At 71.9% G+C, this 230,686-nt stretch carries 200 protein-coding genes, 1 tRNA gene and 1 pseudogene (2 of these 202 only partly in view); 92 read left to right on the forward strand and 110 right to left on the reverse strand.

Going from position 1 to position 230,686, the window contains the following annotated elements; genetic code table 11:
* From BM028_RS03480 to BM028_RS03495, 4 genes are all read left to right on the forward strand, one after another.
* On the forward strand, positions 1–1,259 hold the 3' portion of the coding sequence (locus BM028_RS03480; RefSeq protein ID WP_092384566.1) for an APC family permease. Its footprint begins 955 nt before the window's first position; the window shows 1,259 of its 2,214 coding nt (coding positions 956–2,214); the start codon falls outside the window, past its left edge; its stop codon occupies positions 1,257–1,259.
* Between the two features lie 11 nt (positions 1,260–1,270).
* Positions 1,271–2,008: a hypothetical protein gene (locus tag BM028_RS03485; protein ID WP_092384568.1), complete on the forward strand. Its 738-nt coding sequence runs from the start codon at positions 1,271–1,273 to the stop codon at positions 2,006–2,008.
* Between the two features lie 124 nt (positions 2,009–2,132).
* A complete protein-coding gene (locus BM028_RS03490) occupies positions 2,133–2,396 on the forward strand; it encodes a DUF3072 domain-containing protein (protein WP_070416997.1) in 264 nt (87 codons plus the stop codon).
* A 109-nt stretch (positions 2,397–2,505) separates the two neighbouring features.
* Positions 2,506–2,946 carry a DoxX family protein gene (locus tag BM028_RS03495; protein ID WP_092384570.1) on the forward strand — a complete coding sequence of 147 codons (441 nt, stop codon included), beginning with the start codon at positions 2,506–2,508 and terminating at the stop codon, positions 2,944–2,946.
* Positions 2,947–3,050: 104 nt separating this feature from the next.
* Here BM028_RS03495 and BM028_RS03500 read toward each other — a convergent pair whose 3' ends face one another.
* The gene (locus BM028_RS03500) at positions 3,051–4,214 is read right to left on the reverse strand and encodes an NAD(P)-binding domain-containing protein (protein WP_092384572.1); all 1,164 of its coding nucleotides are present in this window, start codon (positions 4,212–4,214) and stop codon (positions 3,051–3,053) included.
* Positions 4,215–4,372: 158 nt separating this feature from the next.
* Here BM028_RS03500 and BM028_RS03505 point away from each other — a divergent pair, with 158 nt between their 5' ends.
* Positions 4,373–4,594: a DUF3073 domain-containing protein gene (locus BM028_RS03505; RefSeq protein ID WP_070417000.1), complete on the forward strand. Its 222-nt coding sequence runs from the start codon at positions 4,373–4,375 to the stop codon at positions 4,592–4,594.
* Positions 4,595–5,066: 472 nt separating this feature from the next.
* Here BM028_RS03505 and purM read toward each other — a convergent pair whose 3' ends face one another.
* The gene (gene purM / locus BM028_RS03510; protein WP_092384574.1) at positions 5,067–6,161 is read right to left on the reverse strand and encodes a phosphoribosylformylglycinamidine cyclo-ligase; all 1,095 of its coding nucleotides are present in this window, start codon (positions 6,159–6,161) and stop codon (positions 5,067–5,069) included.
* A gap of 73 nt (positions 6,162–6,234) precedes the next feature.
* On the opposite strand from purM, the gene purF reads away from it, so the two are divergent.
* Entirely contained in the window at positions 6,235–7,692 is a 1,458-nt protein-coding gene (gene purF, locus BM028_RS03515) for an amidophosphoribosyltransferase (RefSeq protein WP_071294476.1), read from the forward strand.
* An 86-nt stretch (positions 7,693–7,778) separates the two neighbouring features.
* On the opposite strand, the gene BM028_RS03520 is transcribed toward purF, so the two are convergent.
* Positions 7,779–8,174, reverse strand: a complete 396-nt coding sequence (locus BM028_RS03520) for a hypothetical protein (protein WP_083295078.1) — start codon at positions 8,172–8,174, stop codon at positions 7,779–7,781.
* A 107-nt stretch (positions 8,175–8,281) separates the two neighbouring features.
* Between BM028_RS03520 and BM028_RS03525 the strand changes: the two genes are divergently transcribed.
* Complete coding sequence (locus BM028_RS03525; protein ID WP_092384576.1) at positions 8,282–10,855, forward strand: helix-turn-helix transcriptional regulator; 2,574 nt, start codon at positions 8,282–8,284, stop codon at positions 10,853–10,855.
* Positions 10,856–11,232: 377 nt separating this feature from the next.
* Here the strand turns inward: BM028_RS03525 and BM028_RS03530 are convergent, their stop codons facing one another.
* Positions 11,233–11,595 (reverse strand): sterol carrier family protein, encoded by a 363-nt coding sequence (locus BM028_RS03530; protein WP_071294508.1) that lies wholly within the window; start codon positions 11,593–11,595, stop codon positions 11,233–11,235.
* A gap of 57 nt (positions 11,596–11,652) precedes the next feature.
* Between BM028_RS03530 and purD the strand changes: the two genes are divergently transcribed.
* Positions 11,653–12,921: a phosphoribosylamine--glycine ligase gene (purD, locus tag BM028_RS03535; RefSeq protein ID WP_071294474.1), complete on the forward strand. Its 1,269-nt coding sequence runs from the start codon at positions 11,653–11,655 to the stop codon at positions 12,919–12,921.
* Positions 12,918–13,787: a phosphoribosylaminoimidazolesuccinocarboxamide synthase gene (locus BM028_RS03540; RefSeq protein WP_092384578.1), complete on the forward strand. Its 870-nt coding sequence runs from the start codon at positions 12,918–12,920 to the stop codon at positions 13,785–13,787. Before purD ends, BM028_RS03540 begins: the two co-directional genes overlap by 4 nt.
* Positions 13,788–14,263: 476 nt before the next feature.
* Here the strand turns inward: BM028_RS03540 and BM028_RS03545 are convergent, their stop codons facing one another.
* A complete protein-coding gene (locus tag BM028_RS03545; protein WP_071294472.1) occupies positions 14,264–15,457 on the reverse strand; it encodes a SpoIIE family protein phosphatase in 1,194 nt (397 codons plus the stop codon).
* Positions 15,458–15,595: 138 nt separating this feature from the next.
* Between BM028_RS03545 and BM028_RS03550 the strand changes: the two genes are divergently transcribed.
* The 5 genes and pseudogenes from BM028_RS03550 to BM028_RS03570 all read left to right on the forward strand — a co-directional run bounded on the left by BM028_RS03550 (position 15,596) and on the right by BM028_RS03570 (position 19,503).
* Positions 15,596–16,531, forward strand: a complete 936-nt coding sequence (locus tag BM028_RS03550; protein WP_092384580.1) for an ABC transporter ATP-binding protein — start codon at positions 15,596–15,598, stop codon at positions 16,529–16,531.
* Complete coding sequence (locus BM028_RS03555) at positions 16,528–17,298, forward strand: ABC transporter permease (protein WP_175495976.1); 771 nt, start codon at positions 16,528–16,530, stop codon at positions 17,296–17,298. Before BM028_RS03550 ends, BM028_RS03555 begins: the two co-directional genes overlap by 4 nt.
* A 23-nt stretch (positions 17,299–17,321) precedes the next feature.
* A complete protein-coding gene (locus BM028_RS03560; protein WP_070417008.1) occupies positions 17,322–18,545 on the forward strand; it encodes a sensor histidine kinase in 1,224 nt (407 codons plus the stop codon).
* Positions 18,542–19,169 (forward strand): annotated as a pseudogene (locus BM028_RS03565) (response regulator transcription factor). The gene BM028_RS03560 and the pseudogene BM028_RS03565 overlap by 4 nt, the downstream one beginning before the upstream one ends.
* A 10-nt stretch (positions 19,170–19,179) precedes the next feature.
* Complete coding sequence (locus BM028_RS03570; RefSeq protein WP_070417010.1) at positions 19,180–19,503, forward strand: hypothetical protein; 324 nt, start codon at positions 19,180–19,182, stop codon at positions 19,501–19,503.
* A gap of 61 nt (positions 19,504–19,564) precedes the next feature.
* Here BM028_RS03570 and BM028_RS03575 read toward each other — a convergent pair whose 3' ends face one another.
* The 3 genes from BM028_RS03575 to BM028_RS18730 form a co-directional block, all read right to left on the reverse strand.
* Complete coding sequence (locus BM028_RS03575; RefSeq protein WP_070417011.1) at positions 19,565–20,380, reverse strand: helix-turn-helix transcriptional regulator; 816 nt, start codon at positions 20,378–20,380, stop codon at positions 19,565–19,567.
* 121 nt (positions 20,381–20,501) lie between these two features.
* Entirely contained in the window at positions 20,502–21,119 is a 618-nt protein-coding gene (gene lepB / locus BM028_RS18725) for a signal peptidase I (RefSeq protein ID WP_254789373.1), read from the reverse strand.
* Positions 21,116–21,679, reverse strand: a complete 564-nt coding sequence (locus BM028_RS18730) for a hypothetical protein (RefSeq protein ID WP_254789374.1) — start codon at positions 21,677–21,679, stop codon at positions 21,116–21,118. Before BM028_RS18730 ends, lepB begins: the two co-directional genes overlap by 4 nt.
* A 110-nt stretch (positions 21,680–21,789) precedes the next feature.
* Here BM028_RS18730 and BM028_RS03585 point away from each other — a divergent pair, with 110 nt between their 5' ends.
* Both BM028_RS03585 and BM028_RS03590 read left to right on the forward strand, forming a co-directional pair.
* Positions 21,790–22,659 (forward strand): VOC family protein, encoded by an 870-nt coding sequence (locus BM028_RS03585; RefSeq protein ID WP_092384582.1) that lies wholly within the window; start codon positions 21,790–21,792, stop codon positions 22,657–22,659.
* 42 nt (positions 22,660–22,701) lie between these two features.
* Positions 22,702–23,268: a GNAT family N-acetyltransferase gene (locus tag BM028_RS03590; protein WP_071303490.1), complete on the forward strand. Its 567-nt coding sequence runs from the start codon at positions 22,702–22,704 to the stop codon at positions 23,266–23,268.
* Between the two features lie 72 nt (positions 23,269–23,340).
* Here BM028_RS03590 and BM028_RS03595 read toward each other — a convergent pair whose 3' ends face one another.
* Positions 23,341–24,870, reverse strand: coding sequence for a catalase (locus BM028_RS03595; RefSeq protein WP_092384584.1), 1,530 nt, complete (start codon positions 24,868–24,870; stop codon positions 23,341–23,343).
* Between the two features lie 117 nt (positions 24,871–24,987).
* Positions 24,988–25,431 carry a Fur family transcriptional regulator gene (locus tag BM028_RS03600; RefSeq protein ID WP_070417017.1) on the reverse strand — a complete coding sequence of 148 codons (444 nt, stop codon included), beginning with the start codon at positions 25,429–25,431 and terminating at the stop codon, positions 24,988–24,990.
* An 83-nt stretch (positions 25,432–25,514) separates the two neighbouring features.
* On the opposite strand from BM028_RS03600, the gene BM028_RS03605 reads away from it, so the two are divergent.
* The 3 genes from BM028_RS03605 (at position 25,515) to BM028_RS03615 (ending at position 28,774) form a co-directional block, all read left to right on the forward strand.
* Positions 25,515–26,306, forward strand: coding sequence for an aquaporin (locus tag BM028_RS03605; RefSeq protein WP_092384969.1), 792 nt, complete (start codon positions 25,515–25,517; stop codon positions 26,304–26,306).
* Between the two features lie 198 nt (positions 26,307–26,504).
* Complete coding sequence (locus BM028_RS03610) at positions 26,505–27,812, forward strand: acyltransferase family protein (RefSeq protein WP_254789375.1); 1,308 nt, start codon at positions 26,505–26,507, stop codon at positions 27,810–27,812.
* Between the two features lie 35 nt (positions 27,813–27,847).
* A complete protein-coding gene (locus BM028_RS03615; RefSeq protein ID WP_254789376.1) occupies positions 27,848–28,774 on the forward strand; it encodes a cytochrome c oxidase assembly protein in 927 nt (308 codons plus the stop codon).
* Between the two features lie 217 nt (positions 28,775–28,991).
* Here the strand turns inward: BM028_RS03615 and BM028_RS03620 are convergent, their stop codons facing one another.
* On the reverse strand, positions 28,992–30,632 hold the full coding sequence (locus tag BM028_RS03620; protein WP_254789377.1) for a DHA2 family efflux MFS transporter permease subunit: 1,641 nt from the start codon (positions 30,630–30,632) through the stop codon (positions 28,992–28,994).
* Positions 30,629–31,243, reverse strand: coding sequence for a PadR family transcriptional regulator (locus BM028_RS03625; RefSeq protein ID WP_071303488.1), 615 nt, complete (start codon positions 31,241–31,243; stop codon positions 30,629–30,631). The genes BM028_RS03620 and BM028_RS03625 overlap by 4 nt, the downstream gene beginning before the upstream one ends.
* Positions 31,244–31,387: 144 nt before the next feature.
* Between BM028_RS03625 and purS the strand changes: the two genes are divergently transcribed.
* The 4 genes from purS to BM028_RS03645 are packed head-to-tail and all read left to right on the forward strand — an operon-like array spanning position 31,388 to position 35,730.
* Complete coding sequence (purS, locus tag BM028_RS03630) at positions 31,388–31,639, forward strand: phosphoribosylformylglycinamidine synthase subunit PurS (protein ID WP_070417019.1); 252 nt, start codon at positions 31,388–31,390, stop codon at positions 31,637–31,639.
* A 5-nt stretch (positions 31,640–31,644) separates the two neighbouring features.
* Positions 31,645–32,340, forward strand: a complete 696-nt coding sequence (gene purQ, locus BM028_RS03635) for a phosphoribosylformylglycinamidine synthase subunit PurQ (protein ID WP_031263015.1) — start codon at positions 31,645–31,647, stop codon at positions 32,338–32,340.
* Positions 32,341–32,387: 47 nt separating this feature from the next.
* A complete protein-coding gene (gene purL / locus BM028_RS03640; RefSeq protein ID WP_254789378.1) occupies positions 32,388–34,769 on the forward strand; it encodes a phosphoribosylformylglycinamidine synthase subunit PurL in 2,382 nt (793 codons plus the stop codon).
* A 40-nt stretch (positions 34,770–34,809) separates the two neighbouring features.
* Positions 34,810–35,730 (forward strand): 2-hydroxyacid dehydrogenase, encoded by a 921-nt coding sequence (locus tag BM028_RS03645; protein WP_071294462.1) that lies wholly within the window; start codon positions 34,810–34,812, stop codon positions 35,728–35,730.
* A 16-nt stretch (positions 35,731–35,746) separates the two neighbouring features.
* Here BM028_RS03645 and BM028_RS03650 read toward each other — a convergent pair whose 3' ends face one another.
* Genes BM028_RS03650 through BM028_RS03660 form a run of 3 tightly spaced genes read right to left on the reverse strand, consistent with a single transcriptional unit; the run spans position 35,747 to position 37,594 of the window.
* Positions 35,747–36,160: a GNAT family N-acetyltransferase gene (locus tag BM028_RS03650; RefSeq protein ID WP_092384588.1), complete on the reverse strand. Its 414-nt coding sequence runs from the start codon at positions 36,158–36,160 to the stop codon at positions 35,747–35,749.
* A 10-nt stretch (positions 36,161–36,170) separates the two neighbouring features.
* Positions 36,171–37,274 carry a lactonase family protein gene (locus BM028_RS03655; protein WP_071294460.1) on the reverse strand — a complete coding sequence of 368 codons (1,104 nt, stop codon included), beginning with the start codon at positions 37,272–37,274 and terminating at the stop codon, positions 36,171–36,173.
* The gene (locus tag BM028_RS03660) at positions 37,271–37,594 is read right to left on the reverse strand and encodes a chorismate mutase (RefSeq protein ID WP_070417024.1); all 324 of its coding nucleotides are present in this window, start codon (positions 37,592–37,594) and stop codon (positions 37,271–37,273) included. The genes BM028_RS03655 and BM028_RS03660 overlap by 4 nt, the downstream gene beginning before the upstream one ends.
* Positions 37,595–37,706: 112 nt before the next feature.
* On the opposite strand from BM028_RS03660, the gene BM028_RS03665 reads away from it, so the two are divergent.
* Positions 37,707–38,111 (forward strand): DUF1304 domain-containing protein, encoded by a 405-nt coding sequence (locus BM028_RS03665; RefSeq protein WP_083295407.1) that lies wholly within the window; start codon positions 37,707–37,709, stop codon positions 38,109–38,111.
* A gap of 103 nt (positions 38,112–38,214) precedes the next feature.
* Here BM028_RS03665 and BM028_RS03670 read toward each other — a convergent pair whose 3' ends face one another.
* Positions 38,215–39,222, reverse strand: coding sequence for an iron-siderophore ABC transporter substrate-binding protein (locus tag BM028_RS03670; protein WP_254789379.1), 1,008 nt, complete (start codon positions 39,220–39,222; stop codon positions 38,215–38,217).
* A 59-nt stretch (positions 39,223–39,281) separates the two neighbouring features.
* Between BM028_RS03670 and BM028_RS03675 the strand changes: the two genes are divergently transcribed.
* Positions 39,282–40,145, forward strand: a complete 864-nt coding sequence (locus BM028_RS03675; RefSeq protein WP_092384590.1) for a shikimate dehydrogenase family protein — start codon at positions 39,282–39,284, stop codon at positions 40,143–40,145.
* 7 nt (positions 40,146–40,152) lie between these two features.
* On the opposite strand, the gene BM028_RS03680 is transcribed toward BM028_RS03675, so the two are convergent.
* The 3 genes from BM028_RS03680 to BM028_RS03690 are packed head-to-tail and all read right to left on the reverse strand — an operon-like array spanning position 40,153 to position 41,958.
* Entirely contained in the window at positions 40,153–41,106 is a 954-nt protein-coding gene (locus BM028_RS03680) for an SDR family NAD(P)-dependent oxidoreductase (protein WP_092384592.1), read from the reverse strand.
* Positions 41,107–41,135: 29 nt separating this feature from the next.
* Positions 41,136–41,522 carry a YchJ family protein gene (locus BM028_RS03685; RefSeq protein WP_071294503.1) on the reverse strand — a complete coding sequence of 129 codons (387 nt, stop codon included), beginning with the start codon at positions 41,520–41,522 and terminating at the stop codon, positions 41,136–41,138.
* A 10-nt stretch (positions 41,523–41,532) separates the two neighbouring features.
* The gene (locus BM028_RS03690) at positions 41,533–41,958 is read right to left on the reverse strand and encodes an organic hydroperoxide resistance protein (protein WP_092384594.1); all 426 of its coding nucleotides are present in this window, start codon (positions 41,956–41,958) and stop codon (positions 41,533–41,535) included.
* Between the two features lie 135 nt (positions 41,959–42,093).
* Between BM028_RS03690 and BM028_RS03695 the strand changes: the two genes are divergently transcribed.
* The 3 genes from BM028_RS03695 to BM028_RS03705 are packed head-to-tail and all read left to right on the forward strand — an operon-like array spanning position 42,094 to position 44,264.
* The gene (locus tag BM028_RS03695) at positions 42,094–42,759 is read left to right on the forward strand and encodes a hypothetical protein (protein WP_092384596.1); all 666 of its coding nucleotides are present in this window, start codon (positions 42,094–42,096) and stop codon (positions 42,757–42,759) included.
* A complete protein-coding gene (locus BM028_RS03700; protein WP_092384598.1) occupies positions 42,752–43,474 on the forward strand; it encodes a hypothetical protein in 723 nt (240 codons plus the stop codon). The genes BM028_RS03695 and BM028_RS03700 overlap by 8 nt, the downstream gene beginning before the upstream one ends.
* A 49-nt stretch (positions 43,475–43,523) precedes the next feature.
* On the forward strand, positions 43,524–44,264 hold the full coding sequence (locus tag BM028_RS03705) for an SOS response-associated peptidase (protein ID WP_092384600.1): 741 nt from the start codon (positions 43,524–43,526) through the stop codon (positions 44,262–44,264).
* A gap of 9 nt (positions 44,265–44,273) precedes the next feature.
* Here the strand turns inward: BM028_RS03705 and BM028_RS03710 are convergent, their stop codons facing one another.
* The 4 genes from BM028_RS03710 to BM028_RS03725 form a co-directional block, all read right to left on the reverse strand.
* Positions 44,274–44,855, reverse strand: a complete 582-nt coding sequence (locus BM028_RS03710) for a hypothetical protein (RefSeq protein WP_092384602.1) — start codon at positions 44,853–44,855, stop codon at positions 44,274–44,276.
* A gap of 111 nt (positions 44,856–44,966) precedes the next feature.
* Positions 44,967–45,311, reverse strand: coding sequence for a hypothetical protein (locus tag BM028_RS03715; RefSeq protein ID WP_071294452.1), 345 nt, complete (start codon positions 45,309–45,311; stop codon positions 44,967–44,969).
* A 91-nt stretch (positions 45,312–45,402) separates the two neighbouring features.
* Positions 45,403–45,732 (reverse strand): hypothetical protein, encoded by a 330-nt coding sequence (locus BM028_RS03720; protein ID WP_070417032.1) that lies wholly within the window; start codon positions 45,730–45,732, stop codon positions 45,403–45,405.
* A 210-nt stretch (positions 45,733–45,942) separates the two neighbouring features.
* Positions 45,943–46,719, reverse strand: a complete 777-nt coding sequence (locus BM028_RS03725; protein WP_092384604.1) for an AraC family transcriptional regulator — start codon at positions 46,717–46,719, stop codon at positions 45,943–45,945.
* A gap of 54 nt (positions 46,720–46,773) precedes the next feature.
* Here BM028_RS03725 and BM028_RS03730 point away from each other — a divergent pair, with 54 nt between their 5' ends.
* A complete protein-coding gene (locus BM028_RS03730) occupies positions 46,774–48,021 on the forward strand; it encodes an MFS transporter (protein WP_092384977.1) in 1,248 nt (415 codons plus the stop codon).
* Between the two features lie 42 nt (positions 48,022–48,063).
* Here the strand turns inward: BM028_RS03730 and BM028_RS03735 are convergent, their stop codons facing one another.
* The 4 genes from BM028_RS03735 to BM028_RS03745 all read right to left on the reverse strand — a co-directional run bounded on the left by BM028_RS03735 (position 48,064) and on the right by BM028_RS03745 (position 54,091).
* Entirely contained in the window at positions 48,064–48,621 is a 558-nt protein-coding gene (locus tag BM028_RS03735) for an arsenate reductase/protein-tyrosine-phosphatase family protein (protein ID WP_071303476.1), read from the reverse strand.
* Positions 48,622–48,623: 2 nt separating this feature from the next.
* Complete coding sequence (locus BM028_RS03740) at positions 48,624–49,922, reverse strand: adenylosuccinate synthase (protein ID WP_070417034.1); 1,299 nt, start codon at positions 49,920–49,922, stop codon at positions 48,624–48,626.
* Between the two features lie 218 nt (positions 49,923–50,140).
* Positions 50,141–50,311: a hypothetical protein gene (locus tag BM028_RS18425; RefSeq protein ID WP_156794772.1), complete on the reverse strand. Its 171-nt coding sequence runs from the start codon at positions 50,309–50,311 to the stop codon at positions 50,141–50,143.
* Positions 50,312–50,419: 108 nt separating this feature from the next.
* Positions 50,420–54,091, reverse strand: a complete 3,672-nt coding sequence (locus tag BM028_RS03745; protein WP_139219739.1) for a S8 family peptidase — start codon at positions 54,089–54,091, stop codon at positions 50,420–50,422.
* A 161-nt stretch (positions 54,092–54,252) separates the two neighbouring features.
* On the opposite strand from BM028_RS03745, the gene BM028_RS03750 reads away from it, so the two are divergent.
* Genes BM028_RS03750 through BM028_RS03760 form a run of 3 tightly spaced genes read left to right on the forward strand, consistent with a single transcriptional unit; the run spans position 54,253 to position 57,673 of the window.
* Complete coding sequence (locus BM028_RS03750; protein ID WP_092384608.1) at positions 54,253–54,912, forward strand: TetR/AcrR family transcriptional regulator; 660 nt, start codon at positions 54,253–54,255, stop codon at positions 54,910–54,912.
* Entirely contained in the window at positions 54,909–55,607 is a 699-nt protein-coding gene (locus tag BM028_RS03755) for a hypothetical protein (RefSeq protein ID WP_092384610.1), read from the forward strand. Before BM028_RS03750 ends, BM028_RS03755 begins: the two co-directional genes overlap by 4 nt.
* Complete coding sequence (locus BM028_RS03760) at positions 55,604–57,673, forward strand: YhgE/Pip family protein (RefSeq protein ID WP_092384612.1); 2,070 nt, start codon at positions 55,604–55,606, stop codon at positions 57,671–57,673. Before BM028_RS03755 ends, BM028_RS03760 begins: the two co-directional genes overlap by 4 nt.
* A 79-nt stretch (positions 57,674–57,752) precedes the next feature.
* On the opposite strand, the gene BM028_RS03765 is transcribed toward BM028_RS03760, so the two are convergent.
* Complete coding sequence (locus tag BM028_RS03765; protein WP_175495977.1) at positions 57,753–58,556, reverse strand: NAD-dependent epimerase/dehydratase family protein; 804 nt, start codon at positions 58,554–58,556, stop codon at positions 57,753–57,755.
* Positions 58,557–58,566: 10 nt separating this feature from the next.
* A complete protein-coding gene (locus BM028_RS18430) occupies positions 58,567–59,463 on the reverse strand; it encodes a hypothetical protein (RefSeq protein WP_175495978.1) in 897 nt (298 codons plus the stop codon).
* 239 nt (positions 59,464–59,702) lie between these two features.
* On the opposite strand from BM028_RS18430, the gene BM028_RS03770 reads away from it, so the two are divergent.
* Positions 59,703–60,701 carry a LacI family DNA-binding transcriptional regulator gene (locus BM028_RS03770; RefSeq protein ID WP_254789380.1) on the forward strand — a complete coding sequence of 333 codons (999 nt, stop codon included), beginning with the start codon at positions 59,703–59,705 and terminating at the stop codon, positions 60,699–60,701.
* A gap of 90 nt (positions 60,702–60,791) precedes the next feature.
* Here the strand turns inward: BM028_RS03770 and BM028_RS03775 are convergent, their stop codons facing one another.
* From BM028_RS03775 to BM028_RS03795, 5 genes are all read right to left on the reverse strand, one after another.
* Positions 60,792–63,245 carry a LuxR C-terminal-related transcriptional regulator gene (locus BM028_RS03775; RefSeq protein WP_092384616.1) on the reverse strand — a complete coding sequence of 818 codons (2,454 nt, stop codon included), beginning with the start codon at positions 63,243–63,245 and terminating at the stop codon, positions 60,792–60,794.
* 14 nt (positions 63,246–63,259) lie between these two features.
* The gene (locus BM028_RS03780; RefSeq protein ID WP_092384618.1) at positions 63,260–63,727 is read right to left on the reverse strand and encodes a hypothetical protein; all 468 of its coding nucleotides are present in this window, start codon (positions 63,725–63,727) and stop codon (positions 63,260–63,262) included.
* Positions 63,724–78,942 carry a DUF7507 domain-containing protein gene (locus BM028_RS03785; RefSeq protein ID WP_092384620.1) on the reverse strand — a complete coding sequence of 5,073 codons (15,219 nt, stop codon included), beginning with the start codon at positions 78,940–78,942 and terminating at the stop codon, positions 63,724–63,726. Before BM028_RS03785 ends, BM028_RS03780 begins: the two co-directional genes overlap by 4 nt.
* A 184-nt stretch (positions 78,943–79,126) precedes the next feature.
* The gene (locus BM028_RS03790; RefSeq protein WP_092384622.1) at positions 79,127–79,762 is read right to left on the reverse strand and encodes a TrmH family RNA methyltransferase; all 636 of its coding nucleotides are present in this window, start codon (positions 79,760–79,762) and stop codon (positions 79,127–79,129) included.
* 28 nt (positions 79,763–79,790) lie between these two features.
* Positions 79,791–80,468, reverse strand: coding sequence for a TetR/AcrR family transcriptional regulator C-terminal domain-containing protein (locus tag BM028_RS03795; RefSeq protein WP_092384624.1), 678 nt, complete (start codon positions 80,466–80,468; stop codon positions 79,791–79,793).
* A gap of 178 nt (positions 80,469–80,646) precedes the next feature.
* Between BM028_RS03795 and BM028_RS03800 the strand changes: the two genes are divergently transcribed.
* The 3 genes from BM028_RS03800 to BM028_RS03810 all read left to right on the forward strand — a co-directional run bounded on the left by BM028_RS03800 (position 80,647) and on the right by BM028_RS03810 (position 82,773).
* Entirely contained in the window at positions 80,647–81,444 is a 798-nt protein-coding gene (locus BM028_RS03800) for an HAD-IIA family hydrolase (RefSeq protein ID WP_070417042.1), read from the forward strand.
* 2 nt (positions 81,445–81,446) lie between these two features.
* Complete coding sequence (locus tag BM028_RS03805; protein WP_092384626.1) at positions 81,447–82,241, forward strand: methyltransferase domain-containing protein; 795 nt, start codon at positions 81,447–81,449, stop codon at positions 82,239–82,241.
* Positions 82,242–82,359: 118 nt separating this feature from the next.
* Complete coding sequence (locus tag BM028_RS03810; RefSeq protein WP_092384628.1) at positions 82,360–82,773, forward strand: hypothetical protein; 414 nt, start codon at positions 82,360–82,362, stop codon at positions 82,771–82,773.
* An 18-nt stretch (positions 82,774–82,791) separates the two neighbouring features.
* Here BM028_RS03810 and BM028_RS03815 read toward each other — a convergent pair whose 3' ends face one another.
* From BM028_RS03815 to BM028_RS03825, 3 genes are all read right to left on the reverse strand, one after another.
* Positions 82,792–83,658, reverse strand: a complete 867-nt coding sequence (locus BM028_RS03815; RefSeq protein ID WP_071294440.1) for a L,D-transpeptidase — start codon at positions 83,656–83,658, stop codon at positions 82,792–82,794.
* A 76-nt stretch (positions 83,659–83,734) separates the two neighbouring features.
* Positions 83,735–85,540: a phosphatase PAP2 family protein gene (locus BM028_RS03820; protein ID WP_092384630.1), complete on the reverse strand. Its 1,806-nt coding sequence runs from the start codon at positions 85,538–85,540 to the stop codon at positions 83,735–83,737.
* Between the two features lie 113 nt (positions 85,541–85,653).
* Entirely contained in the window at positions 85,654–86,538 is an 885-nt protein-coding gene (locus BM028_RS03825) for a CPBP family intramembrane glutamic endopeptidase (protein ID WP_175495979.1), read from the reverse strand.
* 22 nt (positions 86,539–86,560) lie between these two features.
* Here BM028_RS03825 and BM028_RS03830 point away from each other — a divergent pair, with 22 nt between their 5' ends.
* Complete coding sequence (locus BM028_RS03830) at positions 86,561–87,250, forward strand: metal-dependent transcriptional regulator (RefSeq protein ID WP_092384634.1); 690 nt, start codon at positions 86,561–86,563, stop codon at positions 87,248–87,250.
* A 375-nt stretch (positions 87,251–87,625) separates the two neighbouring features.
* Here BM028_RS03830 and BM028_RS03835 read toward each other — a convergent pair whose 3' ends face one another.
* Entirely contained in the window at positions 87,626–88,918 is a 1,293-nt protein-coding gene (locus BM028_RS03835; protein WP_254789381.1) for a sodium/calcium exchanger protein, read from the reverse strand.
* 426 nt (positions 88,919–89,344) lie between these two features.
* Complete coding sequence (locus BM028_RS03840) at positions 89,345–89,989, reverse strand: HEAT repeat domain-containing protein (protein ID WP_092384638.1); 645 nt, start codon at positions 89,987–89,989, stop codon at positions 89,345–89,347.
* Between the two features lie 105 nt (positions 89,990–90,094).
* Between BM028_RS03840 and BM028_RS03845 the strand changes: the two genes are divergently transcribed.
* On the forward strand, positions 90,095–91,048 hold the full coding sequence (locus BM028_RS03845; RefSeq protein WP_092384640.1) for an aldo/keto reductase: 954 nt from the start codon (positions 90,095–90,097) through the stop codon (positions 91,046–91,048).
* A gap of 83 nt (positions 91,049–91,131) precedes the next feature.
* Here BM028_RS03845 and BM028_RS03850 read toward each other — a convergent pair whose 3' ends face one another.
* Together BM028_RS03850 and pyrE are read right to left on the reverse strand one after the other, a co-directional pair.
* Positions 91,132–93,312, reverse strand: a complete 2,181-nt coding sequence (locus BM028_RS03850) for a septum formation family protein (RefSeq protein WP_092384642.1) — start codon at positions 93,310–93,312, stop codon at positions 91,132–91,134.
* On the reverse strand, positions 93,309–93,860 hold the full coding sequence (gene pyrE / locus BM028_RS03855; protein WP_022905654.1) for an orotate phosphoribosyltransferase: 552 nt from the start codon (positions 93,858–93,860) through the stop codon (positions 93,309–93,311). The genes BM028_RS03850 and pyrE overlap by 4 nt, the downstream gene beginning before the upstream one ends.
* Before the next feature lie 87 nt (positions 93,861–93,947).
* Between pyrE and BM028_RS03860 the strand changes: the two genes are divergently transcribed.
* Positions 93,948–95,615: a hypothetical protein gene (locus BM028_RS03860; protein WP_092384644.1), complete on the forward strand. Its 1,668-nt coding sequence runs from the start codon at positions 93,948–93,950 to the stop codon at positions 95,613–95,615.
* Between the two features lie 77 nt (positions 95,616–95,692).
* Entirely contained in the window at positions 95,693–97,030 is a 1,338-nt protein-coding gene (locus BM028_RS03865) for a M23 family metallopeptidase (RefSeq protein ID WP_139201829.1), read from the forward strand.
* Here the strand turns inward: BM028_RS03865 and BM028_RS03870 are convergent.
* Genes BM028_RS03870 through BM028_RS03895 form a run of 6 tightly spaced genes read right to left on the reverse strand, consistent with a single transcriptional unit; the run spans position 97,027 to position 100,080 of the window.
* On the reverse strand, positions 97,027–97,878 hold the full coding sequence (locus BM028_RS03870; RefSeq protein ID WP_092384981.1) for an aminoglycoside 3'-phosphotransferase: 852 nt from the start codon (positions 97,876–97,878) through the stop codon (positions 97,027–97,029). The genes BM028_RS03865 and BM028_RS03870 overlap by 4 nt on opposite strands.
* Before the next feature lie 7 nt (positions 97,879–97,885).
* Entirely contained in the window at positions 97,886–98,479 is a 594-nt protein-coding gene (locus BM028_RS03875; protein WP_092384646.1) for a hypothetical protein, read from the reverse strand.
* Positions 98,476–99,084, reverse strand: coding sequence for a hypothetical protein (locus tag BM028_RS03880; protein ID WP_092384648.1), 609 nt, complete (start codon positions 99,082–99,084; stop codon positions 98,476–98,478). Before BM028_RS03880 ends, BM028_RS03875 begins: the two co-directional genes overlap by 4 nt.
* Positions 99,081–99,449 carry a hypothetical protein gene (locus tag BM028_RS03885; RefSeq protein ID WP_092384650.1) on the reverse strand — a complete coding sequence of 123 codons (369 nt, stop codon included), beginning with the start codon at positions 99,447–99,449 and terminating at the stop codon, positions 99,081–99,083. Before BM028_RS03885 ends, BM028_RS03880 begins: the two co-directional genes overlap by 4 nt.
* Positions 99,446–99,637: a hypothetical protein gene (locus BM028_RS03890; protein ID WP_070417057.1), complete on the reverse strand. Its 192-nt coding sequence runs from the start codon at positions 99,635–99,637 to the stop codon at positions 99,446–99,448. Before BM028_RS03890 ends, BM028_RS03885 begins: the two co-directional genes overlap by 4 nt.
* A complete protein-coding gene (locus BM028_RS03895; protein WP_092384983.1) occupies positions 99,634–100,080 on the reverse strand; it encodes an Asp23/Gls24 family envelope stress response protein in 447 nt (148 codons plus the stop codon). The genes BM028_RS03890 and BM028_RS03895 overlap by 4 nt, the downstream gene beginning before the upstream one ends.
* A 120-nt stretch (positions 100,081–100,200) precedes the next feature.
* Between BM028_RS03895 and BM028_RS03900 the strand changes: the two genes are divergently transcribed.
* Both BM028_RS03900 and BM028_RS03905 read left to right on the forward strand, forming a co-directional pair.
* Positions 100,201–101,037, forward strand: coding sequence for an exodeoxyribonuclease III (locus BM028_RS03900; protein WP_070417058.1), 837 nt, complete (start codon positions 100,201–100,203; stop codon positions 101,035–101,037).
* A gap of 96 nt (positions 101,038–101,133) precedes the next feature.
* Positions 101,134–101,391 (forward strand): hypothetical protein, encoded by a 258-nt coding sequence (locus BM028_RS03905; protein WP_070417059.1) that lies wholly within the window; start codon positions 101,134–101,136, stop codon positions 101,389–101,391.
* Positions 101,392–101,395: 4 nt separating this feature from the next.
* Here BM028_RS03905 and BM028_RS03910 read toward each other — a convergent pair whose 3' ends face one another.
* Both BM028_RS03910 and BM028_RS03915 read right to left on the reverse strand, forming a co-directional pair.
* Positions 101,396–101,803 carry a four-helix bundle copper-binding protein gene (locus BM028_RS03910; RefSeq protein WP_092384652.1) on the reverse strand — a complete coding sequence of 136 codons (408 nt, stop codon included), beginning with the start codon at positions 101,801–101,803 and terminating at the stop codon, positions 101,396–101,398.
* A gap of 62 nt (positions 101,804–101,865) precedes the next feature.
* Entirely contained in the window at positions 101,866–102,789 is a 924-nt protein-coding gene (locus tag BM028_RS03915) for an AEC family transporter (protein WP_092384654.1), read from the reverse strand.
* Positions 102,790–102,862: 73 nt separating this feature from the next.
* Here BM028_RS03915 and BM028_RS03920 point away from each other — a divergent pair, with 73 nt between their 5' ends.
* From BM028_RS03920 to BM028_RS03930, 3 genes are all read left to right on the forward strand, one after another.
* A complete protein-coding gene (locus BM028_RS03920) occupies positions 102,863–103,459 on the forward strand; it encodes a nitroreductase family protein (RefSeq protein WP_092384656.1) in 597 nt (198 codons plus the stop codon).
* Positions 103,460–103,538: 79 nt separating this feature from the next.
* A complete protein-coding gene (locus BM028_RS03925) occupies positions 103,539–103,973 on the forward strand; it encodes an acyl-CoA thioesterase (protein WP_083295084.1) in 435 nt (144 codons plus the stop codon).
* An 80-nt stretch (positions 103,974–104,053) separates the two neighbouring features.
* Positions 104,054–104,812 carry an HAD-IIB family hydrolase gene (locus BM028_RS03930; protein WP_071294424.1) on the forward strand — a complete coding sequence of 253 codons (759 nt, stop codon included), beginning with the start codon at positions 104,054–104,056 and terminating at the stop codon, positions 104,810–104,812.
* A gap of 32 nt (positions 104,813–104,844) precedes the next feature.
* Here the strand turns inward: BM028_RS03930 and BM028_RS03935 are convergent, their stop codons facing one another.
* Both BM028_RS03935 and BM028_RS03940 read right to left on the reverse strand, forming a co-directional pair.
* Positions 104,845–105,468 carry a phosphoribosylanthranilate isomerase gene (locus BM028_RS03935; protein ID WP_092384658.1) on the reverse strand — a complete coding sequence of 208 codons (624 nt, stop codon included), beginning with the start codon at positions 105,466–105,468 and terminating at the stop codon, positions 104,845–104,847.
* A gap of 76 nt (positions 105,469–105,544) precedes the next feature.
* The gene (locus BM028_RS03940) at positions 105,545–106,597 is read right to left on the reverse strand and encodes a serine/threonine-protein kinase (RefSeq protein ID WP_071294423.1); all 1,053 of its coding nucleotides are present in this window, start codon (positions 106,595–106,597) and stop codon (positions 105,545–105,547) included.
* Between the two features lie 198 nt (positions 106,598–106,795).
* On the opposite strand from BM028_RS03940, the gene BM028_RS03945 reads away from it, so the two are divergent.
* The gene (locus tag BM028_RS03945; protein WP_070417065.1) at positions 106,796–106,999 is read left to right on the forward strand and encodes a hypervirulence associated TUDOR domain-containing protein; all 204 of its coding nucleotides are present in this window, start codon (positions 106,796–106,798) and stop codon (positions 106,997–106,999) included.
* Between the two features lie 4 nt (positions 107,000–107,003).
* Here the strand turns inward: BM028_RS03945 and BM028_RS03950 are convergent, their stop codons facing one another.
* Together BM028_RS03950 and BM028_RS03955 are read right to left on the reverse strand one after the other, a co-directional pair.
* Positions 107,004–107,753 carry a DedA family protein gene (locus BM028_RS03950; RefSeq protein WP_254789382.1) on the reverse strand — a complete coding sequence of 250 codons (750 nt, stop codon included), beginning with the start codon at positions 107,751–107,753 and terminating at the stop codon, positions 107,004–107,006.
* 51 nt (positions 107,754–107,804) lie between these two features.
* Positions 107,805–108,935, reverse strand: coding sequence for an ROK family transcriptional regulator (locus tag BM028_RS03955; RefSeq protein WP_175475671.1), 1,131 nt, complete (start codon positions 108,933–108,935; stop codon positions 107,805–107,807).
* A 48-nt stretch (positions 108,936–108,983) separates the two neighbouring features.
* Between BM028_RS03955 and BM028_RS03960 the strand changes: the two genes are divergently transcribed.
* Complete coding sequence (locus tag BM028_RS03960) at positions 108,984–110,696, forward strand: beta-N-acetylhexosaminidase (protein ID WP_092384660.1); 1,713 nt, start codon at positions 108,984–108,986, stop codon at positions 110,694–110,696.
* Between the two features lie 241 nt (positions 110,697–110,937).
* Here BM028_RS03960 and BM028_RS03965 read toward each other — a convergent pair whose 3' ends face one another.
* From BM028_RS03965 to BM028_RS04020, 12 genes are all read right to left on the reverse strand, one after another.
* Positions 110,938–113,064 (reverse strand): PTS fructose transporter subunit IIABC, encoded by a 2,127-nt coding sequence (locus BM028_RS03965; protein WP_092384662.1) that lies wholly within the window; start codon positions 113,062–113,064, stop codon positions 110,938–110,940.
* Positions 113,065–113,132: 68 nt separating this feature from the next.
* Positions 113,133–114,161: a 1-phosphofructokinase family hexose kinase gene (locus BM028_RS03970; RefSeq protein WP_092384664.1), complete on the reverse strand. Its 1,029-nt coding sequence runs from the start codon at positions 114,159–114,161 to the stop codon at positions 113,133–113,135.
* Positions 114,158–114,946 (reverse strand): DeoR/GlpR family DNA-binding transcription regulator, encoded by a 789-nt coding sequence (locus tag BM028_RS03975; RefSeq protein ID WP_070417069.1) that lies wholly within the window; start codon positions 114,944–114,946, stop codon positions 114,158–114,160. The genes BM028_RS03970 and BM028_RS03975 overlap by 4 nt, the downstream gene beginning before the upstream one ends.
* A 338-nt stretch (positions 114,947–115,284) precedes the next feature.
* Positions 115,285–116,223 (reverse strand): carbohydrate ABC transporter permease, encoded by a 939-nt coding sequence (locus BM028_RS03980; protein WP_254789383.1) that lies wholly within the window; start codon positions 116,221–116,223, stop codon positions 115,285–115,287.
* The gene (locus BM028_RS03985; RefSeq protein WP_083295087.1) at positions 116,220–117,230 is read right to left on the reverse strand and encodes a carbohydrate ABC transporter permease; all 1,011 of its coding nucleotides are present in this window, start codon (positions 117,228–117,230) and stop codon (positions 116,220–116,222) included. The genes BM028_RS03980 and BM028_RS03985 overlap by 4 nt, the downstream gene beginning before the upstream one ends.
* Positions 117,231–117,233: 3 nt before the next feature.
* Entirely contained in the window at positions 117,234–118,559 is a 1,326-nt protein-coding gene (locus tag BM028_RS03990; RefSeq protein WP_092384666.1) for a sugar ABC transporter substrate-binding protein, read from the reverse strand.
* A 199-nt stretch (positions 118,560–118,758) separates the two neighbouring features.
* Positions 118,759–119,313 (reverse strand): DUF2231 domain-containing protein, encoded by a 555-nt coding sequence (locus BM028_RS03995; RefSeq protein ID WP_092384668.1) that lies wholly within the window; start codon positions 119,311–119,313, stop codon positions 118,759–118,761.
* Positions 119,314–119,519: 206 nt separating this feature from the next.
* Positions 119,520–121,688, reverse strand: coding sequence for an ATP-dependent Clp protease ATP-binding subunit (locus BM028_RS04000; RefSeq protein ID WP_083403134.1), 2,169 nt, complete (start codon positions 121,686–121,688; stop codon positions 119,520–119,522).
* 48 nt (positions 121,689–121,736) lie between these two features.
* The gene (locus BM028_RS04005) at positions 121,737–123,155 is read right to left on the reverse strand and encodes an MFS transporter (protein WP_092384670.1); all 1,419 of its coding nucleotides are present in this window, start codon (positions 123,153–123,155) and stop codon (positions 121,737–121,739) included.
* 130 nt (positions 123,156–123,285) lie between these two features.
* Complete coding sequence (tatA, locus tag BM028_RS04010; RefSeq protein WP_306577014.1) at positions 123,286–123,561, reverse strand: twin-arginine translocase TatA/TatE family subunit; 276 nt, start codon at positions 123,559–123,561, stop codon at positions 123,286–123,288.
* Between the two features lie 205 nt (positions 123,562–123,766).
* Positions 123,767–125,254 carry a sugar transferase gene (locus tag BM028_RS04015; RefSeq protein WP_175495980.1) on the reverse strand — a complete coding sequence of 496 codons (1,488 nt, stop codon included), beginning with the start codon at positions 125,252–125,254 and terminating at the stop codon, positions 123,767–123,769.
* A 110-nt stretch (positions 125,255–125,364) separates the two neighbouring features.
* The gene (locus tag BM028_RS04020) at positions 125,365–128,130 is read right to left on the reverse strand and encodes a glycoside hydrolase family 2 protein (protein ID WP_092384674.1); all 2,766 of its coding nucleotides are present in this window, start codon (positions 128,128–128,130) and stop codon (positions 125,365–125,367) included.
* A gap of 218 nt (positions 128,131–128,348) precedes the next feature.
* Between BM028_RS04020 and BM028_RS04025 the strand changes: the two genes are divergently transcribed.
* Positions 128,349–128,747 carry a pilus assembly protein CpaE gene (locus BM028_RS04025; protein ID WP_070417075.1) on the forward strand — a complete coding sequence of 133 codons (399 nt, stop codon included), beginning with the start codon at positions 128,349–128,351 and terminating at the stop codon, positions 128,745–128,747.
* 82 nt (positions 128,748–128,829) lie between these two features.
* Complete coding sequence (locus tag BM028_RS04030) at positions 128,830–129,660, forward strand: aldo/keto reductase (protein WP_092384676.1); 831 nt, start codon at positions 128,830–128,832, stop codon at positions 129,658–129,660.
* Between the two features lie 46 nt (positions 129,661–129,706).
* On the opposite strand, the gene BM028_RS04035 is transcribed toward BM028_RS04030, so the two are convergent.
* The 5 genes from BM028_RS04035 to dnaK all read right to left on the reverse strand — a co-directional run bounded on the left by BM028_RS04035 (position 129,707) and on the right by dnaK (position 134,974).
* Positions 129,707–130,849, reverse strand: a complete 1,143-nt coding sequence (locus tag BM028_RS04035) for a class I SAM-dependent methyltransferase (RefSeq protein WP_092384678.1) — start codon at positions 130,847–130,849, stop codon at positions 129,707–129,709.
* Between the two features lie 35 nt (positions 130,850–130,884).
* Positions 130,885–131,295 (reverse strand): heat shock protein transcriptional repressor HspR, encoded by a 411-nt coding sequence (locus tag BM028_RS04040; protein ID WP_070419260.1) that lies wholly within the window; start codon positions 131,293–131,295, stop codon positions 130,885–130,887.
* 126 nt (positions 131,296–131,421) lie between these two features.
* Positions 131,422–132,426, reverse strand: a complete 1,005-nt coding sequence (locus BM028_RS04045) for a DnaJ C-terminal domain-containing protein (RefSeq protein WP_071294410.1) — start codon at positions 132,424–132,426, stop codon at positions 131,422–131,424.
* 23 nt (positions 132,427–132,449) lie between these two features.
* Complete coding sequence (locus tag BM028_RS04050; protein ID WP_083295090.1) at positions 132,450–133,109, reverse strand: nucleotide exchange factor GrpE; 660 nt, start codon at positions 133,107–133,109, stop codon at positions 132,450–132,452.
* Positions 133,110–133,111: 2 nt separating this feature from the next.
* Positions 133,112–134,974 carry a molecular chaperone DnaK gene (gene dnaK, locus BM028_RS04055; protein ID WP_070417079.1) on the reverse strand — a complete coding sequence of 621 codons (1,863 nt, stop codon included), beginning with the start codon at positions 134,972–134,974 and terminating at the stop codon, positions 133,112–133,114.
* A 284-nt stretch (positions 134,975–135,258) separates the two neighbouring features.
* Between dnaK and BM028_RS04060 the strand changes: the two genes are divergently transcribed.
* From BM028_RS04060 to BM028_RS04080, 5 genes are all read left to right on the forward strand, one after another.
* Entirely contained in the window at positions 135,259–137,781 is a 2,523-nt protein-coding gene (locus tag BM028_RS04060) for an Ig-like domain-containing protein (RefSeq protein WP_139219740.1), read from the forward strand.
* A gap of 144 nt (positions 137,782–137,925) precedes the next feature.
* Positions 137,926–139,347 carry a tyrosine-protein kinase domain-containing protein gene (locus BM028_RS04065; protein WP_092384682.1) on the forward strand — a complete coding sequence of 474 codons (1,422 nt, stop codon included), beginning with the start codon at positions 137,926–137,928 and terminating at the stop codon, positions 139,345–139,347.
* Positions 139,348–139,403: 56 nt separating this feature from the next.
* Positions 139,404–139,841: a DUF3060 domain-containing protein gene (locus BM028_RS04070; RefSeq protein WP_092384684.1), complete on the forward strand. Its 438-nt coding sequence runs from the start codon at positions 139,404–139,406 to the stop codon at positions 139,839–139,841.
* A gap of 78 nt (positions 139,842–139,919) precedes the next feature.
* Positions 139,920–140,756, forward strand: a complete 837-nt coding sequence (locus BM028_RS04075; protein ID WP_139219741.1) for a hypothetical protein — start codon at positions 139,920–139,922, stop codon at positions 140,754–140,756.
* Between the two features lie 70 nt (positions 140,757–140,826).
* On the forward strand, positions 140,827–141,909 hold the full coding sequence (locus BM028_RS04080) for an acyltransferase family protein (RefSeq protein WP_092384688.1): 1,083 nt from the start codon (positions 140,827–140,829) through the stop codon (positions 141,907–141,909).
* A gap of 81 nt (positions 141,910–141,990) precedes the next feature.
* Here BM028_RS04080 and BM028_RS04085 read toward each other — a convergent pair whose 3' ends face one another.
* The 7 genes from BM028_RS04085 to BM028_RS04115 all read right to left on the reverse strand — a co-directional run bounded on the left by BM028_RS04085 (position 141,991) and on the right by BM028_RS04115 (position 150,870).
* A complete protein-coding gene (locus BM028_RS04085) occupies positions 141,991–143,178 on the reverse strand; it encodes a glycoside hydrolase family 1 protein (RefSeq protein WP_092384985.1) in 1,188 nt (395 codons plus the stop codon).
* 8 nt (positions 143,179–143,186) lie between these two features.
* A complete protein-coding gene (locus tag BM028_RS04090) occupies positions 143,187–144,059 on the reverse strand; it encodes an alpha/beta fold hydrolase (protein WP_092384690.1) in 873 nt (290 codons plus the stop codon).
* Positions 144,056–145,840: an ABC transporter ATP-binding protein gene (locus BM028_RS04095; protein WP_092384692.1), complete on the reverse strand. Its 1,785-nt coding sequence runs from the start codon at positions 145,838–145,840 to the stop codon at positions 144,056–144,058. Before BM028_RS04095 ends, BM028_RS04090 begins: the two co-directional genes overlap by 4 nt.
* On the reverse strand, positions 145,837–146,769 hold the full coding sequence (locus tag BM028_RS04100) for an ABC transporter permease (RefSeq protein WP_070417090.1): 933 nt from the start codon (positions 146,767–146,769) through the stop codon (positions 145,837–145,839). The genes BM028_RS04095 and BM028_RS04100 overlap by 4 nt, the downstream gene beginning before the upstream one ends.
* Positions 146,766–147,746: an ABC transporter permease gene (locus BM028_RS04105; RefSeq protein WP_070417091.1), complete on the reverse strand. Its 981-nt coding sequence runs from the start codon at positions 147,744–147,746 to the stop codon at positions 146,766–146,768. The genes BM028_RS04100 and BM028_RS04105 overlap by 4 nt, the downstream gene beginning before the upstream one ends.
* Positions 147,743–149,473, reverse strand: coding sequence for an ABC transporter substrate-binding protein (locus tag BM028_RS04110; RefSeq protein WP_254789384.1), 1,731 nt, complete (start codon positions 149,471–149,473; stop codon positions 147,743–147,745). Before BM028_RS04110 ends, BM028_RS04105 begins: the two co-directional genes overlap by 4 nt.
* 290 nt (positions 149,474–149,763) lie before the next feature.
* A complete protein-coding gene (locus BM028_RS04115; protein WP_070417092.1) occupies positions 149,764–150,870 on the reverse strand; it encodes a LacI family DNA-binding transcriptional regulator in 1,107 nt (368 codons plus the stop codon).
* A gap of 209 nt (positions 150,871–151,079) precedes the next feature.
* On the opposite strand from BM028_RS04115, the gene BM028_RS18435 reads away from it, so the two are divergent.
* Positions 151,080–151,235, forward strand: a complete 156-nt coding sequence (locus tag BM028_RS18435) for a hypothetical protein (RefSeq protein ID WP_156794780.1) — start codon at positions 151,080–151,082, stop codon at positions 151,233–151,235.
* An 81-nt stretch (positions 151,236–151,316) separates the two neighbouring features.
* Here BM028_RS18435 and BM028_RS04120 read toward each other — a convergent pair whose 3' ends face one another.
* Positions 151,317–152,018, reverse strand: a complete 702-nt coding sequence (locus tag BM028_RS04120) for a GntR family transcriptional regulator (RefSeq protein WP_254789385.1) — start codon at positions 152,016–152,018, stop codon at positions 151,317–151,319.
* Between the two features lie 107 nt (positions 152,019–152,125).
* On the opposite strand from BM028_RS04120, the gene BM028_RS04125 reads away from it, so the two are divergent.
* A complete protein-coding gene (locus tag BM028_RS04125) occupies positions 152,126–153,271 on the forward strand; it encodes an MFS transporter (protein ID WP_092384989.1) in 1,146 nt (381 codons plus the stop codon).
* A gap of 68 nt (positions 153,272–153,339) precedes the next feature.
* Here the strand turns inward: BM028_RS04125 and BM028_RS04130 are convergent, their stop codons facing one another.
* Complete coding sequence (locus BM028_RS04130) at positions 153,340–154,503, reverse strand: baeRF2 domain-containing protein (protein WP_092384694.1); 1,164 nt, start codon at positions 154,501–154,503, stop codon at positions 153,340–153,342.
* Between the two features lie 193 nt (positions 154,504–154,696).
* Here BM028_RS04130 and BM028_RS04135 point away from each other — a divergent pair, with 193 nt between their 5' ends.
* The 9 genes from BM028_RS04135 to BM028_RS04175 all read left to right on the forward strand — a co-directional run bounded on the left by BM028_RS04135 (position 154,697) and on the right by BM028_RS04175 (position 166,669).
* The gene (locus BM028_RS04135) at positions 154,697–156,061 is read left to right on the forward strand and encodes an extracellular solute-binding protein (protein ID WP_092384696.1); all 1,365 of its coding nucleotides are present in this window, start codon (positions 154,697–154,699) and stop codon (positions 156,059–156,061) included.
* Positions 156,058–157,155 (forward strand): carbohydrate ABC transporter permease, encoded by a 1,098-nt coding sequence (locus BM028_RS04140; RefSeq protein WP_071294396.1) that lies wholly within the window; start codon positions 156,058–156,060, stop codon positions 157,153–157,155. Before BM028_RS04135 ends, BM028_RS04140 begins: the two co-directional genes overlap by 4 nt.
* Positions 157,152–158,087, forward strand: coding sequence for a carbohydrate ABC transporter permease (locus tag BM028_RS04145; RefSeq protein ID WP_092384698.1), 936 nt, complete (start codon positions 157,152–157,154; stop codon positions 158,085–158,087). The genes BM028_RS04140 and BM028_RS04145 overlap by 4 nt, the downstream gene beginning before the upstream one ends.
* Positions 158,084–161,098 carry a glycoside hydrolase family 2 TIM barrel-domain containing protein gene (locus tag BM028_RS04150; protein WP_092384700.1) on the forward strand — a complete coding sequence of 1,005 codons (3,015 nt, stop codon included), beginning with the start codon at positions 158,084–158,086 and terminating at the stop codon, positions 161,096–161,098. Before BM028_RS04145 ends, BM028_RS04150 begins: the two co-directional genes overlap by 4 nt.
* A gap of 90 nt (positions 161,099–161,188) precedes the next feature.
* Positions 161,189–163,159, forward strand: a complete 1,971-nt coding sequence (locus BM028_RS04155) for an Ig-like domain-containing protein (protein WP_092384702.1) — start codon at positions 161,189–161,191, stop codon at positions 163,157–163,159.
* Positions 163,160–163,369: 210 nt separating this feature from the next.
* Positions 163,370–164,476 carry a glycosyltransferase gene (locus BM028_RS04160; protein WP_092384704.1) on the forward strand — a complete coding sequence of 369 codons (1,107 nt, stop codon included), beginning with the start codon at positions 163,370–163,372 and terminating at the stop codon, positions 164,474–164,476.
* Positions 164,476–164,928 carry a glycosyltransferase family protein gene (locus BM028_RS04165; protein ID WP_217647219.1) on the forward strand — a complete coding sequence of 151 codons (453 nt, stop codon included), beginning with the start codon at positions 164,476–164,478 and terminating at the stop codon, positions 164,926–164,928. The genes BM028_RS04160 and BM028_RS04165 overlap by 1 nt, the downstream gene beginning before the upstream one ends.
* The gene (locus tag BM028_RS04170) at positions 164,925–165,446 is read left to right on the forward strand and encodes a glycosyltransferase (RefSeq protein WP_092384706.1); all 522 of its coding nucleotides are present in this window, start codon (positions 164,925–164,927) and stop codon (positions 165,444–165,446) included. Before BM028_RS04165 ends, BM028_RS04170 begins: the two co-directional genes overlap by 4 nt.
* A complete protein-coding gene (locus BM028_RS04175; RefSeq protein ID WP_092384708.1) occupies positions 165,443–166,669 on the forward strand; it encodes a hypothetical protein in 1,227 nt (408 codons plus the stop codon). Before BM028_RS04170 ends, BM028_RS04175 begins: the two co-directional genes overlap by 4 nt.
* A gap of 1,288 nt (positions 166,670–167,957) precedes the next feature.
* Here the strand turns inward: BM028_RS04175 and BM028_RS04180 are convergent.
* On the reverse strand, positions 167,958–168,386 hold the full coding sequence (locus BM028_RS04180; protein WP_092384710.1) for a DUF3151 domain-containing protein: 429 nt from the start codon (positions 168,384–168,386) through the stop codon (positions 167,958–167,960).
* 289 nt (positions 168,387–168,675) lie between these two features.
* On the opposite strand from BM028_RS04180, the gene BM028_RS04185 reads away from it, so the two are divergent.
* Positions 168,676–170,250 carry an ABC-F family ATP-binding cassette domain-containing protein gene (locus tag BM028_RS04185; RefSeq protein ID WP_092384712.1) on the forward strand — a complete coding sequence of 525 codons (1,575 nt, stop codon included), beginning with the start codon at positions 168,676–168,678 and terminating at the stop codon, positions 170,248–170,250.
* Positions 170,251–170,340: 90 nt separating this feature from the next.
* Here BM028_RS04185 and BM028_RS04190 read toward each other — a convergent pair whose 3' ends face one another.
* The 12 genes from BM028_RS04190 to BM028_RS04245 all read right to left on the reverse strand — a co-directional run bounded on the left by BM028_RS04190 (position 170,341) and on the right by BM028_RS04245 (position 181,084).
* Positions 170,341–171,501: a hypothetical protein gene (locus tag BM028_RS04190; RefSeq protein WP_175495981.1), complete on the reverse strand. Its 1,161-nt coding sequence runs from the start codon at positions 171,499–171,501 to the stop codon at positions 170,341–170,343.
* Between the two features lie 69 nt (positions 171,502–171,570).
* Positions 171,571–172,266: an SDR family oxidoreductase gene (locus BM028_RS04195; protein ID WP_092384992.1), complete on the reverse strand. Its 696-nt coding sequence runs from the start codon at positions 172,264–172,266 to the stop codon at positions 171,571–171,573.
* Between the two features lie 106 nt (positions 172,267–172,372).
* Positions 172,373–172,861, reverse strand: coding sequence for a DedA family protein (locus BM028_RS04200; protein WP_092384716.1), 489 nt, complete (start codon positions 172,859–172,861; stop codon positions 172,373–172,375).
* Between the two features lie 36 nt (positions 172,862–172,897).
* Positions 172,898–173,929 carry a YihY/virulence factor BrkB family protein gene (locus tag BM028_RS04205; RefSeq protein ID WP_092384718.1) on the reverse strand — a complete coding sequence of 344 codons (1,032 nt, stop codon included), beginning with the start codon at positions 173,927–173,929 and terminating at the stop codon, positions 172,898–172,900.
* A gap of 4 nt (positions 173,930–173,933) precedes the next feature.
* A complete protein-coding gene (locus BM028_RS04210) occupies positions 173,934–174,452 on the reverse strand; it encodes a hypothetical protein (protein WP_070417102.1) in 519 nt (172 codons plus the stop codon).
* 261 nt (positions 174,453–174,713) lie between these two features.
* Complete coding sequence (locus BM028_RS04215; protein WP_070417103.1) at positions 174,714–175,757, reverse strand: Gfo/Idh/MocA family protein; 1,044 nt, start codon at positions 175,755–175,757, stop codon at positions 174,714–174,716.
* Positions 175,758–175,827: 70 nt separating this feature from the next.
* The gene (locus BM028_RS04220; RefSeq protein WP_070417104.1) at positions 175,828–176,754 is read right to left on the reverse strand and encodes a prenyltransferase; all 927 of its coding nucleotides are present in this window, start codon (positions 176,752–176,754) and stop codon (positions 175,828–175,830) included.
* A complete protein-coding gene (locus BM028_RS04225; protein WP_071294389.1) occupies positions 176,751–177,131 on the reverse strand; it encodes a lycopene cyclase domain-containing protein in 381 nt (126 codons plus the stop codon). The genes BM028_RS04220 and BM028_RS04225 overlap by 4 nt, the downstream gene beginning before the upstream one ends.
* Complete coding sequence (locus BM028_RS04230) at positions 177,128–177,469, reverse strand: lycopene cyclase domain-containing protein (protein ID WP_070417106.1); 342 nt, start codon at positions 177,467–177,469, stop codon at positions 177,128–177,130. Before BM028_RS04230 ends, BM028_RS04225 begins: the two co-directional genes overlap by 4 nt.
* Entirely contained in the window at positions 177,469–179,100 is a 1,632-nt protein-coding gene (gene crtI / locus BM028_RS04235) for a phytoene desaturase family protein (RefSeq protein WP_083295095.1), read from the reverse strand. The genes BM028_RS04230 and crtI overlap by 1 nt, the downstream gene beginning before the upstream one ends.
* On the reverse strand, positions 179,097–180,029 hold the full coding sequence (locus BM028_RS04240) for a phytoene/squalene synthase family protein (protein ID WP_092384720.1): 933 nt from the start codon (positions 180,027–180,029) through the stop codon (positions 179,097–179,099). Before BM028_RS04240 ends, crtI begins: the two co-directional genes overlap by 4 nt.
* Positions 180,026–181,084 (reverse strand): polyprenyl synthetase family protein, encoded by a 1,059-nt coding sequence (locus BM028_RS04245; protein WP_071303425.1) that lies wholly within the window; start codon positions 181,082–181,084, stop codon positions 180,026–180,028. Before BM028_RS04245 ends, BM028_RS04240 begins: the two co-directional genes overlap by 4 nt.
* A gap of 21 nt (positions 181,085–181,105) precedes the next feature.
* Here BM028_RS04245 and idi point away from each other — a divergent pair, with 21 nt between their 5' ends.
* From idi to BM028_RS04260, 3 genes are all read left to right on the forward strand, one after another.
* Positions 181,106–181,648 (forward strand): isopentenyl-diphosphate Delta-isomerase, encoded by a 543-nt coding sequence (gene idi / locus BM028_RS04250; RefSeq protein ID WP_070417109.1) that lies wholly within the window; start codon positions 181,106–181,108, stop codon positions 181,646–181,648.
* 56 nt (positions 181,649–181,704) lie between these two features.
* Positions 181,705–182,307 carry a glycerol-3-phosphate responsive antiterminator gene (locus BM028_RS04255; RefSeq protein ID WP_071294384.1) on the forward strand — a complete coding sequence of 201 codons (603 nt, stop codon included), beginning with the start codon at positions 181,705–181,707 and terminating at the stop codon, positions 182,305–182,307.
* 249 nt (positions 182,308–182,556) lie between these two features.
* Positions 182,557–183,606 (forward strand): magnesium and cobalt transport protein CorA, encoded by a 1,050-nt coding sequence (locus BM028_RS04260; protein ID WP_092384722.1) that lies wholly within the window; start codon positions 182,557–182,559, stop codon positions 183,604–183,606.
* Between the two features lie 95 nt (positions 183,607–183,701).
* Here BM028_RS04260 and BM028_RS04265 read toward each other — a convergent pair whose 3' ends face one another.
* From BM028_RS04265 to BM028_RS04280, 4 genes are all read right to left on the reverse strand, one after another.
* Positions 183,702–185,129: an FGGY-family carbohydrate kinase gene (locus BM028_RS04265; protein WP_092384724.1), complete on the reverse strand. Its 1,428-nt coding sequence runs from the start codon at positions 185,127–185,129 to the stop codon at positions 183,702–183,704.
* The gene (locus BM028_RS04270) at positions 185,126–186,658 is read right to left on the reverse strand and encodes an FAD-binding oxidoreductase (protein WP_092384726.1); all 1,533 of its coding nucleotides are present in this window, start codon (positions 186,656–186,658) and stop codon (positions 185,126–185,128) included. Before BM028_RS04270 ends, BM028_RS04265 begins: the two co-directional genes overlap by 4 nt.
* A gap of 97 nt (positions 186,659–186,755) precedes the next feature.
* Positions 186,756–187,409: an SDR family oxidoreductase gene (locus BM028_RS04275; protein ID WP_254789386.1), complete on the reverse strand. Its 654-nt coding sequence runs from the start codon at positions 187,407–187,409 to the stop codon at positions 186,756–186,758.
* A 149-nt stretch (positions 187,410–187,558) separates the two neighbouring features.
* Positions 187,559–188,842: an MFS transporter gene (locus BM028_RS04280; protein WP_175495982.1), complete on the reverse strand. Its 1,284-nt coding sequence runs from the start codon at positions 188,840–188,842 to the stop codon at positions 187,559–187,561.
* 309 nt (positions 188,843–189,151) lie between these two features.
* Between BM028_RS04280 and BM028_RS04285 the strand changes: the two genes are divergently transcribed.
* From BM028_RS04285 to BM028_RS04300, 4 genes are all read left to right on the forward strand, one after another.
* The gene (locus BM028_RS04285) at positions 189,152–190,174 is read left to right on the forward strand and encodes a LacI family DNA-binding transcriptional regulator (RefSeq protein ID WP_070417111.1); all 1,023 of its coding nucleotides are present in this window, start codon (positions 189,152–189,154) and stop codon (positions 190,172–190,174) included.
* A gap of 558 nt (positions 190,175–190,732) precedes the next feature.
* Positions 190,733–192,256 carry a multiple monosaccharide ABC transporter ATP-binding protein gene (gene mmsA / locus BM028_RS04290; protein WP_175473765.1) on the forward strand — a complete coding sequence of 508 codons (1,524 nt, stop codon included), beginning with the start codon at positions 190,733–190,735 and terminating at the stop codon, positions 192,254–192,256.
* A complete protein-coding gene (gene mmsB, locus BM028_RS04295; protein ID WP_070417112.1) occupies positions 192,253–193,545 on the forward strand; it encodes a multiple monosaccharide ABC transporter permease in 1,293 nt (430 codons plus the stop codon). Before mmsA ends, mmsB begins: the two co-directional genes overlap by 4 nt.
* A gap of 78 nt (positions 193,546–193,623) precedes the next feature.
* Positions 193,624–194,730, forward strand: coding sequence for a substrate-binding domain-containing protein (locus BM028_RS04300; RefSeq protein WP_070417113.1), 1,107 nt, complete (start codon positions 193,624–193,626; stop codon positions 194,728–194,730).
* Positions 194,731–194,852: 122 nt separating this feature from the next.
* On the opposite strand, the gene BM028_RS04305 is transcribed toward BM028_RS04300, so the two are convergent.
* On the reverse strand, positions 194,853–195,230 hold the full coding sequence (locus tag BM028_RS04305) for a HepT-like ribonuclease domain-containing protein (protein WP_070417114.1): 378 nt from the start codon (positions 195,228–195,230) through the stop codon (positions 194,853–194,855).
* Positions 195,227–195,742, reverse strand: a complete 516-nt coding sequence (locus BM028_RS04310; protein ID WP_083403123.1) for an XRE family transcriptional regulator — start codon at positions 195,740–195,742, stop codon at positions 195,227–195,229. Before BM028_RS04310 ends, BM028_RS04305 begins: the two co-directional genes overlap by 4 nt.
* Here BM028_RS04310 and BM028_RS04315 point away from each other — a divergent pair.
* Together BM028_RS04315 and BM028_RS04320 are read left to right on the forward strand one after the other, a co-directional pair.
* A complete protein-coding gene (locus tag BM028_RS04315) occupies positions 195,741–196,898 on the forward strand; it encodes a hypothetical protein (protein WP_139219742.1) in 1,158 nt (385 codons plus the stop codon). The genes BM028_RS04310 and BM028_RS04315 overlap by 2 nt on opposite strands.
* Before the next feature lie 194 nt (positions 196,899–197,092).
* Positions 197,093–197,647: a hypothetical protein gene (locus BM028_RS04320; protein ID WP_139219743.1), complete on the forward strand. Its 555-nt coding sequence runs from the start codon at positions 197,093–197,095 to the stop codon at positions 197,645–197,647.
* Between the two features lie 25 nt (positions 197,648–197,672).
* On the opposite strand, the gene dcd is transcribed toward BM028_RS04320, so the two are convergent.
* Complete coding sequence (dcd, locus tag BM028_RS04325; protein WP_070417116.1) at positions 197,673–198,260, reverse strand: dCTP deaminase; 588 nt, start codon at positions 198,258–198,260, stop codon at positions 197,673–197,675.
* An 88-nt stretch (positions 198,261–198,348) separates the two neighbouring features.
* Here dcd and BM028_RS04330 point away from each other — a divergent pair, with 88 nt between their 5' ends.
* Entirely contained in the window at positions 198,349–199,440 is a 1,092-nt protein-coding gene (locus tag BM028_RS04330) for a GNAT family N-acetyltransferase (protein ID WP_092384734.1), read from the forward strand.
* 82 nt (positions 199,441–199,522) lie between these two features.
* Positions 199,523–201,568 (forward strand): bifunctional copper resistance protein CopD/cytochrome c oxidase assembly protein, encoded by a 2,046-nt coding sequence (locus tag BM028_RS04335; RefSeq protein WP_092384736.1) that lies wholly within the window; start codon positions 199,523–199,525, stop codon positions 201,566–201,568.
* A gap of 69 nt (positions 201,569–201,637) precedes the next feature.
* On the opposite strand, the gene BM028_RS04340 is transcribed toward BM028_RS04335, so the two are convergent.
* From BM028_RS04340 to BM028_RS04350, 3 genes are all read right to left on the reverse strand, one after another.
* Positions 201,638–204,571, reverse strand: a complete 2,934-nt coding sequence (locus BM028_RS04340; RefSeq protein ID WP_175495983.1) for an Ig-like domain repeat protein — start codon at positions 204,569–204,571, stop codon at positions 201,638–201,640.
* A 210-nt stretch (positions 204,572–204,781) separates the two neighbouring features.
* A complete protein-coding gene (locus BM028_RS04345) occupies positions 204,782–205,129 on the reverse strand; it encodes a hypothetical protein (RefSeq protein ID WP_070417120.1) in 348 nt (115 codons plus the stop codon).
* Positions 205,119–206,186: a DUF6177 family protein gene (locus tag BM028_RS04350; protein WP_070417121.1), complete on the reverse strand. Its 1,068-nt coding sequence runs from the start codon at positions 206,184–206,186 to the stop codon at positions 205,119–205,121. Before BM028_RS04350 ends, BM028_RS04345 begins: the two co-directional genes overlap by 11 nt.
* Before the next feature lie 210 nt (positions 206,187–206,396).
* Between BM028_RS04350 and BM028_RS04355 the strand changes: the two genes are divergently transcribed.
* The 13 genes from BM028_RS04355 to BM028_RS04415 all read left to right on the forward strand — a co-directional run bounded on the left by BM028_RS04355 (position 206,397) and on the right by BM028_RS04415 (position 220,883).
* Positions 206,397–206,470 (forward strand) — tRNA-Gly (locus BM028_RS04355).
* A 14-nt stretch (positions 206,471–206,484) separates the two neighbouring features.
* Positions 206,485–207,102 (forward strand): GntR family transcriptional regulator, encoded by a 618-nt coding sequence (locus BM028_RS04360; protein ID WP_070417122.1) that lies wholly within the window; start codon positions 206,485–206,487, stop codon positions 207,100–207,102.
* Positions 207,103–207,284: 182 nt separating this feature from the next.
* A complete protein-coding gene (locus BM028_RS04365) occupies positions 207,285–208,733 on the forward strand; it encodes an MFS transporter (RefSeq protein WP_254789387.1) in 1,449 nt (482 codons plus the stop codon).
* Positions 208,734–208,804: 71 nt separating this feature from the next.
* Complete coding sequence (locus BM028_RS04370; RefSeq protein ID WP_092384740.1) at positions 208,805–209,707, forward strand: ABC transporter substrate-binding protein; 903 nt, start codon at positions 208,805–208,807, stop codon at positions 209,705–209,707.
* Entirely contained in the window at positions 209,704–210,714 is a 1,011-nt protein-coding gene (locus tag BM028_RS04375; RefSeq protein ID WP_092384742.1) for an ornithine cyclodeaminase family protein, read from the forward strand. Before BM028_RS04370 ends, BM028_RS04375 begins: the two co-directional genes overlap by 4 nt.
* 26 nt (positions 210,715–210,740) lie before the next feature.
* Positions 210,741–211,703: a class A beta-lactamase gene (gene bla / locus BM028_RS04380; RefSeq protein ID WP_092384744.1), complete on the forward strand. Its 963-nt coding sequence runs from the start codon at positions 210,741–210,743 to the stop codon at positions 211,701–211,703.
* Positions 211,704–211,772: 69 nt separating this feature from the next.
* Positions 211,773–213,041, forward strand: a complete 1,269-nt coding sequence (locus tag BM028_RS04385) for an NAD(P)/FAD-dependent oxidoreductase (RefSeq protein WP_092384746.1) — start codon at positions 211,773–211,775, stop codon at positions 213,039–213,041.
* Positions 213,038–214,168: an FAD-dependent oxidoreductase gene (locus BM028_RS04390; protein WP_092384748.1), complete on the forward strand. Its 1,131-nt coding sequence runs from the start codon at positions 213,038–213,040 to the stop codon at positions 214,166–214,168. The genes BM028_RS04385 and BM028_RS04390 overlap by 4 nt, the downstream gene beginning before the upstream one ends.
* A complete protein-coding gene (locus BM028_RS04395; protein ID WP_071294369.1) occupies positions 214,165–215,727 on the forward strand; it encodes an ABC transporter substrate-binding protein in 1,563 nt (520 codons plus the stop codon). The genes BM028_RS04390 and BM028_RS04395 overlap by 4 nt, the downstream gene beginning before the upstream one ends.
* Positions 215,724–217,079, forward strand: a complete 1,356-nt coding sequence (locus tag BM028_RS04400; protein ID WP_092384750.1) for a M20/M25/M40 family metallo-hydrolase — start codon at positions 215,724–215,726, stop codon at positions 217,077–217,079. Before BM028_RS04395 ends, BM028_RS04400 begins: the two co-directional genes overlap by 4 nt.
* A gap of 392 nt (positions 217,080–217,471) precedes the next feature.
* Positions 217,472–218,587 (forward strand): glycerate kinase family protein, encoded by a 1,116-nt coding sequence (locus tag BM028_RS04405; protein ID WP_092384752.1) that lies wholly within the window; start codon positions 217,472–217,474, stop codon positions 218,585–218,587.
* 142 nt (positions 218,588–218,729) lie between these two features.
* Entirely contained in the window at positions 218,730–219,776 is a 1,047-nt protein-coding gene (locus tag BM028_RS04410) for an NAD(P)-dependent alcohol dehydrogenase (protein WP_092384998.1), read from the forward strand.
* Positions 219,777–219,923: 147 nt separating this feature from the next.
* Positions 219,924–220,883 (forward strand): AraC family transcriptional regulator, encoded by a 960-nt coding sequence (locus tag BM028_RS04415; RefSeq protein WP_071295513.1) that lies wholly within the window; start codon positions 219,924–219,926, stop codon positions 220,881–220,883.
* Here the strand turns inward: BM028_RS04415 and BM028_RS04420 are convergent.
* Genes BM028_RS04420 through BM028_RS04435 form a run of 4 tightly spaced genes read right to left on the reverse strand, consistent with a single transcriptional unit; the run spans position 220,880 to position 224,680 of the window.
* On the reverse strand, positions 220,880–222,280 hold the full coding sequence (locus BM028_RS04420) for a lactonase family protein (protein ID WP_092384754.1): 1,401 nt from the start codon (positions 222,278–222,280) through the stop codon (positions 220,880–220,882). The two genes, BM028_RS04415 and BM028_RS04420, sit on opposite strands and share 4 nt — an antisense overlap.
* Positions 222,270–223,049 carry a TIGR03943 family putative permease subunit gene (locus BM028_RS04425; RefSeq protein ID WP_092384756.1) on the reverse strand — a complete coding sequence of 260 codons (780 nt, stop codon included), beginning with the start codon at positions 223,047–223,049 and terminating at the stop codon, positions 222,270–222,272. Before BM028_RS04425 ends, BM028_RS04420 begins: the two co-directional genes overlap by 11 nt.
* Positions 223,036–224,067, reverse strand: coding sequence for a permease (locus BM028_RS04430; protein WP_071303407.1), 1,032 nt, complete (start codon positions 224,065–224,067; stop codon positions 223,036–223,038). The genes BM028_RS04425 and BM028_RS04430 overlap by 14 nt, the downstream gene beginning before the upstream one ends.
* A 34-nt stretch (positions 224,068–224,101) precedes the next feature.
* Positions 224,102–224,680, reverse strand: a complete 579-nt coding sequence (locus BM028_RS04435; RefSeq protein WP_092384758.1) for a TetR/AcrR family transcriptional regulator — start codon at positions 224,678–224,680, stop codon at positions 224,102–224,104.
* 97 nt (positions 224,681–224,777) lie between these two features.
* Between BM028_RS04435 and BM028_RS04440 the strand changes: the two genes are divergently transcribed.
* Positions 224,778–225,092: a DMT family transporter gene (locus BM028_RS04440; RefSeq protein ID WP_092384760.1), complete on the forward strand. Its 315-nt coding sequence runs from the start codon at positions 224,778–224,780 to the stop codon at positions 225,090–225,092.
* Between the two features lies 1 nt (position 225,093).
* Positions 225,094–225,477, forward strand: a complete 384-nt coding sequence (locus tag BM028_RS04445) for a DMT family transporter (protein WP_092384762.1) — start codon at positions 225,094–225,096, stop codon at positions 225,475–225,477.
* 140 nt (positions 225,478–225,617) lie between these two features.
* Here BM028_RS04445 and BM028_RS04450 read toward each other — a convergent pair whose 3' ends face one another.
* The 4 genes from BM028_RS04450 to BM028_RS18440 form a co-directional block, all read right to left on the reverse strand.
* Complete coding sequence (locus BM028_RS04450; protein ID WP_070417138.1) at positions 225,618–226,757, reverse strand: LLM class flavin-dependent oxidoreductase; 1,140 nt, start codon at positions 226,755–226,757, stop codon at positions 225,618–225,620.
* Positions 226,758–226,862: 105 nt separating this feature from the next.
* A complete protein-coding gene (locus BM028_RS04455; protein ID WP_092384764.1) occupies positions 226,863–227,819 on the reverse strand; it encodes a DUF4436 family protein in 957 nt (318 codons plus the stop codon).
* Entirely contained in the window at positions 227,816–230,260 is a 2,445-nt protein-coding gene (locus BM028_RS04460) for an Ig-like domain-containing protein (RefSeq protein WP_175495984.1), read from the reverse strand. The genes BM028_RS04455 and BM028_RS04460 overlap by 4 nt, the downstream gene beginning before the upstream one ends.
* Positions 230,261–230,356: 96 nt before the next feature.
* On the reverse strand, positions 230,357–230,686 hold the 3' portion of the coding sequence (locus BM028_RS18440; RefSeq protein WP_175495985.1) for a phosphatase PAP2 family protein. The gene runs 465 nt beyond the window's last position; 330 of the gene's 795 nt are visible here — the last part of the coding sequence; the start codon falls outside the window, past its right edge; its stop codon occupies positions 230,357–230,359.

Below are 230,686 nucleotides of genomic sequence, written 5' to 3' on the forward strand. Positions count from 1 at the left end.
TCGGCGACAACACGGTCCTCTTCTTCGTGATCCAGGCGACCACCGCCGCGGTGCTGCTGCTCGCCGCCAACACGGCGTTCAACGGCTTCCCGCTGCTCGGGTCGATCCTCGCCCGGGACTCGTACGCCCCGAAGGCCCTGTCGACCCGCGGCGACCGGCTCATCTACTCGAACGGCGTGATCGTGCTCGCCCTCGTCGCGGCGGCGCTGCTGATCGTGTACCGGGCGAACGTCACGAGCCTCATCCAGCTCTACATCATCGGTGTGTTCGTGTCGTTCACGCTCGGGCAGACCGGGATGATCGTGCACTGGACGCGGCTGCTGCGGGCGGACCGGGCGGGCACCGCGGACGGTCCGGTCAACCGTGGGCAGGTCATGCGCTCCCGCGCCATCAACGCCACCGGCGCGACCTTCACGTTCGTCGTCCTCGTCATCGTCACGATCACGAAGTTCACGCACGGCGCCTGGCTCGTGTTCCTGATCATGCCGATCCTGTTCGTGCTCATGCTCGGCGTGAACCGGTACTACCGCGACGTCTCGCACGAGATCGAGGCCGACGAGGAGACCCGGTTCGGCGCGACCGGCGACCACGCGATCGTCCTGGTGAACAAGCTGCAGAAGCCCGTGCTCAAGGCCCTCGACTACGCGATCGCCGCGAAGCACGCGAGCTTCGAGGCCCTCCACGTCGCGATCGACGACGCCGATGCGGCCCGGCTCCGGGCGCAGTGGGAGGAGTACGGCATCGAGGTCCCTCTGACCATCGTGCCGAGCCCCTACCGCGACATCTCGATGCCGCTCATCAAGTACATCAAGGCGCACCGGATGGAGCACGGCTCCGAGGTCGTGACCGTCTACACGCCGGTCTTCATCGTCGGGCACTGGTGGGAGACCTTCCTCCACAACCACCGCGGTCGCCGCATCCGGAAGAAGCTGCTGCTCGTGCACGGCGTGACCGTCGCGCTGGTGCCCTGGCTGCTCGACTCCTCCGAACTCCTGTACGGCCGGCGTTCCCGCCCGCTCCCCGGTCAGGAGCGCCGCGGCGAGCCGATCCGCCCCGCACTCCGCCGCTCCCCGCACGGCGTCGTCCAGCACGACGCCGAGGACGACCGACTGCTCCGGTCGGCCCAGCGGAACAGCCTGCAGCCGCGCCGCGCGACCCGTCCGGCCGGTCCCGCCGAGGGCGTCGACCCGACCCAGTGCACCGGTGAGATGCACGTCCTCGTCCCGTCGCCTCCACGCGGCGACGGTCGCTCGTCGTAGCATCTGTCGTCATGACGATCTCCGACCTGCGCACGTTCGCCACGTTCGACGGGCACGGCGGCAAGGTCTCGAAGCGCGTCGAGGTGCTCGACCACGAGCCGACGCCCGGCGGCCCGCACGAGGGACTCGTCGCCGTCCGCGGCCCGCACCCCCTCGGTGCGCTCGACGAGCAGGCGGCCGAGGACTCGACGCACCGCATCGGCTGGGTCGACCCGGCGACGCTCCGCGACTGGTACCGCCCGGACCGCGTGGTGGTCTCCCGGATCGAGGCGCGTCGGTCCGGCATCGAGCCCGGCACGTACGCGGATTCGCGCGGTCGCGGTCGGGTCCGGATCGACGGCCTGGAGGCGCGGCTCGCCCCCGACGGTCGGCCCGCCTTCCGCGCACTGGCGGGTTCCGCGGACGCCCCGGTCGTCGACGTGCCGCTCCCCACCGACCAGGCGGTGCGGCTCGTGGCGGTGCGCGCGGTCGACGAGGGCCTCGAGATCGTGACCACCCCGGTGTCGCCGTTCCTGTCGCCCGGTCGGTACCCGGCCTTCGGCGACGACGTCGTGGGGCTGCCGCCGCGCTCGGGCACCGGGCACGTCCTGGTCCGCGCTGCCGTCCTGATCGACGGCACCCTGCACGAGGTCGAGCGGATCGACGAGCGTGCCGCGACGCTCTGGATCCGCCGCGAGGACCGGTCGGTCCCGATCGCGGTGAGCTCGGTCGGTCCGGACCTGGTGCGGTACACCGCGGTCGCGGACTGACCGCGGGCGCTGCCGCGGGTGGGCGCTCCCGCGGGCGTGGGCGCTGCCGCGGGCGTGGGCGCCGCGTGTCCGGGGGACGCCACGGTGGGGTTTCCGGTCGGGGGTGCGGCGTAGCGTCCACGCCATGAGTGACGCAGACCCGATCGACGACCGCACCGACCAGCCCGAGACCCTCGGCGGCGCCCGCCCCGACCCCAGCACCGACGCCAGCAAGGACCCCGAGCAGTGGGTCACCGGTGACGAGCCCATGACCGGGCCGCAGCGCAGCTACCTCGACACCCTCGCCCGCGAGGCCGGCGAGGAACTCCCGGCCGACCTCACCAAGGCCGAGGCCTCGGAGCACATCGACCGCCTGCAGCAGCAGACCGGACGCGGCGCCGATTCCTGAACGCGGGTCCGCGCTTCTGCGGACCCGGGCCTGGGCATGTTCTGGTGATGTCCGGGAAGTCCCCCGGACGGGGGTGGATGATGACGCGTCACCGGTTAGCTTCGACGGCATGCGAACGACATCGACCTCCATCGGCCTGACCGCGCTCCGCATCGTCCTCGGCGTGGTGTTCATCGCCCACGGCGCCCAGAAGTTCGCGCAGGGGATCGGCTCCGTGTCCCAGGGTTTCTCCGGCATGGGCGTCCCCCTCGCCGAGGTCGCGGCGCCCCTCGTCGCCGGGCTCGAACTCGTCGGCGGGGTGTTCCTCGTGCTCGGCGTCGCGACCCGGATCGTGGGCGTGCTGCTCGCGGTCGACATGGTCGTGGCCGGCCTGCTCGCGCACGCGTCCGCGGGGTTCTACTCGCAGGACGGCGGGTTCGAGTACGTCCTCGTGCTCGCGGTGGCGTCCCTCGCGGTGGCGCTGACCGGGCCGGGGCGGTTCTCGCTCGACGCGGTGTTCCTGCTGGCGTCGCGCCGGCGTCGTGGCGTCGAGGAGCCCCTGCCCGCCTGACGCCCCCGCCAGTGTGCGAGGTTCCGCGCTCCGTGGGACGGCCTCCGCCCCGCACCGGGCGCGGAACCTCGCACGGTGCGTCGGCGAGGTCGCACCGTGCGAGGTCAGTCGGACCCGACCGCCGGCGCCGACCCCGCATCGTCACCCGCGAGCACGTCCATCACCTGCCGGGCGATCCGCCGCCCGGCACGGTTCGCCCCGATGGTCGACGCCTGCGGCCCGTACCCCGCGAGGAACAACCGCGGCTGGTCCACCGACCGACCGTCCTCGACCACGATGCCGCCGGCCGCGGTCCGCAGGTGCAGCGGCGCGAGGTGCCGCAGGTCCGCACGGAACCCGGTCGCCCAGATCACGGCGTCGGCGTGCACGTGCTCACCGTCTGCCGTGACCACACCGGTCTCGTCGAGCCGGGTGAACATCGGCGAGTCCCGCAGCACACCCCGCTCGAGCCCGGCACGGATCCGGCGCGACACGGGGACACCGGTGCCGGAGACGATGCTCGGCAGGGTCTCCCCCGCCCTGGCGGCCCGGTCCTGCTCGTCGACCGCCGCCACCGCGGACTCGAGGTCGAGCGCCGCCGACTCCGACCACACCACCGGCCGCCGGGTGAACCACCGGGTCCGCGCGGCGACGCCGTCGAGCTCGAGCAGGAACCCGATCGCGCTGGTGCCACCGCCGACGACCACCACGTCCTTACCGGCGAACTCCGCCGCACTCCGGTACTCCGTCGTGTCCAGCTGCCGACCGCCGAAGGCATCGCGACCCGGGTACCACGGGACGAACGGCGTGCCCCACGTCCCGGAGGCGTTCACGACGACCTCGGCGCCGATCCGGCTCGTGCGCCCGTCGGCGGTCCGGACGGTGACGCACAGACCTCCGGACGCTCCGGGGCTGTCCCCGATGCGCGACACGGACGACACCGAGACCGGGCGACGGACCCGCAGGTCGTAGTGCTGCTCGAAGCGCCGGTAGTACTCGCCGACGACGTCCCGCGCCGGTCGCGACCGGTCGGCGTCGTCGAACCGGAGGCCCATCGCGTTCATCCCAGGCAGGTCGTGCACGCGGTGCGCGGCTCCGAGGCGGAGGGCCTCCCACCGGAACTGCCAGGCGCCACCCGTGCTCGGCGCCCGGTCGAGCAGCACCAGATCGCTCCCCGGCGTCAGGCCGAGCCGGCGGAGGTGGTATCCCACCGAGAGGCCGGCCTGACCCGCCCCGATCACCACGACCCGGGCGTGCTGTTCGGCCGAGGCCTGCGCGTCGTCTGTCATCACTTCGATTCTGCTGTGGGCGGGGCCGTCGCGGCGACGTCCAGATCGGGGTACATGGTAGAGTGATCGGCAGATTTCAAACCACGAAACCGTTCGGTTCCCCGGGTGACTCCTCTCCCGCCAGGACCGGACCAGAGCCGATCACGAGGGGGTCACGCATGGGGCGCGGCCGTCAGAAGGCGAAGCACACCAAGGTCGCCCGGGAACTGAAGTACTTCAGCCCGGAGACGAACTACGGTGCGCTCGAACGAGAGCTCTCCGCCGGGCAACACTCGGACGAGAACTCCTACGTCGACCGCTGGGCAGACCAATACGGTGATGACCAGCTCGAAGAAGACGACGAGTTCGAACCGCAGCAGGACCAGAACAAGTCCGCCTGACCCAGGCTCGATGACGACGCCGCGCACCCTCCGGGGCAGCGCGGCGTTTCGTCGTGCGTGCCGCTCGGTGCCGCCAGCCGCCCGCGTCTGACGTCGGCCGGGGCCCCGCGGACCCGGAACGACATCCTCGACGTCGTACGACAGCGACGATGTCGCACCCGCGCGCCTGCAACGTCCCGCGCACGCAACGAACGACCACCCCGAGGTCGCACGACAGCGACGATGTCGCACCCGCGCACCCGCAACGACCCGCGCACGCAACGAACGACAAAGCCGACGTCGTACGACAGCGACGATGTCGCACCCGCGCACCCGCAACGACCCGCGCTCGCAACGAACGACCAACCCGAGGTCGCACGACCTGCCGCGCCCGTTCCGCCCCGGTCGCACGAACTGCCGCCCGGAAGGAGTCCGGACGGCAGTTCGTGCGACCTCGAGCCCGCGGCGCGCGCGGCGCGCGCGGCGCCGGCGCTCAGCCCGCGTACGCCCCCACGAGCCGCACCGCGCCGCCGTCGACGCCCTTCGCGCCCTGCTCGAACCCGTCGAGGTCACGCGCCGAGGTCGAGATCATCCCGACCGCCCACGACGGCAGCCCGGCGGCCCCGAGCGACGCGATGACGTCCGACGCCGCAGCGGCCGAGACCACCGCGAACATGCCGATGCCGAGGTTCCAGGTGCCCTCGGTGTCCTCGATGGGAGTGCCCGCCATCGACGCGAGCACACGGAAGACGGGGAGCGGCTCCCACGTGGAGCGATCGACCTCGACCCAGGACCCGACGGGCAGCACGCGCGCCAGGTTCGCTGCGATGCCACCACCCGTGACGTGTGACAGCGAGTGCACGGCGCCCGGGTGCTGCTCGATGAGCGACAGCAGCGGCGACGTGTAGAGGCGCGTCGGCTCGAGCAGGGCTTCCCCGACGAGGCCGCCGAGCTCCGGCAACGAGTCGGTGTAGCCGACGCCGCGCGACGACAGGATGTGCCGCACGAGCGAGTACCCGTTGGAGTGCAGCCCGGAGGACTCGATCGCCACGACGACGTCACCGTCCTGCACGAGGTGCGCGCCGAGCTGCGACCCGGCCTCGACCGCGCCGACCGCGGCACCGGCCACGTCGTAGTCGTCCGGCCCGAGCAGCCCGGGGTGCTCCGCCGTCTCGCCCCCGACCAGCGCAGTGCCGGTCTCCGAGCAGCCGCGGGCGATGCCGGCGACGATGTCCGCGATGCGCCCGGGGACGACCCGGCCGCAGGCGATGTAGTCCGTCATGAAGAGCGGCTTGGCGCCGACCACGACGATGTCGTCGACGACCATGCCGACGAGGTCCTGCCCGATCGTGTCGTGCTTGTCGATCGCCTGCGCGATGGCGACCTTCGTCCCGACGCCGTCGGTGGAGGTCGCGAGCAGCGGCCGTGAGAAGTCCTTCAGGAACGAGACGTCGTAGAGCCCGGCGAAGCCACCGACGCCGCCCATGACCGACGGGGTGTGGGTGGCCGCGACTGCGGACTTCATGAGTTCGACGGCCAGGTCACCGGCGGCGGTGTCCACTCCGGCTTCGGCGTACGGGTTGGGCATGCTGAGTCCTTCGCGGTGACATGGCAGACTTGTTCGGTACCCCCCGATTCTACGGTCTGGAGCACACCCGCGAATGTGCGGCATCGTCGGCCTCGTTGCACAGGGCCCCGCCAACCAATCCATCTACGACGCACTGCTCCTCCTGCAACACCGGGGACAGGACTCGACGGGCATTGCCACGGTCGAGGGTCACATCCACCACATGCACAAGACCCGCGGTCACGTGCGGGAGTCCTTCCGCACCCGTGACATGCGCGCCCTGCTGGGCACCATGGGCCTCGGGCACGTCCGGTACGCCACCAAGGGTGCCGCCAGCAACGAGGAAGAGGCCCAGCCGTTCTACGTGAACGCGCCCTACGGCATCGTCCTCGTGCACAACGGCAACCTGACGAACACGCGGGAACTCACCCGTGAGCTGTTCGACATCGACCGGCGGCACCTCAACACGAGTTCCGACACCGAGCTGCTGGTGAACGTGCTCGCGCACGAGCTCCAGGGCCAGGTGCGCGGCAAGGACCTCGACCCCGGGCAGGTCTTCGACGCCGTCGAGCGCGTGCACGAGCGGGTCGAGGGCTCCTACGCCGCCATCGCGACCATCGCCGGGCACGGGCTGCTGGCGTTCCGCGACCCGTTCGGCATCCGCCCGCTGATCCTCGGGCACAAGTTCGACGAGGCCGGCAAGCCGGAGTGGGTCGTCGCCTCCGAGTCCCTCGTGCTCGAGTCCGGCGGCTACGAGATCGTCCGCGACGTCGCCCCCGGTGAAGCGATCTTCATCGAGATGAACGGCCAGATGCACGCCCGTCAGTGCGCGAAGAACCCGCGCCTGGTGCCGTGCTCGTTCGAGTACGTCTACCTCGCCCGTCCCGACTCCGTCATGAACGGCATCTCGGTGTACGACGCCCGCCTCCGGCTGGGCAACCGCCTGGCGGACACGATCGCGCAGTACGCCCCCACGGGTGACATCGACGTGGTCATGCCGATCCCGGACTCGAGCCGCCCGGCCGCGATGCAGGTCGCGCAGAAGCTCGGCATCGAGTACCGCGAGGGCTTCTACAAGAACCGCTACGTCGGCCGCACGTTCATCATGCCGGGGCAGGCGGAGCGCAAGCGGTCGGTGCGCCAGAAGCTCAACGCGATGTCGTCCGAGTTCAAGGGCAAGAACATCCTCATCGTCGACGACTCGATCGTGCGCGGCACCACGAGCCGCGAGATCGTCGAGATGGCCCGCGCCGCCGGGGCAAACGAGGTCACGTTCACGAGCGCCGCTCCCCCGGTCCGGTACCCGCACGTCTACGGCATCAACATGCCGACCCGCGCGGAGCTCATCGCCCACGACCGGAAGATCCCGGAGATCAACAAGGTGCTCGGCAGCGACCACCTGATCTACCAGGAGATCGGCGACATGCGCGACGCGATCATCGAGGGCTCCGACGTCACGGACCTCGAGATGAGCTGCTTCACGGGCGAGTACGTCACGGGCACGGTCAGCCCGGAGTACCTGTCCTGGGTCGAGGCCAACCAGCTCAGCTGAGCGACGGTCGCGGACGCGACCCAGCAACGGACGGGAGGCGCGGTGCCAGCTGGCACCGCGCCTCCCGTCCGTTCGTCCGGTCGCGTCTACCGCGCCTGGTCGCCGTGGTCCTCGATCTCGCCGTCCACCGTCTCAGGCGGCAGCTCGACCTCGACGCGCTCCGCCGTCAGGCGAGCCGCACGGCGCGAGAACACGCGGTCCAGGACGACGGCGACGACCGCGCCGACGAAGGCGCCGATCGTGACGCCCCACAGGCTGAAGTACCCCACCAGGCTGCCGAAGCTCGCGGTCTCCTGCGTGTCCCCGCGGTCGATGTCCATGGTGAGCGACACCACGATGAGCGTCGCGATGAAGCCGAGCACCGCACCGCCCACGATGAAGACGCCGAACTTCGGGGCGCGACGGATCGTCACCTCGTCGGAGGAGGAGACGGCGTTCGGCGCCGGAGCCGGTCGTTCGTCGGGTCGATCGGTGTTGCTCACGGTCCCATTGTCCCCCACTGTGGGACGTGCTCCGGTCTGTGCGGCCAGGTCGATCCGGGAGAGGATGGTCCCTACCGATCGGTATCCACGGGGAGGAGGTACGGCAGATGCGCGAACGGACCACTCGTGGTTCCCGGATCCCGGCGCGGATCGGCTGGCCGATCCTCCAGCGTCGCGAGGAGGACCGAGCCGTCTCGGTCGTCGCCGAGCACCGGTGGAGCGTCGCACTCGTCGGGGCTCCCGGTCTCGGCAAGAGCTCGGCGGCGGTGCGGGTCACCGACCGCGTCTCCGGGCGGGACACCTCCGGTCGGACCCTCGTCGTGCCGATCACCGCCGTCGCCGCCAGCCGCTCGATGCCGTTCGGCGCGGTGGCCGAGCGCTTCGGGGAGCTTCCCGGGTCGCTCGCCGAGCTCGTCGGTGCCGGCGGTGCCGAGCAGCGCCTCCGTGAGAGCGAGGAGCTCACCGACCGTGACGTCCTCCTGCGCGTCGACGACGCCGACCACCTCGACGCAATCTCGGCGCGGTACGTGGCGTGGCTCGTCCGTGAGCAGGGCGCCCGTCTCGTGCTGACGTGCCGCGACTTCACCGCGCTCCCCGAGCCCCTGCGCGCCCTGTGGCAGGACGACCTGTTGGAGCGCATCGACCTCGAACCGCTCGACCTGCACGAGACCTCGTCGCTCATCGCCGAGGCGCTCGGTGCCCAGCTCGAGACGGCGTCGGCGGAGCGGGTGCACCGCGCCACCGCCGGCAACCCGCTCTACATCCGCGAGGTCGTCCGGTCCGCACTCGCCTCCGGTGCCCTCGACCAGACCGCGACGGGCTGGTACTGGCGGGGCCGGGTGACGGCGTCGAACAGCCTCGCCGACATGTACCGGACCGAGCTCGGCTCGCTGCCGGAGGACCTCCGCGACGTGGTCGACATCGTCGCCCTCGCGGACCCGATCCCCCTCGCGCGGCTGATCGGGCTCGTCAGCGGCGGGGACGTCGACCGGGTGGTGGCGCTCGGCCTCGTCCGGATCGACTCGCTCGAGGACGGCGCCGCGGTCGTCCGTCCGTCGCACCCGCTCGTCGGCGAGGTCGTCCGGGCACTCGTCCCGGTCGCCCGGCGCACGGCGCTGTTCGCCCGCGCCAACGCGTTCCGCACCGACCGACCCGAGGGCGCCCCGCCGGCGGCCCGGCTCCGTGCCGCGCTGTGGTCGCTGGAGTGCGGTGTACTGCCCCCGGTCGACCAGCTGCTCGACGCCGCCCAGGTCGCCGTCCGGCTGCAGGAGCACGAGAGCGGCATCGCCCTCGCCTCGGCGGCCCTGCGCACCACGCTCAGCCCGAGCGAACGGGTCGCCGCGCACTGCCTGCGGTCGCTCGCGCACTCGTACAGCACCGGTCGCGAGGCCGGTCGCGCCGATGCCGAGGCTGCCTGGGCCGTGGTGTGCTCGGCCCCGACCGAGGTCGACGACCACGCCGTGATCGAGGCGTGCGAGACCCTCGCGAACATCCGGCAGTTCCACGACGACGACGTCCTCGCCGCGGTGGCCCTCACCGACGTCGCCGCACGGTTCGTCTCCGGCGACGCCGTCGAACGGCTCCGGCTGCTGCGGCTCGCCCACCTCGGGTGGGGCGGCAGCTTCGACGAGGTCCGCGCCGAACTCGAGCGCTCGGGCATCGTGCACGCGGCGACGGTGCCGTTCGCCTTCCTCTGCCTGGCGCCGTGCGCGGTGATGGCCCTCGCGACCGGAGGGCGGTTGGACGAGGCGGCGGCGTTCGGCCGGGCCTGCCTGGCGACCGCGGTCGAGCACCTCGAGGACGCCCCCTGGAGCGTCGGCGAGATCGTCTCCGTGCTGCACCAGCTGCAGGTCTGGCGGGGCGACATCGCCGACCTCATCACCGAGGTCCCGGTCCGCCGGTCCAGTCCCTACCTGAAGTACGACTTCACGCTCGAGCTCATCGGCGAGGGCAACCTCGCGCTCGGCCAGCGGCGCTGGGACGACGCCATCGCCGCGTTCTCCGCCGCCTGCGAGCGGTACGACGTGGCGGACCACGGCGGGTTCGCGGCCTACCCGTGGGCACGGCTCGCGATGTCGTACGCCTACGCCGGCCGCGCCGAGGACGCGTCCGCAGCGCTCGAACGCGCCCGGTCGACGCCGCTCCGGGCGATGCGGATCATCGGCGAGCAGATCGCGGTGACGATCGCGTGGACCGAGGCCGTGCTCGGCAACCCGGCGGGCCTGCGGCACGCGGACGACATCATCGAGCGCGGGACGGCGAGCGGGTCCTGGACGCACGTCATGTACGCGCAGACGCTGCACTACACGAACGACATGCTGAACGGGCGGGACTCCGCCGCGTCCCTCGAGCGGATGCGCGACGCTGCCACCCGGGTCGACGGACCGCTCGCGGGAGCCATCGTCGAGTACGCCGAGGCGATCCGCGCCGACGAGCGGACCCGGATCATCGCGGCCCAGGGCGTGCTCGCGTCGCACGGGATGGCGGTGTCGGCCGGACGGGTGAAGCCACCGCTGACCAACCGCGAGTACGAGGTCGCGGAGCTCGCCGCACAGGGCATGAGCAACCGCCGCATCGCCGAGGTGCTCGGGCTCAGCGTGCGCACGATCGACGCCCATCTGTCACGGGTCTTCACGAAGTGGGACCTGCACGCGCGCACGGAGCTCGCCGAGCTGCTCTGATCGGCGAGTCGTCCGGGCGCAACCGCGCCTCCGGAAGCCGCAGGTTCGTTGCGGAATGCAGCACGACTCGCCGGAACGGTTGACAGGATGTACGGAATGTCGCGTACCTTTGACCCTGTCGCCGGGTTCGGACCCGTTCGGGTCGGGTCCGAATCCCGGCGACTTCCACGGTATTCGCCGGGTCGGTGACGTCACATCAGTAGGTACTACCTAATTCGGTGAGGCCGTCTAAGTACTTGCGTCCGTATGGACCAGGAGGCGCGGGGCGGGCTGGCACCGTTCCTCCCGTCCGGCACACGCGACCGGCTGCTGTCCCGATTCGGGGCCGTCCGCTGTCCCGATTCGGGGCCGTCTGCTGTCCCGTGTCGGCGGCCGTCTCAGACGGCCAGACGCACCGGCAGGAAGTCCGTCAGGTCCGCACGTGACCCGGACGCGCTGACGCGCGACTGCGCGACGGCCTCGTCCCAGCGCAGCTCGCCGGTGGCGAGCGCGAGCCACGTGGCCGCGTCCGTCTCGACCACGTTCGGCGGCGTCCCACGGGTGTGTCGGGGGCCGGGGACGGCCTGGACCGCCGCGAACGGCGGGACCCGCACCTCGACGCTGTTGCCGGGCACGTCCTCCGCGAGGCGCTGCAACGACCACCGCACCGCGGTTGCCAGGGTCGGCCGAGCGGTGGCCCCCTGCTGCACGGCGGTGAGCGCGGCGCGGCCCTCCGCGTCCTCGATCCTCCTGGGTGGCATGTCCACAGGCTAGCCGTCGCATCGCAACGGGCGAGTCGAGATCGGTAGGGTGATCGGGTGCGAATCCTCGTCCTCGGTTCCGGTGCCCGCGAGCACGCGATCATCACGGCCCTCCTCGCGGAGCAGGCCGGTCACGTCATCACCGCAGCGCCGGGCAACGCCGGCATCGCGGCCGACGTCGAGACCGTCTCGATCGACCCGACGAATGGTGCCCTCGTCGCCGAGTACGCGCTCGAGAACGGTGTCGAACTCGTCGTCGTCGGTCCGGAGGCGCCGCTCATCGCCGGTGTCGCCGATCCGGTCCGCACGCGGGGCATCCCGGTGTTCGGTCCGAGCAAGGCCGCCGCGCAGCTCGAGGGCTCCAAGGCCTTCGCGAAGCGGATCATGTCCGAGGCGGCGGTGCCCACCGGGCGCCCGGTGTACGCCGGCACCGTCGACGAGGCCGTCGCCGCGATCGACGAGCTCGGGGCCCCTTACGTCGTGAAGGCGGACGGGCTCGCCGCCGGCAAGGGCGTCCTCGTGACCGAGGACCGCCAGGCAGCGATCGACCACGCCACCTACTGGCTGCAGCACGGCCACGTCGTGGTCGAGGAGTTCCTCGACGGCGAAGAGGTCTCCCTGTTCTTCCTGAGCGACGGGCACGACGTCCGACCGCTCAGCCCCGCACAGGACTACAAGCGACTGGGCGACGGTGACGTCGGGCCGAACACCGGTGGCATGGGCGCGTACTCGCCGCTGCCCTGGCTCGCCGACCGCTGGGCGTCCGAGCAGGCCTTCGTGGACGAGGTCACCGACCTGGTCGCGCTCCCCACCGTCCGTCGGCTCGAGCACGAGGGCACGCCGTTCGTCGGCCTCCTCTACTGCGGGCTCATCGTCACCGAGCAGGGCGTCCGGGTCATCGAGTTCAACGCGCGCTTCGGCGACCCGGAGACCCAGGTCGTCCTCCCCCGCCTGGCGACCCCGCTGAGCGGGCTGATGCTCGCCGCGGCCACCGGGCAGCTCGGGGGCACCCCGGCGCCGTCGTTCCGCGACGAGGCCGCCGTGACGGTCGTGCTCGCGAGCGAGGGCTACCCGGAGAACCCGCAGACCGGTCGGCCGATCACCGGGATCGACGCCGCGAACGCGCGCGAGGGGGTCTCCGTCGCGCACGCCGCCACCGGGGTCCTCGACGACCAGCTCGTCGCGACCGGCGGGCGGGTGCTGAGCGTCGTCGCCACCGGGTCCTCCTTCGCCGAGGCCCGCGACCGCGCGTACGCCGGCCTGGGTGACATCACGCTCGAGGGAGCGCAGTTCCGCACCGACATCGCCGCGAAGGTCGCCCGATGAGCCCGGCGCCCGTCCTCGACGGCTGGCAGCACGTCTCCTCCGGCAAGGTCCGCGAGCTCTACGTCCCCACCGGCACCGCCGACGTCGCGAGCGCCACCGAGCTGCTCCTCGTCGCATCCGACCGGGTGAGCGCCTACGACTTCGCGCTCGAGCCGCCGATCCCGGGCAAGGGCGAGCTCCTCACCCGGCTGTCCCGCTTCTGGTTCACCCAGCTCGCCGACGTGCCGAACCACCTCATCGCGCCGTCCGCCGGCGGGACCCCGGTGCCGTCGTCGGTGGCGTCGCGCTCCATGCACGTCATGCCGCTCGAGATGTTCCCGGTCGAGTGCGTCGTCCGCGGGTACCTCGTCGGCAGCGGATGGGCCGAGTACCAGCAGTCCGGCAGTGTCTGCGGCGTGCCCCTCCCCGCCGGTCTGTCGAACGGCGACCAGCTGCCCGAACCGATCTACACGCCGGCGTACAAGGCGCCGCAGGGCGAGCACGACGAGAACATCTCGTTCGAGCAGACGGTCGACCTCGTCGGGTCCGACGTCGCGACGCAGCTGCGGGACCTCTCGCTCCGCGTCTACTCCGAGGCGGCGGCGATCGCGCTCGGCCGCGGGGTGGTCATCGCGGACACGAAGTTCGAGTTCGGGCGCGATGCGTCGGGGCAGATCCGGATCGCCGACGAGGTCCTGACGAGCGACTCCAGCCGCTACTGGGACGCCCGGTCGGGGAACCGCACGGAGTCGTTCGACAAGCAGATCGTGCGGGACTGGCTCAGCGCGAACTGGGATCGGCAGGGGACGCCGCCGGTGCTGCCCGAGGCGATCGTGGCGCGGACGGCCGAGCGCTACCGCGAGCTCATCGAGCGCCTGGGCGCGTAGCGCCCGCGCGGCGCCGCCGCGAGGGGGCACAACACGCCGCTCACGTCCGCCGGGGGCGCACGAAGTGCCGCCCGCCGGCGCCGAGCGCGACGGAAAGTGCCCTCTCGGCGCCTGACCCGCGCGACCGCCGGACGGGAGGCGCGGCGCCAGGCCGACCCGCGCCTCCAGGCCGCACGCGCGCCGGACGCCGCCGCGAGCGGGCACAACACGCCGCTCACGTCCGCCGAGGGCGCACGAAGTGCCGCCCGCCGGCGCCGAGCGCGACAGATTTTGCCCTCTCGGCATCGACCCGCGCGACCGCCGGGCGGGAGGTGCGGCGCCAGGCCGACCCGCGCCTCCAGGCCGCACGCGCGCCGGACGCCGCCGCGAGGGGGCACAACACGCCGCTCACGTCCGCCGAGGGCGCACGAAGTGCCGCCCCGCGGCGACGAGCGCGACAGATATTGCCCTCTCGGCGCCCCGCCCGCCCGCCCCCGTCAGTCGCGCGCGACGACGACGACCGTCAGGTCGTCCCCCGGGTCGTGCGTCGCCGCACGCGCCCGCACCCGCCCGAAGAACACGTCGAGCTCCGGCGCGTCCCGCCACATCGCCCCGAGCGCACCGAGGGACGCGAGCGTGGAGTCCCACAGCTCGAGCGCCCCGTCGCTCACGACGATGAGGACGTCCCCGCGCTCCAGCTCGAGCGTCCCGGTGACCCGCGCGGCACCGACCGGGTGCAGCCCGATCGGCAGGTCGTACGAGCGCAGCACGGTCTCGGTGCCGTCCGCGTGCAGGTGCAGCACGAGACCGTGCCCCGCGTCGGTGAACTCCATCCGCCCGGTCGAGGTCGTCAGGCGGCCGTGGAACAGCGTCGCGAAGGACTCGGCACGACCGAGGTCCGGGGCGACCTGGGCCTCGAGCGCCGCCACGGCATCGCGGGACGACGACGTCCCCCGGGCGAGCAGCGCACCACGGATGGTCGCGGCGAGGAGCCCGGCGGACATCCCCTTGCCCATGACGTCGGCGACGGTCACCGAGAGCGACGCCCCGTCGACGTGCCAGTCGTGGAAGTCACCGGACACGACCCCGTGCGGCTTTGACATGCCGCCGACGCGGTACCCGGGCAGGTCGACACCGGCCGGCTCGAGTCCGGCGAGCACCGAGCGGAGACGGTCCTCGTCGGCGCCGGCGGCGAGCTCGCGCTCCGCCCACACGCCGAGCTCCTGCAGCAGCGCGAGGTCGTCGTCGTCGAGCGTGCGCGGTGCCGGGTCGATGAGGCAGAGCGTGCCGACCTTGACGTCGTCGTCGCCCACACGCAGGGGCACCCCGGCGTAGAACCGCACGTTCGGGTCGTCGACGACCATCGGCATGTCGGAGTACCGGACGTCGGCGCGGGCATCGGGGACCACGACGGGGCCGTCGACCGCGAGGGTCCGGCCGCAGAACGTGTCGTGCAGCGGGATGGTCGGGCCGAACACCGTGTCGCTCTGCTGCGACTTGATGAAGACCTCGGACTCCCCCGCGAGGTTGAGGAACGAGCCGGTGACGCCGAACGCCTCGCGCGCGATCCGCGTGATCCGTTCGAAGCGTTCCTCGGGCCCGCCCTCGACCACGTCCAGCGCGGCGAGGAGCGCTGCCCGCCGGACGGCGTCCGTGGCGGGTCGGTCGGTGACGACGGGCTCGTGGTGCATACACCCACGCTAACGCGCCTACCGGACAGTGGCCGTCCCCAGTACGGAGGACGCCGGGGTCGGCCGTGACAGATGTCATGCCCGATCCGTGACGCACCGCAGAGGGGTACGTCCGCACGACGCGCCAGGCTCGGAGCCATGAACGACACACCGGTCATCCAGCTCCGCGACCTCCGCAAGCGCTTCGGCGCCGTGGCCGCGGTCGACGGCGTCGACCTGACGATCCGTCCGGGCGAGGTCGTCGCCCTCCTCGGCCCGAACGGCGCCGGCAAGACCACGACCGTCGACCTCGCGCTCGGGCTGTCCACGCCGACGACCGGCCGTGCCCTGCTCTTCGGCGAGGAGCCCCGCGCCGCGGTCGTCGCCGGCCGGGTCGGCGCGATGCTCCAGGGCGGCGCACTCCTGCCGGACACGACGGTCCGGGACGCGGTCGCGCTCGTCGCCGCGGCACACCGGCGTCCGATGCCGGTCGACGAGGCCCTCCGGCGAGCGCGCTGCACCGAGATCGCCGGACGCCGGGTCAACAAGCTCTCCGGCGGGCAGCTGCAGCGCGCACGGTTCGCCGTGGCCGTGGTCTCGGACCCGGACCTGCTGGTGCTCGACGAGCCGACCGCGGCGATGGACGTCGAGGCCCGGCACACGTTCTGGTCTTCGATGCGCGAGTTCACCGACGCGGGGCGCACGGTCGTGTTCGCGACGCACTACCTCGACGAGGCCGACACCTTCGCCGACCGCATCGTCATCATGCGCGCCGGCCGGATCGTCGCGGACGGCACGCCCGCCGAGATCAAGGCGATCACCGCTACGCGCGCGGTCCGGTTCTCCGGGCTCGGCGCCGACGCGCACGTCGCGTTGCGCGGTCTGCCGGGAGTCGTCTCCCTGGAGGCGCGGCACGACTCCGTCACGCTCCGCTCGGACCGCAGCGACGACACCCTCAGGGCCCTGCTCGCCACGTTCCCCCAGGCACACGACATCCAGGTGGTCGCCTCGACCATGGACGACGCCTTCCTCGCGCTCACCGCCGACCCCGCCGCAGCAGCTACCGACACCGCTCCCGAAGGAGTCCTCGCATGACCACCGCCACCGCCTCCGGCCGCCTGCCGATCCGCTACGTGTACCTCGAGACGAAGCGGCAGCTCCGCAACGTCCGCGCGATGGTGTTCACCTTCGCCATCCCGGTGATCATGCTGCTCGTGTTCGGCTCGGCATTCGGTTTCCAGACCGACCCGACGACGCACCTGCAGTACCTCACCGTCACGACGCTGCAGATGGCGTCGTACGGCGCGATGATGGCCGCGCTCAGCCAGGCGTTCGCGATCGTCAACGAACGGTCGATCGGCTGGAACCGGCAGCTCCGCGTGACGCCGCTGTCCGGGTGGGGCTTCATGGTGTCGAAGGTGATCGCCGCGATGGCCTTCTCCGCGGTGTCGATCGTCATCACGGTGCTCGTCGCGACCGTGGTCCTGCACGCCTCGCTCGACCCGCTGCACTGGTTCGCCGCCGGGTTCGGCATCTGGTGCGGGGTGATCCCGTTCGCCCTCATCGCGATCCTCATCGGGCAGTTCGCGAAGCCGTCGTTCGCGCAGCCGCTCTTCATGGTGGTGTTCATGGGCCTGGCGATCCTCGGCGGCCTCTGGGTCCCGCTGTCGGTGATGCCGGGCTGGATGGGGAGCGTCGCGCACCTGCTGCCCTCGTACTGGCTGAACCGGATCGGGCAGATGGGGGCCGGGGCGACCGGGTCCTCGGGCATGACCGAGCCGGCGATGGTCCTGGCGGGCTGGGCGATCGTCCTCGCCGCGGTGATCGTGTGGCGCTACCGCCGCGACGCCGCACGACAGTGACCGACGGTCCTACGCTGGCACCGATGTCCGAGGCGACCAGCACGACCGAGGCGCGCGGTGCGGAGCACGCACCACGCGCCTCCAGGTCGTCCCGCCCGTCACCCCGATCGTTCCCGTGGGCCGTCCCACCGGGCGCGAGCGACGACGACATCCGCATCGGGCGGCGCCGCTGGTACACCGGCGCGGTGTTCGCGCTCCTCTGGCAGGTGCTCGAGATCATCGCCGTCTGGAGCGACGGCCGGAGCCTCCGGGCGCACGTCCTCTCCACCGTGGCCCTCGCCGTCGTCTACGCGGCGTACCTGTTCGCACCGGAGCTGATGTGGCGACGGAGCCTGCGCGGACGAGTGGTCGTCCTCGCCGGGGTCGCCCTGCTCGCGGGGCTGCTGCTGTTCGTGGTCGGGCCGCTCGCCGTCTGGACCTGGCTGCTCGTCGCCGCACTGTCCGGGTTCGTCGCGGAACGGTTCTGGGTCGCCGGCGTGGTCGTGCTCGCGATCCTCGGCGCACAGTTCCTCGTCGCCGCGAGCACCGGCTGGGACACGGCGGTGAACAGCGGCATCCTGTTCGCCCCGGTCATCACCGTGTCCGTCGGAGCGTCGATGCTCTTCTTCGGCCGGCAGCGCGAAGCGGAACAGCGGCTCGGCGTCGCGCAGGACGAGATCACCCGGCTCGCCGTCGTCGAGGAGCGCGCACGGTTCTCCCGCGACCTGCACGACGTCCTCGGCCACTCGCTCACCGTCGTGGCGATGAAGTCCGAGCTCGCCGCACGGTTGGTGGACGTCGACCCGGCACGGGCGAAGACCGAGATGCAGGACGTCGAGCGGCTCTCCCGCGAGGCCCTGCAGGGGCTCCGGCGCGCGGTGAGCGGCTACCGCGAGGCCGACCTCGACGCCGAACTCGTGTCGGCACGGGCGGCGCTCGAGGCCGCGGCGATCGACGCGGTGCTCCCCCGCGACGGCGACGCGGCGGCCGACGACGTCCGGAGCCTCTTCGCGTGGGTCCTGCGCGAGGGCGTCACGAACGTCATCCGCCACGCGGCCGCCAGTCGGGTCCGGGTCACGCTCACCCGGTCCGCCCTGACGATCGAGGACGACGGCACGGGCCTGCTCGACCCGGACGCCGCCTCCACCACCCCGGGCAACGGGCTGCGCGGGCTCCGCGAGCGTGCCGACGCCGTCGGGGCGACCCTGACCACCGGCACGAGCGACCTGGGCGGCTTCCGGCTGCGGGTCGAGAGGAACCGACGATGACCGAGACCATCCGTGTGCTCCTCGCCGACGACCAGGCGCTCGTCCGCGGTGCGCTCGCGTCCCTGCTGTCGCTCGAGCGGGACATCGAGGTCGTCGCCCAGGTGGCCCGCGGCGACGAGGTACTCGAAGCAGCACGGTCGTCCGGCGCCACCGTCGCCCTGCTCGACGTCGAGATGCCCGGCGCCGACGGGCTCACCGCCGCCGCTGCCCTCGCCCGCGCGCTGCCCACGTGCCGATCGCTCATCGTGACGACGTTCGGCCGGCCCGGGTACCTCCGGCGCGCGCTGGAGGCCGGGGGCCGCGGGCTTCGTCGTGAAGGACACCCCCGCCGAGCAGCTCGCCGACGCCGTCCGACGCGTCGCGGGCGGGTTCCGGGTCGTCGACCCCGTGCTCGCCGCGGAGTCCCTCGCCGCCGGCCCGTCCCCGCTCACCCCGCGGGAGACCGACGTGCTCATCGCCTTCCGCACGGCGCCGACCGTGGCCGGGGTCGCCGGGTCGCTGCACCTGTCCGAGGGCACGGTCCGCAACCACCTGTCGTCCGCGATCGGGAAGACCGCCGCGCGCAACGCGACCGAGGCGCTCCGGGTCGCGGCGGACAACGGCTGGCTGCTCGGGACGGCGTAGCCTTGCCGACGTGCTCCGACGTGTCGCCCCCGTGTTCGTCCTCGGCGTCGCCGCGGTCCTGACGCTCACCGGCTGCGGTGCGCACGACTCCACCGGGCAGCTGTCCGTGACCGTGTCGGCCAACGCCGCGGACCACCCCTACGAGGTGAAGGTCTTCACCGCCGAGACCGGGAAGCTCTCCGAGCACCAGCGGGTGTTCCCGGGCGGCACCGCGGACTTCGCCGGCGTACCGCTGGGCAAGGTGACCGTGCGGGCGAACGAGCTCTGCCCGCAGGAGGCGACCGTGTCGAACGGCGAGGTCGCGACGGTCACGCTGACGACGACGGGCTGCTGACGCACAGGAGGCGCGGTGCGGGTCAGACCCGCACCGCGCCTCCTGGACGGGGTCCGGCTGGTCAGCCCTCGGAACGGCCCGACCGCCGGAGCGTCTGGTGCGGACTCTCGCCGAACCGCTGCCGGTACGAGGCCGCGAACCGGCCGAGGTGCGCGAAGCGCCAGCGCCGCGCGATGTCGCGGACCGTCACGACCCCGCCCCGGCGGGACGTGAGTTCGAGGTGCACGCGGTCCAGGCGGACCTCGCGGAGGTAGCGCATCGGCGTCACGGCGAGGCGGCGGCGGAACAGGTCCTGCAGACCCCGTTCGCTGAGCTCCGCGCCGGCGGCGATGTCCGCGACCTCGAGGTCCTCGTCCGCGTGGTCGTGCACGAAGCGGATGGCGCGACGCAGCCGGTGCTCGACGTCGGAGCGGGACCGGGTGAACGTCGACAGCACGACCGTGGCCACCCGCCGGTTCAGCGCTGCCCGCTCGGTGGCGTCGAGGTCGGGGTCGAGGATGCGGTCGGTCACCTCGCGCAACAGGGTCAGCAGGGGCTCGACGCCGGGGTCGGCGGCGTCCGGTTGCACGAACTCCGACGGCTCCTCGGCGTCGCCGAGCATCGCGGGCGCGACGTGCAGGAGCGTCATCGCGGTCGCGTCGGTGTCGAACGCGTACGCGACGGGTGCCGACAGCATCATCGGTCGTCCGGGCCCGACGTCCCACTCGCTGCCGTCGTCGGCGGTCAGCGTCGCCCGGCCGTTGGCGAGTACGAAGACGACGTGGTCGGGGCGGGGGCCGATCGTACCGGCCTGCGGCCCACCGGTGCGGATCTTCCGGAGGGAGACGTGCTCGTCGCCGCCGGAGCGGTAGTCGAACGGCTGGTCGGAGGACGTCACGAGAGCCTCCGTTCGACGATCCGCGCGCCGGGTCCGGCGGGCCACCGAACGCTACCGTGACCGTCCGGCGCACGCGAGACCCCCGTCCGCGTCGCGCAACGGGTCGGCCGTTCGCCGTCGATCACGGTTCCGGGACCGCGTCCCAGACGTCGCCGTGCCGCGACAGCACCGCCCACCGCGACACCGGCCAGGTCGTGACGAACGCCCGACCGACGACGTCCGACACCGGGACGGTCCCGTGCGCCCGGGAATCGGCTGAGTCGTACCGGTTGTCGCCCATCACCCAGAGCCGGCCCTTCGGCACGGTCACCGAGAAGTCGGTCAGGGCGACCCGGTCGGAGCCGGGCTGCAGCACGACGTACGACTCGTCGACCGCGTGACCGTTCACCGACAGGCGTCCCTGCGCGTCGCAGCACGACACGGTGTCGCCGGGCAGGCCGATCACCCGCTTGATGAGGTCGTTCCCCTGCCCGGGTCCGAGCCAGCCGCCCGGGTCCTCGAAGACGACGACGTCGCCGCGTCGGAGCGGCACCACTCCGGGGACGAGTTCGTTGACGAGCACCCGGTCGCCGACCAGGAGCGTGTTCGCCATCGACAGCGAGGGGATGAAGAACGACCGGACGAGGTACGACTTCACCAGGAAGGACGCCAGCAGCGCGACGACCACGATGATCGCGAGGTCACGGAGGAACTTCCAGCGGGCACGCCTGCGGGGCTCGGGGACGGCTTCGTCGCTCAATGCGTCAGCACCACCTTGACGACACCGATCACGAACGCGACGGCGGCGAGCACGATGCCGCCCCAGAGCCCGAGGAACGTCGGCCGCTTGCCGCTGAACCGCTGCATGAACACACCGACCATGCCGATGCGGACCACGAGGATCACGAGCGCGGCCGTCTGCGCCCACGACGCGGGCAGCCAGCCGATCCACGCGACGGCGTACAGCACCGCGGGGATGAGGCCGGACGTGGCGATCGGGTTCGCGTTGCGGACGATGGTGACCACGGACTCGCGACGGACGTCGTCGGACGCGTCGTCGTCCCCGAGCCCGTGCGCGACCAGGTGCGACAGCACGTGCGCGAGGTACGTGAGCACCGCGGTGCCGAGGACCGCCCACACCGCCGAGCCGTGGTGGATCGCGGCGGGGTCCACGGCGATCGCGGCGGCGAGCACGGTGATGTTGCCGTAGACGTACGACGACATCCGGTCGCGCATCTGGTCGATCGGCAGATTGCGGCGGTCCGGACGGCCACCACCGCGCCCGCCCGCTCGGTCCGGCAGTCGTCGTGAGCGTGGCATCCCTCCATCTTGGCCCTGCCCGGGGCCGCGCAGCCGACAGGACACCGAGTGCGATGGCACGCTGCGCCCATTTGGTTGACGCGTCAACCAAACGGGCGCACACTGGTCGCATGACCACGCAGGACCTCCTCGCCGCCGACACCTCGATGGGCGCCGTGACGCTCCGGGTCGCCGACCTCGACCGCATGATCGGCTACTACCGCGACGGCGTGCGGCTGTCCCTCCTGTCGAACGAGGGCGGTGTGGCGGTGCTCGGGCGGGGCACGACCCCGATCGTCATCCTCGAGCACGCGCCGTCGATGCAGCACGCCGGGCCGCACGACGCCGGCCTGTTCCACACCGCGATCCTGTTCGACACGAAGGCCGACCTGGCCGCCGCGCTCTACTCCGTCGCGACCCGGTACCCGCAGACCTTCACGGGCAGCGCCGACCACCTCGTCAGCAACGCGTTCTACTTCACCGACCCCGAGGGCAACGGCGTCGAGCTCTACTGGGACCGCGACCGCACCGAGTGGTCGTGGACGCACGGCATGGTCGACATGGCCACCATCTCCGTCGACCCGAACGCCTTCCTGCAGGAGCACCTCACGCAGGACGCCCTCGACGGCGCAGCAGCACGCCCCGGACGTGTCGGCCACGTGCACCTGTCGGTCGGGGACGTCGCCACCGCCAAGGAGTTCTACGTCGACCGGCTCGGCTTCGCGACCACGGCCGGTTGGGGTGAAGCGCTGTTCGTCAGCGCCGGCGGCTACCACCACCACATGGCGATGAACACGTGGAACTCGCGCGGTGCCGGACGCCGCCAGCTCGCGCTCGGACTCGGTCTCGTCCGGATCGAGGTCCCCGGCGCGGACGACCTCGGCGCCCTGGTCGAGCGGATGCACGACTCCGGGGTGCGGTCGGCGGACGACGGTCGGACGGTCGCCTTCGAGGACCCGTGGGCGAACCGGATCGAGGTCACGGCGCCGGGTCGCGGCTGACCCCACCGCACCGGGACGGACGGTCTCCGGCAGGATGGACCCGTGACTGAGGACATCCGGTGGGAGGTGGTCGAGGAGAGCACGCTGTCGCTCCCCGACCACGAGGCGATCGCAGCGCTCCTGGGGCAGGCGTTCCCCGACTGGTCGCACTGGTACGTGGGCGGTCGCAGCTGGGCGGGCATGCAGCCCGAGCGGCGCGTGCTCGCCCGTGACGCCGACGACGTCGTCCTCGCCCACGTCGGGATCCGCCGGATGTTCATCACCGTCGGCGGCCGGGACGTGCTCGTCGGCGACACCGGCCTCGTCGCGGTGTCGCCACGACTGCAGGGCACCGGCAAGGGCCGCGACCTGATGGAGCGTGCGCACGCCGTGCTCGAGGGGCTGGCGGTGCCGTACGGGTTCCTCGGTGCCGGTGAGAACCGGGTGCCGTTCTACGCGAACCTCGGCTGGCACGTGTTCGACGACGTCGTCGCGGACTACACGGCGTTCACGGCCGAGGGCGCCGGGCTGCCGATGACCGACCAGGGCGGCTGGATGGTGCTCCCCGTGGCCGAGCGGCTCGAGGACTGGCCGGCCGGCCCGATCTGGCTGAACGGCCAGCAGGTCTAGGACGGGACGACAGACGGGAGGCGCGGTGCGGGTTCGACCCGCACCGCGCCTCCCGTCTGGTGAGAGCGGGGCTTACGCCTCGACCGCGACCTTCTCCGGGTCCTCGTTCGAACCGGGTGCGCTCGGCGCGACCGCTGCGCGCACGCGCGCGCCGAGCTCGGCGTCGACGTTCGTCCAGTAGGCGAACACCCGCTCGCGGAGGTCGTCGCGCGTCACCTTCGAGACGTGCCCGGCGATGTTGCCGACCAAGCGCTCACGGGCGGCGTCGTCGAGGACCTCGCGCACCAGGGTGCCGGCCTGACCGAAGTCGTCGTCCTCGGGGTGGAGGGTCGCGGCGGAGCGCTGCAGCGCGCCGTCGGACTCCCAGCCGGGGGTCTCGTCGGTCGCGGCCGGGTCGGCGAGCGCACCGCCGAGCGAGTTCGGCGCGTAGACCGGGACCTCGGACTTCTGGAAGTCGAAGCGCATCGCGCCGTCCTTCGAGTACGAGTGCACCTCGTTCTTCGGGGCGTTCACGGGCAGCTGCGCGTGGTTCGTGCCGACGCGGTAGCGGTGCGCATCCGCGTAGCTGAAGATGCGCGCGAGGAGCATCTTGTCGGGGCTCGCCGCGATGCCGGGGACGAAGTTCGAGGGGGCGAAGGTCGCCTGCTCGATCTGCGCGAAGTAGTTCTCCGGGTTGCGGTTGAGCTCCATCGTGCCGACCTCGATGAGCGGGTAGTCCGCGTGCGGCCACACCTTCGTCAGGTCGAACGGGTTGAAGCGGTAGCCCTCGGCGTCGGCGTAGGGCATGACCTGCACCTTGAGGGTCCAGCGCGGGTTGTCGCCGCGCTCGATGGCCGCGTGCAGGTCACGGATGTGGAAGTCCGCGTCCTCGCCGGCGATGCGGTCGGCGTCTTCCTGCGTCAGGGTCTTGTGGCCCTGCTCCGTGAGGAAGTGGTACTTCACCCAGAAGCGCTCGCCCGAGGCCGAGATCCACTGGTAGGTGTGCGAGCCGAAGCCGTCCATCTCGCGCCACGACGCCGGCAGACCGCGGTCGCCCATCAGCCACGTGACCTGGTGGGCCGACTCGGGCGACAGGGTCCAGAAGTCCCACTGCATGTCGTGGTCGCGCAGGTGCGAACCCGGCAGGCGCTTCTGCGAGCGGATGAAGTCCGGGAACTTGATGCCGTCGCGGATGAAGAACACGGGGGTGTTGTTGCCGACGAGGTCGTAGTTGCCGTCTTCGGTGTAGAACTTCAGCGCGAAGCCGCGCGGGTCGCGCCAGGTGTCCGGGGAGCCCTGCTCGCCGGCGACGGACGAGAAGCGGGCGAGCATCTCGGTCTGCTTGCCCGGCTGCAGGAAGGCGGCACGGGTGAACCTGCTGATGTCCTGCGTGACGGTGAAGGTACCGAAGGCACCGCCGCCCTTGGCGTGGACGACCCGCTCCGGGACGCGCTCACGGTTGAACTGGGCGAGCTTCTCGACCAGGTAGTGGTCGTGCAGCGCGAGGGGGCCGTCGGCGCCGACACCCATGGAGTGCTGGTCGCTCGACACCGGCGCGCCGGAGTTGGTGGTCGTGGTGGGGGTGCCGGCCGGCTGGCCGGGCGTCGTGTTCTGGTCGGACACGGTTCCTCCTTGGGTGGAACGGTTGGTTCGGTCAGGGGTGCTCGGGTTGCTCGTGGTCCCGGTTCGGTGCCGGGAGCGGGAACGACTGCGGTCGTCCCCGGGTCGGGGTGTCGGCGGTCAGGCCGGGACGGCCACGGTGTCGTCGCGTTCGGCGGCGGCACACTGTTCGCAGATGCCCCAGTAGGTGACCTCGGCCGTGGTGACGGCGAAGCCGTGCGTCTCGGACGGGGTGAGGCAGGGCGCGTGGCCGACGGCGCAGTCGACGTCCTCGATCGCGCCGCACATCGTGCAGACGATGTGGTGGTGGTTGTCGCCGGTCCGTCGCTCGTAGCGGGCGGGGCTGCCCGCGGGCTCGATGCGCCGGACCAGTCCGACGCCGGTCAGTGCCGCGAGGACGCCGTACACCGCCTGGTGGCTCGTGGTCGGCAGCTCGGCGGCGAGCGCGGTGACGATGTCGTCGGCGGTCGCGTGCGGCATGGTCTCCGTCGCGCGGAGGACCGCCAGGCGTGGTGTCGTGACCCGGAGACCGGAGGCGCGGAGCAGGTCGGCGTCGACGTCCATGCTGAGCCTTTCTTTTGCAGAGATCAAGACAACACCGCCACTGTACACCAGGCGATCCGATGGTCGAGCGCGAACGGTGGGTCATGACAGATGCACCACCAGTCACTCCCGTCCCCGCCGCGCTCCCCGCCCGCCTCGTCGCCGAGGCCGCGGGGACCTTCCTGCTCGTGTTCGCCCTCGTCGGCGCCGCGACCTCCACCGCCGTGTTCCCCGACGAGCACAACACGCTCGGGATCGGGCTGCTCGGTGTCGCGCTCACCCTCGGCCTCGTGGTGATGATCGGCGCGAGTGCGTTCGGTCCCGTCAGTGGCGGCCACTTCAACCCCGCGGTGACGATCGGCCTCGCGGTCGCCGGCCGGCACCGGTGGGCGGACGTCGTCCCGTACCTCGTCGCCCAGTTCGTGGGCGGCACGGCCGGGGCAGCCGTCCTCGTCCTGTTCGCCGGACTCGGACCGGCCACCGCCCTGCAGAGCACGCTCGACGGCGGCTTCGCCTCGAACGGCTTCGACGCGCAGAGTCCCGGCGGTTCCACCCTGCTCGGCGTCGCCCTCGCCGAGACGATCGCGACGGCCGTCTTCGTGACGGTGATCCTCCGCGTGACCGGAGCCCGCGGGAGCGCGGTCCCGGCGCCTGTGGTCATCGGCGCGACCCTCACGGTCCTGCTGCTGACGCTCATCCCGATCTCGAACGCGTCGCTGAACCCGGCGCGGTCGTTCGCCACCGCGGTGTTCGCCGGGCCGGACTGGCTCGCGCAGTGGTGGGTGTTCCTGGTCTTCCCCGTGCTCGGCGCCGTCGTCGCGGGAGCGATCGGTCGGATCGGTCGGACGTCACGCGCGGACGACGCGACGGTGGAGCTCGACGCACCGCGGGCCTGAGCCGACCCGGGACGCGGGCGGGCCGGGCGACCGGCTCGACCCGCGCCTCCCGGAGCACGTCCGCACCGGCGCGACGTGCCGGACGCATGCCGGACGCATGCCAGTCGCATGCCCCTGCCGGAATACGATGTGTCACGATCCGGTCGCGATCGGCTGGAACGACGCTGGGAGGGCGGGAACCCGCGCTACCGTCCCGACATGTCCATGCAGCAGGGCCTGCCGCAGCAGGCGCACAGCGCTCAGGACGTCCGGGGGATCATCGCGCAGCGGGACCTGGTCGTCGACCTCATCCGGACGGCCTGCGTCGTCCTCGTCGTCTTCGTGCACGTCACGATGGTCGGTGTCGCCGCGGGGGCGGACGGCATCACGGTGACGAGTCCGCTCCAGGAACTCCCCTGGTACGTCGCCGCGACCTGGATCGGCCAGGTGATGCCGCTCTTCTTCGTGGTCGGCGGCTTCGCCAGCGCCGTGGGGTGGCGTTCCACGGTCGCGCGGGGCGGCGGCGCGCGGGACTTCGTGGCGACGCGGCTCGTGCGACTCTTCCGGCCGGCGATCCCGCTCTTCGCGGTGCTCGCGATCGGCCTGGGCGTCGCCACGCTGCTCGGCACGCCGCCGGGGCTCCTCGCCGAGGTCGCGTTCGGCATCGGCTCCCCGCTCTGGTTCCTCGCCGCGTACGGGATCACCCAGTGCTGCGTGCCGGTCATGATGCGACTCCACGAACGCGCTCCGTGGCGCACGCTCGGCGCACTGCTCGTGCTCGCCGCGGCCGTCGACGGCGTGCGGTTCGCCACCGGGACGGCAGAGGTCGGTCTCCTCAACCTCGGCCCGGTGTGGCTCTTCGCGCAGCAGCTCGGCTTCCTCTGGGCCGACGGCTGGTTCGCCCGACGATCGCGCGTGCTGCTCGTCGCCGTCGCCGCGGCCGGGTACGGCGTGCTCGTGCCCCTGACGTCGAACGGGCTCTGGGCTCCGGACATGCTGCAGGACCTCAACCCGCCGATGCTCCCGCTCGCCGTGCTGGCGATCGCCCAGGCCTGCCTCGTGCAGGTCGTGCACGCCCCGCTCACCCGGCTGATGCGCACCCGCGCGGCCCAGGGCGCCGTGTTCCTGCTCGGCCGGGACGGGATGACGATCTACCTCTGGCACCTGCCGCTCTTCATCGCGCTGAACGGGGTCGCCCTGCTCGTCGGCGTTCCGTTCCCGGCGCCGGGGTCGCCGACGTGGTGGGCGACCCGTGGGGTGGCCCTCGTCGTCCTCCTCGCGGTCGCCCTCGGCACCGCCCGGGCGCTGCGCCGGTTCGACCGGCCGCTCCCCCGGCTGGTCCCCGGCACCGATCGCCCGGCCTGGCCCGTGCTCGCCGTCGCGGCGCTCTGCACGATCGGGCCGGCCTTCGCGGTGATGCAGCTGCACCTGTCGTTCGGGGTCGCCCTGCTCGGTGCACTGGCCGTGCCGGTGGGGGTCCGGCTCCTGACGAGGACCGTGCCGACCCGGAGCGCCGCCCGGATCTGAACCGGTTCTCACCGGCAGGGGCTGCTCCGGGGCGCGTGCCGGGCGGAGGATTGTCGTCGGCCGCACGATCCTCGAGGAGGCACCCCACGCCGTCGACACCCGAGTTCTGGAGCACGTGGCACCTCGACCCGCTCGCGGCCGTCCTCATCGCCGTGGCCGCGGTCACCTACGGCTGGTGGGTCGTCGGTGCCGCCAGGCGGGGCACCCGGTGGCCGTGGTGGCGGACGCTCGCCTTCGTCGGGGCGCTCGTCCTGTTCGGCATCCTGCAGTTCGGGATCGTCGGCATCCACGACCAGGACCTCCGGTGGGCGTTCGTGCTGCGGTTGGCCCTGCTCTTCTTCGCGGTCCCCACCTTCGCCGCGTTCGCCGCGCCCGTCTCGTTGCTCCGCTCGGGAGGCCCGGCTCGCCTCGCGCAGGCAGCCTCCGCAGCGCTCGCATCGCGTCCGGCACGGGTCCTCGGCAACGCGGTCGTGTCGCCGCTGATCGCCCTCGCGCTGTTCTGCGTGCTGCTCACTCCGTTCTCGGCGACGATCCGCGAGTCCCCGGTCTGGGCGACGGCGATCACGGTGTTCGTGCCGATGCTCGGGTTCGCCCTGCTGACCCCGCTGTCCGAGCCGGGGATCCTCCGCTCGTCGACGTTCGTCACGATGGAGTTCCTGCTCGCGTTCGTCGAGCTCATGGCGGACGCGATCCCGGGCATCGTGCTCCGGATCACGAACCACGTGCTCGACGGGTCGGTCACGGCGGCGGTCGGGCAGCCGTGGTTCCCGTCGCCCCTGCGCGACCAGCACCTCGCCGGAGACCTGCTGTGGTTCATCGCCGAGGTCGCGGACGTGCCGGTGCTCATCTCGCTGTTCGTCCGGTGGCAGCGGTCCGATCGCCGCGAGGCCCGCACCGTCGACGCCCTCACCGACGAGGAGATGGCGGAGCTCACCCGGGCGCACCTGCAGCGCCGCGGGTGACGCGGTGTCGGTGTCGGTGTCGGTCGTGACGCCGCGACATCGACATCGTGCCGGTCGATCGACGGGTGTCTTGTCGACCGATGCACACGCAGTGGATGCACGCGCAGAGAACGACATTCCACGAGTCGATCACGACGTGTCTTGTCGCGAAGACGCCCCGCACGCGACGGAGCCCCGCGCCGCACGAGTGCGACACGGGGCTCCGGGCTGGCTCGGACTAGGCGTCGGCGTGCCGCCCGTGGTGGTCGGTCGCGGCGAGCTCGGCCTCGGCGGTCTCCGGCGCGGGTGCCGCGGCGTGGACGCCGTGCCGCTGCTCGGACCCCAGCACGCTGCCGTCGGACGCAGACGCGGGCGACCCGTCGGACGTGCCGCCGGTCTGCTGCCACGCCACGGTCTGCTTCGGCTTCGCCAGGAACAGCGCGGCGACGATCCCGATGCCGAGCACCACGGCCGGCAGCACGAGCGACTGCCCCATGGCGGTGGCGAACGGCTGCTGCAGGAAGGCCGGGAGCGCCCCGACCTGCTGCTCCGCACCGCCGGCGCTCGTGCCGCCGGTGGACGCCGGGAAGTTGGCCGTGATCCGCGCCTCGATCAGCGCCGCGATGCCGGCCGAGCCGAGGACGGCACCGATCTGCCGCGTGGTGTTGTAGACGCCCGAGCCGGCGCCGGCGAGCTTCGGCGGCAGGTTGCGCGTCGCGGAGACCGAGAGCGGCCCCCACATGCAGGCGTTCGCGAGGCCGAGGAGCGTCGACGGCAGGAGCACCCAGCCCCAGTCGGCACCCGATGCCAGGAGCGACCCGAACCAGAACAGCGCGCCGGAGAAGCAGGCGAGTCCGAACGCCGCGACCCAGCGGAGGCTCCACCGGTTGAGGTTCTTGCCGACGAGCGGGGCGAGGCCGGCCGAGAGCACGGCCTGCGGGACGAGGAGCAGCGCCGCCTGGGTCGGGCTGAACGTCAGCACGTCCTGCGCCCAGAGCATGATCGGCAGGGCGAACGACGAGATGGCGACGCCGACCGCGGTGATGGCGATGTTCGCGAGCGTGAAGTTCCGGTCCTTGAAGAGGCCGAGCGGCAGGAGCGGCTCACCCTTCTGCACGCCCTGCCACACCACGAAGGCGATGAGCACGACGATGCCGGCGATGATGAGCGACCAGACCGAGATCGGGCCGGTGATGGTCCCCCAGTCGTAGGTCTCGCCTTCCTGGATGCCGAAGACGAGCAGGAACATGCCGACGGCGCTCAGGACGATGCCGAGGGTGTCGAAGCGGTGCCCGTGCCGGTCGAACGACGGGACGAAGCGCTGCGCGAGCACGAACGCGACCACACCGACCGGGACGTTGACGAAGAAGATCCACTCCCAGCCGAAGCCGTCGACGAGCAGGCCGCCCACGATCGGGCCGACGAGCGAGGCGACACCGGCGACGGCACCCCAGAGGCCCATCGCCGCGCCGCGGTTCTGCGGCGGGAAGATGCGCGTGATCACGGCCATCGTCTGCGGCGTCATCATCGCCGCACCGAGCCCCTGGACCACGCGGGCCACGATGAGCACCTCGATCGAGCCGGCGAGCCCGCACCAGAGGCTCGAGAGCGTGAACACCACGAGCCCGATCTGGTACATGACCTTCGGGCCGAAGCGGTCACCGAGCCGGCCGGTGATGAGGAGCGGCACGGCGTAGGCGAGCAGGTAGGCGCTCGTCACCCAGATGACGGAGTTGATGCTGGCGTCGAGCTTCGCGGCGATGGTCGGCGTCGCGACGGACACGATCGTCGAGTCGACGAGGATCATGAAGAAGCCGACGACGAGGGCCCAGAGGGCCGGCCACGGCTTCTTCTCGGTGGTGGTCGAGACGGAGGTCATCGAGTGGGTTCCTTGCTGTTCGTGGTGGTGCCTGTGTCGGTGGGGACGGCCGGGCCGTCCCAGGGGATGTCGCCGCTCGCGATCCGGTCGGCCGCGGCGTCGAGCCACTCGATCTGCGCGGTGAGCATGGCACGGACGTACGACACGTCCAGCCAGAAGCGGTCCGCGAGACGCTTGGCCTGGAGGCCCGTGGCGGCTTCGTCGTACTGCTCGCGTTCCGTCCGGAGTGCGCGGGCGCGGGCGCGCAGGGCGGTCGCCGCGTCCTCGGCGCTCAGGTTGTCGACGTGCGAGACCGCGAGTTGGAACTCCGGGTACTCGTCGGCGGGCTCGGCGATCATCCGGCGGAGGCCGTCCTCGAGCGCGGTGCGCCCGTGGTCGGTGATCGCGTAGGTGGTGCGTTCCGGTCGGTTGCCTTCGCGCGCGGTCCCGAGCGCCTCGGCGTAGCCGAGGTCCACCAGGCGACCGATCTGGTGGTAGAGCGTGCCCGGTCGGACCTTGACGTTCTGGTCCTCGCGACGCTGCAGCATCGTCTGGAACATCTCGTAGGGGTGCATGGGTGACTCCGCGAGGAGCCCGAGCGCGGCGAACGCGAGGGGCGTGAGCGACGCCATCCGTGCCTCCTGGACTGGTCCGTACCGATTATTCCAAGTGGAATGTACGCCTTCGAACAACCGAGCGCAAGCGCGTCCGACGCGCCGCGCGCGCCCCGTAGACTGTTCGCGTCCCACCCATCCCCGAAGTGCTGGAGTGAACACGTGCCAACGATCGTCGTCGAGGTCATGCCGAAGGCCGAGATCCTCGACCCCCAGGGCAAGGCGGTGGGCAACGCCCTCGCCCGTCTCGGCAAGGCAGACCTGACCAACGTCCGCATCGGCAAGCGCTTCGAGGTGGCCGTCGACGGCCCGGTCGACGACCAGAAGCTGGCCGAGGTCCGCGAGATCGCCGCCGACGTCTTCTCCAACGCCGTCATCGAGGACGTCGTGTCCGTGACGGTCGAAGGCGAGTGACACCGGTGCGCATCGGCGTCATCACGTTCCCGGGCTCGCTCGACGACCGCGACGCCCAGCGCGCGGTCCGTCTCGCCGGCGCCGACCCCGTCGCGCTCTGGCACGGCGACCACGACCTGCAGGGCGTCGACGCGATCGTCCTCCCCGGCGGGTTCTCCTACGGCGACTACCTGCGTGCCGGTGCGATCGCGGCGAAGGCCCCGATCATGGCCGAGGTCATCGACGCCGCCGGCAAGGGGATGCCCGTGCTCGGCATCTGCAACGGCTTCCAGATGCTCGCCGAAGCGCGACTCGTCCCGGGCGCGCACACCCGCAACGCGCACCAGCAGTTCATCCGGCGCGACCAGAAGCTCCGCGTCGAGACCACCGCCACGGCGTGGACGAGCGGCTTCACGGCCCAGCAGGAGATCACCATCCCGCTGAAGAACGCCGACGGCCGCTTCGTCGCGGACGCCGACGAGATCAAGCGCATCGAGGACAACGGCCAGGTCGTGTTCCGCTACGTCGGCGTGAACCCGAACGGGTCGATCGACGACATCGCGGGCGTCTCCAACGAGCGCGGCAACGTCGTCGGCCTGATGCCGCACCCCGAGCACGCGACGGAGCCCGGGTTCGGCCCGGACACCCCCGCGGCGATGGCCTCCGGCACGGACGGCCTCACCTTCTTCACCTCCGTGATCGAGTCGACGCTCGTCAAGTGACGACCACGCCGACGAACACGACTCCAGTGACAGGGAACGACACCACCGTGACGACACACGTCCGCCCGAAGCCCGACACCGTCCAGGACGCCGCAGCCACACCCGACAAGGAGCAGCCGTACGAGGCGCTCGGGTTGAAGGCCGACGAGTACGCGAAGATCCGCGAGATCCTCGGCCGCCGCCCCACCTCGGGCGAGCTGGCGATGTACTCCGTGATGTGGTCCGAGCACTGCTCGTACAAGTCCTCGAAGAACTACCTCCGGCAGTTCGGCAAGAAGGTCACGCCGGAGATGACGAAGAACCTCATGGTGGGCATGGGCGAGAACGCCGGTGTCATCGACGTCGGCAACGGCTGGGCGGTGACCTTCAAGGTCGAGTCGCACAACCACCCGTCCTACGTCGAGCCGTACCAGGGCGCCGCGACCGGTGTCGGCGGCATCGTCCGCGACATCATCTCGATGGGTGCCCGCCCGGTCGCCGTGATGGACCAGCTCCGCTTCGGCGCGATCGACCACGAGGACACGCAGCGCGTCGTCCACGGTGTGGTCGGCGGCATCTCGTTCTACGGCAACTGCCTCGGCCTGCCGAACATCGGCGGCGAGACCTACTTCGACCCGGTGTACCAGGGCAACCCGCTGGTGAACGCCCTCGCGGTCGGGGTCCTCCGCCACGAGGACCTGCACCTCGCGAACGCCTCGGGTGCCGGCAACAAGGTCGTGCTCTTCGGTGCCCGCACCGGTGGCGACGGCATCGGCGGCGCGTCGATCCTGGCCTCCGACACCTTCACCGAGGGCGGCCCGACCAAGCGTCCCGCCGTCCAGGTCGGCGACCCCTTCGCCGAGAAGGTCCTCATCGAGTGCTGCCTCGAGCTGTTCCAGAAGGAACTCGTCGAGGGCATCCAGGACCTCGGTGCCGCCGGCATCTCGTGCGCCACGAGCGAGCTCGCCTCGAACGGCGACGGCGGCATGCACATCTCGCTCGACGACGTCCTGCTGCGCGACCCCACGCTCACCGCCGAGGAGATCCTCATGTCGGAGAGCCAGGAGCGCATGATGGCGGTCGTCCGCCCCGAGAAGCTCGACGAGTTCCTCAGCGTCGTCGGCAAGTGGGAGGTCGAGACCAGCGTCCTCGGCGAGGTCACCGGCACCGGCCGGCTCGTCATCGACTGGCAGGGCCAGGAGATCGTGAACGTCGACCCGCGCACGGTGGCCGTCGACGGCCCGGTCTACGACCGCCCCGTGGCCTACCCGACCTGGATCGACGCGCTGCAGGCCGACTCGGCTGCATCGCTCGACCGCCCGGCCGACGGCCCCGCCCTCAAGGCGCAGTTCCTGCAGCTGCTCGGCTCCCCGAACCTGGCGTCGAAGAACTGGGTGACGAACCAGTACGACACCTACGTGCTCGGCAACACGGCGCTCTCCTTCCCCGACGACGGCGGCATGATCCGCGTCGACGAGGAGACCGGGCTCGGCGTCACGATCGCCACCGACGCGAACGGCCGCTACTGCCAGCTCGACCCGAAGCAGGGCGCCCGGCTGGCCCTCGCCGAGGCCTACCGGAACGTCGCCGTCACCGGTGCCGTCCCGGCCGCCGTGACCGACTGCCTGAACTTCGGCTCCCCCGAGAACCCCGAGGTCATGTGGCAGTTCTCCGAAGCGGTCGAGGGCCTCGCCGACGGCTGCATGGAGCTCGGGATCCCGGTCACGGGCGGCAACGTGTCGTTCTACAACCAGACCGGCACCACCCCGATCCACCCGACCCCGGTCGTCGGTGTCCTCGGCGTGATCGAGGACGTCGCGCTGCGCGTGCCCTCCGGCTGGCAGGACGACGGCCACAACATCTACCTGCTCGGCACCACGTCGCTCGAGCTCGACGGGTCGTCCTGGGCCGGCACCGTGCACGGCCACCTCGGTGGCCGTCCGCCGGCGGTCGACCTCGAGCGTGAGAAGGCCCTCGCGGACCTCCTGCACGCCGCGGCGAACGAGCAGCTGCTCACGAGCGCCCACGACCTGGCGGACGGCGGCCTCGGCCAGACACTCGCCGAGTCGGTGCTCCGGTTCGGGCTCGGCGCCCGCGTCGTGCTCGACGAGCTCGAGGCCCGCGACGGCGTCGACACCGCCACCGCGCTGTTCTCCGAGTCGACCGGCCGCGTCATCGTGACCGTCCGGCGCGAGGACGACGTCCGCTTCCAGGGCCTCTGCGACGGCCGCGGCTTCCCGGTGCTCCGCATCGGTGTCACGGACGCCACGAGCGGGTCGCTCGAGGTCCAGGGTGCGTTCGAGGCGACGATCGACGAGCTGCGCGGCACCCACGGCGCCACGCTCCCGAGCCGGTTCGGGGACGTCATCGTCGAGGACGTGACCGAGGGCTACGTCGGTCGGGGTCCGCTCGACGACCACGGCTCGTTCTCGCCGCGGACCGACTCCTGAACGGGTCGGACCGGAGCGCCACGACGACGGGCACCGACTGATGCCCGTCGTCACCCTGCCGTTCCGTGGACTCGTCGATCGCTTCGGCCCCGTGCCGGAGGGCATCGAGCTCGACGTGTGGGACGTCGAGGCACCGTACGGACGCCCCGACGACGTGGCCATCGCGTTCCTGCCGTTCTACTTCGGTGGGCGGCACCGGTGGCAGTACGTGCACGACCTGCCGAACCTGCGGCTCCTGCAGCTGCCGAGCGCCGGGTACGAGCACGCGGTCCCGCACGTCCCCGGCCACGCGCAGCTCGCGAACGGCCGCGGCATCCACGACGACGAGACCGCCGAACTCGCGGTGGGGCTCGCGCTGACGTCACTGCGCGAGCTCGGGGCGTTCCAGGCCGACCGTGCGAACGGCGTCTGGGACGCCCGGACCACCCGGTCCCTCGCCGACCGTCGCGTGACCGTGGTCGGCTACGGCGCGATCGGGTCCGCCATCGCGACCCGCTTCGAGGCGTTCCGCACCGAGGTCACCGTGGTGGCGCGGACCGCGCGTGAGCAGGACGGCCGGCAGGTCCACGCGTTCGGCGAGCTCCCGGAGCTCGCCGCGACCACCGACGTCCTGGTGCTCATCGCCCCGCTGACGGACGAGACCGAACGGCTGGTGGACGCCGATCTGCTCGCCGCGCTGCCCGACGGCGCCCTCGTGGTGAACGTCGCCCGCGGCAAGGTCGTCGACACCGATGCCCTCGTCGCCGAGCTGCGGTCCGGACGGCTCTCGGCAGCGCTCGACGTCACCGATCCCGAACCGCTGCCCGACGGGCACCCGCTCTGGACGACGCCGAACACGGTCCTGACGCCGCACGTCGGCGGCAACACGGACCTCAGCGTGCCGCGGTCGATCGAGCTGATGCGCCGTCAGGTGGCCGCGTTGGCCGAGGGCCGACCGTTCGAGAACGTCATCGAGTCCTGACCACCCGGCCGGCCGGTCAGTCGGTCAGCAGCGCCATCCCGAGGCTCGGTGCCACGTCGTCGAAGCCGAGCGATCGGTAGAGCCGCTGCCCGGGCGGGTCGCCGACGAGGGTGACGTACGCGCCACGGGGTGCCCGGGAGCGGATGTCCGCGACGAGCCAGGCGACCACCGCACGACCGATCCCCCGGCGTTGGTGCGCCGGGTCGGTCGCGATGTCGGCGATGTGGAAGTACCAGCCGCCGTCGCCGATCGTCCGGCCCATCGCGACGGGCCGCCCGTCGGGATCGAGGACGTGGCAGGCGGACCAGCTGCCGGCGATCGCCCCGGCGCCCTGGTCGGCGTCCTTCGGCGTCAGGCCGGAGTCACGGCGCAGCCGGAGGTAGTCGTCGAGAGGAGGCGGGCCGGGGACGAGGGTGTAGGACGCGTCCATGGGGTCAGTCTCAGACCGGCACGACGACCGGGACGACGCACGCCGGCGTGCCGACCGCGATCTGCGCGACGGCCTCGCCCGGGACACCGTCCTCGCCGAGGGGCAGGACCGCGATCGCGTCGGACATCTGGTTCGCCACGAGGAGGAAGCCGGGCACCCGGGCGAAGTGCCGGGGCCACACCCCACCGGAGGACGCCGAGCCCACGAGCGACAGCCCGCCGTCGGATGCGTCGAGCACCACCACGAGGTCGCGCCCGCGCACCGCGACGTACACGCGCCCGGCGTCGTCGACCTCGATGTGGCTGAGGAGCGACTCGCCGACCTCGCCGGTGAAGGTCGCCGCGGAGGCCACCGACACGAACGACCCCGAGCCGTCGCGGCGGAGGCGGTGGACCCGGCCGTCGAGCTCACCGGCCACGATGAGGTCGCCCTCGTACCAGGCGAGGTGCCGCGGTCCGACACCCGGGGTGACGTGGTGGACGCGGACCTGCTCGATGCTCGGGGCATCCGTGATCCGGAACTCGTGCAGGGCGTCGCCGCCGAGGTCCGCCACGAGCACGGTGCCGTCCGGCGTCGCGGTCGACTGGTGGGCGTGCGGGCCTTCTTGCCGGTCCTCGACGGGGCCGGTGGCGTCGGGGAGGACCTCGGTGACGAGCGCCGACGCGGGCACCGTCACCTGGTCGTCGCTGCCGTGCGCGCCGATCAGCCCGTCGCTGCCGAGCACCGACGCAGCGTGCGACTCCGCTGCGGCGAGCGAGACCGCCGTGACGGTACCGGAGACGTAGTTGGTGACGACGAGCGCACCGGACGGGTCGACGCGCACGTGGCACGGGGCGTCGCCGCCGGCCGGAGCGTCCCAGAGGTGCTCGAGCGACGAGCCGCCCAGTCGGAAGGCCGAGACACCGCCGTCGGCCGTCTCGGACACGGCGTAGACCCGGTCACCGGAGACGGCCAGGAACGACGGGTCGTCGATGACCGCGACCGTGCGAGCCGTCGGCGCGCCGCCGTCCGCACCCCCGACCGGTCCGCCGGGCACGATCGAGATGCCCGTCGCGTTCCCGCCGCCGGTGGCCGTGTACGAGCCGACGAGCAGCGTCGGGAGCGCGTCGCTCACTCGTCGCCGCCGGCGATCTGCTCGTGGTGGTGGATGACCTCGGCGACGATGAAGTTCAGGAACTTCTCCGCGAAGGCGGGGTCGAGGTGCGACTCGGCGGCGAGGGAGCGGAGTCGTGCGACCTGGATCTGCTCGCGCCCCGGGTCGGCCGCCGGCATCCCCGCGGCTGCCTTGAGGTAACCGACCCGCTGGGTGTACTTGAAGCGCTCGGCGAGCATGTGGATGACCGCGGCGTCGATGTTGTCGATGCTCTGGCGGATGCTGGCCAGTTCGGCGACGGCCGCCGGGTCGTACTGGGGCGTGGTGTCGTCGTCGCTCATGCCCCGAGCCTAACGGCCGCGACCGCTCGGCAGGTGTCGGTTACGTCGGCGGCCCGCGGCCGGAACCTGAGCGGGAACTGAGCACGGCTTCGGAACTGCGAGAATGGGGACCATGTCGGTCCTGCTCGTGATCTCGTGCGTGTTCGCGGTCCTCGCGGGCCTCGTGCACGTGTACATCTTCTTCCTCGAGTCCGTCGCGTGGACGAGTCCCCGTGTGCGGAAGATCTTCGGCCTGTCGTCCGAGACCGAGGTCCAGGCCACCCGCTCGATGGCGTTCAACCAGGGCTTCTACAACCTGTTCCTCGCGATCGGCGCGATCCTCGGTGTGGTGCTCGCCGTCACGGGCAACGGGGCCACCGGGTGGACGCTCGTGGTGTTCTCGACGGCGTCGATGCTCGGTGCCGCCGTGGTCCTGCTCGGCACGGGTCGCCGGTACCTCAACTCCGCGTTCGTGCAGGGGTCGTTCCCGCTGATCGCCCTGCTCTTCGCGTTCCTCGGTTCGACGTTCGGCGCCTGACCGCAGCGTCCCGACGGGCCGGTCGCCGGCTCGCGACGCGATCACAGGACGACGGGAGGCGCGGTGCCAGCTGGCACCGCGCCTCCCGTCTGCAGCGTCGGCGTCAGCCGAGCTTCGCCTGGAACTCGTCCGGCAGCTTCTCGAGCGCCCACTCGATCGCGGCGGTGGTCCCCATCGAGAACGCCGACGACACGTCCGGGTCGTCGAACACGATGGCGTGCCCGGCCTCGACCGACGGCACCTTCTGGAAGAGCGGGTCGGACTCGGCCTTGGACGCCTCGACGTAGATCGGCAGGATCAGCGTGAGGTCGGCGTCCAGCAGGTCGAGGTTCTCGTCCGACAGGTGCACCGAGAACGCCTTGCCGGCCTGCTCGTCGATCGCCTTCGGGATCGTGAAGCCGAGGTTCCGCATGAACGTCGAGCGGCTGTCCGTCGAGGCGTAGGCCCCGAAGCCCTCGGATGTGTAGGCGCCGACGACCGCCGACTTGCCCTCGAAGTCCGGGTGCGCCTTGCGGGCGGCGGCGTAGGCGTCGTCGAGGCCGGCGAGGAGCTTCTTGCCCGCGGCCTCCTTGCCGAGCGCCTTCGCGATCATCGTGGTCTGCTGCTCGGTCGAGGCGAGGTAGTTCTCGCCGCCCTTCGGGATCGCCACGGTCGGTGCGATCGCGGAGAGCTTCGCGTAGCGGTCCTCGTCACCCGACGACTTCACGTCGAGGATCACGTCGGGCTTGAGCTTGAGGATGTCCTCGTAGCTCGGCTCGAGCGTCTGGATGATCTTCGGCGACTTCGTGTACGCGCCCTTGAGCCACGGCCCGACGCCGTCGCCACCGAACGCGAGCCAGTCGCTCGCGCCGACGGGCTGCACGCCGAGTTCGAGCGCGGTCTCGGCGTCGCCCCAGCCGAGGGCGACGACGCGCTTCGGCTGCGAGTCGATCTTCGTGGTGCCGAGGGCGGTGGTGATGGACACCGGGAACTGGCCGTCGGCGGACGTGGTCGCGGCGTCGTCGGACGACGAACCGGAGCCGGAGGCGCACCCGGCGAGGACGAGGGACGCTGCGACGACGGCGCCGGCAGCGGCGAGCGCTCGGCGGAAGCGGGAGGGAGTTCGGATCACGAAGGTAAGCCTAACCTAAGCGCTCGGCGCGGAACACGCCTGGATAGGCTGACGGGGACATGTACTCCGACCCCTCCCGGACCCGCCTCGCGGTGCTCGGCTCCCCCATCGCCCACTCCCTCTCCCCCACGCTGCACGCAGCGGCCTACGACGTGCTCGGGGTGCCGTTCACGTACGGGAGGCACGAGGTCGCGTCCGGCGGACTGGACGCGTTCGTCGCGGGGCTGGGTCCCGATTGGCGCGGCCTGAGCCTGACCATGCCGCTCAAGCGCGAGGTCCTGCCGATGCTCGACCGGACGACCCCGCTCGTCGACGAGCTCGGCGTCGCGAACACCATCGCGTTCCGCACGGTCGGCGACACCGTCCTGCGGTCCGGCGCGAACACCGACGTCGAGGGGATCGTGCGCCCGGTCGAGGCGCTCGGACACCTCCCCGGCGAGGCGACCGTCCTCGGCGGCGGTGCGACCGCGGCGAGCGCCCTCACCGCGGCCGTGCGGCTCGGGGCGTCGCTCGTGCGGGTGTTCCTCCGCGACACCGCCAAGGCCGGACACCTCGTCGACCTGGCCGTGCGGCTCGGGGTCTCGCTCGAGGTGCTCCCGCTGACCGAGCTGCCGGGGACCCGCCACGGGTTCGTCGTCTCGACGCTGCCCGGGGGTGCGGCGGACATGCTCGACCTCGTGCCGTCGGGGCCGGACGCGGTGCTCTTCGACGTGGCCTACGAGCCCTGGCCGACCGCCGTCGCCACGCGGTGGGCGGACGCCGGCGGGCGCGTGCTGAACGGGCTCGACATGCTCGCCGAGCAGGCCCTCGGGCAGATCCGGTTCTTCCTGAGCGGTGACCAGGACGAGCTCCTGCCGGCCGAGGCCGACGTGCGGAGGGCGATGCGCGCCTCCGTGGGCCTGCCGGAGACCATCGGGGCCTGAGCCTCGGTCAGCGTCGAGCTCGTGCCTCGGCGTCGAGCAACGCGACCGAGACGTCCCAGAGCCGCTCGGCGGCGGCCGGGTCGAGCGCCCACGGGAGCACGCCGTGCAGTCCGTCGGTGATGCGGTCGACGACGGCGGCCTCGTGGCAGTCCTCGAAGTACCGGCCGCTCACGCCGTCGAGCTCCGGAGCGGTGGCGAGGAGCACCGACGTCGCCGCGCCCTGCTCCGGGGACTTGACGACGTCCGCCGCGGAGACCTTCGTCGCCGCGAGCACCTCCGGGTCCCAGTGCTTCTGCAGCCCCGTCCAGATCCCTCCGGGCATGCACGCGTTCGCCGTGATCCCGTCGGCGGCCCATCGTCGTCCGACCTCGACGGCGAAGAGGACGTTGGCGGTCTTGGACTGGGCGTAGGCGAGTCCGGGCTCGTACGGGCGACGCCGGAAGAACAGGTCCTCGAACACGACCGGCGAGCTGCCGTGCCCGCTCGACGACAACGAGACGATCCGCGCACCGGACGCCGCGGCGAGCGCCTCGTGCAGCCCGAGGGCCAGCGCGAAGTGCCCGAGGTGGTTCGTGGCGAACTGCGTCTCCCACCCGGCCGAGGTGTACGACTCCGGGCTGTCCATCACCCCGGCGTTGGCGACCAGGACGTCGAGGGGCCCGGACCACGACGCCGCGAACGCTTCCACGGAGGCAGGGCGGTCGAGGTGGAGCTCGGCGACGTCGGGTGCCGTGCGCCCGGTGGTGCGGGCGATGTCCGCCGCGACCCGCTGTCCGGCCTCGACGTCGCGGACCGCCAGGGTCACGGTCGCGCCGGCCCCGGCGAGCGCTCGGGCCGTCTCGACGCCGATGCCCGAGGCGGCACCGGTCACGACGGCGGTCCGTCCCCGGAGGTCGAGCCCCGCCACGACCTCGGCGGCGGTGGTGTGGGCGCCGAAGGCGGCGAGGTCACGGTCCGGCACGGTGTGCTCCTGTCTGGGGACGGAGGCGCTCAGGACACCGTGCCGTCCACGTAGGACCACCGGCCGTGCTCGCGCACGAAGTCGCTCGTCTCCTCGAGTGTGCCCCGCTCGTCGTCGGTGCGCCACCACGCGCGGAAGGCGACGGTGCCGCGGGAGTCGAACGGGCCGCCGGACTCCGTCGACAGGACGTCCAGCCGCGTCCAGCGCTGGGCCGGGTCGAGCTCGAGGCTCGCCGGGCGGGTGCGCGGGTGCCACGTCTGCAGCAGGTACTCGGGCAGGCCGAGGGCGAACGCGCTGAACCGCGACCGCATGAGCCGCTCGGCGGTCGGGGCCGCGGCGCCCGCGTGCAGCGGGCCGCAGCACTCGCCGTAGGGGTTGCCGCTCAGGCAGGGGCAGCGCGACTCGTCGGTGACCACGGGCGGAACGCTAGTCCACGATCGACAGCGCGACGGTGATGTTGCCGCGGGTGGCGTTCGAGTAGGGGCAGATCTCGTGCGCGCGCTCGGCGAGACGCTGGCGCTGCTCGGGTCGGGCGACCGGCGCGTAGACGTCGAGCTCGACCGCGAGGCCGAAGCCCCCGTTGCCGGTGCCGCCGATGCCGACCTCGGCCGAGACCTCGGCGCCGGTCGTGTCGACGTCGAGCTCCCGGCCCGCGGCGTGGAGCGCCCCGAGGAAGCACGCGGCGTACCCGGCGGCGAAGAGCTGCTCGGGGTTCGTGCCCTCGCCGCTGCCGCCCATCTCCTTCGGCGGACGGGTGTCGAGGTCGAGGCGGTCGTCCTCGCTGCGCACGTGTCCGTCGCGGCCGCCTCCGGTGGCGTGGGCGGCGGCGGTGTAGACGATGTCGAGACTCATGGCACGAGCGCATCGTGCGTTCCTGGACGACCGCTGGAGCGGGGCGCAACGGCGGGCGGCGGCGGTCGGTCGACGAGGACGCGTCGGGCGTGTCCGGCCCCACCGCTGTCAGCTTCACGGAGTAGACGGAACCTCGTGTTCAGACTCGGGTGGCAGGTGCTGCGGGAGCGGATCCCCACGGTGGTCGATCCCGCACGCACCCGTCGTGCCGCGTGGATCGCCGCCGCGTGCTCCGTGGTCGTGCTGGTCGGCGCCGTCGTGCTGCAGCTCGCGTTCGGCTGGGCCGGTACGGGGGCCGTCCGACCGGTCGTGGTCATCGCGCTCGTGTCCCTCGGCCTCGGATCGATCGTGTTCTCCGGCTTCCGGACCGACCGTCCGCTCGACCCGGCAGCGACCATCAACGGGCGACAGGTCCGGCCGGACTGGCAGATGAGCGTGCGGTGGTCGGTGCAGCCCTACCTGGCGAGACGGCAGCTCCCGGTGACCCCCGAGGACCGTGCGGCGGTGCTGACCGACGTCGGACTCCTGCAGCGCGGGCTGGTCCGGCGGCTGACGCGGCTCGCCCCGCTCCTCGGCGGGGTCGCACTGCTCGGGATCGCGGCCTTCGCGCGCAGCGACGTGCGGCCGATCGCGCTGCTGTGGGCAGCGGTGTACGTCTGCACGCTGCCCGACCTCGTGGTGCGGCTCGGCCGCTCGGAGCGCGCGCGGCTCGCAGCCCTCGCGGTCGATCCGCCGGCCGGAGGCGTCGATACGGGGAAGCACGGGGTCGACGGTTCGAAGGTGCGGCTGCCCGGTGACTGAGGCCCGCGAGCAGGAACCCCGGACCGTCTTCCGCACCGGGTGGCAGGTGTACCGCGAGCGGCTCCCCGAGCTCGTCGACCGGCGCCACCACCGCCGTGCCGTCCGCGTCGGGATCGTCGTCGCGGTCGTCGCGTTCGCCGGGCTGCTGCTCCTGGGGGCGTTCGTCGAGCGCCTCGACGGAGCCGTCCCGGTCGCAGCCGGGGTCGTCGTGGCGCTCCTGGTCGCCGCGGGCATCGGGTGCGTCGGTGCCGCCCTCACGCCGATCGGCCCCCGGGGATGGGCCCTCCCGCCCGTGCCCGGCATCGGGTGGCGTACACAGGAGGCGATCGCCCGGTACTCCCGGCGCAACCCGCCGCCGGTCGCGCCGGAGCACCGCGACGCCGTGCTGCAGGGCATGCCGGCGACCCGCGACCTGCTCGTCCGCGCGGCCTACCGCTCGCTGTTCCTCACGGGCGGGTGGATCGGCATCGTCCTCGGCACCCTGGTGTTCGACGTGGCCTCGTCGGTGGGCAGCGACACCGTGATCCTGTTCCCGGGCGTCTGGCTGTTCTCCATCGTGGTCACGAGCGGCACGGGGGTCATCGGCATCCGGACGCTCGGGCGCCAGGAGCAACTCCGCGTCGAGGCCGAGGCGTTGCCGCCCGTGCCGCCCGCGCCGCGCCGAGGCCGCCCCGACAGCCCGAGCGGCAGCAAGCTGGCCCTCCCGGGCGAGTGAGCGCGTGAGCGCCTGAGCGCGTGTCGGTGGCACCGAGCACACTGGGCGCATGTGTGGAAGGTTCGTCGTCTCCGACACCACGGCCGATCTGCTGCCGGAACTGATCGGTGAGCTCGCCGACCGGACCGAGCACGTCGACGAGGACACCGGCGTGGTCGGCACCGGCCTGGTCCCGAGCTGGAACGTCGCACCGACCGACCCGGTCTTCGCGGTCCGGCAGCGGCACGGGCAGCGCGAACTCCCGCAGATCAGCTGGGGGTTCGTACCGAGCTGGGCGAAGGACTTCCAGAAGCAGCGCCCGAAGCCGATCAACGCCCGCATCGAGACCGTCGCGACGAGCGGCATGTTCAAGCGGGCGTTCGCGACGAACCGCTGCATCGTCCCCGCCCAGGGCTACTACGAGTGGGTCGTGCGCGAGGACGGCAAGGAACCGCACTTCGTCCACGAACCCGGCGGTGCCCTCGCGATGGCCGGCGTCGTGAGCGCGTGGCCCGACCCCACGAAGCCCGACGGCGACCCGGACAAGTGGCGGCTGTCCCTGGCGATCATCACGCGGGACGCCCACGTGGCCCCGGGCGAGGTGCACGACCGCATGCCGGCGTTCCTCACCCCGGACGGCTACGACGCCTGGTTGGACACCGATCAGGGCGGCCTCGGACAGGACGACCTGCTCGCCCTGCTCGACCACGAGTCGCTGACGGTCGCGGCGGGCCTCGAGCAGTACGAGGTCTCGCGTGCGGTGAACAGCGTCAGGAACGACGGGCCGCAGCTCATCGAGCGGGTCGCCTAGCCACGCCGCTCAGCAGACGTCGGACCCCGGCGTGGTCATCCCCACGGTCACGTCCGACACTTCCTGGGTCCGCACGGTCCTCAGCGGCCCGGTCGTCGTCACCCGGAGCCCGGTCAGGTGTCCGCCGTGCGCCAGGCTCCTCGAGCGCATCTCGGCGACGACCCGGACGTCGTGGTGCGGCGCGATCACCGTGCCGTCGGCGTCGAGGACCTGCGCGCCGTCGACGACGCTCGCGGTGTCGCCCATCAGTGCGCCCGTGCCGGATCCCCGGACCTTCTCCGCGAGGACGACGCGCACCGAGCGGAGCCCGGAGTCCCACGTCGCACGGACGCCCCGGAGCGTGACGGGCCGGTCGGACGGGTTCCGCAGGACGAACCCGGCGGACATCCGGGTCTCGTCGCGTCCGGCCTCGTCGTCCGACCACCCGCCGCAGACGCCGCTCGCGCCCAGCGCGCGCAGCGGCGCGGGCGACGAGGTGACGACCACGAGCCCGGCGAGCAGGACGAGTGCCGCGACGACGCACGTCGCCAGCACCGCGCGTGCAGACGGGCCCGCTCGGTGCGGGATGGTCGCGTGCTCGTCCGACGTCATGGTCCCCCCGGTCCGGGCCGAGCGTCGGCCCACGTCGAGAGCATGACAGACAGGAGGCCCGGATCACGTCAGCCGATCGGCTGACGTGGTCCGGGCCCGCAGTCCAGAGCGTCAGGCGCCGTCGCGACGCACGTCCGGCAAGAGCACGTGGAGCCGCTCGGCGAGCCGCAGCTGGGCTTCCTCGAGCGACCGGAAGTCGCCGACGTACTGCCCGAAGGTGTCGGACACGAAGTAGTGCGCACCCTGGCGGTCGACGGTCCCGCCGTAGTAGCCGCCGTAGTTCGCCGCCCAGAGCCCCGTGTCGGGCCGCGACCAGAGGATGCGCGGGTGGACCGGCTCGTCGACGTCGGTGTCGACGACGAGGTCGACGTGGGCGTCCATGCCGGTGATCGCGACCATGGTGGCGGTGTCGACGGTCACCTCGGTGTGCTGGTGGTGGTCGACGGGCGTGCTCATGGTCGTGCTCCTCTTGGTGCGTGCTGCTGTGGTGCGGCGTTCCGTGGTGCAGGGTGGTGCAGGGTGGTGCGGTGCTCCGGGGAGCGACGTGCTAGTCGACCGGGCGGATCACGGACGGCAGCATCACGTGCAGCTGGTCCGCGAGCTTCGCCTGTGCCTGCTCGAGCGACGCGAAGTCGCCGACGACGAGGCCGAACGTGTCCGAGGCGACGTAGCGGTCGTCGCGCTTGTCCACCGATCCGCCGAAGTACCCGCCGTAGTTGGCGACCCACTCGCCGTCGTCCTCCTGCGTCCAGGTGAGCTTGGCGCGGGCCGGGCGGGCGTGCGGTTCAGCCTGGGCTTCGAGGATGGCGATCGTGTCGACGGTCTCGGTGTCGAGCGTGACCTCGGCTCGGGTGTCGGTGCTGACGGTGGTGCTCATGTCGCTCTCCTTCGCGATCCGGGGTACATCGGCTGACATGAGAACGCTACGAGACCGACCCCTCCACCCGCCAGCGACGCCCGCCGATTCACGGGATCCGTCAATGCGCCCCATCGGCGAAGCCCGGGTTTCCGGGGTCGGGCGTCGCACTTCCGGGGTACAGGGGACAGATCGGGGTACTCGTTCTCCGGCCAATCCGATGGAGGACCGTCAGGCGCTCGTTCGGCCAGCAGCCCGGCGGTACGTCCCCGGTGTCATCCCGGCCAGCGGCGTGAACTGCTCGATGAACTGGCTCGTCGTCGCCCAGCCGCAGGCCGCCGCGACGTCGGTGACGCTGTGTCCTCCCGCGAGCAGCACGAGCGCACGGTGCACCCGGAGCTGCAGGCGCCACTGCCGGTACCCCGTGCCCGTCTCCTGCCGGAACAGCCGGGTCAGCGTCCGTTCCCCGAGCCCCGCCCAGGCCGCGAGCTCGGCGAGCGACAGCGGGGTCGACAGGTCGCGCTCGACCCGTCGCACCACCCGGCGCAGCCGGGGGTCGCGCGGCTCCGGCAGGTGCAGCGGCTGCTCCGGCGCGGACGCGACCTCGTCGACGACGACCGCACGGAGGTGGGACCTGGCCGTCTCGGAGCGCGGCGCCGGTGTCGTGAGGGCGAGCAGCGCCTCCCGTGCGAGCGGTGAGACGGACAGGACCGCAGGGCCGGACGGGAGGCGCGCGGCGGCCTGCGCGGACAGGTACACGATCCGCATGTCGGTCACCCCGTGGGCCCGGTGCCGGTGCTCGGCACCGGCCGGCACCCACGCGACCCGGTTCGACGGCGCGATCCACGCACCGTCGGCGGTGATGAGCGACAGCACGCCCGACGCTGCGTGCACGAGGTGACCGAGCGGGTGCGCGTGGGGCGGGACCGTCTCTGCGTGCTCGAAGCGGTACGCCGCCTCGGTGCGGTCGTCGACGATCCGCTCGTGGGCGTGGCTGGAAACCGACATCGAGCGGCAGCATACGTGTTCCGGGCCGGTCCCGCCGGGTGGTGGGATCGGAGCATGACCACCGCTTCCGCCACCGTGCCCGACACGAGACCCCGCCGGCGACTCCTGGCCGCCTGGTACGTCGGCGCCGGACTCCTGCTCGTCGCGCTGAACCTGCGGATGGGCGTGGCGTCGGTGGGTCCGGTCCTCGGTGCCGTCGAGCGCTCCCTGCACCTCGGGCCGTCGGCGGCGAGCCTGCTCACCACCGTCCCGGTGTTCGCGTTCGGGGCGTTCGCGTTCCTGACGCCGCTGCTGACCCGCCGGATCGGGCTGCACCGGCTGCTCGGCCTGACCATGGCCGTGCTCGCGGTCGGCATCGCCCTGCGGATCGAGCCCCACGGCTGGGCGCTCTACGGCGGCACCGTGCTGGCCGGCGCCGCGATCGCGGTGGCGAACGTCCTCATGCCCGCGGCGATCAAGAGCGACTTCGCGCACCGGGTCGGGCTGATGATGGGGCTGTACTCGACGGCGCTGTTCCTCAGTGCCGCGATCGCCTCGGCGGCCGTCGTCCCGCTCGCGGCCGCGTTCGGGTCGTGGCGACCGGCGCTGGCGTTCTGGGCGGTGCCGGCGGTCGTCGCGTTCCTCGTCTGGTTGCCGCGGGCGCTGCGGAACCCGGGGCACACCGGGCGCTCGCGGACGGTGGACGACGCTCCGGTCGAGGCGGCCGACGAGCCGACGTTCGCCCGCCTGTTCCGCGACCCCGTGGCGATCGCGGTGACCGGGTTCATGGGGTTGCAGAGCCTGTCGTACTACGCGTTCCTCACCTGGGTGCCGACGGTGCTGCAGGACGCCGGGGTGACCGCGCACGAGGCCGGTTTGATGCTCGCGTACTCGAGCCTGCCCGGGATCGTCACCGGGGTGACCGGACCCGCGATCGCGCGGCGACTGCGACCGACGTGGGTGCCGGTCGTCGTCGTCGTGGTGCTCTGCGCGGTGGGGTTCGTCGGGCTGCTCGTGGCTCCGGCCGCCGGGGCGTGGGTGTGGATGACGCTGCTCGGGCTCGGGCAGGGTGGGGCGATCAGCCTCTCGTTGAGCTACATCGTGTGGCGGTCGCCCGATGCCCGGCACACCGCACACGTGTCGACGATGGCGCAGGGGACGGGGTACCTGCTCGCGGGGCTCGGACCGCTCGGGATCGGGTTGCTGCACACGGCGACCGGGGGCTGGACGGTGCCGGTCGTGGTGCTGCTGGCGCTGCTGGGGGTGCAGCTCGTGGCGGGCGTCGCCGCGAGTCGCGAGCGGCAGGTGCTGGCGCGGCGCTGAGCGGCGGGCGGCCGGCGCGCCGGGGCGCAGGGCGCCCGCGGGTCAGCGCACGGCGCGCAGCGCGTCCGCGACCACCACGAGCGCCGCGGCGATCTCGTCTGCCACCCGCTCGTGCGTCGCCATCGACCGGCGGTACGGGTCGTCGACGTCGTCGTCCGCCGGGTCCGCGAGCGGCGGCACGGTCCCCCGCAGTCGGGCCACGAGTGCGACGAGCTCCTCGGGCGTGGACACGCCGGCGAGCTCGGCCGGCTCGAGCCCGTCGAGCACCCGGGCGAACTGCTTGACCGTGAACGCGCGCTTCGCCGTCCGGGGCGCGAGCGAGACCACGGCCGCACGGTGCGAGCGCTCGGCGGTGAGCACGAGGTCCGCCGACCCCGCGATCGCCGCGGTGAGGTACCGCGCACGGTGCCCGTCGGGCGACCCGCCGAGCCGCACGGACTGCGCCGCGGCGGCATCGTCCATCGGAGCGCCGTCCTGCGCGATGGTGCCGGCGGACTCGACCACGAACGCGGGTGCGTCCGGGCCGAGTCGCGCCGTGAGGACCTGTGCGCCGAGCGGCGAACGACAGATGTTGCCGCTGCAGACGAACAGGACGCGCATCGTCAGGCTGCGGTGTCGCCGAGCAGGTCGTGCCGCACGACGATGGCGTCACGACCGGGGCCGACACCGATCGCGGAGATCCGCGCCCCGGACATCGCCTCGACCGCGAGCACGTAGTCCTGCGCGTTCTTCGGCAGGTCCTCGAACGAGCGGGCACCCGTGATGTCCTCGGTCCAGCCGGGGAACTCCTCGTAGACGGGCTTGGCGTGGTGGAAGTCCGACTGGTTGACCGGGACCTCGTCCACGCGGACGCCGTCGACCTCGTACGCCACGCAGACGGGGATCGTCGACAGCCCGGTGAGGACGTCGAGCTTCGTGAGCACGAAGTCCGTCACGCCGTTGACGCGCGCCGTGTAGCGGGCGATCGGGGCGTCGTACCAGCCGCAGCGGCGCGGGCGACCCGTGGTGGTGCCGAACTCGAAGCCGTTCGCCCGGAGGAACTCCCCCGACTCGTCGAACAGCTCGGTCGGGAACGGACCGGCGCCGACGCGGGTCGTGTACGCCTTGACGATGCCGATGATGCGCTCGAGCTTGCCCGGGCCGATGCCCGAACCGGTCGCCGCGCCACCCGCCGTCGCCGACGAGGAGGTCACGAACGGGTAGGTGCCGTGGTCGACGTCGAGCATGGTGGCCTGGCCGGCCTCGAACAGGACGGTCTCCCCGCGCTCGAGCGCACGGTGGATCTCGAGCCCGGTGTCGGCGACCATCGGACGCAGGCGGTCCGCGAAGGACAGCAGCGACTCGACGACCTCGTCGGCGTCGATCGCGCGACGGTTGAAGACCTTCACCAGCAGGTGGTTCTTCTGGTCGAGGGCCGCTTCGACCTTCTGGCGCAGGATGTTCTCGTCGAAGATGTCCTGGATGCGGATGCCGACGCGGTTGATCTTGTCGGCGTAGGTCGGGCCGATGCCGCGACCGGTGGTGCCGATCTGGCGCTTGCCGAGGAACCGCTCGGTCACCTTGTCGATCGTGCGGTGGTAGTGCGTGATGACGTGGGCGTTCGCCGACACGAGCAGCTTCGAGGTGTCGACGCCGCGGGCCTTCAGCGCGTCGAGCTCTTGGAAGAGGACCTCGAGGTCGACGACCACGCCGTTGCCGATGACGGGCGTGACGCCCGGTGTGAGGATGCCGGAGGGCAGCAGGTGCAGGGCGTACTTCTCGCCGCCGACGACGACCGTGTGCCCGGCGTTGTTGCCGCCGTTGAACTTCACGACGTAGTCGATGCGGGACCCGAGGAGGTCGGTGGCCTTCCCCTTGCCCTCGTCGCCCCACTGGGCTCCGATGATCACTGCAGCGGGCATCTGGTTCTCCTCACGTTGGCGGAGGACCTCACACGACCAGTCGGGCCGGTGGTCCACCCGAGTCTATCGGACGGCCACCGGCACGCTACCTGCCGGTCGCCTGGCGCGGCCGACGCGGCGCCCGCCGTCGGACCGACGGACGGTACCGGAGACGGACTGGAGGCGCGGTGCCAGCCGGCACCGCGCCTCCAGTCCCCGAGCGGGTCGCGCTCGCGCGCTCAGCTGCGGAAGAAGTCCTGGTACGACGGGTCGCCCACCGGGGCCGAGTGGCCCGGCTCGGCGAGGCGTTCCTCGATCATCGACTGGATGACGTCCGGCGGGGTGAGCCCACGGCGACGCCACTCCATCGGGTTGGCCCGGAGCTGCTTCAGGGTGGTCTGCGTCTGCATGCTGCAACCCTCCCACCGGATAACTAGTTTGTCTAACTACATGTCCTCTTGACGCACTGCGGGCCCCGCCGCTGGGGTGCGACGGGGCCCGAGTGGTGGTGTCGGTGCCTAGCGGCGAGCGACCTTGGCGGTCGACTTCGAGGTCGACGTGCCGTCCTGGTAGCCCTTCGCCGTCGCGACGACCTTCACCGAGAAGGTGTGGCCGGCGTCGGACGTGCCGAGCTTGTAGGACGAGCTCGTCGCGCTCTTCACCGCCTTGCCGTCACGGAGCCACTGGTACGAGTACGTGACGCCCGAGCCGTTCCACGTGCCGTGGTTCGCCTTGAGCTTCGTGCCGACCGTCGGCTTGCCGCTGATGGAGACCGCACTGCCCTTGACGAGCGTCAGTGCCGGGGCCACCCAGGTCGCCGCGGCGCTCTGGGCCTGGCTGCCGACCGCGTTGCCGAGGTGCAGCAGCAGGATCCGGGCGCTGGCCACACCGGCGCCGCGGGTGACCTGGAGCGTGCCCTTGTCGGCGAACAGCGTGCCGCCCTGACCACCCTGGGCGAACGTGAGCGTCGGCTTGGCGAGGTTGAACTTCGCCGTCGAGGTCACGTCGACCACCGAGGACCCGCTGGTGGCCGCACCCGGCGCGTACGCCGACTCGGTCTCCACCCGGTACGAGATGGTCTTGCCCGCGGCACCGATCGCCGAGGCCGTCACCGGCAGCACCTTGACGGCACTGTCGAACGTGTTGACGTCCTGGCCGGGGGCACCGCCGTTGAGCGGGAAGGCGTCGACCACCGGGTCGATGTCGGGGTCGTCGACGGCCTGCGCAGCCTTGGCGAGGTCGATCGTCGTGACGAGCGTCGCGTCGACGACGGACGACTTCGCGTCGTAGACGAGGTAGTCGTCCTTGCCGTCGCCGTTCGTGTCGATGAACACCTCGACGTTGGTCACGGCGCCCGGGTTGGCGTCGGGACCGGCCGTCTGCACACCGAACGCGAGGGTGTCCGACGCCTTGTCGTAGCTGACGCCGTAGGCACGGACGTCAGCGGCCTTGAGCGACTGCGACGCCGAACCCGTCGGGAACGACTCCACGCCGTCCGTCCCGCCGAGCACGAACGGTGCGACCGCGGCGTGGTAGCCGGAGGTCAGGCCGCCCTGGTCGACCGTGCGGCCGCTCAGCGCGAGGTTCGCGGTCTTCTGGGACCCGGTGAACGACACACCCGAACCGCGCACGGCGCTGACCGGCTTCGGCGCGACGTACGTGCCGAGGCGCAGCGGGTCGAGCGTCTTGTCGGTCGGGGTGAAGGTCACGAGACCGGTCGCGGCGGTGACGAACTCCCGCTGGTAGCCCTGCTGCACCGACTCCTGGGTGGGGTCGATGACGCGGCGGAGCTGCGTCGGGTCGGCGACCGTGAACGTCAGGTCCACGACGGCACCTCGACCGGGGCCGACGGTGACGCGCTTCGTGCTGAGCGAGAACGCGACACCCGGCTGGGACACCTGCGGCTGGTAGGCCACGTCGTAGGTGTGGGCCGTGGAGTCGGTGTTCTCGATGAGGAGCGACCGGGTCTCGCTGGTCTTGCCCGAGACCTCGACGACACCGAACGAGGCGGTCACGAGCTGACCGTTCTCGACGCTCTTCACGGTGGTGTCGGCGGTGACGGCCTGCAGGGCGTCGACGCGGCCGGTGCCCTGGCGCAGCAGGGTCGCCGTGCCGGAGCCGTCCTTGACGTCGTGCGTGGCCGTGTTCATGAGCGCGGCCTTGACGTCCGGGGCCGACCAGGTCGGGTGCGACTCGAACGTCAGCGCGGCGATGCCCGCCACGTCCGGCGTCGCCATCGACGTGCCGCTCATCGACATGCGGTCGTCGCCGGTGCCGTTGGCCGCGGAGACCACGTTGACCCCGGGGCCGGCGATGTCCGGCTTGACGATGTCACCGAACGAACCGTGGACACCGCGGCTGGTGAACGACGCGAGCGTGTTCACGGCCTCGGGGTCGGTGGCGAGTTCGAAGCCCTTGAGCTCGTCGGCGAACTTCACGTGCAGGGTCCCGGCCTTGGCAGAGGCCAGGAGGCTCGTCACGCTGTCCTTGGTCAGCTCGGCACCCGGGATGGTCGCGTTCCCCGCGATGCCCGAGCTGAAGGTGTTGATCGTGCCCGCGAGGAGCACGCCGACGCCGCCGGCGGCCTGGACGTTGTTGAACCGGACCCCGGACCCGCACTCGAGCGCGGCGTCGGTCCACTTGAGCCAGACGACCTTGCCTGCGACGGCCGCGGCGTCCGCACCCGTGAAGGGCGTGCAGCCGTCGACGTTCGTGGTCGGGACGACGACGTCGCCCTCGACCGGCAGCGTGCCCTGGAAGTTCTGGGAGTACTGCGCGCGGTAGGTCTTCGCGACGGCGGACGGGGCGGTCACCTGGACACCGTCGTAGAGCGACTGGCCGGTGGCGCTGGCGGCGACCGTCAGGGCACCCTCGGCGTTCCCGGGCGAGCCACCGATGTCGGTGAAGTCGTCGGCGTTGCCCGAGGCGATCACGGGCAGGACACCGCGGGCGGTGAGCGCGTCGATCTTCGCGTTGTCGGGGTCGTCCGGTGCGCCGTAGTCGGAACCGAGCGACAGGTTGAGGACGTTGATGTCCTTGCCCTCGGTCAGCGACTGGCCGACCCAGTCGAGCGCGGCACCGGTGAGGTCGGTCGAGCCGCCGCCGTCGCCGAACACCTTGAGGGCGTAGAGGCCGGCCTCGGGCGCGGTGCCCGGACCGATCCACATGTCCTGCACCTGCTGCGTGGTGAGCTTGGTGTAGTCGCCGTCGAAGGTCTGCTTGTCGGCGTCGAGGCCGTAGCCGGCGATCGTGCCGGACACGTGCGTGCCGTGGTCGCCGCCCTTGCCGTCGATCGGGTTGTCGTCCGGCGCGGGCACCGGCTGGTAGGTGTCGGGGTCGGTCGGGTCCGCGTTGTAGGTCGGCCCGGCGAAGTCGTACCCGCCGAGGAACTTCTGCGGGTCGTACGAGCCCTGAGCAGGCGCACTCGTCGAGGCGAGGGCAGCGTCGTAGGCCGCCGTGGTGCCGGGGCCGCCGAAGTCCGCCTGGGTGTAGTCGAGGCCGGTGTCCAGCACGGCGACGTTGACGCCCTTGCCGGTGTGGCCGGTCTGCTGCCACGCATTGAGTGCCCGCGTGTACACGTCGCTCGCCGCGTTCTTCGGGCTGACGCCGTCCGCGCCCGGCTTCGCGAGGCTCGGGTCGACGCCGGACGGGGCCGCCGAGGCGTCCTCGTTGACCGTCGGCTCGACGACCTTCTTCGGCGTGAGCGGGATGATGCTCGCGACGTCGGAGCGCGCCGCGACCTTCCGGAGCGCCTCGACGTCGGCGACGACGGCGATGCCCGGGACGGTGTACTCGGTCGAGTAGAGCTCGGTGGCGTCCGCGTCGGACTGCTTGACGGCAGCGCGGACCGCGTCGACGGTCGAGCCGATCGCCTTGACGCGCTGCTTCGCGGCCGAGGACTGCGTCTTCGACTTCGTCAAGTCGCCGCCCTTGGCCTTCGCGTCGACCTCGAGGGCGCCCTGGCCGGTCGTGCGCACGAACGCCGCGATCGTCTTCTGGGGCTTCGCGTCACGCAGCGGCTGCGCGATCTTCAGGTCGGCGGGCGAGAGGCCGGACGGGGCCGCGGAGGCCGCCCCACCGACGGCGAGCCCACCGCACGCGAGGGCCGCGGCGGCGATGCCGGCGGTCAGGACGCGTGCGATGCGATGGGGGTTCGGGTTCGGGTTGTCGTTCGGTGTTGCACGGTTCAAAAGGCGCACTCCCGGCTCCGTCCGTGTTCTTCATGGAATTGCTGTGAAGTTATGCGCTTGCTCTCAGGGAGCGCAGTCGGCACTTTGGGGGACCACCCTCGGTCGGGGGTGCCGGAACTGATAACTTGCACACGTGTGTGCACGTTATTACGATGGGGTGCGTGACCACTCCTGACCAGCCCGCACGCGCTCCCCGTCGGGACGCGACGGAGAACCGGGCTGCCCTGATCGAGGCGGCGAAGACCGCGCTCCAGGCGGACCCGGACGTCTCGCTCGAGACGATCGCGTCCGCCGCGGGACTCTCCCGGCGTGCGGTCTACGGACACTTCCCCTCCCGTGACGACCTCGTGCGCGAGGTCGTCACCGCCGGAGCCGCCCGTGTCGCCGGTGCGATGCCGACCGCGGCGGACCTCGGCGCACTCCCACCGGCCGCTCGGCTCGCCGCCATCGCGGTGACGCTGTGGTCCGAGGTGTCCCACGTCCGATCGATGGCCCGGGTCGCGATCCGCAGCCCGTTCAGCGAGTCCGTGGCCGCGGTGTTCGCACCCCTGCGCGCCCAGGTCCGCGACGCGTGCGCCCTCGGGATCGCCGACGGCACCATGCGCGACGACGTCGACCCCGCGACGCTCGGCCGGCTCGTCGAGGGCGCCTGCATCGCCGTGCTCGACGAAGCCACGCGCTCCGGCACCTCCGACGACGACGGACGCCGCATGGTCGTCCTCTCGGCGCTCGGGATGGCCGGCATCGACTGGCGCACCGCTTCGCTCTCCGAGCCGGCCGCCTCCACCACGAAGGTCTCCACAGAGAAGGACCGCGCATGACGCTCGAACTCGACCACGTCGGCATCGGCGACGAGCCCGGTGCCGCGCTGCCCGTCGTCTCCGCCGTCGCCGCCCCCGGCCGCCCCGGTGTCGTCGCCGTCGAGACGGAGCAGGCACCCGTGCTCGCCTCGCTCGTCGCCGGCGGGCGCATGCGGCCCGAGACCGGTCGCGTGCTGCTCGACGGGCACGACGACGCCGCGGCGGTCCGGAGGACGTTCGCCCTCGTGGACACGCCGGGCATCGCCGAGCCCTTCCCCGTGATGAGCGTCAAGCGCATCGTGCGCGAGGAGCTCGCCTTCGCCGGACAGCGGCCCTCCCGCGAGCACGTCGACACCGTGCTCGACGAGCTCGGGCTGCGGGACTACGCCGACACGCACGTGCAGCGGGTCCCGACCGACGTGCGGGTCCGGCTCCTCGTCGAACTCGCCCTGCTGCGGGACGGGGTGACCGGGCTCGTCATCACCTCGCCCGAACGGCACGGCGGCGCCGTGGAGGGGTGGTTCGCGGTCGTCCGCGACGTCGCCCGCCGCGGCGTGACCGTCGTGCTCGTGACCTCCAAGGCCGCAGCCGCGACCGTCGAACACCTGCTCGACACCATCCAGACCGAGGACCCCGAGGACGTGGCCCGACCTGACGGAGACGACCCGCGCCTCCAGTCCGACACCGACCACCTGCCCACGGAGGCGACCGCGTGACCACCACCTCGCTCGTCCGCGCCGAACTGGCGCGACTCACCGCGACCCCGCTCGCACGACTCGCGTTCATCGCGCTCATGGTCGTGCCGCTGCTGTACGGCGGCGCCTACCTCTGGGCGAACCGCGACCCGTACGCGAAGCTCGACCAGGTCCCAGCCGCCATCGTCGACCAGGATGCCGGGGCGACGCTCGACGGCGACCACGTCGACTACGGCAAGGACGTCACGAAGGAGGCCATCGACGGCGCCGACTTCAAGTGGACGAAGACGACCGCGGCCGACGCGCGCTCCGGCGTCCGGAACGGCACGTACGACTTCGTCGTGACGATCCCGCACGACTTCTCGGAGTCCCTCGTCTCCGCACAGTCCGACGACCCGAAGCGTGCCGAGCTCGTGATGACGACGGCGGACACGAACTCGTACCTCGCCTCGACCATCGCTGAGCAGGCGGGCAAGACGATGCGCACCGCCGTCGCCGAGCGGGTCGGGAAGCAGGCGGCGAAGACCCTGCTCGTGGGGCTCGCCGACGTGCGCGACAGCCTGGGCGACGCGGTCGACGGCGCGGGGCAGCTCGCCTCCGGTGCGAAGTCCGCTGCGTCGGGCGCGGCCACGCTCGCGGACGGCACCGGGAAGCTCGCTTCCGGGGCGGCGACGCTCGCGGACGGGACCGCCGCGTTGCCGTCGCAGACCGCTGCGCTCGACCAGGGCGCCCAGCAGGTCGCCTCCGGGGCGGCGACGCTGTCCTCGGGGCTGCAGACGGCCAAGCAGCAGACCGCGTCGCTGCCGGCGCAGACCGCGCAGCTGAACGAGGGTGCCCAGAAGGTCGCGGCCGGCAACAGGGCACTGGCCGACCAGACCGACCCAGCGCTCGACGCCCTGAACGGCCTCTCCCCCGACACCGTGACGGCGGCGATCACGAAGGCCGCCGCGGACCGTGGGGTGGAACTGACGCCGGAGGTGCAGGCGGTCATCACCTCCACCGTCGAGGCGCAGCTCGGTGACGAGAAGACGAAGGCTGATCTCGCGAAGGCCAAGGCCGCGCTCGAGGGCGTCGACCAGCTGCGCGACGGGTCCGCCCAGGTCGCGGCCGGCACCTCCGCCCTGGCGACGGCGGCCCCCACCCTGGCCGGCGGGGTCTCCTCCGCTGCGGACGGTGCCGCGCAGTTGGCGTCCGGCTCGTCGCAGGTGGCCTCTGGCACCTCGCAGCTCGCGTCGGCCGCGCCCACGCTGTCGTCCGGTGCGGCTTCCTTGGCGTCCGGAGCGGCCTCGGCCGACGACGGCGCGAAGTCGTTGGCGTCCGGGCTGACGAAGCTGCAGAGCGGCTCGTCCGAGCTCGCCTCGAAGCTCGACGAGGGCCGCACGAAGATCCCGGCGTCGAACGCCTCGCAGCGTGAGGACCAGGCGTCGGTGATCTCGGACCCGGTCAAGGTCGGGGACGACAACGTCGCGGCGGCGGACAACTACGGGGCCGGTCTCGCGCCGTTCTTCATCTCCCTCGCGGCCTGGATCGGCATGTACGCGCTGTTCCTCATCCTGAAGCCGATCTCGAAGCGGGCGATCACCGCGGTGCGGAAGCCCCTCGCGGTGGTGTTCGGCGGATGGCTGACGCCGGCGCTGCTCGGACTCGTGCAGATGGTGGCACTGTTCTTCATCGTCCGGTTCGCCCTCGACCTGAACGTCGTGCACGCCGGGGCGACGATCGGGGTCATGGTACTGGCATCGGCGACGTTCGCGGCGATCATCATGGCGCTGAACGTGCTGCTCGGCTCGGTGGGGCAGTTCCTCGGCCTGGTGCTCATGCTCGTGCAGCTCGTCACCGCCGGCGGGACGTTCCCGTGGCAGACGCTGCCGGGGCCGTTGGCGGCGCTGCACTTCGCGCTGCCGATGACGTACTCGGTCGACGCGATCCGGCAGACGATGTACGGCGGGGACCTCGGTGCGGCGTGGTCGGACGCGGGCGTGCTCGCGTGCTGGCTGCTCGGGGCGCTCCTGGTGTCGTTCGTCGTGACGGCGCGGCAGACCCGGTCGCGGACGCTGCGCGACCTGCGCCCGAGCCTGATCGGGTAGCGGGGGGCGGGCGCGCGCCGCCGCGCCGCTTCGTGAGCAGAAATGGTCGGGTGACCTCAGGGAACCCGACCATTTCTGCTCACGAAGTGCTCCGCCCGAGCGGCAGCTCGACCATGTCGCCACCGAGGTAGCGGAGGTCCTCGGCGGGCAGGGCCGCACGGGCGTCGGGGTCCAGCACGCCCGAGGCGTCGTCGACCGGCACGAAGCCGATCCGCTCCCCCGCGGTGAGGTCGGCCGGGGACCCGGTGTTCCGGGACAGCGCCCACACGACGTGGTGCCCCGGGTCCCGGAGCGCGACCGTCGCCAGGACCAACCGCACCAGGTCGTCCGGCGAGCTCCACATCAGGAGCGCACGACCGGACGACGGCTGCTCGCCGAACGCCCCGATGCGTGCCGAGACGATCGACATCCCGAACCGATCGGCGAAGAGACTGCCGAGGAGTTCCATCCCGGCCTTCGTCACGCCGTAGTACGTGTCCGGCCGGGGCAGCCGGTCCCCGGGCACGCTCCCCGGTTCGTCGAGCGGCTCGGGCACTCGGCCGACGGCGTGGATCGAGCTCGCCTGGACGACCCGGAGGACCCCGGCCGCGGCCGCTCGCTCGAGCACGTTCTTCGTCCCGGTGAGGTTCGCCGCGACGAGGTCGTCCCACGCGGCCTCGGTCGGGATGCCCGCCAGGTGGACGACGGTGTCGACGCCGATCAGCGCGTCGTCGAGGGCATCGGCGTCGTGCACCGACCCGGGCACGAAGCGCTCACCACCGGTCGGTGGGTCGTCCGGCGTGCGCTCGTCGAACAGCACGAGGTCGTGACCGGCCGCGAGGAGTCGGGGCCGGAGTGCAGCGCCGATCCGTCCTGCGGCCCCGGTGATGAGCAGCGTCGCCATTGCCCGGACGCTACCCCCGGCGTGTGAGCACCGACCGCAGGTGTCCGATGGCCTCGGCGAGGTACCGGGTGAGGTCCGAGCGCGACCACCGGACGACGACCCAGCCGAGGCGCTCGGCCTCACGGTAGCGACGGAGGTCGCTGGCCCACTGCGCGGCATCTGTGCGGTGGTGGTCGCCCTCGTACTCGATCAGGACGCGGTGCCGCGGGTAGGCCATGTCGACCCGACCGACGAAGGACCCTGCCTCGTCTCGGATCTCGACCTGCAGTTCCGGTTCGGGAAGGCCCGCGCGGACGATCGCGAGCCGCGCCCGCGTCTCCTGGGGCGAGCCGGCACCGACCCGGACCAGCTCGATCGCCGTCCGCAGCTTCCGGACGCCTGCTCGGGCTCCGGCCCGGACGAGTGCGGTCCGGAGGTCGTCGATCGTCGTGCGACACCGTGGCTCGGTCACGATCGCGTCGCCGAGCACGACGAGCTCGTCGGTCGTCAGCATCGCGCCGCAGTCGACCCACAGCGCTGCGGGAGTGCTCGCGGGCATGCCCCACCGCTCGGCGACGTCCGCTCGGTCGGGCGTGATCCGGTGTCCGACCACGCCCGTGCGACGCGGTTGGGCGGTCGGGATCGGACTCGTGACGTGCACCGGCGCCTCGTCGTCGACCGGGACGGGCAGCCCCCAGAGCACGGCGGCGGAGACGTGGCTGACGAACTGTCCGGGCAGCAGGACCGGCCGGAGGGCTCGGATCCGGTGCACGGCGTCGGGTGGGCGGTCGCGGGCCCACCGGATCGAACGGGTGGGCCGGACGAGGTCGCTCCGACGGAGTCGCTGTCGGGAGACTCCTGCGCGGTCCGCGGCGTGGACGTCGAACGCGCGGTTGCGGAGCGCGGGCGGAAGCGGGCGTGGTCGCATGCGGTCACCCTCGCGCCCCGCGCTCCCGCACCACCCCCGAACGGAAGCACTCGTGCAGAACTCGCACCGCGCCTCCCGTGTGGAGGAGTGACCACGCGCAGATCGTGAGCAGAAGATGTCGGGTCGGCACCACGCACCCGACCATTTCTGCTCACGAAGCGGCCGCGCGCCCGGCGCGCCGCACGCGCGCCTCACGCGCGCCACCCCCGCTACCATCGACGGGAGAGCCACGGAGGTCGATGCAGATCATGGGAGCCGGCAAACCCGCGACCATCTACGACGTCGCCGCGCGCGCCGGGGTCTCGAAGTCCCTCGTGTCGCTCGTCCTGCAGCGCTCCCCGCGGGTGAGCCAGCAGCGGCGTGATGCGGTGCTCAAGGCGATCCAGGAGCTCGACTACCGCCCATCCACGGCCGCGGTGTCGCTCGCGGGTACGCGCTCCCGGACGATCGGCGTCGTCCTCGACGACTTCCGGAACCAGTGGTTCGTCGACCTGCTGACCGGCCTGCGCGAGGCACTGCAGGACCAGGGCCACCGGCTCGTCGTCGCGGACCGCTTCCTCAACACCGGGCTCGACGCCTCGCCGGTCGAGGGCTTCCTGTCCATGCGCGTCGAGGGGATCGTCATCGCCGGCGAGCCCGACACCGACCTCGCGATCCCCGCCTCGACCCCGCTCGTCATCGCCGGCGGCCGCGTCGCGATCCCCCGCGCGGACACCGTGGCGAACGACGACCGCGCGGGCGGGGCGATGGCCGCGGAGCACCTGCTCGCCCTCGGCCACACGCGCCTCGGGTTCGTCGGCGCCTCGTCGGCCGCGTCCGACGAACGACGCACGGGGTTCAGCGCCGGTGTCGACGGCCGCGCCGAGGTCACGACGGTCGTGCTCCCGGGCGAGCCCACCGAGGAGGCCGGGTCGCGCGCCCTGGCGCAACTCCTCGACGCGCACCCCGAGGTGACGGCCGTCTTCGCCGCGAACGACGTGATGGCGCTCGGCGCCCTGTCCGAGCTCGCCGAGCGTGGGCTGCGCGTCCCCGAGGACGTGTCGGTCATGGGCTACGACGACACCCCGCTCGCGGCGACGCGGTACGTGGGGCTCACGAGCATCGACGACCGCAGTGTCGAGATCGGGCGCGGCGCCGGCGAGCGGCTCCTCGCGCGGATCGCCGACCCGACGTCGGCGGCCACCGAGGTCCTGGTCGAGCCCCGGTTGGTCGCGCGGCGCACCACGGCGGCGCGCTGACGCCGACGCCCCGGACGACCCGAGCGACCGCCCCTGCGCGCTGACGCCGACGCGCCGGACGACCCGCGCACCACCGCGGCGCGCTGACGCCTACGCGCCGGACAACCCGAGCGACCGCCCCTGCTCCACGGCCTCCCGCCGCGTCGACACCCCGAGCTTCCGGTACACGCTCCGCACCTGGGTCTTCACGGTGTTCACCGACACGTGCAGCTCCGACGCGATCCCCGGCACGCTCAACGGCTCCCCGAGCAGCCCCAGGACGACCGACTCCCGCTCGGACAGCACCACGCCGACGTCCGGCCCCGGGAACACCGACCGCAGCCCGCTCAGCGACGCCCACAGCGCCCGCACCCGCTCGTCCCCCGACGCCTCGACCAGCTGCCGGACGTCGTCCCGCGGCGGCGTGAGCAGCTCCCCACGGAGGCCGTGCCGGTCGAACAGGTCCATCGCCTCGTGGAAGGCCGCGACCGCGCCGAGCACGTCACCGGTCCGTCGGAGCGCCACGGCCCGCAGCAGCACGAGGAGCGCGGTCGTGCGGGCCTGGTAGACCCCGTGCACGGTGACGGCGTTGACGATGGCGAGTGCCCGCTCCGGCTCGGCCCGGGCGAGTGCGAGGCCCATGTGCTCGGCGGCGTTCCAGACCTGCACCGGCCCGAGCGCCCCGAGCGCACGCTCGGCCTGCGACAGCTGTCCGGCGGCGAGTTGGAGCCGCACCCGGGCGAGGGCGAGCATCCGAGCGCCGACGCCCCCGGCGGTGCTGCGCTGCCGGTAGCGCTGCACCCCGGCGTCGTGCGCGGCGAGCTGGTCGGCCGGCGGGACCCGCCCGGCGACGGTGCTGGCACGGGCGCGGAGGGCGAGCACGATCGGCCAGTGCTCGAACGCGCCGAAGAGCGGGTCGACCCTGCGGAGGATCTGCTGCACCTCGTCCGGCTCGCCCTGCTCCAGCGCGACGATCGCCGTCGCGAGGGCGCCCGTGGGCACGTCGAGCGGTCGTCCGCCGTCGAGCAGCCGGCGCGCGACGTCCACCTCGCCGCTGAGGGCGTGCACGAGCGCCGTCAGTCCCTCGGCGGCCGCACGCTGCAGGTCGCCGTCGGCACCCTCGACGGGCTCGATGCGGGCGAGGGTGGCGAGTGCCCCCTCGCCGTCGCGGTCCGCCAGCTCGGTGGCCGCGATCTGCTGGAGGACGAACGGGAGGCGCGGTGCGAGTCGGTCGGCAGACGTCGCGTCGAGCGCGTCGAGCCGGGTCCGGGCCGTGGTCGCCGCCGCCACGGCGCCCACGTCGTCGCCGACGATCCGCCGGGCCTGTGCGTCGATCGCGGCGAGGAACACGGCGTCGGCGGGCGGGGCGGTGGGCAGGACGGCGGCCACCGCGGGGATGACGGCGGCGTTCACCCGGGAGGCTCGTGCGTGGTGCCGGTCGGCGGCCGACTCCGACCGGGCGATCGCGGCGAGCACGACGGGGTGCCGTGCCGCGCGCTTCGGACGGATCGGGTCGAGGAGCCGGGCGATCGCCGGGGCCCCTGGGCCGGTGATCCGTGTCCACGCGGCGGTGAGGACGTCGGAGAGCAGGTCGAGGTCGTCGAGCTGGACGGCCGCGTCGATGGCGGTGACGGTGTCGTCGTGGGTGATCGCCCACGCCGCGGCCCGACGGACGACCTCGCGGTGGCGCTCGGCGTCCGTCGCGGCACCGGCGGCCCGGAGTGCCCGGGCGATGCCGTCGAACCAGGTGAACCCGTCGTCGTCGAGCTGTCCGAGGCCGGCGTCCGCGGCTGCCCGGTGCACCGAGGCGAGGTCGACGTCTGCGTCCCCGCCGAGCTCGGCCAGGAACTCGTCCGGGGCGGACGGCACCACCGCGGCCCGTTCCCCGAAGGTCCGCAGCCACGGGTCCTGCACGGTCTCGCGGACCCACGCACCGGTCGCCGCCGTCGCCGCGTGGTCGAACCGCGCGGCGAGGTCGACGGGTGGCCGGTCCTCGTCGGCGACCGCGGTGGCGGCAGCGGCGAGTACGCCCGCGACACCGCCCACCTCGGCAGCGGTCCGGGCGACGAACGCGGGGGCGATCACGACACCGACCGCACGGCCGAGCAGGGCGGCGGTCTCGGCGGCGTCGAACGCGAGGTCCCCGGGGCCGATCACGGTGGCGTGCGTCTCGTCGGCGACGGCGTCGAGCACGGCCCCCGGCCGTCCGGCGAGGACGACGGGACGCTCCGCGCCGGCGGCGAGCAGGGCCCTGGTGCCGGCCGGCCCGAGCAGGTGGGCGTCGTCGACGAGGAGGGCGCGCCTCCTGGCCCGCTCGTCGTCGGCCACCTGCCGGAGCTGCCCCGCGGCGCCCGCGGCGTGCTCGACCGGCACCGACGTCCGGTCCGCCCAGTCGGCGACGAGCGTCGTCACGCCGGACCGCGGTGGGCCGGCGACGACGACCACCCCGCCGGCGCGGACGGCTCGCTCGATCGTCGACACCAGCCGCGCGCGGTGGAGGAGCGGCGTGGCGCGACGGACACCGCCCACCTGGGCGGTCGCGTGCGGGCGAGGGAGGGGCACCACCGGTGGACGGGCCGTCAGGCCGCGAAGCGCTCCACGCGCAGCACGCAGGAGAGGCCGCTCTCCGAGGTGTCGATCGTGGTGTCCCAGTCCTCCGACGCACCGGCGCCGACGGCGGCGACGTCGACCTCCTTCACGGCGCGGGTGTCCGACTGCCCCTTGAGCAGCGAGACGTAGATGCGGTAGCCCTGGCCCGTCTTCTCGGGGTTCTTCACGGTCCCGGCGACGGCCCACGACGAGCCGGAGCGCTTGCACGAGGTGACCTGCACGTCGGACTTCGCGCCCACGAAGTCACCGGTGCCACCGGCCGGGGTCTCCACGTCGGTGATCGCCGGACGCTCCGTGGCGGCCGTGGTCGAGGACGCCGAGGGCTTCCCGTCGGGGCCGTCACCGCCCGAGCAGCCGGCGAGGCCGACGCCGAGGGCGGCGACCCCGGCGAGTGCCAGGAGCCGGACGGACAGGGAGCGCGAGGGGCGCAGGGTCATCGGTGTTCCTTCCTGGGGCGACGGCGGCTCCCGATGACCGCCGTTGCGATGCCGAGTGCCACGAGGAGTGCGGCCACGGCGATTGCCGGCACGGGGTCGGACCCGGTGAACGCGAGGGCAGGGACCCCCGCGGCCGGGTGGACCGCGATCCGGACGGTGTCGGGCGCTGAGGTGATCGGGCCGGTGCCGGGCAGGGTCCCGGGCGTCGGCGTCCCGATCGCCGTCGCGCTGTTCTCGACGCTACCCGAAGCGCCGTCGGCCTGACCGACCACGTAGGTCGCCGTGGCGGTCACACGCTGCCCGGGGGCGAGGACGCCCGCGGCGCCGGGCCACTGCCCGTAGGCGACGTCGGAGAGCCCGGCGAGCCGGTCGTCGACGTGCACGCCGCGCAGGGTGACGGTGCCGGTGTTCACGAGCGTGAATCCGTACTGCAACTGCTGCCCCACGGCGCCGTCGGTCCCGGCGGCGTACTGCACGGTCTTGTCGATCGTGAGCGAGCCGCGGCCGGCGACGGGTGCGGTGGCCGAGGAGGCCCCGCTCGTGACGTCGGTGCCGTCCGGTCCGGTGCCACCGACGGTCGCGGTGTTCACCACGCCGCCGGCGTCGACGTCCGCCTGGGTGATGCGGTAGCCGGCGGTGCCTGTCGCCTGCTCACCGGGGGCGAGCGTGCCGGCGGTGCCCGGCCAGGTCCAGGTGACGTCGGTGAGCCCGGCGAGGCCGTCGTCGAGCGTGACGCCCGTGATCGGCGCGGAGCCGTCGTTCGTCACGGTGAACGTGTAGTCCACGCGGTCCCCGACGGCGCCGGTCGCCCCGGCCGCGAGCACCCCGCGCTTGTCGAGCGTCAGGTGCGGCGCGTTCGGCAGGGAGACCCCGGCCTCGGAGGTGTCGGTGACGGTGCTGCCACCCGGAGCGGTGCCGACGACCGTCGCCGGCGAGGACAGCGACCCGGCGTCCACGTCCGCCTGGGTGACGACGACGGTCGCGTCCACCTCGACGGTCTCCCCCGGCAGGAGCACGCCCGGTTCGCCCGGCCAGGCGTAGGTCATCGCGGAGACCCCCGCTCCGGCGTCGCGCACGGTGACGCCGCGCAGGGTCGTGTCCCCGCCGTTCGTGACGACGTAGTGGTACCGGACGGTGTCGCCGGCGGCGCCGGTCGTCCCCGGGGCCAGGGTCGCGGTCTTCACGATCGAGATCCCCGCGGCCGCGGTGCCCGTCGGGACCGTCGCGGCGCCGCCGCCGTCCACCACGACGCCGTCCGGTGCCGTGCCGGTCGCCCGTGCGGTGTTCACGACCCCGCCGGCGTCGACGTCCGCCTGGCCGACGGTGCTCGTGCCCGTGACCCGAGCGGTCTCGCCCGGCGCGAGGGTGCCCTCCGCCGCCGGCCACGCCGTGTCGGTGGTCCGGAAGCCGGCGAGGTCGTCGGTGACCGCGACCCCGGTGAGCGTGACGGTGCCGCTGTTCCGGACGTCGATCGTCCAGCGGAGCTCGGTGCCACGGCCCGCGGTGGTCCCGGACGCGGGTGCGCCGGACTTCGCGACGGTCAGGGCCGGGGTCCCGGTGACGGTGGTCGACCCGGCGTCCGAGGCCCGCACGGTCGCCCCGGCCGGGCTCGTGCCGGTCGTGGTCGCCGTGCTCGAGACCGAACCGCGGTCGACGTCCTGCTGGGTCAGCGTGTACGTCGCCGTCGCCGTGGCGGTCTGCCCGGGTCGGAGGACACCGGGCGTCGCAGGCCAGTCGACCGAGATCGCGCCGAGGCCGGGCTGGCCGTCCGCGACGGTGACCCCGCGGAGGGTCGCGGCCCCGGTGTTCGTGATCGTGAACGTGAACGCCACCTGGTCGCCCGCACGCCCCGGGGCACCGTCGGCGAGGCGCTGGGTCTTCACGATGTCGATGCCGGCGTCGGCCGCGGCGAGGGGCACCGTGGCGCTGCCCGCGGCCGAGACCGGGCCACCGGTCGGCGGGTTCGCCGTCGCCGTCGCGGTGTTCACGACGCTGCCGGCGTCGACGTCGTCCTGCGTGACCGTGTACGCCGCGGTCGCGACGACGTCGGCCCCGGGGGCGAGCGTGCCGTCGAACCCGTCCGGGTACGCCAGCGCGCCGAGCCCCGGCAGCGGGTCGCTGGCGGCGACGTCGCGCAGGGTGGTGGTGCCGGTGTTCCGGATCGTCAGGCGGTAGTCGACGGTGTCGCCGACGGACCCGGCCGCACCGTCCGCGAGCGCGCCGTCCTTGCCGACGGTGAGCGCCGGGGCGCCGGGCAGCACGAGCGTCGCGTCCGCGCTGGCCGTGACGTCGGTGCCGGACGGCGGCGTGCCGTTCGTGGTCGCCGCGCTGCCGGTGCTCCCGCGGTCGACGTCCGCCTGGGTCAGCGTGTACGTCGCGGTCGCGGTGACGACCTGCCCCGGTGCGAGCGTGCCCGGGGTCCCGGGCCAGTCGTACGACACGGCGCCCACGCCGTCCTGCGCGTCGGTGACCGTGACGCCGGAGAGCGTCGACGTCCCGCTGTTCGTCACCCGGTAGGTGAACGTCACGACGTCGCCGGCCCGCGGGGCGGTGTCGCCGTCCGGCAGCGTGGCGGTCTTCGTGATCCCGATGCGGGCGTCGGCGGAGCCGGTCTCGACCGTCGCGGTCGCGTCGGCGGTGACGACGGCACCGTCCGGCGCGGTCCCGGAGGCGGTGGCCGGGTTGGTCACCCGTCCCGCGTCGAACTGGGCCTGCGTGATCGTCGAGGTCGCCGTCGCGGTGACGGTCTGCCCCGGTGCGAGCGCGCCCGGGGTGCCGGGCCAGGTGCCGAACGTCACGTCGCCGGTGCCCTGGAGCTGCTGGGCGATCGCAGTCCGGTCGAGGGACACGGTGCCGGAGTTCGTCACGGTGTACGTCCACTGCACGGTGTCGCCCACGGCGCCGGTCGCGCCGGGTGCGAGCGCACCCTGCTCGGCCAGCTCCAGGGCTGGTCGCGCGGTGATCGCGACGGCGGCGGTGTCGGCAGCGTCGACGGTCGCGCCACCGGGTGCGGTGCCGGTCGCGGTGACCCGGGAGGCCTGGGTCCCCTCGTCGACGTCGGCCTGCGTGAGCGCGTAGGTCGCGGAGGCGCGTGCGGACTCCCCGGGTGCGAGCACCCCGGTGGTCCCCGGCCAGGCGATCGTGATCGCGGACGTGCCGGTCTGCGCGTCGGCGAGCGTCACACCGCGGAGCGTCGACGTGCCGGTGTTCGTCACGACGTAGCCGAACTCGACCGTGTCGCCGGCCCTGCCGGTCGCGCCGTCGGCCAGGCTCGCGGTCTTCGTGACGGCGATCTGCTGGGTCGAGGCGCGCAGCGCGACCGTCGCAGCGTCCCGCTGCGGACCGGGGTCGCTCACGCCGGTCGGCACGGTGGCGTCGGCGGTCGCGGTGTTCACGACGCTGCCGGCGTCGACGTCCGACTGCGTGACGGTCGAGCGTGCCGTGGCGGTCACCGACTGCCCGGGCAGGAGCTGCCCGGCGGTGCCGTTCGGCCACGTCCCGACGACGGGCGCGGAGACCCCGGGCAGGGCGTCCGCGACCGAGACGTCGGTGAGCGTGACGGTGCCGGTGTTCGTCACCCGGTACGTCCAGTCGATGCGGTCGCCCAGGTCGCCCCGGTCGCCGTCCGCGAGCACGCCGGTCTTGTCGAACGTCCACGACCCGGTGCGGACGGTGTCGAGACCGCCGTCGGCCGTGGCGGTGACGACCTCGCCGGAGGGGACGGTCGCCGTCGTCGTGGCGGTGCTCGCGATCGAGCCCCGGTCGACGTCCGCCTGGGTGAGCGTGTACGTGGCCGTCGCGGTGACGGACTGCCCGGGCGCGAGCGTGCCGACGGTGCCGGGCCAGGTGCCGTACGTCACGGCGCCGAGGCGCGTCTGGTCGTCGTCGAGCGTGACGCCGGTGAGCGTGCGGTTCCCGGGGTTCGAGACGGTGAACGTGAGCGTGACGGTGTCACCGGCGACCCCGGTGCCCGAGGTGACGCGCTCGTCCTTCACGAGCGCGATCGCGTCGGACGGGTCTGCGGTGCGGATCGTCGCGCCGTCGGTCGCGGTCACCGGTGCGCCGGTCGGCGGGTTGCCGACGACGGTCGCCTGGTTGACGACGCTGCCGGCGTCGACGTCGGCCTGGGTGACCGTGTACGTCGCCGTCGCGGTGACGACCGCGCCCGGCGCGAGGGTCCCCGCCGTGCCCGGCCAGTCGGCGTCGATCGCGGAGAGCCCGGCGAGCCGGTCGGACGCCGTGATCCCGGTGAGGGTGACGCTGCCGGTGTTCTCCGCGCGGAACGCGTAGCGCACGGTGTCGCCGACGCGACCGGTCCCCCCGTCGGCGTACGCGGCGGTCTTCGACAGCGTGATCGACGGCGACGGGGCGATGGTCACCGAGCGGGTGTCGGCGTCGCTGACGCCGGTGCCGCCGGGGGCGTTGCCCGTGGCCGTGACGGTGCTCGTCAGGGTGCCGCGGTCGACCTCGGCCTGGGTGAGCACGTGGGACGCCGTCGCGGTGACGGTCTCCCCCGGTGCGAGGCGCCCGGCGGTGCCCGGCCACGTGTCGTACACGACGGTGGACGCGTCGGTCTGGTCGTCGCGGGCGGTGACGCCGGTCAGGGTGACGTTGCCGGTGTTCGTGATCGCGTAGGTGTACTCGACGCGGTCGCCGGCGACACCGGCCGCCCCGCTCGCGAGCGCCGCGGTCTTCACCACGCCGATGCGCGGGCCGGACGCGGCGGTCTCGACGGTGGTGCCGTCGGTCCCGGTCACGTCGGAGCCGTCGGGTGCACGCCCCACGACGGTCGCGGTGTTGGTGACGGCGCCGGCGTCGACGTCGGACTGCGTGATCGTGTACGTCGCCGAGGCGGTGACGGTCTGGCCCGGGGCGAGGACGCCGACCGCTCCCGGCCACTCGTCGACGGTCGGGTCGCTGAGACCGGGCATGCGGTCGATGAGGTCGAGCAGCGTGACCGTCACGTTGCCGGTGTTCGTGGCCGTGAAGGTGTAGCGGATGCCCTCGCCCGCGGACCCGGTCGCACCGGGCGCGAGCCGACCCTGCTTGAGCAGGGTGAGCCCTGGAGCCTGGGCGAGGTCGACGCCGGCGGTGTCGGTGGCTCGCACCGTGCCTCCCGTCGGTGCCGTGCCGGTGGCGGTGGCGGCACTCGCGACGCGACCCGCGTCGAGGTCCGCCTGCGTGAGCGCGTACGTCGCGGTCGCGGTGACGGACCGGCCCGGAGCGAGCGTGCCCGCGGTGCCCGGCCACGTGCCGTACGTGACCGCGCTCGTGCCGGTCTGGGCGTCCGCGACCACGACGCCCCGGAGCGTCTGGTTCCCCGTGTTCGTGATCGTGTAGCCGAGCCGGACCGTGTCACCGACGGCCGGGGTGCCGGTCGTGGTGCGCTGCTCGGTCTTCGTCAGCGCGATCGCGGGCGCTCCGTCGTCCGTGCGGATCGTCGCGCTGTCGGATGCCGCGACGTCCGCGCCGCGCGCCGGCGTCGCCGTGACGGTCGCCTGGTTGACGACGGTGCCCGCGTCGACGTCGGCCTGCGTCACCGTGTAGCCGGCCGTCGCGGTGGTCGACTGTCCCGGTGCGAGCGAGCCGTCGCCGTTCGGGCCGGCCCCCACCGTGATCGTGCCGAGTCCGGTGAGGCGGTCCGTCACGCGGGCCGAGCCGAGCGTGACCTGGCCGGTGTTCGTGACGGTGAAGGTGTAGCGGACGGTGTCGCCGACACGGCCGGTGCCACCGTCGACGTACGCGGCGCGCTTCGTGACGCCGACGCCCGCGGCCGCGGTGAGCGCGACGGAACCCTGCGCCGCGTCGCCGACCCGGGTGCCGGTCGGGCCCGTGCCCGTCGTGGTCGCGGTGCTCGCGACGCTGCCGCGGTCCACGTCCGCCTGGGTCAGCGTGTACGACGCCGTCGCCGTGACGGACCCGCCGGGCGCGAGGGTGCCGACGGCGGTCGGCCAGGTGCCGAACACGATGTCGGACAGCCCCGCCTGGGCGTCCTCGAGCGCGACGGCGGACAGCGTCGCCGTGCCGGTGTTCGTGATGGTGTACCCGAACCGCACGGTGTCGCCCGCGGTGCCGGTCGCACCGCCGGCGAGCTGCTCGGTCTTGTCGAGCCGGATGCCGGGCACGGCCGTGGCGAGCGCGACGGTCGCGGCGTCGGACGCCGTGACGGTGTCGCCCGCGGGGGTGCGGCCGGTGACGGTGGCGTCGTTCAGGACGCTGCCGGCGTCCACGTCGGCCTGGGTGACGCGGTACGTCGCGGTACCGGTGACGACCTGCCCGGGGGCCAGCCGTCCGGCGGCGGTCGGCCAGTCGGCGACCTCGACGTCGGACACCCCGGCGAGGACGTCGGCGACCTCGACCCCGCTGACGGTGACGGTGCCGGTGTTGGCGACGCGGAACGTGTAGCGGACGGTGTCGCCGACCGCACCCGTCGAGCCGCCGAGGCTGCCGGTCTTGTCGATCGACAGGGCGCCGCGCGGTGCCACGGTCACGCCGCCGTCGTCGGACGCGGCCACGTCGGCGCCGCGGGGCGGCGTGCCCGTGGTCGTCGCGGTGCTCGCGATGCTGCCGCGGTCGACGTCCTGCTGCGTGAGCGTGTACGTGGCGTGGGCGACGACGGACTGCCCGGGCGCGAGGCGTCCGGCGGTGCCACCGGGCCAGGCGTCGAACCGGACGGCGGACAGACCCTGCTGCGAATCGGTGACCCCCACGCCGCTGAGCGTGACGTCGCCGGTGTTCGTGACCGTGAACGTGAGGTCGACGGTGTCGCCGGCGGCGCCCGCTCCCCGGTTCGTCTCGGTCTTCTGGATCCCGATGCCCGGCGCTCCGGTCGTCGTGACGACGGTGCGCGTCCCCGATCCGGACACGGTCGTGCCGGCGGGAGTGGTGCCCGTGGTGGTCGCGGTGTTCGCGATCGACCCGGCGTCCACGTCGTCCTGCGTGACCGTGCGGTCCGCCGTGACGACGACCGCCTGGCCGGGCGCGAGGGTCCCTGCGGTGGCGTTCGGCCACGTCGTGGTGGGGGTGCCGAGCCCGTCGAGCGGGTCGTCGACCGTCACGGCGGTGAGGGTGGTCTGCCCGGCGTTCGTCGCCGTGACCGTGTACCGGACGACGTCGCCGACCCGAACGGCACCGACGTCGCCGGCGCCGACGACCGCGGCCGTCTTGCGCGTCGACACGGCCGAGGTCGGGTCGAGCACGACGCTGCCGTCGTCGGTCGCCGAGACCGCGGCACCGCTGCGCCGGTCGGTCGCGGTGGTGGTGGCACCGCTGGACAGTGCGACGTGGCCGTCGGTGTCCGCCGCGGCACGGTCGACGTCCGCCTGGGTGAGCCGGTGGCTCGCGGTCGCGGTCACCGACTGGCCCGGGGCGAGCGTGCCGGTCGTCCCGGAGGGCCAGGCGCCGAACACGATGCCGGACAGCCCCTGCTGCTCGTCGGTCAGCCCGACGCCCGTCAGCGTCGTCGTACCGGTGTTCGTGATCGTGTACCCGAAGCGCACGGTGTCACCGGCGACGCCCGCGGACCCGTCGGCGACGGCCTCGGTCTTGTCGAGGGTGATCGTCGGGGCGCTCGCGTCGACCGCGGTGGTGCTCGTGGCGGTCTTCGTGATCGCGGCGCCCGCGGGCGGGCTGGCGACGGCGTTCGCGGTGTTCACGACGCTGCCGGCGTCCACGTCGGCCTGGCTGATCGTGTACGCCGCGGTGGCCGTGGCGACCTCGCCCGGTCCGACCACCCCGGGGCGGGACGGGTCCGGCCACGTGTACGACAGCACCCCGACGCCCTGCAGCTGGTCGGTCATCTGCAGCAGGTCGAGCGTGGTGTTGCCGGTGTTCCGCGCGGTGAGCGTGAAGCGGAGGTCGTCGCCGAGAGCCGCACTGCTGCCCGCGGGCACGCCGGACTTCGTGAAGTCGAACGTGTTCACCTGCGTGACGGGCACCGTCCGGTAGCTCGTCGCGGTGACGGCCGCGCCGCCGTTGGAGGGGGTGCCGCGGGTCGTCGCCGGGCTCGTGACGTACCCGGCGTCGATGTCCGCCTGTGTCAGCGTGTGCACGGCGGTGGCGGTGACGGTCTGGCCGGGGGTGAGCGTGCCGGTGGTCCCGGACGGCCACGTGCCGTACGTCACGGCGCCGTCGCCGGGGTCGGCACCGGCGTCGGTGATGCCCACGCCGGTCAGCGTGAAGTCGCCGGTGTTCGTCACGGTGTACGCCAGGTCGACCGGGTCGCCCGGGCGGGGCGCACCACCAGAGCCCGCGACGGACGCGTCCTTGACGATGCCGATCGCGGCGGTGTTGTCGGCGTCGGTGGCGATCGTCACGGTCGCGTCGCGGCTCGTGGTGGCTCCGGCGGGCGTGGTGCCGGTGACGGTCGCCGTGTTCGTGATCGCGCCGGCGTCGACGTCGGCCTGCGTCACCGTGTACCGCGCGGTGGCCCGGAGCCGCTCGCCGGGTGCGAGGGACCCGGCCGTGCCGCCGGACCACTCGAGGTCGCGGAGCCGGCCGGCGGCCGCCGCGTCGGTGACCGGGGTCGAGGCGCCGAGCCCGATGAGCTGGTCGCGCAGGGCGAGACCGCTCAGGGTGACGGAACCGGTGTTCGTCGCGAGGAACGAGAAGACGACGGTGTCGCCGACCCGGCCGCTCTGCACGGCGCCGTCGGCGGACTGGCCGTAGCGGGCGGTCTTCGTCAGCGTCATGGCCGGGGTCGGCGTGATCGTGACGCCGTCGGTCGCGGTCGCGGTGACGCGGGTGCCGGCCGGGGTGGTGCCGAACGCGGTCGCCGCCGAACGGATGCCGCCGGCGTCGACGTCGGACTGGCTGAGCGTGTAGGTCGCCGTGGCGGTCGCCGAGCGGCCGGGGGCGAGCGTGATGGTGGTGTCGCCGTCGGCGAAGACGACGCTCGAGATGCCGCGCTGGGCGTCCTGCACGCCGACGACGGTGAGCGTCACGTTGCCGGTGTTCGTGACGACGTAGCGCATGTCGACCTGGTCGCCCGCGGTCGCTGCGCGGGTCGTCGAGCCGTCGGCGTCGAAGGTCTCGGCCTTCGTGACGGCGAGCCCCGGTGCCGCGCTCGAGGTGGGGACGGTCGCGGCGGCCGTGGCGGACACGGTGGCCGGGTCGGTGCCGGTCGGTGCGGTGCCGGTGACCGAGGAGGTGTCGACCAGGGCGCCGGCGTCGACGTCGGCCTGGGTGACGGTGGAGGTGGTGGTCGCGGTGACGGTCTGGCCGGGTGCGAGGGTGTTCGGCGCGTTCGGCCAGGCGTACGTCACCGTCCCGCCGAGGGCGTGCACGACCTCGGGCACGGTGAGCGTGACGGAGCCGGTGTTCGTCGCCTGGTACGTCCACGTGACGACGGAGCCGACGCCGCCGGACCCGCTCGTGACGGACCCCGTCTCGGTCAGGGACACCGCCGGGGTGCGCTTCGTGCCCACCGAGCCGGTGTCGGTCGCGCGGACGGTGGTGCCACCGGGCGACACAGCCGTGGTGGCGGCGTCGCTCGAGACGGTGCCCCGGTCCACGTCCGCCTGGGTGAGCGTGTAGGTCGCGGTGACCGTGACGGACTGCCCGACGCCGAGGGTCCCCGCGGTGCCGGACGGCCACGTGCCGTAGGTGAACGCGGAGTGGCCGGACTGCTCGTCGGTCAGGGTCACGTTCGTCAGGGTCTGGTTGCCGCTGTTCGTGATCGTGTACCCGAGCCGGACGGTGTCACCCGCGACGCCGGTGGCACTCGTGGCGAGGCGCTCGGTCTTCGCGAGCGAGATCGCCGGTGCACCCGAGGCCGGGGTGACCGTGGCCGCGCCGGTGGCCCGGACGGTGCCGCCGGTCGGGGTGGTCGCCGCCGAGGTCGCGGTGTTGACGATGCTGCCGGCGTCGATGTCGGACTGGGTGACGGCGTAGGTCGCGGTCCCGCGCACGGTCTGCCCGGGTGCGAGGGTGCCCGTGGTGCCGGACGGCCACGTGCCGAACGTGATCCCGGACAGCCCGGCCAGCTGGTCGCGCACCCCGACGCCCGTGAGCGTGGTGGTGCCGGTGTTCGCGACGTCGAAGCGGTACGTGACCGTGTCGCCCGCGGCGCCGGTCCCCCCGACGACGGCGCTCTTCGACACCGCGATGCCCGGCGCCGGCGTGATCGTCTGCGCGGCGGTCGCGGGCGTGGACACACCCGTCCCCTGCGGCGTGGTGCCGGACACGGTCGCACGGTTCGCCACGGTGCCCGCGTCGACGTCGCCCTGGGTCACCGTGTACGACGCGGTGGCCGTCACGGACTGCCCCGGTGCGAGTCGTCCGGCGGCACCGGGCCAGGTGTACGTCAGCGTCCCGAGCCCCGCGTGCGGGTCGGTGATCGCGACGCCGGTCAGGGTCTGGTTGCCGGAGTTCGTGGCGCGGAACGTGTAGTCCAGGGTGTCGCCCGCGCGGCCGGTGTACCCGGTGCCCGTGGCGACCGACTTGGTGAACCCGAGCGCGGGCGACCCGGTGAGCGGGATGGTGCCGGAGCCCTGCGCGGTGGCGGTCGAGGTGCCCGACGGGCCGGAACCGGTCGCCGTCGCGGTGTTCGTCACCGAGCCGGCGTCGAGGTCGGTCTGGGACACCGTGCCGGTCGCCGTCGCGGTCGCGGTCTGCCCCGGGGCGAGCGTGCCGGCGGTCCCGGGCCACGAGTACGTCAGCCCGGACAGCCCGGCGAGCGAGTCCGTCGCCCCGACCGAGGTCAGGGTGGTGGTCCCGGTGTTCGTGATGCGCAGGGTCCAGGTGGTGCGGTCACCCGCGGTGCCGGTCGACCCGGCGTCGAGCGCGCCGGACTTCGCGACGCTGATCGCGACGGTCCGGTCGACGGACACCGACGCGGCGGTCGCCTGCGAGACCAGGGTGTTGCCGGGGGTGGTGCCCGCGACGGTCGCGGTGTTCCGGACGGTCCCGGCGTCGACCTGCGCCTGGGTCAGCGTCGAGGTCGCGGTGGCCGTGACGGTCTGCCCCGGCGCGAGGCGTCCGGTGGTCCCCGGCCACGAGTACGTGATCGCCGACAGCCCCGCGAGCTGGTCGGTGATCGCGACGCCCGTGAGCGTGACGTTGCCGGTGTTCCGGGCGCTGAACGTCCAGTTCACGGTGCCACCGGCGGTCGGCGAACCGGACCCCGCGACGGCACCCGTCTTCGTGAACGACAGGGCGCCGGACGACGGGACGGGCAGCGTGTTCGGGCTGCTCGCCGTGACGGACCCCTGCGCGGGCGTGGTCGCGGTCGCGCGGGCCGTGTTCACCACGCTGCCCGCGTCGACGTCGGCCTGGGTGAGCGTGTACGTCGCGGTGGCCGTGACGGTCTGGCCCGGAGCGAGGGTGCCCGCGGTCCCCGAGGGCCAGGTGCCGTACACCGGCGTGGAGACACCGGCGAGGGCGTCGCCGATGCGCACGGCGGTGAGCGTCTGGTTGCCGGTGTTCCGCGCGGTGAACGTGTAGTCCACGGTGTCACCGGCGCGACCGGTCGCGCCGGACGCCAGCGCGCCGGTCTTCGACACCGCGATCCCCGGCGTCGCGGGCACGGTCGTCCTCGCGGTGGCGGCGTTCGTCGCGGTGGTGCCGTTCGGGGCGGTGCCGGTCGCCGTCGCGGTGTTCTGCACGAACCCGGCGTCGACGTCCTTCTGGGTCAGCCTGTAGGTCGCCGTCCCCGTGGCGCTCTGCCCGGGGGTGAGTCGCCCGGCGGTGCCCGGCCACGAGTACGCGATCGTCGACAGCCCGGTGAGCGGGTCGGCGACGGTCACCCCGGTGAGGGTGGTGTTGCCGGAGTTCCGGACCGTGAACGTGTAGTCCACGGTGTCGCCGACGGCGCCGGTCGCCCCGGACGCCAGCGCGCCGGTCTTGGCGATCGCGATGCCCGGTGCGCGCGACACCGCGACGGTGGCGGAGGTCGTCGACGACGCGGGCTGGCCGGAGCCGTCGGCCCGGGTGTTGCCCGCACCGGTCGCGGTGTTCACCACGCTGCCGGCGTCGACGTCGGCCTGGGTGAGCGTGGACGTGGCCGTCGCGGTGACGGTCTGGTTCGGGTCGAGCTGTCCGGTGGTGCCGGGCCAGCTGTAGGTCAGCGCGGAGATGCCGCTCAGCCCGTCGGCGATCGCGACGCCGTACAGCGTGGTGTTGCCGGTGTTCGTGGAGCTGAACTGCCAGTTCACGGTGTCGCCGACCTTGCCGGAGGCGCCGGTCGCCAGCGCGCCGGTCTTCGTCACGGCGATCTTCTGCGCGGCCGCGATGTTGACGGTCTTCGAGGTCTGGCCGCTCGTCACGGCGGTGCCGGACGGGTTGCTGCCGTTCGCGGTCGCGGTGTTCGTGATCGAGCCGGCGTTCACCTGCGCCTGCGTGAGCGTCGAGGTGGCCGTCGCGGTGACGGACTGGCCCGGCGCGAGCTTGCCGGTCGTGCCGGAGGTCCAGGTGCCGTACGTGATCGCCGAGATCCCGGCGAGCGGGTCGGCGATGGTGACGCCGGTGAGGGTGCGGTTGCCCGCGTTCGTCACGGTGAAGGTCCAGGACACGGTGTCACCGGCCCGCCCGGTCGCGCCGGACGCCAGGGTCCCGTCCTTGACGATGGTCAGACTGGAGGCATCGGTCACCGCCACGGTCGCCGTCGCGTCCGGCGCGGTGACGGTGCCGCCGGTGGCGCCCTTCGCCGCGGCTCCGGCGGTGTTCACGACGCTGCCCGCGTCGACGTCGGTCTGGGTGAGCGCGGAGGTCGCGGTGGCGGTCACCGTCTGCCCCGGCGCGAGCGTGCCGCTCGTGCCGGACGGCCAGGTGCCGTAGGTGAGCGCGGAGACGCCGGCGAGCCGGTCGGTGATCGACGCGGCGGTGACGGTCTGGTTGCCGGTGTTGCGCAGGGTGAACGACCAGTTCACGGTGTCGCCGGCCTTGCCCGTGGACCCGGCGGCGACGGCGCCGCTCTTGGTCAGGACGAGCGCGTTCGCGGCGGGGATCGCGACGGTGGCGGTGGCGGTGGGCGCCGTGACGGTGCTGCCGGTGGCGCTCCGACCGGCGGCGGTCGCGGTGTTCGTCAGCGTGCCGGCGTCGACCTGCGCCTGGGTGAGCGTCGAGGTGGCGGTCGCGGTGACGGTCTGCCCGGGGGTGAGTCGGCCGGTGGTGCCGGACGGCCAGGTGCCGTAGGCGATGGCGGAGACGCCGGCGAGCTGGTCGGTGATCGCGGCTCCGGTGATGGTCTGCGCGCCGGAGTTCGTCAGGCGGAAGGTCCAGTTCACGGTGTCGCCGACGCGACCGGTGCTCCCGGACGCGAGGGCGCCGGCCTTCGTCAGCGTCAGGGCGTTCGCGGCCGTCAGCGGCTGGGTGCGCGACGCGGTCGCGCTGGGCTTCGGGCCGCCGTCCGGGTCGGTGCCGGTGACGGTGGCGGTGTTCGCGACCGAGCCGGCGTCGACGTCGGTCTGCGTCAGCGTGTAGGTGGCGGTCGCGGTGACGGCCTGGCCGGGCTGGAGCGTCCCGCTGGTGCCGGACGGCCAGGTGCCGTAGGCGAGCGCGGAGAGACCCGACAGCGGGTCGGTGATCGCGACGCCGGTGAGCGGCGAGGTGCCGGTGTTCGTGGCGGTGAACGAGTAGTTCACGGTGTCGCCCGCCTTGCCGGTGGCGCCGGAGGCGAGGGCGGAGGTCTTCGTGAGCGCGAGCGACGACAGGTACGTGTTCGTCGCGTTCGTGTCGGTGACGGTGATCGTCGGGTCGCTGGTGACCTGACCGGTCGCGGTCACCGAGCTCGTGGTGGACGCGGCGGTGGGTGGCGGACCCGTGCACCGGACCGTGGCGGTCGCTCCGGAGGCGAGCGGCCCCGCGATCGTCGTCGACGGCGTGCAGGACTCGGTGTCCGGGAAGGTCAGCTGGATGTTCGACAGCGACACCGAGCCGTTGTTCGTCACCGTGATCGTGAACGAGGTGTTCTCGGTCGCGGTGCGGTACTGGTCGTTCGTGCTGCCGTCCAGGGTCTTCACCACGCTGAGCGCCGCGGTCGGGACGGACAGCACGGCGTTCTGCAGCAGGTAGGAGTCGCCGCTCGTGCCGACGGTGAGCGTCATCGACGTGTCGCCCTTGTCGACCCCGCTGAGCGTCTGGGTGTGCACGTCGACGCTCTGGTTCGTGAAGGTCGACGTGTCGCCGGTCTGCGTGTACCGCACCGACCCGTCCGCCTGGCCGACACCGATGTTGCCGGAGGCGTTCTTCGTGTTGAGCACCTCGGTCGGACTGCCGCCCTGCGGGGTGTACCGCATGTAGTCGCCCGTGATGCCGCGGTCGCCCTCGTACAGCGTGTAGCCGAACTTCACACCGGGCTGCAGCGCCGAGAACCCGGTGAAGTTGACGGTGAGCGGGCTGTCCGACGCTGCCTCGCGCACGTGGCCCTGGTAGTAGATGACGCGGTGCGGGGCGCTCGCGGCGTTGCCCGGCACGTACTTGCCGTAGTCGTAGACGACCGTGAGCGACCAGCCCGCGTAGCAGCCGGCGCCGACCGCTGCCCAGATGTTGCCGGCGCTGATGGTGAGGGCCGACCCGGTGGTGGCGTTCGCGAACGCACTCGTGACGTCGGCGGAGGCCGAGTAGTACAGCGCGCTCGCCTGCGACGCCGGGTCCTCGAGCAGGGCCTGCGGCGCGACGGTCTGGATCGCGCCGGAGCCGACCTTGAACTGCACGCCCTGGGTCCGGTAGCCCGCGGCGGCGTCCGGTCGGGTGGCGTACCACTGCGAGCCGTTCGCCGAGTTGCCCGAGCAGGTCACGTTGCCCGCGCCGGTGAAGACACCCGTGTTGGCGCTCCAGTCCAGGTACGCCTTCGCGACGGTGGCGCCGGCCGGGATCGTCAGCGCGCCGGTCGACGAGTTCGTGGTGAAGCCGGAGACGGTGTTCGAGTTCACCATCTTGAAGTAGTCGTTGTACGACGTGGAGACGCCCGTGCCGGGGTTGTTGGCGTGCAGGTCCGTGCAGCTGCCGCTGGTGTTCGTCGCGGTGAGCGCGGAGCCGGTGCAGGCGAGCACGCCGTTGCCCGTCATCGTGAAGTCGCCGTTGACCGTCGCCTGGTAGTTCGGCGACTGGTCCGAGCCGGTGCCCCACTGCACGACGGCGGCCTGGGCGACGCCCTCGGTGCCGAGTGCGACGCCCGCGGTGGGGATGAGCACGGCGAGCGCCATCGCGATCCCACGGAACCAGCGGGGACGGGCGATGGTCTCCGCGCGGTGGCGGGGACGGGGTGCGAGCAGCAAGCAGTGACCTTCCGGGCACGACGAACAGACCCTTGGGAGTGGTCGGGTCCACGCTGCCTGGTGGGATCAGGGATGTGACGACCGCCTCACAGGTCGTCCTGTCGATCTTCTGTCGCTTCTCTGACACCCGTCGCGCAAACGGGGGTTTTTCACCCTGCGATTCACCCCGTTCGGGGGACAACCCTCAGTCGGTGGCGGCGTGCTGGACGACCCAGCTGTGCATGACGATCGCCGCGGCCGCCGAGGCGTTGATGCTCCGCGTCGACCCGAACTGCGTGATCTCGAGGTGTCCGTCCGCCCCGGCGACGGCCTCGTCGGTCAGCCCGGGGCCCTCTTGCCCGAACAGGAACACGCACCGTTCCGGGATCGGCGCCGTCTCGATGCGGGACGCCCCGGGGGTGTTGTCGATCGCGATCACCGGGCGACCCTCGTCGCGCATGGCCTCGAGGAAGGCGGCGACGTCGGGGTGGTACCGGACGTGCTGGTACCGGTCGGTGACCATCGCGCCGCGCTTGTTCCACCGACGGCGCCCGACGATGTGCACGGTGCCGGCGAGGAACGCGTTGGCGCTCCGCACGATCGACCCGATGTTGAGGTCGTGCTGCCAGTTCTCGATCGCCACGTCGAACGCGTGGCGGTGCGTGTCGAGCTCGGCGACGATGGCGTCCATCGACCAGTATCGGAACCGGTCGACGACGTTGCGGGTGTCCCCGGTCGCCAGGAGCTCCGGGTCGAGCCGCGGGTCGTCCGGCCAGGGCTCGGGGTGCGGCCCGACCCCGTTCGTCGTCCGCTCGTGGGACGGTTCGGGGACTGCGGTCACGCCCCCAAGCGTACGGCGGGGTCGCCGGTCACCGGATCCGGGACTCGATCCCCGCGATGAGGACGTCGAGCCCCAGCGCGAACCGGTCCTCGTACGAGTGCGAACCGAGGATCTCCGCCACGAGCTCGTGCCGCTCCGGACGACCGGCCGCGGCCGAGCCCCGGCCGACCTGCACGCCGGTGTGCCCGACCACGAAGTCGTACACGACGAAGAACGCGTACATCGCCTCGGCGTCGGGCAGGCCGGCCGACCGGAGCGCACCGACGACCTTCGCCACGACGGCGTCGGACTCCGTCGACACCAGGGCCCCGCGGCGGCTGTGCGACTCGAGCACGAGGGGGTGGGTCAGCATGAGGTCGCGGAAGGTCGTGGCGAACGTCCGGACGACCGCGTGCCACTCGTCCGGCCAGACGAACGTCGCGGTGAACTCGTCGACCGTGCGGCGGACGAGCTCGGCGTGCAGGTCGTCGAGGCCGCCGATCGTCCGGTGCACGGTCATCGGCGCGACGCCGAGCCGGACGCCGAGCGCGCGGAAGGACAGCCGGTCGAGGCCGTCCTCGTTCGCGATGGTCGTCGCGGCGTCGATCACCTGCTCGCGGCTGAGGACGTTGGGGCGGCCACGGCGCCGTCGCGGAGTCGCCTCGGCCTGCTCCGGCGCCGTGACGGGCCGGGGTGCGACGGGCGGGGTTCCGGGTTCGACGAGCACGGGGCGTCCTCCTTCTTCCAGTACGTGTCCCGAAAAGCCTAGGGCAAAGCCGACCGGCGTTCGGTGTCTCGACCATCTCGGGTCCGCGACCGGCGCGCAAGAGCCGATCCGTGCCTCCCGGCCTTCTCCGAGCCGACGCCGAGCCGGGCCGTCACGGGCGCGCACTAGGGTGAGGGGCATGGCAACCCGCGACGAGGTCGAGTGCTGGCTGACCGACATGGACGGCGTGCTCGTGCACGAGAACCAGGCGCTCCCCGGGGCGCCGGAACTGATCCAGCAGTGGCTCGACGAGGGCACGGAGTTCCTCGTCCTGACGAACAACTCGATCTTCACCCCGCGTGACCTCAGCGCCCGGCTCCGCTGGTCCGGCATCCACGTCCCCGAGGAGCGCATCTGGACGAGCGCCCTCGCCACCGCCGACTTCTGCAAGTCCCAGATGCCCGGCGGCTCCGCGTTCGTCATCGGCGAGGCCGGCATGACCACGGCCCTGCACGAGGCCGGCTTCATCATGACCGAGACCGCCCCCGACTACGTCGTCGTCGGTGAGACCCGCAACTACTCGTTCGAGGCGATCACCAAGGCCGTGCGCCTCATCCGCGACGGTGCCCGCTTCATCGTCACGAACCCCGACGCGACGGGCCCGTCGGCCGAGGGGGTCCTCCCGGCGACCGGCGCCATCGCCGCGATGATCGAGAAGGCCACCGGCAAGCAGCCGTACGTGGTCGGCAAGCCGAACCCGATGATGTTCCGCTCGGCGATGAACCGGATCGGCGCCCACTCCGAGAACACCGGCATGATCGGCGACCGGATGGACACCGACGTGCAGGCCGGCATCGAAGCAGGACTCCACACCGTCCTCGTCATGACCGGCATCAGCGACCAGGCCGAGATCGACCGCTACCCCTTCCGCCCGAGCGAGGTCATCTCCGGCGTCCACGAGCTCGTCCGCACCGAACCCTTCGAGGTGGAGCTGTAGCGATGCGCTGGGACCCGACGCGGTACGCCGCCTTCGCGGACGACCGCGCGCGGCCCTTCCACGACCTCGTCGCGCAGATCGCGTGGCCGGCGGGTGCGGGCCAGGAGGCGCCACGTCGCGTCGTCGACCTCGGCTGCGGCCCCGGGACCCTCACCGCCACGTTGGCAGCGCGGTGGCCTTCCGCGTCGGTGGTCGGGATCGACAGCTCGGCGCAGATGCTGGCGTCGGCGCCGACCGGCCCCGGGTTGTCGTTCGAGCTGGGCTCGATCGAGGACTGGACACCCGGCCCCACGGACGACGTCGTCGTGACGAACGCGGCGCTCCAGTGGGTGCCGTCGCACGTGTCCCTGTTGCCGCGGTGGCTCGACGCGATGCCGTCCGGGTCGTGGTTCGCGATGCAGGTGCCGGGCAACTTCGGGTCGCCGTCGCACGCGCTCATGCGGTCCGTCGCCGCCTCCGGGCCGTGGGCGCCGGCGCTGGCCGGTGTCCTCCGCGAGGACCCGGTGCTCGACCCGGCGGGCTACCTCGGCATCATGCTCGACGCCGGGTTCGAGGCTCGCGCGTGGGAGACCACCTACGCCCAGCTCCTGCCGGGCGTCGACCCGGTGCTCGACTGGGTGCGCGGGACCGGGCTCCGTCCGGCACTGCAGGCGCTCGACGCGGCGGACCCGTCCGGCGCCCTGACCGGGGCGTACGAGGCGGAGTACGCGGCGGCGCTGCGGTCGGCGTACCCGGCGGGGGCGCACGGCACGGTGTACCCGTTCCGGCGGGTCTTCGCCGTCGGCCGCAAGCCCTGATCCCCACCCCGTGATCGCCGCTGCCCACCGGGCGCGGCAACGCGTTGCCACCTGCTTGCTCGACCGCGTCGCCGCCACCAGACTCGGAACTCCTGAAACATCAGATTGGAGTTCCACGATGAAGCGAATCCTCTCGGTCGCCGCGGTCGGCACGATGGCGCTCGGCCTCTCGGTCGCTGCACTGCCCACCGCCGCGTCTGCCTCGGCGCCCGGTCCTCGGGACCCGTCAGCCCCCGGCTGTTCGACGACGACGATGGTCGCCGACCACCTGAAGGGCTGGGTCCACTGGACGATCGAGTGCACCGAGGCCCGCACCGTCGTCGTCGACGCGACGGCGTTCTCGGGCACGCCCGACGACCACGTGATCGTGGACGAGCAGCAGGCCTCGCGGTTCGTCGCCGCGGGCGAGACGTGGACGGACTTCGTCAGGCTGCCGACGGCGGGGGTCGACCAGTTCCGCGCACAGGCGGTCACGTTCGTCACCGCGGACCCGTTCGAGCGTCCGGCGATCATCGGCGGCGCCACCGGCTGATCGCCGCCGCTCGGCGCCCTACTCGACCGTGACGAGGGTGCCGAGCGGCAGGGCGTCCACCGCCGCCACCGCCTCGGCGTCGAGCCGCACGCAGCCGTGCGACACCGCGCCCGAGGTCGTCGCGTTCCAGTGCAGCCCGATCAGCCCGCCGTCGTGCCCGCCGTACGGCTCGTCCGCCGCGCTCGAGTGCAGCGAGGTCAGCTGGATCGGGTGGTCGCCGGTCCCCTGCGCGGGGTCGACGTACCGCTGCTCGAGGTAGCCGGTGACCCCGGTCGGCGTCGGGGTGTCCGCCGTGCCGACCCCGGCGCGGAACCGTTGCACGGCCCCGCCGTCCGACGAGACGATCGACACGGACTGGTCCGTCGTCGAGATGACGACGCGGGAGGTCGGGGTCGACACCTCCCGGAGCGACGCCACCGGCACCCACGCCGAGGTCTGCGCCGCCGCCGATCCCCCGGCGGCCGAGGGCAGCTGCTGGCGCGCCGGGGTGAGGACACGCTCCCAGTCCCCGTCGCGCTCGACCCCGACGACCGTGGTGGGCTGGCGGAGGAAGTCGGAGGCGGCGAACCGTGCGACCGGTGTGGTCCGCGCCGCGCCGAACAGGGGCGCGTCGGCCCGGAGCTGGAACACGGTGTCCGAGGTGATGGTCCGGTCGAACGGCATGAGCCCGCCGATGACCGCCGAGTACTGCGCCTCCGGCAGTGCGGCGAGCGCGGCGGCCCCGACGTGCGGCACGGCCGGGGCGACGTGGGACCGCGTCGCCGACGCCGACGGAACGGGTGCCGAGGCGACCGAGGTGGACCCGAGCAACGGGACGGCGACCGCCCCGGCGAGGACGACCGCGGCAGCGATGCCGGTCGCGGTCCAGAGGGTGCGAGTGCGCATGGGGGGGGTGCTCCAGGGGTGACGGGAACGGGAAGGCGGCCGGCGCCGCACGGGACGGACGCCGGCCGGCCCGCGATCAGCCGGAGACGACCGGCAGGTGGATGCCCGTCCCCGGGTCGACGACGGTGCCGGTGCCGCCGGTCCCGGCTCCCGTGCCACCGGTGCCCGTGCCCGACCCGGCAGCGGCCGGGGTCACCGTGATCGCGAGCGGTGCGACGAGCGCCGAGGCGCCGGAGGCGTCGACCACGTCGATCGTGTGCGCTCCCGTGGCCGTGCCGGCCGGGATGGTGACGCTGCCGGACACCGTGCCGTCCGCCGCGACGGTGAGCGTGCCCACCGTGACCGGGGTGGAGTGCAGGACGACCCGGACCGAGGCCCCCGGGGTGAACCCGGTGCCGGCCAGCGCGAGCGACCCTCCGGCAGCGACCGAGGTGCCCTTCGGCGCCGTGAGGACGCCGGTCACGACGCGTGCGGTGCCGCCGGTCGAGAGGACCTTCGCGGTGCCGTCGGCCGACACCGCGACGGTGGCGCTCGTGGCGGCGGCGAGGTCGAGGCGCTCCCACGAGCCCGCTGCGGAGCCGGACTGGTCGAGCGGGTAGCCCGACGCGATCTCGGTCTGGGCGAGCACGGCGGTGCGCTGCGCGTCGGTCAGGGTCGGGAACGCGGTGAGGAGCAGGTTCGACGCACCGGTCGGCACCGAGGGGGCGAGCCCGGTGGTGCCGGTCGCCGCGAAGCCGTAGGTCATCCGCTCGCGGTAGACCGCCGCGGCCGAGGCGCGGTCGGTGACGACCTGGGCGGTGCCACCGGGGATCGCGGCCCCGCCGTACGGGTCGTCCGAGTACGCCGTCGAGTGGGCGATGCAGTTCGCGAGCGTGTCGCCGCACTGCTGCTCGAGGTACGAGACGAGTTCCTTCCGCGCCGGCTCGAGGACCTCGGTGCGGTACTGGGTGTCCGACCAGCGGGCCGCGAGTGCCGCTTCGCCGTCGATGCGCCCGCCCATGATGTCGAGCGGGTAGTGGACGCCGAGCACGATGCGGTCGTTGCCGGCCTCGGAAGCGCGGGCGAGCAGCTCGGGTGCCAGCTCCGGCACGAGGGTGGCGAGGGTGATGCCCGCCTGGTACGCCGTGGTGGTGTGACCGCTCGGGTACGAGCCGCCCGTGCAGATGCCGGCGGTGCCGTACCCGGGGTCGAGCACGACGTCGTTCGGCGAGAACTCGTGCGACGTGTCCGTGACGACCGGCACCCGCGTGATGTCGAGCGTCCCGTCCGCCGATGCCCAGGCCTTGCCGGCGCGGTTCGCGGCGAGCGACGACGCGTTCACCTTCGCCGGGGCGCAGCCGGTCTGGTCGTCGGTCGCGGGCAGCGTCGCGGTGCTGCTCGCCGGCAGGTACGGCCGCGGGTAGCTGTAGTGCGCCTTCGCGTCACCCGTGCTGACGTACGCGCCGCTCGTGCCGTTCGAGGAGTTCACCACCGCCGAGGTCAGCGGCAGCTTCCCGGCGTTCCGACCCTCGACGTAGATCTTCTCGAGTGCCGGACCGAGCCCCTGCGACACCGTCATCGACTGGTCGTAGGCGGTGTTCGTGGCGTTCTGGTACTCGGAGTCCTGCAGCGCCTTCAGCTGCTGCACCTTCGTGGCGTGCTGGTTGATCCACGAGGTCAGCCGGTCGTTCTCCGCCAGCGTCCCGGCATCGAGCACGGTGCCGTGCAGGTCGTTCGTCCCGCTCGACTTCCAGTACTGGTCGTACCCGCTCAGCAGGGAGACGAGGTCGGGCTTGGCGGTGTCGCTCGGGTACCCCGCCGCGGTGGCGACGAGGGGCGAGCCGACGACGAGGGCGGTCGCGACGGCGGCGACGGTCACCCCGCGGAGTGCTGATCTGTGCATGCGCCGAACGCTAAGGACGGGTGGTTGCCGAGCGGGGAACGGTGCACCAAGCCGAGGTGAACCGGACCGCAGCCTGTGCGCACTCGCAGCCCGCGCCTCCCGTCCGTCCGTCGTCACCACACGGCGGACGGGAGGCGCGGCTCGTCGCCCAGCACCGCGTACGCCCCCATGGGCGGCACGGTCCGCCACCGGCGCCGCAGGCGGCGCGGCCGGTCGTCCCGCCACGCGATCACCCCGCCGGCGACGACCCCGAACGCGAGGACCGCGAAGGACAGCAGCCCGATCACGCCGACGACGGCGAGCTTCGACGGGTCCTGCACGTCCGTCGTCGCCGAGAGGCCGATCGACCCGAAGTCCCAGAACGCGTGCAGCAGCACCGGCAGGAGCAGGTTCCCGGTCAGCCGACGCGCGACGTAGAGCGTCGAGCCGAACGACGCCGCGAACACGACCTGCACGAGCGTCACCCCGAGACCGGCCCCGGCGAGGGCGTTGAGCAGGTGCAGCACCCCGAACAGCGCGCACGACGCGATCCACACGCCGAACTCGGGCAGGCGCCGCCGGAGCCCGACGAGCAGGACGCCGCGGGTCATCAGCTCCTCGAAGACCCCGACGAGCAGCACCCCCACGGCGAGCAGGAGGAAGTAGCGGACCGGCAGCGCCGACCAGTCCACGAGCGGCAGCCGCACGATGCACACGACCGCGATGAGGATCGGCGCCACCATCGTCCACCGCAGGCGCGTGCGCGTCGGGTCGACGGTCGCGATGCGCCACCAGCCGAGTCCGGTCACGACGAGGCAGAGTGCGACGGCGGCTATGCCCTCCGGGACGACGAGCGACCGGACGACGCTGTCCACCGTCTGCCCGAGGGTCGGGTAGTCGTCGCTCGGCCGGGCCCGCCAGGCGCTGACGGCCGCGAACACCACGAGCGGCGCGAGGCCGACGAGCAGCGACGGCGGAACGGGCCAGCGGCGGCGGCGGGAGGGGTCGGCGGCGGTCACCTGCCGTTTGTACCATTGGGGCATGCGCTTGCCCTCCCTGTCCACGATGGCGGAGGACTACGTGAAGCTCGTCTGGAAGGCGAGTGAGCGCGGCGGGACAGGTCTGGCCACCCGCGACATCGCCGCGGCGCTCAAGGTGTCCGCGTCGACGGTCTCGGGCAACCTCCGGAAGCTCGACCGCGACGGCCTCATCGAGCACACCCCGTACTACGGCGTCGTGCTCACCCCGCTCGGCCATCAGGTCGCCGTGGCGATGGTCCGGCGGCACCGGCTGATCGAGACGTTCCTCGTGCAGCGGCTGGGGTACTCGTGGGACGAGGTCCACACCGAGGCCGAGGCGCTCGAGCACGCGGTGTCGGAGACCTTCCTCGACCGGGTCGACGCCGACCTCGGGCACCCGACGCACGACCCGCACGGCGACCCGATCCCGCGCGCGGACGGCACCGTGCCGGACTCCCCCGGGACCCTGCTCGGGGCCATCGAGCCCGGGGCGTGCGGCACCGTCGACCGGGTGTCCGACGACGACCCCTCGCTGCTGCGGTACTTCGACGAGCTCGGGGTCGGGCTCGGGACGCACCTGCGGGTGGAGCAGGTGCGGGACTACGCGGGGGTGATCGCGGTGTCCCGGCGGTCGTCGGACGGGTCGGAGTCCCTCGTGGACCTGCCCGCGGCGGCGGCGTCCGCGATCTGGCTCGCCCCCGACGCCGACTGACGCCCGCCCGCCCGTCCGCCGCTCGCGGCTGCGCCGCACCGCGGTCGCACGACATGCCGCTCACGTCCGCCGAGCGGGCACAACGTGCCGCCCGGCGACGCCGAGCGAGACGTTTTCTGCCCACTCGGCGCGCGGCCGACGGCATGTCGCGCCCGCTCGTGGGAACGCACCCACCGGGCGAACGGGAGGCGCGGTGCCAGCCCGCGCCGCGCCTCCCGTCCCAGCGGGCGGAATCCACCGCCGCCCACCGGGCACGACCCGCCGCTCACGTCCGCCGAGCGGGCACGACGTGCCGCCCGGCGGCGCCGAGCGTGACACATCCCGCCCGCTCGGCGTGCCAGCCCCCGCGCGCCGTACGCCCCACGCGCCCGCGCGTCAGCCGCGCAACGCGGGGGACGACGCCCGGCGGAACGGCGCCGTGACCGTCGGCAGGATCTCCCGCCGGTTGATCCAGAACACCACCCCCGCCGCCACGAGGTGCACGATGCTGAGCACCCACCGCCCGTTCGTGTCCGTCACGAAGAACTGCACCGCGAACAGCGCCGCGAGCCCGATCGCCGACCACCGGTGGAACCGCAGCGCGATGATGATCGCCACGCCGAGCACGGTCTGCGACGCGGTCAGCATGAACTCCTCGACCTGCCGACCGTCGAGCGGCAGCCCGCCCGAGGTGCCACCGCCGAGCACGTGCGCGATCGGCAGCGACCCGACGAGCAGCGACCACTGGTTGACCTTCGACGCGATGAGCGTGCCGATCGCCGCCCCACCCATCCCCCGCAGCGCGAAGAGCGCGGCGACGATGAACTCCGGCGCCTCCGTGGCGAGCGGCGCGAGCCACTGCACGAGGAAGTAGCTGTCGATCCCGAGCGCGCTGCCGGACTGCACGAGCGCGTCCGCGAACGGCTCCGCCGAGGACAGGATCACGGCCGCGGCGACGACGAACAGCGCCGCGATCGTCCAGCGACGCCCACGCTGCGGCATCGAGGCGATGTTGCCCGCCATGCCGACCATCTCCTCCTCGTCGTCGTCGCCGTCCTCGACCTTCGACGCCCGCCAGAGGTACCAGACGAACGCGGCGAGCAGCACGAACCCGAACCACATCGGGATCGAGCCCATCAGCGGGATGAGGAACGCGACGAGGGCCAGGAGCGCCAGGAACCCGATGTCGAGTCGCGAGGACCGCTCGAGCTCGAGCACCCGGGTGGCCGAGGCGGGGAGCGACCCGGTCCGGACGAACCGGCGCGCCACGAGCAGCGAGATGATCACCACGAGGGGCCACCCGAACCCGAGCAGCAGCCGGTTCGAGCCGGTCATGTTGGCCGCGGCGAACTGCTCGTACGAGGGGTCGTACCCGGAGCGGAACGCGTAGTACAGGTCGACCGCGTACTCGGGGAGCACGGCGATCAGGGCGAGGATCGCGATCGCGAGGGCGCCGGCGATGTCCTTCTGCGCGGCCTCGGCGGCCCAGGCGAGCAGGAACGAGGCGGCGACGACGGCACCGCCGAAGACGAGCAGGTCGACGACGGGGTTCGGCGCGAACCCGCCGATCCGGAAGACGACGGCGGGCAGGGCGATGGCGATGCAGATCGCGATGCGGCCCCAGGCGCTGGCGCCCATCCGGGACGCCACGACGCCGGGCGTCGGAGCAGGAGACAGGGTGTCGGTCATGGTGGTCCTCGTGGTCGAGCCATGACGCTGCACACACGGGAGCGGCTTCGGCCATGGCGGAACGGCCGAAGGTCTCGCTCGCCTCGAGGGCCACGTGCACCGGGCCGATCGTCGTGATGGCCAGTGTGTCGATGCACGCGCTGGGAGCTACTCCCCTTCGCCACCCACCTTGGCGCGCTCCGATCCGCGTGCGCAAGCCGATCCGGCCTGTTCGGCATCCCGAATCCCGGTGTTCCCCGACCCGCCCCGGAACGGCCTGGAGGCGCGTGGCGGCGCCGCACTGCGCCTCCCGTCCGTCGTCGGGTCGCGCCCACCGCGTTTCGTGCGCAGAAATGGTCGGGTCGCCCCCGCCGACTCGACCGTTTCTGCTCACGAAACAACGCGGCGCGGCGCGCGAGGCGCGCGGCGCGACGCGCGCCGCGCGCGCTACCCCTTCGCGGAGCGGGTGCGGCCGAGGGCGACCTCGCGGCGGGCGCGCTCGACGGCGAGGGCGCTTGCGGCGTCCGGGTCGCGGAGCAGGCGGTCGACCTCGGCCACGTGCACACGGACGTCGTCCGCACCGCGCGCCGAGGCGTCGTCGAGGACCGGTCGCACCGCGTCCTCGCCGAGTGCGACCAGGGCGCGGGACAGACTGAGCCGGGTCTCCTGGTCGCCACGGCCGAGGTGCTCCGCGAGCGTCCGAGCGAGGGCGTCCCGCTCGGTGTCCGGGACGAGTGCTGCCGCGGTGCGCCAGGCCGCTCGGAGGACCCCGACGTCGGAGTCCCGCAGCAGGGGCCGCACCGACGGCCAGACCGCGGGGTCGCCGATCTTCGAGAGGGTGTGCAGCGCCTGGCTCCGGGCCTGCGGCAGCGGTCGGTCGAGCTCGGGCAGCACCCGACGGACGACCGCGTCGGCGGGGAGCCGGATGAGCGCCCACGTGAGCATGTCGCGGACGAAGAAGTCCGGCTCGACGGCGCACTGCTCCACCAGCACGTCGAGGTCCGCCGGGTCCGGGTGCGTCCCCGCGGCCATGACGGCGCGGAGGCGGACGGACGAGCGCGGGTCGGCGAGTGCGGTGGTGAGCGCGGACATGGCCCCATGCAAGCGCACCGTCCTGCGTGACGTCCGGAGACCGCCCGCCAAGGGGCGAGGCATAGCGTGGGCGGGTTCGTTCGACACGACCACGAAAGGATCCCCATGCCCCGCATCGGTACCAGTGACCTCACGGTGTTCCCCCTCGCCCTCGGCGGCAACGTCTTCGGTTGGACGGCCGACGAGCAGACCTCCCACCAGGTGCTCGACGCCTACACTGCGGCCGGCGGCGACTTCGTCGACACCGCGGACGTCTACTCCGCCTGGGCACCCGGGAACTCCGGCGGCGAGTCCGAGCAGGTCATCGGCTCGTGGTTCGCGAAGTCCGGCAAGCGCGACGACGTCGTCATCGCCACGAAGGTCTCCCAGCACCCGCAGTTCCAGGGCCTCTCCGCCGCGAACGTCGCCGCGGCCGCACGCGCGAGCCTCGAGCGGCTCGGCACCGACCGGATCGACCTGTACTACGCGCACTTCGACGACGAGTCGACCCCGCTCGAGGAGACCGTGCGCGCGTTCGACCAGCTCGTGCGCGACGGCCTCGTCCGGTACACGGCCATCTCGAACTACTCGAAGGAGCGGGCGGCGGAGTGGATCCGCATCGCGCGGGAGAACGACCTCGCTCTGCCCGTCGCGATCCAGCCGCACTACAACCTGGTCACCCGCGAACCGTACGAGTCGGACATCGCTCCCCTGGCCGCCACCGAGCACCTCGGGGTCGTGCCGTACTTCTCCCTCGCGGCGGGCTTCCTCACCGGCAAGTACCGCACGAAGGAGGACTTCGCCGGCAAGGACCGCGAGGGCCAGGTCTCCGGCTACTTCAACGAGGCGGGGCTCGCGGTGGTCGACGCCCTCACCACGATCGCCCAGGACCGCGGCACCGAGGTCGCGACGGTCGCCCTCGCGTGGCTGCAGGCGCAGCCGGACGTCGTCGCGCCGATCGCCAGCGCACGCAACACCGAGCAGCTGCCGGCACTGTTGGCGTCGGCGGAGCTGGAGCTCAGCGCCGACGAGCTGCGGACCCTCTCCGACGTGTCGGGGAAGGTCTCGGCCGCGGCCTGACACCGGCGCGGTCGACCCGGGACGACATCATCGACGTCGTACGACCTCGGTGATGTCGTTCCGGGTCCGCCCGGCCCGACCCCTCACGCGCTCGGCGCGACCGACCCCGTCATCGTGTCGCCCGACGACCGGGTGACGAAGCACGAGATGAACGTGTCCCCCTGGTCCCACGTCGCCTGGTCGGGCGCGTAGGACCCCTGCACCTGCACGTCCCCGTACGCCGCCGCGGCCGAGGCGTTCAACGCCGCCGAGGTCTGGCACTGCTCGGCCGCCTGGGCCGCGAGCGCGTCCGGCCCGGGCCACTGGTTCGCCGAGACGGGCAGCCGCGCGGTGAGCTGGGCGACGTGCGGCGTCTGGCAGTCGACGACCGTGTAGGTCTGGGCCCACGCGTTCGTGAACGGCGACAGGCACTCCCCGCCGGCGAGGTCGGTCCACGCGTGCTCGCCCGGGGCCGCCGGCGTCGTCGCGAACTGCAGCGTCTCGAGCGAGGTCGATGCCGACGAAGGCTGCGACGCCGCGGCGGACGGCGTCTCCTTCGGGGTCGCCGCCGCCGAGGCCGCTGACGTCGAGGTCGGCGCCGGCGTGCGCTCCTCGATCGAGTTGCCGAGGATCCACCGCGTCAGCGCGAACACGGCGACGAGCAGCACGACGATGAGCGCGACCGAGCCCCAGATGAGCAGCCGCTTCCCGCGCTGTCCCTCGTTCCGGAGCTTGGCGAAGCCCTCGTTGATGAAGTTGTCGCGGTCGCCCCCGCCCGCGGAGGCCGACGGCACCGGCGCCACGGGTGGCACGGGCGTGCGCTCGGGTGCGGGTGCGTGCGCCGGCGTGGCACCGACGGCCGGCATCATGCGCGTTCCGGTGTCGTGCGGGTCGTACCCGGTCCCACCGAGCTGCCCGACCGCCTCGGTCCCGAAGAGGTCCTTGATCGCACTCGTGTCGCTGGTCTCGCGACCGTCCCACTCGGACTGGTCGAGGTCGTCCGGCGCGGCGGCCGGGAGCGGCTCCGGCTCGTGACCGCGGATACCCATCACGGCGTCGAGGTCCTGCCCGACCGCCGGAGGCAGGTGCGCGGGGTACGCGCTCGGCTCCGCCTCGGACGCGGCCGGTTCGACCAGCGGCGGAGCAGCCGTGGGCGGCACGATGCCGTCCGGCTCGGCCCACCACGGGCCGCCGGCGACGGGCAGCGCCGTGGTCGGTTCGTCGGCCTGGAGGCGCGGCTCGTCCTCCGGCGCCGCCGTCGCGTCGTCGGGGCGCCCGGGCTCCACCGCCGTGGTCGGCTCGACGACGGGCGTCCCGCCGACCGGGATCGGCAGCGCACCCGCGACGACGACGTCGTCCGGGTCGTCCGAGTCGTCCGGGTCGTCCGAGTCGTCCGAGTCGTCCGAGTCGTCCGCCAGGCTCCACGAGCCGCCGGCCAGCGCCGTCGTGTCGAACGCGTTCGTGGTCAGGGTCGCCGGCACCTCGCCGGCCTCGTCGTCGCGGATCGCCCAGTCGAACGGGCGCTCCTGCCCGCCGGTGCCCTCGCCCTCGCCGTCGGCGATGCGGAGCAGCTCCGTGAAGCTCGGCGGTTCGTCGGTGGCCGGCAGGACGTTCTCCACACCGACCGGCTGCGGCACGACGGGGAACGCGGGCGCAGCGGGGGCAGCGGGCGCGTCGGCCGGTTGCGAGCCCGTTGCCCGACCGAGCCAGTCGACGTCCTCGCGTCCGGCGCCGAACGGGTCGGTGCGGCGCCGCTCCTCGTCGATCGCGCGGTTCTCGGCCGCACGCTGGTCGCGGTGGGACTGGGCGGTCGGCAGGCTGATCGACGACGGGTGCGGTGCGGTCGACGACGGCGGGACCGGGGCCGCTGCGGGGATCCGGTCGGAGAGCGTGGCCCGCTCGGCCTCGGCGTCGGCCTGGGGGTTCTCGGACGGTGCCTCGAGCTGCTCGGGCATCGAGATCGCCTGCGTGGAGTCGTCCTCAGCGGAAGACGTGGGCGAGGCGGGCGAGGCGGGGGTCACGGGCTCGTCGGACACCACCGGCTCGAACGGGTCCGGCAGGGGCGCGCCGGTCTCGCGCGCGGTCTTCTCTGCCTCGCGCCGCTCACGGCGCGAGGGCCAGTCGTCCGCGCCCCGCGGCGCACCGAAGATGTCGGCGGCACTGCGGAGACCGTGGAACGGAGCGTCCGGGGCGGAGTCGCGCCGTGCCTCCAGTCCGTCGTCCCCGTCTGCGGGACCGGCGGTCTGGTCGGGCTCGTGCGCGTCGTCCGGACGCTCCTCGGTCACGCGCTCAGCCCCAGATCAGCCAGCCCGATCGCCGCGAAGTACGGGTACCCGGCAGCCTCGATCTTCTCCTTCGCGCCGGTGTCGCGGTCGACGACGACGGCCACGGCGGCGATGATCGCGCCCTCGCGCTCGAGTGCCTCGGCGGCCTTGAGCGGCGAGCCGCCCGTCGTCGAGGTGTCCTCGAGCACGATCACGCGCTTGCCGGCGAGGTCCGGCCCCTCGACCTGCTTGCCGCGGCCGTGGTCCTTCGGCTCCTTGCGCACGACGAACGCGTCGTAGGCGAGTCCGCGGGCGGCGGCCTGGTGCAGCACGGCGCTCGCGATGGGGTCGGCGCCCATGGTCAGTCCGCCCACGGCGGCGACGTCCGGCACCTGGCCGATGAGGTCGGTCATCACCTGACCGATGAGCGGGGCGACACGGTGGTCCAGGCTCACCTTGCGGAGGTCGATGTAGTACGTCGCCTTCTTCCCGCTGGTGAGGGTGAAGTCTCCGTGGAACACCGCTTCGTCCGTGATGAACTGGATGAGCTGGTCGCGCGCGTCGGTCACAGCCCACAAGGGTAGCCGGTCGTCCCCGCAGCGCGCTGCCCCGTGTGGGTGGGGTGCGCTGCGAGCCACGCTCGGTACGCTCCGGTCATGTCCTCCGACGCGCGCCCGGTCAGCGAGGTCGTGCGTCCGACGGGCGGCTCGCGGTGGCGCGCGCGACGGCTCGCGGTCGGCCAGGAGGCGCTGGGCGCCCTGGTCGCGCTGGCCCTGGCCGTCATCGCCCTGCGCCACGTCGTCGCGACCTCCAGGGTCGCCCTGCTCTGGTACGACGGGGACTCGGTGCTGCTGCCGCTCGTCGAACGGTCGATGCAGCTCGGGCAGCCGTTCGAGTGGGCGATGTCCCCGGCGCTGTTCTTCTTCCCGGAGCTGCCGGTCTACCTCCTGTGCTCCCTCGTGACGGCCACGCCGCAGCAGGCGCTCGCGCTGAACGGCGTCCTCGTGCTGCTCGCCGTGTACGCGCTCGTCCGGGCCGCGGCGAACGAGCTCATGCCGGCGGCCCGGCGGTCGGCCCGGATCGCGGTGTCCGCACTCGCCCTCGGGTTCGTGACGCTCCTGGTGCTCACCGAGTCGTCGGCCACCGCGACCTCGTTGGAGCTCGCGTCCCTGCTCCTCACGACGACGTACTACTACGGCGCAGTGCTGGCGATGCTCGGCACCGCGGTGCTCGTGCTCCGTGCGGTGCGGCTCGGGCGGGCGTCCGTCACGGTCCTCGTCGTGCTCGGCCTCGTCGCCGCGTGCACGACGGCGTCGAACCCGCTGTACGTCCCGTGGTCGGCCGCCCCGGTCGTCGTGACCCTCGTGCTCCTGGCACTCGCCCGCCGGCTCCCGTGGCGTCCGGTCGGGCTGCTCGCTGCGACGCTCACCCTCGGGTCCGTCGTCGGGTACCTGCTGCGGATCCCGCTGCGGCCGTTCGTGTCCCTCGACCCGTCGACCTACGTCCAGCCGTCGCGGGCCGGCGAGACGCTCGGGTTCTTCGCCGCGCTCACCGACGACCGCGCGGGGTCGGCGGCGGGCGACGCGGGGCTGCTCCTGCTGCTCGTGGGGGTGCTCCTGTCGGTCGGCGGGACCGTCTGGGCATGGCGGGTCCGGACCTCGCGGACCGTCCTCGTCGCCGCAGCGCTCCCGCTCGTCACCGTCGTGGCGGTGTCGGTCGGGGTCGTCGTCGCGGGTTCGGAGACCCCGCGGTACCTCGAGCCGATCGTGACGGCGCCGCTGCTCGCCCTGGTCGCGGTCGCCGAGCTCGCCCGCACCGCCGTCCGCCGGACCCAGGTGCACCGGCCGCGACGCGGCATCCGGGCCGTGCTCGCCCTCGCGGCCGCCGGGGTGCTGCTCGCCGGGATCGCCACCGCACCGAGCACCGCCCGCGCGGTCGCACAGGCCCGCTACGACCCGGCGGCCTGCCTCGACCGCTGGGCCGACGGGCGGGACGTCGTCGGGGTCGGGCAGTTCTGGACGATCCGCCCGCTCGCCACGTACGCGTCCACGAACGTGCAACTGCTGCAGGTGCGGGACACATTCGCGACCTACCCCTGGCTCGTCGACCTGGGGGCCTACCGCGACGCCGCGCCGACCTTCGTGGTGATCGGGTCCGGCGACGTCTGGACGACCGCCGTCGAGGACTCCCTCGGCCCGCCCGCGACGATCACGCACTGCACCGGGTTCGACGTGTACGACTACGCCGGGACGTCGGGCGCCGCCGTCCTGCAGCGGGACGTCGTCGACAGTGCCGATGCCGTCCGGCGGGAACGCGGCTTCTGAACGACCGCCCTGCGAAGTTGTCCACAGCCGCGCGGCGACGGCCGATCGTGCCTGAACGGATGTATAGGCTCGTGCCCGTGACTCGTCCCACCAGCCACTCCCGTCCCCGTGCCGCCGTCCGACTCCGTCTCGCCGCCACCGGCCTCGCGCTCGCGGGCCTCGTCGGCACGGTGGTGTTCGACGCGCCGGTGGCGAGCGCGGCGACCTACCCCTCGTGGGACGAGGTCATGGCCGCGCGCGGGCAGGAGTCCGACAAGCAGGACCAGATCACCGAGATCCGCGGCATCATCTCCGGGCTGTCGAGCAAGGTGAAGGCGGCCGAGGCCGAGGCCGAGCGCCTCGGCACCGAGTTCTTCGATGCGCAGAGCGAAGCGCAGGACGCCGCCGAGAAGGAACAGCGGCTCCGCGCCGACGCCGACGACCACGCCGAGGTCGCCGAGCAGAGCGCCGCCCAGGCGGGGCAGTTCGCCGCCCAGATGGCCCGGTCCGGGGGCGCCGACGTCACCGCGTCCGTGATCTCCGGCGGCCAGGACGCCAGCGACCTCCTCTACAACCTCGGTGCGCTCAGCAAGCTCTCCGAGCAGGCCGAACGCGTCGAGGCCGCAGCCACCGCCGACGCCGCCGTCGCCCGGTCCCTCACCGCGCAGGCCGACCGTGCGTCCGAGGCGCTCGACGACCTCGCTGCCGAGGCCGAGCGCCGCATGCAGGCCTCCCAGGCCGCGGCGGACAAGGTGCAGGCCGCCTACGACGAACAGCAGACCAACAAGGCACGGCTCGACGCCCAGCTCGCGACGCTGACCTCCGGCCGGGTCCGGACCGAGGCCGAGTTCGCCAAGGGCGAGGCCGTGCGCAAGGCGGCGGAGGAGAAGGCCGCGCGCGAGGCCTACCTCCGGGCCATCGCCGCCCAGAACGCCGCGAACGCGGCCAACGCCGGCAGCGGCGGCGGGGGTGGCGGTACCGGCAGCAGCGGCTCGGGTTCCAGCGGTTCGCCGGGGTCCGGCTCGGGGACCGGGTGGGTCCGTCCGGCCAGCGGGTACGTGATCAGCCCCTACGGGTACCGCGTGCACCCGATCTACGGCACCGTGATCAAGCACGACGGCGCCGACCTCGCGAGCGGGTGCTCGACGCCCATCGTCGCGGCGGCGGCCGGCACGGTCGACTACGCCGGCTGGTACGGCGGATACGGCAACTACGTGCGGATCAGCCACGGCGGCGGGGTCCAGACGGCATACGGGCACATCGTGAACGGCGGGTTCCGGGTCAGCCCCGGCCAGCAGGTGTCGGCCGGGCAGCTGATCGCGCTCGTCGGCTCCACCGGCAACTCGACCGGCTGCCACACGCACTTCGAGGTCCACGTGAACGGCGCCACGGTCGACCCGGTGCCGTTCATGCAGGCGCGGGGCGTGGCCTTCTAGCCGTCCCGTCGGGCATCCGGTCCGGCGCTCGTCCCGTGGGCGGTCTCCGTGCCGGAGGCGGTCTCGATGCCGGACGCGGTCTCGATGCCGTCGTCGTCCAGGTTCCACAGCGCCCGGTACCAGGCCGTCCGCTCCTCGTCGACGGGCAGCCCGTACGCCTCGTGGAAGAGTCCGTCCCACCCGGGGCCGTAGTTCCACCCGAGCGCCATCGTCGCCACGCCCAGGTCCGCCCAGCGGTCGGCGATGCCGAGGGCGTCGAGGTCGACGTGCCCGGCGAACCGACCGTCCGCGCCGATCAGGGTGTTCGGCGTGCACGGGTCGCCGTGGCACACCACCACGCGGTCCACCGGCGGCTCCGGACCGAGCGCGTCGGGGTCGGCGCCGGCAGCGCGGGCCCGTCCGGCCCGCTGCACGGTGGACCACTCGAACGGGCAGTCGAGTACGGGCAGGGTGTCGTGCAGCGCCCGCAGTCCCTCGCCGGCCGCGATCACGGCCGTGCGCGGTTCGTCGTGCCACCGGGGGTCGACCGCGCTCCACCCCGGCAGCGCGCGGGTGCGGAGCCAGGCCCCCTCGTCGTCGACCCCGTGGTCGAGGAGTTCCGGGACCCGCGCGTACCGGGAGGCCCAGGTCAGGCGTGCGGCCTCGCCGACGATCCACGGCGCGTAGGCGTGCGGGAGCACCTTGACGTACTCCTCGGCCAGGCCGTCCGCACCGATGCGGAACGTCCGGCCACCGATCTCGTTGACCCACACGGCCTGCACCGGACGACCCCGTGCGACGCCACGGACGACCGCGGGCACCGCGACGGCACCCCGCGCACGGGACAGTCCGTCGATCGAGCGCGGCATGCCGACCTCAGTGCACCCGGTCCGTGCGGCCGGAGCCCGCGCCACCCCGGGCGATCTCGAGCAGGACCGGCAGACGGTCCCCGAGCAGGGCGTCCAGGTCGGCGACGATGTCCTCCACCCCGGTCGTGATGTCGCGCGGCGAGGCTCCGCGCCGGGGTCGGACGCGGATCCGGATCGCCCGGCTGCCCCGGACCCGGAACACGTCGACCGCGAGCGAGCCCACCTGCGGCATGGCACCGATCGCCGACGACAGCGCGTGCTGCACCGCGGCGGCGTCGATCCGGACCGAACCGGCGACCCCGCCGGCGGACCCGTCGTCCTCGACCACGGTGCCGACCCGACCGCCACCGAGCGTCGACAGCACCACGATCGCCAGGACCCCGAGCACCACCGCACCGCCGAGGACCCAGGTCCACGCCGTCACCGAGGTCTCGCGCGGGACATCCGCGCCCAGGGCGTCGAGCACGCCGGCACGCTCGTGCCACGCCGTGGCCGCCCACGGCAGCGTCTGGACGAGGATCGCCCCGACGCCGAGCACGAGCAGCGCGAGTCCGACCAGCACGAGCGCCGTCCGTCCGACGACGCGGTTCGTCGCGTTCATCCGTCCACCCGTCCGGTCGGCTGCACGCGGACCCGCGCGGTGACGCCGGGCTGCGCGTCGATCGCGGCGAACTCCGCGGTCACGGCGTCGGTCGCGGCGACCGCGGGGACGTCGGCACCCGCGGGTGGGCGGAGCACGACGTCGACGGTCCGACGGCCGACGGTGCCGACGGCCGCGTCCGGACCGAGCCGGGTGGCCGACCGTGCGGCCCGCGCGGCGGCCGATGCGAGCACCTCGTCGTCGACGACCACGGCGAGCCGCGACGACGACATCGCGTGCCGGGGGCGACGCTGCGGCAGGAGGCCCTGCGCGAGGAACACGAGACCGACCAGCGCGACGATCGCCGCGATGCCGACCACGACGGTCGCGTCGAGCCCGCGGGGCGCTCGGGCGGCGGCGTCCACGACCGCACGGGGGTCGACACCGAGCGCACGCTGGTCGAGGAACACGAGTGCGGCGGCGAACACGGCGGCCGCGGCGAGCACGAGGGTGACGAGCATCGCGACGACGACCGCTCCCGACCGCGAGGCGTTCGTCTCGCGGCGGACGATCCGGCGGTACACCCGGTCGTGGGTCGGGCCGGCCGGCAGGGAACGCTCGGTCACCGGACCCTCCTCGGGGTGTCGACGACGGACGACGAGAACGTCACGGTCACCCGTTCGACCTGTCGGCCGGTGATGGTGCGGAGCCGCTCGGCGATCGTGCCGCGGGCGCGGTGCGCCGAGGTGGTGACGGGTTCGTCGGGGACCGCGTGGCTCCCCAGCGCGGGGACGGCGAGCGGTGCGGTGATCTCGACCGCCAGCCCACCGCGGCCGTCGTCGGCGACCCGGGCACGCGCCTCCTGGAACGGCACCCGGAGTGCTTCCGCAGCGACCGCCTGCGCGGTGTGCACGAGGGCTGCCGAACCGATCCGGTCGGAGCCGGGGACCCGTCCGCCGCTGCCGGGACCGGCGACGGCGGGCGTGCTCACGACGAGCTCCGGCGTCCGCGCAGCACGTCGAGGAGTCGGCGCACGTCGACGTCGCCGGTGACGATGCGGGCGACGATCCCGCCCACGAGCATGCAGACGGCCACCACGACGAACGCCCAGGCGCCGAGCGTCACGGCGACGATCGCGAGCAGTGCGCCGACGCCCATGCCGACGACGGTGGCGTTCACCGGACGCGGCCCTCGGCGTCGTCGACGACACCGTTGAGGGCGGGGATGTTCACGTCGTTGATGGCGATGTTGACCTCGGCGACCTCGAGCCCGACGAGCTCGGTGACCGCGGTCGTGACGGCCGCGCGCACCGCGGTGGCGACGTCCATCATCGGCGTCGGGTAGTCCACGACGATCGTCAGGTCGACCGCGACCTGCGTCTCGCCGACCTCGACGCGGACGCCCTGGCCGAGCGCGCTCGAGCCGATCGCGTCACGGATCGCGCCGAACGCCCGGGCCGCGTTGCCGCCGAGCGCGAAGACGCCGGGGACGTCCCGGGCGGCGATGCCGGCGACCTTCGCGACGACCGTGTCGTCGATGATCGTCCGGCCCTTGGTGGTGACCTGCGTCGTCGTGGTGCCGGTCGTCGCGGTCCCGTCGACGCGGTTCGTCGTCGATGCCATGAGTGCCTCCGATGCAGTCTCGTCCTGGTGTCCAGCGAACACCATCGTGCCGTGCACCGCCCGGGAGCACGGCCCGGCGCGCGGAGCCCCGCCGGGCCGGCGCACGGTAGGTTCGGACCCATGCGCGTGGCGACCTGGAACGTGAACTCCGTCCGCACCCGAGTGGGTCGGATCGTCGACTGGCTGGTGCGCGAGGACGTCGACGTCCTCGGCATGCAGGAGATCAAGTGCAAGCCGGAGCAGTTCCCGGTCGAGGCGTTCGAGGCCGCTGGGTACCAGGTCGAGGCGCACGGCCTGAACCAGTGGAACGGGGTGGCCTTCGCCAGCCGACTCCCGCTCGAGGACGTCACCCGCGACTTCCCCGGCCAGCCCGGGTTCCTCAAGGGGCACGAGGGCCCCGACCTCCCGGTGGAGGCCCGCGCCCTCGGTGTCACGGTCGACGGCGTCCGCCTGTGGAGCCTCTACGTGCCGAACGGGCGCGAGGTCGGCGACCCGCACTACACGTACAAGCTCGACTGGCTCGGGCAGTTGGCCGACCGCACCTCGGAGTGGCTCACCGCGCACCCCGAGCAGCCGCTCGCGCTGATGGGCGACTGGAACGTCGCGCCGCTCGACTCCGACGTGTGGGACGTCTCGGTCTTCGAGGGGCACACGCACGTCACCGAGCCCGAGCGCGCGGCCTTCCGGGAGTTCGAGGCGCGTGGCCTGCAGGACGTCGTCCGCCCGATCGTGCCGGACGGCTACACCTACTGGGACTACAAATCCCTGCGCTTCCCCCGCAACGAGGGCATGCGCATCGACTTCATCATGGGCTCGCAGGCGTTCTCGGACGTCGTGACGGACGCCCGCATCCACCGCGACGAGCGGAAGGGTGACGCGCCGAGCGACCACGTCCCCGTGTCGGTCGACCTGGACCTCGAGACCTCGCTCGACGACGACCGGCCGATGATCTTCTGACGCCTTCTGTTACTCCCCGCGTCCGCCCTCGTTGAGCGGGGCGGACCCAGCGACGTACGTTGCCTGCACCGAACCCCTTCGAGAGCAGGTGAAGCCATGTCCCGCACGACCCCGTCGACGATCCTTCCGATCCAGCGCGTCATGGCCGACGCCACGCCCCGCGCCTGGAGGGACGGCATCGTCGTCGAGACACGCCCCGCCGACGTGGTGGTCGCGTTCCTCGACGGCGGCGTGACGCAGCTGCGGGTGGCGGACGCCGACACGCTCGTGTCGGTCGGCGACCCGGTCGCCCACCACCCGGCCGCGGAGATCCTCAGCGCCGGCGGTCGGAAGACCACCGCGCGCACCGCGTGACGCGTCAGGCGGTCATCGAGGCCATCATCGCCTCGCACTTCGCGACCATCTCGTCGCACGCCATCGCGCAGTAGCGGCACGACTCGTCCATGTCCGCGTGGCTGCGGCACTCGGCGGCACACGCCGTGCCCATCGCGACGCAGGCCGTGAGCATCGCGCGCATGCTGTCGACGTCCATGCCCATCGGACGCATCATCATCCGCATGCCGGTGTCGGCCATCATCGCCGTGTTCGAGCACATCGCGGCACAGGTGGCCATGTCGGCACCCATCTGCATGTCGCTCACGGAGCACATCGTCGCGGCCATCGACGCGGCGTTCATCGCCATCATCGTGTCCTGCATGAGCTCAGCGTCCATCGCCACGGGCATCTCGCTCGTGGACATGGTCTTCATCATCGCCATGGTGTCCATCGGGGACCTCCTCTTCCGTTCGGTGGCGCCCACGGTACGCGCCGCCCCGATGCGTCACGCGGCTACGGGTGCAGGAGCGCGGCGACCGCGACCAGCACCGGCACGGAACCGATCGTCGAGATGAGCACCACGTCCCGCGCGACCGGCACCGCCGCCCCGTACCGCTGCGCGTAGTTGAACACGTTCTGCGCTGCCGGCAGCGCCCCGAGGGTCGTGAGCACGAAGACGTCCTGGTCCCCCAGCCCGAACACGAACCGGGCGAACACGAACGCCACGGCCGGCATCACGACGAGCTTGATCGCCGACGCCACGATGACGTCCGTCCGGATCGCCGGGTCGCGGAGCGGGGTCGCACCGTGCAGGCTCATCCCGAACGACAGGAGGACCACGGGCACGGCGGCCGCGCCGACGAGCGAGAACGGCTCGAGCACGGGCGCCGGGAGGTCGATGCCCGTCGCCGAGAAGACCAGGCCCACGAGCGAGGCGATGATGATCGGGTTCCGGAACGGCCCCGAGACCCGGCGCCACCAGCTCCCGCCCGCCGAGGTCGCGGTGTCCAGGATCGTCAGCGCGATCGGCGCGAGCACGATGAGCTGCAGCAGGATGACCGGCACGACCGCGGTGGCCTGCCCGAGGACGTACACGGCGACCGGCAGCCCGATGTTGTTCGCGTTGACGTAGCTCGCGGCGAGCGCCCCGACCGTCGTGGTCGTGAGCGGCCGGCGCAGGACGACCCGGAAGACCACGCCGGCGCCGATGGCCACCACGACCGCGCTGAGCAGGGACACCCACAGCATCGGGGACAGCAGGACGTGGATGTCCGCCGTGGCGATCGTGTGGAAGAGCAGGCAGGGCATGAGCACGAAGAACGCGAGCCGGCTCATCACGAACTGGGCGTGCTGGCCGAGCAGTCCGATGCGTCCGACGACGTACCCGGCGGCGATGATCGCGCCGATGATCGCGAACCCGGTCAACACGCCACCCATCGGCTCCATCCTTGCACCATGTGACGTTGCTCAGACCGGAAATGCGAACGCATCGAATACCGTTGTGCCCACCATGACCTCGACGAACTCCAGCACGCTCACGCGTTCGACCGACTCCAGCCAGCCCCTCGTCCCCCTGCTCGAGGAGCGGTGGAGCCCCCGTTCCTACGACGAGACCGCGACGATCGACGACGCGGCGTACGACGCGGTCCTCGAAGCCGCTCGCTGGGCCCCGTCGGCCATGAACTTCCAGCCGCGCCGCTTCGTCGCCGGCCGCCGTGGCACCGAGACGTTCCGGAAGATCAACGAGAACCTGCTCGGCTTCAACGCCGCCTGGGCTTTCCGCGCCAGCGCCCTGGTCGTCGGCGTGCTCGAGACCGTGACCGAGGACGGCGACGAGCGTCCCTTCGCCCAGTACGACCTCGGCCAGTCCCTCGCGGCCCTGACCGTCCAGGCGCACGCCGAGGGCCTGCACGTGCACCAGATGGCGGGCATCGACGCCGAGGGCATCCGTGCCGCGTTCGACCTGCCGGAGCGGTTCCTGCCCTACACGGTCACCGCGATCGGCACCGTGGCCGACCCGTCGCAGCTCGACGACAAGGCTGCCGAGCGCGAGGTCGCCCCGCGGACCCGTCTCCCCCTCGACGAGGTCGTCCTCGTCAAGGAGTAGTCCTGCACCACCGCACGCGGCCGCATCCCCACCGGGGTGCGGCCGCTGCCGTGTGCGGCGGGGCGTAGCATGTACTGACATGCAGCACGACGCGAACACCCCCGGCCCCGAGATGAACTTCTACACCCGCAAGTGGGTCCGTCCGGAGGACCTCAACGCCAACGGCACCCTGTTCGGCGGCAGCCTCCTCCGCTGGATCGACGAGGAAGCCGCCGTCTACGCGATCATCCAGCTCGGCAACGGCAAGGTCGTCACGAAGTACATGTCCGAGATCGTGTTCGTGTCGTCGGCGCGCGAGGGCGACATCGTCGAGATCGGTCTCGTCGCCACCCGCTTCGGCCGCACCTCGCTGACGATGCGGGCCGAGGCACGGAACCTCTTCACGCACCGCAGCATCCTCACCATCGACGAGGTCGTGTTCGTCAACCTCGACGAGGACGGCTCCCCGGCGCCGCACGGCTACACCGACATCACGTACGACCGCGACCGGGTGCCCGCCACGCACCGCGCGTGACACCGCAGACATCGCGCAGCGCCGTCCGGGCAGGGCATCGCACCCGGCATGTGATCGGGGGCCTCTGGCAGGATCGGGGCATGACCACGCCCCGCCTCGTCGCCTTCGACCTGGACGACACCCTCGCCCCCTCGAAGTCCGCGCTCGACCCCCGGATGCTCGAGACCTTCGCGTCCCTGCTCGAGGTCGTGCCGGTCGCGGTGATCTCCGGCGGCAACTTCCAGCAGTTCGAGCAGCAGCTCGTTGCACCCCTGCGGCGTCGCGACGGGCTCGTGCTCGACGACCTGCACCTCCTGCCGACCTGCGGCACCGCCTACTATCGGTGGACCGGCGACGACTGGGCGCTCCAGTACGCCGAGGACCTCACCGACGAGCAGAAGGCGCGCGCCCTGGCCGCGGTCGAGGCCGAGGCAAAGGCCGCCGGGTTCTGGGAGTCCGAGACGTGGGGCCCCATCCTCGAGGACCGCGGTTCCCAGATCACGTTCTCCGCGCTCGGCCAGTCCGCTCCGGTGGACGTGAAGAAGCAGTGGGACCCGACGGGCGCGAAGAAGGACGAGCTCCGTCGGCGCGTCCAGGCCGAGCTGCCCGACCTCGAGGTCCGTTCCGGTGGCTCGACGAGCGTCGACATCACCCGCAAGGGCATCGACAAGGCGTACGGCATGCAGCGCCTGGCCGAGATCACGAGCGTCGCGCTCGACGACATGCTGTTCGTCGGCGACCGCCTCGACCCCGAGGGCAACGACTACCCGGTGAAGGCCCTCGGCGTCCCCTGCCACGCGGTCGAGGGCTGGGAGGACACCGACGCGTTCCTCACGGAGCTGATCCCCACCCTGCGCTGACGCGCCGACGGACGGGAGGCGCGGCGAACCACTCAGGGGATGCTGCGGACCGCCTCGACGAACGCCCGGATCTTCGCCTCGTCCTTCACGCCGCGCTCGGACTCGACCCCGCTCGACACGTCCACGCCGTCCGGGTCGAGCGACCCGATCGCCGCGACAACGTTGGCCGGCGTCAGCCCGCCCGCGAGGATCCACGCCTCGTCGACCTTCCCCGTGATCGAGGCGGGGTCGATGAGCCGCCCGCTGCCGGGCACCGCGGCGTCGAGCAGGAGCAGGTCGTGGTCGTACGACGCGCGCTGTTCCGGCGTCTCGGCCAGGTAGTCCTCGGCCGCGACCGCCCGGATCGTGAAGAACCCGGCGTCGCGGGCGCGCGCGAAGTCCGTGGCCGACTCGCCGCCGTGCAGCTGCAGCGTGGTGAGCCCCACGGCCGAGGCGATGCCGACGACCTCGTCGATCTCCTGGTCGCGGAAGACCCCGACCGCGTCGATGCCGTCCGGCACCCGCTCGACGAGCTCCTTCGCGAGGTCCGCCGTCACGGTCCGGGGGCTGCCGGCGGCGAAGACGAACCCGACCGCGTCCGCACCCGCATCGATGGCGGCGTCCACGGTCGCAGGGGTCGACAGGCCGCAGATCTTGATCCATCGCTGGTCGGTCATGCCGTCCATCCTGCCAGGGACCCCGGAGGTGCGGAGCGGCCGCCGGTACGGGGTGCGCGGCGGCCGTGCGACCGGCCTAGTGCAGGGTGCCGGCGACGTAGGACGCCCCGCAGGCGACCAGGACGCCGAAGGCCGCGAACGACCCGACGAGCACGTTGCGCCGCCGCCAGCGCCGCACGGTGACGAACGTCCCGCGCTTGGCGTGCCGGTGCGCGGCACGGTGCAGGCGGTGGTCGCGCTTGTGCTTCACACGCTGCGGTCCCAGCGGCACCGGACCGGTGATCTGGGCCGAACCACCGCGGAGGGCGTTCGCGATCGCCACCGCGGTCGGGCGGCGGTCGGGGTTGCGCGCGGTCATCTTCGCGAGGAGGTCCCGCCACTCCGGCGCGATGCCGTCCGGGATCTCGGGGTCGTGGCGGAGCCGTGCGAGTGCCGCCTCGATGAGGGTGCCGGAGTACTCCTGCTTGCCGGTCAGGGCCTCGAGCAGCACCAGTCCGAGCGAGTAGACGTCGGTGGCGAAGCCGATCGGTTCCCCGGCGACCTGCTCGGGGCTGAGGTACGCGGCCGTGCCGATGATGGTGCCGTCGTTCGTCAGGCGCGAGCCGTCGACGAAGTGGGCGACGCCGAAGTCGGTGAGCTTCACGGTGCGCGCGAAGCCCGACGAGCCCTCGTCGCTGATGAGGATGTTCGCCGGCTTGACGTCGCGGTGGACGATGCCGCGCGAGTGCACGTACGCCAGCGCGTCGGCCAGCTGGGCGCCGAGGTCGGCCACCTCGTAGTTGTGCAGGGCGCCCCCGGCGAGCCGGCGCAGGAGCGTCGTGTCCGCGATGAGCTCCATCACGATGTACCGGTGCGGACCGTCCTCGAAGTCGTGGGTGCCGGCGTCGTACAGCGGGATGAGCCCCGGGTGCGACAGCATGCTGAGCAGCCGGATCTCGCGCTCTTGGCGGACCCGGTCGGCCGTGGTCATCGACTCGGGCGTGGCGAAGAGCTTCACGGCGACGGCACGGTAGGTGTGCTCGTCACGTGCTTCGTAGACGGATCCCATGCCGCCCGTGCCGATGAGCTTCACGAGGCGGTAGCGGCCCGAGAGGACCGTTTCCGACCGTGTGTCGTTCAGCAGGGTCATGGCTGATGTCGTTCCGTCCGGAGCCGGTGTTCCGTGGCAGTTGCCAACGTGGTGACTCACCCACTACGGTACGCGGCCGCCCCGTGATCCGCGCGGACGTTATGACATCGTGATCGGCCCACTTCCCTGTGTTCATGCGGATGCATCGGGGTACAGTCCGACGTCCGAACAGGTGAGCGATCACGCAAGGAGGACACCATGGCGCTGTCGAAGGGCGACACCGTGCACTGGAACACGTCGCAGGGGAAGACGACCGGCACGCTCGTGCAGAAGCGGGTCTCGGACTTCGAGTTCGACGGCCAGTCGTTCAAGCCGAGCGACGACGACCCGTACTGGATCGTCGAGTCGGAGAAGTCCGGCAAGCGCGCCGCCCACAAGGAGTCGGCGCTGACGAAGGCGTGAGCGCTCAGTCGCCGGCGGGCTCGGCGCGACGACGGCCTCGGGCAGCCACTGCGCCGTGCTCGGTGCGCTGGTTCCGCTCGGCCCGGATGCGTCGGACCCGTCGGACGACGAACGTCACCACGACGACGGCGATCGCCACGTAGAGGACCCGGTCGATCCACTCGGTGTACTGCTCGACCTTGTCGTACTGGGTCCCGAAGGCCGCTCCGAGCAGCACCAGGGCGCTGTTCCAGATCCCGCTCGCGATGATCGTGAACACCGAGAACGTCCCGAGGTGCATCCGGTCCGCCCCGGCCGGCAGCGAGATGAGGCTGCGGACGATCGGCACGAACCGGCCGAAGAAGACCGCGCTCTTGCCGTGCCGGTGGAACCAGTCCGCCGCCTTGCGGAAGTCGTCCTCGTCGACGAGGGGCAGCTTGCCGAGCCAGCGCGTCGTCCGCTCGAAGCCGATGACGGCGCCGAGCCAGTACAGCACCAGTGCGCCGAGGTAGGAGCCGAGCGTCGCGAGCAGCAGGACGAGCACGAGGTTCATCCGGCCGGCACCCGCCAGGAACCCGGCCAACGGCAGGATCACCTCGGACGGGATCGGCGGGAAGACCGTCTCGACGAAGAGCATCAGCGCGACGCCCCACTCCCCCAGGGCGTCGATGAGCTGCAGCACCAGGCCGGAGAGCCCGCCCATCTCGGGGTCCGCGGCGGAGTCGCCGGCGGCGACGGTCATGGTGTGGGCAGGCGCAGCCACGGCAGTCGTCATCCCCCGATGGTGCCTGAGTGCCCTGTCAGGACCCGGCACGCAGCCTGGACGTCAGCCGAGTCCCATGTGCGTCGTCCGGACGTGGGTCAGGGAACGGGCGAGGGCGCCGCGGGCCACGGCGTCGCGGCCGACCGTCGACGGGACGATCTCGACGGGGTGCCGGAGCTGCGGCGTGACGATCTCGGTCAGGGCCTCGCAGAACACCGGGGCCGCGGGCAGGACCTCGCCCCCGACGACGACCACCTCGGGGTCGATCGTCGCGATGAGCTGCACGACCCCGGGCGCGACGTCCGCGGCGAGCGCCCGCACGGCCGCGGCGGCGTCCGGGTCGCCCTGCCCGGCCGACGCCATGACGGACTCGACGTCCGTACCGGGGGCGATCCGCGCCTCCAGTCGGGCGGGTGCGCCGGGCCAGCCGGTCGATGCCAGGCCGCCCATCTCGCCGGCCGCCCCGCGCGCACCGCGTGCGAGGGACCCGTCGACCAGGTAGGCCGCGCCGATCTGGCGACCCATCACCAGGTACAGGCCGTCCTGCACGCCGCGGAAGCGTCCCCACATCGCCTCGGCGGTGGCGGCGAGCTTGGCGTCGTTGTCGAAGAACGTGGTGGCCGTGGGGAACAGGTCGCCGATCCGGCCGGGGACCCGTCGCTCGACCCACTGCGGGACCGCGACGGTGTAGTCGATCTCGCCGGAACGGTCCACGACGGCCGGGACCCCGAAGGTGGCGGCGAGGAGCCGCGACGGGTCGGTGCCCTCGACCAGACGACGGACGACGTCCTGCACGCTCTCCCACGCCTGCTCGGCGGAGGCGAGGTCGGTGTAGACCTCCTCGACCCGGGCGAGCTGCCGACCGCGGAGGTCCGAGCGGAGCCCCACGATGCCGTGCAGACCGAGGTCGACCCCGAGCACCGACCCGGCCCCGGCGTCCGCGCGGAACCGCTTCGCGCGGCGACCCGCCTTGTTCGGCGTGGCGATCGCCTCGGCCTCGGTGACCCACCCCTCGTCGACGAGGTCGGCCAGCGCCGCCTCGACCGTGGGGCGCGACAGGCCCACGGTCTGCCCGAGCTCGGTGACGGTGTGCGAGCCGTCGTCACGGAAGAGCTCCGCGAGGAGCGCACGCGAGTTGATGAGTCGGAGCATCCCCGGTGTGCTGCCGACGACACCGTTCGGAAGCGTTGACACGGTCTCGTCCACGGCCATAGCCTCCATATTACGAAAGATCATTGAGGAATGGTGGACTCCGACATGCTCATCCCACGGCCGCGCCGCACCGAACCGGGTGCCGACGCCTTCGCGATCACCCCGTCGACCCGCATCGCCGCAGACGCCGCGAGCGAGTCGGTCCGACTGTACCTGCAGCAGACCCTGCGGGGGTCGACCGGGCTGCCGGTGCGCGACGCCGACGACGCGGCCGGGGTCGACACCGCGCGCACGGACGTGATCGCACTCCGTGTCGCCGACGACGACACGCTCCCCACCGGACCGGCCGGTGACCGCTCCGAGTCGTTCCGGCTGCTGGTCACGGCCGACCGGGTCGAGATCACCGGCGGGGGCCCGGCGGGCGTCTTCTACGGCGTCCAGGCGCTCCTGCAGTCGCTCCCGGCCGACGTCTACCGCAAGGGCCGGGTCGGCACCGGCCCGTGGACGGTCCCGGCGGTCACCGTCGAGGACGCCCCCGCGTTCGCCTGGCGCGGCGTCATGCTCGACGTCGCCCGGCACTTCCGCACCAAGCACGAGGTCATGCGGGTGATCGACCAGCTCGCCGCGCACCGGCTCAACCGACTGCACTTCCACCTCACCGAGGACCAGGGGTGGCGCATCGAGATCCGGAAGTACCCGCGCCTGACCGAGGTCGGCTCGTGGCGGAAGGAGTCGCAGGTCGGGGCGCACGTGCCGGACGCCGACGGGGTGCTGCACCCGGCGGCGTTCGACCGCCGTCCGCACGGCGGCTACTACACCCAGGACGACATCCGCGAGATCGTCGCCTACGCGGCCGACCGGTTCGTCACCGTCGTCCCCGAGATCGAGACGCCCGGGCACGTCCGCGCCGCCCTCGCCGCCTACCCGTCGCTCGGCGTCTCGGGCGAGCCGATCGACGTCTGGACGGAGTGGGGCATCGCCGAGGACGTCCTCAACGCCGAGGAGTCCACGATCGCCTTCTTCCAGGACGTCCTCGACGAGGTCATCGCCCTGTTCCCCTCCGAGTACATCGGCGTCGGCGGCGACGAGTGCCCCAAGGTCCAGTGGGAGGACGACCCCCGCACGCAGGAACGCATCCGCGAGCTCGGCCTCGACGACGAGGAGCAGCTCCAGGCGTGGATCATCGGCCGGCTCGCCTCCCACGTCGAGTCGCACGGGCGGCGGGCGTTCGGGTGGGACGAGATCCTCGAGGGCGGCACGCTGTCGAAGTCCGCGACCGTGCTCTCGTGGCGCGGGCTCACCGGCGCCCGGACCGCGGCGAAGCGGGGCCACGACGTGATCTCCGCCCCGGACGACCAGGTGTACCTCGACTACCGGCAGAGCGACCTCGAGACCGAGCCCATCCCGGTGTCGATCGTCCTGTCCGTCGACGACGTGTTCGCCTTCGACCCGGTGCCGGCGGACCTCACCGACGCCGAGCGCGCCCACGTGATCGGTGGCCAGGGCAACATGTGGACCGAGCACGTGGACACCGCCCGCAAGCTCGACTACCAGCTCTTCCCGCGGGTCACCGCCCTCGCCGAGGCGCTCTGGTCGGCCGACGTCACCGGGCCCCGAGACGTCGCCGAGTTCCGGGGGCGGCTCGCCGAGCACCTCGCTCGGCTCGAGGCGATGGGGATCGAGTACCGGCACGACGCCGGGCCGTTCCCGTGGGAGCAGCGGCCGGGGGTGCCGGGGCGGCCGCACTCGCGCGAGGAGCGTGCGGCCTACATCGACGCCGTCACCGCGAACATCGCGGACTGAGGCCCGGCCGCCCGCGCGCGCGCAGGCGCTGCGTTTCGTGAGCAGAAACGGTCGGGTCGTACGTGCCCACCCGACCATTCCTGCTCACGAAGTGCGGTGGTCGCGACCACGGACTGACGGACGGACGGGAGGCGCGGTGCCAGCCGGCCCCCCTCCCTCGCAGGCTCGGTCGGCGCGCCCCGCGCAACGCTTCGCGTTGCCGCTGAGCGGGGCGCGCCCGTCCGTCAGGTGGTGACGACCACTACACGGCGACCGCCACGCGGTCGTCCGCCGTCTCGGACACGGCTGCGTCCGCCGCCGGCGCCCGCCGCACCCACTTCTTCAGCCCGACGAGCACGAGCGCCGACACCACGGTGCCCGCGAGGATCGCGACGATGAACATCGCCACGTCCCCGATCGCGAAGAACACGAAGATCCCACCGTGCGGCGCCCGCGAGGTCACGCCGGCAGCCATCGAGATCGCACCCGTGACCGCGGCACCGACCATCGACGCCGGGATGACGCGCAGCGGGTCGGCCGCCGCGAACGGGATCGCACCCTCGGAGATGAACGAGGCACCGAGCAGCCACGCGGCCTTGCCGTTCTCGCGCTCGGGCTTCGTGAACCCCTTGCGGTAGAGCACGGTCGAGGCGAGCGCCAGGGCCAGCGGCGGGACCATGCCCGCGGCCATCACGGCCGCCATGATCTCGAACGGGACGACGTTCGTCGCGGATCCGGCGCCGAGGCCGGCGACCGCGAACGCGTACGCCACCTTGTTGACCGGGCCACCGAGGTCGAACGCCATCATCAGGCCGAGGATGATGCCGAGCAGGATCGCCGAGGCGCCGGACAGCGAGTTGAGGAACTCGGTCAGCTGGGTCATCAGCCAGGCGATGGGCCCGCCGAGCACGAGCAGCATGAGCCCCGAGGCGATGATCGACGCGAACAGCGGGATGATCACGACGGGCATCAGGCCACGCAGCCAACGCCAGGTCGGGATGCGGCCGATCCAGTAGGCGGCGGCACCGGCGATGAGACCACCGATCAGGCCACCGAGGAACCCGGCGTTCATGAAGACGGCGATCGAACCGGCGACGAAGCCGGGCGCGATGCCGGGTCGGTCGGCCATGGCGTAGGCGATGTACCCGGCGAGCGCTGCCACCAGGAACCCGAGCGACACGCCACCGATCTGGAACGCGGCGGCGCCGAGGTAGTACGCCAGACCCTCCGGCGGCAGGTTCAGGAGCGTGTAGTTCGTCAGCGTGTAGACCGCGTTGTTCTGCCCGGAGTCACCGTGGGTCAGCGCGATGCCGTAGCCGGCGAGCAGGAAGCCGAGCGCGATGAGGAGCCCGCCGCCCGCGACGAACGGGATCATGTAGCTCACACCCGTGAGCAGCCAGCGCTTGAGCGCCTGCCCGAAGTGCTCGTCCTTGGCGGTGCTCGAGCCGGCCTCGGCCGCGTTGCCGTGCACGCGTGCGGCGTTCGGGTCGTCAGCGGCACGGAGGGCCTCGGCGATCATCTTGTCCGGCTCGTCGACACCGCGCTTGACCGGGCCGGCCACGAGGGGCTTGCCGGCGAAGCGGCCACGGTCGCGGACGTCCACGTCGACCGCGAAGACGACGGCGTCGGCGCGGGCGATGAGGGCCGGGTCGAGCGGCTCGACCTGCGAGGACCCCTGCGTCTCGATGTGCATCTCGGCACCCGCGCGCTGGGCCGCGGCGACGAGGGCGTCGGCTGCCATGTAGGTGTGCGCGATGCCGGTCGGGCAGGCGGTGACGCCGACGAGCACCTTGCGTGCTCCGGCGGTGGACCCGGCCGCGTCGCCGTCCGCGGCGTGCGTGGCGGCGGCGGGTCGCGCCTCCTGGCCGGTGGCGGTCGCACTGGAGGCGCTGCTCGCGGTGCCGACGCCGGCCTGCGCGACCTCGCCGCTCACCTCGCGGTCGACGAGGTCCACGATCTCCTGCGGGGTGGCGGCGGCGCGGAGGGCGGCGGTGAAGTCCTCGCGGATGAGCGCACGGGCCAGGGTCGAGAGGACCGTGAGGTGGTCCTTGTCGGCCCCTTCGGGCACGGCGATCATGAAGACGATGTCGGCGTCGCCGTCCGGGGCGCCGAACGACACCGTCCGGGCGAGGCGGCTCATCGCCAGGGTCGGCTCGGAGACCGACGCGGACCGGGCGTGCGGGATCGCGATGCCACCGGGGACGCCGGTGCCGACGCTGGCCTCGCGCTTGATCGCGTCAGCGGCGAGGGAAGCCCCGTCCGCCGCGCGGCCGGTGGCGGCGACGCGGTCGGCGAGGACGCGGATGACGTCGCTCGAGGTGGCGCCGAGGTCCTCGTCGAGACCGACGAGCTGGACGCTGATGAGGCGTGGACTCGTGTTGACGGACATGGGTTGCTCCTTCGCAATGGCGCTGGGGGCGCGGGTGCTGCGGGGTTGAGTGTGTGTGCGGGGGTGGGTCAGGCGGGTTCGGGCGCTCGCTCGAGCGCTCGGACCTCGATGCCCGACGGGTCGGTGTGGTCGAGTGCGGGGACGTCGCTGCCAGGGAGGGCGGCGGCTGCCGCTCCGGTGGCGACGGCCTGGGCGAGGCGCTGCTCGGGCGACTGCCCGGCGACCTCGGCGAGCAGGTAGCCGGCGAGGGAGGAGTCCCCCGCGCCGACGGTCGAGCGCGCCACGATCCGGGGTGCTGCGGCCGCGTAGCTCCCGTCCTCCGTCACGAGGACGGCTCCGGCGCTGCCGAGCGTGAGGAGCACGGTGCCGACGTTCTTGTCACGGAGGCGCTGCGCCGCGATCGCTGCCGCGTCGACGTCCCGCTCGAACTCGTCCGGGTCGCCGCCGACGACCTCGGCGAGCTCCTCGGCGTTCGGCTTCACGAGGTCGATCCGCTCGCCCGACTGCAGCAGCGCGGTGAAGGGGACGCCCGAGGAGTCGACCGCGATCCGGACGTCGTCGCCGTGGCGCTGCCGGACGGCTCGGACGAGGACCGCGAGGGCGTCGTCCGGCAGCCCCGGGGGCAGGGAGCCGGCGAGGACCACCCAGCGTGCGACGGGTCCGGTCGCGGTGGCACCGGCGGTGTCGGCGACGAGGGCCGCGAGGTCCTCGAGGCGACCCGCGAGCGACGGACCGGGCTCGTTGAGCTTCGTCGTCGTGCCGGTCGGCTCGGTCACCGTGACGTTCGAGCGGAGCGGTGCACCGATCGGGAGGGCCGCGGTCGGGATCCCGCGCGTCGCGAGGCCGAGCAGCACCGGGTCGAGCTCGTCGCCGGGCAGCACCGCCACGGTGTCGCCGCCGCTCGCGACGACGACCCGGGAGACGTTGACGCCCTTGCCTCCGGGCTCGGCCGTGGAGCGGGTGGCGCGCTGGACGGCGCCGCGCTGGAGTTCGCCGGCGAGCTCGATCGTGCGGTCGAGGCTCGGGTTCGGGGTGACCGTGACGATGCGGGTGCTCAAGCTGCTGCGTGTCGTGTTCGTGTTCGTGTTCGTGTTCATGCGACGACCACCTCGACGTCGGCTTCGGCGAGCGCTCCGGCGAGGTCGGCCGGCGGCTCCTGGTCGGTGACGATCGTGTCGATCTCGTCGAGCCGGGCGAACCGCATGAGCGCCTCGACCCCGTGCTTCGCCGCGTCCGCGAGCACCACGCTGCGCCGGGCCGCGAGGACGTACGCCCCCTTCACCGCCGCCTCGTACTCGTCCGGCGTGCTCAGGCCGAAGCCCGCGGACAGGCCGTTCGTCCCGACGAAGGCGATGTCCGGACGCAGCGCGCCGATCTGCTCGACCGTGGCCGTCCCGACGGCGGCGCTCGTCACCCCGCGGACACGGCCGCCGAGCAGGTGCAGCTCGACGTGCTCGCTGTGCTGCAGGGTCGCGGCGATCGGGACCGAGTTCGTGATGACCGTGAGGGTCGCCCCGGCCGTCGCGGGCTCCCAGCGGGCGAGCTCGGCGGCGACCGCGGCGCAGGTGGTACCGGCGTCGAGGGCGATCGAGCCGGTGAAGGTCGGCGGGACGAGGCGCATCGCGGCCCGGGCGATGGCGGACTTGGCGGAGTTGTGCTGCCCCTCGCGCTCGGCGACGGAGAGCTCGACGACGCTCGATCGTCCGACCGGGACCGCTCCCCCGTGCACGCGGCGCAGGAGGCCGGCGGACTCGAGGGCGTCGAGGTCACGTCGGACGGTCTCGGTCGTGACGTCGAAGTGCTCGGCGAGGTCGGCCACGGACACGCGGCCGGCGTCCTGCAACGCTGCTGCGATCGCGTCGTGCCGCTCGGTTGCGTACATGCCCGAACTCCTTCGTTCCCGTGGGTTTCGAGAAGAGTACGTCCGGATGCCACACAAACGCAACCGTTCCGTGCCGGAACCAACACGGCCGCAGGTCGGCGGGCCCGCGGCCCGCCCGATCCCACCCAGGCCGGTCCCACCCACGGCCGAGGTCGCACGAACTGCCGCCCGCACGCCCCCCGAACGGGACATCGTGCGACCTCGGCGGAACGCAGACGGCAGGTCGTGCGACCTCGGCGCCGCCCCCATCCCCGCGCGCCCGACACACACCCTGGACACGACGACGCCCCGACCCGCCGAGGCAGGTCGGGGCGCGGTCGTCCCGGACGTCGAGCGCGTCAGCCCTTGACGGCCCCCGCGGTCATCCCACTCACGAGCCGCCGCTGCACGATGAGGAAGAACACCACCACCGGGATCGAGAACAGCACACTCGCCGCCATGAGCCCGCCGAAGTCCGTCCCCTTGTTCGTCGAGAACCCCGCGAGCCACACCGGCAGCGTGTACATCCCCTGGTCCTTGAGCATCACGTAGGCCGTCAGGTAGTCGTTCCACGCAGCGATGAACGCGAACACACTCGTGGCGATGACCCCCGGCATCACCAGCGGGAACAGCACGCTCCACAGGATCCGGAACGTCCCCGCACCGTCGACCTTCGCGGCTTCCTCGATCTCGACCGGCACCGCGACGAAGAACCCGCGCATGACCCAGATCGAGAACGGCAGCACGCTCGCGACGTAGGCCAGGATCAGCCCGATGTAGCTGTTGAGCAGCCCGAGCGACTGGAACGACAGGAACAGCGGGATGAGCAGAGCACCCGACGGGATCATCTGCACGAAGAGGATCGCCACGAGGATCGCCCGCCGGCCACGGAACCGGAAGCGCGACAGCGCCGCCGACGCCAGGAACCCGACGACGATCGACAGCAGCACGGCCGCCACGACCACGATCGCGGAGTTCCGCAGGTACACGAGGAACCCGTCCTGCGTCAGCGCCCGCGTGAAGTTCTCGAGCGTCGGCCGCAGCGGCAGCCAGATCGGCGTGAGGGTCGTCACTTCGTCCGACGGCTTGAACGCCGTGTTCACCATCCAGTAGATCGGGAACACCCAGACCAGGCAGAAGACCACCGCGATCGTGTTCGCCACGACCCGCGGCCTGCGTCGGCGCGCGCGCACCGGCGCGATCGGACCGGGCCTGGAGGCGCGCCCCGCCCCCGTGACGTCGGGTTGCGTCTCGGAAGCGGTCGCCCCGGTGACACCGGGCGTGGTCGTCGTCGTCACAGGTCTTCCTCCCCGCTCCGGACCAGCCGGCGGATGTAGTAGCTGGTGAGCGCCCCGAGGATCAGCGTCGAGATGACGGCGATCGCCGCGCCCTGCCCGTACGCGTTCGACACGAAGGACTTCACGAACGTCCAGATGCCGAGGGTGAGCGTGGTGTCCTCGGGCCCGCCCTTGGTGAGCAGCCAGATCTGGTTGAAGACGTTGAAGTCCCAGATCACCGAGAGGATCGTGACGAGCAGCAGCGTCGGCACGAGCGCCGGCAGGGTGATCGAGCGGTACATCGCCCACGCGGACGCCCCGTCGAGCGCCCCGGCCTCGTAGTACTCGGGCGCGATCTGGGACTGCGCGGCGTAGAGCGTCAGCGCGACGAACGGCACCGCCTGCCAGATCACGAGCGAGAGCACGATCGTCAGTGCCTGCCCGGGACTCGACGCCCAGTTGTCCTGCGTGTGGTCGCCGAACACCCCGAGCTGGGTGATGAGCCAGTTGAGCACGCCGTAGAAGGGCTGGAAGAGCCACTGCCAGACCAGGCTCGACGCGACGTTCGGCATCGCCCACGCCAGCACGAGCACGACGCTCACGACCGTGCGCATGACGACACCGAGCCGGGTCAGCAGCTGGGACACCGCCATGCCGATGCCGATGGTCCCGATCACCATCGCGCCCGTGACGAGCACGGTGCGCAGCATGACCGGCCAGAAGCTGGCGTCGGTGAGGACGTTCGTGTAGTTCGTGAAGCCGGCGAACCCGGCCTGCCCGGTGAAGATCGCCCGCAGCCCGTAGTCCTGGAATGAGATGACCACCAGGCGGACGAGCGGGTAGACGACGAGCGCGAGGAGCAGCAGCGCAGCCGGTGCGAGCAAGACCAGCGGCGCTCGGGACGAGGTGAGCGATCGACGTCCTGCGCGACCGCCCGGCCCGGTGGGACCACGACGCCCCGTCGACCCACGCCGGGTCCCCGGCTCGGCCTGCGCCGAACCGGGGACCCGCTCCGCAGTGGAGGTCATCGACTACTGCTGCGCGTTGAGCGCGGTCGTGAGGTGCTCCGAGAAGCCCTCGGCTGCCTGCTTCGGCGTCTTCCGACCGGTGGCGACGTCCGCGAACATCGTCTGGAACGTCGAGTCGCCCTCGATCGTCGCCCAGCCCGGGGTCGCCGGCGTCGGACGGCTCGTGGAAGCGGCCGCGAAGTACGGCTTGTGGAGCTCGTCCACGTCACCGGCGACCGCGTCGAGCAGCTGCGTGGAGTTCGGCTCCCAGCCGTCGACCCCGAACACCTGGTCCTGCTGGAACTTCTTCGAGGTGAGGATCTTCGTGTAGTACAGCGCGAGGTCCTGGTTGGCGGACTTCGACGGGATGCCGAGGTCGGAGCCACCGAGGAACACCGGCTGCGTCTTGCCCGCGGTGCTCGACGGCATCGCGAACGTGCCGATCTGGTCCTTGAGCTCGGGCTTCGCCGTGGTGATCGAACCGATCTCCCACGCTGACCCGAGGATCGCCGAGGTGTTGCCCTGCGCGAAGACGTCGGACTCGGCCGGCTTGTCGGTGTTGATGTCCTGCGTGGACTTCGCCGAGTACGAGTTCTGGAAGTCCTTCCACGCGGTGAGGCCCCTCACGGCGTCGGCGGAGTCGATCGCGCCCTTCCACTTGCCGTCCTTCTCGGTGGCGATCTGCCCGCCGGCGTCCCACACCCACTGGAGCCCGCCGTACCAGTACTGCCCCGGCATGTAGAACGCCGAGAAGTCCGCCTGCGGGTTCTTCGCCTTGACCTTGTCGAGGTCGGCCGTGAGCTCGTCGTAGGACTTCGGGACGTCGGTCACCCCGGCGTCGGCCCACATCTTCTTGTTGTAGATCACCGCGCGGTTGCCGGCGAAGAGCGGTGCGCCGTACAGCTTGCCGTCCACGGTCGCCGGGCCCTCGAGCCCGGAGAGCCACGTCTGCCCGTCGGCCAGCTCGTCCTTGTACGGCGAGAGGTCCATCAGGCCGCCCGTCGCCGCGTACACCGGCACCTGCGTGTTCCCGAGGTCGACCACGTCCGGCGCGTCCTTCTGCGCGAGGGCTGTGGTGAGCTTCGTGGTGATGCCGTCCCACTGCTGGAGCTGCAGCTTCACCTTGGCGCCGGTGGCCTTGGTGAACTGCTTCTCGGCGACGTCGAGGATCTTCGGGCTGAGGTCGCCGTTCATGATCCAGACGGTGAGGGTCTTGCCCTTGCCATCGGGTGTGCCGATGGACTTCGTGCCGCCGTCGGAAGCTCCGTTGCTTCCGGCGGAGCACCCGGTGAGGGCGAGCGCGCCTGCGAGGGCGAGCGCACCGAGTGCGGCGAAACGCGTGCGTGTCACGTTGACTCCCTTGGTCCGACCTTTATGAAAGGACGTTGCGTAATGGTGAGTAAAGACCCATCACGCGGGGATGTCAACCACGAATCGGCAGGCTGTGGACAATCGCGATCCGCATGTTTCCGGGGGATCACGGATGTGGAACGGATGATCGACGGCGCTTGACGAACTGGTCATGACCAGGCATGATCAGCACCCACGCTCAGGCGTCGAACGGCACCTCGCCGTGCTGGCTCACACCCGCACGCTGCCGGTAGGCCAGGTGCCCACCGAGGTACCCGCCGACGCCGACGACCGCGAGCCCCGCGAACCCGAGGAGCTTGCCTGCCCCGTGGTTCCCGGACTTCCGTTGCATCCACGACAGCCCGTACAGCGAGATGCCCACCCAGTTCACGGCCTGGTGCACCCAACCGGTGCGGAGTTGCTCACGATCGAGCTCCGACCAGTCGACGTAGCCGGCCACCGAGGCGCTGCCCGACGACACCAGCCCCACACCGACGAGGGTCTTCGCCGCCCGCGCGTTCCCCTTCCCGCCGATCAGGTCGAGCACCGCCGCCGAGATCCACGCACCCAGCGGCACCTGCACCATGAGCGGGTGCAGCGGGTGCCCGAACGGCACACCGTGGAGCATCTGGCGCAGTGCCTTCGGCTTCGCGAGGGCGTTCACCACGGAACGATCGATGTCGACGGCCTTGTCGAGCACGCTCGCGTGCTCGACGGCGTCGGTGAGGCGACGGAACGCTCGGATCTCAGGCATGCCCTGGACCGTAGGCCGGGCGAGACCGGAGCGTTCACAGCGCGCCAGCGCTGTGCTCCGGTCTCGCCGAGCGAGCCCGCGAGCGAGGCGGTACCGGTCCCAGGAACCGGCACCGCACCTCTCCCCACCGGCACGGCCGAGCGGCCGCTGGCGCGTCCGCCCGGAACCGGCGGCGTGGGCCCCGCCCGTCACGTCCAGCGCGCCGCCTACTCCTCGACGATCTCCGCGAGTTCGAACGGCTCCACCGTCAGCTCGTCGCCGCCTGCGGCGACGTCGACGCGGACGGTGTCCCCGTCACGCACGTCACCGGCGAGGATCGCCCGCGCCAATCGGTCGTCGATCTGCCGCTGCATGAGCCGACGGAGCGGACGCGCTCCGTACACCGGGTCGTACCCGCGCTCGGCGAGCCAGGCCCGGGCGTCCGGGGTGACGGCCAGCTCCAGTCGGCGGTCGGTCAGCCGGCGTGCGAGCCGGTCGACGTAGAGCGACACGATCTGGCCGAGGTCCTCCTGCGTGAGCGCCTGGAACACCACGATGTCGTCGAGTCGGTTGATGAACTCGGGGCGGAAGGCCTGCTGGACGAGCTCGCGGACAGCCTCCTCGCGCTGCACGTCGGTGATCGACTGGTCGGTCATGAACTGCGACCCGAGGTTCGACGTCAGGATGAGGATCGTGTTCCGGAAGTCCACCGTCCGGCCCTGACCGTCGGTCAGGCGGCCGTCGTCGAGGACCTGCAGGAGCACGTCGAAGACCTCGGGGTGGGCCTTCTCGATCTCGTCGAGCAGCACCACGGAGTACGGGCGACGCCGGACGGTCTCGGTGAGCTGCCCGCCGGCCTCGTAGCCGACGTACCCGGGCGGGGCCCCGATGAGCCGCGCGACCGAGTGCTTCTCGCCGTACTCGCTCATGTCGATCCGGACGAGTGCCTTCTCGTCGTCGAACAGGAACTCGGCGAGCGCCTTGGCCAGCTCGGTCTTGCCGACGCCGGTGGGGCCGAGGAACAGGAACGAGCCCGTCGGACGGTCCGGGTCGGAGATGCCCGCGCGGGTGCGACGGACCGCTTCCGACACGGTCGAGACGGCGGAGCGCTGCCCGATGATCCGTCGGCCGAGTTCGTTCTCGAGGTGCAGGAGCTTCTCGGTCTCGCCCTGCAGCAGGCGCCCGAGGGGGATGCCCGTCCACTGCGCGATGACGGCGGCGATGTCCTCGTCGGTGACGCTGTCGTTCACCATCCGGTCGGCCTGCTCGGCTTGTTCGGCGGCGGCGAGCTCGGCCTCGATCCGGGGCTTCTCGCTGTACTCGATGCGCGACACGAGTTCGTAGTCGGCCTCGCGCTGCGCCCGCTGTGAGCGCATGTTGAGGTCGTCGAGCTGCTGCTTCAGTTCACCGATGCGGTTGAGACTGGCACGTTCGGCCTGCCACCGCTGCTCGAGTTCGCCGAGCAGGGTCTCGCGGCTCGCGAGCTCGGCCCGCAGCGTCTCCAGCCGGGCCTTCGACGCGTCGTCCTTCTCCTGCTTCAGCGCGAACTCCTCGACGCGCAACCGGTCCACCGTGCGCTTGAGCTCGTCGATCTCGACCGGGCTCGAGTCGATCTCCATCCGGAGCCGGCTCGCGGCTTCGTCGATGAGGTCGATCGCCTTGTCGGGCAGCTGCCGCCCGGAGATGTACCGGTTCGACAGGCTCGACGCGGCCACGAGCGCGGAGTCGTTGATCGTGACCTTGTGGTGCGCCTCGTAGCGCTCCTTGAGGCCGCGGAGGATCGCCACGGTGTCCTCGACGCTGGGCTCCCCCACGAAGACCTGCTGGAAGCGCCGTTCGAGGGCGGCGTCCTTCTCGATGTACTCGCGGTACTCGTCGAGCGTCGTCGCGCCGATGAGCCGGAGTTCACCGCGCGCGAGCATCGGCTTCAGCATGTTCGACGCGGCCACGGAACCTTCGCCGCCACCGGCGCCCATGAGCGTGTGCAGCTCGTCGATGAACGTGATGACCTGCCCGTCGGAGTCGTTGATCTCCTTGAGCACGGCCTTGAGCCGCTCCTCGAACTCGCCGCGGTACTTCGCGCCGGCGATGAGGGCGGACATGTCGAGCGACACGAGCCGCTTGTCCTTGAGGGAGTCGGCGACGTCACCCGCCACGATGCGCTGGGCGAGTCCTTCGACGACGGCCGTCTTGCCGACGCCGGGTTCCCCGATGAGCACGGGGTTGTTCTTGGTGCGACGCGTCAGCACCTGGGAGACGCGCCGGATCTCGGCGTCCCGCCCGATCACCGGGTCGAGCTTGCCGTTGCGGGCGATCGCCGTGAGGTCGACGCCGTACTGCTCGAGGGCGGTCTTCTGTCGCTCTTGCGAGTCAGGAGCGCCCTGGAGGTTCGCCATGCGTTCCGTCCTTTCGTTGCGGTGGTCCTGTAGTTGAGTCTACTCCACTCAACTTGCGTTCGCAGCGGGAGATTCCCGCCGCGGGTTCCGGATGCCGACGGCACTCACGAGCGCGCCGGCGAGGAGCAGCAGCGCCATCACGACCATCGCGCGGTGGAGTCCCTCGACGCTCACGGCACCGCCGAGGACGATCCCGGCGAGCGCGACCATGACGAGCCCGGCGATCCGGGCGATCGCGTTGTTGACGGCCGAGCCCGCACCCGCCTCGGACTGCGGGACCGACCCGAGGACCGCACTCGTCAGCGGCGTCACCATCAACGCGATCCCCGCTCCGACGAGCACCAGACCGGGGAGCACCGACCACCAGTACCCGATCGGCTCGTCACCGGCGAAGAGCAGCAGGAGCGCCCCGACCGCGGCGATCGCTGGGCCCGCGGCCATGAACCACCGCGGACCCCAGCGGCCGGCCAGCGACCCGACCGTGGTGGAGAGGAGCAGGAGCATCACGGTCGGGGGCAGCGTCGCGAGGCCGGCGAGCCAGGCCGGGAACCGCCAGACCTCTTGCAGGAACAGCGTCACGACGAAGAACACCATCCCGAGGGCCCCGTAGATCGACAGCGTCGCGAGGTTGCCGACGGTGAAGTTCCGCGCACGGAAGAGCTCGAGCGGGACGAGTGGTGCACCGTGCCTGCGGGTGACGCGGAGCTCCCACGGCACGAACGCCACGAGCGCGGCCCCTCCGAGCACGAGTGCGGCGAGGACGACCGGCGCGCCCCACCCGAGGCGCTCCTGCTCGATCAACCCGAGGACGACACCGCCGACCCCCACGACCGCCAGCACCGCGCCGACCACGTCCACGTGCGCCCGCGGCCCCACCCGGACGTCCGCCGAGATCCGCGACACGAGTGGGATCGTCACCGCGATCGGCACCGCCGTCAGCACGAAGATCCACCGCCAGCCGATGCCGTCCACGACGAAGCCGCCGACGACCGGACCGAGGATCGTCGCCGCGCTCGACCACGCCGTCCACGTGCCGATCGCCTTCGCCTGGGCCGTACCGCGGAACGCCGCCACGATGAGCGCGAGGGCACTCGGGGTCACGAGCGCACCACCGACGCCCTGCAGCGCCCGGGCGACGATGAGGACCTCGCCCATGGGGGCGATCGCACACACGATCGAGGCGATCCCGAAGACCACGAGGCCCCACGTGATGATGCGGACGCGGCCGAACAGGTCGGACAGACTGCCGGCCACGAGGATGAGCGAACCGAGCGTCACGAGGTACGCGTCCACCGTCCACTGCTGCACGACCAGCCCCCCGCCGAGTTCGTCGCGGATGGCGGGGAGCGCCACGTTCACGACGCTCGAGTCGAGTCCCACGACGAAGGACGACAGGATCGCGACGACGAGCACGACACGGCGGTCGTCGCGGAGCGGGGCCGTGGCCGCCGGGGCTGGGGTCGTCATGTGCCCATCCTCCGCCACCGCGCGCGGTCCCGCCTGCCCCTGGGAGGACCTGTGGACAACTCGCCGGACACGACGAAGCCCCCGCGACCGATGGGGTCGCGGGGGCTGCCGACAGGACGGGGCTGGGGTCCTAGTTCCTGGAGTCCGAGTTCGGCTGGACCGACGGGCCGGGGTTGACGACCGGCTGCGGAGCCGGCTCGGCCGCGGTGTTGGTCACGGTCGTGGTCTGCACGCCGGGGTCGGTGCCCTTGGCCTTCTTCTCGTCGTCGCCCATCTCCTTCTTGAAGATGTTGATCGACTGCCCGAGGCCCTTGGCGAGTGCCGGGAGCTTGGTCGCACCGAACAGCAGGATGACGATCCCGAGGATGATCAGCAGGTGTACGCCACCGAGGTTTCCGAGCATCATGACTCCTTGAATCTGGATCTGGTCGCCGTCTCCGAGTCACCGTCGACGCGTGCGGCGGAAGTCCGTCGTGCACCCATCGTAACTCGCACCGGTCGGGAAACCCAGGCCGGGCACCCGAACGGACACCGTTCGCACAGGCAGCACCCCCGGACTGCCGTTGCAGCCCGGGGGTGCGCGTGCCGGTCGCGGGTCAGGCGCGACCGGGTCAGTAGGCGCCTCGGGAGCGCAGCACGGACGGGATGGTCCGGGCGAGGATGACGACGTCGTGGACGAAGGACCAGTTCTCGACGTAGTGCAGGTCGAGTCGGACACCGTCGGCCCAGTCGAGGTCCGAGCGGCCGCTCACCTGCCAGAGCCCGGTGATGCCCGGGGTCACGAGCAGCCGACGGTCGGCGAAGTCCTCGTACAGGGCGACCTCGCGCGGGAGGGCGGGTCGGGGGCCCACCAGGCTCATCGAACCGGTCAGGACGTTCCACAGCTGCGGCAGCTCGTCGAGGGACGTCCGACGCAGGAACGCACCGACCCGGGTGATGCGCGGATCGTGCTTCATCTTGAAGAGCGGCCCCGCGCCCTCGTTCGCCTGCTCGAGCGCGGCCATCCGGGCTTCGGCGTCGACGCACATCGTCCGGAACTTGAGGATCGGGAACTCCCGCCCGTCGCGCCCCACGCGGGTCTGGCGGAAGAACACGGGGCCACGGTCGTCTGCGCGGATGACCAGGGCGATGACGGCGAACATCGGCGCGAGGAGCAGCAGACCGATGCCGGCGCCGACGACGTCGAGCGTCCGCTTGCCGATCCGCCGCCGGTAGTCGGGCGTCTCGACGTGCATGAGCGGCAGGCCGTCGACGGGTCGTTCGTGCACCCGGCCGGCAGCGATGTCCGCCAGCGGCGAGGACACCACGAGTTCGACGCCGTGCGCTTCCAGTTGCCATCCGAGCCGCCGGAGTCGCTCGTGCCCGCCCCGGATCGCGCCGGCGACCACCACGGCGGCCACGGGTTCGCTCTGGGCCCGGTCGAGGACGGCGTCGACCCCGTCGATCACCGGGACACTCGTGTCCCCGAGGGGCACCCGGGACCCGGCCCGGACACAGTCGGAGATGACCGCCCGGACGCGGTACCCCGCCGCGGGGGTGGCCGCGATGCGCCGTCCGACGTAGGTCACGTCGTCGAGGTCGCCGACGAGCAGGACGTCCTGCAGCCCCTCGCCCCGGCAGCGACGTCGAGCGAGCACGGTCCGGACGGCCTTCCGACCGATCGCGAGGAGGAGCAGCCCGAGCGGGAACGCGATGGCGACGTAGCCGCGGGCGAGGTCGACCTGGACGGCGTACGCGACCCCGGCCACCGTCGCGACGGTGACGAGGCTCGCGGTGATGAGTCGCCGGAACTCGTCGCCGCCGACGCCGACGATGCGCGGGTCTCGGCTGCGGGACACCGTGAGCAGGACCATCCAGGCCACGATCATCACAGGGGCGACCACGAACTCGGTCCACCCGGCAGCGCTCGAACCCGCGGGGAGCTCACCGGGGAACCGGACCACGTGGGCGACGGCGAACGCGACGAGCAACAACCCCAGGTCGAGCCCGGCCAGGCCGAAGCCCGTCGCACGGCTGCGGCGGGTCCGGCTGCGGGTGGGACGCCCGACGACCTCGACGGAACGGGACACCGCGCTGAGCGGTCGCATCGCGAGTGACATCGGGAGCCCTCCTGTCGGCCACCGGCCGGGGAAGGACCGACCGGGTGCCGCCGTCATGCGGGAGGACGGAACGGCACTCCAATCAGAATATCACGCTGGAGTTCTGCATATCAATGGTCGAGCACGTCCGCGAGCGTCCACGCCACGGGAGCCGCAGTGAGCGCCGGGATGTCCGCCTCGGTCACGCCGCGCAGTCGGTAGGCGACACGCTCCCCCGGCAGCAGGGTCATGAACCCGCGGTCGACCGTGCCCCCGGGTGCGACCCGGTCGGGCTGGAAGAGGAGGTCCCGCACGAGGCCCTCCGCCTCGACGACGAGGTCGAGGCCGTCGCCGTCGGGAGCCGCGGTGAAGGCGGTCCGGTACCGTGCCGGCTCCCAGCGCATGTCCTTGTCGGGTCCCGGGGTCCACACCGCCCGTCGCCAGTCCATGTCCGCGACGACGAGCTCGTTCGTCGGGTCGTCCACCACGCCGACCGACTCCGGCAGTGCCACCACGGCGACACCGGCGGCGGACGGGCGGACGGGGAGCGACGCCTCGGCGAGGACCGTCCCCGCGAGGGTGACCCGCCGCACGCGGACGACGCTGTCGTGGCCCGTGCGGGTCGAGCGGACGGCGACCTCGATGGGCGCGTTGCCGAACGACCCGGGCGACACCCCGAGCGAGAGCGTGTCCGCCAGATCGCCCAGATCGGCCGTCTCACCGACGGAGGCCGACGTGGTCGGGCGATCCGCGCCTCCTGGCTGCCCCGACGGCTCGCCCGCAGAACCGGACGCGCCCGCCGGAGCGGACCCGCCCGCCGGACCCGACCCGCCCGCCGGACCCGACCCGCCCGCCGGACCGGACGCGACCACAGCCGCGACCGAGGACACCGGACGGATCGTCAGCAGCACGTCGTCGTAGAGCCGCCGCAGCTCGTGCGCGAGCGGCTTCAGCCGCCCGGCCGAGTCGATCGCCGACCACGACGACACCGGCCAGAGGTCGTTCAGCTGCCACACGACGACGCCGGTGTTCCGCGGCCAGTGCGTCCGCCAGTGCTCGACGCCCGTCGCGATGGCGCGCGCCTGCTGCAGCTGCGTCAGGTAGTGCCACCGGTCGAACTCGGCCGGCGCCACGGAGCCGAACCGCGGCTCGAGGCCCCGCGCGAGCTTCCCCATGCCGTCCGCGGCCTTCTGGTGGTGGACGACCCCGGGCGAGTCCACTGCGAGCGGCGAGTCCCGCACCGCGTCACGCAGCGTGCGCCACGCGGGCGGTGCCTGCCAGCCGAACTCCGAGACGAACCGCGGCACCGAGTCGCGGTAGGCGGTGTCCGGGAGCCGGTTCCAGACGTCCCACGAGTGGTGCGTCTCGTGGTCGACGTCGTTCGCGGGGAGCGACTCGGAGCCCGACCACGGCGAGGCGACCGTGTAGAAGCGCGAGGGGTCGACCGCGTCGACGATCGTCGGCAGCAGGTCGAGGTAGTAGTCCAGGCCCCAGCCGCGGCCCTCGAGCGATGCCTCCCAGCCGTCGACCTCGTGCAGCCAGATGTTCTCGTTGTTGCCGTTCCAGAGCACGAGCGAGGGGTGCCGTGCGAGCCGGGCGACGTTGTCCCGGGCCTCGGCGATGACCTCGCTGCGGATCGGCTCGCCCTCGGGGTAGGCCGAGCAGGCGAACGGGAAGTCCTGCCAGACGAGCAGTCCGAGCTCGTCGCAGACCTCGTAGAAGTCGTTCGACTCGTAGACCCCGCCGCCCCAGACCCGCACGAGGTTGACGTTGAGGTCCGCTGCCGCGCGCAGACGGTCCTCGACCCGGTCGCGCGACACCCGCGAGACGATGACGTCGTCCGGGATCCAGTTCACGCCGCGGACGTCGATGAGCGTGCCGTTGACGTGCACGTTGAACGGCTTGCCGATGCTGTCGGACGTCGTCTCGATGCGCGTCGAGCGGAAACCGGTGCGGAACGTCGAGCGGTCGAGGACCTCGCCGTCGACCGTCTGCAGCTCGACCACGACGTCGTACAGGTCCTGCGCGCCGTAGCCACGCGGCCACCACCGCTGGACCTCCGGCACCCGCACGGTGACCACGGTCTCGTCGTCGCGCGGGGTCAGCTGTGCGCGGGAGCGCTGGCGGGTGGTGCCACCCTCGGCCGTCGCTCCGCTGACCGTCACGACGAGCACGAGGTCGTCGTCCTCGCCGTCCTGGTCGAGGTCGTTCAGCCCGGAGCGCTCGACGGTGATGTGCGCGTCCAGCACGCCCTCGCCCGCCTCGACGTCGACCAGGGGCCGGACGTCGCGCAGCCTGGCGGTCGACCAGCGCTCGATCGCGACCGGTCGCCACGGGCCGCTCGTGACCGCCGTCAGCCCCCAGTCCCACCCGAAGTTCGACGCCATCTTGCGGATGTACGGGAACGGTTCGTCGTAGGGCCCGGGCATGCTGCCGGCCTTCGCCGCGACGCGTCCGGCCTCGCGGTAGGGCGACTCGAACAGGAGCTCGAGCGTCTTCTCCCCGCGGCCGACGCCGCCGGTGCTGTCCCGGGCGTCGAACCGGTAGCGGCGGTGCATGTTCCGCGTCGTCCCCACCACGACGCCGTCGAGGCTGAGTTCGGCGACGGTGTCGAGCCCGTCGCACACGAGGTCCACGCGCTCGAAGCCTCGCGGGTCGACGTCGACGGTGCGCTGGTAGGACCAGTCGGCCCGGCCGACCCACTTGGCGCCGTCCTCGTTCCGGTCGAACGTGGGGTCCGCCAGCAGCCCCTCGCGCTCGAGGTCGGTGTGGACCTGCCCCGGCACGGTGGCGCCGATGGTCCGGCCCACGACGTCGGCCGGCGCGCCTGCTGGCGGCGCCTCACCCGCCATGGTCACGGTCCAGCCGTCGCGGAGTTCCTCGCGTTCGAGGGTCATGCGGGTCCTTCTCTTCGGCGGACGGGTTGGTGTCCGCTGCGGTCGGGACGCCGGCCGGGGGCCCGCCTCGTGGCCGGGTTCTCGGCCGGGAGGCGCGGCACCGGTTGCCCGGGCGTCGTCGCGTCGCGCGCGCGGAACGCTGGTGCGGTCGCGCGTCGGGGTGCTCGGCGATGCTAGTACGGCGACCTTGCAGGACTGCGAGTGGCAGGCTGGAAGACGTGATCAGTGTTGCACTCGCCACCGCCCTGCGCGACGCCGGCCTGCGGTGGCACCCGACGACCGGTGACCGGTTCGTGATCGACAAGCCGGGTGTCGACGACGACGTCTACACGGTGTCCGAGATGACCGTGGAGCGGCACGACTACCCCTCGGGGACGGTGCTCGGGTTCAACGGGACGACCGAGTGGGCGCTCGACTCGGTCGACGCCGCGGAGTCCCTCTGGCTCCCGCGCGAGGACCAGCTGCGTGGGCTGCTCGGGCCGGCGTTCGTGTCCCTGTCGGCGGGGTTCACGGTGGTCGCGACCGTCGACGGCGCTGATCGTTCCTTCACGTCCGACGACGCTGCGGAGGCGTACGGGCTGGCCCTGCAGGCGTACATCACGGCGGCGCTGGCGTAGCGGGGTACGCCGGGCGGCGGCGGCTCGCCCGGGCTGAACGTTGCCGGAATGCCTGCTGGGTGGCCTTTGGTTGACTCGGATCATGACCGTTCCGAACATCACCCTGAACGACGGCAAGACCATCCCGCAGCTCGGCTTCGGCGTCTTCCAGATCGACCCCTCCGAGACAAAGGCCGCCACCCTGGCCGCGCTCGAGGTCGGCTACCGCCACATCGACACCGCCGAGATGTACGGCAACGAGAAGGAGGTCGGCGAGGCCATCGCTTCGTCGGGCATCCCGCGCGAGGAGATCTTCGTCACGTCGAAGCTCAACAACGGCTTCCACGACCCCGAGGCAGCGCTGGAGAACGGCAAGAAGTCGGCCGACCTGCTCGGCGGCTACACCGACCTCTTCCTCATCCACTGGCCGCTGCCCACCGTGTCGGACTTCGTGCCGACGTGGAAGGCGATGGAGGAGCTCTACCGCGGCGGCACCGCCCGCTCGATCGGCGTGAGCAACTTCCAGGCCCACCACCTCAACCGCCTCGCCGCCGAGACCACGATCACCCCGGCCGTGAACCAGATCGAGGTGCACCCGTACCTCACGCAGGACGAGCTCCGCGCCTACGACCGCGAGCACGGCATCGCGACCGAGGCCTGGTCGCCCATCGCGCAGGGCCTCGTGCTCGACGACGAGACGATCACCCGCATCGCCGGCAACGTCGGCAAGTCCGCGGCGCAGGTCGTCCTCCGCTGGCACATCCAGCGCGGCGACATCGTCTTCCCGAAGTCGGTCACCCGTGCCCGCGTCGAGGAGAACTTCGCGATCTTCGACTTCGAGCTCTCCGACGAGGACATGACGGCGATCTCGTCGCTCGACAAGGGGCACCGGACGGGTCCGGACCCGGACACGTTCGACTACGTCCCGGCCTGATCGGGCAACACGACGAAGGGGCGGCCGCCGAGCGGTCGCCCCTTCGTCACGCTCGCCGCGACGCCGTCACCGTGAACTTCGGCGTCCGCACCACCTGCCGCGTCGCCCCCACGAACCGCTCCAGCACCGGCCGGTACCGCAGGTGCGAGTTCCAGACGCACCACAGTTCCCCGCCGGACTGGAGGATCGTGGCCGCGTTCCGGAACATCGCCTCGGCCGCGTCCGTGGTCACGGTCGTGTTCGCGTGGAACGGCGGGTTGCAGAGCACGAGCTGCGCGGAGCCCTCGTCGAGTTCGTCGCCGGCGTCACTCCGGACGACGAGCACCCGGTCCGCCACGCCGTTGGCCTCGGCCGTGGCGATCGTCGATGCCACGGCGATCTGCGACACGTCCGTGGCGATCACCCGGATGCCCGGTCGACGCCGCGCGAGTGCGGTGGCGATCACCCCGTTCCCGCAGCCGAGGTCGACGGCGGTCCGAGCGCCGGGCACCGCATCGTCCATCGCGTCGAGCAGCACCCGGGTGCCCTGGTCGAGCGAGGTCCCGGCGAACACCCCGCCGTGGGCCACGAGCGTCATCCCGAGGTCGTCCACGTGCACCGACCGCGGCCACGGGTTCGTCGCGTCCGCCCGGGTCGCCTGGGCGCGGAGCGGGTCCTGCGCGATCAGCAGCCGCGACTTCCCACGGCCGCGGGACGCCGTCACCTCGCCGAAGTACCGGCGCAGGACGTCGTTCTGCGAGAGGTTCATGTGCTTCGACACTCCGCCGCACAGCAGCACGACGTCGGGCGCGGCGAACCGGGCGACGGCACGGGCGAGCTCGTCGAGCCGGTCGTTCGACTTCGACAGCCGGAGCAGCACGAGCCGGACGTCGCGGAACGCCTGCTCGAGCGACGAGGGGTGGTGGAAGCCCCGGCGTCCGAAGGTGCCGGCATTGGCCTCGAGCGCACGCACCCCGACGAGGGAGTCCTGCACGACCCGGACGTCCGACGCACCGTGCACCGTGATCGCCCCGAGGGTCAGCACCCCGTACCGGTCGTCGACGACGGCGACCTCGCCGGGCTGCCGGAGCGCGTCGCCGTGCACGTGCGGCGCCTCGTCGAGGATGAAGCGGTCCGTGCCGTCGATCGCGATGAGGTCCGGCGCGTCATCGTCGCGGCGGCGGAAGAAGTCGGCGAAGTCCGGTGGCACGGCGCCAGCGTACCGATGGTCCCGGTGGGGACGGGTCAGCGCGGCCCGCGGTAGAGCACGATCTGCGTGTTCCGCTGCGGCCGCATGCCGGCACGGAGCGGCACCGCTCCGCCGGTGGTGGTCGCCGCGAACACGCGGGCGCCCGGTCGGCTGATGAGCTGGTCGGCGAGGGCCGTCTCCAGCTCGCTGACGCGCGCACGGAGCGCGCGGTTCTCGTTCTCGAGTTCGAGGACGCGGCGGATCCCCTCGAGCGAGACGCCCTCGGACCCGAGGCGTGCGATCTCGCGCAGCTGCGCGACGTCGTGCATCGAGTACCGGCGCGACCCGCCGCGCGTGCGGCCGGGCACGACCAGGCCGAGCCGGTCGTACTGCCGCAGCGTCTGCGGGTGCATCTCGGCGAGCTCCGCCGCCATCGCGATCGCGAAGACGGGCGAGTTCTCGTCCATGTCGGTCATGGCGTGTTCCTTTCCGTCGTTCGCATGGTCTGGAAACCAGACTGGAGGCACGGCGCGCGTTCCTGACGGAGCCGCGCCGCGCCTCCAGGCCGGGTCTACTGCTGGTGGTGCGCGCGGCTAGCTGCGCGCCTTGGCGAGGAGGTCCGCACGGGGGTCCTCGTCGGGCAGGGCCTCGGCGAGGGCCTCGACCGCTTCCCGCTGCTTGTCGGTCAGGTGCGACGGCACCGCGACCTGGACGGTCGCGAGCAGATCGCCCGTCCCGTTCTTGGTGGCGACACCGCGGCCCTTGACACGGAGGACGCGACCCGACGGCGTGCCGGGTGCGACCTTCAGCTTGACGGTGGAGCCGCCGAGCGTCGGGACCTCGATCGTCGCGCCGAGCGCCGCCTCGACGAACGTCACGGGGACGTCCAGCCGCAGGTTCTGCCCGTCACGCTCGAACACCGGGTGCTTGCGGACGGTGACGGTGACCACGAGGTCACCGGCCTCTCCGCCGTCGGGCGAGGGTTCGCCGCGCCCACGGAGCCGGATCTTCTGCCCGTCCGCGACCCCCGCGGGGATGCGGACGTTCACCGGACGGCCGTTGCCCTGCGAGAGCTTGACGGTGTCGCCGGCGATCGCGGTGGTGAAGTCGAGGGTCGTCGTCGCGGTGACGTCGCGGCCCTTCGTCGGCCCACCGAAGCCGCGGTAGCCGCCGGTGGTCTGGCCGAAGCCGCCGCCACCGCCGAACATCCCGCCGAGGATGTCCTCGAAGCCGCCGGCGCCACCTGCTCCGCCCTGGCCGAAGCGGACACGCTGCCCGCCCCCGCCCTGGCCGAACATGCCGCCGAAGACGTCCTCGAAGCCGCCGCCCTGGCCCGGGCCACCCGCGGTGAAGCGGGCGCCGGAGCCCATGGCGCGGACCTGGTCGTACTCCTGGCGCTGCTCCTTGTCGGAGAGCACCGAGTACGCCTCGCTGATCTCCTTGAAGCGGTTCTCGGCGGCGGCGTCGCCCGGGTTGGAGTCCGGGTGGTACTGCCGCGCGAGCTTCCGGTAGGTCTTCTTCAGCTCAGCGTCACTCGCCGTCTTGTCGACGCCGAGGACCTTGTAGAAGTCCTTGTCGAACCAGTCCTGACTGGCCATGAATCCCTACCTCCTCCCCGCGCTCAGGCCGGGACCGCCACCGCGACCTTGGCCGCACGGAGGACGCGCTCACCGAGCTTGTAGCCCGGCTCGACGACGTCCGCCACGGTCTGGCCGGTGGCGCCCGGTGTCGGGAGCTGCACGATCGCCTCGTGGATGTTCGGGTCGAAGGACTCGCCCTTCTCGCCGATCTGCACGAGCTTGAACTTCTCGAAGCCGCCGCGGATCTTCTGCCCGATGACCTGCATGGGACCCTCGGCGAGGTCACCGTGCGCCTCGGCGCGGGTGAGGTCGTCGAGCGCCGGCAGGAGTGCCCGGACGACCTCGGCGATGGCGACCTCGCGGTTGGCCTCGCGGTCGCGCTCGACGCGCTTCCGGAAGTTCACCAGCTCGGCCTGCGCACGGAGCATGTCCGCGCGCATCTCGGCGACCAGGTCGCGGTCCTCCGTGCTGAGCTTGTCCTCCGCGATGCCACGGGCGGCGTCGGCGAGGAGTGCCTCGTCCTCGGGGGAGAGGTCGTTCGCCGCGTCCGCCGCCGGGCCCCCGGCGGCGGGGCCGTCGGTCGGTACTTCGACGTCGGGCCCCTCCGCCTCGATGAGGTCCTCGGGCTCGGCCGCGTTCGTGGCGTCGCCCTCGACCTGGGGCTCGTCCTCGTTCGGCACGTTGTCCTTGGGATCCGTCATCGTTACTTCTTGTCCTTGTCGTCCTCGTCGTCCACGACCTCGGCGTCGACGATGTCCTCGTCGTCCTGTGCTGCCTGGTCGGCGGTGGGCTGCTCACCGGCCGGGGCGCCTGCGTCCTGCTGGGCGTAGATGGCCTGGCCGAGCTTGCCCTGCGACTCGTTGAGCTTGTCGAAGGCGGTCTTCACGGCCTCGTCGTCCTCGCCGGCGAGCGCGGACTTGAGGGCGTCGACGTCGGCCTGCACCTCGGACTTGACGTCCGCGGGGAGCTTCTCGTCGTTCTCCTTGATGAGCTTCTCGATCGAGTAGACGAGCTGCTCGGCCTGGTTGCGACGCTCGTTGGCCTCACGGCGGGCCTTGTCCTCGGCCGCGTGCTCCTCGGCTTCGCGGACCATGCGCTCGATGTCCTCCTTCGGCAGCGACGAGCCGCCGGAGATGACCATCGACTGCTCCTTGCCGGTGCCCTTGTCCTTCGCGGACACGTGCACGATGCCGTTCGCGTCGATGTCGAAGGTGACCTCGACCTGCGGGACGCCACGGGGAGCCGGCGCGATGCCGGTGAGCTCGAAGGTGCCGAGCGGCTTGTTGTCGCGGGTGAACTCGCGCTCGCCCTGGAAGACCTGGATCGCGACCGACGGCTGGTTGTCGTCAGCGGTCGTGAAGGTCTCGCTGCGCTTGGTCGGGATCGCGGTGTTGCGGTCGATGAGCTTCGTCATCAGGCCGCCCTTGGTCTCGATGCCGAGCGACAGCGGCGTGACGTCGATGAGGAGGACGTCCTTGCGCTCGCCCTTCAGGACACCGGCCTGCAGCGCGGCGCCGACGGCCACGACCTCGTCCGGGTTGACGCCCTGGTTCGGGGACTTGCCGCCGGTCAGCGACTTGACGACCTCGGCCACTGCGGGCATGCGGGTCGAGCCACCGACGAGCACCACGTGCGCGATGTCGTTGACCGAGACACCGGCTTCCTTGATGACGTCGTTGAACGGCTTCTTCGTGCGGTCGAGCAGGTCGGAGGTCATCTGCTCGAACTGAGCGCGCGAGATGGTCTCGTCGAGGTTGAGCGGACCGTCGGCCGTCAGCGTCAGGTACGGGAGCTGGATGCTCGCCGACATCTGCGACGACAGTTCCTTCTTCGCCTGCTCGGCGGCTTCCTTGAGGCGCTGCTTGGCGATCTTGTCCGTCGAGAGGTCGACGCCGTGCTCGTCCTTGAACTTCTTCACGAGGTAGTCGACGATGCGCTGGTCCCAGTCGTCACCACCGAGGCGGTTGTCACCGGAGGTCGCACGGACCTGGATCGTGGAGAAGTCGTCGTCCTTGCCCACCTCGAGCAGGGAGACGTCGAACGTGCCACCGCCGAGGTCGAAGACCAGGATGAGCTCGTCTTCCTTGCCCTTGTCGAGGCCGTACGCCAGTGCTGCGGCGGTCGGCTCGTTGATGATGCGGAGGACGTTCAGGCCGGCGATCTCACCGGCGTCCTTGGTGGCCTGGCGCTCGGCGTCGTTGAAGTACGCCGGCACGGTGATGACCGCGTCGGTGACGTCTTCACCGAGGTACTGCTCGGCGTCGCGCTTGAGCTTGCCCAGGATGCGGGCCGAGATCTCCTGCGGCGTGTACTTCTTGCCGTCGATGTCCGTCGTCCAGTCGGTGCCGATGTGGCGCTTGACACTCGCGATCGTCCGGTCCACGTTCGTCACGGCCTGGCGCTTGGCGGTCTCGCCGACCAGTACCTCGCCGTCCTTGGTGAAGGCGACGATCGACGGCGTGGTGCGCATGCCTTCGGCGTTGGCGATGACCGTGGGCTCACCGCCCTCGAGCACGCTGACGACCGAGTTGGTGGTTCCGAGGTCGATGCCTACTGCACGTCCCATGTGTGGGTGCTCCTTCTGTTGGTGCGGGTCTTGCTGAAGTCGTTGGACTTGCGTCCGATGGACTCAACTCTACTCAGGACTGGAGGCGCGTCAACTCTGGGAGCTGAAAGTTGCGTCCGAATGGCTCAAGGTGATCTCATCGCACAGTGTTGTATTTCACGTCAGTGTTTGATATTTTGGTATAGCAGCGGGGTGTCCCGCGACCACGATGACCGCGAGCCGCGGGCGACCCGATCGTCCCGAGCGAGAGCACGCGGCCCCGATCCCTCGAAAGGGACCACACCATGTCAAGCAAGAAGAAGCGCATCGCGAAGGGCCTGGGCGCCAGTGCGCTCGCCGTCGCGACCCTCGCCTCCGGCCTCTCCTTCGGGGCGACCGGTGCCACCGCCGCGGCAACCAGCGCATCGACGATCAATGCAACGTTTGACCCGAATGACCTCGAGTCGAACATGTGGGGCAAGATGTACGGTGTCTTCCCGACCTTTAACACGAACAAAGAAACCGAGCCGAGTTCATTCAGGCGAGGTCATGTTGGCGGCACGTGGACCGCGGTCGGAGTCAAGTGGTCTACCGCTGGCCACTTTACTTCGACCGCCGCTGAGGCAGAAGAGGCCGCCGGGCTGATCTCCCTCCCGGAAGTTGGAAAGTGGCAGCGGTTGATGGTCCGTGCGGACCTGAACCATATGCCTTCATGTCTTAGGTATGCCAATCCTGGTGGCGGCCTGATGGTCTCCACCGCGACGCTCGGCAACATCAGCTGCCGAGCGGGGGACGAGAACCAGCTCTTCACTCGGACTGCCGACGGAAAGATCGTCCCGTATCTCAAGCAGACGGAGTGGATCGACGGTGCAGCGAACTACTGGAACTTGCCGCGTGACTCGACGAACTTCAACTTCCACGTGGGCAAGGGAGATCCACTGAACCTCCCTTGGGATGGCAAGCCCATCGGCGACCAGACTGAGCTGGCGGGTTCGGTTGAGTTCGCGGCGGGCGTGGATGCTCGCGCGGTCGTGAAGGGTTCTACGGAAGCGTCTGGCCGGGTGGAGGTCCGCCGCGGCGAGACCGTGATCGCGTCGGGCGATGCCAACGCGGATGGTGACTACTCGATCGCGATCCCCGCCCCGGACAAGGCCGGCGACGACGAGCTCACCGTCGCACTGGTCGAGAACAACGAGGACAAGAAGACGATCAAGGTCACCGCTGCCTACGGCGCCGGTGTCGCGATCACCGCCCCGGGCAACAACGAGAACGTCTCGGGACAGTACGAGATCCGCGGCAACGCCCAGAACGGCTCGAACGTCACCGTCCGACTGAACAACGGTGCCGAGCGCGCCGTCGAGGTCAACGGCAACGGCCAGTGGTCCACCGACGTCACGCTCCCGATGGGTGAGACGACGATCACGGCGACGCAGAAGTCGAAGGGCGCCAACACGACGACGAGCAAGGTGACGGTCAACCCGGGCGAGAGCTCGGTTCCGGCACCGGAGGCGCAGGTCGTGTTCAACCAGGACGTCACCCAGCGCGCCACCATCACGGGTTCGGCACAGAACGGTGCCTCGATCGAGATCCTCGACAGCAACAACACGGTCGTCGGTCGGCCGCAGGTCGTCAACGGTCAGTTCAGCCAGACCATCACGGCACCGGGCGCGGGCGTGCACGAGTACACGGTCACGCAGACCGTGGACGGTGACACTTCCGAGGCGACGAAGGTCGCGGCCGACTTCGGCGCTGCCGTCGCGCTCACCTCCCCCGAGGGCCAGGTCGCGCCCGGCATGGTCGAGGTCACCGGCACCACCCAGGCCGGTGCGAAGGTCACGGTCGAGGCAGCCGGCAAGACCGCTGACGCGACCGTCACCGGCACCACCTGGAGCGCATCGATCGAGATCGCTCCGTCGACCACCCCGGTCCAGATCACCGCGACCCAGACGTCGAAGGGTGCGCTGACCACGAAGGCGGACACCACCGTCACGACCGACGGCCCGCAGGAGCTGCTCCCGGTGACGATCACCGGCCCCGGCACCTACACGAACGGCCAGAACGCCCGCGTGCACGGAAAGGCGAGCCCGTTCGCCGAGATCACCCTCGAGGCGCAGTGGGGGCCGCTGACCCAGAAGGGCCGAGCGGACGTGAACGGCGACTGGGAGATCTGGCGCGGTTTCGGCCCGGACGTGGCATACACGCTCACCGCGACGCAGAACCTCACCGACGGGCAGAGCTCGAAGTCCGCCACGCACGAGCTGCGACCCGAGGGCACCGACCCGTCCGCCGGTGTCGAGATCACCGGCCCCGCCGACGGCCGCTTCGACCCGACGCGCGGCAACCGCATCACCGGGACCGCGGCACCGAACGCCACGATCAGCCTCCGCGCCCCCTGGGGTGAGCTCGTGAGCGGCATCAAGGCGAACGGCTCCGGCCAGTGGGAGGTCAGCCGCGGCTTCGGCAACATGGTCTACTTCCTCACCGCCGAACAGACCCGCACCGACAACAGCAAGTCCGTCTCGCCCGAGTTCGTCCTGAAGCCGATCGCATCGCAGACCTCCCCGGTCGCGATCACCGGCCCGCGCGCCGGCTACGAGTACCCCGGCGCGACCACCGTCACCGGCATCGCGAGCCCCGGCGCGAGCGTCACGATCTCGTCCCAGTGGGACGAACTGCGCACCGTGACCGCTGACGAGGACGGCAACTGGTCCTTCAACCGCGGCTTCGGTCCGGACACCCAGTACAAGCTCAAGGCCGTTCAGACCCGGATCGACGACAGCACCACCGAATCGCCGGTCTTCGACATGAACCGCAAGACCAACAACTAACACCGCGCAACCCGCGCAACCGCACCACACGATGGCGGGCGCCCCCACGAGGGGCGCCCGCCATCCTGCATCTACCACGATCTGCAAACGTGTGATATTGTTATATTACACACAGCGCAACATTGACCCGAATGCAGGAGCACCATGACTCTTCTCGACATCATGAGGATCTGCGGCCGTTCCTGGCGGCTCCTCGTCGCACTCGTCGTCCTGGGCGGCGGTGCCGGAGCGGCCGTCGCCGCGTTCACCACCCCGGTGTTCCGGGCGGAGACCCAGCTGTTCATCTCGGTCCGATCCGCCGGCGAGGCGGCTTCGGAGCTCGTGCAGGGCAACAGTGCTGCTCAACAGAAGGTCACGTCCTACGTCGAGGTCGTGCAGAGCGCGAGCGTCCTCCAGCCGGTCATCGACGAGCTCGATCTCCCGACTGACGTTGCCGAGCTCGCCGAACGCGTGAGCGCCTCCTCCCCCGCGAACAGCGTGCTGCTGGACATCAGCGCTCTCGACGAGGACCCCGAGCTCGCCGTGCGGATCGCAGCCGCCACCGCCGAGCACTTCTCGGACCTCGTCACCACCGACCTCGACGGCACGGAAGCGGGTGCTCCCTCGCTCGTGCGGGTGAACACGATCCAGCCGCCCGTCGTCCCGGATGCACCCGCGTCACCGAGCTACCCGCAGGACATCGCCCTCGGGCTGGTCGGCGGCGTCGCGCTCGGCCTCGCACTCGTCCTGCTCCGACACCTCCTCGACACGCGTGTCCGGACGAGGGACGACGTGGAGTCCGTCACGGACGTGCCGATCCTGGGTGACATCGCGTTCGACGCCACCGCCGGCTCGCAGCCGCTGATCGTGCACTCCGACCCGCGCAACCCCCGGGCCGAGGCGTTCCGTGCCCTCAGGACGAACGTGCAGTTCATCGAACTCGACGGAGTGAAGCGAACGTTCACGATCACGTCCGCCCTGCCGTCGGAGGGCAAGTCGACGACCGCCGCCAACCTCGCTCTGACCCTCGCTGAAACCGGGGCGAAGGTCGCGCTCGTGGACGCCGACCTCCGGCGCCCCCGCATCGCGGACATGCTCGGCGTCGAGGGTGCGGCCGGCCTGACCGACCTGCTCATCGGCCGAGCCGAGATCGAGGACGTCCTGGTGCCGTGGGGCCATGGCGGCCTGCGAGTCCTGCCCGCGGGCAGCATTCCGCCGAACCCGAGCGAGTTGCTCGCGAGCGAGGCGATGCACCGACTCGTCGAGCTCCTGATCGACGAGAACGACGCCGTGGTGATCGATGCGCCGCCGCTCCTCCCCGTGACGGACGCCGCGATCCTCAGCCGGCTGACCGGGGGTGCGCTGGTGGTGTCCGCTTCCGGCCGGTCGACCCGACAGCAGCTCCGAGGGGCGATCGAGTCGCTCGAGGGCATCGGCAGCCGGGCGCTCGGCATCGTGACCACGATGCGACGCGTGAAGCACGGACGTGCCGGCGGCTACTACGCGTACCGCACCGTCGCCGACGAGCCGACCCCGTCGGAAGCGAAATCCTCCGGTCGACGCGCGCTCCCCGCGAGCGACGGCTGACCGCACCGCCGTTCCGATCACCGTCCACGAACCACACCGATCCAAGGAGAATCCTGATGAACCGCACCACCGCAACGAAGACCTTCCTCACCGCCTTCGGCATCGCCGCGGCCGCCCTCGTCCTCACCGCCTGCTCGGCTGGCGGTGCCGACCCGGACGCCTCGCCGACCTCGACCGCAGCGCCGAAGGGCGTGTCCGTCGAGTACGGGAAGTGCATCGACGGCACGCTGACGGTCTTCGCGAACGAGACGAAGGCAACGGGCGTGGTCCCGGTCGACCCGTGCGCCTCGGTCGCCATCGTGGGGACCGCCGAGTCGGGCGTGACCTACACGGTCGGCAAGACCGACAAGCTCGTCGTCGAGGGCACCGGGCTCACCGTCTCGGTCGAGTCCGCGGGGACGATCGTCGTCCCCGGGAGCAACAACACGATCACGCACGACGGCGCGGCCGAGGTCCAGGACCTGGGAGCAGGCAACACCGTGACGAAGGGCTGACGGCTCCGGACGGACCGGCGACGCGGGGACTCTCCATCCGGGCCCTCGCGTCGCCGGTCCGCTCGGTATCGTCGTTGCGTGCAGTGGAGTCACGTGAACTGGCCGAGTGTGGGCTACGCCTCGATCGAGGACGTCTCGGGCTACGCCGAGCACCTCGCCCGCCTCGTCACCGATGCACCGCCACCGGTCGCAGCCTTGGCATCGATCGTGTGGGACGGCGCCAAGGTCGAGCGCTGGACCGCCACCGGAGGCCAGCTCGAGACAGCGCTGCTCGTCCGCAACGACGAGGTCCTCGACACCGACCAGGGCCTCTGGCGGCGCTGGAACCACGCCAGGGTCTCCCTCGGCTTCCGCGGCGCGACCACCGATCCCTCCGACACGGCCGTCCTGGACCTCCTCGGCGGCGACGTCCACGTCCTGCGCGGCGAACTCGCACACGCGGCACCCGACGCTTGGGAGCTCCGGCTCCTCGTCTCCCCCACGGGCGAGGTCTCCATCACGTTCCGGGACGTCACCGTGTCCGTCACGAGCGTCTCGGAGCAGGAGTGGGACGCCCTGGACGACCGACCGCTCCACGGATGGCGTGGGCCGTTCGCGGACGGATGGGTGGACTGGGCGACGCCCGTCGTCCGCGCCGCGGCGCTCGGTGACGTCGGGGGCCTGAGCCTCGAACTGCAGGTCCTCGGCTCCGATTCCCACCCCGATCTCGACGCGCTCGATCCCCGCTGGGGCTTTGCGCCGCTCCACGCCGCGGCGTGGTTCGACCGGGTGGGCACCGCCGAACTCCTCCTCGATCTGGGAGCACGGGTCGATGTCCTCGACTCCGAGGGGCGCTCACCACTCGACCTCGCGCGGGCTCGCCAGGCCACTCGGCTCGTACGACTCCTCGAAGCCGCCTCATCCACAGACATGTAGAATGTTTTGCGGTCGCTCTGCTTTCTGATCAGGATGAGGCATTCGTCCTCGTCCATCGGAGAACCACCAGATGCCCATCAAGTCGTTCCGCGGCGTACAAGCCGTCCGATTCGCCACTGCGCTCGTGGTGGTCCTCTTCCACGCCTGCTACTGGTACAACCGCGACGCAGGCGCTGGCGCTGGCGGGCAGGCACCCACCCTCGAACTCCTCGGGGACATGTGCGTGTGGACGTTCTTCCTCATCAGCGGCTTCGTCGTGACGCACGTGGTCGACTCCGGCCGCGAACCCGACTGGTCGACGTTCGCGGTCCGTCGCGCCGTGCGGATCCTCCCCCTCGCATGGTCGATGACCGCGGTGAAGATCGTCGCCGCGATCGCCATCCCCAACGCGATGTTCGACGGCGGGCTGAACGCCGGCCGGATCGTCTCTTCGTTCCTCCTGATCCCGACACGTGATCCCGACGGGCACTTCCGCACGCTCTGGGGCGTCGAGTGGACGCTCGTGTTCGAGGCCGCGTTCTACGCGGCAGTGGCGGTCTGCATCGCCGCCCGTGTCGATCCGGTCCGCTTCATCACACCGATCCTCGTCGCCGTCAGTGTCCTCGCCGTCTGGCGTCCCGAGGGCGGGAGCATCACGTGGTTCTACGCCGATCCCGTCCTGCTCTTCCTGGCCGCCGGCATGGTCCTCTCCCGCGCCCATCGCGAGGGCCGCCCGTTCTCGGGGATGCTCTGGCTGTCCGGCTTGGCAGTCGTCTTCGCGGTCATCCGTGCCCTGACCGGAGCAAGCGGAGCGGTCGAGGCCGTCGCGGTCTTCCTCCTCGTGTCCGGCGTCTTCGCGGCGGTGATCGCGTCGGAACGTCGCATCGGCGCACGGATCCCGGCGTGGCTTGTCACCGCGGGCGAAGCCTCGTTCGCGATCTACCTGACGCATCCGCTCGTGGCGCAGCTCCTCCCACGGTTGCTCGGGCTCACCGGGGTGACCGGTGTCCCGTGGTGGGCGGTCGTCAGCGTCTCCGTCGCGATCTCGGTACTGTTCGGCCTCGCCGTGCACCGATGGCTCGACGCACCGTTCGGCCGTGTGCTCCGACGACGGTTCGTCCCGCGCAAGCCATCGGTGCCAGCTCGGACCCCGGACCGGCAGGCGACCGCCTGAACGGACCAGCGGTGGGTAGAGACGGACGGGAGGCGCGGTGCCAGCTGGCACCGCGCCTCCCGTCCGCCCTCCGGCTGCGTCTCAGACCGTGAGCGCGTTGGCGGCGGCGACCCGCCCGTACCACCGCGCCGAGTCCTTCGGCGTCCGGGCGAACGTCACCGGGTCCCACGACACGAGCCCGAACGTCGGGCGGAAGCCCGACGCCCACTCGTAGTTGTCGAGCAGCGACCAGTGCTGGTAGCCGAGGACCTCGATGCCGTCCTCGATGCAGGCGTGGATCCCCTCGAGGGCACCCTGCGTGTAGGCCACCCGGCGGGAGTCGTCGGCGGTGGCGATACCGTTCTCGGTGATCATGAGCGGCACGTGCCCGGAGAGCTCCCACGCGCTGCGGAGCCCGTCGGCCGAGGCCTCGGGGTAGAACTCCCACCCGGTCAGGGTCGTCTCGACGTCGTCTGCCACGGGGAGCGGGCCCGACGGTCCGATGAAGGTGCGGGTGTAGGCCTGCACGCCCAGGAAGTCGTCACCGGCGGCGTTCTCGAGGTACCAGTCGTCGCGCGGGTACCCGTACTCGCGGAGCATCTCGTCGGCGCCGGGCTCCCCGTTCGACCGGAACGCCTGCGTCGCGATGGTCCAGCCGGACTGCAGGCCGGACACCTGCGACAGGACCTCGCGGGACCGCTTGTGCGAGGCGAGCAGTGCGTCGGCGACCCCGAGGTCCGGGTTCGGCAGGCCGTAGGCGACCAGGTTCGCCGCGTCCTCACCGCCGGCGAGCATCGCCGCGATGTTCGGCTCGTTGATCGTGCAGACGTAGCGGACGCCGTCCTGCACGACGGGGAGCGCGGCCTCGGTGTAGCGGGCGAACAGGTCGGCGGCGTCGGGGGCGCGCCAGAAGCCGTCGCGTTCGAACCAGCGCGGCACGGTGAAGTGCATGAGCGTGACGATCGGTTCGATGCCGAACTCGTGGCAGGTCTCGACCATGCGGCGGTAGTGGTCGATCTCGGCGCGGCTGACGAACCCGCGCTCGGGTTCGATCCGTGCCCACTCGATGCTGAACCGGTAGGAGTTCAGCCCGAGGTCGGCCGCGATGCGGATGTCCTCGCGGTACCGGTGGTAGCTGTCGGCGGCGTCACCCGAGGGCTCGACGATGGTGGTGTCGGGCTCGTGCTCGTGCACCCACCAGTTGCTGTTGACGTTGTTGCCCTCGATCTGGTGCGCGGCGGTGGCGGCACCCCAGAGGAAGCCCTTCGGGAACTGCAGCGTGGTGATGATCGTGCCTTTCAGTGCTGTGACAGGAAGCGGTCGAAGGTGTGGAGCGTCGCCGACGGGTTCTCGACCTGCGGGCCGTGGTAGCTCTCCGGGATGACCTCGTAGGCGGCGCCGGTGTCCTCCGCCATCTGCCGCTGCCAGGGGATCGGCCAGGCGCCGTCCCACTCGCCGTGGGTCACGAGCACCGGGAGCCCGGTGGCGCGGAGTGCGGCGGAGGAGTCGGTGTGGTCCTCGAGGATGTGTCCACCGGCGACGACGCTCGCGGGGTCGTGCGCGTCGAAGCGGTCACGGACGAACCGGGGGTCGTCGGGGAGTTCCTCGTCGGGCCGGTACGCCCAGAGCGGGTTGGTGGAGTCGAACAGCTGGCGGAGGTTGCCGCCGGTGTCGTGCAGGATCGTCAGCTCGGCGACCTTGCGGTGGGGCCAGCCGTACGGTCCGGAGCAGAACTGCACCACGTCACGGAAGGCGCTCGGGTCGGCGATGGCCGCCTCGCGGACGATCACGCCGCCGAGCGAGTGGCCGATGAGGTGCACGGGAGCGCCGTCGTCGAGCAGCCGTGCGACCCGGACGACGTCGGCGGCCTCTTCCTCGAGTCGGTAGCCGTCCGGCCCCGATGCGCGCGCCGAATCGGCCTGGCCGCGGCGGCTGATCGCCACCGCGGTCCAGCCGGCGTCCCGGAGGAGCGGCAGGAACGTGCGCCAGTCCTCCTTCGAGCCGGTGTACCCGGGCACGACGAGGACGGTGCCCTTCGACGGCCCGGGAGGCACGACGCGGTAGGCGGTGAGTCGGCCGACGGGGAGGTCGATGCCGACGACGTCGACGCACTCGGGGGTGGGCAGGTGGCCGAACGGCGGGACGGACGGGAAGTCGCGGAGCGTGCTCATGCCAGCAGTGCCCGTCGTGGGTTCGGTACCGCGTCGAGCAGCGCCACCGTGTAGTCGTCCTGCGGGTGCTGCAGCACCTCGGCCGTACGGCCCCGTTCGACCACGGCGCCGTCGTGCAGCACCATGATGTCGTCCGTGATGAGCCGCGCGCTGAGCAGGTCGTGCGTGATGTACAGGAGCGAGACGCCCCACTGCTCGCGGAGGTCTTCGAGCAGGGCGAGCACCCCGGCACGGAGCGTCACGTCGAGCATCGAGACCGGCTCGTCGGCGATGATCACCTGCGGGTCGGACGCGAGCGCCCGGGCGATGACCACGCGCTGGCGCTGGCCACCCGAGAGCTGGTGCGGGAGCTTCTGCGCGAACTGCTCCACCGGCGTCAGGCCCACGGTCTCGAGCAGCTCGAGCACGCGCTTCCGGGCATCACGCCCGCGCAGGTTCGTGTAGTTCGCGACGGGGCGGGACAGCGTGTACTCGACCGTGTGCAGCGGGTTGAGCGCGGCGTACGGGTCCTGGAACACCATCTGCACCTCGGAGCGGAGGTCCTTCAGCCCCCGTCTCCCGAGCTTCGCCACGTCCGTGTCGCCGAACCGGACCGTGCCGGTCGTCGGCTTCTCGACGCCGGTCAGCATCTTCGCGATCGTCGACTTGCCCGATCCGGACTGGCCGACGAGGGCGAGCGACTGCCCGGGTTCGAGGGTGAACGACACGTCGCGCACCGCCTGCACCGGCTGCTCGCCGCGACGGGGTGCCGGGTAGGTCTTCACGAGGTGCTCGACCACGATCGGGTTGCGGGCGGCGCTGCGCTCACGGGAGCCGACCGTGCTGAACGACGTCGTGGTCTCCTGGCGGGTCGCCGACGGGTCGCGCTGCGACCGGTCCGGGAAGCCCGGCAGGCTCACGACCTCGGCACGCGGGTCGGCGTAGTGCGACAGCAGCATCTGCGTGTACTCGTCCTGCGGGTCGCGGAGGATCTCCTTCGAGCCGCCGTCCTCGACGATGCGGCCCTCGTGCATGACGAGCACGCGCTCGGTCGCCTCGAGGACGATGCCGAGGTCGTGGCTGATCAGGATGGCCGTGAAGCCCTCGGCCTGCTGCAGCTCGATGATGGTGTCCATCACGGCGTGCTGCACGAGGACGTCGAGCGCGGTGGTCGGCTCGTCGAACACCATGAGCTGCGGCTCGAGCGAGAGCGCCAGGGCGATCGACACGCGCTGCCGCATGCCGCCGGACAGCTCTCCCGGGTACCGCGCGAGCATGGCGGTGGGGAGCTTCACCTTCTCGATGAGCTCCTTCATCCGGGCGTCCCAGCGATCACGCGACACGTGGCCGTGGGCTTTGAAGATGTCGATGAAGTGGTTGCGGATGGTCCGCACCGGGTTGAGCGCGTTCATGCCGGACTGCAGCACCATCGCGAACCCGCCCTGGCGCTGCTGCCGGAGGGCTTCCTCGTCGAGGTCGCGGATGTCGTGGCCGCCGAAGAAGATGTTGCCGCCGTTGGTCCGAGCCGGCGGCTTCTGCAGCCGGGTCAGCGCGTAGCCGAGGGTCGACTTGCCGGAACCCGACTCGCCGACCAGGCCGACGAACTCACCCTTCCGCAGCTGGAAGGACACGTGGTCGACCGCCTGGACGGCCTCCTGACCGGCCGATTCGTACACGACCGACAGGTCGCGGACGTCGAGCAGCACGTCCTGCGTGGCGCTCGTGGTGTCGGACGGGAGGCGCGTGGCGGCGCCGTCCCGCGCCTCCAGGCCGTCGATCGGTTCGGAACGCGAGCCGCTCATGCGGTGGCCTCCTTGCGCTTGCGACGCGCGCCTTCGCGCAGTCGCGGGTTGGACACGGCGTCGACGCCGAAGTTGATCAGGGTCAGGCTCATCGCGAGGAGTGCGATGCAGAGACCCGGGGCGAACAGCAGGATCCACTGACCGGTCAGCAGGGCGTTCGAGTTCTGCGCCCAGTAGAGGATCGTGCCCCAGCTCACGATGGACGAGTCGCCGAGTCCGAGGAACTCGAGGCCCGCCTCGGCGAGGATCGCGCTCGTGGCCGCGCCGAAGAACGAGCCGACGATGAGGCTCGTCATGTTCGGCAGGATCTCGCGGAACACGATGCGCGTCGCACCGTCGCCGGAGAACTGCGCCGCGGTCACGAAGTCACGACCGCGGAGGGACTGCGTCTGGCTGCGCAGGACGCGCGCGCCCCAGGCCCAGCCGGTGACCACGATCACCGCGATGATGACCGCGATGCCGCCGTTCTGCAGGTACGCGGCGATGACGATCATGAGCGGCAGACCGGGGATGACGAGGAAGAGGTTCACGATGAACCCGATGACCTCGGCGATCCAGCCGCGGACGTAGCCCCAGCTCAGGCCGATCGCGACGGCGACGAGCGTGGACAGCAGCCCCGCGACGGCACCGACGAGCACGGAGATCCGGGCGCCGTAGATGATCTGCGACAGGACGTCCTCGCCGGCGGCGGTCGTGCCCATCCAGTGCGCGCCGGTGGCGTCGGCGCTCCGCGCGAACCCGTTCTGGCTCGCGCCGTACGGGGCGAGGAGCGGGGCGAAGATCGCCACGATCACGAAGACGGCGAGGATGATGATGCCGATCCGGGCCTTGGTGTTGCTCCAGACGACGCCGAACTGGCGGGCGGCGGCTCGGAGTTTGCTCGGGGCGGTGGGTTCTTCTGCTTGCGTGCGAACTGCGATCGTGGTCATCGGCGCGTCCTCGGGTCCAGGACGCCGTAGAGGACGTCCACGATGAAGTTGGCGATGAGCACCGACACGGTGATCATCAGGAAGAGGGCCTGCATGAGCGGGTAGTCCTGCCCGATCACGGCGTTGAACAGCAGGTAGCCGATGCCCGGGTAGCCGAACACCTGCTCGACCAGGACCGAACCGCCGACCACACCACCGAGTGCCAGACCGAAGCCGGTCAGGTTGGGCAGGATCGCGTTGCGGGCCGCGTACCGGATCGCCACGGTGCGTCCGCGGAGACCGTTCGCCTCGGCGAAGGTCACGTAGTCGTCACCGAGGGTGTTGATCATGGCGTTGCGCATGCCGATGATCCAGCCGCCGAGGCTCGTCACGAGGATCGTGATCGCCGGCAGGACCGCGTGCTGCAGGGCGTCCCCGAGGAACGCACCGTTCAGGCCCGGGGTCGTCGTCGCGGAGTAGGCGCCCGTGGTCGGGAACCAGTGCAGGACGTAGCCGAGGAAGAAGAGCAGCAGGAGCGCCGTCCAGAAGTACGGGAACGTCGACATGAACGAGCCCGACAGGGTCGGCAGCGAGTCCAGCCAGGTGCCGCGCTTCCAGGCCGCGCCGACACCGATCAGGGTGCCGAGCACGAACGCGAGGATCGTCACGACGCCGACGAGGATCAGCGTGTACGGCAGGGCCTGGGCGACGAGGTCCCCGACAGGCTGCGGGTAGAACGTGTAGCTCGTGCCGAAGTCGAGGGTGATGACCTGGTGCAGGTAGCTGACGTACTGGTCCCAGAGGTTGCCGCTCGGGACGCCGAGCTGGGCCTCGATGGCCTTCTTGGTGGCGTCGGTGACCGGGCCGTTCTGGCTGAGCTTCGCGAGGGCCGCGTCGGTCGGGCTGCCGGGCATGAGTCGCGGGAGCACGAAGTTCAGCGTGACCGCGGCCCAGAGGGTGAGGACGAAGAGGACGAGTTTCTGGAGGATGTACTTCACTTCTGGTCCTCTTCGGCCTTGATGATCGCCCGGCCGGCTGCGCTGTCGCGGAGCCGCAGCTTCGAGAAGATGAGCAGCGGTGCCGAGTCGTAGTTCTGCGGCGCCATGTAGGGGTCCTCGGCGCTGGGCCAGCCGACGAACTTGCCGGTGTTGAACAGGCCCCAGAGTCCGCCGTAGTACATGCCGATCACGGGCAGGTCGTCGTACACGATCTCCTGCAGCTGGTTCAGGATCTCCTGCTGCTTCGCGGTGTCCGTCGTCGCCTTGTACTCGTCGAGGAGCTTCTGCGTGTCGGCGTTCTGGTACCGCTCGTAGTTGTTCACCGTCGACTTGCCGACCGGCTGGTAGAAGTCGCTCGAGAGCAGGGAGTTGAACGCCTGGTAGACGTCACCGTTGCCCATGCCGCCCATCGCCATGTCGAACTGGCCGTTGTTGAGGTTCGACTGGTAGCCGGCGGGCTGCGGTGCCTGGATCGACACCTTGATGCCGATGGCCGTCAGGTTGCGCTGCACGGTCTGCGCGGCGCGGAGCCAGTCCGAGTAGCCGTTCGCGGTCATGATCGTGATGGACAGCTGCTTGCCGTCCTTCATGATCTTGCCGTCCTGCTCGGTCCAGCCGGACTTCGCGAACGCCTGCTTCGCGGCGTCGACGTCCTGCGCGACCATGCCCTGGTCGGGGATGTCCGGGTTGAGGTACTTCTCCTGGTTCGGCAGGATCAGGCCGGTCTGGCCCGCCGCCGCCAGGTTGCCCTCGGACGCGGTCTCGGCGATGTCGTCGCGGTCCAGGGCGAGGGAGATGCCCTTCCGGACGTTGACGTCGTTGTACGGCGCCTTCGTCAGGTTCGGGATGAGGCCGATGACGCCGCCGGCCGGGAACCACCACGTGTTCGTCTTCGACGCCGCTCCCCAGGTGCCCTTCACGTCGGAGATGAAGGAGTACGCCCAGTCGTAGCCGCGCGTGACGGTGTCGAGCTGCGTGTTCGTCGCCGGGAGGATCAGGTGCTTGATGGCGATCTTGTCGGCCTGCCAGTACTTCGGGTTCTTGTCCATCGAGTACTGCTGGTCGGTGTAGTTGCCGAGCACGAACGGACCGGTCCCGACGGGGTTCGGGTCACGCCACGTCGTCGGGTCCTTCACGCCGCCGTAGTGCTTCTCACCGAGGATGTACGTCGCGCCGATGATGTTGAGGCTCGGCACGTCGTCGCCCTTGAGGTGGAAGACGACGTGGCCGTCCGTGCTCTCGATGCTGTCGATGTGCTGCCAGGCGCCCTTGACGTCCATCGCCGGGAACTTCTTGAGCAGGTCGAACGTGAAGACGACGTCCTTCGCGCTGAACGGCGAGCCGTCCGACCACTCGACACCCTTGCGGATCGTCATGTCGATCGTGCGCGCGTCCGGCTGGTCCCAGCTGCTCGCGAGCCACGGGGTGCCCTTGCCGTCGAGGGGGTTGATCTCGATGAGCGGCTCGTACATCCACTTGCTCGCCGTGCGGGCGTTCGCGATGTACGGGTTGAAGTTGCGGTCGAACAGCGGGTTGCCGTGGTCCGCGTTGATGAGCATCGTGTCCTTGCCGATGCTCGGGTCCGGCTGGGACCGGACCTGGATGCTGCAGCCGGTGGCCGCGAGGGCCACGACCGCGATGCCGGCGATGGCCGCGATGAGGCGGCCTCTCCGTCCCCGGCGGGTGCCCGGGGTGCGCGCTGGGACGCGCTGTGGGGGAAGCGTCATTGCTCGGTCGACCTCCGTGTCGAGTCGGTACGGAGACAATGTATGCGCTTACATCGCGTCGCGCAACCGGGCGGGTTGTTTCGCGGGGCGGCACGTGTGCGGGCGGTCCGGACCGCAGTGTGCGAGGTTCCGACCGGCGTGCGCGGGCGCGAGCGCCCCACGGTGCGCGGAACCTCGCACACTGCGGCGACGCGGCGCCGCGGGAGCTCGCACACCGCGGCGACGCGGGACCTCGCAGCGACGACGCGGCGCCGCGGGACCGCGCACACCGACGCAGGCGCAGCCGACACCTACAGCGCCGGCGGGCAGCTCTCGCGCAGGAGCACCTCGACCGGCAGGCGCATCGCCCGCGGCGGCCCCTCGCGGCGCTCCAGCCGGTCCACGATCGCCCGCACCGCCGCGCGCCCGAGCTCCCCCATCGGCTGGTGCACGGTGGTCAGGCGCGGCGACGAGAACCGACCCGCGTCGATGCCGTCGAAGCCCGTCACGACGAGGTCCTCCGGCACCCGCACACCCCGCGCCCCCGCGGCGTCGAGCACCCCGAGCGCCGACTGGTCGTTCGAGCAGACGATCGCCCGCGGGACGGCGTCCCCGTCGAGCAGCTGGGCCGCGAGCTCCCGGGCCCGCGCACGCCCGAAGTCGCCGTGCACGACACGCACCGACGACGCCGGCACCCCGTGGTCCTCGAGCGCCTGGCGGAAGCCCGCGGAGCGCTCGATGTCGTCCGGCGAGTCGATCGGCCCCGCCAGGTACACGAGCGACGACCGGATGCCGAGCCGCCCGATGACGTGCGCGCCGAGTGTCCGCATGCCCGCCGCGTTGTCCACGCTCACCGAGTCGAACCCGTGCGAGCGCCGGTCGTCGGCGAGCACCACGACCGGGATCCGTCGGGCGACGTGTTCGAGCAGGTCGTCGGGCACCGTCTGGGCGAGCACCGCGAGACCGTCGACCCGGCCGGCGACGTCGTTCACGATGACGTCCCGCGAGGACCCCCGCCCCGCGGCCACCATCAGCGCCAGACCACGCTGCCAGGCCTCGGTCTCGGCGCCGCGCAGGACCTCGTCGAAGTACAGGTTGGACGAGAACGGCTGCGTCACGTGCCGCCGGTCGTCGACGACCCGCACGCCGCCGTCCGTGACGAGGTCGGGGCGTTCGTCCGGCACGACGTCGAACCCGGGCAGCAGCAGTCCGACCACGCCGGTGCGCTTGCCCGCGAGGGCCCGTGCGTTCCCGGAGGGCACGTACCCGAGCGTCCGGATCGCCGCCTGGACCCGGTCGCGCGTGCCCTCGCGGACGGCGTCCGGCGTGCGGAGCACGCGGGAGACGGTGGCGATGGAGACGCCCGCCGCGGAGGCCACGTCGTAGACCGTGGGAGGTGCGGTGCGCTGCTCGGCCAAAGCCCGTCCCTCCTGTCCGACGTCCGCTGGTGTCGTGCCGCGAGCCGCGCGGCCGGACCATCCTAGGCATGGTGCAGACCGGGACTTTCCCACATGTGACGGAAACCCCTTGCGCGATCCGGACAGCGCGCGCGACACTGTCACGACCTCAGCACGTCCCGTGAGGAAGCGCACCAACGACGGTGCCCACACACACAGGAGAAGACGCGATGTCCCAATCGACACGGTCCGGCAGCAAGAGCGCGATCCGGCTCACCACCGACGAGGCCGAGGTGCGCGACGCACTGCTCGACCACTCCGACGGCGGCAACGCCTGGATCTTCGACCAGATCGACGCGGCCGAGGACGCGGCGACGAAACCGTAGCGGCCTTCCCGGAGGCGCGGTGCGGGTCCGCCCCGCACCGCGCCCTCCGCGGGTGGGCGCGTCCACGGCACGGCCGTCGCGTCAGCGCTCGGTGCTGCCCACGATCGCCATGCCGGCGCCCCGCAGACGCCGGCGCTCCTGCGCGATCCACGCCAGCAGCCGGTCGTTCGTGCCGGCGACGTGCGCCGCGAGCAGCTCGGCCGCGCGGTCCGCGTCCCCGGAGCGCACGGCGTCGATGATGGCGCTGTGCTCCTCCCACGCGGCGTCGCGGGCCTCGGGCGTGCGCACCTCGATCCAGCGCGTGCGCTCCAGACGGGTGAGTGCATCGGCGATGGCGTCGGTGATGAACCGGTTGCCGCCGAGCGCGGCGAGGTCGAGGTGGAACGTCGAGCCCATCCGGATGCCGGCCTGCTGGTCGGGCGTCGGCCGGAGGGAGTCGAGGTGGCCGCGGACCTCGGCGAGCTGTTCCTCGGACGCGCGTGCCACCGCGAGCCGGGCGGCGGCGGGTTCGAGGACGCCGCGGAGTTCCGCGAGCGAGGCGATCTCGTCGAGGTCGATCGGGGTGACCGTCCACGAGCGACCCTCGTGCAGGATGAGCCCTTCGCGTTCGAGCCGCGACAGGGCTGCGCGCACGGGGGTCCGTGAGGCGTGGAACCGCGCCTCGAGCCCCCGCTCGGAGATGCGCTCCCCCGGGGCGATCTCGAGCGTGAGGATCGCGGCTCGGAGGTTGTCGTAGAGCTGGCTCGTCTGCGACACGGGCGCTGCATCGGTCGTCTCGGTCACGGCGATCCAGCCTAGCGGCGATCCGGACCGGATGGTATACCGTAATGGTATACCAATCCGTTCCACACTGAAACGATCTCGTGACCACCACCTCCCGCGCCTGGACGATGCTCGGCCTCGGCGTCGCCGCCCAAGCAGCCGGCACCCTCGTGGTGTCCGCCCCCGCGCTGCTCATCCCGTACCTGCACGCCCACGGCACGACGCTCACCCTCGCCGGGCTCCTGGCAGCCGCACCGACGTTCGGCATGGTCCTGACGCTGATCGCCTGGGGTGCGATCACCGACCGCGTCGGCGAGCGCGTCGTCATCGCGGGCGGGCTCGTGCTCACGACCCTCGCGGTCGTCGGGGCCTGGCTGGCAGCGGGCGACCCGGTGCTGCTCGGCCTGGCGTTCCTCGCCGCCGGCATGACGAGCGCCTCGACGAACGCCGCGAGCGGTCGGGTCGTGGTGGGGTGGTTCCCGAAGGAGCGGCGCGGCCTCGCGATGGGCATCCGGCAGATGTCGCAGCCGCTCGGGGTGACGCTCGCGGCCGTCACGGTCCCGCAGCTCGCCGAGGCGGACGGCATCCGCGCGGCCCTCGTCCTGCCCGTCGTCCTGTGCGCCGTGCTCGCCGTGCTGTGCGCGATCGGCATCGCGAACCCGCCCCGCCCCGCGCGTGCGGACGCCCCGGTGGAGCACGTCGCGAACCCGTACCGGGCGAACGGGTTCCTGTGGCGGATCCACGCGGTGTCGGTCCTGCTCGTCGTGCCGCAGTTCACGCTGTCCACGTACGGCCTGGTGTGGCTCGTCGGCCTCGGCTGGTCGACCCCGGCCGCGGGACTGCTCGTCGGGGCGTCGCAGTTCGTCGGCGCCGTCGGGAGGATCCTCGTCGGCGCCTGGAGCGACCGCGCCGCCTCGCGCGTCGGCCCGCTGCGGATCGTCGCGGTGAGCGCCGCCGTGGTGATGGGGCTGCTGGCGCTGGTGGACGCCACGCACCTCGCCGCCGCCGCGGTGTTCCTCGTCGTCGCCACGAGCGTCACCGTCGCGGACAACGGGCTCGCGTACACGTCGGTGGCCGAGGCCGCGGGGCCGTTCTGGTCCGGGCGGGCGCTCGGGGCGCAGAACACCGGGCAGTTCATCGCGGCGAGCGCCGTGGGTCCCGGGGTCGGCGCGCTCGTCGGGGCGCTCGGGTTCGCGGCGTCGTTCTCGATCGTGGGGGTGCTGCCGCTGCTGGCGCTGCCGCTGGTGCCCCGGCGCGATCGTTCCCACGACTGACCGCAGGACGGACGGGAGGCGCGGTGCCAGCCAGCACCGCGCCTCCCGTCCGTCAGGTGCTCACCGCATCAGGCGGGCACGGCCGGCCCCACCGGCCACCGCAGCAACGCCGCCGCCGCGACCCCGCCCGGCAGCGACGCCGCGTTGACGAGCACGAGCTCCGCGTCCGTCAGCACCGCCGCACGCACGAGCGCGCACACCGCCGGCACCGCTCCGATGACGGGCGTCCCGGCAGCCTGTTCCGGCGCCGTCGCCACCCACGGGGCACCGGCGAGCGCGAGGAGCGTCCGCTCCCCGACCGCCACGGCGTCGAGCGCGACGACCGATCCCTGCGCCTGCTGCAGCGCCCCGACGACTGCTCCGAGCCCGGTCACGGCGAGGTTGTCGCCCCGACCGACGTGGGTGCGGAGCAGGTCCTCGAGGTCGTGGCGTCGGGTGGCGACGACCCGGGCGAGCGCGGTCTCGACGTGCTCGACGAACGCCTGCTTCGACGAGGCGTCGGCGCGGGGGTCCCCCGGGAAGACGGAGGTCAGCGCACGGGTCTCCGAGGACAGCGCCTTCACGAGGAGTTCCCGCGCGGTGACGTCCCCGGCGACCACGACCAGTCCGGGTCGGAGTGTCCGGACGGCCTCGTCCACGGCGGCGGCGGTCTCCGACGAGTTCTGCTTCCAGATCTCCTCGGTGTGCTGCTGCCAGTGCGGCTGCTTCCACCCGGTCCCCGCCTTGGCGTAGTGCAGGGTGTCGTTGCGCCCCTGGACCTGCTGCTCACCGCCGGTCGCGTCGAGCGGCGCGTGACCGAGTCGGTAGGCGCGGAAGGCCCCGCCCTCCTTGCCGGCGTGCACCACCAGGAACGGCAGGTCGACGGGCCGGTGGGCGACGAGCGGCACGAGGTCGGGGACGGCACCGACGCCGACCGACTCCGCGCCGTGCAGGTGGCCGGGCAGGACCTCGCTCAGCACGAGGGCACCGTCGTGGACGAGCACGTACCGGGTGACGGGCGAGGGGACACCGGGTTCCTGCTCGAACTCGCCGGCGACGAGGTCGACCACGTCGTCGGTCGCACCCTGCGCACGGAGGGCCTCCTCGACGGCACGCAGCTTCAGTGCCGCCTGCCGTCGGGGGTCCTCCACGTTGCCGGAGACGTCGGCGTACGCCCAGGCCCAGGTCCCACCGCCCTCCAGCCGCTGTCCCAGGATCCCGTGCAGTTCGCTCGTCGCGTTGGTCGACGTCATGGCAGCTCCTCTCGGACGGATGCCGGGGCTGTCACGGACCCCGACGTTTCGTGTTGGCCCACACTCCACCCCGGCGGGGCACGGTGTTCCACGTCTGGAGGGAACGTCCAGAGTCTTCGTGAAAGTACAGCTGCGCTCGGTTCTGTGGTTGGGTTGGAGGCATCCCGCTCGACGACGAACCGGAGTCCCGGCAATGACGCCTCCACCGAACCGACGGCCCATCTCCCGACGACAACTGCTGGGCTTCGGCCTCGGCGCGGCCGCGACCGGACTGCTCGCCGGCTGCGCGGTGCCGGGCTCGACCAACGTGAACAAGGCGGCGCTGATCCCCGCCGCCGCGAGCGGGCAGAAGGTCGAGCTGACCTACTGGGCCTGGCTGAAGGACCTGCAGAAGGTCTGCGACGTCTGGAACACGACCCACCCGGACATCCAGGTGACCGCGAACTGGATCCCGGGCGGCAACAGCGGCGGGTACCAGAAGATGTACTCCGCGCTCGCGGCCGGCGGCGGCCCGGACATCGGGCAGGTCGAGCTCCGCCAGATCCCCGAGTTCATGCTCGCCAACGGCCTGGTCGACCTCGCCCGCTACGGCGCGAAGGACTTCGAGTCGAAGTACGACGACGCCGCCTGGGCGCAGGTCTCGTTCGTGGACGGCATCTACGGCATTCCCCAGGACACCGGCCCCATGGGCTTCTACTACCAGACGGCGCTCCTGGAGCGGGCCGGCGGCGAACCCCCGACGACGTGGGACGAGTGGCGCGACCTCGCCGAGAAGGTCCGGAAGACCGGGGCGCAGAACTACCTCGAGGTCTTCCCGGTCTCGGACGCCTCCCCCTTCGCCGCGTACGCGCAGCAGGCCGGCGCCCGGTGGTTCAAGGTCGACGGCGACGAGTGGGTCGTCGACATGACCGACGACAAGACCCTGATGGTCGCCGAGTTCTTCGACGGCGTCATCGACGACAAGCTCGTCGACACGAGCGCCGGCGCGTACTCCCCCGGCTGGTACGCCTCGGCCGCGAGCGGCAAGATCGCGGCCGTCACGAGCGCGAGCTGGGGCGACGCCCTCATCGAGTCCGTCCAGGGCGGCGAGGGCAAGTGGAAGGTCGCACCCATGCAGAAGTGGGGCGACACCGGGTTCGGGTCGAGCGCGATCGGCGGTTCGACGGCCGCGGTGCTCGCCAACGCGAAGCACCCGAAGGAAGCGCTCGAGTTCATCACGTGGATGACCACCTCGAAGGAGGGCATCGACGCGATGATCAAGTACTGCGGCATCGGGTGGTCGCCCGCGAAGGACTACATCGGGGCGCAGCGCGAGCAGCCGAGCAAGTGGTTCTCCGGGCAGAACTACAACGAGGACGTCTTCGTCCCCGCCGCCCAGGAGCAGAACGTCGAGTGGTCCTGGTCGCCCGTGACGCAGTCGGCGTTCACGAGTCTGCAGAACCAGTTCCGCCGCAAGCTCACGAGTGGGCTGAAGCTCACCGACGCGGTGGAGCTCGCCCAGAAGGAGATCGTCCAGTCCTTCAAGGACAAGGGCCTCAGCGTGAGGACGGCACGATGACCACGACGCAGCCGAAGAACGGCTTCCGCACGAGCACGAAGGCCACGGTCGCCCAGAAGCGCGCCCCGTGGATCCTGCTCGCACCCTTCCTCGCCCTGTTCGTGCTGACGTTCATCATCCCGATCATCAGCGCGCTGTTCCAGTCGTTCACGACCGTCGACCGCGAGGGGCTGTTCGGCGAGGACGGCGTCGTCGGCAGGTTCGCCGGGTTCGACAACTACGCGATCGCGCTGCAGGACGCCGGCTTCGTCGCCTCGATCGGCCGCATGCTGCTGTTCGGCATCGTGCAGGTCCCGGTGATGATCATCGCCTGCACGATCCTCGCGCTGCTGCTCGAGTCGGCGAGCGCCCGCTGGCCGGGCTTCTTCCGTGCGATCTACTTCATGCCGTACGGCGTCCCCGGCGTCATCGCCACGATCCTGTGGTCGTTCCTCTACGTGCCGGGCCTGTCGCCGATCGTGTCGCTGCTGCAGGGGATCGGGCTCCAGCCGGACTTCCTCGGCGCGAACAGCGTGCTCTGGTCGATCGCGAACATCGTCACGTGGACGTACACCGGCTACAACATGCTCATCATCGTGGCGCAGCTGAAGTCCATCCCCGGCGAGGTCTACGAGGCCGCCAAGGTCGACGGCGCGAACGCGTTCCAGGTCGCGTGGCGGATCCAGATCCCCCTCATCGCGCCGGCACTCGTGCTCACGACCGTGTTCTCGATCATCGGCACGCTGCAGCTCTTCGCGGAGCCGCAGATCCTGTCCACGGTCGCCCCCGCGATCGACACCGAGTACACGCCGAACTACGCCGCCTACACGAACGCGTTCGCGTTCAACGAGTACGGCGTCGCGAGTGCGCAGGCGGTCATCATCGCGCTGGCAGCGTTCATCCTGTCGTTCGCGTTCCTCGCGTTGACGAACCGTCCGCCGAAGGACGAGCGGGATCGCCGCAAGCGGGCGAAGCGGGACGGCCAGGAGGCGCGGGTCGCGCTCCAGACGCGCGTCGCGTCCGCCGGGACGGTCACCACCCAGGCCGCACCGCACCTCCAGGGCCGCTCCGGTCCGGACCACGGCACCACCGTCACGAAGGGGGCGGACGCATGAGCAGCGAAGCCATCGAAGCGCCGGCCACCGCGAAGACCGCGGTCCCGGTGGACACCACGTCGATCTCGGCGCACCAGCGCCGCAAGCTCGACCGCTCCGGCAAGTCGCAGATCGTCGTGACGGGCATCCTCGTCATCGTCGCGATCTACTTCCTCGTCCCGCTGTACTGGGTGATCATCGCCGCGACGAAGACCACCGGTGCGCTGTTCGCCACGAACGGTTTCTGGTTCGGCGGCGACTTCGCGCTGTTCAGCAACCTCCAGCAGGTGTTCACGTACGACGGCGGCATCTTCGTCCGCTGGATCGCGAACAGCATCCTGTACTCGGGCGTCGGCGCCGTCCTCGCGACGTACTTCGCCGCGGCGGGTGGCTACGCGCTCGCGAAGTACGAGTTCCGGGGTCGGCAGCTCGTGTTCGGCACGATCCTCGGCGGCGTGCTCGTGCCGGGGACGGCGACGGCGCTGCCGCTGTTCCTGCTGTTCTCGACGCTGGGCCTGACCGACACGTACTGGAGTGTGCTCATCCCGAGCCTCGTCTCACCGTTCGGCCTGTTCCTCTGCCGGGTGTACGCCGCGGCGTCGGTGGACACCGCGCTCCTCGAGCAGGCACGCATCGACGGGGCCGGCGAGCTCCGGATCTTCCACACGATCGTGCTCCGGCAGATGACGCCGGCACTCGTCACCGTGTTCCTGTTCCAGGTCGTCGGTATCTGGAACAACTTCTTCCTGCCGCTCATCATGCTGGCCGACCAGAAGCTGTACCCGATCACACTGGGACTCAACAACTGGCGCTCGCAGGTGGACCGGCTGCCGGAGTTCTACCAGCTCACCACCGGCGGGGTGCTCGTCTCGGTCATCCCGCTCGTCATCGCCATCATCGTCCTGCAGCGCTTCTGGCGCGGGGGCCTCACGGAAGGATCGGTCAAGGGTTGACCATCGCCGCACTCTCCTCCACCGCCCCCGGTTCGGACACCCGGCTGGCCCCACGGGCCTGGCTGCACACGGACGCTCCCGCCCTGTCGTTGGACGGGGAGTGGGACTTCCGGTGGTCGCCCGTCGCGGACGTCCCGGAACCGGGGCCGGAGGACGAGTGGGGCACGATCCCGGTGCCGGCGCACTGGGTGCTGCACGGGCACGGCGCACCGAGCTACACGAACCTGCAGTACCCGTTCCCGATCGACCCGCCGCACCCGCCGGAGGAGAACCCGACCGGCGACTACCGACGCACCTTCGACGTCCCGACGTCCTTCGACGCCGCGGCCCGGGTGCTGCTCCGGTTCGACGGGGTGGAGTCGCACTTCCGGGTGTGGGTGAACGGCGTCCTCATCGGATGGTCGACCGGGTCGCGGCTCGCGACGGAGTTCGACGTCACGTCCGTGCTGCGACCGGGGGCGAACGAGGTCCGCGTCCGGGTGCACCAGTGGTCGGCGGCCTCGTACCTCGAGGACCAGGACCAGTGGTGGCTGCCCGGGATCTTCCGCGACGTCACGCTGCTGGCGCGGCCGACCGCCCCGATCGACGACGTGTTCGTCCGCGCCGGGTGGACCGCCGTGCTCGGGAGTGCGGCGAGCGCCGGGACCGCGGCGTCCGGCCGACCGTCGACCGGCACGGGGACGGTCTCGTTCCCGACCGTCGATGCTGCGTTCCCGGTGCGCTTCACGGTGCCCGCGCTCGGCGTCGACGTCTCGTGGGCGTCCGCCGACGAGGTCGGACCGATCACCGTCGAGGGTGTCGAGCCGTGGAGCGCCGAGCTCCCGACGCTGTACGACGCGACGCTGTCCACCGGGACCGCAGCCGGTGGGAGCGCCGGTGGTGAGACCGTGTCGCTGCGGCTCGGCTTCCGCACCGTGTCGATCGAGGGCGATCGGTTCCTGGTGAACGGCGAGCGCGTGGTGTTCCACGGCGTGAACCGGCACGAGACCCACCCCGTGCGCGGTCGGGTGTTCGACGAGGAGCACGCACGCGCCGACATGGCGCTCATGAAGCGGAACAACGTCAACGCCATCCGGACGTCGCACTACCCGCCCCACCCCCGCGTGCTCGACCTCGCCGACGAGCTGGGCTTCTGGGTGATCCTGGAGTGCGACCTCGAGACGCACGGGTTCATCTTCACCGGCTGGGTCGGCAACCCGTCGGACGACCCGGCCTGGCGCGAGGCGTACCTCGACCGCATCGCGCGGACCGTCGAGCGCGACAAGAACCACGCGTCGATCGTGATGTGGTCGCTCGGCAACGAGTCCGGGACCGGCCGCAACCTCGCCGCGATGTCGCAGTGGGTGCACGACCGCGACGACGAACGTCCGGTCCACTACGAGGGCGACTACACGGGCGCCTACACCGACGTGTACTCGCGCATGTACCCGTCGCTGCAGGAGACCGAGTCGATCGGCGGCGGTCCGGAAACGCCCCTGCTCGGCTGCGGCCCGGCCGAGGCGGCTCGTCAGCGGTCGAAGCCGTTCATCCACTGCGAGTACGTGCACGCGATGGGCAACGGGCCCGGCCAGATCGCCGAGTACGAGGCCCTCGTGGACAAGTACCCGCGCCTGCACGGTGGGTTCGTGTGGGAGTGGCGGGACCACGGGCTGCTCGCGCACACCCCCGACGGACGGCCGTACTACGCGTACGGCGGCGACTTCCACGAGGTCGTCCACGACGGCAACTTCGTGATGGACGGCCTGGTGCTGCCCGACGACACCCCGACGCCGGGGCTGGCCGAGTTCGCGGCCGTCGTGGCGCCGATCCGGCTGTCCGCGTCGGACACCACCGTGCTCATCGAGAACCGGTACCACTCGGCCTCGACCGCGGGACTGCGGTTCCACTGGACGCTGTCCCGGAACGGCGTGGTGGAGCACGAGGGCCGGTTCTCGCCGGGCGTCGTCGCGGCGCGGTCCTCCGCCACGGTGCCGGCGCCGGACGAGGTGCTCGAGGCCGCGACCGCGGCGCCCGCCCCCGGTGACGAGCTGTGGTTCGACGTCAGGGCGGAACTGGCGGGGCCGACCTCGTGGGCGGACACCGGCCACGTCCTGTCACGCACCCAGACGCTCGTCGCATCGCGCGAGGCGGACGTGCCACGGGCCTCCGGTCAGGGGTGGGACGGCGACCGACTCGGGGACGGGACGTTCTCGGCCCGCGGTGACCTGGTGTCCTGGAAGGGGCACGAGGTCGCCGGGCCGCGGCTCGAGCTGTGGCGCGCACCGACCGACAACGACAGTCTGGCGTCGCAGGGCGGGTACGAGACGGCCGACCCGGTGCTGACGCACGGCGTGGGCGACCCGGACGCTCCCCCGTCGGCCACACGCTGGCGGGAACGTGGGTTGGACCGGCTCACGCACCGGCTCGTGTCGGTGTCGCGGACGGACTCCGGGCTCGAGCAGCGGGTCCGCGTCGCGGCGGCGAACAGCGGGTGGGGCGTCGACGTCACGCACCGCTGGACCCTGACCGACGCCGGGCTGCTGCTGCAGACCGACGCGGTGCCGTTCGGCGCGTGGGACGTCACGTGGCCACGGATCGGGGTGCGGTTCGACCTACCACCGTCCCTGGCCGGCTCGGACGCGTCGTGGTTCGGCACGGGGCCGCTCGAGTCGTACGCGGACTCGTCGCACGCCGCCCGCGTCGGACGCTTCTCGGCACCGGTGCGGTCGCTCGGCGTCGAGTACTCGATGCCGCAGGAGACCGGGCACCGGCCGTCGCTGCGCGAGCTGTCGGTCGGGCCGTTCACCGTGTCCACCGTCGGCTCGCACCGTGCGGGGTTCACCCTGTCGCCGTGGACCGCGCAGCAGATCGGTCGCGCGATGCACCCCTACGAGCTGCCGGTGTCGGAGCACCTGTACCTGTACCTCGACGCCGCGCAGCACGGCCTGGGGTCGCGTGCGTGCGGCCTCGACGTGCTGCCGGAGCACCAGCTCTGGCCGCAGGCGTTCTCGTGGAGCGTCGTGCTCGGCTGAGCGCAGCCCGGAAGTCGTATATCTGATACATATTCCTTGCGCCCGTGTCGGGCGTCCGGAAGGGTCTTCTCCACCAGCAGAGAGGACCCCATGCACAGCACTCCCAGGCGCGCCGTCGCGAGCGCCGCCCTGACCGCCCTCGTGGTGGTCGGCGGCGGCCTCGCGACCGCGGTCGCCACGACGTCCCCCGCGCACGCGGTCGCGCCGTTCCCGGTCACCGACCCCTTCGTCGGACTGCCGGTCGGCACGACGATGCCCGCCGGCTGGACCCGGATCGCGACGGACGACGGACAGGCAGCGATCGTCGACCACGGCGCCGCCGGACGGTGGCTGCGGCTGACCGACGACACGAAGCGGGTGAGTTCCGCCGTGTACAACGAGTCGCCCTACGACTCCAGCCACGGCCTGACGGTCGAGTTCGACCAGCGGATGTGGAGCACCACGGACACCGGGTACGCCGACGGGATCGGGTTCTTCCTGCAGGACGCCGCCGTCCCGCTCGACGCGATCGGTCCGGTCGGCGCCGGCCTCGGCTACCACGACGGCACCCGTCCCTGCGAGGAAGGCCTCGACGGCGGGGTCGTGGGGATCGGGTTCGACCGGTTCGGCAACTTCGCGCGTCCCGACGTCGTCCCGAACGCGATCACCGTCCGGGGTCCGGAGCGCGAGTGCTACCCGGTCCTCGCGACCACCGGGGACCTCGGCGACGGGTTCCTCGAAGACCGCGAGACCACGGCCGAGGCGGCCACGCACCGTCACGTGCAGATCGATCTGCTGCCGACCGACGCCGGCGGGATCCGGGTGCTCGTCGCGATGTCCGAGCCGACCGACCCCGGCGCCGACGCGGGCGAGATGCGCGAGGTCGTCAGCGCCGACCTCCCCGCCACGGCACTGCCGGAGCAGGTACGGTTCGGCTTCAGCGCATCGACCGGGGGCCGGACGCAATTCCACGAGATCCGGAACCTGCGGGCGACGCAGCCGACCGACGTCGTCACGACCGCCCACACGCTGACGAACGCGCCGGTCACCCCCGGCGAGGACGTCACGTTCGAGCTGCGGTCGGTGAACGACGGGCCGGCGACGATCGGCGGAGCGGTCGACGCCGTCGCGCGCACGGTGGCGGCGACCGAGGGACTGCCGCTGACGGACGTGCGGTGGACGTGCCGTGCGGAGGCCGGAGCGACGTGCGGCGCCGCTGCGGGACAGGGTGCGGTCGCCGCCGACTGGTCGGGCCCGCCCGGTGGTGCGGTCACGATCGCGGTGCGGGGGACGGTGCCGGTGACGACCCGCTCCGGCCTCCACGCGATGCCCGTCGAGAGCGTCACGGACTTCACGAGCGACCGCCTCGACGCAGCCCGCCCCGCGATCGCACTCGACGGTTCGGTGACCGACGTCGACCTGTCGAACAACGCCGACCGGACCGCGTTCGAGGTCGTCCTGCCCGAGGCCGTCGCGGTCGACGACGAGGGCAGGACGAAGCAGGGCGAGCCGGTGACGATCGACGTCCTCGGGAACGACCCGCTCGACGGGAGCTCGGCGGACCCGGACTCGCTGCGCTTGAGCGGCGACGGGATCGAGGGGGCGGAGCTCTCGGCGGACGGCAAGCGGCTCCGGGTCCCCGGCGAGGGTCTCTGGACGGTCGAGGGTGCGCAGGTGACGTTCACCCCGGAGTCGTCGTTCTCCGGACCGGCGACGGCGGTGCGGTACCAGGTGACGACGCACGCGGGGCAGACCGTGGTGGCGGTCGTCCGGGTCGTCGTGGAGCCGGTCGAGTCGGTGGTCGTGCCGCCGACACCGGACCCGGGCTCGGGCTCGGGCTCGGGCGGCGGCGCGGGACCGGGCGCTGCCTCAGGCTCGGGACCGGGCGCTGCCTCAGGCGCTGGTGACCGCGGGGCGTCCGACGCCGTGGCCGAGCGGGCGAGCGCGCGGGGAGTGCTGGCGTACACGGGCGTGTCCGGGCCGGCCGTCTTCGTCACCGGGGCCGTGGCGGCACTGCTGCTCGCCACGGGTGCGTGGGTACTGCTCGCGCGGCGGCGCGCCGTGGCCGCGGCCGCGCGCTAGCCGCGCAGCGCGGCTCGCACAACGGAAGTCACCTCGAACCAAGCGGAAGCGTGGTTCGAGGTGACTTTCGTCGTGCGCAGCGGGTGCAGCGTCCGTGTCAAGCACCGCTGGCTCCTGGCGGACCTGTGGATTTTCCACATCAAGCCGAAATCGCGACAAACGATATCCTGACGTGTAATATGTAAATGTCACCGTGCAGGAAGGTCAGCCATGTCCTCGTTCGTCTTCATCCAGCCACACCTCCGGTTCGGCGGCGCAGAGCGCCAGACCGTGAGCATCGCGAACGCCCTCGCCGAGCGGGGGCACCGGGTCTCGGTCGTCCTGCACTCGGGCGGCGGTGGACTCGTGGACACACTGCGCTCCGACGTCGACCTGCACGTCCTCGGTCTCGAGAGCCACCTCGCGACCGTCGAGATCGCACGCCGCCTCCACGCCGTGCTCCGTCGCCTCCCGCGGTCGCTCGTCATCGTCAAGCTGTGGTCGTCGATCCTCGCCTGCGCGATGGTGGACCGCCTCGTTGGCGCACGGCACCACGTCTACAACTACTGCGAAGACCTCGATCCCCGCGACCACGCCGCCTTCATCCCCTTCGGTGCGACGAAGCAGCGGCTCATCGGCGGGGTGTTCCGGTCTCGAGAGCACCTCAGCGCCAACACCCGGACCGTCGCTTCCTCGATGGTCGACGTCTACCGGCTCGCCGCTGAACCGACGGTGATCCCGAGCACCATCGACGCCGCAGCCGTCCGTGCCGCCGCCGCTGCTGCCCCGCGACCGCGTCGCGATGTCTTCACGGTCGTGTCGGTCGGCAGTCTCATTCCTCGCAAGGGGCTCGACCTGACCTGGGACGCGCTCCGGGGACTCGAGCGCGATGTGCACTGGCGGATCGTCGGCGAGGGGCCCCTCGCCCGTGAGCTCGCCGCCCTCCAGGAGCGTCCGGGCCCGGTGTCCGTCTCCGTCGAGGGCGGACACGCCAACCCGTACGGCTACATGGCGGCTGCCGACGTCCTCGTGCACAGCGCCCGGAGCGAAGCCTGGGGGATCGTCCTGCTCGAGGCGATGGCCGTCGGCACCCCGGTCGTCGCCGCCGGCGCGATCGGTCCCGTCGAGATGCAGGCCGCGCTCGGCGACCGGCCCGACCTCATGCAGATCACCGATCTCGGCGACGTCGCAGCCGTCCGTCGCGCCGTCGCACGCGCGGCGGCGGTCCCCCGTCCAGACATCACGGCGTTCGACGACTACATCGCTCCCTTCTCCGTCGGACGTGCGGCGACGATGTGGGAATCGCGCGCTGCCCAGCTCCTCGGATCGGCCGCCTGATGCGCGTCCTCTTCGTGTGCAGCAGCGGGGGCCACCTCGACCAGCTCCTCGCCCTGATGCCGGCGCCGGAGGGCGTGGACGTGGCCTTCGCCACGTTCCGCAAGCCGGACTCCCTGCCGAAGCTCGCGGGGCATCGCGTGCACGGCCTCTCCTGGCCGACGAACCGGAGCATCCGAGCGCTGGTCGTCAACCTCTGGATCGCCGTCCGCACGCTCCGCGCCGAACGACCCGACTACATCGTGAGCAGCGGAGCGGCCGCAGCAGTGCCCTTCGCCTACGTCGGAAAGGCCTTCTTCCGGACGCACAACGTCTTCGTCGAGTGCATCGACCGCATCGACAACCCGACCCTGACCGCTCGCCTCGTCCGACCGGTCACCGACCAGTTCATCGCCCAGTGGGACGGCCAGCTCGCCGGGTTCCCGCGTCGCACGCTCGTCAGGAGGAGCAAATGAAGATCATGGTCTCGGTGGGCACGCACGAGCAGCCGTTCCAGCGGCTGCTGGACGCCGTGTCCTCAGCGATGACGGCGCGGTCGGAAGACGAATGGGTCGTGCAATTCGGCGTCGGCACGTGGCCGGACCGGTCTCCGGCGATCCACGCGGCTCCGTACCTGGATGCCGATGCGATGGACTCCTGGCTCGAGTGGGCCGACGTCCTCGTCTCCCAGTCCAGCCCGGGCAACGTGTTCGGAGCACTGGCGGCGGGGACCTGGCCGCTCGTCCTCGGTCGCTCGCGGGTCGCGGGAGAACACGTGGACGACCACCAGATCCGGTTCGCCGCGTCGCTCGAGACGATGGGGTACGCGACCGACGTCCGACGACCGGAGCGGCTGCAGCAGGTCCTCCGGGACGAGGCAGCTCGCAGTCGTGACGACCGCGCCACATCGATCGCCCGCGCGACGAGCACGACCGCGCAGCACCAGGCTGCGTTCCGGAACGACGTCTGGAGCGCACTCGGAGCGTCGACGTGACCGCGCTGACCGGGCGCAGCCTGATCCGACGCGGTCTGGCGGGCTCGACCGTCACGGCGATGTCCCTGGCATCACGGGTGCTCGCGCTCCTCCTGCTGGTGCCGGCAGCACGACTGCTGCCGGTCGAGGACTTCGGGGTGTTCTCCTTGGCGCTCGGGCTCGCCATCGCCGCGGCCAACGTCGTGGGCAGTGCCCCTGCGGACATCACCGCGACGGCAGCGGTAGCGGATCCGGACGCCACGCGGCGTCGGGTCCTCTGGATCGTCGTCCCACTCACGGTGGGGGAGGGCGCGCTCGTGCTCGCCGCCACGATGTGGATGCTCCCGAACCCGATCGTGCTGCTGACGGTGGCGACCGGTCTGTCCGCCGTCGGCCCCGTGCTCGCCATGAACGTCCTCCGCGGCGCCGGGCGACCGGCGCTCGGTGCGGCCCTCCCCTACCTCGCCGTGCCACTCGCCAGGTGTGCCGCAGCTGAGCTCGCGCTGTGGACCGGGACGGACCTGACGGGGCTGATGGCCGCTGTCGCCGCATCCGGGATCGTTGCGGGTCTGGGATGCGTGGTCGTCCTCGCGTCGGTTCCGGTGGCGACCGCTCCGACCTCGGACAGGCCGCAGCCGTCCGGCTCGGGCGGCCGGAGTGTCGCCTTCCTCGCCGGTGCGGCGGTCAGTGTGACGTGGATGCTCCTCGCGCAGGGTGGCACCGTCGCGCTCTCCGTCACGGCAGGGCCGGCGATCGTCGCCGCGTTCGTGCCCACCGCCCGGGTGTGCGAGTCGCTGACCGCCATCGGCATCGGGTACAAGGCCGCTGCGACACAGCGGCTGCACGGGACGCGTGACGGCCGGCTCCCTCGTGGCGCACTGCTGACGCTCCTCGGTGTGTTCGTCGCCGCGGGCGGTGCGGTCCTCGCCGTCGCGCCGTGGGCTGTCCCGGCCGTGTTCGGTCCGGAACTCCGATTCCTGTCCGTGCCCGCGGTGGCACTCATCGCGTCCGCGGCGATCTCGGCACTCGTCGCCGTGAAGCTGCAGGCGCTCTTCGCTGCTCGGCGGTACCGGCGGATCCTCCTCGCGACGTGCGGCACCCTCGCCCTGGCAGTCGTCCTCGTCGGCGCCGGTACCGCGGTCCTGCACGTCGACGGCGCCGCCGCCGCGACGGCGACGGCGGTCGGAGCGTGGATGGTGTTGCTGTCCGTCCGCACCCGCACCGATCGGGGGCTCCCGTGCTGATGCTCACGGTCCTGGCGACCGCAGCCGCCGCCTTCGTGGTCGTCCTGTGGGCGATCCCGGCAACCTGGCTCCTCCCCATCGCACTCGCGGTCACCGCCTTGGTACCCGTCGGTCGTCTCCCCTTGCCGGAGTTCGTCACGGTCCTGAGCCCGGGTGCACTGGTCGTGCTGGTCTGGGCGCTCCGTCGCGAACACCAGGCGAAGCGTCGACCTCCCGCCGTCGTGACCGTCGTCTGCGCAGCCGTCGCGGTCCTGCTCGTCGTCGGCACACTCACGAGCATGTCGACGCAGCGTTCGTTCGGCTGGGGCGCCACGTTCGTCCTGCTCGTACTGGTTCCGGCGGTCGGGTATCGGCTGCCGTCGGCCGAAGCCGCTCGCCTGCTCGACACCTGGGTCTGGCTGGCCGCAGGACTTGCGGTGTTCGGCATGATCGAGCGGTTGCTCGGGGCCAACCCCGTGTACGGCGGGGTGTTCGCCGGGGGCGACTTCCCGATCGTGCAGTACTGGAGCGACTACCGGGTGACGACGACGCTCGGACACCCGCTCCACAACGCCCTGTTCTTCGCAGCGGGCACGGTCATCGCCGTGGGGCGCTTCGTCGAGCGGGGTCGGACGAGCACGCTGCTCGCAGCGGCCCTCGGGCTCGTCGGCGTGTTCCTCACGATCAGCCGAGGCGGGATCGTCGCAGTGGCGGTCGGGGTCGCCATCGTGGCGATCGGCCCTGTGCTCCGCAGTGCTTCCGCGGTCCGTGCCTCGCGGGCGAACGCTCGGGGTCTGCTCGCGCTCGCAGCAGTCGGCGCCGGACTGGCGGCAGTCGCGACGTCACCCGTCTTCCAGGAGCGGCTGCAGTCGTCCAACGGGATCGCGTCGGCGCGCGCACGTGACGAACTCGGGCCGCTCGTGTGGTCGGTCTCCGAACAGCTCGGCCACCTGGGTTCGGGTCCCGGCACGTCCAATGCACTGTTGGAGGCCCGCGGAACGCCGACCGTGATCGAGAACTCCTGGTTCCAGCTCCTCCTGAGCCTCGGGCTGCCTGGTGCGCTCCTCGTCGCCGTCCTCGTCGCAGCCGCCGCGTGGACGGCCCTGCGCACCGGGTCGCTCAGCGCTGCCGCCGGCCTGGCAGCGATCTCGACCTCGGCGGCGGGCTTCAACTGGATCGAGTCGAATCGGCCGGGGATGCTGTTCCTCGGCCTGCTCGTCGCGGCCGCGCTCTCCGCCAGCGAGCGGGACACCGGATCGTCGGAGACGGGCGGGCTCAGCCGGGCGACGGCGACCCCACCGTTCCCTCGTCAGACGCCGGGTACGCTCAGCGCCGGGATCGCCGCCGGGTCGGACGCATCGAGGAACTCCGTCAGCCGCTCGGGCTCGCCCGGCTCCTCGATCGCCGAAGCCGCCCGCCGCAACGCGAACAGCGCCCGCAGCACGCCCCGGTTCGGCTTGTGCGACCACGGCACCGGCCCGGCACCGCGCCAGCCCGCCTTCCGCAGCGCATCGAGCCCACGGTGGTACCCCACCCGCGCGTAGGCGTAGGACTCGAGGGTCGCCCCACGCTCCCACGCCTCGTCGGCGAGCAGTGCCCACGCCAGGCTCGACGCCGGGTGCGACACCACGACGCTCGCGACGGGAGCATCGGCGGCGAGGGCGGCGGTCACCTCCGGCTCGGCGGGCAGGAGCGTCTCGGGGTTCGCGGTCGGGTTCGGCAGCAGGTTCTCCGGCATGCCCTCCAGCCTGTCACGGCTCGAGGGCCTTGCGCGGCGCGAGACTCCCGGCGTACCGTGGTCGGGTCCTCGTCGTCATCGCGAGGCCACCGGTGCGGGACGACCGACCGGCGGTGCGGGTGGCGGTCACGCAGGGCTCCCCGACGGAAGTGGACGAATTGCTGTCGATCACCGGATCTGCTCAGCCCTCGCGCTGACACCGTGATCGTCGCGCCCCGTCGGGCGCTCCGCCCTCCCGTGGCGGGACCGGTGTCGTGCGCCCAGCATCGACCACCGGGGAGGCACCCGTATGCCCATCAGTCCGTCCGTCGTCCTGAACGACCTCAGTTTCGCCTGGCCCGACGGCACCGTCGCGCTCAGCCACCTCACCACCGCCTTCGGCCGTGGCCGGACCGGCCTGGTCGGGAGGAACGGTGCCGGCAAGTCGACCCTCGTCCGGCTGGTCACGGGTCGGCTCCACCCCACGTCGGGCACCATCACGACGTCCGGCCCCGTCGACCACCTGCCGCAACGCCTGCAACCGCAGAACGACGACGCGGTCGCCGACCTCCTGCGCATCCGTCCGACCCTGACGGCCCTCCGCGCGATCCTCGGCGGTGACGCCGCTCCGGAGCACTTCGACGCCGTGGGCGACGACTGGGACCTCGAGGAACGTGCGGCCGCGGCGCTCGACGGCATCGGCCTCGGCATCGGCGCCGACCTCGAGCGTCCGGTGAGCACCCTGTCCGGAGGCCAGGCCGTCCTCGTGGCGGTCGCCGGCATCCGGCTGCGGGGGCTCCCGATCGCGTTCCTCGACGAGCCGACGAACAACCTCGACCGGCGTGCCCGGAGCATGTTGCTCGACATGGTCGACGACTGGCCGGGCACCCTCGTCGTCGTCAGCCACGATCGCGAGCTCCTGGAGCACGTCGACGAGGTCGCCGAGCTCCGCGCGGGCGCCATGACCGTGTTCGGCGGGACCTTCAGCGCGTTCGAGGAGCACCTCGCGGTGCAGCAGGCCGCCGTCGAACGCGAGGTCCGGGTCGCCGAGCAGCGACACCGCACCGAGAAGCGGCAGCGCATCGAGGCCGAGACGAAGATCGCCCGTCGGGCCCGGTCCGGGGTGAAGGCCGCCGAGGGGATGCCGAAGATCTTCGCGAACGAGATGCGGAAGCGCGGCGAACAGACCGCCGGGCGGCTCCGCACCGGGTACGCCGAGGACGAGGCCGCCGCACTCGCCACCAAGCGCGAGGCAGAGGGGCGGCTGCGGGCGGACGAGTCCATCCACGTGACGCTCCCCGACCCGGACGTGCCGTCATCGCGGCAGATCGCGACGATCACGCTGCGCGGGCGGGCGACGATCGTGCAGGGCCCGGAGCGCATCGCCGTCGCCGGGGACAACGGCGTCGGCAAGACGACGCTCCTCGAGCAGCTCGTCGGGGTGCCCGGCGCGCGGGCGCACCCGTTGCCCGACACGACTGCGGTCCCGCACGTCGAGCGCATCGGCTACCTGCCGCAGCGGAAGGACTCACTCGACGACGCGCTGTCGGTGCTCGAGAACGTCCGGCGGGATGCCCCGCACGTCCCGCCGGCCGAGGTGCGGAACCGGCTGGCGAAGTTCCTGGTCCGTGGGGACACCGTCGACCGCCCGGCCGGCGCGCTCTCGGGCGGGGAGCGGTTCCGGGTGGCGCTGGCGAGCCTCGTGCTCGCGGATCCCCCGCCGCAGCTGCTGGTGCTCGACGAGCCGACGAACGACCTCGACCTGACGAGTGTCGACCAGCTCGTGGACGCGCTCCGGGCGTACCGCGGGACCCTCGTGGTGGTCAGTCACGACGAGACGTTCCTCGACCGCCTCGACCTCACCACGCGCATCGAGCTCCGCTGACCAGGGTCGGTCGCGGCAACCCGGGTCGTCCGCACGGAACGGTGGGACGACGAATGCCCCGGCCGACTGGTCGGGGCATTCGTCGGACTGCTACTCCGCGGTCAGGGTGAAGGTGACGTCGTCGACCCCTGCGCTCTTGAGGGTGCGCGTGAAGGTGTCGGCCGTGATGGCGGCGCCGGTGACGTAGGACCACTTGCCCTCCGCATTCGCCGTGACGTCCATCAGCCACTTCGATCCGCTGTGCACACCGATGCGAGCGCCGGCGGGGGCGGTGCCTTCCACGAGCTGCTTCGTACCCTTCGCGAACGTTGCGGTCGACACCGTCAGCCCGGCAGCGTCGACCTTCTCGGCAGTGAGGACGAAGGTGACGTCGTCCTGCCCCGCGGTCTTCAGCGTTCGGGAGAAGGTCTCGGTCATGATCGCGGAACCAGTCGTGTACGACCAGGCACCGTTCTGGTCGGCCGTGACGTCCATCAGCCGCTTGGTCCCGCTGTAGACATCGATCCGTGCGCCGGCGGGAGCAGTGCCTTCGATCACCTGCTTCTGGCCCGTGACGAAGCTGGTCGTCGACACCGTCAGCGGAGTCACCTCGGCCTCTGCCTCGGCGGAGACGGCGGTGGCGGTCACCTTCTGCGATCCGAGGTGGAAGGTCACGTCGAAGCGCTCGAGCTGCGTGGACAGGGTGATCCCACCGGCGTGGAATCGACCGTCGGCACCCGCGCGGACACCGACGAGGGTGACCGGCGTCCCCTGAGCGGCGTCCTGGGGGACACCCGTGATCACCAGATCGGCGTTCGGCGCGGCCGTACCCGTGAGGACGAGCTTCCCGCCCGGCGTGAAACGGATCGGGTCGACGACGATCGGTACCTCGTCACCCGCCTCGTGGGTCGGGAGCAGGGTGACCCGGGCGCTGTGCTGGCCGTCACCGACCACCACGGAGAACCGCCCCTGAGCAGCGCCGGGGCTCGTCAGGGACCAGGCACCAGTGGCGTCGGCCGTTGCGGTCTCGACACCGGAGCCGCCGGGCAGGTTCATGACGTGGATCTCTTCGCCTGCGGCAGCGGTCCCGGAGATGGTCACGCGTTCGCCGGAGACGAAGGACTGGACCGCATCCACGGCGAACTGCGCTTCGGTGGCGTGCTGGGACGCCGAGGACGGCGCAGCAGAGGCGGCGGACGAGAACCCGACCGGGGCGAGGAGCGCCGCGCAGAGCGCTGACGCGACGGCAGTGCGTTTGACGAAGCTGTTCATGATCATCCTTTCGCGCGACGATCGCGCACTGAAATACGATACATGAACATTTCAGCTTGTTCCTGGGTGTCAGCGCCGCCGCGTCGGCCGGATCGCCAGCGACTCGATCGTGCCCCGCTCCGGCAGGTCGACGACGGTCCGGACGGCGTCGGCCACGTCCGAGGGCGCGAGGTAGTAGTCGGTGTCGTAGTCCTCGCCGAGCTTCTCGGTCAGCGCCCGCTGCATGTCCGAGTCCGTCCGGCCCGGGTGCACGCTCGACACCCGGACGCCGTTCGCCCGTTCCTCTTCCCGCAGGGCATCGGCGAACGCCCGCAGCGCGAACTTCGACGCCGCGTACACGCCACCTCCGGGGCCGGAGTGGAACCCGGAGCCGCTGTTGATCGGCACGACGATGCCCCGCGCGGCGCGGAGGGCCGGGAGGGCGAGCCGCGTCAGCTCGGCGACCGCGAACACGTTCGTGGCGAAGACCTGCTCCCACACCTCGCGCGGGGTGTCCGCGACGGTCGTGCCCTGCTCGACCCCGGCGGAGTGCACGAGGACGTCGAGGCGCTCCGGCAGCGGCGGGAACTCGCCCGCGCCGAGGTCGCCCACGAACGGCGACGCGCTGGGCAGCTCGGCGACGAGTGCGTCCACGGCGGCGGCGGTCCGGCCGCCGACGAGCACGTGGTGCGTGCGTCCCAGGTCGAGCGCGATGGCCCGGCCGATCCCACGGGTCGCGCCCGTGACGAGTGCGGTCGGACGGACGGGAGGCGCGGTGTCGGTCATGCGCACCACCCTACGGAAGGCGCGGGGCGGGCCGGCACCGCGCCTCCCGGCCTGTGGAGAACCGGACGACGGCCGCGGGGCGGCCCGGCACCGCGCCTCCTGGCCGTCAGACCCGGGACGTGTCCGCGGCGAGCCGGCGACGACACCGGACCGTCCACACGGCGACCGCGGCGGCCGCCGCCAGCACGACGAGCACGACCACGCCCCACGGCGACCCCGCGAAGGCCGCGAGCACCGCCCAGAACAGCGCGATCCCCACCGTCGCGTACACGAACGCCCATGCCACGCAGCCCGGGACCATCGCGATCGTGTACCGCCACCACGGCACCCGGGCGATGCCGGCGGCCGCGTTCATGATCGTCTGCAGGCCCACGGTGAGGAAGCTGACCGTGACGACGGGCAGCCCCCAGCGGTCGAGCAACGCAGAACCCCGTCGGACCGCCGCCGAGTCGAGCCAGCGGCCCCAGCGGGACCGCGCCGCGCCGGTGACCGCGAGTCGTGCCAGCCAGTAGGTCGCCTGCGCGCGGCAGAGCACCACGACGAAGAGCGCGAGGACCAGCCACCAGAACGGGAGCCCCTCGAGGAAGGACGGCACGGGCGAACCGTAGCGACCCCGACCGGGAATGTCCCGTCAGCGGCGGTCGGCGTCCTCGCGGATCTTGATGCCGTCCAGGACGTCCTGCGCGCGCTTCTCGTCCTGCTTCTCGATCTGCCGGGTGTCGCGTTCGGGGAGCTGGATGTCCTCCTCCGCACGGATGCCGGCCTGCAGCTGCCGTCCACGCTCGAGCTCGGCGTCGAACTCCGCGCCGAAGAGCAGCGCGTTGTTCGTGATCCACACCCACAGCAGGAAGACGATCACGCCACCGAGGGATCCGTACGTGGCGTTGTAGTTCGAGAAGTTCCCGACGTAGAAGCCGAACCCGACGCTGGCGACGACGAGGATCAGGATGGCCACGATCGACCCGCCGCTGACCCACCGGAACTTCGGCTGCTTGACGTTCGGCGCCCAGTAGTAGAGCACCGCGACGACGATGATCGCGATGACGAGCAGGATCGGCCACTGCACGATGCTCAGGACGGTCGCGGCAGCGTCGCCGAGCCCGATCACGTCGCCGAAGCTGCGGGCGAGCGGGCCGGACACGAGCGCGAGCAGCCCGAGGACGAGCAGGACGACGGTGAAGAGCGTGACACCGAGCATGGTCGGGCGGAGCTTCCAGATCGGACGCCCCTCGCGGACGTTGTAGATCCGGTTCATCGCGCGGCCGAACGCGCCGACGTACCCGGAGGCCGACCAGAGCGCACCGACCACACCGACGATGAACGTGATCGGCGCCGCGGGCGAGCGCACGAGTCCCTCGATGGGGTCCCGGAGCAGGCTGACGACCTGCTCGCCACCGATGTTGTTGACGAGGTCGAGCAGCGTGTCGATCGTCTTCTTCGGGTCGGACACGAGCCCGAGGATCGACACCACGGCCAGCAGACCGGGGAAGAGCGCGAGCACGGTGTAGTAGGTCAGGCTCGCGGCGAGGTCGGTGCACTGGTCGCTGGAGAACTCGCGGAGCGTCTTCTTCAGCGTGTAGACCAGCGTGGGCTTGGTGAGGTCCGCCGGGCTGTCGGGCTTGCGGGGGTCGTCGGGTTCGGGCTTGTGCTGCTCGCGTGCCACGGGACTACCCCCTCGCCTTCAGAGCCTGCTTCGAACGCTTGGCGGCCTGCTTGCGGTTCTTCGTCGCGCGGCGCTGGACCGCGGCGATGCCGGCGCGCTGCTTGACGCGTGCGCGGTGCTGCGGGTCGCGTTCGAGCGACTCCTCGGCGGCCTTCGCGCGGGCCTTGCGCCCCTTGCGTCCGGGCTGGCTCTGCTCGGCGGCGCCCGGGCCGTCGCCGCCACGGGCCCCGAACGGCAGCAGCGCGGTGAAGGCCGACGATGCGGGCGGCTCGGCGAGGTGCCCGGCGGGGTTGTTCCGGATCGCGATGCCGACGACGATCGCCGCGACACCGGCTGCAGCGGTCACGCCCATCGCCACGAGCGGGGTGGGGTCGCGGTGCCAGCGCTGCTTGGTCTTCGCGATCGCCAGGCGGGTGCGCGCCGGGATGTCCGCACGACGACGGATCTCGGTCACGGTGTCCGTGATGCCCTCACGTGTGCGGACGTTCGCGAGTTCGAGCTCGGGGAGACTGTCCTTGGCCATTCCCCATTTCGTACACGCTCGGGCCGGGGTCGTGTCCAGCCCCGGGCGTGTCCCGCGCACGGCGGACGCGGCCGGCGGCGTGCGGTGGGCGCGACCGGACGGCGGCCTGGAGGCGCGGGTCGGGCCCGCACCGCGCCTCCAGTCCGTGCCGCCGGAGCGACAGATCCGTGGGCCGGCCCGTCGCCTGTGCCGCGGAAGCGACAGGGTGCCGCGGGACCGCGGCGGCAGACTGTCGCTTTCGCGAAGCGGGCCCGTCGGGCGTCAGGACGGGACGACGACGTCCTCGGGCAGGCCCGACGCCGCGGAGCGGCCCGCCGCCTCCATCAGCGCGAGGCTCCGCAGGTTGTCGCGACCGCTCGTCGCCGGCGCGGGACCACCGGACACCGAGCGCGCGAACGCCTGCAGCCCGCCCTGTCGATCGGTGTGCGCCATCGTCGGCAGCTCGACCGCCTCGGCCTCGTCGTCCTGCGTCCGGCGGACCGTCACGCGGTCCCCGGCCACCGCGTTCGGCTCCCCCGAGCGGCTCGTGAACCACAGTTCGCCGTCCTCGCCCTGGATGCTCCACTCGCCCGCCCAGGCCGTCCGGGGGCCGCGCGAGAGCCAGCTGCCGCGGTAGCTGACCACGAGGCCGTCGTCGAGCTCGATGATCATCGAGGCGACGGCTTCGTCCTGGTACTTGCTGTACGACGGGTACGACGACTTCGCGAACACGCGGACGGCCTCGCGACCGGTGATCATCCGGAGGAGGTCGAAGTGGTGGATCGCCATGTCGTTGATCATCGCGTGCGGGAACCGGTAGTGCGGGTGCTCCTCGAACGCGAGGTCGTTGTCCCACTGCCGGAAGTCGACGTTGATCGCCGAGAGCTCGCCGACGGTGCTCGCGGCGAGCAGGTCCTGCACGACCCGGGGTGCCGGGTACCAGCGGTAGTTCTGGCTGACCTGCAGCACGAGCCCGAGCTCCTCGGCGCGACGGACCGCGGTGACGGCCTCGTCCGTGGTGTTGGCGAAGGGCTTCTCGACGAGGACGTGCTTGCCGGCCTCGAGCGCCTCGAGGGCGAGCGGCACGTGCGTCACGGCGGGGGCGGTGATCACGACGGCATCGGCTTCGACCCCGGCGAGCGCCTCGGTGAGGGACGCGAACGCCGCCGACTCCGGCAGGCCGAGGTCCGACCGCACGGCGTCCAGTGTCGCCGGGACCGGGTCGACGATCCCGACCACCTCCACTTCGGTGACCTCCGGGATGGCGGTGCGGGCCCAGTTGCCGCCCCACCCTCCGAGACCGACGTGGATGATCCGGACCGTCATGCGTGCACTCCTTCGTGGCTGGCGCCCCACGACTCCCGCGGCGCGTGCGTCCAGTCTGTCAGGGCACGGGTCAGTGCGTGAACGCGTACGCGATGAGTGCCATCGTCACGATGAACCCGGCGAGGTAGTTGATCCAGAGGAACCGCTTCCACCCGGCGTTCGCGGACTCGGCGCCCGCGTCGGTGACGTTCCACCACGGCAGCACGTTGAGGGCGTACGGCACCACGACGATCGCGGCGATCGGACCAGGGAACGCCGAGAACAGCAGTGCGACACCGGCGACGAGGTACGCCACGAACGCCAGGCGCACGGTGGCGCGTGCACCGATGACGGTCGCCACGGAGCCGATCCCGCCGGCCCGGTCGGCGAGGACGTCCTGCACGGCACCGAACGCGTGCGACGCCACGCCCCACAGGAAGAACGCCACGCACACGGCGACGAGCTGCCCGGTCCAGTGCGGGCCGGCGAGCGCCAGGCCGTAGATCGCCGGCGACACGAAGTGGGTGCTCGACGTGAGCGAGTCGAGGAACGGCTTCTCCTTGAAGCGCAGCCCCGGTGCCGAGTAGGCGATGACGGCGAACACGCTGATCGCGAGGACGAGCCACGACCACGGCCCGTTGCCGGACACCGCGCCGAGCACGACGAGCGCGACCAGGAACGGCACGTTCGTGACGACGACGGCCCAGAGCGTGGTGCGGTGCACGCTCTTGTCGAGCAGGGCACCCTCGACCCCGCCCTTGCGCGGGTTCCGCAGGTCGGACTCGTAGTCGAAGACGTCGTTGATGCCGTACATCGCCAGGTTGTAGGGCACGAGGAAGTACACGACGCCGACGAGGAACGCGACGAGCGAGAACCCGCCGCCGCCCTCGACGCCGACCCCGCTGCCGAGCAGGTACGCGGCGCCGAACGGGTACGCGGTGTTCACCCAGCTGATCGGCCGGGACGACACGAACAGGGCGCGCAGGGTCGACGGCCTGGAGGCGGTGCTCGCGTTCATCGGGTCGGTTCCTCTTCGTGGGATGGCCGGGTGGGTCGGTCGAACAGGACCCACAGGCTGGGGAGCAGCACGATCGCGGCGATCGAGTACGCGAGGTCCTCGACCGGGATCGCCCCGATCTTCGCACCGCTGATGAGCGCCGGGTCGTACGCCACGATCCGCAGCGTCACGATGACGTTGTCGAACACGATCGTCATGACGAGCAGGGCGATGCCGGCGACGAGCCCGGTCACGAGGGCGATCCGCCGGCCGGTCGGTGCGCGGCGGCCCCGGGCACGAGCACGTCGTGCGGCGACGACCCCGGCGGCGACGGCGACCACCGCGACCGCGGCGAAGAACGGCAGCGCGAGCAGGGCGTACGCGCCGGAGCCGGTCACGATCGGCTCCGCTCGGCCCGCCGCAGGCCCCGCGCGACGAGGGGCTGCACGAAGCCGACCAGGTTCATGGTCGTGTAGCAGAGCAGCAGGAGGAAGAAGAGCTCCTCGAGCGGGACGTCCGGCGCGAGGAGGACCCCCGTCAGCAGGTTCTGCGGCCCGATGAAGAAGATGCCGAGGGCGACCCCGAGCACGTCCCACAGCAGGAAGAACGCGACGCCGACGACCATCACGGCCGCCGCACGCCACGGCGCCCGCCAGAAGAACAGATGGAGCCGGGCGTCGAGGACGGTCATGCCGACGAGCGACACCAGCAGCCCGGCGAGGTAGAGCCCGGGCATCAGTCAGTGGCGCCGGGCCGCCGGAGCGGTGCCGGGAGCGGTTCGGTGCTGGTGTCCCCGTGGATGCGCTTGAGGAGCACCTCGGCGCTGATCAGGCACATCGGCAGCCCGATGCCCGGGATCGTCGAGGCACCGGCGTAGTAGAGCCCGTCGACCTTCGCCGAGGCGTTCTTCTCGCGGAAGAACGCGCTCTGCTTGAGGGTGTGCGCCGGCCCGAGCATCGAGCCGCTCCAGGCGTTGTAGTCGTCGGCGAAGTCCCGGGGACCGATCGTCCGGCGGACCCGGATCCGGTCGCGGAGGTCCGGCACGCCGGCACGCTCGGCGACGACGTCGATGGCGCGGTCGGCGATCCGCTCGACCTCGTAGTCGCCGGCACCGTCGATGCCGCCCTTGCCGATCGACAGGTCGGCGGGCAGCGGCACGAGGATGAACAGGTTGCTCGATCCCCGCGGGGCGACCGAGGCGTCGGTCTCCGAGGGAGCGCAGACGTAGATCGACGCCGGGTCGGGGACGTGCCGGTCGGCGCCGAAGATCGCGCCGAAGTTCGCCTTCCAGTCCTCGGTGAACACCAGCGTGTGGTGCAGCAGCCCCGGCACGGGCCCGTCGACGCCGAGGTAGACGAGCACCGCGCTCGGCCCCGGGTCGCGCTTCGCCCAGTGCGCGGCGGGGTACGTGCGGTGCTCCGCGTCGAGCAGCTGCAGCTCGGTGTGCCGGAGGTCGGCGGCGCTCACCACGAGGTCGGCGGGCGCCGTGTGCTGCGCTCCCGCGCGGTCGCGGTGGACGACACCGGTGACGTGGCCGTCCTCGACGACGATCCGCTCGACCTTGGCGCCGGCGATGATCTTCGCGCCTTCACGGCGGGCGACGCGTTCGACGGCGGAGATGACCTCGGTGATGCCGCCCTTCGGGTAGAGCACCCCGTCGGCGAGGTCGAGGTGGCTCATGAGGTGGTACATGCTCGGCGCCGCGTACGGGCTCGTGCCGAGGAACACCGCCGGGTAGCCGAGGACCTGCCACAGGCGGCGGTCCTTGACCGCGGACTCGGCGAAGGTCGAGAGCGGCTCGATGAGGAGGCGCGCGAGCTTCGGGAGCCGTCGGAGGACGTCGGGGGCCGCGAGCTTCGTGAGGTCCTGGAAGGTCGTGTAGAGGAAGCGGCGGATCGCCATCGCGTAGGTGTCCTCGGACGAGGCCAGGTACTTCCGCATCCGTCTGCCGGCGCCCGGCTCGACGGACTCGAACAGGGCGATGTTCGCCTCCCTGTCGGCGCGGAGGTCGATCGGGTCGTCGTAGCCCTCGCTGTACACGCGGTACCCGGGGTCGAGCTTCTCGAGGTCGAGTTCGGCGTCGGCCGAGGTGCCGAGCAGCTGGAAGAAGTGGTCGAACACCTCGGGCATGAGGTACCAGGACGGACCGGTGTCGAACCGGAAGCCGTCCTGCTCCCACGACCCGGCGCGGCCGCCGAGCTGCCCGCGCTGCTCGAGCACGGTCACCGAGAAGCCGTCCCGCGCGAGCAGGGCGGCGGACGCGAGTCCGCTGATGCCGCCGCCGATGACGACGGCACGTCGGGCGGGCACCTTGCGCTTGGTCGTGGTGCCGGCATCCTTCGGACTGGAGGCGCGGGGCGGGGTCACGCCGTGCCTCCCGTCCGGTGGTGGGTCGCGCGCGACCGCAGCGGCGCACGTCCGGCGAGCACCTGCGCGGCCAGGCGGGCCTTCACCGGGTTCGGGACGCGCACCCGGGTGGTGACCAGGCGGTCGGCGGGCGTGGCGGCGATGCGGTCGTTGAGCTCCTGGAAGAGCGCGTGCGCGAGGCCGACGGCGTTCCGCGCGTCGGCCGGCAGCAGCCGGACGGTGCGGGCGGCCCGGTCGAGGTCGGACTGGACGTCGGCGACCAGTCGGTCCTTCGTCGCCTCGTCGAAGCTGCGGATGTCGACCCCCGGGAAGTAGGAGCGACCGAGCACCTCGAAGTCGGCGTGCAGGTCGCGCAGGAAGTTCACCTTCTGGAACGCGGCACCGAGCGCTCGGGCGCCGTCGACGAGCACGGTGCCGTCGAACGTCGGCCGGCCGGCGCGGTGGACGAACGCGCGCAGGCACATCAGGCCCACCACCTCGGCCGAGCCGTACACGTAGCGGTCGAAGGACTCCTGGTCGTGCTCGGTCCGCTCGAGGTCCATCCGCATCGAGGCGAAGAACGGCCGCGTGAGCTCCGGGCCGAACCCGGTGACCCGAGCGGTGCGGGCGAAGGCGTGCACCACCGGGTTGACGGAGAAGCCGAGCGCGATCGCCCGTTCGGTGTCGGCCTCGAGCTCGTCGAGGACCGTCCGGGCGAGGTCCTGGTCGAGTCCGGCCTCGGTCGCGGGCCCGTCGACGACCTCGTCGGCGACACGGACGAGGGCGTACACGTTGCGGATGTGCTCGCGCGTGTCCTTCGTGAGCAGCCGACTGGCGAGCCCGAAGGACGTCGAGTACCGGTCGATGACGACGCCCGACGCGGCCTCGGCCGTGGCGTCGTAGAGCGGGAGCCGGGTCGTGGGACGCGGCTCCGTTCGGCTGTGGCTCACCGGGCGCGCTCCACGAGTTCGGTCACGAGGGCCTCCAGGCGGTCGGCGAGGTCGTACGGCAGTCCGGCGAGCTCGGCACGGGCGAGTGCGGTGTGCTCGGCGATCCGCGATTCGGCGGCGGCCCGGGCGCCGCAGGTGACAAGGGTCGCACGGAGTTCGGCCGCGCGCTCCTCGCTGAGGTCCGGGTCGCCGAGGTACGGCGCGATGTCCGGCCAGCACTCGGTCGTCGCGGCGTGGGCGATCAGCATGGTGCGCTTGCCCTCGCGCAGGTCGCCGAGGACGGTCTTGCCGGTCGTGCCCTCGTCGCCGAAGACCCCCAGCAGGTCGTCGACGATCTGGTAGGCGATCCCGATCTCGCGGCCGAAGGCACCGAGCGCCTCGACGATCGGTTCGGCGGCGCCGGCCAGCACCGCACCGGACTGCAGTGGCGCCTCGAACGAGTACACGCTCGTCTTCGCTCGCTCCATCTGCAGGACCTCGTCCACCGTCGGCATCACCCCGAGGGCGAGGTCGACGTCGGTCATCTCGCCCGCGGCGCTGGCGAACACGGCCTCGTCGAGGAGTTCGAGCAGGCGGGCACGGCGGTCACCCGTGACGCCGGCCGACTCGATGAACCGGGGTGCGCCCGCGAGCGCCAGGTCGCCGGCGATGACCGCGGCGCTCATGCCGCGGTGCTCGGCGGTGGGCAGCGGCAGGCCGCCCGTCGTGCCGGTGTCGCGGAAGGACCCGGCGACGTTCGGCTGGCCGCGGCGCGACCAGTCGCGGTCGATGACGTCGTCGTGCACGACGAGCGCGGTGTGCAGCAGCTCGTACGCGGCACCGACGTGCGCGGCCGCGTGCAGGTCGTCGCCGCCGAGGCCGGTGTAGGCGGTGAGGACCATGCGCGGGCGGAAGCGCTTGCCGCCCATGCTCGCCTTGCGGAGCACCCGCCAGAGTTCCCCGGACGGTCGTCCGTACCGCTCGGCGCGCGCCGACGACACGGCGAAGAAGCGCTCGAGGCAGTCGTCGACGAGCGCGAGGTCGATGTGCGCCACGGTGGCCGCTTCCTCGCTCATTGGCCTAACCTATCGATGCAGATGACGACTTTCCCTGAATCCGTGGTGCTCCTGGCCGATGACCGTACCCCGATCGGTACGGCGGACAAGTTCACGGTGCACACCGACCACACGCCCCTCCACCTGGCCTTCTCGTGCCACGTGCGGAACACCGACGGCGACGTCCTGGTGACCCGTCGTGCGCTGTCCAAGAAGACGTGGCCCGGGGTGTGGACGAACACGTTCTGCGGCCACCCCGGTCCCGACGAGTCGTTCGAGGACGCGATCGCCCGACGGGCCTCGCGTGAACTCGGCATCACCGTCCGCGACGTCGAGCTCGTGCTGCCGGACTTCCGGTACCGCGCCGTCGACGCCTCCGGGATCGTCGAGAACGAGGTCTGCCCGGTCTTCCGCGCGGTCACCGACGACGTCCCGGCTCCGGCCGACGACGAGGTCGCCGAGTACGCCTGGGTCTCCGAGGCCGCGCTGCGGGAGTCGGTCGCCGGTGCGCCGTTCGCGTGGAGCCCGTGGCTCGGGTGGCAGCTCACCGAGCTCGCGACGGCCGGTCTGCACATCACCCGCTGACCCGCGCGCGCCCGCCCGCCCGCGATTGTCAGGGCGCGTCATCGACAATGGTCGGTATGACCACGACGGAACGCGATGTCGCACCGCGGGCCGGAGCCGACGCCGTGCTCGACGCACTCCGCGACGACCCGGTGATCGCCAGCGTGAAGGACGCCTCCGCGCTCGACGAGGTACTGGCCTCCGACCGGGGCGTCGTCTTCGTGCTCTACGGCAGCGTCCTCGACGTCGCGGACATCGTCGCCCGGGCGAAGGACGCCGGCAAGACCGTGCTCGTGGACGTCGACCTGCTCGACGGCTTCGCTGCCCGGGACGTCGTCGTGACGTGGATCGCCGAGCACACCCGAGCGGACGGCGTGCTCTCCACCAAGTCGAACCTCGTCCGGGCCGCCAAGCGCGCCGGGCTCGTCGCCGTGCAGCGCTTCTTCCTCGTCGACTCGTTCTCGTACCACCAGCTCCCTCGCGTGGTCGAGCAGGCCGGACCCGACGCGATCGAGATCCTGCCCGGGTGCATGCCGCGCGTGATCACCTGGCTCCGGGACGACACCGCCGTGCCGGTCATCGCCGGCGGCCTGGTGTGCGACAAGGCCGACGTGATGGCCGCCCTCGGTGCCGGAGCGGTCGCGGTCGCGTCGTCGAACCGCGACGTCTGGGGCATGTGAGCGTTCGTTCACTTGGCTCCGCCGACTCGACGGAGTAGGGTCGGCCGTCGGTCACGGGTGTGGCCACGAGGCTGCGCACCGCGGCCGACGGACCAGCAGAAGGGCAGGTGAGGCGCGATGTCGGGTGACCATCCTCGATCGGGCCGGCCGCCCCTGACGGTCGTCGCCGTGCCCGTTCGCTGAGCAACCCCTCCCCCGGAGCACTCCGGGGTCACTTCGCGCCTGCCTGCTCCCGAGAGGAGCACGCACATGGCACTGATCGACAACGCGATCTACGTCGAGGGACGTCGCGTCGGGTCACCGTCGACCCTGTCGCTCGCCACCGGGGGCGACCTCGCCTGGATCGGGCTCTTCCGCCCGGACGACACCGAGCTCGAGGCCGTCGCGACCGAGTTCGACCTGCACGAGAACGCGGTGGAGGACGCCCGCAAGGGACACCAGCGCGCGAAGCTCGAGCGGTACGGCGACACGCTCTTCCTGGTGCTCCGGCCGGCGTGGTTCGACGCCACGGCCGAGACCGTCGAGTTCGGTGAGGTGCACCTGTTCGTCGGCGACCGGTTCGTGGTGAGCGTCCGGCACGCCGAGCGTCCCGACCTGGCGGCGCTCCGTGCCCGGGTCGAGGCCGACCCGGAGTTCCTCGCCCGGGGCTCCGAGGCCGTCACCGCCGCCGTCCTCGACGAGGTCGTCGACGGCTACGCCCCCGTGGTCGAGATCCTGCAGGACCACGTCGACGCCATCGAGGACCAGCTGTTCGCCGGGCAGGTCGACCCCGGCGTCTCGAAGCGGATCTACCAGCTCCTCAGCGAGGTCCTGGCCTTCCAGCGCGCCACGAAGCCGGTGCCCGCGATGGTGAAGGGGCTGCTCCGCGGCGCCGACAAGTACGGCGTCGACGACGAGGTCCAGCACCGCCTGCGGAACGTGCTCGACCACGCACTGCGGGTCACCGAGCGGGTGGACTCGTTCCGGGCCCTGCTCGAGAACGCCCTGACGCTGCACGCGACCCTGGTGTCGCAGGAGCAGAACGAGGCGATGCGCCGCATGACGAGCGCCAGCCTCGCGCAGGGCGAGGAGAGCCGCCAGCTCGCACGCGCCGCGCACCGGCAGGGCGAGGAGGTCAAGAAGATCTCCTCGTGGGCGGCGATCCTCTTCGCCCCGGGACTCATCGCGGGGGTCTACGGGATGAACTTCGACCACATGCCCGAGCTCCACTGGCGGTACGGCTACCCGGTCGCGATCCTCGGGATGCTCGCCCTGATGGGCGTGCTCTGGGCGATCTTCCGCAAGCGCAACTGGCTCTAGACGGCCGCAGCGACGGACGGTCGCAGCGACGGACGGGAGGCGCGGTGCCAGCTGGCATCGCGCCTCCCGTCCTCCGAGCGGTCGCGTCGCACCCGTCAGCCGACGATGGCCGCCGTCCGCCGGTAGACCTCGTCGGTGTGCGCCGTCACGTCCGCGTGCACGGCACGCAGCGCGTCGTACACCGCCGCGGCCGACGGGTCCGGCGTGAACCGGTCCCGCTCGACGACCATCGCCGCGGCCGCAGCCTCGAACGACGGGTGCACCCCGGTCGCGACCGCCGCGCAGATCGCCGCCCCGCGCCCCGCAGCGCTGTCACCCACCACACGGATGGTCGGCGCCTGGAACACGTCCGACATGATCTGCATCATCAGGTCGGACGACGAGCCACCGCCGGATACGACCACCCGGCGGTACGCCGTCCCGAGCTCGGCGGCCATGGCATCCCCGCGGTCGCGCATCGTCATCGCGATGCCCTCGAGGATCGACCGGTACACGTGCGCCCGGCCCTGCCGTCCGTCGAACCCGAGGATCGAGCCCTTCCGGAACGTCGCGTCGGCCGGCGCGAGCCAGTCCAGGACGGTCAGCAGCCCGTCCGAGCCCGCGGGGACGTCGGCGGCCTCGCGGCCCAGTCGGTCCTCGGCGCGCTCGCCCGCCGCGTCGGCCGCTGCCGCGAAATCAGGCCCGAGCAGGTCGCGGAACCAGCTCACGGTCCACATGCCGCGACGGATGCCGCCGGACTCGTAGAGGTAGCGGCCCGGCTCCGAGCCGAAGTTCGTCCAGAAGTCGGACGCCCCGTCGATGTTCCGCTCGCCGACCGACATGCCCGCGATGTAGGTGCCGAGTGACACGAGGAGCGTCGTCGGGTCGAGGAGTCCGCAGCCGAGGGCCTCCACGGCCTTGTCGTTGGCCGTCGCGACCACCGGCAGGCCGACCGGGAGGCCCGTGGCTGCCGCGGCCTCGGCAGTGACGGTGCCGAGGACCGCGCCCGGCGCGACGAGCTCGAACAGCTGGTCGCGGCGCATGCCGGTCGCGGCATACGACGCTTCGTCCTCGCTCCACCGCCAGGTGTCGGTGTCGATCGGCCAGACTCCTTGGTAGTTCGCCGCGGTGTCCCGGAAGGCGCCGGTGAGCCGGTGCGTGACGTACCCGGAGGACGTCGTGACGTACGCCACGTCGTCCTGCTCGGCGACGAAGGGCGCGCCGACGCGGGCGTCCATCCAGCTCAGGACCGGCTGGGCGAGCGACCCGTCGGCGCGGAGCACCGCCCGGCAGAACCGGATCGTGCAGAGACCGACGCCGACGATCTCGGACGGGTCGCCCGGGAACGCCTCCATCGCGATCCGGCACGCCGCCGCGATCGAGTCCCAGAGGTCGTCGTCCGGGTGCTCGACCACCCCAGGGGCCGGCGTGTGGTTCGGCCGCAGCGGCACACGCCCCTCGGCGACGACCCCGCCCCGCTCGTCGAAGACCGTGACCTTCGACGACTGCGAGCCGTTGTCGATGCCGACGAGGTACCTGGTCATGCGCCGGTGCGCCCGCTCGTCACGCGACCGAACGTCGTGTCGGGGTCGGCCGCGGCCGGCTGGATCGCGCCCGGCTCCGGGAAGATCGTGCCCTTGTTCATGATGCCCTTCGGGTCGAACTGCGCCTTGAGTCCCTGCATGATCGCGAACGCCGAGCCGTGCTCCTCCTCGACCCAGGGGGTGCGGTACTTGCCGACACCGTGGTGGTGGACCATCGAGCCACCGTGGCGCAGCGCCTCCTCGACGATGATCGCGTTGAGGGGGATGTGGTACTTCTCGATCTCCTCCTCGGGCGAGCAGTCGATGCGGTAGTCGTACACGAAGTACATGTTCGTGCCGGTCTGGTAGCTGTGCGACGAGTGGCCGCCGAGCATCGTCAGGTCGCCGGCGTACGGGTACTCCTCGCGGATGCGGCGCATCACCGCGTCGTACACGTCGCCGACGGCCGACCAGTCCGCCGAGACCTCGGTCGTGTAGCCGAGCTGCCCGTCGCGCAGCATGACGGCCTTCTCGGCGTCGATCTTGTCCTGGCCCCAGTTGAGGTTGTCGAACCACGCCTCGATGAGCGCGGGGTCGACCTGCTCGTGCGGGTGCTGGGCGAGGACGCGCTGGATCTCCTCCGAGGTCGCACGGACGATGCCGGCGGGCCCCTCGGCGACGAAGACCACGACGCACTTGTCCTTCGAGAAGTGCGAGAAGTGCTGGTTGGCGTCCTCCGGTGAGTACAGGCGCACGACCGAGGGGTGGAAGCCGTTCGTGATGACCTCGCGCAGGATCGCGATGCCCGTCCGCATGTCGTCGACGAGCGCACCGTGGAACTCGTTGTTCTCCGGCTGGTACCTGAAGAGCTTGACCGTGACCTCGGTGATGACGCAGAGCGCACCCTCGTTGCCGATGACCACGTGGCGGATGTCCGGGCCGGCCGAGCGGCGCGGGACGGCCTTGATGCGACGGACCTTCCCGCCGGGGAACACGGCCTCGAGCCCGACGACCATGTCCTCGATCGCGCCGTACAGGGTGGAGAACTGCCCGATCGAACGGGTCGCGACGAGGCCGCCGTACTGGGCGAGCGGCTTGGACTGCGGCGAGTGGCCGGTGGTGAGGCCCTGCAGGCGGAGCTCGTCCTCGAGGCGCTGGAGCGGCACACCGGCCTGCACCGTGACCTGCATGTTCTCCGGGTCGATCTTCAGGACGGCGTCCATCCGCGAGCAGTCGAGCACGATCGTGTCGACGACGCTCGTCTCGAGGCCGCCCTCGGTGCCGGTGCGACCGGTGCGCGGGACGATGTTGACGAGGTTGTCGTCCGCGAACGCCAGGATCGCGGCAACGTCCTCGGTGGACTCGGCGTTGACGATCGCGACGGGGGTCGGGGCGTCGTGGATGCCGTGCACGGACTGGTACTTCTTGAACCGGTCGACGCTGGCGTCCTTGAGGTGCTGCTCGTCCGTGTCGATCTGTTCGGGGCGGACGATGCCGGCGAGACGCTGCAGGATCTCGGCCCGGTCGAGGGTGGCGATCGAGTCGATCATGGTGGTGAGCCCTTCGTTGGTGTGTTTCGTTGCTCTGGTCTGGTGGTCTGTTCCCAGGAGGCGCGTGGCGGCGCCGTCACGCGCCTCCTGTCCGTCGTCAGCGGACGAGGTACCCGCCGTCGACGGTGAGGGTGTGGCCGTTCACGTAGTCGGATGCGTGCGAGGCGAGGAAGACCGTCGCGCCCATGAGGTCTGCGACGTCGCCCCAGCGTCCGGCCGGGATGTGGTCGAGCACGCGCTGGTTCGTCTCCGGGTCCGACCGGGTCTGCTCGGTGATCTTCGTGGCGAAGTACCCGGGCGCGATCGCGTTCACCTGCACGTTGTGCTGCGCCAGCTCGTCGCAGTACGCCTTCGTGAAGCCGACGATCCCGTGCTTGGTGGCGGCGTACGCGGGCGACCACTGTCCGCCGAGGAACGCGAACAGCGACGCGATGTTGATGATCTTGCCCGCGCCCTGCGCGACGAAGTGCTTCGCGACGGCGTGCCCGAGGGCGAACGGCGCGGTGAGGTTCACGGCGATCATCGGGTCCCACTTCGCGCGGTCGAACGCCTCGACGTCGTCGAGCAGGCAGATGCCCGCCGAGTTGACGAGCACGTCGACCCCGCCGAGCCGCTCCGTGCACGTGTCGACGATGCGCGTCGGGGCGTCGGCGGCGGTGAGGTCGACCTCGAGGAACGCGTACCGACGTCCCTCGCCCTCGACGAGCGCCCGGGTGGTGCCGTCGTCGTCGACCACGCTCGGCACGAACACGTCGGCGCCGGCCTAGGCGAGGGCGAGCGAGAACGCCTGGCCGAGGCCCGAGTTGCCGCCGGTGACGATCGCACGCTTGCCGGCGAGCGAGAACAGGTCCATCGAGAAGTCGCGGATGTCCATGGGGTGAGGGGTCCTTTCGAGGTGGGTCAGGCGGCGACGACGACGTCGGGCGCCGGGCGGTTCCGCAGTTCGCGTGCACGGACGCGCATGGTGAGGGTGGTGAGCAGGAAGCCGAGGACGGCGGCGCCGAGGAGGACGGCGAACATGGTCGTGTAGCCGCCGCCCTGCGAGGGCACGCCGTTCGCCGGGTCGCCGACCCACCACGCGCCGAGGGCGGGGAGGAAGGCGTCCGGCAGGTAGGCGATGCCCGAGGCGAGCCCGATCACACCGCCACGCTGGGCGAGCGGGACCTCGACCTCGCCGACCTGCGCCCAGTAGATGCCGCGCGAGGTGAACACCGCGAGGCACATCACGATCATGAGCACGACGGCGATCCACACGAGGGCGGGGTCGTGCGGCAGGAGCAGGAAGCCCACGGCGCTGATCGCCGCGACGACGAACGCCCACCGGAGGAACGCCGGCGACGACTTCGTCCACCGGTCGACGAGCACGCCGCCGACCGGGCCGCCGACGATCTGGAACACGTACGTGCGGACGACGCCGATCGCCCCGAGGAGCACGACGGGCACCGCGAAGCCGTCCTGCAGCAGCGGCGTGAGGTAGCCGAGCAGCGTGTAGAAGCAGTACATCGCCATGATCGAGAAGCCGATGAGCCAGGTGTACTTGTTGCGGGCGGCGGCCCCGAGCTCCCGGAGCGACACGGCCTGCCGTCCGACCTGGCCGAGGGCGTCCCGGTCCGTGCGGACGACCACCAGGACGAGCACGGCGAACACCAGGCAGAGCACGCCGTAGATGCGCATCACCCAGAGGACCCCGCCCGTGTCGGCGATCGCGGCGGCGACGATGGCGGCGCCGACGAAGCCCACGACGGTCGACGTGATGCCGCGGACACCCTCGAGCCAGCCGAAGAGCTTGCCCTGCTCGTCGGCGGTCCCGAGCATCGAGACGAGCTTCACGAGCGACGACCAGTACAGCCCCATGCCGAGGACGGCCATGAGCACGTGGGCGACCACGATGCCGGTCTCACCGGGCACCGTCGACAGCCCGAGGTCGACGACCCCCATCCCCGCGAGCGCGATCACGATGAGCGCCTTCGGTGAGAAGCGGTCGGCGAACCAGCCGCCGCAGAAGTACATGAGCACGGCGACGGCGCCGAAGACCGACGTGATCTCGCCGTAGCGCTGGATGGTGAGGTCGAGCGCGTGCGCGGTGTCCGCGAGGAACACGAACCGGATGTACGCGACCTGGAAGATCACGCCGCCGGTCATCGACAGGACGATGAAGCTCGTCAGTCTGCGGGCCTTGGTCAAGACCACTCCTTCGTGGTGGATGGGGTTCGGTGGACGCAAAAAAGAGAACAGCGACACCCCAGCGCTGGTGCGCTGCGGGTGTCGCTGTTCTCTGAGGTCTGGAGCGACTGCCGTCCTCGGGCGGACGGCCGATCTGCAGTTGTGCGTTCCGGTACGGGCAATATGCCGGATACGACGTGAACCGCACCCCACCGGATCGGGAAACGACAACTCAGGTGGCGTGGATGCCGGAGACGTGCATAATGATCTGGCTCGGAATGTGAACGTGCACATGGGCGTGCCACGGCCCCGGGCAGGAAACGAGTAGCAATGGCGTCGACGCGGGCACAGCAACCGCGGTCGCCCAGCATCCGCGACGTCGCGCGGGTTGCCGGTGTGTCCCACCAGACGGTGTCTCGGGTGCTCAACAACTCGGACGCGATCCGGGCCGAGACCCGCGACCGTGTCCTCGCGGCGATGGAGCAGCTGCAGTACCGTCCGAACCGTGCCGCACGGGCACTGGTCACCAGCCGGACGCGGACGATCGGTGTGCTCACCGCGCAGCGCTCGCACTACGGGCCGGCGGTGACGATGCAGGCGATCGAGGACGCCGCGGTCAGCCGCGGGTACTCCGTGACGACGGCGAACATCGCCGAGCCGACCGACACCGCCGTCCGCGACGGCCTCGGGCACCTGCTCGACCAGGACGTCGAGGGGATCGTGGTCATCGCGCCGCAGCAGCGGGTGTTCGACCTCATCGAGGAGCTCGGGATCCGGACGCCGTACGTCACGATGCGCTCGAGCGTCGGCGAGGACCCGACCGCACTCTGGGTCGACCAGATGGAGGGCGCCCGGCTCGCGACGGCGCACCTGCTCGACCTCGGGCACGAGTACGTCCGGCACATCGCCGGACCGCAGGACTGGATCGAGGCGGACGCCCGGATGCAGGGCTTCCTGCGCGAGATGTCCGACCGCGACATGCCCGTCGTCCCGCCGATCCTGGGCGACTGGTCCGCCGACTTCGGGTACCACGCCGGCCGCGAGCTCCTGCGCTGGCGGGACTGCACCGCGATCTTCTGCTCGAACGACGCGATGGCGCTCGGGGTGGTGCACGCCGCGCGCTCGTACGGCCTCGACGTGCCCGGGGACCTGTCGGTGGTCGGCTACGACGACATCCCCGAGGCGAAGCACTTCTGGCCGCCGCTCACGACCGTGCAGGTGGACTTCGCCGAACTCGGCCGACGGTGCGTGGACCTGCTCCTGCCCGGCGACGACGACGCCGTCCTCCGGCCGATCGACATCGTGCCCCAGCTCGTGGTGCGCGGCTCCACGGGCGCCCCGCGCAAGCGCTGAGCGCCGCGCGGCCGCGCCGTGCCGCCCTTCGTGAGCAGAAATGGTCGGGTCGGGCAACGCGACCCGACCATTTCTGCTCACGAAGCGTGGCGGGGCGCGCCCGTGCGGGGCGGGCGCGCGCGTGCGGGGCGGGCGCGGCCCCGCGCGGTGGGCGCGCGCGTGCGCGGACGGGAGGCGAGGCGCGGCGCCGACCCGCGCCTCCAGGCCGTCATCGACCCACCCGGGTACCCCAACGCGGGGGACGTGCGGTGCCCGGTTCCGCCAGATCACGCGGCCCGTTACACAAACGCGACCAAACCGAATTGACAGGCGCGCCGATCGCGTGCGTAGTATTACCTCCGTTCCGCCGATGTGAACGGTCACATGACCGTCACGACGCGGGACTCCGGACGCGACAACGAAGTCCACACAGGCCTCCTGTGCCCTTCGTCGCCGCTCGCAGAACCACCCGAAGGACTGCCGCATCGCAGCGGCAGAAGGAGATGCACCGTGGCGTCAACCCCGATCGACACCGGCCTCGAGACCCGGTCGATCACCGCACCCGAGACGATCCTCGAGATGCGCTCGATCACCAAGGAGTTCCCTGGTGTGAAGGCGCTGTCCGACGTCTCGCTCAGCGTCCGTGCCGGCGAGATCCACGCGATCTGCGGCGAGAACGGCGCCGGCAAGTCGACCCTCATGAAGGTCCTGTCCGGCGTCTACCCGTACGGCACCTACGACGGCGAGATCGTCTTCGAGGGCGAAGAGGTCCGGTTCAAGGACATCAAGCAGTCCGAGCAGTCCGGCATCGTGATCATCCACCAGGAGCTCGCGCTGATCCCGGAGCTCTCGATCACCGAGAACCTGTTCCTCGGCAACGAGCCGGGCAAGTTCGGCGTCATCGACTGGACGAGCGCCCAGCTCCGCGCACAGGACCTGCTCGCCCGCGTCGGCCTCGCCGACGACCCGGACACGCAGATCAAGAACATCGGCGTCGGCAAGCAGCAGCTCGTCGAGATCGCCAAGGCCCTGCACAAGGACGTCAAGCTCCTCATCCTCGACGAGCCGACCGCGGCGCTCAACGAGAACGACTCGCAGCACCTCCTCGACCTCATCGTCGGGCTGAAGGCCAAGGGCATCTCGAGCATCATCATCAGCCACAAGCTGAACGAGATCGAGCAGATCGCCGACGAGATCACGATCATCCGCGACGGCAAGACCATCGAGACGCTGAACGTCAAGGGCGACGGCGTCAACGAGGACCGCATCATCCGCGGCATGGTCGGCCGCTCGCTCGAGAGCCGCTTCCCGGACCGCACCCCGAAGATCGGTGAGACGTTCTTCGAGGTCCGCGACTGGACCGTCCAGCACCCGCTCGACTCCTCGCGCCTGGTCTGCAAGGGCTCGAACTTCCACGTGAAGCGCGGCGAGATCGTCGGCTTCGCGGGTCTGATGGGCGCCGGCCGCACCGAGCTCGCGATGAGCATCTTCGGCCGCTCCTACGGCACCTGGCTCGGCGGGCAGATCATCAAGGACGGCGAGGAGATCAAGGTCACCAACGTCCAGCAGGCGATCGAGCACGGCATCGGCTACGTCTCCGAGGACCGCAAGGCGCTCGGCCTCAACCTGCTCGACACGGTCAAGCGATCGACCGTCGCGGCCGACCTGCAGAAGATCTCGAAGGCCGGCGTCGTGGACTCCCTCGAGGAGTACAACGTCGCCGAGAAGTACCGGAAGCTGCTCCGCACGAAGGTGCCGACCGTCGAGGAGAACGTCGGCAAGCTCTCCGGCGGCAACCAGCAGAAGGTCGTCCTGTCGAAGTGGATGTTCACCGACCCGGACATCCTCATCCTCGACGAACCGACCCGCGGCATCGACGTGGGCGCCAAGTTCGAGATCTACGGCATCATCCAGCAGCTCGCAGCCGAGGGGAAGGGCATCATCCTCATCTCCTCCGAGCTCCCCGAACTCCTCGGCCTCTCCGACCGGATCTACACGATCTTCGAGGGCCAGATCACGGCCGACATCCCCTCGGAACAGGCCGATCCAGAAACGCTCATGCGCAGCATGACCTCCGCGCGGAAGGGCGCTCTCGTCTCATGAAGAACCTGAAACTGCTGTTCGGCAAGGGCAACAGCATCGGCCAGTACGGCATGATCATCGCGTTGATCGCGATCGTGATCTTCTTCTCGATCACGACCAAGGGCCTGATCCTCGAGCCGACGAACGTCATCAACCTGTTCCTGCAGTACTCCTACATCCTCATCCTCGCGCTGGGGATGGTGATGGTGATCATCGCCGGCCACATCGACCTGTCGGTCGGTTCGGTCGCGGCGTTCGTCGGCATCATCGTCGCGCAGTCGATGTCCGTGTGGCACTGGCCGGCATGGGCCGCGATCATCCTCGGCCTGGCCGTCGGCGCCCTCGTCGGTGCCTGGCAGGGCTTCTGGGTGGCGTTCGTCCGGGTCCCCGCGTTCATCGTGACGCTCGCCGGTCAGCTCATCTTCCGCGGTGCGAACCAGATCATCGGCCAGTCGACCTCGGTGCCGACCCCGGACTCGTACAACGCCATCGGCGCCGGCTACCTCGGCGACTTCGGCCCGGACTTCGGGTACTCGAACGGCACGCTGCTCATCGGTCTGGCCACGATCATCGCCCTGATCGTCATCGAGGCCCGCGGCCGCTCCCGCCGCAAGAAGATGCAGGCCGAGGTCCCGCCGCTGTGGGTGTCGATCGTCCGCACGGGCGTCCTCGTCGCCGTCACGCTCGTCGCGACCTACCTGTTCGGCGCCGGCCCCGTCGGTACCTCGATCCCGATCGTCGCGATCATCCTCGGTGTCCTCACGATCATCTACGGCTTCATCACGAAGAACACGATCTTCGGTCGCCAGGTCTACGCGGTCGGCGGCAACGCGAGCGCCGCGGTGCTCTCCGGTGTCAGCGCCCGCAAGGTCAACTTCTTCGTCATGGCGAACATGTCCGTGCTCGCCGCGGTCGCCGGCATGGTGTTCGTCGGCTACTCGAACGCCTCGGGTCCGGCTGACGGCACCGGCTGGGAGCTCGACGCGATCGCCGCCGTGTTCGTCGGTGGCGCCGCGGTCGCGGGTGGCATCGGCACGATCTCCGGGTCGATCATCGGTGGCCTCGTGATGGCGCTCCTGTCGAACGGCCTCCAGCTCATGGGCATCGAGTCGAACAAGGTGCAGATCATCCGTGGTCTCGTCCTCCTCGTCGCGGTCGCCTTCGACGTCTACTCGAAGTCCCAGGGCCGCCCGTCGCTCATCGGCGGCATGATGCGGCAGTTCCAGAAGAAGGACACCGAGCAGAACACGGTGGCAGCCCAGCAGCCGCAGTCCATCCAGGACCAGCCGGACAAGGTCAACACCCAGTAAAGACGTGGCGCCCCGGGCTCCCGGGGCGCTCGAACCCCTCACCACAGCACCACCCCTCAACGAAGAGAAAGCACTCACATGCGCAAGAAGCTCATCGCCGGCATCGGCCTGGCGCTCGTCGCGGGCCTCGCCCTCAGCGGCTGCTCGGCTCGCGGCACCTCCGGCTCGGACTCGGGCTCGAGCACCGAGATCAAGAAGGGCGACCTCATCGGTGTCGCCCTGCCGGCCAAGACCTCGCAGAACTGGGTGCTCGCGGGCGCCGCGTTCGAGAAGTCGATCGAGGACGCCGGCTTCAAGGCCGACATCCAGTACGCCAACGCCGGCAACCCCGTCCCGGACCAGCAGTCGCAGATCTCGGGCATGGTCACCAAGGGCGCCAAGGTCGTCATCATCGGTGCCGCCGACGGTTCGCAGCTCGGCTCGCAGGTCAAGGCCGCCAAGGCGAAGGGCGTCACCGTCATCGCCTGGGACCGCAACATCCTGAACACCAAGAACGTCGACTACTACGTGGCGTTCAACAACTACAAGGTCGGCCAGCTGCAGGCGCAGGCACTCCTCGACGGCCTCAAGGCCGAGAAGGGTGACGGCCCCTACAACATCGAGCTCTTCGCCGGTTCGGCGGACGACGCGAACGCCACCGTGTTCTTCAACGGTGCGATGAACGTCCTCGAGCCGAAGATCAAGGACGGCACCGTCAAGGTCACGTCCGGCCAGGAGACCTTCCAGAAGGTCCAGACCAAGGGCTGGCTCGCGCAGAACGCCCAGTCCCGCATGACGGACCTCCTGTCGCAGTACTACTCGGGTGACACCAAGCTCGACGGCGTCCTGTCGCCGAACGACACCCTCGCCCGTGCGATCCTGACCGCGACGAAGGCCGCCGGCAAGCCGAACCCGGTCGTCACCGGCCAGGACTCGGAGACCGCCTCGATCCCGCTCATCATGCAGGGCACGCAGTACTCGACGATCTACAAGAACACCACCGAAGAGGCGCAGGCCGCCATCGACCTGGTGTCCGACCTCTCGAAGGGCAACAAGCCCGACACCAAGATCGACAAGACGAACAACTACAACGGCGTCAAGACGGTCCCGGCGATCGAGCTCACCCCGGTCCTCGTGACCAAGGAGAACGCGGTCGAGGCCTACAAGGGCAACGACACCCTCGAGGCACTCGCCAAGAAGGGCTGATCTCCCCGATCACACGACGACGGCCCCGTCTCGCTCCGGCGAGACGGGGCCGTCCCGCGTTCGCGGCGGGGGCACGGTCGGACGGGAGGCGCGGGCCGGGGCCGACCCGCGCCTCCCGTCCGTCACTGCGTCAGGTCCACCGCCCCTGCCGCGCCCCGACGGTCACCGCGCGCTGCGTGCGCGGCGCGCAGGCGGTGGACCGCCTCGCAGAGCGAGGGCACGTCCACCCGGGCCGTCCCGAACACGACGGCCGGCGTCGTGTCGAAGTACCGCCGGGTGAGGCGTTCGCCGAGGAGCGACACCCGCGACCACGGGATGCTCGGCTCGGTCGACGTCACCGCGCTCGGGAGCATCCGGACCGCCTCGCCGATCTCGACCAGTCGCATCCGGACCGCGTCGTACACGAGGCCCTCCGGCAGTGCGTCGTCGTCGACGTACGCACGGATCACCCCGCAGGCACGGATCACGTCGTCGAGCCGGTCCCCGACGTCGCGGCTCACAGCGGCACCGCGTCCCGGACGGCGTCGGCGCCCATGCCGGCGGCGTCCACGACGTCCACCCGCACGCCGAGGAGCTGCTCCGCCTCGTCCTGGATCCGCATGAGTGCGAAGATGCCGAGTCCGGGATCGAGGTCCACCATCAGGTCGACGTCGCTCGCCGGGCCGTCCTCGCCCCGGGCCACGCTGCCGAAGAGCCGGGGGTTGCGGCCACCGAGGCGCTGCACGATCGCGACGAGTTCCCGCCGTGCGGCCATCACCCGTTCGCGGAGGGGCGGCGGTTCCTCGACGGGGTGCAGGTCGATCGCGGCCGTGAACCCCGCTGCGAGCAGGAGCCGCTGCAGTGCGGCGAGGGACGGCTCGCGGCGTCCGTTCTCGTAGGTGCTGATGACGCTCTGCGTGACGCCGGCGCGGTCGGCGAGCTGCACCTGGGTGAGTTCGGCGCGGAGGCGGGCGTCCCGGATGAGCCCGGCTGCCGACACTGGCGGCGCGGGTCGTGGGAGTACTGCGGACATGCGGCCACGATACACAGAATGCGACATTTCTTTACGCACATCCTGCGGTTCGGAGTGCCGCGTCCAGGAGATTGCGACGGGCGATATCGCGGGCCGCGTTATGCCGAATACAAGTTTTTCCATTCGACGTCCGCTTTGCTTGTACGATCACGCCATGGACGTCGTGCGAGGCCTCGAGTTACTCGAGACAGTTGTGCCCGACCTGGACCTCTCCGTCCGTGCGACCTCGTCACGGACCGCCACTCTGACGTCTCGGCAGGGACTCCGCCACGTGCTCATCCGGGCGCTCGACACCCCTCCGACCCCGGCGCGCGTGATGCGTGAGCTGGGCACTCTCGGCCGAGGCGCGATGGCGGCTGAAGCGCTGCTGTACGTCGTTCCACGATCGACCGCCTCCCTCCGCGCGATCGCGCTCGCTGACCCGCGGGTGATCGTCGCGGCCGTCGACCAAGGTGCCGTACTGATCGACGGCACCGAGTGGTCGCGGACGCCCGTTCCGGCCCCGGTGCGTGGCTCACGCGGCCGCACGCCCTGGGGACGGTTCGCGCTGATGCGAGCGCTCGTGCGCACCGGCGCTCCGCGAACACAGTCCGAACTCGCGAGCGAGACGGGCGTCACCCAGCAGGCGATCGCGCTCGCCCTGCCCGCGTTGCACAGCCTCGGCGTGGAGCGAACGGCCGGAGGATGGGTCGGTCGTGATGCCTCAGCACTGTGGGACGAGTTCCTGTCGGCGTACCCGGGCCCGTCGGGGGTACGCCGACGCTGGACGAGCGTGGCCGCGCTCGACCTCCAGCGGCAGCGGGCAGTCGAGGCAGCGCGCTCCGAGTCACGTCCGGTGCTCGTCTCCGGCGACTCGGCCGCCGACACCCTCGCGCCGGTTCGTCGCCCGGTCGTCGCGGTCCTCTACAGCGAGGCCGACCTCGACCTCGCGGCACGCTTCACCACGGCACCACCCGGTGACGAGACGCTCGCGGTGGTCGTCCCCGCAGATCCCACCGTCTTCGCGACCGCTCGAGCCTGGGACCCGCACGGCGCACCGACGCTCACGGATCCGCTGGTCACGGCATGGGAGGTCGCCAACTCCCGGGGTCCCGACCGCGACGACGCGGTCTTGGCACTGCGCCGCGTCACGCTCGACGGGCGGGACGAACGGTGATCCGTGTGAGAGTGGTGGTCCCGTGCACCTCGGTCGCCGACGAACTCGCTTTCGCCTCGCTCGGTGACGCAGTACGCGCGATCGCCGATCGCAGCGCCGCGCGCATCGTCGGAGGCCACATGGTCGGACTGCTCCTGACAGCGTTCCCGGTCGACGGACTCGCGGCGCGGCGGACCGTCGACGCTGACGCGGGCGTGAGCACTGAGATCGCGGCCCGCGGTGACGTGGTCGACAGGCTGCTCGCCGACGGGTACCGGGCAACCGCCGGAAACCGGTTCGAGCGGGACGGCCGAACGATCGACCTGCTCGTGGAGTCGCTCGACGGACGCTTTCGCCCACGGCACCTCGGCGGGCGGCACTTCGACACGAGTCCCGGCCTCGACGTCGTCCTCGCACAGGACCCGATCGAGGTCGACACGACCGTGGTCGACACCCACGGTCGCGAAGAGCGCTTCGTGGTCCGGGTCCCGACCGTCGAGATGGCGACGATCCTCAAGACGTACGCCTGGGCTTCGCGCCGCTCCACGAAGGACCTCGCAGACCTCGGGCACCTGCTGGAGATCCGTCATGCACACGGTGCCGACGCCGTCGGCGGGTGGGCCCTCGACACCGAACCGGTGAGCGGGCGCCGGCTGGACACCGCACGAACCCTCCGGAGCATCAGGCCGGCCGATGCACGATTCGCGGACTCCGGGATCGCCGGGCCACGCTTCGTCGCGCTGATCAGGGAGTACATCGCGGTGGTCTGACGTCCGACGTCCACCCGGGTGCCGGTCAGGAGCGGCGGGAGACGTCCGTCCGCAGGAAGTTCTGCGCCGAACGAGACGGCGTCGGACCGCGCTGCCCCTGGTACCGCGACTGGTACTCGGCGGAGCCGTACGGCTTGTCGGCGGGGCTCGACAGCTGGAAGAAGCAGAGCTGGCCGATCTTCATGCCCGGCCAGAGCTTGATCGGCAGGGTCGCCACGTTCGAGAGCTCGAGGGTCACGTGCCCGGAGAAGCCCGGGTCGATGAAGCCCGCCGTGGAGTGGGTGAGGAGGCCGAGGCGCCCGAGCGAGCTCTTGCCCTCGAGCCGTGCCGCGATGTCGTCGGGCAGCGTGACGACCTCGTACGTCGAGCCGAGCACGAACTCCCCCGGGTGCAGGACGAACGCCTCGTCCGGGTCGGTCTCGACCAGCCGGGTGAGGTCGGGCTGGTCGACCGCCGGGTCGATGTGCGGGTACTTGTGGTTGTCGAACAACCGGAAGAACTTGTCGAGCCGGACGTCGATGCTCGACGGCTGGACGAGCGAGGCGTCGTACGGGTCGAGGCCGATCCGGCCCTCGGCCAGCTGGGCGGTGATGTCGCGGTCGGAGAGCAGCACGCGACGAGCCTAGCGGCAGCGGAACGGCACCGGTAAGCTGCGAGGCTGCCCAGCGTCGGGCGGCGTCACACGGCCAGGAGGAACCGACATGACCGCGTACACCGTGCACGAACTCGACGTGCCCGCCACCATGGACGACGACGCCGCGACGGTGCAGGCCTTCCGCGACTGGGTCCGCGCGCAGAACACCGCCGAGGTCGCCGTCACCGGGTTGCCCGAGATCCTCTGGACGCCCGAGGAACAGCTGCCGTACCTGCTCGACCCCGAGGCACCGAGCCGCCTCTTCGTCGTGCGCGATCCCGACGGCGACGTCGTGGCCGCCGGCTCCTACGACACCAAGCAGGCACCGGGGACCCCGAACTGCTGGATCGCGGTCGCCGTCGCGCCGGACCACCAGCGGCGGGGCATCGGCACGCTGCTGGCCGAGCACCTCGAGGGCATCGCCCGCGAGGACGGTCGCACCCAGTGGAAGACGTACGCGGTGTCACGGCAGGTCGGGCCGGCGTCCGGGCCGGGGTACCTCGTCCCGCCCACCGGCCACGGCGCCGTGCCCGAGGGCGAAGCCGGCGCACGGTTCCTCACCGGCCGAGGCTGGCGCTTCGGGCAGGTCAACCGGATCAGCCGCCTGGCGCTGCCGGCCGACCACTCCGTGGTGCGCGAGCTCCACGACCGGGCAGCGGCCGCCGCCGGACCCGACTACCGGGTGCACGCGTGGGCCGGGCCGACGCCGGAGCAGTGGCTCGACGGCATCGCGCTGCTCGAGACGCGGATGAGCACCGACGCTCCCGAGGGCGACATGGAGGAGCCGGAGGACGTCTGGACGCGCGAGCGCCTGCAGGAGCACGAGGCGCAGCTGCAACGCTCGCCGCGCACGATGGTCACGGTCGCGGTCGAACATCTCCCGACCACCACCTTGGCCGGTTTCACGCAGCTGGCGGTGCCGGACGCGGTGCACCAGCCGGTCATGCAGGGCGACACCCTCGTGCTGCGTGAGCACCGCGGGCACCGGCTCGGCTGGCTGCTCAAGGTGGCCGGGATCGAACGCGTCGAGCAGGACTTCCCGGGGCGACCCTCGATCATCACGTTCAACGCCGAGGAGAACCGCCCGATGCTCGACGTCAACGAGGCGGTCGGGTTCGTGGGCGTCGGGAGCGAGGGCATCTGGGAGCGCCGCGTCTGACGTCGTGACCTGAGGCGGGCCGCAGCCGGTGCGCGCGACGCACGCCGCGCCTCCAGGCCCACACGCCTACGATTGGACGGTCATGACCGTCACGTCACCCGAAACCCAGCCAGGAGGCGCGGCGCCGGAATCGGCGCCCGTCACCGCGCGCACGTCCACCGTCGCGACGGTCCTCGTCGTCGCCGTCCCGCTCGCGGTGGCGTGCTCGATCCTCGGGATGACGCTCACGGGCGCCTTCACCGCGAACCAGCAACTGGTGTCCGCCGGCGACCTCGTCGAGTACGGGCTGCCCGTCGCGCGCGTGGTGCACGACACCATGGCGGCACTGACGATCGGCCTGCTCGTCGTCGCGGCGTTCGCGCTCCCGGCGCAGAAGAAGGACCACCGGGCGATGTCGAGCGTGCAGCACCGCGCCGCGCGCTGGGCGGCGGCGACGGGTTCGGTGTGGTTCCTCGCGGCCGTGGTGAGCATCGTGCTGACGGGCGCGAACACCCTCGGCGTCCCGCTGACGAACCCGGTGTTCGCGCGGAACTTCACCCTCTTCGCGTTCCAGGTCGAGATCGGGCAGGCGCTCGTGGTGTCGGCCGTGGCGATCCTCGTCGCGACCGTGGTCGCCGCGTTCGCCACCCGGGTGACGACGCTCGCGGTGGCGACGGTCGCCGGGCTGTTCGCGCTGCTGCCGCTCGCCCTGTCCGGGCACGCTGCCGGGTCGCTCGAGCACGCGAACGCGGTGAACTCGCTCGCGGTCCACCTCGTCGCCGTCTGCGTCTGGGCCGGTGGCCTCGTCGCCGTGCTCGTCCTGCGCACCCGGACGAAGGGCGCCACCGGGCGGGTCGTGTCGCGGTACTCGACGCTCGCGGGGTGGGCGTTCGCCGCGGTCGCGTTCTCGGGCATCGTGAACGCGTCGCTCCGCCTGACCGGCCCGCTCGACCTGTTCACGACGACCTACGGGTGGCTCATCACCGTCAAGGCCGCCATCCTCGTGCTGCTCGGGCTCGCCGGGGTCGTCCAACGGCGGCGGCTCGTGCCGGGGCTCCTCCGCGCGCCGCTCGACCGCCGGGTGTTCGTGCGGTTCGCCCTCGCCGAGATCGTGTTCATGGCGATCGCCATCGGGGTCTCCGTCGCCGTCTCCCGCTCGCAGCCGCCGATCCCGCAGACGCCGGAGACCGGGGACGACACCCGCTCCGGACTCATCGGGTTCCCGTACCCGCCAGCGCAGACCGTGCAGACCTACCTGACCCAGTGGCACATCGACTGGGTGTGGCTGGCGCTCGCGGTCGTCGGGGCCGGCTGGTACCTGCTCGCCGTCCGGAAGCTCCGGAAGCGCGGGGACAAGTGGCCCGTCGGACGCACGATCGCATGGCTGCTCGGGTGCGCGCTGTTCATCTGGACGACCTCGGCGGGGCCGGCGGTCTACGGGATGATCCACTTCTCGTCGCACATGCTCCAGCACATGCTGCTCATGATGTTCGTGCCGCTGCCGCTCGTGCTCGGTGGCCCGGTGCTGCTCGCGCTGCGGACCCTGCCGGTGCGGAACGACGGCTCGCGCGGTGCCCGTGAGTGGCTCATGCTCTTCACGCACTCGCGGTACATGCAGTTCCTCGCGAAGCCGGCCGTCGCCGGGGTCATCTTCGCCGGGTCCCTCGTCGTGTTCTACTTCACGCCCGCGTACGAGTACGCCATGCAGTCGCACGAGTGGCACGTGGCGATGGTCGTGCACTTCGTCTTCAGCGGGTACCTGTTCTTCTGGGTGTTCGTCGGCGTCGACCCGGGCCCCAAGCGACCGCAGTACCCGATCCTCATCATCGCCCTGCTCGCGACCCTGGCGTTCCACGCGTTCTTCGGCGTCGCGGTGATGACGTCGGAGTCGGTCTTCGCGATCGACTGGTTCCACGCGCTCGGGCAGACGAACGACGCCGCACTCCTGGCCGACCAGCACACCGGCGGCGGGATCGCGTGGGGCGCGTCCGAGCTGCCGATGGTGTTCGTCGCGCTGCTCGTCGTGCGCAACTGGGTCAGGTCGGACACCCGTGACGCGAAGCGCCTCGACCGCAAGGCGGAGCGGGACGGGGATGCGGACCTCAAGGCGTACAACGAGCGCCTCGCCGCGATGCACGACCGCGACTGACGGGAACAGGACCGCGCACCGTGCGAGGTCGCACGGTGCGCGGTCCTGTGGGTCCGCCCGACCTGCTTGCTACTCCGAGGCGTCCCGGGCAGCGCGGGTCCGGCGGACCATCAGCAGCACCAGGCCGCCGAGGAGCAGTGCGGCCGCGAGGCCGATGCCCGTGCCCATCGCGAGCGGCGACCCGGTGAACGCGAGCGCACCGGTGCTCGACCCGACCGGCGCGTGCGACGGGGTCGCCGCTGCGGTCGGGTCGGCGGTCGGGTCCGCTGCCGGGGTGACCGTGGCGGGTGCGGCCACGACGACGACCTCGATCGTGGTGGTCGACGCCGCGAAGGACGCGTCCCCGCTGTAGGACACCGTCACGGTGTTCGTCCCGACGGGCAGCGCGTCGGTCTCGCAGCTCGTCTCGGGGAGCGTCGCCGTGCACAGGACGGTCCCGTCCGCCGCGGTGAAGGTCACCGTGCCGGTCGCGCCGGTCGGCAGGCCGGACGCACTGAGGCGGACCGTGGTGCCGACGACCGCGCGGGTCGTGTCGGTCGAGCCGACCAGCTCGGTCGGCTGCGCGGTCACGACCAGGTCGAAGGGGTCGCCCTCGGCCGGCTCGTAGTTGTCGTCACCGCTGTACCGGGCGTGCACGCGGTAGGTGCCACCGGCGAGGTCGGCGGGGACGTCGCAGGTCGTGTCGGGCAGGGTCGCGGTGCAGAGCACGGTGCCGTCGTCGGTGACGTAGTCGATCGTCCCGGTGGCGTCCTTCGGCACGTTCGGGCTCCCGAGCGTGGTGGTCTCGCCGTGCGTCACGGTCACCGTCGTGTCGGTGCCGGGGCCGGACGGGTCGGACGGTCCACTCGGGTCCGTCGGGTCGGACGTGCCCGGCGTGATGGTGGTCGCGGCCTTCCGGACGGTGAGGTCGACCGCCACGGCCGTGGAGCCCTCGTACCGACCGTCGCCCGAGTAGACCGCGGTCACCGAGTGCGTCCCGGCGGCGAGCCCGGAGACGTCGCAGCTCGTGGCCGGCAGGGTCGCCGTGCAGAGGACCTTCCCGCCGGCGCGGAACTCGACGGTCCCGGTCGGTGCGGGCCGGTCGCCGTCGACGGCGTCGAGGCCGTCGACCGCGAGGGTCACGGTCGCGCCGTACGTCGTGGATGCCGGCGTCGACGTCACGGTGATCGCGGTCGGGACCTTCGAGACGACGAGCGAGCCGTCACCCTTGACCGAGGCGTGGTCGGCGTCACCCTGGTAGGTCGCGGTGATCCCGCGGGTGCCGACCGTCGAGGTCGGGACGTCGCAGGACGCGACTCCGGAGGCGAGCGTCGCGGTGCAGAGCACGACGCCGGACTCGGTGTCCGTGAACACGACGGACCCGGTCGGCGTGGTCGCCCCGTCGGACTCCCCGGAGGCGACGCTCGCCGTCAGGGTGGCGCGGTCGCCGACGACCGCTGCGGCCGCACCGACCGAGACGGTGCTCGACTGCGGCTGGACCTCGACGGCATGGGTGACGGTCACGGCCTCGGCGTCGGTGGAGGCGACGACGGTCGAGACGGTGGCGGTGCGGGCGGCGCCGGACACCGTGTACGGGATCGTCAGCGTCGGCAGGACGGTACCCGGCGTGCGGTCCGCCGCGGCCTGGTCGCACGTGACGACCTGACCGGCGGCGGTGCAGCTCCAGCCGTCGCCGCTCGCCGTGGCGACGTCGGGCGTGACACCCGTCGGGAAGGTGGTGGTGGTGCGCACGAGCTGCGCCTCCGAGCCACCGTCGGCCGACACGGTGGGGGTGAGGGTGTACGTGCCCGAGCCGGCGTGCGCGACCTTCGCCGCGCCTCCCGTCTGGGCGGTCAGTACCGGCACCGGACCGGCGACGGTCGTGGTCTTGAGTGCGTTGACCTCGTGCACGTCGTTCGACCCACCGGTACCCGCGACCCATCCGTAGGTGAGCTTGTACGGGTACCCGGTGGTCTGGTCGACCCACGAGGACGGCACGCCCGCGACGTTGCTGCCGCCCTTCAGCGTCGGGAGCGCGCCGGCCAGGACCTGCCGGGTCCCACCGCTCGACGTGAAGACGACCTTGAACGTGCCGGGATCGACCGACACGTCCGTGTTCCCGGTGCCCTGCGCGCGCAGGGTCGAGGTCGTCGGGTTGATGACGATCTCGACGGGGACCTTCGCGGTGGTGCGGTCGGTCACCCCGGTCCGGCTGAGCGTGCCGTTGCCCGCGAGCGGGGTGCCCGCGGTCGTCGAGACGATGCAGTAGCCGTTCAGGCCGTTGCCGGGGCCCCGGACCGTGACGTTGTTCGCGTAGGCGGCAGCGGACGCGTCCGCGGTGCAGCCCGAGCCGCCGAACGCCTTGTTCGAGAAGTTGCCGAACCGGTCGAGGCCGACGCCGAGGTAGGCGTGGGAGAGCCCCGACGCCTTCGTGCCGATGGACGCGTTCTGGCTGTCGGTGATGCTCGCGCTGTAGCCCAGCGAGCCGCCGAGGTACCCGATCTTCTCGGGGACCTCGGGGTTGTACGGGTCGGTCGCGGCGAGGTAGAAGACGATCCCGTCCGCGCCGTTGCCGTTGTACTGGTAGCTGTCGAAGACGGCGTCGATGCCCTTGGTGATCGGGACCGACTGGCGGGAGCCGACGCCGCCGGCCTTGTCGCCCTGCGCGGTCGTCAGGCGGAGCGCCCCGTTGCCGCTGGCGTCACGGACCGAACCGGAGGCGATGCCCTTGCCGTCCGTGGTGCAGGTCGGGATGCTGCCGTCGTTGCTGGTGCCGGAGGCCGGGGCCGCGGTGAGGCACGCCTCGTTCGCCGCGCCGGACTGCGTGGACGGCAGGAGGTAGCCGTCGCCGACCGAACCGGTCGTGAACCCCTCGTTCACGAACGTGGTCTGCGCGGGAGCGGCGGCGGACGCGGTGGACGCACCCGCCCCCACGAGCGCGAGACCGGCGAGGCCGGCGACGACGACGCCGGAGAGGATGCTGCGAGCGCGCGCGACGGCACGCTTCTGGGGTTGTGTACGCACTGGAGCCCTGTTCAGTGAGAAGAGCGGTGCCGACGAGGAGCGTGCGCGCCCGGCTCGTCGGCTCGGGTCCTCACACCGTAGGGCCGGATCGGGTACCCGCGGGTCTCGGAACGACCGTTCGCACCACAACTGGGGACACGCCCGGGCCCGTGAGTCGCGTCGAGCGCTCGCGCTGGCCCCACTCCGGGTGGCCGCAGAGGCGGTCGGTGCTCAGTCGCCGTGGACGATGCAGACCGCGTCGAGGTCCATCGCGGCCTCGAGCGCGGCGGAGATCCCGGACTCGCCGTCCGCCCCCTCGGGCGTCACGGTGTCGACCCACCACAGCGGCGTCGACAGCGTCGGGGCGTCCGGCAGGATCCGCTCGACCTCGTCGAGGGCGTCCACGCGCCGCACCGCGAGCACGGTGATCACCGGGTGCGTGGCGTCCCGGCAGACCTGCATCATCGGGCCGTCGTCGAGCGCCCGGACACCCCAGGACTCGTCGTGCAGGAGCAGCGCCTCGGCGACGTCGCGCGTCTCCACCGGCCCGCGGCAGAGCAGGGTGACGTCACGGGGCACGGTGACCGCCGAACACGTGCGAACCGTCCCCGACGTGGCCGTCCAGCGTGCCCTCGTCGTGCGCCGGGTCGAGCGGGGCACCACCGACGAGCTGCAGGAACCGGTCCTCGTCGATGCGGTCGAGGAACGCCTCGAGCGCTTCCCAGCCGTCGTCGAAGCGCACGACGAGACCGCCGCCGCCGAACGTCGAGGTGGTCGTGCGCGGCGGGGGCCACACGCCGTCCCGGTCGAGGAACTCGGTCGCCTCGGGCCCGACCACGACCGCGAGCGGCGCGGGTTCGCCGTGCGAGACGGCACGGACGAGGTGGTCGGCGTCGCCACGACGCTGCATCACCACACCGAAGACGGGTTCGACGTCCTCGGCGACGCGGTGCACGGCGTCGAGGAGCCGCGGCGCGAGCGTCTGGTCGGCGCCGTCCTCGGGGATCGTGAGCACGGCGGACATCGTCTCGACGACCACGCCGTCGAGCAGGTGCGCGGTCATCGTCGCCGAGAAGCCCTCGCCCACGGCGTACGACGTCGACACCGCCGGGGCCTCGTGCTTGGCGTACTGCGTGACGACCCAGCGGTCCCACGGCACGGTGAGCGGTTCGGCGGTGCCCCAGCGCGTCGGGCAGGTGCCGACCGTCTCGCAGAGGGCCTCGATCGCGGACCCGATGTCGATCGCGCGTTCGGCGTGGTGGCGCAGCGTGAGGTCGATGCTGATCTGCCGCACCGAGTCGCGCGCGACGGGGTGCTCCGGCGAGGGCGTGCCGACGAGCTCGGGGCCGCGGTGCACGAAGTCCTCGATGCGGGAGGCTGCGACGCCGGTCCGTCCGTCGCGGAGCGTGCCGTCGGGGTCCGTGACGGCCCACGCGGCCCCGTACGCGCCGAGGGCGTGCCGGAGCGCCGGCGTGAGTGCGGAGCCGGGACCGGTGCGGAGGACGACGAAGCGTCCGGACTCGGATGCCCGACGGAGCAGGGAGGCGAGCGCCTCGGTCAGCCACACCACCGGCGAGGCCGAGTCGACCACGATCGCGGGGCCGACCACGTCGTCGATGAGGGGATGTCTGACCATCCGGGTCCTCCTCGGGTTCGCGGGTCGCTCGATCCACCTGGACGGTACACACGGGGGCGACACCTGTCCGTCAGACGGACCGGCTCACAGCGGAGACACGGGTCCGGCCAGGAGGCGCGGTGCGGGTCGGCAGCGCCACGCTCGGCGGGCACTCGGCTGGCGTCCAGCGCAGAATCCGCTAGGCTTGCGACGTCCCGCTGAGCGGGGTGCGCGAGTGTAGTTCAATGGTAGAACTCCAGCTTCCCAAGCTGGTAGCGCGGGTTCGATTCCCGTCACTCGCTCCAACTAGCATCGTGCTGTGGAGTCCAAGCCGGCATCTGTCCTCAAGGCGATCAGGGCCGAGATCATCGCCGGTACGCTGCCACGCGGCTCCCGCCTGAAGGAAGACGCCCTGGCCGAACGCTTCGGGGTCTCACGGGTCCCCGTGCGTGAAGCACTCCGTCAGCTGGAGACCGAGGGGTTCGTCGAGTCCGAGAAGTTCAAGGGCGTCCGCGTCGCCGACTCCTCGACCGAGGTCGTCATCGAGCTCATGCAGATCCGCCGCGGACTCGAGGTGCTGGCTGCCGAGCTCGCCGCTCGTCGCCAGGGCGGCGAGTGCGCCGACCTGCTGCGCGCCGTCGGTCACGAGGAACGGTCCGACCAGGAGATCGAGGCCGCGCAGTCGCCGCGGTTCGCGTTCCACGGGCTGGTGGCGCGCGCCGCGGGGAACAGCCGACTCGAGACGATGATCGACCACCTGATCCACCAGACTGCCTGGGCCTTCGAGCGCGTGACGCAGGACGAGGTGGCGTCGAGCAGCGATGACCACACCGCCGTCGCCGGCGCGATCCTGCGCGGCGCCTCGGTGCAAGCGGGCCTGCTGATGGACGAGCACCTGCGCCGCGACGAAGCGATCTACCGGGCGCTGAACCCGTAGGAACGTATACGAAAACCCCCGAGGGGCTTGGTCGGCGCCAGCCGTGATGCTTGGATGTCCGGGTGACACAGGCAGCCGTAACGAACCGTCTCGTGTTCGAAACCAGCCTGAAACAGCTTTTCGTATACAAAAGAGTGACCGCACGGTGCACCGCCCTCACTCTTCCCCCGCTGGAGTCACGAATGTCCGCTGTCACCCGCTCCACCGCACCAACCCGAACCGCGTCCGCCGCCCGACCCGAGGGCGGCATCGGATCCGCCCTCGACTCGATCGGCTTCACCCGGGCCCAGTTCTGGGTCCTCATGCTCATCCTCGCCGGGGAGTTCTTCGACACGCTCGAGCAGAACTCCGTCGGCGCGATGGCCACCAACATCAAGGCCTCGCTCGCCATCGGCGACGTGCAGCTCTCGACGATCAACACCGCCACCGTCCTGGGTGGCCTGGTCGGACGGTTCCTGGCCGGCTGGCTCGCCGACAAGTACGGCCGACGGTTCTCGCTCGGCCTCAACCTGCTCGTCTACACGCTCGGCGGCCTGCTCAGCGCGGTGTCGTTCAACTTCGACATGCTGCTCGTCAGTCGGTTCATCGTCGGCATCGGCGTCGGCGGCGAGTTCATGATCGGCATCGCGATGCTGTCCGAGATGGTGGCCACGAAGTACCGCGGTGGTCTCATCGCGACCATCAACGTCGGTGCCGGCGGCATCGGCAACTTCATCTCCTACGGCCTCTTCCTGCTGCTGCTCGGGCCGCTGGCCGTCCCGCTCGGTGGTGACGACCACGTCTGGCGCTGGACCTTCGTGATCCTCGCGATCCCCGCACTGTTCGTCGTCCTGTACCGCCGCAAGCTGCCTGAGACGCCGCGCTGGTTGCTCTCGAAGGGCCGTGTCGACGAGGCGAACCGATCGCTCGCGATCCTCGCTTCGAACACGCTCACGCCGCCCGCCGAGACCGCGCCGCCGGTGCGTCTGACGCCGGCGGACCTGCCCCCGGTCGCACTGCACTCCTCGCCCGCCGCGGTCTTCCACAAGCTGGTGCTCCGCCGGACGATCGCGATCGGCGTCGCGTCGTGGATGGCCTTCGGCGTCCAGGTCACGCTGAACTTCCTGATGCCGACCCTGCTCGTCGAGCGCGGCTACACGGTGTCGCAGAGCCTGCTCTACACGATGATCATGAACGTCGGTTCGCTCCTCGGGTGCACGGCAGCGGCACTCCTCGCCAACCGCGTCGGACGCCGGCCCCTCATCGCCGTCGCGGGCATCCTCGGCTGCCTCACCGCCCTGGCGTTCGCGGCGTTCGGCAACGACACCGCCGCGATCCTCGTGCTCGGCGCCCTCTTCCAGTTCTTCACGATGCTGACGAACACCACGCTCGCCGCCTGGACCGCCGAGGTCTACCCGACCGCGATCCGTGCATCCGGCGCCTCGATCGTCAACGGCATCGGCAACATCGCCGGAGCGGTCATGCCCTTCGCGGCCATCGCCCTGTACGGCTCGTGGGCCTTCGCCGGTGTCTTCGGACTCGCCGCCGTCATGTACGCGGTGCTCGTGGTCGCGTCGCGCTTCGCCCCCGAGACCCGCGGGCGTTCCCTCGAGGACGTCAACGAGAACGCCCTCTCGACCCCCACCGCCTGACCGACTGCACCACCCGCACCATCCCGGTGGGCCGGACACCCCGGCCCACCACCCCACGATCGGAGAACACCATGGACACCCTGAAGATCTCGGCGACCGCGAACGGCCTGAACTACCTGCCCGAGTACGTCGCCGACGTCGGCGGACTGTTCGCCGAGCGCGGCCTGGCCGTCACCGCGAAGGCGTGCGACCCGTGGACCGGCGTGCTCGACGACATCGACTCGCACGAGGCCGACCTCGCGCTCGGCGGCCTGTGGGTCCCCGCGATGTACGCCGGCACCTCGAGGAAGCTCTCCGTCGTGGGACAGCTCAACCACCGGTTCCCGATGACCATCGTCGCCCGCGACGAGACCGCACCGATCACCCTGGACTGGCTCGCCGGCAAGGTCGTCCTGGCGCCCGGGGCCGGCGGCAGCGCACCGTACGAGTTCACCGCCGGACTCGTCCGCGAGGCCGGGTTCGACGTCGCCGCGACCCGCTTCGTCCGTGACCTCTCCACCGCGATGCTCATCGAGCTCTACCAGGGCGGCCTCGGCGACGCGATCATCCTCGACCTCGTCTCCGCCCAGGAACTCGTCGCCGCCGGTGGGGGCACCATCGTCTTCCGGCACCTCGACGCCGGTGGCGTGATGCCGAACAGCGTCTACTACACGCGCACGGACCGCATGGACGAGCTCGGCGACCGGGTCGACCGGTTCGTCGACGGCATCGCCGCCGCGATGGCCAAGATCACCGCGGGCGACGCCGACGCCGAGATCGCGGCCGTGCTCGCCGCCCGGTGGCCGGAGAAGGACGCTGCCCTGCTGCGGCGGGCCGCCGACGAGATGGCCGCCGGGGGCGTCTGGGACACCGCGGTCGTCGACCGCGAGGCCTCCGACCGCTGGATGCGCATCCTGTTCGACGGCGGGCTCACGACCCACACCCCGTCGCTCGAGGAGCTGCTCGGCGCCTCGACCGCCGTCGCCGCGTCGTGACCGTCGTCCTCGGCGCCGCCGACGTCGCCGGTCTCATCGACGCCGTCGACGTCGTCGGGGCCGTGGAGGCCGTCCACGCCGACCTCGGGACCGGCGCGATGCAGCAGCCGGCTCCGGTCGCCCTGACCGGCGCCGACGACGCGCTCTTCCTGCCGATGGCCGTGCGGTCCGACCGACTCGGGCTCGTGGCCGTCAAGCTGATGGCCGACATCCCCGGGAACAGCGCACGGGGGCTGCCCTCGCAGCGGTCGACGATCCTGGTGTCCTCGTCGGTGACGGGCGAGTGCGTGGCGGTCCTCGACGGCATGGCCATCACCCGGGCCCGGACCGCGGCGACCACCGTGGTCGCGACGAAGCACCTCGCCCGCTCGGGCAGCCGGACCCTCGGGATCCTCGGCGCGGGCAACCTCGCCGTCGAGCACGTCCGCGCGTTCGAGGCCGTGCGACCGTTCGAGCGGATCGTCCTCTGGTCGCGCTCGTCGGGAACGGTCGCCCGCTTCCTCGACGCCGTCGGCCCGGACGTCGCCGGGCGGTGCGGGGTGGTGCACGAGGCCCGTCGGGTGGTCGAGGGGTCGGACGTGCTCTGCACCCTCACGCCCTCGGTCGATCCCGTCGTCCGAGGAGCCTGGTTGCACGCGGGCCAGCACGTGAACGCGGTTGGAGCACGTCCACGCCCGACCCACCGGGAGCTCGACGGCGCCGCGATGGCGCGCGGCACCCTGTTCGTCGACAGCCGTGCGACGGCCTGGACGAAGTCCGGCGACCTGCTCGAGGCCGTCGTCGAGGGGACGGTCCCGCAGGACCTCCACCCCGCGGAGCTCGGCGAGGTCGTCGCCGGGCGTGCCCCGGGCCGGACCACGGACGACGAGGTCACCGTGTTCGACTCGGTCGGGCTCGGCGCGCAGGACCTCGCCGTCGCCGCCCGCGTGATCGAGCTCGCGCGGGAACGGCGCGTCGGGACGGAGGTCGCGGTCGCACGGGTCGGGGTACCGGTTCCCGGCAGGTGACCAGGGTCGGGCGGCAGGGTGCTGCCATGCGCCGTGCTCTCCCCCTGGTCATCGCCGGCATCGTCGCCGCACTCGCCCTGACCGGCTGCAGCGGCGGGAGCCCGGGCACCACCGCGGCCGCACCGTCACCGACGCGCACACCCCAGTCCTCACCGACGCCGACGCCCTCGCCGACCCCGACCATCACCGCCGCCGACCGGGCTGCCGTCGCCCGCACCCTCGCCGACCTCGAGCGGGAGTACGACGCCACGGTCGGCGTCGTCGCGACCGACACCACCACCGGCGAGACCGTCGCGTACAACGGCGACCGCCGCTTCGGCTACGCGTCGACCCTCAAGGCGTTCGCGGCGGCGCAGTTCCTCCGCGCGGTGCACGGCGCCGACCGGGACGAGCGGGTGCGCTGGAGTGCGGCGGACGCCACCGCCGCCGGCCACTCCCCCGTCACGAGCGAGCACGTCGCCGACGGCCTGACGATCGCCCAGCTCGCCGAGGCCGCGGTCCGGCAGAGCGACAACCTGGCCCTGAACCTCGTCGTCGACCGCATCGGAGGCCCCGCGGGTCTCGACCGAGCACTGGCGGAGCTCGGGGACCGCACCACCGAGGTCGTGCACGACGAACCGGCCCTCAACACGATCGAGCCCGGCAGCACCGAGGACACCACGACCCCGGCGGCGTTCGCGGCGGCCCTCGCCACCGTGCTCGACGGCCAGACGCTCGGACGCTCCGACACCGCGCTGCTCGAGCACTGGATGAGCGGCAACGCCACCGGCGACACCCTCGTCCGTGCCGGCGCTCCCGACGGCTGGACGGTGGTCGACAAGTCCGGCGGCGCGGGCGGCATCCGGAACGACGTCGCACGCGTGACCCGGCCGGACGGCGGCCCGATCGTCATCGCCGTCCTCACGACCCGCAACGCCCCCGACACCGCCTACGACGACGCCCTCGTCGCACGGTCCGCCGCGGCGGCGCTCGACGCGTTCGACGGCTGACGGCCGCCCGGCGTCACACGGCGTCATGCACGACACCTGTCGGGGACGCCGGGCAACTACGATCTGGTCATGTCCTCCCCCGACTCCCCCACGGTCGTCGTCGGCGCCGGCATCATCGGTCTGAGCACCGCGTGGCACCTCGCCGACCTCGGGCAGCGCGTCGTCCTCGTCGACAGCGGCCCCGCCGCCGGTGGCACGACGACCGCCGGCGCCGGGTTCGTGGGCCAGTGGGCAGCCGGGTACGCCTGGTACTGGAACGAGTCCGAACGCGACGTCGAGCAGTACGGCATCGACTTCTACCGGCGGCTGGCCGAGTCCGGCCACGGTCCGACTGGATACCGCCGCAACGGGAACGTCTGGCTGACGGTCACCGAACAGGGCCGCGCGGACCACATCCCGCCGTTCGAGGACCACCCGCTGCGCCCGGCCGGTGCGCGGACGCTCACCCCGGCCGAGGCGGCCGACCTCGTCCCCGGACTCGACCCGTCCGCCGTGACGGCCGGCTTCCTGCACCCGGACGGCATCCAGATCAGCGCGCCCGACACGGCCGCCGCGCTGGTCGGTGCGCTGCGTGCGAAGGGCGTCGCGATCCGCGAGCACACCGCGGTCGCGGGCCTGGAGGCGCGGGACGGCTCCGTCACGGGCGTCCGGACCGCGGGTGGCGAGGTCATCGACGCCGCGCGGGTCGTCCTCGCCGCCGGCAGTTGGACGAACGCCCTGCTCGCACCCCTCGGTCGCGAACTCCCGACGGTGCGCGTGGTCGCGAGTCGCCTCGTCACGAAGCCGTTCGGCCTGCCGGGCACGCTGCCGACCCTGATGCTCCCCGAGCTCGAGGGGCTCTGGATCCGGGAGCACCGCGGCGGCCTGACCTACGGCGCCGGGAGCGGGTACGAGGCGCTGCACGTCGGTGGCGCGGACCGGGGCACCGATCCCGCGCGCCGCCCGGTCCGGACGGACCTGCTCGACGCCATGCGGACCTCCGTGCACCCGATCGTCGCGCGGCTCCTGCCCGCGGCGGCGAGCGTGCTCGGAGCGGACGAGACCCCGACGCAGGGCGTGGTGTCGATGACCGCCGACCGGAACTTCATCGTCGGCCCGGTCCCCGAGCTCGCCGGGCTCGTGGTGGCCGGCGGGGACAACGAGTCCGGCGTCACCCACGGCCCCGGTCTCGGCCGCATCGCCGCCGAGCTGAGCGTCACGGGGACGACAACCCTCGGCGACCCGAGCCGGTACGACCCCGCACGCTTCCCGGCCCGTGCGCCGAGCGAGGCCGACGTCGTGGCGATGATGCCGGCCCGACGCGAAGCCGATGCCCGACGAGCCGGAGCGACGGCATGAGCGACCGGACGACGACGCACGTCGTGATCGGCGGCGGGGTCGTCGGTGCCGCCACCGCGTACGCCCTCACGCTCCGCGGCGAGCGCGTCGTGCTCGTCGAGCAGCACGAGCGGGGGCACCACCGGGGGTCGTCGCACGGCGCCACCCGGATCTTCCGGCAGGGCTACGCCGATGCCGAGTACGTCGCACTGACCACCCGGGCGCTCGCACTGTGGGAGGCGCTCGAGGCCGCGGCGGGCGAGGAGCTGATCGTCCGGACGGGCGCCGTCGACCACGGGCGGCCCGAGGTCGTCGACGCCATCGCCACGGCGCTCGCGGACGCCGGCATCCCCCACGAGACCCTCAGCCCGGACGCCGCCGCCGAGCGCTGGCCGGGCATCGCGTTCGAGGGGCACGTCCTGACGCACGCGACCGCGGGACGGATCCGGTCCGACCGCGCGATCGAGGTGTTCCTCACGCTGGCCGACCGCACGGGGCTGGCCGACCTCCGCTTCGACACGCGGGTCACCGGGCTCGAGGACCACGGCGACGAGGTGACCGTGGCGCTGTCCGACGGGTCCACCCACCGCACGTCCTCGGTGATCGCGGCCGTGGGGTCGTGGGCACCCACGCTGGTGGGCGACCTGCTCGCGGAACGCGGGGCGCGCCTCCCGGCCCTCCGTGTCACGCAGGAGCAGCCCGCCCACTTCCCCAGCCACCTGCCGGACGAGGCCTGGCCGAGCTTCGTGCATTGGGCCGACCGCGACGACGTGTACGGCCTGCTGACCCCGGGCGAGGGCGTCAAGGTCGGGTTCCACGGCACCGGCCCCGTGGTCGACCCCGACCACCGCGACTTCACCCCCGTGCCCGCCGAGGCCGAGCGCCTGCAGGCGTACGTCGCCCGGTACGTGCCGGGGGTCGACGCGACGAAGCCGACGTTCATCAGCTGCCTGTACGACAACTCCCCCGACGAGGACTTCGTGATCGACCGTCGAGGTCCGGTCACGGTCGCGACCGGGTTCTCCGGCCACGGCTTCAAGTTCGCTCCGTTGCTCGGCGACATGATCGCCGACCTCGCGACCGACGGGCCACCACCCCCGGCCCGCTTCTCCCTCTCGAAGCACCACCCCACTCCCTCAGGACCATGACGACCCGACTCCTCAGCGCCATCGCGCTCACCGCCACTGCCGCCGCCGTGCTCACCGGTTGCGCGTCCACCGGCTCGTCCGGCACGGACGCCGTCGACGGGCTCGTCGTCGGCACCACCGACGTCGTGACGTCCCTCGACCCGGCCGGCGCCTGGGACCGCGGGAGCTACACGGTGCAGACGCAGCTCTACCAGCACCTGCTCACCTACCCCGCCGGGAAGACCACGACCAGCCCCGAGGTCGCGAAGTCCTGCGACTTCACCGACGGCACGCACTACGTGTGCGAGATCCGGGACGGCCTCACGTTCTCGAACGGTGACGACCTGACCGCCAAGGACGTGGTGTTCTCGTTCGAGCGCCAGGTGTCCCTCGGGTCGACGAACGGCCCGGGCTCGCTGCTGGCCAACATGGCGTCCGTGTCGGCGTCGGGCAGCACCGTGACGTTCACCCTGAAGCAGGCGGACGACCAGACGTTCCCGTACGTGCTCGCGAGCATGGCGGGAGCGATCGTGGACTCGAAGGTGTTCTCCGCGACGAAGGTGCACGCGAACGACGGGGTCGTCGGCTCCGGGCCCTACGCGCTGCAGGACGCCGCGGACGGCGGGGCGACGATCGCCCTCACCGCGAACACTCGGTACGACGGCGACGCGCCGGCCACGAAGAGCGTCACGATCAAGCAGTACACGAAGTCCGCGGACCTCAAGCTCGCCGTGCAGAAGGGCGACGCCGACGTCGCCTACCGCCAGCTCACCCCGACCGAGGTGACGTCGCTGTCCTCGGACGACTCGCTGCAGACCGTGCACGGCGACTCCGGCGAGGTCCGGTTCCTGGCGTTCAACCTGCAGACGATGCCCGGGAAGGACGCCGCGCAGAAGCAGGCGATCCGGCAGGCCGTCGCGGCGACGATCGACCGCGAGGCGATCGCGAAGGACGTCTACCAAGGCACCTACACCCCGGCGTACTCGATCGTGCCGAACGGGTTCCAGGGCGCCACCGAGGCGTTCGAGGACGCGTACGACGGCGCCGACGCGAAGTCGATCCTGCGGGATGCCGGCGTGACCACTCCGGTACGGCTGCCGATCGAGTACACGACCGACCACTACGGCTCGGGCTCCGACGACGAGTACGCGCTCATCCAGCAGCAGCTCGAGGACACCGGCCTGTTCACGGTCGACCTGCAGTCGGCCAGCTGGGACACCTACGTCGGGAACGTCGGCAAGGGCGAGTACCCCGTGTTCCAGCTCGGCTTCTTCCAGGACTACCCGGACGCCTCGTCGTACCTGACCCCGGCGTACGGCGCGACCGACGTGAACCTGCTCGCGAACCACTTCGACGACGCCACGGTGAACGGCCTCGTCGCGTCGCAGGCCGTCGAGCCGGACGCGGCGAAGCGGAAGCAGCAGATCGAGCAGATCCAGCAGGACACCGCCGAGTCGGTGCCGCTCATCCCGCTGCTCGCCGGACAGGAGAACGTCATCGGGCAGGGGTCGCTGACCGGGCTGTCGAAGTCGGTCGACGCGTCCGGCGAGTTCCGGATCTGGGAGATCGGGCGCTCGTGAGCAGCTCCCCGCTGCGCGCCGCCGTCCGCGCCCGCATGCCCGCCGGGCTCGACGACCTCGCCGCGCTCGTCGCGATCCCGTCGGTCCACGACCCCGCCGTGCAGTCGCTCGACGACTGCCACCGGGTCGCGGAGGCGGTGCGGGTCGCGTTCGGCGACCTCGGCCTGGAGGCGCGACTCGCCACCACCGCGGACGGCTCGCAGGCGGTCATCGCGACCCACCCCGCGCCGGCCGGGGCACCGACGGTGCTGCTCTACGCGCACCACGACGTGCAGCCCGCGGGCGACCTCGCGGCCTGGACGAGCGATCCGTGGACCCTGACACCGCGGGACGGGCGGCTCTACGGCCGCGGCGCGGCGGACTGCAAGGGCGGGATCGTCACGCACCTCGTGGCACTCCGGGCGCTGCTCGACGTGCACGGGGCGTTCCCGGTCGGGCTCGTCGTGGTCGTCGAGGGCTCGGAGGAGCAGGGCACCGACGGCCTCGAGCAGTACGTGTCGTCGCACGCCGCCGACTTCCGGCACGTGGACACCGCCGTCGTGATGGACGCCGGGAACGCCGCGGTCGGGGTGCCGGCGCTCGTGACGACGCTCCGGGGCACCGCGTTCGTCGAGCTCCGGGTCCGCGCGCTGGGGGGCACCGTGCACTCCGGGATGTTCGGCGGGGCGGCGCCGGACGCGATCGCGGTGCTGGTCGCGCTCCTCGCAACGCTCCGGGACGAGGTCGGCGACACCACGGTCGACGGCCTCGACGCCTCGCAGACCTGGGACGGCCTGCCGTACGACGCCGACCGGTTCGCCGCCGACGCCGGGCTGCTCGACGGCGCGGTGCCGATCGGCTCGGCGGACCCGGCGTCCCAGGTCTGGGCACGCCCGGCCCTCACGGTCGTGGGCATCGACGCCCCGGCGGTCGCGGGGTCCTCGCCGTCCGTGCAGGCGACCGCCGGTGCCGCGCTGAACCTCCGCGTGCCGCCGGGTGTCGACCCCGCGGCGGCCGGCGAGCTGCTCGTCGCGCACCTGCTGCGGCGTGCACCGGCCGGCGTCGAGGTGACGGCTCGGGTCACCGGGGTGGGCGCCGGGTTCCGTGCCGAGGGCGGTCCGTCGTCGGCGGCGTTCCGCGCGGCGCTCTCGGAGGCGTACGACGGGGCCCCGGTCGGGTCGCTCGGCGGCGGCGGCTCGATCCCGCTGTGCGCGACGCTCGAGCGGGCGATCCCGGACGTCGAGGTGATCCTGGCCGGGGTGTCCGAGCCGGCGGCGAACGTGCACGGCCCGGACGAGAGCGTCGACCCGTCCGAGATCGAGCACATGGCCCTGGCCGAGGCGCTCTTCCTCACCTCGCTCACCACCCCCTGACCCCGTGGCGGCCGATCACGCCGCGCGTTGGTGTCCGTGTTCGGTCTCGGCCGTGACCGTGCTGGTTCACGAATCCCGGGTCTCGCGAACCGGAACGGTCACCGACGCTGGCCGATGGCGGTCCCGTGCAGGTGACGGACGGCATCCTTCACCCCTGATCGTCCGGCCGTCGGAACCGCCGCTACCGTCCGAGCAGGCCGGACCACCCGGGGCGCGCGGGCCGTCCGGACCACCCGGGCCGTCCGGGCCGTCCGGGGCGCACGAGGCCCCCGGGCATTCCGGGGCGCGCGGGCCGTCCGGGGCGCACGAGGCGCCCGGCCCGTCCGGGGCGCCGGGGCGCGCGAGGCGCGCGGGCCGTCCGGGGCGCACCGGCCGTCCGCTACGGTGGTGCCGTGCGCATCGTGGTGGCTCCGGACTCGTTCAAGGGGACCGCGACGGCGGCCGAGATCGCAGCGGCCGTGCGCGACGGCTGGCTCGCCGAACGTCCGGGCGACGAGGTCGTCCTGGCACCGATGGCGGACGGCGGCGAGGGCACGCTCGACGCCTTCGAGACGGCGATCCCGCTGACCGTCCGGGTGCCGATCACCGTCACCGGTCCCGCCGGCACCCCCGTCGACACGCACTGGCTGCAGCTGCCCGACGGCCGCGCCGTGGTCGAACTCGCCGCCACGAGCGGACTCCCCCTGCTGTCCGAGGTCCTGCCCGACACCGCGACGAGCCGGGGCTTCGGCGAGGCGATAGCCGCCGCCCTCGACGACGGGGCGACCGGGCTCGTGCTCGGCATCGGCGGCAGCGCCTCGACCGACGGCGGCGCCGACGCCCTGATCGGGCTGGGTGCACTCATCCACCGGGATCCCGCCGTCCCCGAACACCCGCCGCGGCCGCGTCAGGGCGCCGAGCTGCTCGACGACGTCACCGGCGTCGACCCCACGTGGATGCGCCGGCTACCGGAGCACGGCGCCGTCGTGCTGACCGACGTGACCTCACCCCTGCTCGGACCGACCGGCGCCGCGGCGGTGTTCGGCCCGCAGAAGGGCATCGCACCGGAACGGATCGCCGCCTTCGACGCCCGGCTGGCCGACTGGGCGCGCTGCTTCCCCGACGTCGACCCGACGACCCCCGGGGCCGGAGCGGCCGGCGGAGTCGGGTTCGGACTGCTCGCCTGGGGTGCGACGCTGGCGGGCGGAGCGGCCGCCGTCGCCGAGGTCCTCGGGCTGCCGGCGCTCCTCGACGGCGCCGACGTCGTGATCACCGGCGAGGGCCGGTACGACGGGCAGTCCGAGGCCGGCAAGGTACCGAGCGTGGTGCGGACCCTCGCATCGACGCACGCACCGGCTGCCCGGGCGATGCTCGTGGCCGGGGCGATCGACGCCGCGCTCGACGACTTCGACGCTGCCGCCTCGCTCACCGTGCTGGCCACGCAGACGACGGGCGAGCCGGACGACGCCCTCGCCGACCCGCTGCGCTTCGCCCGGATCGCCGGCCAGCGACTCGCCCGCTTGGCCTGACGCCCGGCGAGCCCGACGCCCGCGCGCGACACGCCAGCATTCCGTGCAGGGGTGCCCCAACGGGACCTCCCACCCGATGGCGCGCTCCACCACACTGGTGGAGGGCCGGAACCGGCCCGGACGCACCACCCACGAGGAGACCATGCGCACCGTCAACGCGTACGCCGCACCGTCGGCCACCGAGCCGCTCGTCAAGACCACCATCACCCGTCGCGACGTCGGCCCGAACGACGTCGAGATCGACATCGCCTACGCCGGCATCTGCCACTCGGACATCCACACCGTCCGCGGCGAGTGGGGCGAGATCCAGTACCCGCAGGTCGTCGGCCACGAGATCGTCGGCCACGTCACCTCCGTCGGGGAGAACGTCACCAAGCACCAGGTCGGCGACCGCGTCGGCGTCGGCTGCATGGTGAACTCCTGCGGCGAGTGCGAGAACTGCGTCAAGGGCGAGGAGCAGTACTGCCTCAAGGGCAACATCCAGACCTACGCCGGCGTCGACCCCGCCGACGGCAGCATCACCCAGGGCGGCTACTCGCAGGCCGTCGTCGTGAACGAGGACTTCGTCCTCCGCGTCCCCGAGTCGCTCGACATCGAGAAGGTCGCGCCGCTGCTCTGCGCCGGCATCACCACCTACTCGCCGCTGCACCACTGGGGCGTCGGCCCCGGCTCGAAGGTCGCCGTGATCGGCATGGGCGGGCTCGGCCACATGGCCGTGAAGATCGCCGTCGCACTCGGCGCCGAGGTCACCGTCCTGTCGCAGACCACCTCCAAGCAGCAGGACTCGCTCCGCTTCGGCGCGACGGCCCACTACGCGACGAAGGACCCGGAGACGTTCGAGAAGCTCGCGAGCTCCTTCGAGCTGATCATCAACACGGTCTCCGCGAAGATCCCGATGGGCGCCTACCTCGGCCTCCTCAAGGTCGACGGCACCCTCGTCAACGTCGGCGCACCGTCCGAGCCGCTCGAGGTCCCGGCGTTCGCCCTGATCCCGCGCCGGCTCAGCTGGGCCGGGTCCGCGATCGGCGGCATCCGCGAGACCCAGGAGATGCTCGACTTCTGCGCCGAGCACGGGATCCTGCCGGAGACCGAGCTCATCAGCGCCGACCAGATCAACGAGGCCTACGAGCGTGTCCTGTCCTCGGACGTCCGCTACCGCTTCGTGATCGACGCGGCGACGCTCGCCTAGTACGCGACCACCGACGCGACGGGAGGCGCGGTGCCGGCTGGCACCGCGCCTCCCGTCCGTCCCACGGTCTGTCCCCACAACGCGAGCCGGTCGTCCGGCTGGCGCAGCTGACGGGCCGGGCACAGCCACCCACGCCAGACTCGATCCATGAGCAGCACGGCGGACGAGGGTCCCGCGTCCCTCGTGTCCGTCGCCGGGACGGACACCGACACCGCGGTCGCCGACCTCGCCGGCATGTACGCCGGCCGCGCCTGGCACTCCGGCCGCACCGACGGCGACTACTGGTACCGCTACGTCGGGATCGGCGACGAGCGCATGAGCGTCCGACGGTCGCAGATGCACGGCTCCCTCCGCGGGGACGTCGCCGTCCAGGGCGAGGTCGTCGTGCAGTGGATCGACGCCGGCACCGCCACCGTGGACGTCGGCGGTGACGCCGTCCAGATGCAACCGGGTGTCCCGACGCTGTTCCCGATCGAGCGCCGCTTCGACGTCGAGTACCGCGACTGGGACCAGCGACTCGTGCACCTCGACCGCGACCTCGTGCTCGACGTCGCGTCCGAGCGGTACCTCGTCGACGACACCGTCGACTTCGACCGCTCCACACCGCCGACGGCCGCGGCGATCACCCGGTGGCGCGGAGCGGTCGCCACGTCGGTGCAGGCACTCCGCACCTCGGGGAGCGGTTCGCTGGCCTGGCACGAGTCGCAGCGCGCGGTGACGTCGGCGCTGCTCGACCTCTACCGCTTCCGTGCCGAGGCGGTCCCGCCGGGGTGGGGCGAGCACCGCAACGCGCGCATCCGAGCCGCCGTCGAGTACCTGCACGCCCACGCGCACGAGCCCCTCACCGTGTCGGACGTCGCCCGGGTCGCCGACCTCAGCGTCCGCGGGCTGCAGGAGGCGTTCCAGCGCACGCTCGACCGGTCGCCGATGCAGTACCTGCGCGAGGTCCGTCTCCGTCGCGCCCACGAGGACCTCCTCGCCGCCCACCTCGGTCAAGTCTCCGTCGCGGACGTCGCTGCGCGGTGGGGCTTCACGCACATGGGCCGGTTCTCGGGCGAGTACCTGCGGCGGTTCGGGGAGTACCCGAAGCAGACGCTCCGCCGCTAACCGACCTCGTCGCCGGACGGCAACGCCGTGCACCAGTCCACGGACCCGGCGTCGACGCTCGCCTCGAGCGCGCCGGAAGACGCGTCGACGATGCTCACGAGCACGCCGCCGGCCGACTTCGTCGCCACGGCGACGAACTGCCCGTTCGGGGACGGGCAGACGGCCGTGACGCTCGCGTCGTCGGGGACGGAGACGGGCAGCCTGGAGGCGCGGCTCCCCTCCACGCGCACGATGCGTTGCGCGAGCGTCCCGTCGGCACGCACGTCGCCCACCACCCGCAGGTAGCCGTCGTCGGTGAGCGGGGCGATCCGGCCGAGGTACGCCGCGTCGGTGCTGCCGGCCGGTGCCTGCAGCGCGGTGCGCTTCCCGTCCGTCAGGTCGAGGCGGACGATCCCCGTGCCGGTCTCGACGACCGCCGTGGTGCCGGTGCCGACGAAGCCGTGCAGGTACGTGGCGCTCCCCAGCCGGACGGGGTCGGTCCGCCCGCTCATGTCGACGAGCACGAGGTCGTCGCTGCCGGTGCGGACGAGGGCGCTCTCCGTGCGGGGCACGTACGCCCACTGCCCGACGCTCATCGGGACCGCCCCCGTCCTCGGCTTCCCGCTCGCGTCGATCGCGGTCGGCAGGTGGGTGCCGGTCATGTCGACGACGTAGAGCCCGACGTTGCGCGACTGACCGGTGGACGTGTCGGCGTACTCGAAGCCGAACGAGGCGCCGTCGTCGGCGGCGTGCAGGGCCGTGACACGTCCCTCGGCGGTCGGGAGTGTCAGGTGCTCGACCGGGAGGTCCTCGTCCTGCACCCCGCCGGCGAGCGGCACGATGTCGACCGACGACCCGGCGTCCGTGCCGCTCACCACGACGAGCGACCGGCCGAGGCGGACGTACTCCGAGATGCCGGTGCCCTCGTACACGGTCGTCGAGCCCCCGGCGTCGAGGGACCGGCGGACGATGCGGTCCTTCCCGCCGGCGGCACCCGGGACCAGCGCGAGCACGTCGGTGCTGCCCGTGCGGATCGAGGTGCGGAGGTCGGCGGTCGCACGCTGCCCCGGCGCCCGGACGCCCGCGACCGAGATCTCGTACGAGCGGTCGTAGGCCAGGGGCCCGGTGAACTCGACCGCGATGGTGTTGCCGCTCGACGTCACGGTGTGCGCCGCTGCCGGACTGACCCGGACGTCCTGCGCCGACACGCGCTCGATCGCCTGGTTCGCGGTGAGGATCACGCGCTGTGCCGGTCGGGACACCAGGCCGGAGGCGTCGTACGACACGTCGCGCAGCCGTGGGCCCTGCTGCGACCCGACGACCGCCGCGGCGCTGCCGACGACGACGAACACCAGGACGGTCGCGACGAGGCGACGGCGGAAGCGGTTCCGGGGGCGTTCTCGCAGCTCAGTACTCATACGGGTCCTCGGGCTGCTCGACGCCGCGCACCGTGGCGGCGCGGATGACGATGCGGGCGTCGGCCGACTGGTCCGGGTTGGCAGCGAGCGCTCCGCGGACCCGGACCCACGCGCCCTGGCCCGGGATCGTCCCGTCGGTGTCGACCCCGATCCCGACGGGTTGGGCGTCCACCGCGCAGCAGCTGATCACGAACCGGGTGAGGGTGAAGGACCCGTCCGCGCCCGGGACGACGAAGCCCGTCAGGTCGACCCGCTTGCCGACGAGCGACGTGGTGTCGGTCGTCTGCCGGATGAGGGCGGCCCAGTCCTTCACGCCGTACTCCGAGGTGTCGACCGAGGTGCTGCCGAGCAGGGACACCGCGGCCTGGGACCCGGTGGCGTTCGACAGGGTCGCCGAGTCGACGCTCCGCTGCTGTGCGGTGCGGGCGGACAGCGTCGTCGGCGGCAGGACCAGCATGGCGGCGGTGACCCCGATGGTGACGAGCGCGGCCACGCCGCTGAGGACGATCCGTGTGCGGCGAGCCGCGCCTCCTGGGCGGTGGTCGTGCCCCTCGTCGTGATCGTGCCCGTGTCCGCGCGCGGTCACCACCAGGCCGGCGATCGACGCGGGCACCGCGACGGCCGCGAGCACGACCGTGAAGACCGAGTAGCGCGGGTTGATGTACAGGTCGAGGTGCCCGGCGAGGGCGAGCCACAGCGTGCACAGCGCCACCGCGAGCACGGACCCGAGGCCGAGGGACGACGACAGGCGGGACTCAGACGAGGACATTCATCACCAACCCGACGGTCGCGGCGAACAGGACGCAGACGACGGCGAGCAGCACCAGGAAGCGCGCACGGAACGTCGTCCGGAGCAGGGCGATCATCTTCACGTCGATGATCGGCCCGATGATGAGGAACGCGGTGATCGACCCGGGGAGGAACGTCGACGCGAAGGACAGCGCGAAGAAGGCGTCGACGTTCGAGCACAGGGAGACCGTCATCGCGAGGAGCATCATCGCCGCGACGGAGAGCACGGGGTTCGCGCCGATCGACACGAGCGTGGACCGGGGCACGGCGACCTGGATCGCTGCGGCGAGCCCGGCGCCGACGAACAGCGCGGGCATCATCGTCGCGGTCTCGCCGCCGAACTGCGCGGCACTGTCCCGCCAGCGGTTCCGGGACCGAGGGGCGCCGACGGCCGCTCGGCAGCGGGCCTCGAATGCGGGCAGCAGCAGCTCGGTCGGACGACGGTGCGCGGCGACGATCCAGCCGACGAGGTTCGCGATGACGAAGCCGCCGACGATGCGCACGGGCAGGATCCAGCCGGACCACCCGAACGCCTGGGCGGTGCTGATGATCACGAGCGGGTTGAGGATCGGGGCGGCGACGAGGAAGGTGACGGCCTCGGCGGGTGTGAAGCCGCGCATCATGAGGCCGCGGGCGAGGGGCACGTTCCCGCACTCGCACACCGGGAAGAGCATGCCGATCAGGGAGATCACGGCCCGGCGCGGGATCGGTCGCTGCGGCAGGACCTTCTCGAGCGCGCCGACGGGGACCCACACCTCGACGACGATGGACAGCAGGATGCCGAGCACCACGAACGGCAGGGACTCGACGACGACGCTGATCGCGAGCGTGAGGAAGTCCTGCACGACGTCGGGCAGACCCGCGGTGCCGACGGCCGGCGAGAGCAGGCGGATGCCGAGCAGCACGGCGACGGCGAGCAGCACCAGCCCGGGGCCGGTGAGGCTCCGGGAGCGGGACGCGGCGGTGGGGCGCTGCTGCGGCGGCGTGGTCGTCGTCACCGGGCAAGGATAAGCCGCTCGCGCGCTCCTACGGTCAGCGCCGCGCGAGCCCGTCGAGGTGCCGGTCGAGCACGTCGATCGCCCAGTCGCCGGACTCCCCCGGGGCGAGCCGCACGAGGTGCATCGCGAGCCCGTCGATCAGCGCGTGCAGCCGACGGACCTCGTACTCGCGGTCGGCCGCCGGGACGCCCACGAGCTCGAGCACCTCCTCGCTCCACTCCCGCATCTCGACCACGACCAGGTCGAGCGCCGGCCGCAGTTCGGCGTCCGTGAGGGCCGCGTTCGCGAGCGCCAGGTACACCTCGAGCTCGATGACCCGCTCGTCGTCGAGGGGCAGCTGCTCGAGCAGGAGCTGGTGCGCGCGCTCGCGGTTCGGCAGCCCCTCGGGGATCGCGGCGATCCGTTCCCGGGTGCGGTCGAACACGAGCGTGATGGTGTGCTCGCGCAGGCTCGACTGCGTCGGGAAGACGTAGCGGACGGTGCTCGGCGGCAGCCCGGCCTCGGCCGCGACGTTCCGCACGCTCAACGCGCCGAGGCCGTCACGGGCGAGGACCCGCCACGCCGCCTCGGACACGGAGCGACGTCGTTCCTCGATGTCGATGCTCCTGGCCACGGGCCAATACTCGCACAGTCGTACGAGTTCGTGCTACCGTGGAGTTCGTTGTCGCACAGTCGTGCGACTTGCGGAACGAGATCGAAGGGAGACCGTCATGGCGTGGACAGTCCTCGTCCTGTCGGGCGTGCTCGAGGCAGTGTGGGCCACTGCGCTGAGCGCATCGAACGGCTTCAAGAAGGTCGTGCCGACGATCGTGTTCGTCGTCGGCATGGCACTCAGCATGGTGGGCCTGGCGTTCGCCATGAAGGAGATCCCGGTCGGCACCGCCTACGCGGTCTGGGTCGGCATCGGCGCATCGCTCACTGTGATCGTCGCGATCCTCCGCGGGCAGGAGGCCGCGTCCGTCGCCCGGGTCGCCCTCGTGCTCGGGCTCGTCGCCTGCGTCATCGGCCTGAAGGTGGTGAGCTGAGGTGCCGTGGATCGTGCTGTTCGTCAGCGCCGCGCTCGAGACCGTGTGGGCCACCGCCCTCGGTGCGAGCGACGGCTTCACCGAGCCCCGTCCGACGATCGTCTTCGCGATCACCATCGTGGTGAGCCTCGGGGCCTTCGGGTACGTGCTCAAGCACATCCCGATCAGCACCGCCTACGCGGTGTGGACGGGGACCGGAGCGGCCCTCACGGTCCTCTGGGGCATGGCCACCGGCGCGGAGCCCGTGACGGCGCTCCGCCTGCTGCTCATCGCCGGGATCGTCGGCTGCGTGGTCGGCCTGAAGCTCGTCCCGGCCCGCCCGGCCCGCCCGTCGCGCCTGTCCGCGGCCGCAGCCAAGGCCACGGCGGACGAGGTTTCGCGCTGAGCGACACCTCACGCGCGGGCGGCCCCGTGGTCTGTCGCTGACCCCGCGAAGTCGGCCGCGGCCTGAGACGCGACCCGAGACGGACTGGAGGCGCGGTGCCAGCTGGCACCGCGCCTCCAGTCCGTCAAGCGGTCACGCGATCAGACGGATGCACCCGTCCACTCGTCCTCGGCGGCGACGTGGTCGCTGCCCAGGGTGCCGGCGGCCATCGCCGCGGCCACGCGGTCGGCGTGCGACGGCGGGTTCGAGGGGACGCCTTCCGGGCGACCCTCCTCGTTGATCTTCCGCAGCTCGGGGACGATGTCCTCGGCCAGGATGTCGATCTGCTCGAGCACCGTCTTGAGCGGCAGCCCGGCGTGGTCGACGAGGAACAGCTGGCGCTGGTAGTGCCCGACGTGGTCCTTCATGGCGGCGTACCGGTCGATCACCTGCTGCGGCGAACCGACCGTGAGCGGGGTCTGCTCGGTGAAGTCCTCCATCGAGGGGCCGTGCCCGTAGACCGGCGCGTTGTCGAAGTACGGGCGGAACTCGTCGATCGCGTCCTGCGAGTTCTTCCGCGCGAAGAACTGGCCACCGAGTCCCACGATCGCCTGGTCGGCGCGGCCGTGCCCGTAGTGCTCGAAGCGCTGGCGGTACAGACCCACCATCTGCTCGGTGTGCTGGATCGGCCAGAAGATGTTGTTGTGGAGGAATCCGTCGCCGTAGTAAGCGGCCTGCTCCGCGATCTCCGGCGTGCGGATCGACCCGTGCCACACGAAGGGCGCGACGCCGTCGAGCGGACGCGGGGTCGAGGTGAAGCCCTGCAGTGGCGTCCGGAACTTGCCCTGCCAGTTGACGACGTCGTTCTCCCAGAGCTGGCGGACGAGCGCGTAGTTCTCGATCGCGAGGTTGACGCCCTGGCGGATGTCCTGCCCGAACCACGGGTAGACCGGCCCGGTGTTGCCGCGGCCCATCATGAGGTCCATGCGGCCGTCGGAGATGACCTGGAGCATCGCGTACTCCTCGGCGATGCGCACCGGGTCGTTCGTGGTGATGAGGGTCGTCGACGTCGAGAGCGTGATGTGCTTCGTGCGTCCCGCGAGGTAGCCGAGCATCGTCGTCGGGCTCGAGGCGACGAACGGCGGGTTGTGGTGTTCACCGGTCGCGAAGACGTCGAGTCCGGCCTGGTCGGCGTGCTCGGCGATCGTCAGGATGTCGCGGACCCGCTGGGTGTCGTCGGGGGTCCGGCCGGTGACCGGGTCGGTCGTGACGTCACTGACCGTGAAGATGCCGAACTGCATGATGCGCCGCCTTCCGCGGAGTCCCTCCGCCTGCGATTTCGATGCGTTTGCATCGACTTGCTCGGTACAACGTAGCGCAGGCCGTGGCATTCCCGCCAGCGGCGACTACGCGGCGTCGTCGTCCAGCACGCGGTTCCGCAGCACCTTCGACTCCCGCCACAGCATGTACGCGCCGGTCCACACGAACATGATCGCCACCAGCGCCAGGCAGGGGAAGAGGAAGACGAAGTCGAGCGTCGTCCCGATCGGCGGGGCGCCGGGCATCGCCGACCGCAGCGCCGGGAACGACAGCAACGTGGCGCTCAGCCAGATCACGTTCGCGAACTCGAGCTTCCGCCGGAGGATCGCGCTGCCGATCGTGACGACGGCCATCAGCGTCGTGAACAGGATCGCCATGATGTAGAACGACACGATCACGACGCTCAGGGTGTCCCGGTGCCCGTCGATCTGCATCGGGACGAGGGTGCGGTCGCTCTGCACCTCGGCGGCGCTCCGCTCGGCGTTCATCACCCACGGCCGGGCGGAGTTCGACATGTCTACCTCGAACGGCACGGCGTCCCCGGAGTCGTCGTCCTGCACGCTCAGCTGGAAGTTCGCGAACGGCTGGTCGAACGGGTACGAGGTGTCGCCCCGGTCGAGTGTCAGCGTCAACGAGGTCGCGTCCACCACCGACTGCCCCGGGAACGTCACGACGCTCGTCGTCACCCCGCCGCTCGAGACCTCGATGCGCAGCGGCTGCGAGATCTCGCCGGCCTTCTCGCCCTCGAACGAGCCGTGCGGGATCGGCAGGACGTTCGCCTGCATCACCCGGTTCGAGAGGTCGACGTCCTGCACGCTCATCCGCAGCGTCATGTAGTCGCCGGACTGGCTGTTCGACCCGCTCACCGGGACGGCGGTCGTCGTCTTGAGCGCTCCGGAGAGGCCTATCACGACGTAGTACACGGCCAGGAGGACCACCGCCACGAGCAGGATGACCGGCGCGGGGTTCCTCCGGGTGCGCTTCGCGGTCGGGGCGCCGGGAGCGCCGGGTGCGTCGGTCGGGGCGTCGGTCGTGTGGGTCATCGGTTGCTCCCGGACGGTGGGTCGGTGGTGGGTCGGCTCGGGTCGGTGGCGGGGCCGCTCGGACCGTTCGGTGCGGCGGTCGGACCGCTCGGTGCGGCGCTCGGACCGGTCGGTGCGGCGCTCGGACCGGTCGGTGCGGCGGTCGGACTGGAGGCGCGGCTCGGGTCCGACGGACCGGACCCGGTCGGCGAGGCGGTCGCCGCTGCGGCGGGGCCGCTCGTGGCCCGCCGGCCGACGACGGTCGCGGCGAGCGCGAAGAGCAGCATCGCGAGGAGCGGCACCATCGCACCGGGGAACTCCGTCGCGTTGAAGGTCGTGATCTGGTCGGCCAGCTGCGACGCCTCGGTCTCGCCCTTCGCCACGGCCGTGGTCACCGTCATCGCGTTGGACTGCGACGCCCGGTTCGACGCGAGCGAGATCTGCTGGACGGCGGTGTCCGGCGCGTTCACCGGGTCGGCGTACACCCGGACGTCGACGTCCGCCTGCTGCCCGGGGTCGAGCGGGATCATGCACGAGAACGAGCTCGTGGCGACGGTGCAGTCGAGCGGGGAGTCGTCCACCTCGACGTTCACGTTCCGGTAGACCATGCCGGTGGTGATCCGGGCCTCGAACGTGATCGCGACGGTCGCCCCGGAGGCGTTCGGGCCCAGCGTGCCCCGCATGTCGGCCGCGGTGCCGGGCACGATGCGCTGCGTGCCGAAGCGGAGGTCCATCGCGAGGGGACCGTCGTCCGTGCCGCCGCTGCCCGCGCCAGCACCGCCGGTGCCGTTGCCGTTGCCGTTGCCGGCGCTCTCCCCCGGCGCGGGCGGTGCGGTCGAGGGCGGCGACGACGGACCGGTGCTGCCGCCCGTGTCTCCCGACCCGCCCCCCTGGCCGGCGCCGGAACCACTCCCGGCTCCCGTGCTCAGGCTGCCGGGCGTGCTCGGCGCGGTCGGCGCGGTCCCGCCACCGACGCCGCCGGAACCGCCCGTGGAACCGCCGCCGGTGCCGGGGAGGCCACCCGCGCCTCCTGGAGGGGCCGGCGTCGCGACCGTCACGGTGAAGGCGGTCGACGCGCGCGCGGACTCGACGCCCCCGTACGTCTGGGTCGCCGTCAGCGCGACCGCACCGAGGGCGAAAGCGCGCTCCGGCGTACAGGCGAAGGAGGTGGCCCGCGTCGCGGTGGCCGTGCAGACCACGGTCTCGCCCTGCCGGACGGTCACGACCGCGTTCGGGATCACGCCGCGGCCACGGACCTCGGGTGCGCGGTCCGTCGTCGACGTGCGGTTGCCCGGAGCGGTGATCACCGGCGCTCCGGGAGCGATCGTGCGGAGGGTGCTGCCGGACTCGACGGGCGAGACGGCCGCGGTGGTGGAGGACGCCCGGGCCGTGACGGTGAACGCCGACGCGGGGACGGTCCCGGACCGGGCGGCGACCATCAGCCGGAGGACGTGCCGGTCGCCGGGAGCGATCGTGCCGAGGTCGACCCCGGCGGCGAGGCCGGCGCAGTCGATCGTGGCGCCGTCGACCTCGCACACGGGGACCTGCAGGCCGCCGGTGTCGGCGGTGAGGAGGACGCCTCTCGCCTCGCCCTCGCCGGTGTTGGCCAGTGTGACCGTCCGGATCGCCGGGAAGCCCGCGTAGAGCTGCGTCGCACCGGCCTGGGTCACGCTGAGGCCGGCGGGCGCCAGGACCGTGAACGTGCTCGTCGCCGCCGGGGAGACCTGCCCGAAGCGGTCCGTCTGCGTCGCACTGACGGTGTGCTGTCCGACCGCGAGCTGCTCGGTCGGCGTGCACGACCAGTCCGGGGTCGTCGCCGGGTCGACCGTGCACAGCGGCTCGCCGTCGATCGTGGCCGCGAGGGTGGTTCCCGTCGTGTCCGCCGCACCGGCCACCTTCGTGCCGGTGATCGTCGGCTGCGTCGCGATCGACTCGTCGCCCGCGGGCGGGGCGGTGATGGTGGGGGCAGCGGGGGCCGGGGGCGCGACGACCGTGATCGAGTAGGGCGCGGCGGCCTCGAACGGGTCGATCCTCGACGACCCCGAGAAGGTCCCGAGTGGTGACGCCGGATCGATCGTCACCGTGATGGCGACCTGGTTGTCGATGCCCCACGTGCTCGTGCCACACGCCGCCTGCTGGCCACCGCTCGTCGGCGTGCAGGTGAACAGACCGAGGCCGGGAGCGGGCACCGACTGCGCCGCCGTGATCGTCGTGTTGGGCGGTGCAGTGATCGTCCAGGTCCCGGTGCCGGCGCTCTTGTTCTGCACGATCGCTGTGGCGGTACCACCGGGTGTTCCTTCGTCGGCCGGCCCGTTCGGGACCTGGACCATGGCGGATGCGGAGGTCGCGGGGACGAGCACCCCGGTGGCGACGAGGAGCGCCCCGAGGGCAGCGGCGACGGTGCCACGGACCCGACGTGCCCGCGTCGGGGTGTGCTCCACCCGCATGTGTTCCCCGTCCACGCCGGCTCCCGAGGCCGGCGTGTGGACGACGCTAGTCGGCCAACGGCCGTCGGGTCCGGAGGCGTTACAGGCCTGTAACCCTTACGGATGCGATGGCTACCGGCCCGGGAGCGCCTCGGAGTCCGTCCGCGCCGCGTGGTGCATGCCGTCGGCGATCCACACGATCGTCACGACGGCCAGCACGCTCGCGCTCGACGCCATCCGGCCCGCGACGAGGATCGCACGGTGGTCGTGTGCCCCGCCCGAGATGCCGTACACGAGCGCCGCGACACCGACCAGGAACGTCACCCCGGTGGCGACGAGGAGGACCCAGGTCACCAACCGACGCGGACCACGGTGTCCGTCGCGGTCGCCGCGCGCGCCACGGTCGACCCGTGGTCCGAACGCCCGGACGGCCCCGACCCAGAAGAGCGCGATCGCGCACGC

The sequence above is a fragment of the Curtobacterium sp. YR515 genome, assembly GCF_900113095.1.
In the GTDB taxonomy this organism is placed as follows: domain Bacteria; phylum Actinomycetota; class Actinomycetes; order Actinomycetales; family Microbacteriaceae; genus Curtobacterium.

Bases quoted from the DNA above. Each gene is read 5' to 3' on its own strand.
- BM028_RS03485 (WP_092384568.1), top strand. From the start codon at position 1,271: ATGACGATCTCCGACCTGCGCACGTTCGCCACGTTCGACGGGCACGGC.
- BM028_RS03490 (WP_070416997.1), top strand. From the start codon at position 2,133: ATGAGTGACGCAGACCCGATCGACGACCGCACCGACCAGCCCGAGACC.
- BM028_RS03495 (WP_092384570.1), top strand. From the start codon at position 2,506: ATGCGAACGACATCGACCTCCATCGGCCTGACCGCGCTCCGCATCGTC.
- BM028_RS03500 (WP_092384572.1), bottom strand. From the start codon at position 4,214: ATGACAGACGACGCGCAGGCCTCGGCCGAACAGCACGCCCGGGTCGTG.
- BM028_RS03505 (WP_070417000.1), top strand. From the start codon at position 4,373: ATGGGGCGCGGCCGTCAGAAGGCGAAGCACACCAAGGTCGCCCGGGAA.
- purM (WP_092384574.1), bottom strand. From the start codon at position 6,161: ATGCCCAACCCGTACGCCGAAGCCGGAGTGGACACCGCCGCCGGTGAC.
- purF (WP_071294476.1), top strand. From the start codon at position 6,235: ATGTGCGGCATCGTCGGCCTCGTTGCACAGGGCCCCGCCAACCAATCC.
- BM028_RS03525 (WP_092384576.1), top strand. From the start codon at position 8,282: ATGCGCGAACGGACCACTCGTGGTTCCCGGATCCCGGCGCGGATCGGC.
- BM028_RS03530 (WP_071294508.1), bottom strand. From the start codon at position 11,595: ATGCCACCCAGGAGGATCGAGGACGCGGAGGGCCGCGCCGCGCTCACC.
- BM028_RS03540 (WP_092384578.1), top strand. From the start codon at position 12,918: ATGAGCCCGGCGCCCGTCCTCGACGGCTGGCAGCACGTCTCCTCCGGC.
- BM028_RS03545 (WP_071294472.1), bottom strand. From the start codon at position 15,457: ATGCACCACGAGCCCGTCGTCACCGACCGACCCGCCACGGACGCCGTC.
- BM028_RS03550 (WP_092384580.1), top strand. From the start codon at position 15,596: ATGAACGACACACCGGTCATCCAGCTCCGCGACCTCCGCAAGCGCTTC.
- BM028_RS03555 (WP_175495976.1), top strand. From the start codon at position 16,528: ATGACCACCGCCACCGCCTCCGGCCGCCTGCCGATCCGCTACGTGTAC.
- BM028_RS03560 (WP_070417008.1), top strand. From the start codon at position 17,322: ATGTCCGAGGCGACCAGCACGACCGAGGCGCGCGGTGCGGAGCACGCA.
- BM028_RS18730 (WP_254789374.1), bottom strand. From the start codon at position 21,679: ATGCCACGCTCACGACGACTGCCGGACCGAGCGGGCGGGCGCGGTGGT.
- BM028_RS03585 (WP_092384582.1), top strand. From the start codon at position 21,790: ATGACCACGCAGGACCTCCTCGCCGCCGACACCTCGATGGGCGCCGTG.
- BM028_RS03600 (WP_070417017.1), bottom strand. From the start codon at position 25,431: ATGGACGTCGACGCCGACCTGCTCCGCGCCTCCGGTCTCCGGGTCACG.
- BM028_RS03605 (WP_092384969.1), top strand. From the start codon at position 25,515: ATGACAGATGCACCACCAGTCACTCCCGTCCCCGCCGCGCTCCCCGCC.
- BM028_RS03610 (WP_254789375.1), top strand. From the start codon at position 26,505: ATGTCCATGCAGCAGGGCCTGCCGCAGCAGGCGCACAGCGCTCAGGAC.
- BM028_RS03620 (WP_254789377.1), bottom strand. From the start codon at position 30,632: ATGACCTCCGTCTCGACCACCACCGAGAAGAAGCCGTGGCCGGCCCTC.
- BM028_RS03625 (WP_071303488.1), bottom strand. From the start codon at position 31,243: ATGGCGTCGCTCACGCCCCTCGCGTTCGCCGCGCTCGGGCTCCTCGCG.
- BM028_RS03645 (WP_071294462.1), top strand. From the start codon at position 34,810: ATGCCCGTCGTCACCCTGCCGTTCCGTGGACTCGTCGATCGCTTCGGC.
- BM028_RS03650 (WP_092384588.1), bottom strand. From the start codon at position 36,160: ATGGACGCGTCCTACACCCTCGTCCCCGGCCCGCCTCCTCTCGACGAC.
- BM028_RS03660 (WP_070417024.1), bottom strand. From the start codon at position 37,594: ATGAGCGACGACGACACCACGCCCCAGTACGACCCGGCGGCCGTCGCC.
- BM028_RS03665 (WP_083295407.1), top strand. From the start codon at position 37,707: ATGTCGGTCCTGCTCGTGATCTCGTGCGTGTTCGCGGTCCTCGCGGGC.
- BM028_RS03675 (WP_092384590.1), top strand. From the start codon at position 39,282: ATGTACTCCGACCCCTCCCGGACCCGCCTCGCGGTGCTCGGCTCCCCC.
- BM028_RS03690 (WP_092384594.1), bottom strand. From the start codon at position 41,958: ATGAGTCTCGACATCGTCTACACCGCCGCCGCCCACGCCACCGGAGGC.
- BM028_RS03705 (WP_092384600.1), top strand. From the start codon at position 43,524: ATGTGTGGAAGGTTCGTCGTCTCCGACACCACGGCCGATCTGCTGCCG.
- BM028_RS03710 (WP_092384602.1), bottom strand. From the start codon at position 44,855: ATGACGTCGGACGAGCACGCGACCATCCCGCACCGAGCGGGCCCGTCT.
- BM028_RS03715 (WP_071294452.1), bottom strand. From the start codon at position 45,311: ATGAGCACGCCCGTCGACCACCACCAGCACACCGAGGTGACCGTCGAC.
- BM028_RS03720 (WP_070417032.1), bottom strand. From the start codon at position 45,732: ATGAGCACCACCGTCAGCACCGACACCCGAGCCGAGGTCACGCTCGAC.
- BM028_RS03725 (WP_092384604.1), bottom strand. From the start codon at position 46,719: ATGTCGGTTTCCAGCCACGCCCACGAGCGGATCGTCGACGACCGCACC.
- BM028_RS03730 (WP_092384977.1), top strand. From the start codon at position 46,774: ATGACCACCGCTTCCGCCACCGTGCCCGACACGAGACCCCGCCGGCGA.
- BM028_RS03735 (WP_071303476.1), bottom strand. From the start codon at position 48,621: ATGCGCGTCCTGTTCGTCTGCAGCGGCAACATCTGTCGTTCGCCGCTC.
- BM028_RS03740 (WP_070417034.1), bottom strand. From the start codon at position 49,922: ATGCCCGCTGCAGTGATCATCGGAGCCCAGTGGGGCGACGAGGGCAAG.
- BM028_RS18425 (WP_156794772.1), bottom strand. From the start codon at position 50,311: ATGCAGACGCAGACCACCCTGAAGCAGCTCCGGGCCAACCCGATGGAG.
- BM028_RS03755 (WP_092384610.1), top strand. From the start codon at position 54,909: ATGACGCTCGAACTCGACCACGTCGGCATCGGCGACGAGCCCGGTGCC.
- BM028_RS03765 (WP_175495977.1), bottom strand. From the start codon at position 58,556: ATGGCGACGCTGCTCATCACCGGGGCCGCAGGACGGATCGGCGCTGCA.
- BM028_RS18430 (WP_175495978.1), bottom strand. From the start codon at position 59,463: ATGCGACCACGCCCGCTTCCGCCCGCGCTCCGCAACCGCGCGTTCGAC.
- BM028_RS03770 (WP_254789380.1), top strand. From the start codon at position 59,703: ATGCAGATCATGGGAGCCGGCAAACCCGCGACCATCTACGACGTCGCC.
- BM028_RS03780 (WP_092384618.1), bottom strand. From the start codon at position 63,727: ATGACCCTGCGCCCCTCGCGCTCCCTGTCCGTCCGGCTCCTGGCACTC.
- BM028_RS03800 (WP_070417042.1), top strand. From the start codon at position 80,647: ATGGCAACCCGCGACGAGGTCGAGTGCTGGCTGACCGACATGGACGGC.
- BM028_RS03805 (WP_092384626.1), top strand. From the start codon at position 81,447: ATGCGCTGGGACCCGACGCGGTACGCCGCCTTCGCGGACGACCGCGCG.
- BM028_RS03810 (WP_092384628.1), top strand. From the start codon at position 82,360: ATGAAGCGAATCCTCTCGGTCGCCGCGGTCGGCACGATGGCGCTCGGC.
- BM028_RS03815 (WP_071294440.1), bottom strand. From the start codon at position 83,658: ATGCGCACTCGCACCCTCTGGACCGCGACCGGCATCGCTGCCGCGGTC.
- BM028_RS03820 (WP_092384630.1), bottom strand. From the start codon at position 85,540: ATGCACAGATCAGCACTCCGCGGGGTGACCGTCGCCGCCGTCGCGACC.
- BM028_RS03830 (WP_092384634.1), top strand. From the start codon at position 86,561: ATGCGCTTGCCCTCCCTGTCCACGATGGCGGAGGACTACGTGAAGCTC.
- BM028_RS03835 (WP_254789381.1), bottom strand. From the start codon at position 88,918: ATGACCGACACCCTGTCTCCTGCTCCGACGCCCGGCGTCGTGGCGTCC.
- BM028_RS03840 (WP_092384638.1), bottom strand. From the start codon at position 89,989: ATGTCCGCGCTCACCACCGCACTCGCCGACCCGCGCTCGTCCGTCCGC.
- BM028_RS03845 (WP_092384640.1), top strand. From the start codon at position 90,095: ATGCCCCGCATCGGTACCAGTGACCTCACGGTGTTCCCCCTCGCCCTC.
- BM028_RS03860 (WP_092384644.1), top strand. From the start codon at position 93,948: ATGTCCTCCGACGCGCGCCCGGTCAGCGAGGTCGTGCGTCCGACGGGC.
- BM028_RS03870 (WP_092384981.1), bottom strand. From the start codon at position 97,878: ATGCCGCGCTCGATCGACGGACTGTCCCGTGCGCGGGGTGCCGTCGCG.
- BM028_RS03875 (WP_092384646.1), bottom strand. From the start codon at position 98,479: ATGAACGCGACGAACCGCGTCGTCGGACGGACGGCGCTCGTGCTGGTC.
- BM028_RS03895 (WP_092384983.1), bottom strand. From the start codon at position 100,080: ATGGCATCGACGACGAACCGCGTCGACGGGACCGCGACGACCGGCACC.
- BM028_RS03900 (WP_070417058.1), top strand. From the start codon at position 100,201: ATGCGCGTGGCGACCTGGAACGTGAACTCCGTCCGCACCCGAGTGGGT.
- BM028_RS03905 (WP_070417059.1), top strand. From the start codon at position 101,134: ATGTCCCGCACGACCCCGTCGACGATCCTTCCGATCCAGCGCGTCATG.
- BM028_RS03910 (WP_092384652.1), bottom strand. From the start codon at position 101,803: ATGGACACCATGGCGATGATGAAGACCATGTCCACGAGCGAGATGCCC.
- BM028_RS03915 (WP_092384654.1), bottom strand. From the start codon at position 102,789: ATGGGTGGCGTGTTGACCGGGTTCGCGATCATCGGCGCGATCATCGCC.
- BM028_RS03920 (WP_092384656.1), top strand. From the start codon at position 102,863: ATGACCTCGACGAACTCCAGCACGCTCACGCGTTCGACCGACTCCAGC.
- BM028_RS03925 (WP_083295084.1), top strand. From the start codon at position 103,539: ATGCAGCACGACGCGAACACCCCCGGCCCCGAGATGAACTTCTACACC.
- BM028_RS03930 (WP_071294424.1), top strand. From the start codon at position 104,054: ATGACCACGCCCCGCCTCGTCGCCTTCGACCTGGACGACACCCTCGCC.
- BM028_RS03935 (WP_092384658.1), bottom strand. From the start codon at position 105,468: ATGACCGACCAGCGATGGATCAAGATCTGCGGCCTGTCGACCCCTGCG.
- BM028_RS03940 (WP_071294423.1), bottom strand. From the start codon at position 106,597: ATGACCCTGCTGAACGACACACGGTCGGAAACGGTCCTCTCGGGCCGC.
- BM028_RS03945 (WP_070417065.1), top strand. From the start codon at position 106,796: ATGGCGCTGTCGAAGGGCGACACCGTGCACTGGAACACGTCGCAGGGG.
- BM028_RS03950 (WP_254789382.1), bottom strand. From the start codon at position 107,753: ATGACGACTGCCGTGGCTGCGCCTGCCCACACCATGACCGTCGCCGCC.
- BM028_RS03960 (WP_092384660.1), top strand. From the start codon at position 108,984: ATGGTGGACTCCGACATGCTCATCCCACGGCCGCGCCGCACCGAACCG.
- BM028_RS03965 (WP_092384662.1), bottom strand. From the start codon at position 113,064: ATGTCCGTCAACACGAGTCCACGCCTCATCAGCGTCCAGCTCGTCGGT.
- BM028_RS03970 (WP_092384664.1), bottom strand. From the start codon at position 114,161: ATGAACACGAACACGAACACGAACACGACACGCAGCAGCTTGAGCACC.
- BM028_RS03975 (WP_070417069.1), bottom strand. From the start codon at position 114,946: ATGTACGCAACCGAGCGGCACGACGCGATCGCAGCAGCGTTGCAGGAC.
- BM028_RS03985 (WP_083295087.1), bottom strand. From the start codon at position 117,230: ATGACCTCCACTGCGGAGCGGGTCCCCGGTTCGGCGCAGGCCGAGCCG.
- BM028_RS03995 (WP_092384668.1), bottom strand. From the start codon at position 119,313: ATGCCTGAGATCCGAGCGTTCCGTCGCCTCACCGACGCCGTCGAGCAC.
- BM028_RS04000 (WP_083403134.1), bottom strand. From the start codon at position 121,688: ATGGCGAACCTCCAGGGCGCTCCTGACTCGCAAGAGCGACAGAAGACC.
- BM028_RS04005 (WP_092384670.1), bottom strand. From the start codon at position 123,155: ATGACGACCCCAGCCCCGGCGGCCACGGCCCCGCTCCGCGACGACCGC.
- tatA (WP_306577014.1), bottom strand. From the start codon at position 123,561: ATGATGCTCGGAAACCTCGGTGGCGTACACCTGCTGATCATCCTCGGG.
- BM028_RS04015 (WP_175495980.1), bottom strand. From the start codon at position 125,254: ATGTCACTCGCGATGCGACCGCTCAGCGCGGTGTCCCGTTCCGTCGAG.
- BM028_RS04020 (WP_092384674.1), bottom strand. From the start codon at position 128,130: ATGACCCTCGAACGCGAGGAACTCCGCGACGGCTGGACCGTGACCATG.
- BM028_RS04030 (WP_092384676.1), top strand. From the start codon at position 128,830: ATGACCGTTCCGAACATCACCCTGAACGACGGCAAGACCATCCCGCAG.
- BM028_RS04040 (WP_070419260.1), bottom strand. From the start codon at position 131,295: ATGGACGAGAACTCGCCCGTCTTCGCGATCGCGATGGCGGCGGAGCTC.
- BM028_RS04045 (WP_071294410.1), bottom strand. From the start codon at position 132,426: ATGGCCAGTCAGGACTGGTTCGACAAGGACTTCTACAAGGTCCTCGGC.
- BM028_RS04050 (WP_083295090.1), bottom strand. From the start codon at position 133,109: ATGACGGATCCCAAGGACAACGTGCCGAACGAGGACGAGCCCCAGGTC.
- dnaK (WP_070417079.1), bottom strand. From the start codon at position 134,974: ATGGGACGTGCAGTAGGCATCGACCTCGGAACCACCAACTCGGTCGTC.
- BM028_RS04060 (WP_139219740.1), top strand. From the start codon at position 135,259: ATGTCAAGCAAGAAGAAGCGCATCGCGAAGGGCCTGGGCGCCAGTGCG.
- BM028_RS04065 (WP_092384682.1), top strand. From the start codon at position 137,926: ATGACTCTTCTCGACATCATGAGGATCTGCGGCCGTTCCTGGCGGCTC.
- BM028_RS04070 (WP_092384684.1), top strand. From the start codon at position 139,404: ATGAACCGCACCACCGCAACGAAGACCTTCCTCACCGCCTTCGGCATC.
- BM028_RS04080 (WP_092384688.1), top strand. From the start codon at position 140,827: ATGCCCATCAAGTCGTTCCGCGGCGTACAAGCCGTCCGATTCGCCACT.
- BM028_RS04090 (WP_092384690.1), bottom strand. From the start codon at position 144,059: ATGAGCACGCTCCGCGACTTCCCGTCCGTCCCGCCGTTCGGCCACCTG.
- BM028_RS04095 (WP_092384692.1), bottom strand. From the start codon at position 145,840: ATGAGCGGCTCGCGTTCCGAACCGATCGACGGCCTGGAGGCGCGGGAC.
- BM028_RS04100 (WP_070417090.1), bottom strand. From the start codon at position 146,769: ATGACCACGATCGCAGTTCGCACGCAAGCAGAAGAACCCACCGCCCCG.
- BM028_RS04110 (WP_254789384.1), bottom strand. From the start codon at position 149,473: ATGACGCTTCCCCCACAGCGCGTCCCAGCGCGCACCCCGGGCACCCGC.
- BM028_RS18435 (WP_156794780.1), top strand. From the start codon at position 151,080: ATGTCCCAATCGACACGGTCCGGCAGCAAGAGCGCGATCCGGCTCACC.
- BM028_RS04125 (WP_092384989.1), top strand. From the start codon at position 152,126: ATGCTCGGCCTCGGCGTCGCCGCCCAAGCAGCCGGCACCCTCGTGGTG.
- BM028_RS04130 (WP_092384694.1), bottom strand. From the start codon at position 154,503: ATGACGTCGACCAACGCGACGAGCGAACTGCACGGGATCCTGGGACAG.
- BM028_RS04135 (WP_092384696.1), top strand. From the start codon at position 154,697: ATGACGCCTCCACCGAACCGACGGCCCATCTCCCGACGACAACTGCTG.
- BM028_RS04140 (WP_071294396.1), top strand. From the start codon at position 156,058: ATGACCACGACGCAGCCGAAGAACGGCTTCCGCACGAGCACGAAGGCC.
- BM028_RS04145 (WP_092384698.1), top strand. From the start codon at position 157,152: ATGAGCAGCGAAGCCATCGAAGCGCCGGCCACCGCGAAGACCGCGGTC.
- BM028_RS04155 (WP_092384702.1), top strand. From the start codon at position 161,189: ATGCACAGCACTCCCAGGCGCGCCGTCGCGAGCGCCGCCCTGACCGCC.
- BM028_RS04160 (WP_092384704.1), top strand. From the start codon at position 163,370: ATGTCCTCGTTCGTCTTCATCCAGCCACACCTCCGGTTCGGCGGCGCA.
- BM028_RS04165 (WP_217647219.1), top strand. From the start codon at position 164,476: ATGCGCGTCCTCTTCGTGTGCAGCAGCGGGGGCCACCTCGACCAGCTC.
- BM028_RS04170 (WP_092384706.1), top strand. From the start codon at position 164,925: ATGAAGATCATGGTCTCGGTGGGCACGCACGAGCAGCCGTTCCAGCGG.
- BM028_RS04180 (WP_092384710.1), bottom strand. From the start codon at position 168,386: ATGCCGGAGAACCTGCTGCCGAACCCGACCGCGAACCCCGAGACGCTC.
- BM028_RS04185 (WP_092384712.1), top strand. From the start codon at position 168,676: ATGCCCATCAGTCCGTCCGTCGTCCTGAACGACCTCAGTTTCGCCTGG.
- BM028_RS04190 (WP_175495981.1), bottom strand. From the start codon at position 171,501: ATGAACAGCTTCGTCAAACGCACTGCCGTCGCGTCAGCGCTCTGCGCG.
- BM028_RS04195 (WP_092384992.1), bottom strand. From the start codon at position 172,266: ATGACCGACACCGCGCCTCCCGTCCGTCCGACCGCACTCGTCACGGGC.
- BM028_RS04210 (WP_070417102.1), bottom strand. From the start codon at position 174,452: ATGGCCAAGGACAGTCTCCCCGAGCTCGAACTCGCGAACGTCCGCACA.
- BM028_RS04215 (WP_070417103.1), bottom strand. From the start codon at position 175,757: ATGACGGTCCGGATCATCCACGTCGGTCTCGGAGGGTGGGGCGGCAAC.
- BM028_RS04220 (WP_070417104.1), bottom strand. From the start codon at position 176,754: ATGAACGCGAGCACCGCCTCCAGGCCGTCGACCCTGCGCGCCCTGTTC.
- BM028_RS04230 (WP_070417106.1), bottom strand. From the start codon at position 177,469: ATGCCCGGGCTCTACCTCGCCGGGCTGCTGGTGTCGCTCGTCGGCATG.
- BM028_RS04245 (WP_071303425.1), bottom strand. From the start codon at position 181,084: ATGAGCGAGGAAGCGGCCACCGTGGCGCACATCGACCTCGCGCTCGTC.
- idi (WP_070417109.1), top strand. From the start codon at position 181,106: ATGACGACTTTCCCTGAATCCGTGGTGCTCCTGGCCGATGACCGTACC.
- BM028_RS04255 (WP_071294384.1), top strand. From the start codon at position 181,705: ATGACCACGACGGAACGCGATGTCGCACCGCGGGCCGGAGCCGACGCC.
- BM028_RS04260 (WP_092384722.1), top strand. From the start codon at position 182,557: ATGGCACTGATCGACAACGCGATCTACGTCGAGGGACGTCGCGTCGGG.
- BM028_RS04265 (WP_092384724.1), bottom strand. From the start codon at position 185,129: ATGACCAGGTACCTCGTCGGCATCGACAACGGCTCGCAGTCGTCGAAG.
- BM028_RS04270 (WP_092384726.1), bottom strand. From the start codon at position 186,658: ATGATCGACTCGATCGCCACCCTCGACCGGGCCGAGATCCTGCAGCGT.
- BM028_RS04285 (WP_070417111.1), top strand. From the start codon at position 189,152: ATGGCGTCGACGCGGGCACAGCAACCGCGGTCGCCCAGCATCCGCGAC.
- mmsA (WP_175473765.1), top strand. From the start codon at position 190,733: ATGCGCTCGATCACCAAGGAGTTCCCTGGTGTGAAGGCGCTGTCCGAC.
- mmsB (WP_070417112.1), top strand. From the start codon at position 192,253: ATGAAGAACCTGAAACTGCTGTTCGGCAAGGGCAACAGCATCGGCCAG.
- BM028_RS04300 (WP_070417113.1), top strand. From the start codon at position 193,624: ATGCGCAAGAAGCTCATCGCCGGCATCGGCCTGGCGCTCGTCGCGGGC.
- BM028_RS04315 (WP_139219742.1), top strand. From the start codon at position 195,741: ATGCGGCCACGATACACAGAATGCGACATTTCTTTACGCACATCCTGC.
- BM028_RS04310 (WP_083403123.1), bottom strand. From the start codon at position 195,742: ATGTCCGCAGTACTCCCACGACCCGCGCCGCCAGTGTCGGCAGCCGGG.
- BM028_RS04330 (WP_092384734.1), top strand. From the start codon at position 198,349: ATGACCGCGTACACCGTGCACGAACTCGACGTGCCCGCCACCATGGAC.
- BM028_RS04335 (WP_092384736.1), top strand. From the start codon at position 199,523: ATGACCGTCACGTCACCCGAAACCCAGCCAGGAGGCGCGGCGCCGGAA.
- BM028_RS04350 (WP_070417121.1), bottom strand. From the start codon at position 206,186: ATGGTCAGACATCCCCTCATCGACGACGTGGTCGGCCCCGCGATCGTG.
- BM028_RS04365 (WP_254789387.1), top strand. From the start codon at position 207,285: ATGTCCGCTGTCACCCGCTCCACCGCACCAACCCGAACCGCGTCCGCC.
- BM028_RS04370 (WP_092384740.1), top strand. From the start codon at position 208,805: ATGGACACCCTGAAGATCTCGGCGACCGCGAACGGCCTGAACTACCTG.
- bla (WP_092384744.1), top strand. From the start codon at position 210,741: ATGCGCCGTGCTCTCCCCCTGGTCATCGCCGGCATCGTCGCCGCACTC.
- BM028_RS04385 (WP_092384746.1), top strand. From the start codon at position 211,773: ATGTCCTCCCCCGACTCCCCCACGGTCGTCGTCGGCGCCGGCATCATC.
- BM028_RS04390 (WP_092384748.1), top strand. From the start codon at position 213,038: ATGAGCGACCGGACGACGACGCACGTCGTGATCGGCGGCGGGGTCGTC.
- BM028_RS04395 (WP_071294369.1), top strand. From the start codon at position 214,165: ATGACGACCCGACTCCTCAGCGCCATCGCGCTCACCGCCACTGCCGCC.
- BM028_RS04410 (WP_092384998.1), top strand. From the start codon at position 218,730: ATGCGCACCGTCAACGCGTACGCCGCACCGTCGGCCACCGAGCCGCTC.
- BM028_RS04415 (WP_071295513.1), top strand. From the start codon at position 219,924: ATGAGCAGCACGGCGGACGAGGGTCCCGCGTCCCTCGTGTCCGTCGCC.
- BM028_RS04420 (WP_092384754.1), bottom strand. From the start codon at position 222,280: ATGAGTACTGAGCTGCGAGAACGCCCCCGGAACCGCTTCCGCCGTCGC.
- BM028_RS04425 (WP_092384756.1), bottom strand. From the start codon at position 223,049: ATGTCCTCGTCTGAGTCCCGCCTGTCGTCGTCCCTCGGCCTCGGGTCC.
- BM028_RS04440 (WP_092384760.1), top strand. From the start codon at position 224,778: ATGGCGTGGACAGTCCTCGTCCTGTCGGGCGTGCTCGAGGCAGTGTGG.
- BM028_RS04450 (WP_070417138.1), bottom strand. From the start codon at position 226,757: ATGCAGTTCGGCATCTTCACGGTCAGTGACGTCACGACCGACCCGGTC.
- BM028_RS04455 (WP_092384764.1), bottom strand. From the start codon at position 227,819: ATGACCCACACGACCGACGCCCCGACCGACGCACCCGGCGCTCCCGGC.